Raw genomic sequence first — 230,686 nt, forward strand, 5'->3', positions numbered from 1 at the left:
GTGCCGGGCGCAATGCCAGTTGACCACACAGCGGGTTCTTGGAAACAAGGGAAAAATGTTATCCCGGAACCGCTTGAATTGAAATCGACGATTCCCTCTCGGAACGCTGTTGCGCCAGGCAGGCACCTGTCTCGTCAGGCGATCACGGTCCGGTCGATCTGCCGTCTGCGCCGTACCGCCTCAGAGGCTGTCGTGACGCAGGCGGCCACGCTTGAATACGCCCTTGGCGCTGACCAGCAGTCAATCCTCGGTATCCAGCAGGTCGTCACTGGCGATACAGAACTTCGTGCCACCGCCCCGGGTGCAGGCCACGGCGCGGACCTCGGTCCCCGGTGGCGTGCTCGCCATGTCGTTAGTGTTCAACGATAGAGTCAGGGCTCGTCGCCATCGCTCGGGGGGCGGGGTGTTTGGCCTGGGCCTGTGGTTGTCTGCCCGAGAGACTCATGGGGTCGGTGCTTGGCCGAGGGCGATGTAGCGCTGCAGGTGATGATCCTCGTCCCCCAACTGGTGGTCGATCATCACCAACCGCTTGGCGTAATGGGCCAGTGGCAGCTCCCAGGTCATGCCGATACCGCCATGCAGCTGGATGCATTCCTCGGCCACCAGGGCGCCGATGCGGCCGATGCTGACCTTGGCCGCCGACAGGCTGCGTTCGCGGGTCAGGCGGTCGGCGTCCAGGGCGGCAGCGGCGTTGATCACCGCCGAACGCGCCTGCTCGATCTCCAGCAACAACACCGCCATGCGATGTTGCAGCGCCTGGAAGCTACCGATAGGACGGCCAAATTGTTGCCGGGTGCGCAGGTAGTCCAGGGTCGCCAGCTTGGCCACTTCCATGGCGCCAAGGGCTTCCGCGCAGAGCGCCAACAGGCCCCGGCCGATGGCCCGTTCGAGGATCGCGTGGCCCTGATGCAAGGGCCCCAGCAAGGCCTGTGCCGGCACTTTTGCATGGTGCAGGCGCACTTGCGCGACGGGGCCGCTATCGAGGGTCGGGCAGGCCAGGATCTCCAGGCCCGGGGTGTCCGCCGGCACCAGGAACAGCGAGATGCCCTGGCTATCGTCCAGGGCTCCGGCCGTGCGTGCCGCGACCACCAGCAACCCGGCCTGGCGGCCGTTGAGGACCATATTCTTGATACCGTCCAGACGCCAGCCGGCAGGGTCCGCCTCGGCGCGGCAGGCGACCCGGTAGGTTGCATAGTGGTTGCCGGGTTCTTCATGGGCCAGGGCGGCGATCAGGCTGCCGTCGATGATGGGCCCCAGGTGCATTTTCTGTTCTTCGGTGCCGGCGCTGGCGATGGCCCCGCCGGCCAGTACCGCACTGCCTAGCAGAGGTTCCACCAGCAGTCCGCGGCCTATTGCCTCGAAGACCAGGGCCAGGTCGAAGCCACCGCCACCAAAGCCGCCGTCGGCCTCACTGAACAGGGCACCGATGACTCCCAGGTCCGCCAGCTGGCGCCAGATATCGGGGTTGAAACCCAGCTCGGACTGCAGGCTCTGTTGGCGCTTTTCCAGGTTGTATTGCTGGGTGATGAAGCGATTCAAGCTGTCGGCGAGCATGCGCCGTTCTGCGCTGTGTTCGAAGTTCATGTGCGCGCCCTCAGAGCCCGAGAATCATTTTCGAGATGATGTTTTTCTGGATTTCATTGGAGCCGCCAAAAATCGACAGCTTGCGATTGTTGAAGTACTGCGCCGCGGCACTGGCCGCGAACCCGGGACCCGCGTCCAGCGCTTGGGCGTTGGCGTCATCCAGCATGAGCCGGGCTTCGGGGCCCATGGCCCGGCGCAGCAGCGCGGTCAGTTCCTGACGGATTTGCGTGCCGCAGATCTTCAGCATCGAACTTTCCGCACCCGGAGCCCCACCCCCGGCCACGGCGGCGATCACCCGCAGGTTGGTGGTCTGCATATTGGCCAGGTCGATCTCGACCCGGGCCAGGCGGGCGGCGAACTGCGGGTCCTGCAGCAGCGGTTGGCCGTTGCGGGTGCGCTGCGCGGCCAACTGCTTGACCCGTTGCAGCGCAGCCATGGACAAACCCACTCCGGCGATATTGGTGCGTTCGTAGGTCAAGAGGTACTTGGCGCAGGTCCAGCCCTTGTGTTCCTCACCCACCCGATTGGCCACCGGCACCCGCACGTCGGTGAAGAAGACTTCGTTGATTTCGTGATCGCCTTCCAGGGTGATGATCGGGCGTACCTCGACCCCGGGGCTGGCCATGTCGATCAGCAGGAAGCTGATGCCTTCCTGGGGCTTGGCTTCACGGTCGGTGCGTACCAGGCAGAAAATCATGTTGGCGTGCTGGCCGAGGGTGGTCCAGGTCTTCTGGCCGTTGACCACATAGTGATCGCCGTCGCGCACGGCGCTGGTTTTCACCGCGGCCAGGTCCGAGCCGGCACCGGGTTCCGAATAGCCCTGGCACCACCAGTGGCGGCCGTCGAGAATCCGTGGCAGCCAATAGTCCTGCTGCTGTGGGGTGCCGTACTTGATCAGCACTGGCCCCAGCATATTGACGCCAAAGGGCACGACGCGCGGCGCATTGGCCAGTCCGCACTCCAGTTCGAAGATGAACTTTTCCACGGGGCTCCAGCCCGGTCCGCCAAAGGCTTGGGGCCAGTGGTTGGCCAGCCAGCCCCGGGCATTGAGCAGCGCATGCCATTGCTCCATGTCGGCCTTGGACAGACGCTCGCCTGCGGCCACCTTGTCACTCAGGCCAGTGGGCAGGTGTTCGGCAAGAAAGCGTCGCACCTGGTCGCGGAAGGCTTCTTCCTCTGGAGTGAAACTCAGGTCCATGGCGACGTCCTCAATAGATTTCGAACAGCGCGGCGGCGCCCATGCCGCCGGCGATGCACATGCTGACCACGGCGTACTTCACGCCCCGACGGCGCCCCTCAAGCAGCACATGGCCGGCCAGGCGCGCGCCGGTCATGCCGAACGGGTGACCCAGGGCGATGGCTCCGCCGTTGACGTTCAGGCATTCGTCGGCAATGCCCAGCCGCTGCTGACAGTAGAGCGCCTGGGAGGCGAAGGCTTCGTTGAGTTCCCAGAGGCCGATGTCCTCGACCTTGAGGCCATGCCGGGCCAACAGCTTGGGCACCGCGAACACCGGGCCGATGCCCATCTCGTCGGGCTCGCAGCCAGCCACCGCCATGCCGCGAAACACCCCCAACGGGGTCAGGTTGGCGCGGGACGCTTCCCGCGCCTCCATCAATACGCAGGCCGAGGCGCCGTCGGACAGTTGCGAGGCGTTGCCGGCGCTGATGAAACGCTCAGGGCCTTGCACCGGCTGCAGTTTGGCCAGGGCTTCGTAAGTGGTGCCGCGGCGGTTGCAGGTGTCGGCCTCCACCGTGACCTGCAGCTGGCTGACCACGCCGCTCTGTTTATCGGTCAGCGCCATGGTGGTGGTGCAAGGGATGATTTCCTCGCGGTAGCGGCCGGCCAGTTGTGCCGCTTCGGTCTTGCGCTGGCTCTCCACCGAGAAGCGGTCCTGGGCCTCGCGACTGATGCCATAGCGCGCGGCGACGATGTCGGCGGTTTCGATCATCGGCAGGAACAGTTCCGGCTTGTGCTGCAGGAGCCAGGGGTCGAGGTCCGGGTCGTCGCTGGCGCCGCGGCCACGGATCTGGGAAATGCTCTCCACACCGCCGGCGATGATCGCTGGGGCACCGTCCACCACGATGCGTCCCGCCGCCATGGCAATGGCCTGCAGCCCGGAGGCGCAGAAGCGGTTGACCGTGGTGCCGGCGATGCTGATGGGCAAGCCGGCGCGGACCACTGCCAGGCGCGCGACGTTGCGCCCGGTGGTGCCTTCGCCGTAGCCGCAGCCGAGGATGGCATCTTCGATCAGCCCCGGATCGATGGCGGCCCGCTCGACCGCGGCGCGTACCGCGAAGGCGGCGAGGGTGGGGCCGGGGGTGATGTTGAATTCACCTCGATGGGCCTTGGTCAGGGGCGTGCGGGCAGTGGAGACAATGACGGCTTCGCGCATGGGACGTGCTCCTTGGTCAGTGGCTGTGATTGAGGCTGTCAAAGTTCTCGCCGCGCTCTACCAACTGCACCAGCAAGGGCGAGGCTGTCCAGAACAGCGGATCTTCTTCGGCAAACTCGCGGATATCCGCCAGGACCTGGGGCAGGCCGTACTGGTCGGCGTACTTGAGCGGGCCCCCGCGATAGCGCGGAAAGCCGTAGCCGTGGATAAGGGTGATGTCCACGTCCAGGGGCCGCAGGGCGATGCCTTCATGCACCACGTTGGCGCCCTCGTTGATCATGGCCGCCATGTAGCGCCGCAGGATTTCCGGGTTGCTGAAGGCCCGGGGCGTGATGCCGGCCCGGGTCCGCTCGGCGTCGATGATCGCCAGGACCTCCGGGTCCTGGCTGGCGCTGCGCGGGCCCTGGGCATAGAGGTAGTAGCCGCGACCGGTTTTCTGCCCGAACCAGCCGCGCTCGCAGAGGCGGTCGGCGATCTGTACATAGCGGGCCCGGGGATCACGGGTGGCAGCCTTGCGCTGGCGGGTCGCCCAGCCGATGTCGCCACCGGCCAGGTCCGCCACCTGGAAGGGGCCCATGGGGAAGCCGAAATCGCGCAGGGCCTGGTCGATCTGATAGGGCGAGGCGCCGTCTTCCATCATGTAGTCAGCGGCCTGGCGATAGACCGCGAGGATGCGATTGCCGATAAATCCATCACAGACGCCGGCGCGTACCGGCACCTTGCGCAACTGTTTCGCCAGCTCGAAGGCCGTGGCGACGACCTCCGTGGCGACCTTGGCCGGCACCACGATCTCCAGCAACTTCATGATGTTGGCCGGGGAGAAGAAGTGCAGGCCGATCACGTCGGCAGGTCGCGAGACGCTTTGGGCGATGGCGTTGATGTCCAGGTAGGAGGTGTTGCTGGCGAGTACGGCGCCGGCCTTGCACACGCGATCCAGTTCGGCGAACACCGCGAGCTTGGCCGCCATGTCCTCGAACACGGCTTCGATCACCAGATCGGCCTGGGCCAGGTCCTGGTAGTCGGTGCTGGCGCGGAAACGGGCCAGGGTCGCGGCTTTGTCGGCCTGGGTCAGGCGACCTTTGTCGATCAGGGTGTCGTAGACCTTCTCGACATTGCCGCGGCCGCGATTCAGGGCGTCCTGGTCGCGTTCGATCATGGTCACTTCCAGCCCCGCGTCGAGGACCGTTACGGCGATGCCGGCGCCCATGGTGCCACCGCCCACCACCCCCACCCGGGCAATGGCCCGGGGTGCTGCCGCGCGGGTCTCGGGGGCCTTGAGCACTTCCCGTTCAGCAAAAAAAGCATGCACCAGCCCGGCACGCTGCGGGCTGTCGAGGCACTCCAGAAACAGTCGGCGTTCTTCGCGCAGGCCGTCTTCGAAGGATTGATCGAGGGCCGCTTCCACGGCCTGGATGATGTGCAACGGCGACAGCAGGCCTTGTGATTTCTGCGTGGCCTGCTGGCGGGCGGCATCTATCGCTTGGCGCTGGGCGGCTGGCTCGCTCAGGGCCTGAGCATCCCGGGTGCGTCGGGCAGTGGCGCCCTGTGCCAGCAACTGGCGCATGTAGGCCAGGCCTTCGGCCAGTGCGTCATCGCTGTCCCCCAGACGGTCCACCAAACCCAGATCCAGGGCCTCCTTGGCGCTCAGATGGCGCCCGCTGAGCATCAGTTCCAGAGCCGCTTTGGCACCGATCAGGCGTGGCAGACGCTGGGTGCCGCCGGCCCCGGGAAGCAAGCCCAGCAACACCTCTGGCAGGCCGAGCCGGGCGCTGCCGGTGGCCAGGCGGTAATGGGCGGCGAGGGCGACTTCCAGGCCTCCTCCGAGGGCCACTCCCTGGATCGCTGCCAGCACCGGTTTGCTGCTGTCCTCGATCCGCTTGACCACCTCCGGCAGCGCCGGAGCCTGGGGCGTCTGGCCAAATTCGCGAATGTCGGCGCCGCCACAGAAGTGTCGTTCTGCACCGACCAGCAGTATGGCTTTGACCGCCGGGTTGTCGTTGGCGCTGTCGATGGCCGCCAGCAGTCCGCGGCGGATCTCCACCCCCAGGGCGTTGACCGGCGGGTTGTTGAGGGTCAGCACCAGGATGTTTCCGTGTAATGCGCTTTCGACGATTGGCAGGGCTGTTTCGCAACTCATTGCAGCAGTCTCCGGGGTGAAGGGCAGCGAGAGGTCGGTGGGCGCGGCATGGCGTTGAGGGTGACCAGCAGAACATCCCAGTCACGGATAGCTTTATTCCGCTATTTGAATCACTTGGCGAAAATAATCCTGTCATCAATGAATATTGTGGTCAATACGGAATATTGTTCCGCAGTGCGGAATTTATTAAGTGTTTTAACGGTTAATTTGCCCTTCATGACGGGTTGTGGATCAAATCCTGATGTTTGACATATTTGATTTGTGATCACATATTGTCGGGCACAAGAACCACAACACAGGTAGATGCCATGTCTGAAGGTCCTATATCCCAAGGCCCAATCCCCCTTCCCACGCTGCGTCAGGTTTCTCGCGATACCTTGCAGGAGCAGGTGTACCGGCAGATTCGCGAAGCCTTGATGAGTGGGCGTTTTCAGCCCGGCCAGAAGTTGACCATTCGTGGCCTGGCCGAAGCCCTGGGTTCCAGCCCCATGCCGGTGCGCGAAGCCCTGCAGCGCCTGAGTGCGGAAAATGCCTTTGAGGTCACGGAAACTTCTCGCCTGCGAGTGCGAATGATGACGCTGGAGCGTCTGCGGGAGATCCGTGATGCACGGGTGGCCCTGGAAGGGCTGCTGGCGGAAAAGGCCCTGCAGCATCTGCAAAAGAGCGATCTGCAGGAGATCACCGATCTGTGCCGGCAGATGCAAAAGGCTGCCGATGAGGTGGATGTGTCCCGTTACCTGTGGACCAACTTCGCCTTTCACCGACGTATCTATGCCGTGGCTCGAGCCGAGCTGACCATGGCCGCGGTGGAGAATTTCTGGCTGCACATGGGGCCGTGTTTTGCCCTGGTGGCGCCGGACCAGGCCCACCTGCAACGTTCCATGGAAGCCCACAATCGCATCGTCGAAGCCCTGGCCACCGGCGATGGTCCGGGAGTGCGAGCGGCCGTCACCGACGACATCATGCAAGCGGCGGATTCCCTGGGCCGGCTGTTGGCCAAGAAGCCTGGTGCGGCGGCGCTCAAAGGAGGTCGGGCATGAGCATCTTGCAGCGTTTACAGCCTTACCCGGGCTTGCGGGTGATGATTTCCGGCGGCGCGGCGGGCATCGGTGAAGTGCTGGCCAGGGCCTATCTCGAAGCCGGCGCCCAGGTGCACGTCTGCGATGTCAGTGAGGCGGCCCTGGCGGCGTTCCGGGATCGCTACCCCGAGGCGCTGGCGACCCGCACCGATGTCGCTGATCCGGCACAGATCCACGCGCTGTTCGAGCTTCAGGTGGCGCGCTTCGGCGGGCTTGATGTGCTGGTCAACAACGCTGGTATTGCCGGGCCCACGGCCGGCATCGATGCCGTCAGCGACGCCGACTGGCAGCGCACCATCGATATCAACCTGACCGCGCAGTACCGTTTTGCCCACCACGCAGTGCCGTTGCTCAAGGCTTCGGACAACGCCCATCTGCTGCACATCGCCTCGGTGGCCGGGCGCCTGGGATATGCCTGGCGTACGCCGTATGCGGCCACCAAGTGGGCCATTGTCGGGTTGATGAAGTCTCTGGCGGCCGAGCTTGGGGCCAGCGATATCCGGGTCAATGCGTTGTTGCCGGGGATAGTCCAGGGGCCGCGCATGGACGCGGTGATTCAGGCCCGGGCCGAACAGACCGGAGTGCCGGTGGCCGAAATGCGCCAGGAGTACCTGAACAAGATCTCCCTCAAGCGCATGGTCAGCGCCGAGGACGTGGCCGCCATGGCGCTGTTTCTCTGCTCGCCGGCGGCTCGCAACATCACCGGCCAGGCGATCAGCGTCGACGGCAACGTCGAGTACCTCTAGCCGCGCCCGCGATCCGCACCGCTGAAGGTCGTCAGCGGTGAATTCCATCAGCGACACCCAGGGATTTTTTTCATCAAGAATAAAAGTCGGAGTACCGTCATGTCTGAAAAAACGCCTGTCATCATCACTTGTGCTGTCACCGGGGCGATTCATACCCCGTCCATGTCGCCGCACCTGCCGATCACCGCCGCAGAAATCGCCGCCGAGGCCATCGCTGCGGCCCAAGCCGGTGCGGCCATCGTGCACCTGCATGCCCGAGACCCGGAGGACGGGCGGCCGAGCCAGGACCCCGAGCTGTTCCGGCGCTTCCTGCCGCAGATCAAGGCGGCCTGCGACGTGGTGATCAACCTCACCACCGGTGGTGCCCCCACGATGGGCGTCGAGGAGCGCCTGCAGCCGGTGCTGGAATTCAAGCCGGAGCTGGCCTCGTTGAACATGGGCTCGATGAACTTCGGCCTGTACGAAATGCTCAACCGCTTCACCGAGTTCAAGCACGACTGGGAGCGGCCGTACCTGGAGGAGAGCGACGACCGGATCTTCCGCAATACCTTCCGCGATATCGCCCATATCCTCAGCGCCTGTGCCGAGAATCGCACCCGCTTCGAGATCGAGTGCTACGACATCGGCCACCTGTATACCGCGGCGCATTTCCTTGAGCGCGGCCTGCTCAAGGCGCCGCTGTTCATCCAGTCGGTGTTCGGCCTGCGGGGCGGCATCGGTGGTCATCCCGAGGACCTGGCGCACATGCGTCGCACCGCCGACCGGCTGTTTGGCGATGCCTATCACTGGTCGATCCTCGGCGCCGGGCGCAACCAGATTCCCCTGGCCACCATGGGCCTGGCCATGGGCAGCCATGCCCGGGTCGGCCTGGAGGACTCGCTGTGGGATGGCCCCGGCAAACTGGCGGCCAGCAACGCCGATCAGGTGCGGCGCATTCGCACGGTCATCGAAGCCCTGGGCGGTCGTGTGGCGACCCCGGATGAAGCCCGGGCCCTGCTCGGGCTCAAGGGGCGTGAGCACGTCGCGTTCTGACCCTTGAAGGTCCGTGTCAGCGGCCCTGGCTCCAGGCCCGCTGACGATCCCGCATAACAACTACAAAGGGATATGCCCCATGAACACTGCAACCACTGCAGCGCCCCGGGACTCGCAACAGCTGACCCGCCTGATGTTTCTCAAACTCATGCCGCTGTTGATCGCGGCCTATGTCCTGAGCTTTCTCGACCGCACCAACATCGCCCTGGCCAAGCATCAACTGGATGTGGACCTGGGGATTTCCGCCGCCGCCTATGGCCTGGGTGCCGGGTTGTTCTTCCTCACCTATGCGCTGTCCGAGGTGCCCAGCAACCTGATCATGCACAAGGTCGGCGCGCGCTTCTGGATTGCCCGGATCATGGTCACGTGGGGGCTGATCTCCGCCGCCATGGCCTTCGTCCAGGGCGAGACCTCCTTCTATGTACTGCGCCTGCTGCTGGGGATCGCCGAAGCCGGCCTGTTTCCCGGGGTCATGCTGTACCTGACCTACTGGTTCGACCGCCGGCAACGGGCCCGGGCTACCGGCTATTTCCTGCTGGGGGTGTGCCTGGCCAATATCATCGGCGGTCCGCTGGGCGCCGCGCTGATGAAGATGGACGGCTTGCTGGGCTGGCATGGCTGGCAGTGGATGTTCCTGCTCGAAGGGCTGCCGGCGGTGTTCTTCGCCTGGGTGGTCTGGCGGCGCCTGCCGGACCGTCCAAGCCGCGCGCCCTGGTTGAGCGCCGAGGAGGCCCGGGGTATCGAGCAGCGCCTGGCCGACGAAGCCGATGAGGGGGCAGGGCAGGGCGGGCATTCGTTCCGGCAGTGCTTTACGCCGCAGATCCTGCTGGCGATCTTTGTCTACTTCTGCCACCAGATCACCATCTACACCGTGATCTTTTTCCTCCCCAGCATCATCGGCAAGTACGGCAGCCTGAGCCTGATGAGCGTCGGCCTGCTGACCTCCTTGCCGTGGATCGTCGCGGCGCTGGGGGCGATCAGCCTGCCACGGCTGGCCACCAGCGCGCAGCGGGCCCGGCGCTTGCTGGTCTGCGGCTTGCTGACGATGGCGGCCGGGCTGCTGATTGCGGCCTTTTCCGGGCCGGTGTTCAGCCTGCTGGGGTTCTGCGTGGCGGCGCTGATGTTCTTTGTGGTGCAGTCGATCATCTTCCTGTACCCGGCGTCACGGCTCAAAGGTGCGGCCCTGGCGGGAGGCCTGGGCTTTGTGAACTCCTGCGGACTGTTGGGCGGTTTTGTCGGCCCCTCGGTGATGGGGGCGATCGAGATGAGCACCGGCGATGCCATGAACGGCCTCAAGGCCATTGCCCTGGTGCTACTGGTGGCGGCACTGGCGGCCTTGCGCTTGCGTCAGGGCCAGGAAGACCCGCGTCCGGTGCGCCCCATGGCCGCAGTTGCGCACCCAGTTTCGGGGCGCTCAAACGCGTTGTGAGCGCTTGCAGCACAGGCTGCGTTGTCGAGAGCTCTGGCCAAACGCCCGGTGCAATGCACCGGGCGTTTTTCGTTGGGCGGATGTTCGGGGCTTGTCCAGCACTTAGGTCCGTAACCGGCCGACCGTCACTTGATCAGTTGGTTACAGCGCCGAATCTCTGTCGTATATCGCGTGTTTGCAGTCTATGGGGCTCTATATAAGAAGTGTCTTATTTATTGGCTGTTTTTAGTGTGTTTAGTGGTTTTTAAGTAGTACAAGTTTCCGAGAAAAATCTTGTTCATTTAGAGAGTGCTCCTCGTTACGTGAGGATTGGTCGTTATTCTAAAAGAAGAGGGCAGTCGGTATCGTAATGTCCGCTCTGGATGGAATGCAGATGCCTTTTGTCAATATGCATTTTATTGTGGGCGAGAGCGGTTGGTCGAGGTTGTTGTGGTGTTCAACTCATGTCTCGTTGGCTCGAAGTTCAGCAAGGCTGTACGTCTCGGGAGGGCGAAGTTGTTTTGAATACTGTGCTCTTAGACGGTTTTTAATAATAGGGAATCAGATGAAACTTAAATCTTTTGCATCCATGGCGACCTCCGGGTTGCTGCTTGCGGCACTGACTCCGGCATTGAGCTACGCAGAAACCGGTCTCAACTCCGGCAACGTGAAGTTCGAAGGCCTGATCTCCAGTGTCAGTTGCAAGGTTCAGGTCGATGCCAACGAATCCGGAGCGAACACCGGCACGGTCAAGTTCGGCAACGTCCTGCCTTCGGTTTTCACCGGTGGCGTCGGCACGGCTTCCGAGTTCAAGGAATTCAACATCAACCTCAGTGGCGGCGGCTGCACCGACGGCTCCAAAGCCGCCGTCAGCTTCCACAAGGATGGTTTCATTGATAACGCCACCGGCAACCTGCGTCTGATCGACAGCGGTTCCGGTTCGGCCTCGGGCGTGCAGATCCAGATTCACAACAACGGCGCCACGCCGGGGAAAATCGACCTGTCGGAAAACAACAATCAGCAGGTTGCCGAAGTTATCGGTAACAAGGCCGTGCTGAAGTTCAAGGCCTCTTATGTGGCGGTCAGCGACACAATCGTTGAAGGTCGTGCCGACTCCAATATCAACTTCGATGTGACGTACAACTGACATCTGTCAGTTACATAAGGAGTTGCTCATGGCGCCGAGAGCGCATGTATTTAAAACGTTCGTTATCGGCGCCCTCTTCCTGAGTTTGTTCTCTTCGGTAGTCAATGCGGAAATAGTCATTCATGGCACTCGTGTGGTTTATCCGGCGAGTGCGCGTGATGTGACACTGAGAATGAATAATCCAGGCGGTATGCCGATATTGGTTCAGGCCTGGATTGATGATGGTGATGCCAGTAAGGCGCCGGAAGAAATGAAAGTGCCCTTTCAACTTACACCGGCACTCAGTCGCCTGGAGCCCAATGCCGCGGCGGTGCTGCGTATTGGTTATTCGAAAGAACCGTTACCCGCTGATCGTGAGTCACTGTACTGGCTGAACATTCTGGAAGTTCCGCCCCAACAGAAACAGGATGAAAACCGATTGGCCTTTACCTTCCGTCATCGGATCAAGTTGTTCTTTCGCCCTGCGGACTTGAAGGTCGATGTCAACTCGGCGGTGGGAAAACTCAGTTGGAAGTTTGAGCCCGCGGGAGTGGCCAAAGACCAGGCCGCAGGTCCGGTCGTCCAGGTATCCAATCCAACGCCTTACTACCTGTCTTTCAGCAAGGTCGAGGTGCAAGTGCAAGGACGCACCGTCGACCTGGGGGCCGGGATGGTCGCGCCTTTTGGTCGGGAGTCCTTCGCCTGGCCGGCAGGCGCTGAAAGAGCGCCACGCAATGCGGCTGTGCGCTTTGAAGTAGTCAATGACTTCGGTGGCCGGGTGCCGCTTGAAAAGAACCTTCTCTAGTTGCCCTGTTAATTCAACTCCGCTCTTGGCCCTGGTTATTAAACGCTGAGTGCATTGGTATCGATTATGTTCAGTGTGCGGCCCTTTTGGCTGGGTTTTCCTGTGCTTGCGCGAGTCTGTCCTGGCGATGGTCCGGCCCGGCTCTTGCGAGCACTGTCGGTGCTGGCCGGGCTGCTGGGGCTGGCGGCTCCTGTGGCTGCCCAGCCGACGACCGCTGATCAAGCCGTGCTGTCGGAGGTGTCCGGCGACACGCCGCAGAACAGCCCGGTGTTCTTCGATACCCAGATGTTGTTCAAGGGGCCGGGAACCCTCATCGACACGCAGCGCTTCGAGCGTGCGGGTTACGTGGCGCCGGGCAAGTACCTGCTGGATGTGCGGGTCAGTGGCGCCTGGCGCGGGCTGATCGAGATCGAATTGCGCGAAAGCGCTGACCCCCAGGGCAGCCAGCCCTGCTACGACCGCGAGTTGCTCACGCAACTGGGCATCGACCTGCACAAAGCCGACGCTGCGCTGGCGCCTGCCAGCCATCCGCTGCAAGGCGATGGCCTGTTCTGCGGGGACCTTGCCAGTTACATCCCCCACGTCACCACCAGGGTCAACATGGCCGAACAGCAGCTTGAGCTCTCGGTTCCACAGCTGTTCGTGCTGCCTGAAGTCGCCTCCAGCTATGTCGATCCGGCCAGTTGGGACTCGGGCATCAACGCTGCCCGGCTGAACTACAGCACCAACCTGTTCAGCTCCCAGAGCCGTGGCCAGCGCAGTACCAACGGTTATGCCGGATTGAGCATGGGCCTGAACCTGGGAAACCTGCGCCTGCGTCACAGCGGCACCTTGTCCTGGTCGCCCGACAGCGGCAGCGATTATCAGCGGGGCTACATCTACGGCCAGACCGACCTGACCGACTGGCGTTCGCAATTACTGGTGGGGGAGAGCGTGACCGATTCCGAGCTGTTCGATTCGGTGTCGTTTCGCGGGGTCAAGTTGTTCAGCGATGAACGCATGCTGCCCACCACCCAGCGCTATTTCGCCCCGGTGGTGCGCGGCACGGCCAATACCAACGCCAAGGTCACGGTGCAGCAGCGTGGTTACCTGGTGTATGAAACCACCGTTGCCCCAGGCCCCTTCGAGATTGCCGACCTGCAGGCCGCCAGCTTTGGTGGTGACCTGGAGGTGACGGTCACCGAGGCCGATGGCCGTACCCAGCGTTTTACCGTGCCCTTTGCCACCATGGCCCGCCACCTGCGTCCCGGCGTCACCCGCTACAGCCTGACCGGCGGTCAGGTGATCAGGGCCGGAGGGCGTGGCCTGCACCAGTATGTGGCCCAGGGCACCCTGCAACGCGGGCTGGACAACCGGGTCACCGGTTATGCCGGTGCCTCGCTCACCGGCAGCTACATGGCCGGCCTGATCGGCGCGGCGCTGAACACCGAGCTCGGTGGTTTCGGTCTCGACCTGACCCAGTCCCGCACCCAGGTGCCGCGCAATGGCAACCTGCAGGGCACCAGCCTGCGTCTTTCCTACAGCAAGAACCTGCATGACAGCGGCACCCAGTTCTCGTTGCTGGCTTATCGCTATTCCACCCGGGGCTACCTGAGCCTGCGGGACGCCATCGACCTTGAGGACTTCGTCAACCGAGGCGCGCGCTTCGAAGACTTCGCCCGGGTCCGCGATCGGCTGGATGTGACGATCAACCAGCGGGTGGATGGCATCGGCGGTAACTTTTACCTCAACGGCTCCTCCCTCAACTACTGGAACAGCCGCGGTCAGGCCCGCAACTACGCCATGGGCTACAACCACCAGTGGCGCGGCCTCAGCTATGCCCTAAGCGTCCAGCGTACCCAGGGTTCGAGCCAGTTCTCGGGGCGTCGCACCCGCAGTGAGAACACCTTGTGGAGCCTCAGTCTGTCGCTGCCCCTGGGGGGCGTCGCCGGGCGTTCCACCCTGGCCAATGCCTTTGCCAGTCACGACCAGAATTCCGGTGCCCGTTTCTCCAGTGGCATTTCCGGTTCACTGGGCGAGCACGACACGGCGTCCTATGGCGTCTCGGTGTCCCATGATGCCCAGCCGCGGGAAACTTCGACCAACGCCAACCTGAGCTACTACCTGCCGCAGGTGACCCTGAGTTCGAGCCTGTCCCAGGGCCGTGACTATCGGGCCCAGTCGCTGGGTGCCTCCGGCGGCATGCTCCTGCATTCCGGGGGCCTGACCCTGTCCCAGACCCTGAGTGAAACCGCAGCCCTGGTGCATGCCCCCCATGCCAGGGGCGCCAGTGTCGGTTACGCCGGTACGCAGGTGGACGGACAAGGTTATGCGGTGCTGCCGAGCCTGGCGCCCTATCAGCTCAATACCGTGGACCTGGACCCCAGCGGCATGGATGAGGATGTCGAACTGCAGGTCAGTTCGCGCAATGTCGCGCCCCGGGCGGGGGCCGTGGTCAGGCTGTCCTACCCGACCCGCAAGGCCCGGGCGTTTCTGATCGACAGCCGGCAGGCCGATGGCGCGCCGCTGCCCTTTGCCGCCAGTGCCCTGGACGCCGACAGCGGCGAGGAGCTGGGGGCGGTGGGGCAGGGCAGTCGCCTGGTGCTGCGCAGCGAGAAGGACCGGGGCCGCATCCGTGTGCAGTGGGGCGAAGGACCTGGCGAGCAGTGCCTGATCGACTATGTATTGCCGGCGCCCGCGGCGCAGCCGGGCAACGATTCGCTTCTGCTCGACTTGCCGTGTCACCGCTGGGCGCAGCAGAGCGCCATCACCACGGAGCCTGCATCTTGAGTAGCCGTCTTGCTGGTGTGGTGCGTTGCGTGTGCCTGTTGGCGGCGGTGCTGCTGTTCAGTCAGGGCGTGCGCGCCGATCTGTCGATTGTCGGCACGCGCTTTATCTATCCCCAGGGGCTGGCGGCCTTGAGCATCCGGGTCGGCAATCTCGGGACGGCGCCGCTGCTGCTGCAGACCTGGCTGGACAAGGGCGATGCCTCGGTCGATCCGAGCCGGCTGGCGGTGCCATTCGTGCTTTCGCCCCCGCTGTCGCGGCTTGATCCGCAGCAGAGCTCCGTCCTGTCGCTGCGTTACAGCGGTGAGCCGCTGCCTGCCGATCGCGAGTCGGTGTTCTGGCTCAACTTTCTGGAAGTGCCGTCCCTGCGGCCTTTGAGCAGCAACCAGCTGAGCCTGAGCTACCGCCTGCGCATGAAGCTGCTGTATCGCCCCAAGGGCCTGCCGGGTCGCGCCGACGAGGCGGCGCGCCAGCTGCGCTGGAGCCTGCAGATGGCGGCGCAGGCGGCTGGGGCTGCGCTGCTCAGCGTGAGCAATCCGACGCCGTACTACGTGTCCCTGGCTCGGGTGGATGTGGGCGACCCAGGCCAACCCATGACTGTGCAGGGCATCACCGTCGAGCCGTTCGGCTCGGCGCGCCTGCCTTTGTCCGCCGCGCCGGTGTTGAGCGGCGGCGCGGCAGAAATTCGATACCAAGTGGTTTTAGACAGCGGGGAGACGCTGAGTGGAAGTGTGCAAGTACAGCTGTAGTGGTGCGCCAGCCGGACTGTCGGTTGGTGTGGGCAAGGGGCGAGGTCCGGAGCGGGCGCGAGTGCCGTTGGCGCGGCGGCCGGTGATGTTGCTGGCGCTGTTGTTGCCTGTGCTGGCGCAGGCCCAGATGCGGGTTCAGGTGCCCAGCGCCGGACAGGCCATACGGGATATCGAAGCCACCCAGCCGGCGCTGCCGCCGCCCACCGATGACGTGCAACTGGATGTGCCCAAGGCCGAGCGGTCGACATCGGCTGCGGATACTTCTGGGGTGCGCTTGCAGGTCAAGGCTTTCGTCATCGAGGGCAATCAAGTGTTCAGCGATCAGGACCTGCAGCCGCTGCTGGACGATCTGCGCGGGCGGGAACTCGACCTTGACGGTTTGCGTGACGCGGCGCAGCGCATCACCGCCCATTACCAGCAACAGGGCTACCTGCTGGCCCGGGCCTTCTTGCCGGCTCAGGAAATCGATGGCGGCGTGGTGCGCATCGAGGTCATGGAAGGTCGCTATGGCCGGGTCGAGCTGAGCAACCAGTCCCGTGCCCGGGATGGCGTGCTCCGTGGGCCGCTGGCCGCACTGGACGATGGCGCGGCGGTCAACAGCGCGGACCTTGAGCGCAGCCTGCTGCTGCTTAACGATCTGCCCGGGGTCCGGGTCAAGGGCACGTTGCGTGCGGGACAGGCCCCCGGCACCAGCGATCTGCTGGTGGAGGCACAGCCCGGTCCCTGGGCCAGTGGCAGCCTGGAGGCGGACAACTTCGGCGGCTACCACACCGGCGAGTTCCGCCTGGGGGGCAGCTTCAACCTCAACAACCCCCTGGGCCTGGGGGACCAGCTCAATGTGCGCCTGTTGGGCAGTGACCGCGACCAGCGCTACTGGCGCAGCGCCTATCAGCTGCCCCTCGGGCCCTGGTCGACCCGGGTCGGCGCGGCCTATTCGCACATGAGCTACGAGCTCAACAGAAAGCGTTTGAAGAAGCTGCAGATCAATGGCCAGGCCAGTGTCCAGAGCCTGTTCCTCGCTCAGCCGATCCTGCGCGGGCGGACCTTCGACCTGAGTGCGCAACTGCAGTACGAGAACAAGCAACTGCGCGACGACATCGACCTGCTTGAGCTGAGCAAGCGCAAGCACATCGAGTTGTGGACCCTGAGCCTGGGCGGCAACCGTCAGGACCGGTTCCTCGGCGGTGGCTACAACCAGTTCAGCCTGTCCTACGGCTCCGGCCGCCTGACCTTCGATGACGCCTTTGAGCAGCGCCTGGATCGCTATAGCGCTGCCACCGGCGGCGGCTTCGCCAAGACCAACCTGCAGGTTGCGCGGCTGCAGCGCCTGGGCAACCGCTTCCAGCTCTATGCCCAAGTCAATGCCCAGTGGACCTCGGCCAACCTCGACAGCTCGGAAAAGATGGGGCTGGGCGGCCCCTACGGCGTGCGCGCCTATCCCCTGAGCGCCGGTATTGGCGACCAGGGCTGGCAGGCCGGCCTGGAGCTGAGCTACGCCCTGGCACCCGGCTGGCAGCTCAGCCTGTTTGCCGACAAGGGCTATGTGCAGGTCAACCGCCTGCCCTGGACGAGCGAAATCAATACCCAGCGCCTGCAAGCGGCGGGGCTGGGGGCACGCTGGAGCGGCGATCAGCGGCAACTCAACCTGACCAGTGCCTGGCCCCTGGATAACCAGAAGGCCGGGGACGGTCCCGAGCGCACCCCACGGATCTGGGTCAGCGCGACACAGTTTTTCTGAAGGCCTGCGCGTGCTTTGGAAGTAGTGCCGTTCTGCGAAAAACAGCAGAGCGTTTAAACGTCAATAAGGAGTCATTGTGAATAAGATTTATGCGTTGGTATGGAACCAGGCCCAAGGTCGCTGGAGCGTGACGTGCGAGGGCGCGCGGCGCCGGCGTCGCAGTGGTGGGCGCAAGGGGTTGCTGGTGATGGCAGCCGGCTTGCTTGCCCTGGGAGGACTGACGCCGGCGATGGCGTTGCCCCAAGGAGGCACGCCGGTTTCCGGCAGTGCCAATTATGACGTCTATGGCAACGACCTGGTGATCAATCAAAAGACCGACAAGCTGGTCACCAACTGGACCGAGTTCAACATCGCCGCCGATCAGTCGGTGACCTTCAACCAGCCGGGACGCGACTCCATCGCCCTGAACCGGGTGACCGGCTTCAAGGCCAGCAACATTCAGGGCGCGCTGAACGCCAACGGCCAGGTGTTTCTGATCAACCCCAACGGTGTGCTGATCGGCCAGGGTGCGCAGGTCAACGTGGGCGGCCTGGTGGCCTCTACCCGTGGCATCAGTGATGAGGATTTCGCCAACGCTCGCTACCAGTTCTCCGGAAAATCGGCGGTGGAAGTGATCAACGACGGCAAGATCACTGCCGCCGAGGGCGGCTACGTGGCGCTGCTGGGCGCGCGGGTGCGCAACAATGGCGAAATCGTTGCCAATGGAGGAGCCGTGGCACTGGCGGCTGGTAACGACTTCACCCTGAGCCTGGGTAACGACAATCTGATCAGCTTGCAGATTAACGCTGCCGCCGCGGATGCGTTGGCGCAGAACACGTCGTTGCTCAAGGCCGATGGCGGTCAGGTGCTGATGCTGGCCAAGAGCGCCAATGCGCTGACTCAGGCGGTGGTCAACAACCAGGGCGTGATCGAGGCCAATACCCTGTCCAACAAGGATGGGCGCATTGTTCTGGACGGTGGCGAGCGTGGCGTGGTCAATGTGGGAGGGAAATTGACGGCCAAGGCCGAATCCAGCTACGGCGACGGCGGTACGGTGCAGACATCGGGCGCGGTCACCCGAGTCGAGCTCAATGCCGAGGTCGATACCAGCTCCAGGAACAATCGCGCCGGCACCTGGGTCATCGAGTCCAACGAGGTCAAGGTGGGTTCGACGGGCGTGGCTGGCAGCCCGACCCTGGTCAACAGCACGCTCTCCCAGAACCTGAACAACACCAACGTTCATCTGCGTAGCCGCAATGGCGATGTGGCGGTGGACGCTGCGGTGGAGTGGAAAAGCGGCAACCAACTGACCCTGACCTCCGCCAAGGACGTCAAGGTCAATCAACGGATCAACGCCACGGGTGACAAGTCGCGTCTGGAATTGAACGCCGACAAGTCGGTCCGGCTCGACAATCACGTGAGCCTCACCGGCGTCAACAACAGCCTGGGGGTCAATCATGGCGAGCAACTGGTCGTGGGCAACCAGGGCCTGGTGACCTTGTCTGGAGATAACGCCGGGTTTGACGCCAATGGCAAGCAGCACAAAGTGATCCAGAACAGCCAGCAGTTGCAGGCCATCGGCAACAAGCTCGATGACCACTATGTCCTGGGCAATCAGATCAAGGGATCAGGGACCATCAACTCCATTGGCGGCGATGAGCTGTTCACCGGCTCGCTCAATGGTCTGGGCAATACCATCAGTGGCTTCACCATCGACAGTTCGGGCCTGTACGCCGGATTGTTCGGCCAGTCCTCGGGCACCATCAGCGATCTGAAGCTGGCCTCGATCACCGTCAACGGGCAAAACAGCGCGAAGGGTTTCAGTGAAATCGGCGGCCTGGTGGGGCGTAATAGCGGCAGCATCGCTCGGGTCAGTGCCCGTGATATGCAGGTCAACGCCAAGAGCGGCCAGCGCAACAAGCTGGGCGGCCTGGTGGGGGTCAACTACGGCGGTTCGATCAAGGACTCTTCGGTAGCGGGTTCGCTGTACGGCGGCGCCCATACCGCGGCCATCGGCGGCGTGGCCGGGGAAAACCGCTTCGGTCTTGTCAACACCGGCATCATCAGCGGCAGTTCCAGTCATGTCGATATCACTACCCATATGCATAGGCAGATCATGGGCGCCGCCGGTGGGCTGGTGGGAGTCAATAATGGCGCGGTGATTATCAATTCGTCGAGCAAGGGCTCCGTCGGTACTTACAACCCGTTCTACAAGGGGCTGTATCTGGGCGGGTTGGTGGGTAATAACCAGAACGGCACCATTACCGGCTCCAGTTCTTCGGCGACCGTGCATGGCTCGCTGGGTAGCCATATTGGCGGCCTGGTCGGGGTCAACCGGTCTGGCACCATCAGCGGTTCCAGTGCCAGCGGCAATGTCTATGGGGTGGGCACTGAGGCGGCCGGCGGGTTGGTCGGCTCGCAGCAGAACCAAAGTGTGCTGAGCAACGTCCAGGCCTCCGGGAATGTCATTGACCGCGCTGGCGTGAATCTGGGGGGACTGGTAGGAAAGAGCGATGACAGCACGATCCGCGGTTACATCGAGGCCAAGGGACAGGTCAAAGGCGGATTGAAGGCCAACGTCGGCGGCCTGGTCGGCAGCAACATCGGTGGGCTCATCTACGATGCCAAAGCGCTTGGCGCGGTGGAGGGCTATGCCAGCAGTAATATTGGCGGCCTGGTGGGCTACAACGATGGCGACCTGATCTCGGTTGAGGCCCATGGCAAGGTATTTGGCGATACCTACAGCTCGGTGGGGGGACTGGTGGGTACTAACACCAACTACTCCAACCACGTCATCGAGCGTGCAGTGGCGACGGGCGACGTCCATGGAACCTGGCACAGCAAGGTGGGTGGCCTGGTCGGCGACAACCAGTCGCGGATCGTCAACTCCGAATCCCATAGCAAGGTCAGTGGCGGCTGGCGTGCCACCCTGGGTGGCCTGGTGGGCGTGAACGAGGGGCAGATCCAAGGCTCGAAATCCACCGTCAAGGTCGATACCGTCTTGCACTACTTCCAGACCTCCGATGATCAGGTCGGCATCAACCAAGGTACCTACTCTAAGGCCCGCGTTCCCGACAGTCTGACGCGGTTTGCCAGCCTGACGGAGTAAGTATCGTCCGTAAAACCTCGGCCCGGCTGCCAGGGACTGTCCCTGGCACGCCGGGCACTGCAACCTATCCACTATCGATTGGCGGGCTCCCGGGGCGCTCTAGCGCGCCAGGGGCCGGCATGGAAAAAGAGGCAATGACCGATGAGTGACTCATGGCTCAGGCTCCTCACCGATGGGCGACGGCCCGGTCTGTTGATTCGCGCGATCATCCTGATGCTGTCCTGCCTGCAAGGCAGCTTACCGGCGTATGCCGCTAAGAGTGGCATGGCCCAAGGCTGCGCATTCAGTAGCTATGACGGCTCTGCCCAAGACTGGGTCGAGATCACGCCATTGACCCGCAGCACGCCAGTGGGGTCCGTATTGCAGCAGCGTCACGTGAACCCGATCATCGAATACACCACCGAAGAGTCTGAATCCCAGGAGTGGCATGAATTGGTGGCCGCTGCGCATTTGCCGGGGGTGAGATTTCCCGACGGCATCATTCCGACCAATATCGATGGCATCAGCCTCAAGGTGACGGCCTATCCGTCCGGCTCGGACCCTCATGTCCTCACGGGCAATTTCTATCCCCGGGTACTGGAAAAGTACATCGTGGAGCATTCAAGTGCCGCGTTGAAAAAGGTAGTCACGGCCTACGTGTATTCGCTGATCCTGACCCGGCCCGCCGATGAGTTGCCCAAGGGCGCGCTGGTGGTCAACAGCTTGAGCGGCGCCCAGGTGGCGCTGTACGCGCTGGATCTGGACAAGGGGGCGGTGACGGTAGGGCAACACTTGCTGGACCTGCCGCAGCAGGACAACCGGGATCGGTGTTCGAAACAACTGTTGCTCAGCGAACAGGATCTGCTGGGCGCCGAAGGCGTCAAGTTCGCCGCCAAGTGCCAGGTGGTCACCCGCAACGTTACGCTGCGTCTGGGCAGTCCCTCGGCCCATGACTTTCCCACGCTGGGCTCGACTTCGCCGCCCTCGGCCGTGGCCAGGCTTGAGGTCAACGACTGCTCGTTCAACAGCCTGCCGAAGGTCTCGTTCAGCGCCGAACCCGCCTCGCGCTGCGACCCGACAGGGATCCTGGGGCTGACTCAATCGGCTCAGGATCAGGGGCGGTCCGTCGCCAAGGGCGTCGGCATCGTCATGTTCAATGAGCAGATTCCGCGCATTCATTGCAATGGCACTCAATACGCCATGGAGCGCCTGTTGGGCAGCGATAGCGCCAGCTTCAGCTTTCGCGCCCAGTACATTCGCACGGGGCCGATCACTGAGGGGGCAGCCAACAGCAGCGCCCAGTTCAACTTCACCTTCGACTGAAGCACCGGCCGCAGGCCTCGGGTGTTTACCTGGACGCCGGCCCACAGGCCTTTCTACACTGACCTCCGTCTGGGGACCGGGGGAGCACCGATGAATCGCAATGAACTGCGCAAGGCCGACATCAACCTGATGGTGGTGTTCGAGGCGTTGATGCTGGAACGCAATGTCACCCGGGTAGCGGAGAAGCTGTTTCTCGGCCAGCCCACCATCAGCTCCGCCCTCAACCGTTTGCGGGCGATGTTCAACGATCCGCTGTTCATCCGCGTCGGCCATCGCATGGAGCCCACGGCGCGTGCCGAGCAGCTTATCCAGCACCTGTCGCCGGCCCTTGACGCGCTGTCCTCGGCCCTGAGCCTGACCCACGATTTCGATCCCGCCAGCAGCACCATGACCTTCCGTATCGGCCTGTCCGACGACGTCGAGTTCGGCCTGCTGCCGCCCTTGCTGCGAGCCCTGCGCCAGGAAGCACCGCAGGTGGTGGTCGTGGTGCAGCACGTGGACTACTGGCGGATTCCCGACTTGCTGGCCTCCGGCGACATCACCGTCGGCATCAGCCAGACCCGGGGCCTGCCGGCCAATGCCAAGCGCAAGCTGTTGCGGCACATTCAGCCCTGCTTGCTGCGGGCCGACGCCAGCGACACGCCGCTGACCCTCGATGAGTACTGTGCGCGGCCCCATGTGCTGGTATCCCACACCGCCAATGTCGCAGGCTTCGCCGATGAGTGGCTGGCGGAGATCGGCCGCACCCGTCAGGTCGTGCTGTCGGTGCCGCAGTACAGTTCTTTGCCGGCCCTGCTGGCCGGGACCAAGCTGATCGCCAGCCTGCCCGACTACGCCGCTGCGGCCATGGCCGCCTCGGGGCAGCTGTACTGCGAGCCGTTTCCGTTCAAGACCCCAACCCTGGACCTGTCCATGGTCTGGCTCAGCCATGTCGACACCGACCCCGCCGAGCGCTGGCTGCGCTCGCGCCTGGAAGCCTTCATGAGCGAGCGGGCGCCCCTCGCGAGCTAATCGTGCTTTGTAGCCGCTGCCGCAGGCTGCGATGGACCGCGCAGTGGGCCCGAAACCGGCCCATGCGGTCTGCCTGGCGGATCGCGTGGGCGGCCTTGCCCGTCCTGCGGACTGGGTCGCAGCCTGCGGCAGCGGCTACAGCGGCGCAGTGAACGGAGGCCGCCAGCTTGGCATAGGCACAGGCGGCTGCTTTGCTGTGTGGATCGTCTGTTGAAACATTGATCGGTGGAGTGTGCCCATGAGTCGTTCCCGTTCCCTGTTGCGTGGGCGTGGCAGCCACGACAGCGGCAAGGTTGGCATGGTCGAGCTGTTCTTCGACCTGGTGTTCGTGTTCGCTGTGACCCAGTTGTCCCATTCCCTGCTGGCCCATCTGTCCCTGGGCGGGGCGCTGCAGGTCGCGTTGCTGATGGTGGCGGTGTGGTGGGTGTGGATCTTCACGTCGTGGATCACCAACTGGCTGGACCCGGAAACCCTGCCGATCCGCCTTGGGCTGTTTGTGCTGATGGTGGCGGGGTTGCTGCTGTCGTCGTCGATTCCCCAGGCCTTCGGTGAGCGCGGCCTGCTGTTTGCCGGCGCCTATGTGTTCATGCAGGTGGGCCGCACCGCCTATGCCCTGTGGGCGGTGCGCGGCGAGCCGTTGAACATGACCCGCAACTTCCAGCGCATCCTGTTGTGGCTGATGTTCTCGGGGGTTTTCTGGATCACCGGCGGCCTGCTGGAGGGCCCGCAGCGGCTGGCCTTGTGGGGGCTGGCCCTGGCCATCGAAGTGCTGTCGCCGTCGCTGTATTTCTGGGTGCCGGGGCTGGGGCGTTCGACCCTGGCCGACTGGAATGTGGAAGGCAATCACATGGCCGAGCGCTGCGGCCTGTTCGTGATCATCGCCCTGGGAGAATCGCTGCTGGTGACCGGTGCCACCTTCGCCGAGCTGACCACCAGCGCCCAGGGGCTGCTGGGGTTCGTGGTGGCGGTGCTGGGCAGCATCGCCATGTGGTGGGTGTATTTCGACAGTGGCGCCGAGCGTGCCCACCACCGTATCGCTCATTCCGACGACCCGGGGCGTCAGGCGCGCATCGCCTACACCTATCTGCACCTGCTGATCGTGGCGGGGATCATTGTCAGTGCCGTGGCCGATGAGCTGGTGCTGATGCACCCGGAGCACGCCAGCCCGGCCGGGGTGCTGGTGATAGTCGGTGGTCCCTGGCTGTTCCTCCTGGGCTGCGCCCTGTTCAAGTGGGTGATGAACGATCGGCCGTTGCCGCCGCTGTCGCACCTGGCCGGGCTCGCGGTGCTGTTGCTGTTGTTGCCGGCCGCCTGGAATCAGCTGTTTTCCGCTCTGGCCCTGGGCAGCCTGACCACCTTGGTGATGGTGCTCGTGGCCGCCTGGGAAACCCTGGCCCTGCGCGAGCGGGCAGCGACGGCGGGGCAATGAGGCCAGCGGATAATGCAAGCGCGAGGTCGGGCCTTGTGTAGTATGGAGCGCCTTTTCCCCTGACAGACCAGGAGTTCTGCCATGCCGCACCTGCATATGGAATACACCGCCAACCTGCCCCAGCTGGACGTCGACAAGGCGCTGCTGCGGCTCAATCACGGGCTGGTGGCCTCCGGGCAGTTTGCCGATGAGTTCGATATCAAGAGCCGGGCAGTGAAGGTCGAGTCGTTCCGGGTGGGTACCGGCCTGGGTGAGCGGGCCTTTGTCCACGTCAAGTTGGCCCTGCTCAGCGGCCGCTCGCCAGAGATCAAGAAGCAATTGTCCGACAGCCTGCTGGCCCTGCTGCAGGACCTGGCGCCCTGGCCGGCTGAGCTGGCGGTGCAGTTGTGCGTGGAGATTATCGACATCGACCGCGCGTCCTACAGCAAGGCGGCTGTCGGTCTCTGATGGGGGCAGGGCCTAAAGCAGGCCCGGTTCGGCGCAGACCTTGACCACCTGTTCGCGGAACCAGGTCTGCGCGCTGTCCTGATCGGTGTTCTGGTTCCATTGCATGTCCAGGGTGAACCCCGGCAGGCCGCTGGGGGCCTCGCAATGGTTGAACACCGCTTCGTTGGCCAGCAAGGCCTGGATGCGTCGGGGCAGGGTCAGGATGAAGTCGGTGCCGGTGATCATTTTCAGCGCTGCGCTGTAGCTGTTGGAGCGGGCGACGATCTGCCGCTTGTGCGCCTGGCGGGCCAGCCAGCCATCCACCATGTTGCTGTCCGACGTCCAGGGCGTAGGAAAAACGTGGCGCCGTTCGATGAACGATTGCAGGCTGAAACGCGGCTCCTTGGGCGGTGTGGCGCGCTTGTCGAAGACGCACACCAGATCGTCCTCCAGCAGCATCTGCGACTTGAAGTCGGCATGGCTGCGATGGAAGTTCGGACCAAAGCAGATCACCAGGTCAATGCTGCCGTCACGCAGCTCCTCGGCAGGAATGTCGCTCTCAAGCTTCTGCACATTGACCGTCACCGGCAGGTCGGCGTAGTCGAACCCCTTGAGCAGGCGCGGCAGGATCAGCAGCTCGAAGTATTCCGGGGCGCAGAGGTTGAAGGTCACGGCCTGGCGGGTCGGATCGAAGGCCGGTACGCCGCTGTGGCACAGATTGATGCTTTCCAGGATCTTCAGCACGTGGCTATACATGCTGGTGGCTTTGTAGGTCGGGCGCATGCCGGTGCGGGTATTGATGAACAGCTCGTCCTCGAAGCCATTGCGCAGTTTCTTCAGGCAGTAGCTGACAGTCGACTGACTGACGCACAGGGTTTCCGATACCCCGGTGACACTGCTTTGCTCGTACACCGCGATAAAGACCATCAGGTCCTGCATGTCGAGTTTTCTGAGCACGTTGCTGATGAGCATCTGTTCCATCCCGCTGAGCACCTGGCGCCGGTGGCGCACAAACCGGGTCGATGCTAGCGGAACGATCGTCCTAATCAAATGCCCGGGGTGGGGATTCGCGGACAGCATCCGGACATTAAATTCCGATAACACGACCTGCGCAGTTTCTCGCAGAATAATGTCCCCTGTCTCAGGGTCATTTCAGGCCATGGCTGCCCCGGGACGGCTGCCGCGCACCAGACCGAACATGCCCAGGGCCACCAGCAGAGCACCGAGCCCTTCTCCCAGGAGCGGACGCTGGCCCAGCCACAACCAGTGGAACAGGGTGAGGAACAGGGTGCTCAGGTAGATGTAGGAAATCACCGTGGAAGGGGCGATGACGCCTATGGCCCGGTGCAACAGCCAGAAGGTCGCCAGGGTTGCGAACAGGGCCAGGTACAGCAGCCACAGCAGGTCGTTGCTGCCGAGCAGGGCGGCGCTGCGCCAGCCGCCGCTGACCAGGCTGGCGGCAAACAGGAACAGCGCACCGAAGAGCATGTTCCAGAACGTCATGGCGGCCGGGCTGCGGCCTTGCAGGCTGCGAGCCTTGAAGCGCTGGCTGAGGGGCGAGTAGGCCGCCATGGCCAGGCAGCCCAGGGCATAGACCGCCATGGCATACAGGGAGGGCAACTGCCCCGGCGCGCCCCCCTTGAGCACCAACAGCAAGGCCCCGGCGCCGGCCACCAGCATCGGCAGCAGGCGGCGTTGCTGGCTGCCGCCGGGCAACAGCCAGCCTTCGAACGCCAGGGTCAGCAGCGGCACCAGGGTGAACAGGGTGCCGGTGTTGACCGCCGAGGTGTAGCGCAGGGCTTCGAACAGCGAGCCAAAGTACAGCGCCAGCAGCAGGCCCAGTACCGCGTGGGCGCCCAATCCGGCCCGGGTCGGCGCCGCAGCGCCCTGGAACCACAGCAAGGGCACGAACATCAGTGCCGAGAACAACAGGCGCAGGGCGGTCAGCAGCACCGGATCGATGGCCTGGCTGACCTGGGCAGCGGCGAAGAACGAGGCGGCGATCAGCGCTGCCCAGAGCAGCATGCCGAGGTTGGCTTGGGTGAAACTCACAGGGTTCATGCAGGCCTCCCGGGCCGATGCTCAGCGGATGTGCCGGGCGTAATGCCGAGGGTCGAAGCGCAGCACCATGAGGATCATCACCCCCATCACTGCCGTCAGTGACCACCAGGCCCATTCGAAACTGCCCAACTGGTCGCGGATCATCCCCGCCAGTAGCGGTGACAGGCCGGCGATCAGGTAGCCGATGCCCTGCACGAACGCGGTCAGGCCGCCGGCCCGGCGCGGGTCGGGCAAGTGGTCCAGGGACACGATCAGGCTCATGGGAAACAGTCCGCCAATGCCCAGGCCCAGCAGGCACGGCCAGAGCAGGCTCAGGTATTGCGGGCTGAGGATCAGGCCGCAAAAGCCGGCGATGATCAGCACCAGCAGGGCCACCAGCACTCGGCGCCGATCCTGGCTGCGGTTGGCGATGGCCGGGGTGACCAGCCCGGAAATCACTTCCATGGCGGTGAGAAAGCCCAGCAGCAGGCCGGCGTTCTGTTCGCTCCAGCCGTTCTCCACGTAGTAGGGCGCCAGCCACGCCAGCACGCAGGTGTAGGACGCGGTGCCAAGACCGAAGAACACCGCCAGCAGCCAGGCCCGGCGATTGCCGCTGAAGGACTCACGCCCGCCGCCGGCGGCCGGCAGGCTAGGCAGTGAACGGCGCTGGGCGGACCAGAACACCAGGGCCAGCAGGGCCAGGCCGGCCCAGATCGCCAGGGCCAGGCGCCAACTGCCGCTGTGGTTCATCACCAGTGGGGCGAAGGACGCCGCGATGGCCGCGCCGCCCATGATCGAGGTGACATACAGGCCCATGAACAGCGAGACGTTATCGGCAAAACGCGACTTGATCAGGGCCGGCATCAGCGCCTGGATCAGGGCGATGCCGACACCGGCCAGCACGGCGCTGAGAATCAGCTCCGCCGCCGAGCCCATGAACAACCGCGAGACCGTGGCCAGCCCGATGATCAGCAAGGACAGGACCACCGTGCGGTGTTCGCCCAGGCGCTGACTGATGGCCATGCCGAAGAACATCGCCAGGCCCATGGCCATGACCGGCAACATGGTCAGCAGCGACGCCAGGCTGAAACTCAGCGGGACATCGCCACGGATGCCCGACAGCAGAGGGCCGACGGCGGCCATCGACGGCCGCAGGTTGAGGGCCACCAGGACCACGCTGACCATCAGCCAGAGCGCGGGACGGGAACTTGCACGAACGTTTTCCATAACCAGACCTTCAAGGAACAGGGGCTGATTAGGCGGCGAGGGGGACAGTCGGGGCAAATCAGAAAGTCCGCAGTGTTATTTAAAAACTAAATATCACTGCGGACCTGTAACCGCTGCCATAGGCTGCGATTCGGTGCGCAGGACGGGGCAAACCGGGCGCCGCGGTTTATCGGTAAGGCCCGGTGCCTCGTTGCGACCCGGCGCCGCCTGCAGCGGCGGCGACTAGGCATGGTGGATCAGAACGGTTTGGTTGGCAGGTACTTGCCATCCAGGGTGATTACCGCGCGGGAACCACCTTCCGGGTCTTCGACCTTCTTGATGTCCAGCTTGAAGTTGATGGCGCTGATGATGCCGTCGCCGAACTGCTCGTGCACCAGGGCCTTGAGGGTCGAGCCGTAGACCTGGAGCATTTCATAGAAGCGGTAGACGGTCGGGTCGGTGGGGATGCCGCCGGCGATGCTGCCCCGCAGGGGAATGCTCTGCAGCAGGCGGCTGGCGTCCTGGTCCAGGCCGAGTTTTTCGCATACCCGATCGGCAGCAGCAGCGGGCAGGGCATGCTGGCCCAGCAGGGCGGCGGTGACGAAGGCCAGGCTCAGCCCGGTACCGTCGGCAAGGTCCTGCCACGACAGGTTCTGGCGCGCCTTGGCGTCGATGATGGTGTCGGCCAGGGCCAGGCGTGGAGCTTGGGCGAATTGAGATTGCAGCATGGGTCTGTTCCTCTTGGGGGATGAAAGGGGGTGTTCAGGCAGCGGTTGAAGCGTGGCTGGCCAGGGCGCAGGTCTGCGGGTGTTCGGTCAGGGAGACAAAGCGCTGGCTGTTGCCGTCGAGGGCGGCGATGGCGCCGCGCTCGATGTCATACACCCAGCCATGCAGGTTCAGCCGGCCCTGTTGCAGGGCCAGGGCCACCGAAGGATGAGTCTTGAGGTTCGCCAACTGGGCGATCACGTTGTCACGCACCAGGGCGTCCAGGTGCTCGGCGGGGGAGGCATGCTGGCGGGCGGCGTTGATCACCTTGGCCGACTCGGCGTGGCGCAGCCAGTTGGCCACGGCGGGCAGGTGATCGAGGCATTTGCAGGTGGAGATGGCGGTCATTGCGCCGCAGTCGGAATGGCCGCAGATGACGATGTCGCTCACCCCCAGCACCGCTACCGCGTATTCCACGGTGGCCGACACACCGCCGGGTTCCGGGCCGTAGCTGGGGACGATGTTGCCGGCGTTGCGAATCACGAACAGGTCGCCGGGCTCCTGCTGGGTCAGCAGCTCGGGAACGACCCGACTGTCGGAGCAGGTGACGAACAGGGTGCCGGGGCTCTGCTTGTTGGCCAACTGCCTGAACAGCTCGCTGCGTTGCACAAAGGCCTCGCGCTGGAACTTGAGGAAGCCGTCGATGATGTTCTGCATGGGAGTCTCCTTGCGTCGCTGATGGGGCAAGGATGGAAGTGTTCGGCTATAGCGTCCAAGACCGGTTTATTATGCTTTCCATAAGTCCCGCCTATAGTTGGAGCCGTCATGCTCTTGCGTCATATCCGTTACCTGCTGGCCGTGGCCGAGCATTGCAATTTCACCCGTGCCGCCGAGGCGCTGCATGTTTCCCAGCCGACCTTGTCGCAACAGATCAAACAGTTGGAGGAGTCCCTGGGGGCGCCGTTGTTCGACCGCTCCGGACGCAGCGTGCGTCTCACCGATGCCGGTCAGGCCTATGTCGTCTATGCGCGCCGCGCCCTGCAGGACCTGCAGGCGGCCAAGCGGGCGATCCATGATGTGCAGGACCTGAGTCGCGGTTCACTGCGCCTGGCGCTGACCCCGACCTTCACTGCCTACCTCACCGGCCCCTTGCTCAGCCGCTTCAACCAGCAGTACCCGGGGATCGACCTGAGCCTTGAGGAAATGACCCAGGATCGCCTGGAAGCAGCCCTGGCCGAGGACCGCCTGGACCTGGGGATCGCCTTTGCCGGCGAACACCTGGCGGACATCCACAGCCAGCCGCTGTTCACCGAAACCCTGAGCCTGATGGTCGGCCTGCACTATCCGCAGCAGGGCCAGCAACCCTTGAGTGCCTCGGCCCTGGCTCGTCATTCCCTGGTGCTGCTCAGCGCCGACTTTGCCACGCGCCAGCATATCGACCTGTATTGCCGGCAACAGGGCATTGCGCCGCGTATCGCCATCGAGGCCAATTCGGTGAGTGGGATTGTCGAGATCGTGCGCCGCGGGCCGTTGGCGACCCTGCTTCCGAGTGCCATCGCCCGCGAGCAGCCGGGCTTGCGGGCATTGGCCTTGCAATCACCCCCGGCGCCCCGCAGCGTGGTGCTGCTGGAACGCCGGGGTGTCTATCGCAGCGCCGCCTGCCAGGCCTTTCGGCAGATGCTGCTGGACCAGGACTACGGCGCCGCCAGCCACTGATTCACCACCTGGTCATAGGCGCCGGTAGCCTTGCTCAGGTGCAGCCACTGGTCGACATAGCTTTTCCAGGCCATGTCATCCCGAGGCAGGAGAAAGGCCTTCTCGCTGTATTGCAGGTAGCGCTCGGGGTTGACCGCGCACAGCCCCGGCTTGTGCTTCTGCTGGAAGCGCGCCTCCGAGGCGTCGGTGATCATCACGTCGGCCTGCTTGGTCAGCAACTGATCGAAGATTTTCACGTTGTCGGCGAACAGGATCAGCTCGGCCTTGGGCACATGGGCCCGGGCGAAGACTTCGTTGGTGCCACCCGGTGGTTCGATCAGGCGCACCGAGGGCTGGTTGATCTGCTCCAGGGTTGCATAGCGCTTGAGGTCCTGGCAGCGCACCAGGGGAATCTTGCCGTCAATCCCCAGGGGCTGGCTGAAGAAGGCTTTTTTCTGCCGCTCCAGGGAGACGGAAATACCCCCGACGGCGATATCGCATTGCTGGCTCTGGAAGTCCGCCATCAGGGTCTTCCAGGTGGTATTGATCCACTTCACCCGGACCCCGAGGCTTTTCGCCAGGGATTCGGCCATGTCGATGTCGATGCCTTCGTAGTGGCCATCGTCGCGCAGGTAGCTGTAGGGCTTGTAGTCGCCGGTGGTGCAGACCGTGAGGTGGCCACGTTCGAGTACCTGGTCCAGACGGGAGGTCGGGTCCTGGGCGAAGCTGAGGGCGGGGGCACTGAGGCCGAGCAGAGTGCAGAGCAAGAGGCGGGGCAGCATGGGTCGTTCCTTGAAGTGAAGGGCGGGACGCGGTGCCGAAGCATTATTGGCATCGGCCCTGGGTCGGGCAAGGGTGGCCTGGTGCCCCGCCTGGACAAAACCGCTCGAGGGCTTTCGACCTTTTTTTCACGAACGACTGGTTAACCTGTGGCTTCTGGATACCTACAAGAGTTCGCCAGTCATGTCGTCCCATCCCCCACCATCCATCGAGCTGGAGTTCGCCCGGCGCTATGATCAGGAGCACGCCCGGGTCTGCGGCGAGCCCCGGCCTGCCGGGCTTGCCGCGCGCCTGGCGCTGTGGCGCACGGTGCGCCTGGTACGCCATGCCCTGAAAGCGGCCGGCGAGCCGGGACTGATCCTGGATGTGGCCTGTGGTGCCGGGCGTTACTGGCCGGTACTGGCCGAACATGGCAACCGGGTGATCCTGGCGTCGGACCCTTCCCAGGACATGCTCAATCATGCCCAGACCCATCACCCGGCCAGCCTGCTGCAACGGGTCAAGACCTTGCACAGCTCGGCGTTCGACATCGGTCTGTCGGCCAATGCGGTGGACAGCATCATCTGCATGCAACTGTTTGCCCATGTGACCCGCAGCGAGGATCGCCTGGCGCTGCTGCGGGAGTTTCATCGGGTCAGCCGTGATTCGGTGATCCTCGCGACCCGGGTCGAGCCGTTGTTCAAGCACCTGGCCACTGCGCGGGGAGAGTCCGCGGCGTCACTGGCGATCGGCAGGGTGCAGTTGGAAGGCGAGTTCAAGCAGGCCGGTTTCGAGGTCGTGAGCCAGCAGGATTTTCTGCCCGGCTGTGGGGCGGCGCGGGTCTATGTCCTTAGAAAACCCAGCTGATTGCGACTCTCGGACTATTCTTGCCGTCCGACATAAGGTTTCGCACTTGCTCTTGTCGGGTGAATGCTCAGAAATCGCCGGAGGCGATATATACTGCGCGCCATTCTTCAAGGGAGAGCCGTGTGGCCATCGATATACACTGGATTCGCGACAACGATAGCCTCGGTCAGTTTTGCGCCGAGTGGCAGCAGCTGCCATTCGTCGCCCTCGACACCGAATTCATGCGGGTCGACACTTTCTATCCCATCGCCGCCCTGTTGCAGATCGGCGATGGGCAGCGCGCTTACCTGATTGATCCTTTGACCATCGACAACTGGAAGCCCCTGGCGGCCCTGCTGGAGAACCCGGCGGTGGTCAAGGTGGTGCATGCCTGCAGTGAGGACCTCGAAGTCCTGCTGCGCCTGACCGGCAGTCTGCCGGCGCCTTTGTTCGACACGCAACTGGCGGCTGCCTACCTGAACCTGGGCTTTTCCATGGGCTATTCGCGCCTGGTGCAGGAAGTCCTGGGCATCGAACTGCCCAAGGGCGAGACCCGCTCCGACTGGCTGCAGCGTCCACTCTCGGAAACCCAGGTCAGTTACGCCGCCGAAGATGCCGTGCATCTGGCCCAGGTGTTTACCGAGCTGCGGCCGAAGTTGTCCGAGGACAAGTACCGCTGGGTGCTGGAGGACGGCGCCGAGCTGGTGGCCAACCTGCGCCGCGAAGTGGACCCCAACGAAGTTTATCGCGAGGCCAAGCTGGCCTGGAAACTCTCCCGTGCCCAGTTGGCGGTGCTGCGTGAGCTCTGTGCCTGGCGCGAGCGTGAAGCCCGCGCCCGGGACTTGCCGCGCAACCGCATCGTGCGTGAACACGCCCTCTGGCCCCTGGCCAAGACCCAGCCCGATACGCTGGCGGCGCTGGCCAAGATCGAAGACATGCACCCGCGTACCGTGCGTCAGGATGGCGAGTTTCTCCTCGACCTGATCAAGCGCACCGCGGCCCTTGGCCCGGATCAATGGCCGCCGGCCGTACCCGAGCCGTTGCCGATCGAAGCCGCGGCCCTGCTCAAGCGCCTCAAGGCAGTGGGGCAGGCCGAGGCCGAGCGTCTGGGCATCGCCCCGGAAGTCATGCTGCGCAAGAAAACCCTGGAGAGCCTGCTCAAGAGCGGCTACCCCAACGGGCCTTACCAATTGCCTGATTCGCTGCGTGGCTGGCGCCGCGAATTGATGGGCCAGGCGCTGCTGGACAGCCTGGCCACCGCCGGAGAACAGCCTTGAAACGTATCTGCTCCATCTATAAAAGCCCGCGCAAGAACGAGATGTACCTCTACGTCCTGAAAAGCGAGGCCCTGGAACGCGTGCCGGAAAACCTGCTGCTGGCTTTCGGCAAGCCGCAACATGCCTTCGATCTGGTGCTGACCCCGGAGCGCAAGCTGTCCCGGGAGGACATCCACCAGGTGCTGGAGAACCTCGAAAAGCAGGGCTATCACTTGCAGATGCCGCCGGCGGAAGACGAGTACATCGAGCACTTGCCCGAAGAGTTGCTGCGCCGCAATGATCCGGTCTGACCTCTAGAGGCTCGGTTCCGAGCCGCTGTGAAATGCAATTGACTGACCTGGCCACCGCCTTGATCGATGGAGCAATGCTCCGTCGGCGGCGGCCTGCACCGTTTTTTAAGGTTTGAACCATGCGCGTTCTGATTGCCGAACACGATCACGCTGTTTATGCCCGCCTGTTGCGTCAGGCGGCTCCGGAGCTGGAAGTGCTGACCAGCGGCGATTCCGCCGAACTGTCGCGGCTGGCGGCCGATTGCCCGGTCTGGCTGGGCCAGCCGGACCTGCTGGCGACCCTGCTGCGTCAGGGCCATCAGCCCCAATGGCTGCAATCCACCTGGGCCGGTATCACCCCGTTGCTGGCCGACGGTCTGCCCCGGCATTACCGCCTGACCCGGGCGGTGGGCATCTTCGGCCAGGTAATGGCCGAGTACGTGCTTACCTACATCCTCGGCCATGAGCGCGAAGTGCTGGCGCGGCTGGTCAGCCAGGTGGAGCGCAAGTGGGACAACCGCATGGGCCAGAGCCTGGTGGGGCGCAAGGTGCTGATCGTCGGCACCGGCGACATCGGCCAGAGCGTGGCGCAATTTCTGCTGCCCTTTGGCGTGAAGCTGTACGGCATCGCCAGCCAGGCGCGGGAGCAGGCCCCCTTTATCGAAGTGGCCGGCCTGGAAGACCTGGGACGCTTGGTGGGGGAGGTGGATTATGTGGTCAATCTGCTGCCCAACACCCCAAGTACCCACGACCTGTATGACGCGGCGCTGTTCAAGCAATTCAAGTCCACGGGGCTGTTCATCAATGTGGGCCGGGGTGTTTCCGTGGTCGATGGCGACTTGGTGCAGGCCCTCAAGGATGGGCATCTGGCGGGGGCGGTGATCGATGTCTGCCGCCAGGAACCCTTGCCGCAACGGCACCCGTTCTGGACGGCCTGGGGCTTGCTGCTGACGGGCCACAGCTCGGCGCCGACCTCGCCGGAACTGATGGTGCAGTTGTTCGTCGACAACCTGCGGGCCTACCAGGCCAAGCAGGCCTTGCGCGGCGAAGTGGATTTCGCTCGCGGCTACTGAAACGTGCCTGATCGTAGGAGCGAGCTTGCTCGCGAAAGCCGCGCTTGCCAGGCACGCGCGGCGGCCTTCAGGGCTTCGCGAGCCAGCTCGCTCCTACAGAGGCAATCGCGGCTTTAGAGGCTGAAATCGCCTTCGGCCACGGTCTCGCTCAATGGACGGCGCGGGCTCGGTTCTTCCCGGGCCTGCAGGTAGTCGGCCAGGGTCGACTTGTCTCCCAGCTTGCCCACCGCTATCGCTGCGTGCAGTGCATAGCCTTCTGGAATCTTCAGCTCCTTGCGGGTCAGCTCCTGGTCGAAGCCGGCCATGCCGTGGGTGTGCCAGCCGCTGAGGCTGGCCTGCAGTGCCAGGTGGCCCCAGGCCGAGCCGGTGTCGAAGGTGTGCCACAGGGCCGGGCTTTCTTCCGTGGCGCCGGGGGCGGTGAAGGTGGTCTTGGAAATCACGATCACCAGGGCCGAGGCATGTTGCGCCCAGCCACGGTTGAATTCGTTGAGCAGGCCGAGGAAGCGCTCCCAGTTCGGCGTATCGCGTCGGGCATAGAGAAAGCGCCAGGGTTGCGAGTTGTAGGCCGAAGGCGCCCAGCGCGCGGCTTCAAAGAAGCTCAGCAGGGTTTCTTCAGGGATGGTTTCGCCGGTGAAGGCCCGTGGCGACCAGCGCTGAGTGAACTGCGGGTGGATGGCGTAATCGGCAACGCGAGGATTGGCGCTCATGGAAAAACTCCTGGCAGCGAGTGAGAAGGGTGGAATAAACCGGCAAGCGCAGATCAGCTGAGCGAAGGGGTATTCCTGACCCCGTGCGGTTTGCCGGGTGCAACGCGGTCGAGCGTTAATGGCACTCGGACGCGGGGTGGTCCGAGGCGCAAAGCTACTGTGCGGGCCTGCTGCTGACAAGCCCCGGCCTACCGACAGTCGTAAGCGCTTGGCCCGCCGGGCCTTCGGCACTAGACTGGCGGCCTTTTCACCCTCGGATACTGATGCTTGAGCCATGGCCGCCAAAGTCGAACCTTTCTGGATACGCAAAACCCTCGAACAGCTCGACCAGGACGAATGGGAGTCGCTGTGCGATGGCTGCGGTCTGTGCTGCCTGCAAAAGCTTGAGGACGAGGACGACAACAGCGTCTATTACACGCGCATCGCCTGCAAACTGCTGGACCTGAAAACCTGCCAGTGCAGCGACTACCCCAATCGCCGGGCGTCGGTGCCCGACTGCATCCAACTGACCCCGGGCAAGGCCGACGAATTCAAGTGGCTGCCACCCACCTGCGGCTACCGCCTGGTGAGCGAAGGCAAGGACCTGCCGCTCTGGCACCACCTGGTGTGCGGCGATCGCGATGCGGTGCACCACGAACGTATTTCCCAGTCCGGGCGCATGCTGGCCGAAGGCAGCGTGGCGGAAGAGGACTGGGAGGATCATCTGATTTTCCGCGCCGGCTGAGGATTCGCCGCGTTGGCTGCAGAACCAGGTTACCCAGGAAAGGAGTGTGTATGAGGGTGGGGGCGAAACTGGCGCTGGCCGCTGCAATGCTGGCATTGAGCGCATCGGCCTTTGCGGCGAAGAAAGTCGATCTGGATTATCACGTGCGTTTCCTGCCCCAGAGCGATCAGGCCGAGGTGCGCCTGACCCTGGCCGAGGGCTCGGCCTTGCGCAGCCTGGACTTCGACCTGGGGCGTGACGGCGACTACAGCGACTTCAAGGCCGACGGCCAATGGCAGGCCGGGGCGGCGGATGCCGGTGGCCAGCGCGGTGTCTGGCGTCCGGCCAGCGGCAAGGCCAGCCTCAGCTACAGGGTGCGCCTGAGTCACAGCATCAAGAAGGGCAGCTACGACAGCCGCAGCAGCGCCAACTGGGCGCTGTTGCGCGGTGAGACCCTGGTGCCCCCGGCCCGGCTCGATCAACAGGATGGTGTCGAGCTGGTGGCGCGTCTGGAGTTCGACTTGCCGGCCGGTTGGAAAAGCATCGAGACCGCCTGGCCGCGTATCGGCAAGAATCGCTTCCGCATCGACAATCCCTCGCGGCTGTTCGACCGTCCCGCCGGCTGGATGCTGGCCGGCAACCTGGGCAGCCGCCGCACGCGTCTGGGAGCAACCGAAGTCAGCGTGGTGTCGCCCCTGGGCCAGGGCATGCGGCGCATGGACGTGCTGACCCTGCTGACCTTTGTCTGGCCGCAAGTACAGGCGGTGTTCCCGCGTCAGCCCGGCAAGCTGTTGATCGTTGGCGCGGCCGATCCGATGTGGCGCGGTAGTCTGGCGGGGCGTGACTCGCTGTTCCTCCATAGCCGCCTGCCCCTGGTCAGCGAGAGCGGCAGCAGCCCGTTATTGCGGGAACTGGTGCAGTCACTGTCGCGGATCAACGACAGCCAGGGCAGCGACTGGATCAGCGAGGGGCTGGCGGAGTACTACGGCATCGAACTGTTGCGCCGGGCCGGTGGCATCAGTGACGAGCGCTATCAGGTGCTGCACAAGCGCCTGGTCCGGGACAGTCACAAGGTCGACAGCCTGCGGGGCGAGCAGGTGGACAGCGCCACCGTGGCCAAGGCCGTGCTGCTGTTGCAGGAGCTGGATCGGGAAATCCGCCTCAAGACCCGCAACAAGCGTTCCCTGGACGATGTGCTGCAAGCGGCGATGCGCCTGGAAAGCGTCAGCACCGCCGAGTTCATCCAGCTCAGTGAAAACGTGCTGGGCGAATCGTCCAAGGTCCTGGACACCAGCCTGCTGCACTGACCTCTGTCCGCGCAGGGGACCCGCAGGAACGCCTTCGCCTCAAGCCTTGGGCGTCTTCACTTCATCATTGCTGGCCGCCTTGGCATGGCGGCTGGCCGCTTCGGCATTGGCCTTCAGAGTGCGCAGTTCTTCCCCGGCGCGTTCGATCTTGCTGCGCACGTTGTGCATGTCCTGGCGGCTCTTCTCCAGCAGGCTTTTCGCCGAGCTATGGCCGGTAATCCCCCGGGCCAGGGCCACGCCACCGATGGCCACTTGAATCAGGCCGAACACGCCGCCGCGGCGCAGGCCCTTGCCCATCATCACCACGCCACCGGCCAGGGAGCCGATGCGCTCCCAGCCCTGGACGTTCTGGGTCGGTTGGCTCGGCAAGGGTGTGGCTTCGATCGTTTGCAGCTGTTTGCGCTCGCTCATGCTCTGTCTCCAAGGGAGGTATGGGATACAAAGCTGACTGCACCAGGGCGTCGCTGGTTCCCGGGGATTGATCGGCGGGGTTTCAGTACTTCGGACCGGAGCGGGTGTTGTTGCCCTTGGCCAGGCGATCGTAGAGCACCACGTTGACCGTCGCCGCCAGGTTCATGCAGCCGGTGGTGGGGATGTAGACCACGTCCTCGCACCAGTCGCGGATCTCCTTGTCGAGGGAGCCGTCTTCCGGACCGAAGATGTACAGCGCGCGGTCCGGGTGAGTGTATTCCGGCAGCGCACGGGCGCCTTCCACCAGTTCCACGGCCACCGGGATGCAGCCCAGGGGGAGGATTTTCTTCAGGTCGTCGATGCCGATCAGGGGAATGTCCTGGTGGACCTTCTTGGTGTCGGTGACGAAGTCGCGGGCACGTTCATAGCGCTTGCCGGTGTAGAACACCGAGGCGACGCCATAGCAGCCGGCGGCGCGCATCACCGAACCGACATTCTCCGGTGACTTGGGGTTATACAAACCGATGCAGCTGTACCTTTTGTTTGCCACGAGCGAGGAGCCTTGGGGGAAAAGAGCGCGATTATACGGGGATTGTGCGGGGTGTGGCGGGGTGCTCGGCGGTTCGCGGGCAAGCCGGGCGGCTGGCCCGCGAAAAGCTTACTCGTCGTCTTTCTTCATCAACCCGGCCAGGGCGGCAAACGGGTTGTGGGTCGCCTTGGCAATTTTCGGGGTGCTCAGGGAGCCTTCGCCGAAGTACTGCTGGTCGGTGTAGCGCGAGTGCTCGTTGTCATGGCAGTACAGGCACAAGAGTTCCCAGTTGGAACCGTCCTGGGGGTTGTTGTCGTGGTTGTGATCGCGGTGGTGCACGGTCAGCTCGCTCAGGCGCTTGCCGGAAAACTCCCGGGCGCAGCGGCCGCAGACGTGGGGGTACATCTTCAGCGCCTTGTCGCGGTAGCCCATTTCCCGGTCGCGCTGGGCGTCGGCAAGGATACGGTCCAGCTTGGCGGTGTTGGACGGGGGAGTGGACGAACTCATGGGTTCACCTTTGTAGAAGGACTAAAGACGGTAATGGACAAAGTTTAGCTCAGGCCTTGAGCTTCTCGGCAATCCAGATGGTATGCCGGGTGCCGCGATTGCCGTGAGCGTACACCTGCACTTCCTCGGCCTTGAAGCCGGCCTTGCGCAGGCGCTCGGAGAACTTCTGGTCGGCGCTGGCGGACCACACCGCAAGAATGCCCTTGGGCCGCAGAGCGCGGGCACAGGCGGCCAGGCCGGCGCTGGAGTAGAGCCAACTGTTGGCTTTCTGGGTCAGGCCTTCGGGGCCGTTGTCGACGTCGAGCATGATCGCGTCGAAGCCCTGGGGCTCGGCCTGCAGGACCTTGGCCACGTCTTCCAGGCGGATCACCGTGCGCGGGTCCAGCAGCGGCCGGCCGGACTTTTCCCCGAGCGGGCCGCGGTTCCACTCCACCACTCCGGGCACCAGTTCGGCGACCACCACCTCGGCGCTCTGGCCCAGGTGCTTGAGGGCCGCGGCCAGGGTGAAGCCCATGCCGAGGCCGCCGATCAGCACCCGCGAGTTCGGGCGCCCGGCGACCTTGCTGCAGGGAATCTGCGCCAGGGCGTCCTCGGAGCCGTGCATACGGGTGTTCATCAATTGGCCGCCGTCGCCGCCCTGGATCTTGATGACGAAATCCTCACCGTATTCGAACAGGCACAAGGCACCGCCGTTGTCGGGAATCGCAGTGGTGTCCAGCAGTACGAAACGTTTCATGGAGATCTCATTGAGGAAGGCAAAAGCTCCCGGTTGGGAGTAGCCTGACGCCAGACAATAGCAATGGAGCCATTGATGAAGCGCACTATTCTAACGGTGATTGCCCAAGCGGCGCTCGCCCTGACCGCCGCCCTGGCGCTGAGTGCTGGCCCGGCCCTGGCCGACGAGCCGCAAAGCGCCCCGGTGGTGACCCCGACGCCGACCCTAGGCACCCCGGGCACGGCCACCCCCACGCCTTATCCGCAAGTGACCCCACCCAGCACGCCGAAAACCGGCAGCAGTGGCAGTGCGCCCTTGCTGCCGCCCATCGACATGCCCAAGCCGCCCAAGGATCAGACCCTGCCGGGGCTGGAGCAGAATGACAACAAGGCCAAGGTGCAAGGAGCCTAGATCTGCTGTGCGAGCAACTGGCCGTCGGCCATGCGCAGGCGCTTGGACAGGGAAATAGCCAGGGCGCGGATGATCTTGGCGGCGATCTTCGGCGCATCGTTGAGCATCTTCTCCAGGGAGTCCTTGCCCAGGTTGAGCAACTGGCAATCACTGGCCGCCACGCAGGTGGCCGAGCGTCGCTCGCCATCGAGCACCGCCATTTCGCCAAAGGCCCGGCCGCTGCGCAGGGTGGCGATGGTCAGCGGCTGGCCGTCCAGGGTGCTCTTTTGCACGGCCACCTGGCCGCTGTGGATGATGCACATGAAACTGCCGGCATCGCCTTCACGAAAGATCGCTTCGCCTTCGGCGATGCTGCTGATGCTGAAATAGCCGGCCGCCGCGTTGAAGTCGGCGGGCTGCAGTTGGTCGAACAGGCCGCAGTCCATCAGCCAGTCGCGGATTTCGTTGTTCAGTAAGGTGGGTTCAGACATGGGATCAGGGTCTTTTTCTTGTGTCTGTTGCACGGGCGCAGGCCCGGTCCGGCGGTTGCCGGCGGCGGTCCAGGGTTAAGACAGGAGCGCCGCAGGTAGTTCCTCAGTCCAGGCCCAGAATGTTCAGGATAAAGGCATATTCGAGGGCTACGTCACGTAATCCCTGGTAACGGCCGCTCATGCCGCCATGGCCGGCACCCAGTTCGGTCTTGAGCAGCAGCAGGTTTTCGTCGGTCTTGGTGGCGCGCAGTTTGGCCACCCATTTGGCGGCTTCCCAGTACTGCACGCGACTGTCGTTGTAGCCGGCGATCACCAGGGTCGCCGGGTAGGCCTGGGCCCGGACGTTCTCGTAGGGGGCGTAGGCCTTGATCCGTTCATAGACCTCAGGCTCCTCGGGATTGCCCCATTCGTCGTACTCGGTGACGGTCAGTGGCAGGTCCGGGTCGAGCATGGTGTTGAGCACGTCGACGAAGGGCACTTCGGCGATGGCCGCCCGGAACAGTTCGGGACGCTGGTTGAGCACGGCGCCGATCAACAGGCCGCCGGCACTGCCACCGCTGATGGCCAGTTGCTGGGCGCTGGTCAGGCCCTGGGCGATCAGGTGCTCGGCGCAGGCGATGAAGTCGCTGAAGGTGTTCTGTTTGTGTTCCTGCTTGCCGGCGCGATACCAGGCTTCACCCAGTTCGCCACCGCCGCGCACATGGGCGATGGCAAAGGCCACGCCGCGATCCAGCAGGCTCAGGCGGGCATGGGAGAACCAGGGATCGAGGCTCTCGCCATAGGCGCCGTAGCCATACAGGTACAGCGGTGTCGGTTGGCCCAGGCACTCGCGCTTGACCACCAGGCTGATGGGCACCTGGGTACCGTCGGCCGCGGTGGCCCAGAGGCGCTGGCTGACGTAGGCATCGGCGTCGAAGGGGCCCAGCACCGGGGTTTCCTTGAGCACCTGCTGTTGACCGTCGGCCAGTTGCAGCTGGCGTACCTGGGCCGGGCGATTCAGCGCCTCGTAGCGCAGGCGGATGCGATCGCTGGAAAACTCCAGGCTGTTCTGCACGTGCAGGCTGTAGGCCGCATCCGGCAGTTGTACGCGATACACGGGCAGGTCCTGGGGATGCACTTCGATGATCGGCAGCCCGCCTTCGCGCAGGCTCAGGGTCATGGCGCCGGCATTGAGGGTCACGCCATCGAGCATCACCTCGGGGTTGTGCGGGACCAGCAGTTGCCAGTCGCTTTCCTCGGGGATAACGCCTTCGTCCGCAGCCTGGTAGAGGGCGAAGTTGATGCCCTCGCGGTTACTGCGGATGAACCAGGTCCACTGGCCGTCGAGTTGACCGTGATCGACGTCGTATTCATGGCCTTCGACCCGTGGCGCCAGGCAGGTGAACGGCAACTGCGGCTGTGCGGCATCCAGGGCCCAGGTTTCGCCGGTGGTCTTGCTGCCCAGGGACAGCAGCAATTGGCGCTCGGAGCTTGAGCGGTAGCAGTGCAGGAAGAAGCGTCCGTCCGGCTCGTGGAACACTTCCTCGGCGGCGGTGCCGTCCAGACGGTAGCGGAACAGTTTGTGTGGGCGGTGGGTGTCGTCCAGTTCGCCGAAGAACAGGGTCAGGCTGTCGTTGGCCCAGGTCATGCTGCCGTCGCAGTTGTCGAAGGACAGCTCGCTGACCTTGCCGTTGGACAGCTCCTTGATGAACAGGGTGTAGATTTCCTCGCCGGTGGTGTCGAGGCTGTAGGCCAGGCGCTGGTGGTCGGGGCTGATGCTGAAGGCGCCGAGGGAGAAGAAGCCACCGTTGGCCAGGGCGTTGGGGTCCAGCAGCAGCTGTTCGCGGCTTTCGTCCACCGTCAGGCTGTCGTCCGCCGGGCGCGGGCAGCGGTAGTGCCGGGCGTATTCGTCACCGGCGGTGGTGCGGGTGTAATACAGGTACGGGCCCCAGGGGGAGGGCAGGGACAGGTCGGTCTCGAGGATTCGCCCCTTGATCTCCTGGAACAGTGTCTCGCGCAGCGGCGCCTGATGGGCCAGCCGGGCTTCCTGGTAGCTGTTTTCAGCGTTCAGGTAGTCGAGCACCGCGTCGGTGTCGCGTTCCTGCAGCCAGGCATACGGGTCAGCGCCTTCGGCCTTGTGGGCAATCGGGGCGCTGCTGTCGTTGGCGGGTAGGGGCATGGGTGGCTCTCGAACGAAGACAAATGAGGGCTTGGCAGACGGCGGTGCAGCCTGACACGGGAAAAGTCGTTATCATAAGCGCCTCTTTGCCTGCCTTGCCATGGACACCATGACCGAGAACGACTATCTGATCGCCTGGGGCCTTTACGCCTTTGCCGCCTTGGGCTGCCTGCTGGTGTGGATGCGCCTGACCCGCTGGATGTGGCGCTGGCTGCGCGAGCCGCTGCGTGTACTGGTGGCGGTGCTGCTGTTCAGTCCCACCATCATCGACCCGGTCAAGGAAAAATTTGCCCCGGCGGTGGCCATCACTGCCCTGGATATGGCCTTCAAGGTCGGCAACAACGCCTGGCGTGCGGTGTCCGATCTGTTCATGTACGGCATGATCGCCTTTGGCGTGTACCTGCTGTTTGTGCTGATCCGCTGGCCTATCGAGCGTGCCGCCAATGAACGCCGCCAGCGCAACGAAGCGGCGCAAGCCGCGGCCAAGGCTGCCGAAGTCGAGGATGACCAGCCCTTTGGCGGTGCCGGCAATGACCGTTATGGTCGTCCGCCAGCTGCGGGCGCCCCCCTGAACACGCGGGTCGAGCCGCGTCTGTAACCTGGCCCCGGCATTGCAGCGAGAGTCCGAGCATGTGTGAGTTATTGGGCATGAGCGCCAATGTACCGACCGATATCGTCTTCAGCTTTACCGGGCTGATGCAGCGCGGCGGCCGTACCGGCCCCCATCGCGACGGTTGGGGCATCGCCTTCTACGAAGGCCGCGGCCTGCGGCTGTTCCAGGACCCGGCGGCCAGCAGCGAGTCGGAAGTGGCCAACCTGGTGCAGCGCTACCCGATCAAGAGCGAAGTGGTCATCGGCCACATCCGCCAGGCCAACGTCGGCAAGGTCTGCCTGGCCAACACCCATCCCTTTGTCCGTGAACTCTGGGGCCGCAACTGGTGCTTCGCCCATAACGGCCAGTTGGCGGACTTCCAGCCCCAGACCAGCTTCTATCGTCCGGTGGGCGATACTGACAGCGAGGCGGCCTTCTGTGACTTGCTCAACCGGGTTCGCGAAGCCTTTCCCGAACCGGTGGAGGTCGAGGAACTGCTGCCAACCCTGATCCAGGCCTGTAGCGAATACCGCAGCAAGGGTGTGTTCAACGGCTTGCTCAGCGACGGCGACTGGCTGTTCTGCTTCTGCTCCACCAAGCTGGCGCAGATCACCCGGCGCGCGCCGTTCGGCCCGGCCCGGCTCAAGGATGTCGATGTGATTGTCGACTTCCAGGCGGAAACCACCCCCAACGACGTCGTGACGGTGATCGCCACCGAACCTCTGACCGAAAACGAAACCTGGACCCGCTATCAGCCGGGCCAATGGAGCCTGTGGCGGCGCGGTGAATGCGTCAGCCACGGCCAGACCGAATAAGGACATCTCTATGTTGCTCAGTTATCTGCGGCTGGTGTTGTTCGCCGCCGGCCTGTTGATCGGTGTGCAAGTGCCGGGTTTCATCAGCGACTACGCCAAGCGCGTGGAAGCCCACTTGATTGAGTCGCAGAACAGCCTGCGGGGCTTCCAGGGCACCGCGCAGCAATTCTTCAAGGGCGATCTGAATGCGCTGGTGGCCCATTACCGGGCCAGCGAAGACCCGGTGTTTCGCAGCGATGCCGAAAGCTTGAGCGGTTTGCTCCATCGTCAGTTGGCCCTGGACAAGCAATACCAGGCGATGCAGGGCCCGTGGTACATCCGCCTGCTGCAAGTGGCCCTGGCAGCCGACCCGGATATCCGCAAGGAAACCTGGGACGGCTACAGCTACCAGATCCTGCTGACCCCGGAAGCGATGATCTGGGGCATGAGCGGCGCCATGCTGCTGTCCTTTGGACTGGAGTGCCTGTATCGCCTGATCGACTGGGTGGTGCTGGGAGGCCGGCGTCTGCGCCAGAGCCGTCCGATCGAAGAGCGCGACCTAAAGGGCCTCTGACCTCTGTAGGAGCCGGCTTGCCGGCGAAAGGGCCGCGTGGCTTGCGCCTGGCTGTAGATCGCCTTCGCTGGCAAGCCAGCTCCTACGAGGGGGGGATGGCGATGTTTACTGGGGGGCGATCAGTACCAGCTGATCCTCGCCGACCTTCTGCCCATAGCGCTGCACCACGCGCTGGCACAGCTCCACGATATCCTCCACCAGATCCACGCCCACGCGCCACGACACCACCACCTGCAGGTTGGGCGGACGCTGCTCGATGGCCAGCAAGGTCAGTTCGCCACGGGCCAGTTCTTCACGGACCAGCACCGGGGGCAGGGCGCCAATCCCGAAGCCATCTCTGAGCAGGCGGGTGATGGCCGACACCGAGTTGACGCAATTGAGCCGTGGCGCCAGCACCCCGTTGGCCTGCATCAGGCTCAGTACCTGCTGGTGGGGCAGGGAGTTCTTCGAATAGGTGATGATCCGCTCCCGGGCCAGCTCGGCGAGATTGGCGTAGTCGCGGTTGTAGATCGAGTTGCTGGCGGCAATCCAGCCCACCGGGTGGCTGGCCAGCTCCCGGCTGCGGATACTTTCCTGGCGCAGCAAGTCGGTCTGCAGCACCAGGTCGAGAAAGCCTTTTTGCAGCTGGTCGCAGAGATTCAGCGAGGTGTCGGCCACCAGTTCGATTTCCACTTGCGGGTAGTGATCCATCATTTCCGCCACCAGGGGGCTGAGCCAGGTGTGGATCACCGTATCCATGACCCCGATGCGAACCCGCCCGACCTTGCTCGACGGCGCCTCGATGGACTGTTTCAGCACCTGCAGGGTGTCGAGCATCTGCTCGGCGTGCTCCAGCACCTTGAGCCCTTGCGGGGTCAGGCTGACGCCCCGCGAGTCCCGCAGGAACAGCTTCACCCCCAGTTCGCCTTCCAGTACCGCGATACGGCTGGAGATTGCCGCCTGGGTGGTGAAGAGTTTTTCCGCGGTCAGGCTGAAGCTTTTGAGCCGCGCCACCCAGACGAAGGTTTCGAGAAACTTGAGATTCATGGGATCAACTTTTCTTATGCCTTAGGGCGGTTTTTATTAGTTGGACGCAGGTTGTGCCTGAACCGAAGAATGGCCCGACCCACGATATGCGTCGTCGGGGCCCAGAACAATACCAACAACACTACCCTGGAGATCGCCATGAGTGCGCCCGAAACATTGGCCGCCAAGGCTCCGCGCCGCGCCGGCCCGTTTGACTGGTACCGAGACATCAACCAGCAGGAGCGCCGGACATTCTGGAGCTGCAAGATAGGTTACGGCCTGGATGGCATGGACACCCAGATGCTCAGCTTCGTGATCCCGACCTTGATCGCGCTGTGGGGCATCACTTCCGCCGAAGCCGGCCTGATCCATACCAGTACCTTGCTGGCCTCCGCCCTGGGAGGCTGGATCGCCGGGATTCTTTCCGACCGCATCGGCCGGGTACGCACCCTGCAACTCACGGTACTGTGGTTTGCCGTCTTCACCTTTCTCTGCGGTCTTGCGCAGAACTACGAACAGTTGCTGATCGCCCGCACCTTGATGGGGTTTGGATTCGGCGGCGAGTGGACCGCCGGGGCGGTGTTGATCGGTGAAGTGATCCGCGCCAAGAACCGTGGCAAGGCGGTGGGCATGGTGCAGTCCGGCTGGGCCTTGGGCTGGGGGCTGACGGCGCTGCTGTATGCGCTGCTGTTCTCCTTGCTGCCGCCGGAGGACGCCTGGCGCGGGCTGTTTCTGCTGGGCATCCTGCCGGCGATTTTCGTGATCTTCGTTCGCCGCCTGGTCAAGGACCCCGAGGTCTACCGGGAAACCCGCGCGCGTGAAGCGCCAAGCAACCCGGCGCGGTTCTACGAGATCTTCGCCCCGGGGATTCTCAGCACCACCCTGCGCGCCTCCTTGCTGGCGGCAGGGGCCCAGGGTGGTTACTACGCCATCACCTTCTGGCTGCCGACCTATCTGAAGACCGAGCGCGGCTTGAGCGTGCTCAGTACCGGCGGCTACCTGGCCATGGTGATCGCCGGCTCCTACGTGGGCTATGTGATCAGCGCCTACCTGACGGATATTCTCGGCCGCAAGAAGAACTTCGTGCTGTTCGCCGCCGGCTCTTTCACCATTGTCCTGCTCTATACGCAAATGCCGGTGAGCAATGCCGTGATGCTCTGGCTGGGCTTTCCCCTGGGCTTCTTCGCTTCAGGCATTTTCAGCGGCATGGGGGCGTTCCTCACTGAGCTGTTCCCCACCCGTATCCGCGGTTCCGGCCAGGGTTTCTGCTACAACAGCGGCCGGGCGCTGGCGGCGCTGTTCCCGCTGCTGATCGGCCTGCTGAGCCAGCATGTACCCCTGAGCGTGGCCATCGGCAGCTTTGCCGCGGTGTCCTACGGCGTGGTGGTGCTGGCGGCCCTGAGCCTGCCGGAAACCCGCGGCAAGGAACTTGAGGCGCGCTAACTGATAATCTGCGCGGACATTGCGCGACAGCCCTGCAGCTGACCCACAACAAGAACCACAGGAGCACTGACCATGAGCCGCCTGTTATTGAATTGCGACATCGGCGAGAGCTTTGGCAACTGGACCCTGGGCCTGGATGCCGAGGTGATGCCCTTTATCGACTGCGCCAACATTGCCTGCGGCTTCCATGCCGGCGACCCGGGCATCATGCGCAAGACCGTGGCCCTGGCCCTGGCCAACGGCGTGCGCATCGGTGCGCACCCGGCCTATCAGGATCTGGCCGGTTTCGGCCGCCGCTCCATGAGCTATTCGCCCGAGGAGATTCGTGACCTGCTGCACTACCAGATCGGCGCGCTGGACGGCATCTGCCGGGCCCAGGGCGCGCGGGTCAGCTACGTCAAACCCCACGGCGCGATGTACAACGACATGATGGCCAAGCCGACCCAGTTGCGGGCGGTGATCCAGGCGGTGGCGGCCTACGACCCGCAACTGCCGCTGATGCTCATGGCCACGCGGGATAACAGCACGGCCCAGGCCCTGGGCAATGAATACGGCGTGACCCTGTGGTTCGAGGCCTTTGCCGACCGTGCCTACGACAACGCCGGGCATCTAGTGTCGCGGCAGTTGCCGGGCGCGGTGCATCATGATCCGCAGACCATTCTCCAGCAGGCCTTGACCATCGCTCGGGGCGACACCCTGACCGCCAGCGACGGCAGCGCCTTGCTGCTGCAGGCCGACACCCTGTGCGTGCATGGCGACAACGCCAGTTCGGTGGCCGCCGTGCAGCGCATTCGCGAGGCCTTGAACCAGCAGTCCGGCCTATGAAGCCACAGGTTGAAGTCGTCGCCATCGACTGCCTGATGGTGCGCTTGTTCGAGGTGATCGCCGAGGACAACATGCCCTGGATGCTGGCCGCCGCCCAAGGGCTGCGGCGGGCCTTTGGCGAGTCTCTGATCGACCTGGTGCCGTCCTATACCACGTTGATGGTGCATTACGACCTGCTGGCCCTGAGTCCGTCCGAGGCTCGGCAGCGGATCGCGGTCGCCTTGACCGATCTGGCGCCCAGTACCACTCAGGCCGGGCGCGAGCATGTGCTGCCGGTGTGGTACGACCTCAGTGTCGGGCCGGAACTGGCGCTGTTGTCCCGGCGCAGCGGGCTGTCGGTGCCTGAGGTGATCGAGCGTCACAGCCAGCGTGAATATCAAGTGTTCGCCCTGGGTTTCGCGCCCGGATTTGCCTTCATGGGGCTGGTGGAAGAGGCGCTGGCGGCGCCGCGGCTGAACACCCCGCGCAAGCGGGTGGCGGCGGGCAGTGTGGGGATCGCCGAACGCCAGACCGCCGCTTACCCGGTGGTATCGCCGGGGGGCTGGAACCTGATCGGCCGTACCCCGAGCCGCCTGTTCGATCGCGAGCGCGAAGGCTACAGCCTGATGCAGCCGGGGGACCGCGTGCGCTTTGCTGCCGTGGAGCGGGCCGAGTTCCTGCGCCTGGGGGGCGATGACACGCCGCTGGAGGTGTCGGCATGAGCCGCTTGATGATCGAGGCCAGCACCCCGCTGTGCCTGCTGCAGGATGCCGGGCGTTTTGGTGTGCGCCATTTGGGCGTGACCCAGGGCGGGGCGCTGGATTGGGTGTCGATGTCCTGGGCCAACTGGCTGCTGGGCAATGCCCTGGATGCGCCGGTGGTGGAAATCACCCTGGGCGGTTTCACCCTGTTGGCCGAGGACTATTGCCTGCTGGCCCTGGTCGGGGCCGATCTGGGGGCATATGTCGATGAGCGGCCTTTGAGCCCGGGACGCAGTTTCATCCTGCAAAAGGGCCAGCGCCTGCGTTTTACTCAACCTTTCTTCGGCGCCCGGGCCTACCTGGCAGCCCCTGGCGGATTTGACGCGCCCAAGGTGCTGGGCAGTTGCGCCAGTGTGTTGCGCGAAGCCTTGGGCGGCCCGGATGGTCATGGCCGGGCCCTGAGCGAGGGCGGGGCCTTGAGTTATTCGGGGACTGGCGGTGCGCTCAGGAGCTTGTCGGCTGCGCAGTTGCCGGATTGGCAATGCGCAGCACCCCTGGAGGTGATTCTGGGCGCGCAGATCGGCCAGTTCAGCGGTTTGAGCCTGTTCGACGCCTTCAACAGCACCTGGACCCTGGACAGCCGCGCTGATCGCATGGGCGCGCGCTTGCTGGGACCGACCTTGCAGTATCAGGGCCAGCCGATGATTTCCGAGGGCATTCCCCTGGGGGCGATCCAGGTGCCGCCGGACGGCCAGCCGATCATCCTGCTCAATGATCGGCAGACCATTGGCGGCTACCCGCGATTGGGGGCGTTGACCCCCTTGTCACTGGCGCGGTTGGCGCAGTGTTTGCCGGGCAGCGAGGTGCGATTGACGCCGGTGGTGCAGGAAACGGCGCATCGGCAGCAGGTGGCATTCTTGCGCAGGTTTGGGTAGTGGCTGAAGGCGGCCGCTTCGCGACCGTTCGCAGCCTGCGGCAGCGGCTACAGGGGATTTCCTGTAGCCGCTGTCGAGCCTTGGCGAGGCTGCGAAAAGGCCGCAAGGCCTTGCTTGACGGTCCCGCGCCGCTTACTTGGACAGGAAGCGCATGCCTTCTTCCAGGCCACGCAAGGTCAGCGGGTACATCTGGTCTTCGATCAACTCGCGAACGATGTTGGTCGAAGCGGTGTAGCCCCAGGTGTCTTTCGGGTAGGGATTGATCCAGATGAGCTTCTTGTACTTCTCCATGAAGCGCTGCATCCACACATAGCCGGCTTCTTCGTTCCAGTGCTCGACGCTGCCGCCGGCCTGGGTGATTTCGTAGGGCGCCATGGCGGCGTCACCGACGAAGATCACTTTGTAGTCGGCGCCGTACTTGTGCAGCAGGTCCTGGGTCGAGGTGCGCTCGGAACCGCGACGCAGGTTGTTCTTCCACACCGATTCATAGATGAAGTTGTGGAAGTAGTAGTACTCCAGGTGCTTGAACTCGGTCTTGCAGGCCGAGAACAGTTCCTCGCAGATCTTCACGTGGGCATCCATGGAACCGCCGATGTCGAACAGCAACAGCAGCTTGATGCTGTTGCGTCGCTCCGGGCGCATCTGGATGTTCAGCAACCCGGCATCCCGGGCGGTGTGGTCGATGGTGCCGTCGATGTCCAGCTCCTCCGCCGCACCCTGGCGCGCGAACTTGCGCAGCCGGCGCAGGGCCACCTTGATGTTGCGGGTGCCCAGTTCCACCGAGTCGTCGAGGTTCTTGTATTCGCGCTGGTCCCAGACTTTCACCGCCTTGCCCTGGCGCTTGCCGGCATCGCCGACGCGGATGCCTTCCGGGTTGAAACCGCCGGAGCCGAAGGGGCTGGTGCCGCCGGTGCCGATCCACTTGTTGCCGCCGGCGTGGCGTTCCTTCTGTTCTTCCAGGCGCTTCTTGAATTCTTCGATGAGCTTGTCCAGGCCGCCCAGGGACTGGATCTGCGCCCGCTCTTCATCGGTCAGCGAACGCTCGAACTCCTTGCGCAGCCAATCCTCGGGGATCAGCGCCTGCAGGTGGTCATCGAGCTTTTCCAGGCCATTGAAGTAGGCACCGAAGGCTCGGTCGAACTTGTCGAAATGCCGTTCGTCCTTCACCAGGATCGCCCGGGCGAGGTAGTAGAACTCGTCCATGTCGGCGAAGGTCACGCGCTGCTTGAGTGCGTTGATCAGGTCCAGCAGCTCGCGTACCGACACCGGCACCTTGGCCGCGCGCATTTCATTGAACAGGTTGAGCAGCATGGAATCAGCCTCTTAACGACTACCGCGACGGCTCATGAACGCCAGGCGCTCCAGCAGTTGTACGTCCTGTTCGTTCTTCACCAGGGCGCCGGCCAGGGGCGGGATGGCCTTGGTCGGATCGCGTTCGCGCAGCACCGCTTCGCCGATGTTGTCGGCCATCAAGAGCTTGAGCCAGTCCACCAGTTCCGAGGTCGAGGGCTTCTTCTTCAGGCCCGGCACCTTGCGCACATCGAAGAACACGTCCAGGGCTTCGCTGACCAGGTCTTTCTTGATGTCGGGGTAGTGCACGTCGACGATTTTCTGCAGGGTGGTGCGGTCGGGGAAGGCGATGTAGTGGAAGAAGCAGCGACGCAGGAAGGCGTCCGGCAGCTCTTTCTCGTTGTTGGAGGTAATGATGATGATCGGCCGCTGCTTGGCCTTGATGGTCTCGTCGATTTCGTAGACGTAGAACTCCATCTTGTCGAGCTCTTGCAGCAGGTCGTTGGGGAACTCGATGTCGGCCTTGTCGATCTCGTCGATCAAGAGGATCACCCGTTCCTCGGATTCGAAGGCTTCCCACAGCTTGCCTTTCTTCAGGTAGTTGCGGATGTCGTGGAGCTTGTCCACACCCAGCTGGGAGTCGCGCAGGCGGCTGACCGCGTCGTACTCATACAGACCCTGGTGGGCCTTGGTGGTGGACTTGATGTGCCAGGTGATCAGCTTGGCGCCAAAGGATTCGGCCAGTTGCTCGGCGAGCATGGTCTTGCCGGTGCCGGGTTCGCCCTTGACCAGCAGCGGACGCTCCAGGGTGATGGCGGCGTTGACTGCCAGCTTCAGGTCATCGGTGGCGACGTATGCGCTGGTGCCTTCGAACTTCATCTGCAATTCCTCGAACGGTGACGGCGAGCTGCCCGGGGCAGATCGATTGAATGGAGAGTGATGGCGCGACTATAACGCGGTGCCCGGTCGACTGTGAACGTGGACGCCCCATTCAGTCTCTGAATGGAGCGTCACGGGGTGACTCAGTCAGTCGAGGGCTTGGGTTGTTCGTAACGGGCATTGAAGGCCTGGATGAATCCATTGCGCAAAATCTGCAAAAACGCCTGGAATGCGCTGATATCTTGCTGGTGCACACTGCCGCTGAGTTCGACCCGGGTGGCGAACTGGTTCTTGTGCTGGTTTTTCAGCAGGTTTTCCCCGGCCCCCACCAAGGCTTCCCATACCGAGCGGAATATTCCTTTGTTGCGGTTCTCCACGTCCTGCTGCCAGTTGAAGACTTCCACGTCCCGCAGCAGCGGCTTGATATAGCCATGCAGTTGGCCCTTCTCGGCCTGGGCTTCGATCACCACGTCGCCGTGTCCGGCATTGAAGTCGAACTTGCCGTAGGCCGAGGCGAAGTCGTTGAAACGCTTGAGTTCGATACCCCGGGCCCGCAGACGGAATTCGAAGTCCTCGAAATTGCTCAGGGGGTCGAAGGTGGCGGTGCTTTCCATGGGGGCCTGGCCTTGCAGCAAGGCCTTGCCGTCGAAGCGCGCATCGCGTTTGCCCTGGGTATCCACCACGTTGGTCAGGTTGTAGAAACTGGCATTGACCTGGGTGGCGCCGATGTTCACCGGGGGAGTGGAGCTGAAGTTGCGAAAGTGGATCTTGCCGTCGCTGATCCGCAGCTCGTCGAGAGTGATGGGCAACAGCTTGCCCAGTTGCGCCCGCCAGTCGGTGCCTTCACCGGTCTGCGACGCTTGCTTGTCGGCGCCGCCATCGACGAAGTTCAGCTCCGGCTGGACGAACTGCACCTTGGCCACCACGGCGTGGTCGTACCACAGTGAATGCCAGCTCACCGCCAGGTCGATCTGCGGCGCCTTGACGAAGGGCACCGGTACCTTGCCGCTGACCTTGACGATCTCCAGCCCGTTGATGCGGTAGGCGCCGCGCCACAGGGCCAGGTCGATATCGCTGATCTGGCCACGGTAGTCGCCCATGTCCGCCAGTTTGTCATTCAGGTAGTCGCGCACCAGATAGGGCAGGGTGAAGTGCAGGGCCAGCAGCAGGACCAGCAGGCCGGCCAGTGTCCATAGGGGCCAACGGTAACGACGTTTCATGATCAGCAGTCTCCAGCCGTATAGAGGCATTGACTGCCTGGGGTCGCAGTCGTTCGGCGCGACTGGACGCTCAAAGGCACCAGGCATACCCTTGAGGACTTCTTCACTGCTGCATAAGGACCCAGCCATGAGCCGAATTTTTGCTGACAATGCCCATTCCATCGGCAATACGCCCTTGGTGCAGATCAACCGTATCGCCCCTCGCGGCGTAACCATCCTGGCCAAGATCGAAGGGCGTAACCCGGGCTACTCGGTGAAATGCCGGATCGGCGCCAACATGATCTGGGACGCGGAAAGTCGCGGCAAGCTCAAGCCGGGCATGACCATCGTCGAGCCCACTTCGGGCAATACCGGGATTGGTCTGGCCTTCGTCGCCGCTGCCCGTGGTTACAAGCTGATGCTGACCATGCCGGCGTCCATGAGCATCGAGCGGCGCAAGGTGCTCAAGGCCCTGGGGGCGGAGCTGGTCCTGACCGAGCCGGCCAAGGGCATGAAGGGCGCGATTGAAAAGGCGGCGGAAATTCTCGCCAGCGATCCGTCCAAGTACTTCATGCCGCAGCAGTTCGATAACCCGGCCAACCCGGCGATCCACGAGAAAACCACCGGTCCGGAAATCTGGAACGACACCGACGGCGCCGTGGATGTGCTGGTGGCTGGGGTCGGCACGGGTGGTACCATCAGCGGCGTGTCGCGCTATATCAAGAAGACCCAGGGCAAGCCGATCCTCTCGGTGGCGGTAGAACCTGCCACTTCGCCGGTCATCAGCCAGAAACTGGCCGGCGAAGAGATCAAGCCCAGCCCCCACAAGATCCAGGGCATCGGTGCCGGTTTCGTGCCCAAGAACCTGGATCTGGAAATGGTCGACCGGGTCGAGCTGGTGACCGACGAGGAATCCAAGGCCATGGCCCTGCGGTTGATGCAGGAAGAGGGGATTCTCTGCGGGATTTCCTGCGGCGCGGCAATGGCGGTGGCGGTGCGCCTGGCCCAGACCCCGGAAATGCAGGGCAAGACCATCGTGGTGATCCTGCCGGACTCCGGCGAGCGCTATCTGTCGAGCATGCTGTTCAGCGACCTGTTCACCGAGCAGGAAAACCAGCAGTAACGCACCTCGGGCATTCGCCGACAGGCGCCGGCTCGCCGGTGAATGCTGACCTACATCAGGCAAGGGCCTGGCCGCATATGCTACTTAAGCGCCTTTGTTGCACGCCCGTTAACACTGAATGTTGAGTCGTGCGGGTTTTTCCAGGGTCCAGGAGTGTTTATCATTGCCGGCTGCCAGGTTGGGTGAACACTCCCCCACACAGCCTGCACAGGTGCCTATTTCCAAGGAGTCGTTGCATGAGCTTTTCCTTTGCCGCCAAGTTCGCGGTGTTGTCGCTGTTCGTCGGCAGCATCCTTTACGTGCATCTGCGCGGCAAAGCGCGTCTGCCGGTACTGCGCCAGTTCGTCAACCATTCGGCGTTGTTTGCCCCCTACAACGCGCTGATGTATCTGTTTTCCGGAGTGCCTTCCAAGCCTTACCTGGACCGCAGCAAGTTCCCCGAGCTGGATATCCTGCGGGATAACTGGGAAGTGATCCGCGAGGAGGCCATGCATCTGTTCGATGAGGGGTATATCCGCGCGGCGGAGAAGAACAACGATGCCGGCTTCGGTTCCTTCTTCAAGAAGGGCTGGAAGCGTTTCTACCTCAAGTGGTACGACAAGCCCCTGCCGTCAGCGGCCGCGCTGTGCCCCAAGACCGTCGAGCTGGTGAGCGCCATTCCCAACGTCAAGGGCGCGATGTTCGCCCTGCTGCCCGGTGGCAGCCACCTGAACCCGCACCGCGATCCCTTTGCCGGCTCGCTGCGTTATCACCTGGGGTTGTCGACCCCCAACTCCGACGCTTGCCGGATCTTCGTCGATGGCCAGGAGTACGCCTGGCGCGACGGTGAAGACGTGATGTTCGACGAGACCTATGTGCACTGGGTGAAGAACGAAACCGAAACCACCCGGGTGATCCTGTTCTGCGACATCGAGCGTCCGCTGAGCAGCCCGCTGATGACGCGCATCAACCGCTGGGTCAGCGCCCAGTTGGGTCGTGCGACCGCGCCGCAGAACCTTGATGACGAGCGCGTCGGCGGGATTAACCAGGCCTATGCCTGGAGCAAGCGTTTCAGCGACAGCTTCAGCGGTGTGGTCAAGCAGTGGAAGCGCCGCAATCCCAAGCTCTACCGCATCCTGCGCCCGGTTCTGGCGGTGGTGGTGCTGGTGGTCTTGTGGAAGTGGCTGTTCGGATAAATCTTGCAATGAATATCGGGCGCCGGTTACATTCGGCGCTCGATGAGTCAGCCGACTCATGGTTTTTTCCCTTCAAGAAAGATCAGCTCATGGCCTTTTCCCCTCTCAACGCGGTAGTGGTTTCAGCGGTCAACGCTGGCGTCGTGCCGTGCGGGAATCAGCAGCCTGTGCAGATCGGTCAGTACCCCCCACCTGTCAGTAGCACGCCGGTGTACGCAGTCGTATCACCGCCGGGCGTTGGCTTTTCGGGCTGATCAGCAATCGCTGCTGTTCCCTGTGCCCGCCTGAACCAAACACTACTGAACTTCAGCCTTGGCTGAATTGGCTTCTTGCCTGATTACAGGTGGTTTTCATGTTGCTCATTTCCAAAAAGTCCGCACTTGCGGCGGCTTCCACGAGCCTGTTCGTCCTGCTCTGGAGCAGTGGCGCGATCTTCTCCAAATGGGGCCTGACCCAGGCTTCGCCCTTTGCCTTCCTGCTGCTGCGTTTCATCATCGCGCTGATGGGCCTGGTGCTGCTGATGCCCCTGCTCAAGCTCAGGTTGCCCCAGGGGCGCCGGGCCGTGGGCTTTGCCATGGCCACCGGCCTGGTGCTGCTGGGGGCCTACCAGATCTTCTACATCCTGGCCCTGGACCTGAAGGTCACCCCTGGCGTCATGGCCACCATCATGGGGGTGCAGCCGATCCTCACCGTGGTGCTGATGGAGCGCCAGCGTTCCTGGAGCCGCCTGTTCGGCCTCAGTCTGGGGCTCACCGGGCTGATCATGGTGGTCTACCAGGGCATCGGTCTGGCGGGGATATCCGTCTCCGGCATGCTCTGTGGCCTGCTGGCCCTGGTCAGCATGACGGCCGGTTCGATCATGCAGAAACGCATCACCGACAACCCCTTGGGCACCCTGCCGGTGCAGTACCTGGCGGGCCTGTTGTTGTGTGCGCTGTTCGTGCCGTTCCAGCCGTTTCACTTCGAGTACAGCGCCGGCTTCGTGATTGCGCTGCTGTGGATGGGGTTGGTGGTGTCGGTACTGGCCACACTGCTGCTGTACCGCTTGATCGCTCAGGGCAACCTGGTGAATGTCACCAGCCTGTTCTATCTGGTGCCGGCGGTGACCGCATTGATGGACTTTATCTTTTTCGGCAATCGTCTGGCCTGGCTGAGCCTGATGGGCATGGGCCTGATCATTGTCGGCCTGGTCTTCGTGTTCCGTAAGAGCGCCTGATAGTTACGGGCGACGATCTTCGCGGTGGTTGTCCAGACCTGCGGCCGAGCGCAATGCTCGGTCGCTTTTGCCCATTATTGATTCAATTAATGATCGACTATAAGCATGAATAGTGGCTAGATGCCACTATCGTCGTGTAGTTCTTTGCCGGTCAATAAAGGTCTGATTTCAAACCTTGTATGTGCACGTAATGAGCGACTGAAGCGAACCCTCAAGGTTCTTTTGATAACCAGATGCTTAGACTTTTTTGTTGGTATTCCAAATTAGTCCATCAGACAAACCTTAAAAGCTAAAGCCGGTACCTAGACTGACGACATAGTCCTTAAACAAAGGAGAGTCAGTATGAACGCAACGTTCGCTTCAACCGCTTTCGGTTTGCTTTTGGGACTGTCGAGCAGTTGTTTCGCCGCTGCTCCCGTGGCACAGGGGGTCATCCGCTTTACCGGCAGTATCGTTGAGAGCCATTGCACCACCAGCGCCGCCAGCACAGGGCTTAGCCTACGCCAGTGTCCTCAAGGCTCGCGCGGCACCGCAATCGACGTAGCCCGTGTGGGAGCCGTGGCCAGCGTCAGCGCTTCGGATCATTCCGCCGTCAAGGTCAAGCTCTTGGCCGACAGCGGTTCCCAGGGCCGCTACTACAACCAGCACTATGCCTTTGTTGATCAGGCCGGCAAGGCCGTAACCTCCGGCACCTACCTGATTACCCTGAACGTTCCTTGAGCCCCTTGCTGGCACTCAGTCTCGGTTCAACCCATGTTCCTTGCGAACCGAGTTCATGAAGGCCTGCATCGCCGACGACTGGATGCGGTGCCGCCGGGTGATCAACCCGAAGGGCGGCAACCGCGCCTCGAACTGGATCGGCAGCACCGCCAACAGGTGACGCCCGGGATAGTCCTCGACTACCGAAACCGGTGTAACACCGATCATGTCGGTCTGCTGCACCAGGGACAGCAAGGTCATGATCGAGGTGGTCTCGACGATGCTGCTGGGGATGTCGACCCGGGCGTTGTGGAACACTTGGTTGATGATCGAGCGCATGGGGCTGGGATGCTGTTGCAGCACCCAGGTTTCGTTCTGCAATTGTGCCCAGCTCAAGTGCGTGGCTTGTGCCAGTGGATTCTGCGCCCCAGCGATCACGCACAGGGCCTCTTCACCCAGGCTGTCGAAGAGCAGTTCCTCGGCCCGTGCGCCAGCGGGGATCCTGCCCAGGACGATGTCCAGTTGATCCTGCAATAACGCCTGTACCAGCACATCGCTGGTGTCTACCTGAATGCTCATGGACAGCCGGGGGTGACTCTGCTTGAGGGTCGCGATGGTCCGCGTCAGCAGTCCTGAGGCCAGGGCTGGAATGGCCCCCACCGCAACCCGCCCGAGGTTGCCGGATTCCAGGGCTACCAGTTCCTCGCGCATGCCACTGAGTTCGGCGAAGACCATCTGGGCGTAGTAGATCACCGTCTCGCCGAAGGGCGTGGAGCGCATGCCCCGAGGCAGGCGTTCGAACAGCTCGACCCCCAGCAGGTCCTCGGCCTCATGGAGCATCTTGGTCGCGGCTGGCTGGGTCATGCCGATGTTGTCCGCAGCGCGGCGCAGAGAGCCGAACTCCTGCAGGGCCAGCATCAGTCGTAATTGGCGCAGGCGTAGGCGACTGTGAATCATGTTGGCATCAGGAATCTTGGTCATAGGGCCGGGCTCGCAGTAAGAGGCAGCGGCAAGCCTGACAATAAATGCCAGGCGTTGCCAGGAGTAGCATTCAAGGGGAGGAATGACTGTCGGCCGGACTCTGCGAGCGGCCCTTGACCACGTGTTGCAAGGCCGTAGACAGCAGGGGCCAGAACAGTATGATCAGCGCCGCCGTGGTCAGGCTGCCCACCAGCGGGTTGGACCAGAAGATCCCCAATTGCCCGTCGGAGAACAGCATCGATTGGCGGAAGGCATCCTCGGCCTTGTCTCCCAGTACTGCCGCCAGCACCAACGGCGCGATGGGGTAGCCGAGCTTTTTGAACAGGTAGCCCAGGGCGCCGAAGCCCAGCATCAGCACCACGTCGAAGAAGGCGTTGTGCACCGAGTAGGCACCAATGGCGCAGACCATGATGATGATCGGCGCAATGATCGAGAAAGGAATCCGCAGGATCGAGGCGAACAGCGGCACGGTGGCCAGCACCACGATCAGGCTGACCACGTTGCCCAGGTACATGCTGGCGATCAGGCCCCAGACGAAATCGTGCTGCTCGACAAACAGCGTCGGCCCCGGGTGCAGGCCCCAGATCATTAGCCCGCCGAGCATCACCGCGGCGGTGGCAGAACCGGGAATGCCCAGGGTCAGCATCGGCAGCAGGGCGCTGGTACCAGCAGCGTGGTCGGCGGTTTCCGGGGCGATCACGCCTTCGATCTCACCCTTGCCGAAGTGCTCGCGGTGCCTGGAGAAGCGCCGTGCCAGGCTGTAGCCCATGAACGAGGCTGCGGTGGGGCCGCCGGGTGTGATGCCCATCCAGCAGCCCACCAGGGTGCTGCGCACCAGCGTCAGCCAATAGCGCGGCAAGCGCGCCCAGGTACGCAGGATGATCATCGGCGTGATCCGCGCGTGCTCGCCACGGAACACCTGGCCTTCCTCCACGGTGCAGAGGATCTCGCCAATGCCGAACAGACCGATCACCGCCACTTCAAAGCTGATGCCGGTCATCAGCATCGGCTGGTCGAAGGTCAGTCGCAGGTTGCCCGACACCGTGTCCATGCCCACCGCGGCCATGGCGAAGCCGAGCATCATCGCCACCAGGGTTTTTAGCGGCGGGTTCTTGCTCATGCCAATGAACGTGCAGAACGCCAGCAGGTACACGGCGAAGAATTCCGGTGAGCTGAAGGACAGGGCGAACTCGGCAATCCGCGTCGACAGGAAGGTCAGCAGCAGCACGCCGCAGAGGGCACCGATCAGTGCCGAACTGAAGGCTGCGGTCAGGGCCTCGGCCGCCCGACCCTGGCGGGCCATGGGGTAGCCGTCGAAGGTAGTGGCCACCGATGAGGGCTCACCGGGAATGTTGAACAGGATCGAGGTGATCGAACCGCCGAACAACGCCCCCCAGTACATGCACGAAAGCAGGATAATCGCCGCCACCGGCGTCATGCTGAAGGTCAGCGGCAGTAACAGAGCGACACCGTTGGGCGCGCCGAGCCCGGGCAGCACTCCCACCAGGATACCCAGCAGTACGCCCACCACCATCAGTCCGATATGGCCGGGGGTGAGGATCAGGTTCATGCCTTGCAGCAGGGAGTCGAATTCGCTCATTTCAGGCGACTCCCGGCCAGGGCCAACCAGTCGCCCAGCGGCCCGGCATCCAGCGGCACCTTGAACCACAGGGCGAAGATCAGGTAGCTGGCCAGCACTGCTCCGAAGGACACGCCACCGATCATCCATCTGCCATAAGGCCGGGCCCGCAACCGGTCGCGCCACATGAACCAGGCGATGAACAGCGCTGAGGCCAGGTAGATGCCGGTGAACGGCATGGCCGCAACGAACAGGGCAATGGGAATGAACACCGAGAGCACCTGGACGAACGCCTTGCGGCTGACGAAGGCCAGGCCCAGGGCGTGCCAGCGCAGCCCGGTGAGCAGGGCGTTGGCGGCGCTGGCGCCACTGAGCAGCAGGCCGATGTAGAACGGGAAATACCCAGGCTGGGGGCCGGCGTCGCCCCAGCCGATGCCTTGTTCGAGGCTACCGAGCATCACCGCGGCGCCGATCAGGGCGGTGAACAGGGCCAGCCCGAGTTCGACCCAGCGGGTGCCCAGGAGTGATGATGAATTTGCGCAATGGGACATGCTTGCACCTCCGAAAAAAGGGCGAGCGGCAGCGGCCCTGCCTGAGTCTCAGGCGGGGCGGGGCCGCCCGCGGGATCAGTCGCGCAGCCAGCCGGCTTCCTTGAAGACCGGGGTCACCCGTGCAGTGTCCTGCTCGATGTAGGCGTTCAGTGGCTCGCCTTCGAGAAAGGTCGGCACCAGGGCGTTCTGGCTCACATAGGCCTTGAATTCCGGAGCCTGGGTGACCTTGCGCAGCAGCTCGACGTAGAACGCCCGCTGCTCGGCACTGACCCCGCCGGGCATGAACACGGTGCGCGGGAAGCGGTACTGGTCGATCCCCAGGCCTTGGGAGTGGCAGGTGGGAATGTCTGACCAGGAGCGTTCGCCGGCGACCTTGTCGGTGTACTGCATGGGCTCGCGGCTGAACACACACAGTGGCCGGACCTGATTGCCGCGCCATTGGCTGATGCTTTCTGCGGGATTGTTGACGTTGCTGGCGATGTGTTTGCCCGCCAACTGGGTGGCCGCCTCACTGCCGCTCTTGAAGGGGATGTAGGTCAGCTTGCTGCCGATGGTGCGGTTCAGCAGCAGGGTCAGGGTCTGGTCGACGTCCTTGGACTGGCTGCCGCCCATGCGCAGCTTCGGCTCGGTTTTGACTGCCTCATAGAAAGCCTTGGCGTCTTTCCAGGGCGCGTCCTGGTAGGTCCAGAGGATGAAGTCGTCCTCGGCCAGGGCGGCCACCGGCGTCAGCTCCTGCCACTGGTAGCCGAGTTTGGCCACTAGCGGCAGCAAGTAGATGTTGTTGGTGCCGATCACCAGCTTGCCTGGATCGCCCTGGGCCATCTTCAGGTCAAGGAAGGCCTCCGCGCCGTTGCCTCCCCCCTTGTTCAGGACCACGGTGTTGACGTCCAGCAGCTTGTGGGTGGTGATGATTGACTGGATCAGTCGGCCGAGTTGGTCGGTACCGCCTCCGGGGCCACCGGCGATTACGATCTCGACGTTCTTTTCCGGCTGCCAGGCCAGGGCGGGCAGGGCGCAGAGCAGGCTGGCGCCGAGCAATAGGCGTGACGTGCGACGAACGAAGGTTGAGCGCATGGTAGAGCCTCTGGTTCTTGTCGTTGTTATGAGTGGCTTGTCCGTGGCCTGAGGCCGCAAGCCTGGAACCGAGTGTGGGAAGCCGGTGGCACGACGTCTACTCAAAACATGAGATACACCGATAGCCTGGGGTTATAGATCGACGGGTCGGCGCAGCGGGGAAGACGCTGAAACAGGCGGTTCAGAGCCTTTTGTGAGCGGTGGTTGGAAAATACCGTAGAGCTTCGGAGTTCTCTGAATCCCTTGTAGGCATATCTTCCAGCTATCGGTGTATCTCAAGTTTTGATTAGACGGTTATCTCCAGGGCCTCGATAGTGCCCCCACGTGGCGCTGTCCCAGTCGAGCGCTGCATGCATTACAACAATTTCAAACACAGGGTCGCCGATCTGCCACGGGCCGATCAGCAGCGCCTGTTCTACAGCAATGCGCAACAGCTCTTCCGTTGCGAGCCGGGCGTGGATGCGCGCCCCGAGCCTGAACCTGCAAGGAGTGAAGCATGAGCAAGAGCACCATCGCCATGGTCCTGGGGGACCCGGCTGGCATCGGCCCGGAACTCATTGCCCGGTTGTTGAGCCAGCCCCAGGTGCGGGCCCAGGCCAAGGTGATCCTGATTGCCGATGAAGCAGAAATGCGTCGCGGCATGGACATCGCCGGGTGCGAGTTTGCCTATCGCAAGGTCAGTACCCTGGAGTCGTTGGCGTTCACTGACGACACGCCGCTGTTCTATGATTTTCGCGGCAATGCAGTAGGCGAGTTTGCGCGCCGCCAAGCCAGCGCCGTGGGTGGGCGTTATTGCCTTGACACCCTCGAAGTGGCCCTGGGCCTGACCCGTGACGGGACCACCGACGCGGTGCTGTTCGGCCCCTTGAACAAGACCTCGCTGCACATGGCCGGTATGGCCCACAGCGATGAGCTGCACTGGTTCGCTGAGCGGTTGGACTTCCACGGGCCGTTCTGTGAGTTCAACGTCCTCGACAACCTCTGGACCTCACGGGTGACCTCCCATGTGGCCCTGGCCGAGGTGCCGGGCCTGCTCAGCCAGGCGCGAGTGCTGGAGGCCATCCAACTGATCGACCAGGCCCTCAAACGCAATGGTCTGGCACGGCCGCGCATCGGCGTCTGCGGTCTCAATCCGCACAATGGCGACCATGGCTCTTTTGGTCGCGAGGAGCTGGATATCATCGGCCCGGCAGTGAAGACCGCCCAGGCCCTGGGTATCGGCGCTGACGGGCCTTATCCGGCTGACACCATCTTCCTCAAGGTCCAGGGCGACGCCAGTGCCTTCGACGCGGTGGTGACCATGTACCACGACCAGGGGCAGATCGCGATCAAGCTCATGGGCTTTTCCCGTGGCGTCACCGTGCAGGGCGGCTTGCCTATTCCCATCACCACGCCGGCCCACGGTACGGCGTTCGATATTGCCGGGCAGGGCAAGGCCAATGCCGGCGCCATTGGCCAGGCCTTCGAGATCGCCTGCCGCATGGGCGCCCACCGCCACTGATCGCAGCGTTTGCTTGCTCGCGCATTCCCATGCCTAGGCATGGGAATGCTTTCTGGCATCCGCCGTTTGCCGGAACGCCTGGGCCGGCATGGCTGTAGGAGCCGGCTGGCCGGCGAAAGGCAGGCGCTCTCTCTGATAACCCTGAAAGGCAATAAAAGGTCTCTTGCGATCACCGGTGGTTATCGCTGGATACCCATAAGTGATTAGCCGGTGCTGTCGGCGCTGGCTAAAGTCGCCCCATCGATTGAGCGGCTGCCAGCGACTCCCTCAAGCGATCGAACAACTACAAGAAGCCCGCCTTGTCCCTTGCGCAAGGCATGATCGGCACTCAAGGAACATCCACATGACTCGTCCAGATTCCGCGCTGGCGCTCGCCAGCGCCATCTCCAAAAGCCGGCTGCGTCTGCTGCCGTTCCTGATCCTGATGTACATCCTGGCCTTTATCGACCGCTCCAACGTCGGCTTCGCCAAGGCCGCATTACAAGCCGATACCGGCCTCGGCGATGCGGCCTTCGCCTTTGGCGCGAGTATTTTCTTCATCGGCTACGCCTTCTTCGAAGTGCCCAGCAACTACATGCTGCATCGCCTTGGTGCGCGGGTCTGGCTGTGCCGGATCATGGTCACCTGGGGCCTGGTGTCGGCGGCGATGATGTTCGCCCACAACGCCCAGACCTTCTATGTGCTGCGCTTTCTCCTGGGCGTGGCCGAGGCCGGCTTCTTCCCGGGGATCATTCTGTACCTCACTTACTGGTTCCCGGCCCAGAGCCGGGGCCAGGCCCTGGGGCTGTTCTATTTCGGTCTGCCCTTGGCGCTGGTCCTGGGCAGCCCGCTGTCGGGTTGGTTGCTGGAGTTCCACGGCGTGTTCGGCCTGACCAACTGGCAATGGCTGTTCGTGGTCGAGGGCCTGATGGCCTCGGTCGTCGGCGTCGCCGCCTACTTTTACCTGGTGGATCGTCCCGGCGATGCACGCTGGTTGAGCCACGAGCAGAAGCAGGCGCTGCATGAGGCCCTGGCCGAAGAGGACGCGAGGAAAAAGGACAGCAGCCCCCACGGCTTCTTCAGTGCCTTGCGCAACCGCCGGGTCCTGCAATTCTGCCTGGCCTATTTCACCATCCAGATGAGCGTCTACGGCGTGGTGTTCTACCTGCCGACACGCATCGCCGGGCTGCTGGATGGCCACGTCGGCCTTAGCGTCGGGCTGATCACCGCGATTCCGTGGATCTGCGCCTTGCTGGTGACCCGTCTGGTGACCCGCTATGCCGACCGCAGTGGTCAGCACCGGCACCTGGCGGTGGTCATGCTGAGCATGGCCGCCCTGGGCATCGCTGCTTCGGCGCTGGGCAGCAGCATGGTGCCGGTGGTCCTGGCCTTCTGTTTCGCCGCCGCCGGCTTTGTCGCCGTGCAGCCGCTGTTCTGGACCATTCCCACCGGCTACCTCAGCGGCGCCGCGGCGGCCGGCGGCATCGCCCTGATCAACTCCATCGGCAACCTCGGCGGCTTTGTCGCGCCGAACCTCAAGACCCTGATGGAAACCCAGTTTGCCGACCCGCGTGCGGGGATGTTCGCCCTGGCCCTGGTCGGCATCCTCGGCGCCATTCTGTTGTCACGCCTGAATACCCGGCACACCCCGACCACTCCCAAACAGCTCACACCGGCCCAGGTCGGCTGATCACTACCCACGCCTTGCAAGGAAAACCTCCTGATGAAAATCACCGCGATCCGTACCCGTGTATTCGAGTGGAAAGGCAAAGTCGTGCCACCCCAGGCGCACTTTTGCACCAACGCCACGGACATCCTCTTCGAGCGTGGCGATGCCATGGGCTCGTTCCGTTTCCACGGCTGGCTGGTGGTGGAAGTGGAAACCGACAACGGCTTGGTGGGCATAGGCAATTGCGCCCTGGCGCCGCGGGTGGCCAAGGAAATCATCGACACCTACCTGGCCCCGATCGCCATCGGTGAGGACCCTTTCGACAACGAATACATCTGGCAGAAAATGTACCGTCAGAGCCACGCCTGGGGGCGCAAGGGCATCGGCATGGCGGCCATCTCGGCGATCGACATTGCCCTCTGGGACATCATGGGCAAAGCAGTGAACAAGCCGGTATTCAAGCTCCTCGGCGGGCGCACCAAGGACCAGATCTGGACCTACGCCTCCAAGCTCTACGCCAATGACAATCTCGATCTGTTCCTCGAAGAGGCCCAGGGCTACCTCAACCAGGGTTTCACCGCGCTGAAGATGCGCTTCGGCTACGGCCCCAAGGACGGCCCGGCCGGCATGCGCCGCAACATCGAGCAGGTACGCGCCCTGCGCGAACTGGTCGGCCCGGACGTGGACATCATGCTTGAGTGCTATATGGGCTGGACCCTGGAATACGCCCGGCGCATGTTGCCCAAGCTGGCGGAGTTCGAGCCGCGCTGGCTGGAGGAGCCGGTGATCGCCGATGACCTCGAAGGCTACGTCGAGCTGAAGAAAATGGGCATCATGCCGATCTCCGGCGGCGAGCACGAGTTCACTTCCTATGGCTTCAAGGACCTGCTGGAACGTCGCGCCGTCGACGTGATCCAGTACGACACCAACCGTGTCGGTGGCATCACCGCCGCGCGCAAGATCAACGCCATGGCCGAAGCCTGGTCGGTGCCGGTGATTCCCCATGCCGGGCAGATGCACAACTACCACTTGACCCTGTCCACCACGGCCTCGCCGATGGCCGAGTTCTTCCCGGTGTTCGACGTCGAGGTCGGCAACGAACTCTTCTATTACGTGTTCAAGGGCGAGCCGCAGCCGGTCAAGGGCTACATCCAGCTCGACGACCACAAACCGGGCCTGGGCCTGGAAATCTCCGAAGATTACCTGAGCGAATTCAACATCATCGAATAAGCCTCGGGCGCCGCTTGCGGGCGGCGCTGTGCAGACCTGTGGGAGAGCGAACATGCGCTTGATTCAATTTTTCAGCAGCACCGGTCAGCGTCAGGTCGGGGTGATCGAAGAGCAGCAACTGCGAGTATTGCGCAACACCGCCAGCACCCGAGAGTTGGCCCTGGCGGCGATCCGCAACCAGCGCACCCTGCAGCAGGAAGCGCAACGGCGTGGCAGTGATCCGGGGCCGGACTATGCACAGCTGCTGCAGCAGCGCCGGGTCCTGCCGCCCCTGGATCATGAGGACCCGGCCCACTGCCTGATCAGCGGCACCGGCCTGACTCACCTGGGCAGCGCCTCGGCCCGGGACAAGATGCACCAGCATGACGCTGGGGTGGAAGCCGGCATGACCGACACCATGCGCATCTTCAAATGGGGCCTGGAAGGCGGCAAGCCTGCAGCCGGGCAAGTGGGAGCCCAGCCGGAATGGTTCTACAAGGGCGACGGCAGCATTGTCGTACCTCCCGGCGGCGATTTTCCTGTACCGCCCTTTGCCGAGGATGCCGGCGAGGAGCCGGAGCTCACCGGCCTTTATGTGATCGGCGAGGATGGCCTGCCGTACCGCGTCGGTTATGCCCTGGGCAACGAGTTCTCCGACCATGTGATGGAGCGGCGCAACTACCTGTACCTGGCCCACTCGAAGCTGCGCTACTGCGCCTATGGCCCGGAATTGCGGGTCGGCGAACTGCCCCGGCACCTGGTGGGCCGCAGCCGCATCATCCGCGACGCTGAAGTGCTCTGGGAAAAGGAGTTTCTCAGCGGCGAGGACAACATGTGCCACAGCCTGGCCAACCTCGAATACCACCACTTCAAGTACGCGCAGTTCCTGCGTCCCGGTGACGTCCATGTGCACTACTTCGGCACCGCCACCCTGTCCTTTGCCGATGGGGTGCGCACGCGGCCCGGCGACCGCTTCCAGATCAGCCTCGAAGCCTTCGGCGCGCCCCTGGAAAACACCATCGGCGAAAGCGCCCAGCCCTTGGCCATCGGCCAGGTGCGTGCCCTGTAAACCTTCAATCACCGGCCCCTGGCGCCGGTCAAGGAATGCCTCATGACTCGCTTGTCTGGACACAACTACATTGGCGGCGGCCGCAGCGCACAGGGCGAGGTGCAACTGCACAGCCTGGATGCCGACAGTGGCCAAGCCCTGCCGGGAAGCTTCTTCCAGGCGACTGCGGCAGAAGTGGATGCTGCGGCCCGGGCCGCCGCGCAGGCCTTCCCGCTGTACCGCAACCTCAGCGCCGAGAGGCGCGCCCAGTTTCTCGATGCCATTGCCGATGAACTGGATCGTCTCGGGGATGACTTCATCGCCACCGTCTGCCGGGAAACCGCCTTGCCCGCTGCGCGTATCCAGGGCGAGCGTGGGCGTACCAGCGGCCAGTTGCGCTTGTTCGCCAGGGTCCTGCGTCGGGGGGACTTCTATGCCGCACGCATCGATCGCGCCTTGCCCGAGCGCCAGCCGCTGCCGCGCCCGGACTTGCGCCAGTACCATATCGGCCTGGGCCCGGTGGCGGTATTCGGTGCGAGCAACTTTCCCCTGGCGTTTTCCACGGCCGGTGGCGACACCGCTGCGGCCCTGGCCGCCGGTTGCCCGGTGGTGTTCAAGGCCCACAGCGGACACATGGCGACCGCCGAGTGGGTGGCCGACGCGATCATCCGTGCGGCGCAGCGCAGCGAGATGCCCGCCGGGGTGTTCAACATGATCTACGGCGCCGGGGTCGGGGAGTGGCTGGTCAAGCACCCGGCGATCCAGGCAGTGGGCTTTACCGGCTCCCTCAAGGGCGGCAACGCTTTGTGTCAGATGGCTGCGAACCGGCCGCAGCCGATCCCGGTGTTCGCCGAGATGTCGAGCATCAACCCGGTGATCCTGCTGCCCGAGGCACTCAGGGTCCGGGGCGCGCGGATCGCCGCCGAACTGGCGGGCTCGGTGACCTTGGGCGCGGGTCAGTTCTGTACCAATCCGGGCCTGATCATCGGCCTGCGCTCGCCGCAGTTCAGCGCCTTTCTCCAAGCGTTCAGCGCGCAGATGGACCAGCAGGCGCCGCAGACCATGCTCAACAGCGGCACGCTGGCCAGCTACTGCCAGGGTGTTGAAGCCTTGCACCAGCATCCCCGCCTGCGGCACCTGGCGGGTCGGCCACAACAGGGCGCCCAGGCACAGGCTCAGCTATTCCAGGCTGATGTCAGCCTGTTGCTGGAGGGGGATGAACGGCTTCAGGAGGAAGTCTTCGGCCCAGCCAGCATCGTCATCGAAGTGGCTGATTGGAGCGAGCTGGCGGCGGCCTTGCAGGGGCTGCGCGGGCAACTGACCGCGACCCTGATCGGCGAGGAGCCGGAGTTGCTGGAGCATCGCTGGTTGACCGAGACCCTGCAGGACAAGGTCGGTAGGCTGTTGCTCAACGGTTATCCGACTGGGGTCGAAGTCTGCGATGCCATGGTTCATGGCGGGCCTTACCCGGCCACTTCCGATGCCCGGGGCACCTCGGTGGGCAGTCTGGCGATCGAGCGCTTCCTGCGGCCGGTGTGTTTCCAGAACTACCCGGACGCGCTGTTGCCCGAAGCCCTGCGCAATGCCAACCCGTTGGGTATTCGGCGTCTGGTGGATGGCGAAATGAGCAACGCCGCGCTTTAGGCTCCGTAGCCGCTGCCGAGCTCCGGCGAGGCTGCGAAAAGGCCCGCAGGGCCTTGCTTGACGGTCTGCTGCCGAACCTTGTGCGGGCGCCAGATGGCCGCGTCTGCTGCGTCGCAATGCCGCCCAAGCCGTTCGCAGCCTGCGGCAGCGGCTACACGACCCGCGCTAGCCGTGGCCACAAGAGCCACGGGTCAGCGAGCGCTGCTCGTGACCGTGGGCCGCAGCACCAGCCACAGGGCGGCGCCAATCAGCGCGCCGCCATACAGATGCGCCATGGACAGCGGCTCATCCAGCAGCAAGGCCCCCCACAACACGCCGAACGGCGGAATCATGAAGGTCACGGTCATTGATCGCACCGGACCGATGGCGCTGAGCAGACGGAAATACAGCACATAGGCAAACGCCGTGCAGCCTAGCCCCAAGCCCAGCAGCGACAGCCACACGCTCCAGCCACCCCAACTGGCTGGCGGCTGGCTGATGGCGTTGTAGGCGAACAGGGGCAACAGCAGCAGGGTGGCACCGAGCATGCTGCCCAGCGCCGAGAGGCGACTGTCCAGGCCGCCGGCCTGATCCAGCCAGCGCCGCGCGAGGAAGCCGGCAAAGCCGTAGCAGGTGGTGGCCATCAGGCAGGACAGGGCGCCCAGCAGCAGTTCATGGTCGAAGGCCACGGGGCCGGCACGGGTCAGGATGCCGACGCCGAACAGGCCCAGGCAGACGCCGGCGATCTTGCTCAGGCTCAGCCGCTCATGAAAGAACAGCCCGCCGATCAACACCCCCATCAAGGGCGTGGTGGCATTGAAGATCGCCGAGTAGCCGGCAGGCAGCACCTGGGCTGCCACCGAATACATCGTTGCCGGTATACCTGAGTTGATCACACCGAGCAGCAACACGGTCTTGAGCTTGCCGCGAAAATTCCAGTCGACCCGCATCAGCGCCAGCATGACCAGCAGCCCGAGCGCGGCAATCGACACCCGGAAAAACGCCGTGGGTACGCTGCCCAGCACCGGGGCGATGATGCGCATGAATAAAAAGCTCGCGCCCCAGATGGCGGCCAGCGACAACAGACGCAGGAGATCGACAAGTCTCACGGAAGGATCCTTCGGTTTGAGGGCGGGGATCTTGCCCAGCGCTGGCGGGCATGGCAAACCTTATTGGCGCACAGGGCGAAGAAACCTGGCACTGGGTTTGTTGTGTCCCACGATCCGCCACACAAGCCTGGGGAGCAGGGCGACTGCCGGGTCATTTTCCGGCGTACGCTTGATCACAAAAATACGCTTCTCCTCAAGCCGTTTCACTGGCTAAGCTCTGGCATCGTAAATTCCCGCAGAGGTCTACTTATGCCGCAGCCATGGCCCGCCGCCGATATCGCTCGAATGATCCTCGATGGCTTCGACGACTACCGCGAGCATTTTCGCCAGATCACCGACGGTGCCCGGCAACGCTTCGAGCAGGCGCAATGGCAGGAAGCGCAGAGGGCCTCGGCGGCGCGGATCAACCTGTATGAGGAAAAGGTCGGGGAAACCGTGGCCCGGTTGCACCAGTCCTTCAGCGACGATGCGTTGATGGATGTCGGCCAGTGGCCCCTGGTGAAAAGCGCCTACATCAGCCTGATCGACCTGCGTTTTGACGATGAGCTGTCCGAGACCTGGTACAACTCGATCTTCTGCGGGCTGTTCAGCCATGACCTGATCAGCGACGGCTGCATGTTCATCCACACCACCCGGCCCAGCCTGCGCCGGGCCCGGGCCGCGCAGACCCGCAGCTACCACCCCAAGGGCAACCTGCCGGCGATGCTCGAACAGGTGTTCGCCGACTACCGCTTCAGCGAGGACTATGCCGACCTGCCGGGGGACCTGCGGCGCCTGGAGGCGCAACTGCGGGAGAACCTGCCGGACTGGGTGTGCAAGGACCCGGAGTTGACCCTGGAACTGTTCTCCTCGGTGCTCTATCGCAACAAGGGCGCTTACCTGGTGGGGCGTATCTTCACCCACGAAGAGCAATGGCCCCTGGTGATCCCGCTGCTGCATCGTGAAGGCCGGGGCATCCAGATCGATGCGCTGATCACCGACGAAGCCGATGTCTCGATCATCTTCTCCTTCACCCGCTCGTATTTCATGGTGGATGTTCCGGTGCCGGCGGAATTCATCGGCTTTCTCAAGCGCATCCTGCCGGGCAAGCACATCGCCGAGCTGTACACCTCCATCGGCTTCTACAAGCACGGCAAGTCGGAGTTCTACCGCGCCCTGATCAACCACCTGGCCAGCACCGATGACCGTTTCATCATGGCTCCCGGTGTGCGCGGCATGGTCATGAGCGTGTTCACCCTGCCGGGCTTCAACACCGTGTTCAAGATCATCAAGGACCGCTTCTCGCCGTCGAAGAACGTCGACCGGGCCACGGTGATCGAGAAGTACCGATTGGTGAAAAGCGTCGACCGGGTCGGGCGCATGGCCGATACCCAGGAGTTCGCCGATTTCCGCTTCCCCCTGAGCAAGTTCGACCCGGCCTGCCTTGAGGAACTGTTGGAAGTGGCGCCGTCCACCGTGGCCGTGGAAGACCAGACCGTGCTGATCCGCCACTGCTGGACCGAGCGCCGCATGACCCCGCTCAACCTCTACCTGGAGCACGCCAACCCGGATCAGGTCCGCGAGGCCCTGGAGGACTACGGCCTGGCGATCAAGCAACTGGCGGCAGCCAACATCTTCCCCGGCGACATGCTGCTGAAAAACTTCGGCGTGACCCGTCACGGTCGGGTGGTGTTCTACGACTACGACGAGATCTGCTACCTCACCGAAGCCAACTTCCGTCACATTCCGGCGCCCCGTACGCCGGAGGACGAGATGGCTTCCGAGCCCTGGTATTCCATCGGCCCCCACGACGTGTTCCCCGAGGAGTTCCCGCCGTTCCTGTTCGCCGATGCCGGCCAGCGCAAGCTGTTCGACCAGTTGCACGGCGAGCTGTACAACGCCGACTACTGGAAGGGCCTGCAGGACGCCATCCGCGCCGGCAAGATCATCGATGTCTTCCCTTACCGGCGCAAAGGCCTGGAAGACGAATAGAAGTGCAGGAGCCGGCGTGCCAGCGAAGGTGCCCGTGAGCACGCCTTCGCCGGCACGCCGGCTCCTACGTATTGCCTGCGCTTTTCTGCGACAATCGCGCCCTGCCTACATAGACGACATTTTGCGTACCTGATGACTTCCGAATCGCCTGCAATCGACCAACTGTTGAAAAACCTCGATCAAGCCATGCTCGCCGACCGCCACCGGTTGCGCCGGCAGTTGCTTGAACTGCGCAAGAAGCCCGACGAGGCCAAGCTCGCCCAGTGGCTGGAGCGGATGCAGGCGTCGTGCAACCTGGTGACGGCGCGGCGCGACAGCGTGCCGCTGATCCGCTATGACGACAGCCTGCCGATCGCCGCCAAGCGCGACGAGATCAAGGAGGCGCTGCTCAAGCATCAGGTGCTGATCATTGCCGGTGAGACCGGCTCGGGCAAAACCACCCAGTTGCCGAAGATCTGTCTGGAGATCGGTCGCGGCCAGCAGGGGCTGATCGGCCATACCCAGCCCCGGCGGATCGCTGCCCGCAGCGTCGCCAGCCGAGTGGCCGAAGAACTGGCCACGCCCCTCGGGTCGCTGGTGGGTTACCAGGTGCGTTTCGAGGATCAGAGCGACTCCAGCACCCTGATCAAGTTGATGACCGACGGCATCCTGCTGGCGGAAACCCAGAACGACCGTTACCTGGAGCGCTACGACACGATCATCGTCGACGAGGCCCACGAGCGCAGTCTGAACATCGACTTCCTCCTCGGTTACCTCAAGACCCTGTTGCCTCGGCGTCCGGACCTGAAGGTCATCATCACCTCGGCCACCATCGACCTGGAGCGTTTCTCCAAGCACTTCGATAACGCGCCGATCGTCGAAGTCTCTGGCCGCACCTTTCCGGTGGAAACCTGGTATCGCCCCCTGACCCTGGAGCAGGACGAGGAGGGCAACCGGGTCGAGGACGACCTGACGGTGGACCAGGCGATCCTCGCCACCCTGGATGAAATCGCCGCCTACGAGCGCAGCGAACGCCGCAGCCCCGGAGACGTGCTGGTGTTCCTGCCGGGGGAGCGGGAAATTCGCGACGCCGCGGACATGCTGCGCAAGGCTCAGCTCAAGCACACCGAGATCCTGCCGCTGTACGCGCGCCTGTCGCCGGCGGAACAGCAGCGGATCTTCCAGTCCCACCCGGGGCGGCGGGTGGTGCTGGCGACCAACGTTGCGGAAACCTCGCTGACCGTGCCGGGCATTCGCTACGTGATCGACAGCGGCACTGCACGCATCAGCCGCTACAGCTACCGGGCCAAGGTCCAGCGCCTGCCCATCGAGGCGGTGTCCCAGGCCAGCGCCAACCAGCGTAAAGGCCGTTGTGGCCGGGTCGAGCCGGGGATCTGCGTGCGCCTGTACAGCGAGGAAGATTTCCTCGGCCGGCCGGAGTTCACCGATCCGGAGATCCTGCGTACCAACCTGGCGGCGGTGATCCTGCAGATGCTCCATCTGCGCCTGGGGGAAATCACCGCCTTCCCGTTTATCGAGCCGCCGGATGGCAAGGCCATCAGCGACGGTTTCAACCTGCTGCAAGAACTCTCGGCAGTGGACCGCAACAGCCAGTTGACGCCCCTGGGCCGGCAACTGGCGCGGCTGCCGGTGGACCCGCGCATGGGCCGCATGCTGCTGGAAGCGGCCAAGCTCGGCAGCCTGCAGGAAGTGCTGATCGTTGCCAGTGCCATGTCGATCCAGGACCCTCGCGAACGTCCGCCGGAGCGTCAGCAAGCCGCCGACCAGGCTCACGCACAGTGGAAGGACGTGGATTCGGACTTCGCCGGGCTGGTCAATCTGTGGCGCGGCTTTGAAGAGCAGCGCCAGGCCCTGACCGCCAGCCCGCTGCGCAACTGGTGCCGCAAGAACTTCCTGAATTACCTGCGCCTGCGGGAATGGCGCGATTCGCACCGGCAACTGAGCCTGATCTGCCGCGACCTGCAACTGAGCCTGAACAAGGAACCGGCGGACTACCCGAAACTGCACAAGGCGGTGCTGGTGGGCCTGCTGAGCCAGATCGGCCAGAAGACCGAAGACGGCGACTACCTCGGTGCCCGGCAGCGACGTTTCTGGATTCACCCGTCCTCGGGCCTGGGCAAGAAGCGCCCGCAATGGCTGATGACCGCCGAGCTGGTGGAAACCACCAAGCTCTACGCGCGCATGGTGGCCAAGATCGAGCCCGACTGGATCGAGCCCCTGGCCGGCCACCTGGTGAAGAAGAACCACTTCGAACCCCATTGGGAGAAGAAGCGTGGCCAGGTGGTGGCTTACGAGCAGATCACCCTATTCGGGCTGATCGTGGTCGGCCGTCGGCCGGTGCATTACGGGCCGGTGGACCCGGTGGTGTCCCGCGAGCTGTTTATCCGCGAGGCCCTGGTGCGCGGTGAGATTCAGTCCAAGGCCAAGTGCCTGACTGCCAATACCCAATTGCTGGAACAGCTCGACGCCCTGGAAGCCAAGGCCCGGCGCCGGGACATCCTGGCGGACGAGGAAACCCTGTTCGCCTTCTACGACGAGCGCCTGCCGGCGGAGATCCACCAGACCGCGACCTTCGACAGTTGGTACCGGGTCCACAGCCAGAAGAACCCGCAGCTGTTGATCATGCGCGAAGAAGACGTGCTGGCCCGCGAGGCCAGTGAAGTCACCGCCAAGCAGTACCCGGACACCCTGCATATTGGCGATCTGGAACTGGCCCTGAGTTATCACTTCGAGCCCAACCACCCCCGGGACGGCGTGACCCTACGGGTGCCGGCGCCCCTGCTGCCGGCGCTGCCCGCCGAACGCCTGGAATGGCTGGTGCCGGGACTGATCGAGGCCAAGTGCATCGCCCTGGTGCGCAACCTGCCCAAGGCCCTGCGCAAAAACTTCGTGCCAGTGCCGGACTTCGTCAAGGCGGCCTTGCAGCGCATGGTCTTCGCCGAAGGCTCGTTGCCCCAGGCCCTGGGCCGCGAGCTGTTGCGCATGACCGGTGCACGGGTCAGCGACGAGGCCTGGAACGAAGCCGCGCAGCAGGTGGAAAGCCACCTACGGATGAACCTGGAAATCGTCGACGCCCAGGGCAAGTTCCTTGGCGAAGGCCGGGACCTGGCCGAACTGACGGCGCGTTTTGCCGAAGCCAGCCAGGCCGCCCTGGCCGTGCCGCAAACCGCCAAGAGCCAGCAGCCGGTGGAGGCCCGTGTGTTTGCCGCGGTCGCGGAAAAGACCCAGCAGAAGATCGCCGGACTGTCGATGACGGTGTACCCGGCCCTGGTGGAAGAGGCGGGGACGGTCAAGGAAGGGCGTTTCTCCACCGCCGCCGAGGCCGAATTCCAGCATCGCCGGGCCCTGCAGCGCCTGCTGTTGCAGCAATTGGCCGAACCGGCCAAGTTCCTGCGCGGCAAGCTGCCGGGGCTGACTGAGCTGGGCCTGCTGTACCGTGAACTGGGCCGGGTCGATGCCCTGGTGGAGGACATCCTCCTGGCCAGCCTCGACAGCTGCATCCTCGACGGCGAAGCCTCGCTGCCTCGCGATGGCGCGGGCCTGGCGTCCCTGGCCGAGCGCAAGCGCGGCGCCTGGACCGAGCACGCCGAGCGTCTGGCGCGCCTGACCCTGGAGATTCTCAAGCTTTGGCACGGCCTGCAAAAACGCTTCAAGGGCAAGATCGACCTGGCCCAGGCGGTGGCCCTCAACGACATCAAGTCGCAGTTGGCGAATCTGGTGTACCCGGGCTTTGTCCGGGAAACCCCGGCCCTGTGGCTCAAGGAACTGCCGCGCTACCTCAAGGCGGTGGAACTGCGTTTCGAGAAACTCGGCAGCCAGCTGCAGAAGGATCGGGTCTGGAGCACTGAGCTGGCGGGCCTGTGGAGCCAGTACCAGACCCGGGCGCAGAAGCATGCCCAGGAAGGCAAGCGCGACCCGCAACTGGAGCTGTATCGCTGGTGGCTGGAGGAATACCGGGTGTCCTTGTTTGCCCAGCAACTGGGGACCAAGGTGCCGATTTCCGACAAGCGCCTGAACAAGCAGTGGAGCCAGGTCGAAGCCTGAGCCCATGCAGGCGCCGGCTCCCCAGCGAAGGTGTCTGCGTGGGCAACTCAAGGCTCCAAGGCCCCTTCGCCGTCAAGCCGGCGCCCACCGAGCACACTGCAATTGCGGCGAAATGCCGGTGTTTATGGCAAACTCCGCCGTCATAAATACCGGCCCTGTTGTTCTGTATCCCAGGCAAACGGGCGGATCGGAATAAAGCGATGCCAGGAAGGCTCCCACCAGCGGGGCAGTCCGTTTATGGTTTGGCACGGCGGTGCCAAGACCTTCTGCCTCATCACACTAGAGGAACGACCGTGCATAACGTCGTCATCAGCGGCACCGGCCTGTTTACCCCGGCCAACAGCATTTCCAACGAAGAGCTGGTGGAATCTTTCAATGCCTACGTCCACCAGTTCAACAGCGACAACGCCGCGGCCATCGAGCGGGGCGAGGTGCAGGCCCTGACCGAATCCAACGCCGCTTTCATTGAAAAGGCCTCGGGGATCAAAAGTCGCTTCGTCATGGACAAGGACGGCATCCTCGACCCGCAACGCATGGCTCCGCGCCTGCCGGAGCGTTCCAACGACGAATGGTCGGTGCTTTGCCAGATGGCGGTCGCCGCCGCCGAACAGGCCCTGCAACGGGCCGGCAAGACCGCCGCCGACATCGACGGGGTGATCGTTGCCTGTTCCAACCTGCAGCGTGCCTATCCGGCCATCGCCATCGAAGTCCAGGCCGCCCTGGGCATCCAGGGCTTCGGCTTTGACATGAACGTGGCCTGTTCTTCGGCGACCTTCGGCATCCAGGCTGCCTGCAACAGCGTGCAACTGGGCCAGGCCCGGGCCATCCTGATGGTCAACCCGGAAGTCTGCACCGGACACTTGAACTTCCGTGACCGCGACAGCCACTTCATCTTCGGCGACGCCGCCACCGCGGTGATCATCGAGCGTGCCGACCTCGCCACCTCGGCCCAGCAGTTCGAGATCGTCAGCACCAAGTTGCTGACCCAGTTCTCCAACAACATCCGCAACAACTTCGGTTTCCTCAACCGCGCGGCGGAAGAGGGCATAGGTGCCCGGGACAAGCTGTTCGTCCAGGAAGGCCGCAAGGTGTTCCGTGACGTATGCCCGATGGTGGCCGAACTGATCGCGGCCCACCTGGAAGAAAACCAGCTCAATGTCGGCGACGTGAAGCGCTTCTGGCTGCACCAGGCCAACCTGAGCATGAACCACCTGATCGTCAAGAAACTCCTGGGCCGTGAAGCCACGGTGGAAGAGGCCCCGGTGATTCTCGACACTTACGCCAACACCAGTTCGGCCGGCTCGGTGATTGCCTTCCACAAGTACCAGGACGACCTGGCCAGCGGCTCCCTGGCCGTGCTCAGTTCCTTCGGCGCTGGCTACTCCATCGGCAGCGTACTGCTGCGCAAGCGTTGATCTAGGCTGATGCGGGTGTGGCGCAGGGCCGGGTTGGCGCGTCACACCCTCTCAAACCTGCATGATTGAACGAGGCACGAATGGCTGCTGCTGATGACACGCAACTGCTAGAGCGCCTTTTGGCGGGTGAGCAAAAGGCTTACAAGGAACTGGTCAGTACCTACCAGAGCGCTATGCGCGCGGTGGCTTACGCCATTGTCGGCAACCGCCATGCCGATGAAGTGGTACAGGACGCCTGGTTGTCGGTGGTGCGCAATCTGTCAGGGTTTCAGGGGCGTTCCAGCCTCAAGACCTGGCTGCTGACCATCACGTCCAACGCGGCCAAGGGCCGTTACAAACAGAATCGCCGGGAAGTCCTGCTGGATGACTTGCCCGCCCCCCACGGCACCGTGGGCGATGAGCGTTTCTCTTCCAGCGATGGCCACTGGCTGGTGGCGCCCTTCGCCTGGCACGAAGACACCCCGGAGGCCCTGCTGACCGAGTCCGAGCTGCGTGACTGCCTGGAGCACACCCTGCTCAGCCTCTCGGAACTGCAAAGCAGCGTCCTGCTGTTGCGCGAACGTCAGGGGTTGGAACTGGAAGAAATCTGTAATCTTTTGGGGCTCACGCTCTCCAATGTACGGGTGCTGTTGCACCGGGCGCGTTTGAAAGTCTTCGCCACCGTGGAGCATTTTGAGGAAACCGGCCAATGCTGACCTGTAAGGAACAAGTGGCACGTTCCAGCGACTACCTGGACGGCCAGCTGAGTTTTCGCGAGCGCCTGATGGTTCGCCATCATCTGCTGTTCTGCCCCAATTGCCGGCGTTTCATTCGTCAGATGCGCCTGCTCCAGGCCACGTTGCGGGTGCTTCCCGAGCCGCCTCTGGAAGGCCTGGACGAACTGGCCGAACGCCTGGCTGCCGAGCACAAGCGCGACCTCTGACCTTTCCCCCATGCGGATGCCGCCGTGCATCCGCATCTGTCATCAATCGGTCATCCGATCGAAGGTGACAGCCCTGTAATGTCCCCCCATTCCCCCGCAAACCCTGGCGAAAGCGCTCTAGCACGGGCTTTTTGCCTTATTGCATTTCGAAGTAAAAAAGTTCCCCTGTAATTAAATCTTTATCTATCAGCAACCCGGCTGAAATAACCCATCGCCAAGATTCCCACCCAACACCAGCGGGCCAACCCCGCTTGTTTTCCAACGCTACAGACCACCAATTAGGGGAACTCTTCGATGATCCGTAAGCACTTCGCCGGTTTTGCCGCCAGCGCCCTGGCCCTGGCAGTAACCGCCCAGGCTTTCGCTGGCACCGTCACCACCGACGGCGCCGATATCGTAGTCAAAACCAAGGGCGGCCTTGAGGTTGCTACCACCGACTCCGCATTCAGCTTCAAGCTGGGCGGTCGTCTGCAAGCCGACTATGGCCGTTTCGACGGGTTCTACACCAAGAATGGTGATACCGGCGACGGCGCCTACTTCCGCCGCGCCTATCTGGAATTGGGCGGCACCGCCTACAAGGATTGGAAATACCAGATCAGCTACGACTTCTCCCACAACTCAGGCACCTCCGATGACGGTTACTTCGACGAGGCGTCCATCTCTTATGTGGGCTTCAAGCCGGTGACCATTCGCGCCGGTCGTTTCGACGCCGACTTCGGTCTGGAGAAGGCCACCAGCTCCAAGTGGGTCACCTCCATGGAGCGTAACGCCGCCTACGAGCTGGCCGACTGGATCAACTCCCACGAGAACGGCATGGGGCTGCAGGTCAGCTCGGTGGTGGCCGACATGGCTTACCTGTCCGGCAGCGTCTCGGCCAAGGACATCAACGACAGCGATGGCGACAGCGTCAAGCAGCTCAACGCCCGTGCCGTGTTTGCACCGCTGCATGAAACCGGCAACGTCCTGCACTTCGGCCTGGACTTCGCCAGCCGCGATCTGGGCGATACCGCTTTCGACTCGCGGATTCGTCCTCGCCTGGGCGTGCGTGGCATCGCCACCAACGGCGGCAACGATGCCGGCGCCAACGGCAACCGCGCTACCTTCGGCGGTGGCGTCGGCCTGAACGCCTCGAACCTGACGACAGCAGGCGCTTATGACAATGACCGAGTGTTCGGCGGCGAGTTCGCCTTCGCCAGTGGCCCGTTCTCGGCCCAGGCGGAATACCTGACTCGCAAGCTCAAAGCCGACAGCAACGCTTACAAGGACGTCAAGGCCAACGGTTTCTACGGCCAACTGGCCTACACCCTGACCGGCGAATCCCGGGTCTACAAGCTCGATGGCGCCAAGTTCGACACCATCAAGCCGGAAAACAAGCAGTACGGTGCCTGGGAAGTGTTCTACCGCTACGACAACATCAAGGTTGATGACAAGAACATCGTCGCCGCCACCGCTACCCGTGAAGTCGGCGATGCCAAGGCCAACATGAACACCATCGGGGTCAACTGGTACGCCAACGAGGCGATCAAGGTGTCCGCCAACTACATCAAGGTCAGCACCGACAAGATCAGCAACAGCGTTGGCGATGACAGTGGCGACGCCCTGGTGGCTCGCGTGCAGTACGTGTTCTAAGGCTGTTGCAACATCCAGGTAGAGCTCTTTCTCATCCGTTATAGCTCCTCTCGTTTTGACCCCGCTGCGGCGGGGTTTTTTTTTGCCCGAATACGGCAATACGCTGTTTCTGGAGTGAAGGTTATAGCGATCGAAGGACGCTAGTTAGCCCCTTGGCAGGCGTCAAATTTAAAAAATAAATAGCCTCTGGATAGTTCCCGTCGAGTTTATTTTCGCTGTTGAAATCCGCCATCAATCGTTCTCGCTACAGCCGTTGGCGAAAGTGCTCATGGGCCAGTCGATACGGGGCAATGGTGGATGAGGCGAGGGCGTCGATATGGTTTTTTTTCTGGAGTGATTTTCTTTCTTAAAAAATATTACGGCTTTTTAGAATGAAATTAGTGCGGTTGACAGTCTCGGAATGGCTATGGAAGTATCAAAAAAGATTTCAGATCAAGTATTGGGAAAGTTGTCTGAAAGATAGTGTTCTACACGGAGTTTTGTAGAGCTGGTCAGGCTGATTGTTGTCAGGGAAGTTAGAGCTTTAACCGGATTGTTAATACGCTGGTGGCCGGCGCTGGTTGGTTTGGTCATGCCCCGGCCCGATAAGCCCTTCAAGGAAGTGAAGGGTGGGGCAGAGTAATTAAGTACCCCTGTACCGGGGGTCGCAAGGGATTGCTGACATGACGAAAGTTGAACTTTACGACCCGACACTTCGGGACGGTAATCATGCGCTCGGGCACCGCCTTGGCCTGGAGGACATCAGTGCCTATTGCCGCGCCGTGGATGCCTGTGGGCTCTATTGCGTGGAGGTCGGTCATGGCAACGGCCTGGGGGCTTCGTCCCTGCAACTGGGGCTGGCTCCCCACAGTGATGAAGCGATGCTGAGCACCGCCCGGGAAGCTTTGCAGCAGACCCGCCTGGGGATTCATGCGATTCCCGGGTTCGCCAGGATCGATCATCTGCACATGGCCATCGAGCAGGGGGTGGATGTGCTGCGCATCGCCTGCCATTGCACCGAGGCCGATATCACCGCGCGCTACATCGACTTCGTCAAGTCACGGGGCGCCGAGGCCCAGGGCGTGCTGATGATGACCCACATGGCCAGTGCCCGGACCCTGCTGGAGCAGGCCCGACTGCAGGTCAGCTACGGCGCCGACGCCATTGTGCTGATGGATTCCGCCGGGGCCTACATGGAGCAGGACGCCTTTGAAAAGGTCTCGCTGCTGGCCCAGGAGTTGCCGGTGCCCATAGGTTTTCACGGGCATAACAACCTGGGGTTGGCGGTGGCCAACAGCCTGAGCGCGGTCAGGGCCGGAGCCCGGTTGCTCGACGGCACCATCAATGGCCTCGGCGCCGGCGCCGGTAATACCCCCCTGGAAGTGTTGTGCGCGGCGCTGATGAAGCTCGGTCTGGTGGACGAGGCTCGGGCCTTTGCCATGATCGTCGCCTCGGAGCAGAGCACGGACCGGATCAAGAACGCGCAGCCCCATATCAGTGCCATGAACATTGTCAGCGGTTTGTACGGAGTGTTCTCGGGGTTTGAAAAGCCGGTGTTGAAGGCCGCACAACAACATGGTGTCGCGGCGCTGGATATATATCGCGTGCTGGGCAAAAGAAAAGTAGTGGCAGGTCAGGAAGACCTGATTATTGAAGTTGCGATGAATCTGGCCAAGGCGCTGTGAATTCAACTGACTTCCCATAAGCAAGGAGAGCGCTTTATGGTACTTAGAGTCGCGATATTAGGCAGCGGTAATATTGGCTGTGATCTTCTGTTGAAGGTCATGCGCAGTTCTTATTTGCGCTGTGATTATTTTATTGGGCGCAATCAACAGTCGGCGGGGCTGGACTATGCCGCAAAACTGGGAGTGCGTTGTGATCATCGCGGTATTGATAAGTTAGTTGAACATCTGGATGAAGTTGATGTGGTGTTCGATGCCAGCAGTGCCCAGGCCCATGTGCAACATGCCCAGGTGTTGGAGGGGCAGGGCAAGTTGCTGATCAACCTGACTCCGGCCGATACCGGCGTCTGGTGTGTGCCCACGATCAATTCGAGCACGTTGCGGGATGTAGAGAACCTCAACATGGTCACCTGCGGTGGCCAGGCCTCCCTGCCGATCGTGCATGCGCTGCGGCGCACCGGGCAGCACCTGAACTACGTGGAGGCGGTGTCGTCGATTTCCGCCCGCAGTGCCGGCGCCGCAACCCGGCTGAATGTGAACGAGTACCTGTGCACCACGGAGAAGGCCCTCAAGCATTTCTCCGGCGCTCCGAGCGTCAAGTCGATCCTCAACATCAATCCGGCCGATCCGCCGGTGGACATGCAGACCACGGTCTTCGCCTTGATAGACAAACCGGACATGGCCGAGCTGCGGCACAGTGTCCGCGTGATGCTCGATCAGGTGCGCCAGTACATGCCCGGCTACTCGCTGATCATGGAACCCAGCCTGATCGACGGCAAAGTGGTGACCATGGTTCGGGCCAGGGGGGCAGGGGACTACTTGCCGGCCTATGCGGGCAATCTGGACATCATCACCAGTGCGGCAGTCCGGGCCGCCGAAGATCGTTGCCGGAACTGAACCCAGGACGGGTTCGATGTTTATCTCAGGAGAGTGTCGACATGACCACGGTATATGGAACCTACGGGCCGAAGCTCAAGCGCCTGCCCGAGTGGGTCAAGCGCGTGACCGACTATGTCTACGAGAAGTTGGGCCGGCGGCAGCATTTCTACAGCGGTGAAAGCGCCTTCGCCCAGGAGCGCGGAGCGGAGTTCGGCCGGCGTCTGGCCCAGGGCGAGAGCCTGTACCTGCTGGGGGTCGGTCCCTTCGGGCACAACACCGGCGTGGCCCTGATCAAGGTCAGCGCCAAGGATGGCATCCACATCATTGCCAACAACGAGGAGGAGCGCTTCAGCGCAGAAAAACACTCCAACAAGTTTCCCCAGCACAGCCTGGCAGAGATCCGCCTGATCATGGCCAGCCGCAACATCAGCGCGCAGGACATCTTCTGCATTCTTGGCAGTTGGGACTACATCCGCGCCCTGGGCTTTGACCTGAAGATCATCTTCGAACATGCCCCCAGCAGCCTGACCCTGCTCAACCCGCGGCACGACCCGAACTTCAACCTCAGCCACCTGGTCAAGGGCCTGGGGGCGCCCAAGCGGATCTCCCAGAGCCTGGGCCTGGAAACCACCCAGCCGCTGATCGGCATGCATCACCACAACAACCATGCCTACCTGGCCTATGCCCTGTCGCCGTTCGCCCGGGAGCCTGAGCCGGTGATCCTCACCGTGCTCGACGGCACTGGCGACAACGGTGCCATCTCGCTGTACGAAGTCCGCGACGGCCAGGTCATCTGTCACCGGCAAAACCAGAGCACCATCGACTCCCTGGGCTACCTGTACGGCTACATCAGCTCGACCCAGGGCGGCTGGAGTTTCCTCAGCTCCGAAGGGCGCTACATGGGCGCCGCGGCCTGGGGCAATGCCAGCCGCCTGACCAACCCCTATTACAAGCGCCTGCGGCAGATCCTGTATTTCGCCGAGGAAGGCAACATCCACGTCAACCGGACCATGGTCAACTGGCACATCAAGAGCCACACCGAACCCTATGGCCAGCCGTTGATCGACATCCTCGGCGCGCCCATCGCTCCGGGGGACATGTGGAACCCGGACAGCGTGCTCAGCGTCGACGACATCGAGCATTCGGACATCACCCAGGATCGGGTCGACAAGGCCCAGGCTCTGCAACTGGTGTTCGAGGACGCGCTGTTCCATATCGTCGACCACCTGATCCGCAAGACCTGTGCCCACAAGCTGGTACTCACCGGCGGCACGGCGCTCAATTGCATTGCCAACATGCATCTGGTCCAGCACTTCAATCGCGACTACTTCCAGCGCTACCTGGGCCAGGACCAGTGCCTGAAGATCTGGGTGCCGCCGATCCCCAGCGACTGCGGTGTGGCCCTGGGCGCGGCGATACAGTTCGCCATGCGCAATGGCGCCGACGCGCGCAACGATTTCGCCAGCCCGTACCTGTGTGGCCTGGCACCGTCTACGGCGCAGATCCAGCGCGCAGTGATCGAGGAACAGGGGGTCGAAGCCCGCAAGATCGGCTCTCTGAACCAGGCCGATTCCCTGGCCGAGGTGGCGCGTTTCATGGCCAGCCTGGTGTGCAACAACGCCGTGATCGGGGTGTTCCAGGGCCCGGCGGAAACCGGTCCGCGGGCCTTGGGCAATCGCAGCATCCTGGCCAACCCGCGCAATCCCAACACCCTGGAACTGCTCAACTCGAAAGTGAAGTTCCGGGAGAAGATCCGGCCGCTGGCGCCCATGGTCACCCTGGAAGAAGCCCATCGGCTGTTCGAGCTCGATGAAGGGGCCAAGACCGACGACTACTCGGCCTACAACTACATGGTGCTCACCGCCCGGGCGCGCCCCGAGGCCCGCAGCCGGGTTCCGGCGGTGGTCCATGTGGACGGCACCAGTCGCCTGCAGATCGTGCGCCAGTCCCTCAACCCGCTGATCCACGCCTACCTCAAGCAGATGGGGAAACAGTGCGGGGTCGAGGCCTCGGTGAACACTTCGCTGAACGTCGGCAGCCCGATCGCCCAGACCCCGGCCCATGCCCTGCAGACCCTCAAGCGGGCCAAGGGCATGGACGCGCTGATCATGGTCGGCGCCAGTGGCGACATCTTCGCGGTGTGGAAAACCGACAGCGACTTCAAGCGGCGGCTGGCGGTGTTCGAAGCCCAGGCCCTCGACGTCATGCCTACCTGACAGGCACCTACTCACTCGAATTCCGGAGAGCATCATGACCGACAACACTCAGCCTCAGGCCACCAACAAGTACCGCAACAACCTCAAGGCCTTCGATTACGGCAACCAGTTCTGGGACGAATCCGAACGCAACGGCCTGGCGGGCATCGTCGCCAACCTGGTGGGGGACGGCAGCCTGGAAACCGCCGATGGCCATCGTTTCATCAACGTCAGTTGCTGTTCCTACCTGGACCTGGATTCCCATCCGAGCATTGTCCAGGGCGCCATCGACGCCTTGCATCGCTATGGCGTGCTGGATCACTGCATTTCCCGGATCCGCATCCAGATTCCGGCGCTGCTGGAGCTGGAGGCGTCGCTCTCGCAGCTGTTCGAGGCCAAGGTCATCACCGCCATTTCCGCCGGTGCGGCCACGGCAGGCATCCTCCCGCTGCTGGCGTCCGGGCACCTGACCCAGGGCGTGCGCCCGGTGATGGCCTTCGACAAGTTCGCGCACTTTTCCATGAGCCTGTACAAGCCGGTGTGCGGCGATGAGACCGAGGTGTTCACCATCGGCCACAACGACATGAACGCCCTGGAAGACCTGTGCCGCAAGTACCGCAAGGTCGCCTATGTCGCCGACGGCACCTACAGCATGGGCGGCCACGCGGCCCTTGGGGACTTGCTGACCCTGCAGGAAAAGTACGGCCTGTTCCTCTACCTGGACGATTCACACTCGCTGTCCATCGTCGGTCGCCACGGCGAGGGCTATGTGCGCTCGCACATCGATCAGGTCAATGAAAACACCATCATCGTCGCCACCCTGAACAAGGCGTTCGGCACCAGTGGCGCAGCCATCATGTTCGGCCCCAAGGGCAAGCAGGTGGAGGACATCCTGACCCGTTTCGGTGGGCCGATGGCCTGGTCGCAGCCGATGAACACCGCGGCCATCGGCGCCTCCCTGGCGTCTGCCGAGCTGCATCGCGGCCCGGAGCTGGCGCTGCGGCAGAACGCCCTGTCGCGCAACATCCAGCTGTTCGACGAGTTCATCCGCACCGAGCAGGCCGGCAATGCCTTTCCGATCCGCCTGGTGCAGTTGCCCAACGACAAGGTGATCCGCAGCGGTCGGCTGCTGTTCGAAAACGGCTTCTATGTGTCGCCGGTGTTCTTCCCCATCGTGGCCAAGGACAACGCCGGGTTGCGGGTCATGTTGCGCTCCACCATCAGCGAGGAGCAGGTGCTGTCCATGTGCGAACTGCTGCGTGGCTGCATCGAGTCCTGAACCCATCCATTGCTGCGAGTGTCCGGTTATGCAAACCCGTGGTTATTCAGTTGCCCCCATTCCCCGGTTGCCCCGTTCGATCCTCTACACCCCGGCCTTCAACCTGGAGCGGCTGCAAGGCGCTCGGGAGGCGGGGGCCGATGTCTGCCTGATCGACCTGGAAGACTCGGTGCCCCCAGCCAGGAAAGCCCTGGCCCGGGAGCATTGCCTGCAATTGCTCAAGGCTCCGGCGTCGGCGTCCCGGGTGGCGGTGCGGATCAACGAACTGCGCTCGCCCCAAGGCTTGCTGGACCTTGAGGCCTTCATCCGCCATGGCGTGGCGCCGGACATCGTGATGCTGACCATGGTCCGCGATGCCTGCGAACTGGAGATCGTGCGTGCCCAGCTCAGCGAGCTGAAGCACCCGGTGGAGCTGTACGTCACCGTGGAGACCCTGGAGGCCATCGACGCCATCGACCCGATTGCCAGCCAGTGCTCGGGGCTGGTGTTCGGCTCGGCGGACTTTGCGGCCGAGCTGGGGGTGGAAATCGGTTGGGAAAACATGCTCTACGCCCGCCAGCGCATCGCCAACGCAGCGGCGCGCTACGACATCGCCGCCATCGACACCGCCTGCTATCACCTGGACGACCCGCAGCTATTGCTGCAGGAAAGCCGGGCGGTCAAGGCCCTGGGATTCCATGGCAAGGCCATCGTCCACCCGCGCCAGCTGGCCACGGTCATGGAGGTGTTCAGCCCCAGCCCCGGCGAGCTGGAACGGGCCCGGGAGATCCTGCGTCGGGCGGAGCACAGCCAGGGCGAAATCTTCACCCTGGATGGCGACATGATCGGTCCTCCATTCATCAAGAAGGCCCGCAAGCTGCTGAACAATTTTACCCAGGAGCCACATCCATGATCTCGACCCTGCAACGGCTGGACAACGGTGAGTACCTGGAGTCGCCGGGGATGTTCTTCGAGGACTTCAAGCCCGGCGACGTGATTCGTCACTGGCCCGGGCGCACCGTGCTGGAAACCGACAACACCTGGCTGACCCTGCTGTCGATGAACCATCACCCGCTGCACTTCGACCAGGAGTACGCCAAGGACACGGAGTTCGGCAAGGTGCTGGTCAACAGCGTGGTGACCTTCGCCATCATCAATGGCATGTCGGTGCAGACCATGAGCTTTCGCACCCTGGCCAACCTGGGCTGGGATCAGGTGCGGCTGTCGGCCCCGGTGTTCATCGGCGACACCCTCTACGCCAAGTCGAAGGTCCTGGCCATCCGCCCCAGCCGTTCACGGCCGGGGCAGGGGATCGCCACCATCGAGACCGAAGGCTTCAAGGCCGATGGCAGTGTGGTGCTCAGTTACCAGCGTTCATTCCTGGTGCCCCGGCGCGAGCCCCTGGCCTTGCCCGCGGCCGAACAGGAGGTGCCATGAATTTTCTCAGCCTCGATCGCCAGGCCATGGCTCGGGCACTGTCCATGGGCGAGGCCATCGAGGCCCTGCGCCAGGCCCTGGCACCGGCCATGGCGGACGGCGTGCAAGTGCCGCCGCGAACCATCATGACCCTGGGCGACAGTGCCGAGAGCAACCAAGTGCTGGTGATGCCGGCGGCCCTGCCCTTGGCCCAGGCGGTGGCGGTCAAGGTTTCGACCATCACCCCGGACAACCCCCGCCACGGTCGGCCACTGATCCATGCCCTGGTGATCCTGCTCAGCAGCCAGACCGGGGAAATCCTGGCGCTGATGGAAGGCGCCCATCTGACGGCCCTGCGCACCGGGGCCATGGCCGGGCTGGCCACCGACCTGCTGGCGCGGCCCGCATCCCGGGTGCTGGCGGTGATCGGTGCCGGGGTCCAGGCCCGCAGCCAGATCGAGGCGGTCTGTGCGGTGCGCCCCATCGAACAGCTGTTGCTGCATTCCAGGAGCCTGGACAAGGCCCGGGCCCTGGCGGCCTGGGTCAGTGATCGTGGGTTGTGCCCCCAGGTCATGGTGACCGACAGCGTGGCCCGGGCGGTGCGCATGGCGGACGTGATCTGCACGGCCACTTCCACCGCCAGTGCCGAGCCGCTGGTGCGGGCGGCGGATGTGCGCCCCGGGACCCACATCAATGCCATCGGCGGGGTCGATGAAATGGCCTGCGAGATCGATCCGCTGCTGCTGGGACAGGCGGCGGTGTACGTCGAGGAGCGCGATGCCGCTCTGCGTGAGGCCGGCGAGCTGATTCAAAGCCTGCGCCTGGGGGTTCTGATGCCCGGGGATGTGCAGGAAATCGCCAGCCTGCTGGGCGGCTCCGTCGTCCCGCGAGGCACCGCCAGCAGCCTGTTCAAGTCAGTGGGCACGGCGATTCAGGATGTGGCGGTGGCGGCAGCCTTGCTGCGCTCGGCACGGACCAAGGGGCTGGGCACACGCGTCAGCCTCTGAAACCACAGCCTCTGAAACCACAGTGCCTGGGGCCCAGGCATGACAAGGATGAATACATGGCAGAACAACGATTGTCCGGCAAGAACGCGCTGATCACCGGCGCCAGTCATGGCATTGGCCAGGCCATCGCCCTGGCCATGGCGCGAGAAGGGGCCAATGTGGCGTTTACCTATCAGCGCGATGAGGCCGCCGCGGCCCAGATGCTGGGTCAACTGCAAGAGTTGGGGGTGAAATGCCAGGCCTTCCAGGTGGATGCGGGGGAGGCCAGTGCCGCGCCGCAACTGGCCGGTCGAGTCCTTGCCGGGTTCGATGAGCTGCATGTGCTGGTCAACAATGTCGGCATCACCACACGCACGGGGTTTCTCGAAACCAGCGTCGAGGACTACCACAAGGTGATGAATGCCAACCTGCGGTTTCCGTTCTTTCTGACCCAGGCGGTGATCGCCCACATGCTCGAACGGCGGATCGCCGGCAGTGTGATCAACGTGTCTTCCATCAGTGCCTTCAAGGCCATCAGCCAGATGGCCCACTACCAGTCATCCAAGGCCGGGCTGTCGATGCTGTCCAAGAGCCTGGCCTACGAGTTCGCTGCCCAGGGCATCCGGGTCAATACCCTGTCACCCGGACTGACCGCCACCCAGGGCAACCGCAACCAGTGGCACAACGATCCGCAGTTGTGGCGCGAACGGGGCAAGGACATTCCCCTGGGCCGCGCCGGCACGCCCCAGGATCACGCCGGCGCGGCGGTGTTTCTGGCCAGTGATGAAGCCGCCTGGGTGACCGGTGCCGACATCGTGATCGATGGCGGCGAAGCGACCCTCTGATCCATTCCCACCGAGGGCTTGCCCCCTCATGTCCATCAGGAAGCGCGATCCATGAATTTTGAAGAGCTCAATCGCCCGTTGTTCGATGTGTTTGGCCAGCGCAATCCGCAGTTGATCAAGCCCCAGGGATACAAGGCGACCCCCTTTCCCCTGGCCCTGTTTCCCGCCACTGCCTTTCAGGCGGTGGCCGCCGACCTGCGTCTGATCCTGGCGGCGCAGTCGCGGATGCTTGCCCATTTGCTGACCCTGCACAGCCGCGAGCACATCCTCGAATTGTTCAATGTGCCGGTTCAGGTCCGCGACCTGGTGGATTGGTCGCTGCTGGAAAAGGGCGGGCGGCTGATTGGCCGTGCGGACGTTCTGCTGAGCGAGGATGGCCAGTACCAGCTGTGCGAACTGAACATTGGGCCGGCCATCGAAGGCCCGCAGTTGCACGAATTCTGTGCCCGTTTCCTGGAGTCGCGAGGGGTGCAGCTCAGTGGCTTCGAACACGGGCAATCGCCCTATGTCGATCTGGCGCGGTTGATCCAGCGCCTGTGCAAGGAGCAGCGGCGCAGTCGTGTGGTGCTCCTGGATCTTGAAGCCTATGACCACTGGGCAGGCGCTTCGGCCTACCAGCCGTTGTTGCGCCATGTGCGTCAGGCCTGTGCGGGTCTGGAAGTGGTACTGATCAAGGAGCACCAGTACCAGGCGCAGTGGCTGAGCGCCGAAGAGGGCGCGCGAACCCTGGTCTATCGCCTGTTCCTGGAGGAGGAAATCGTTGATGGCGGCGATCTGGTGCGGCGTATCTGCGGTTCGGGCGCCTTGCTGCTCAACACCTTTGAAAACTACGTGAGCAGCTGCAAGTCATGGTTCTCGCTGTTTCATGAGCCGGCGCTGCGGGCGGTGCTGGACGCTGAACAGCGCGCCGCCATCGATCGCCGGATACCCATGACGGTGCGGGTCAGTGCGCAAAACCTTGAGGGTTTGCTGCAGCGGCGCCAAGAGCTGGTGTTCAAGCCCTGCAACTCCACCGGTGGCAAGGGGGTGATCCTCGGGGAGGAAGCCACTGACGAACTGATCCGCGCCTGCATCGGTCCAAGTCACGGTGAATGGATTGCCCAGGCCACCATCCGCCAGCGCTCCTATGCTTTGCCCCAGGCCTTCTGGAACCAGCCGGTTGAGCAGTTCGTGGTGTTTGGCCTGTACTACATCAATCAGCAGATGTCGGGCCTGTATTTGCGTTGCAACGGTCGCTCCAGGGCGGTCAATGTGTTGTCCGGCGGCATGCCGGGCTGGGCGCTGCCGATCACCGACCAGGAGCACCAGCGGCTGCTGGCGCAACTCAAGACCCAGGAGCCTGAACCGTGCCCTCTAGCGCAATGAACCAGGGCCGGGGAGGACAGGCTCCCCCTGGCGGGAGAAGTGGGCCGGCCCATGATTGAAAGAACCTTCAGCTGGGCGCGCTACGCCACCCTGCCCAGAGAGATCCATGTGGTGCTGTTCGGCACCCTGCTGACCCGCAGCGCGTTCTTCATGATCTGGCCGTTCCTGGCGATCTTCCTGTACCAGGACTATCACCTGGGGGCGACCTTGATCGGCACCCTGCTGGCGGTGGCCATGGTCGGCGGCGCACTGAGCAGTATCTACACCGGCTGGCTCTCGGACCGCTTCGGGCGCCGGCGCCTGATCCTGGCGGGCGCCTTGTTGAGCGCGCTGTCGTTCTTGCTGTTCATCGAGGCCGGCTCGGTGTTCTGGTTCGGCGTGGCAGTGGCGGGGGTGAGCATCGGCTGCTCGCTGCTGGAGTCGACCTGCAAAGTGCTGATCGGCGATTACGTGGAGGACCTGCAGTCCCGGGAGCTGGCACTGTATGCCAACTATTTTCTGGTGAACGTCGGCGGCTCCATCGGGCCGTTGATCGGCATGTTGCTGCTGTCCAGCGTGCGCTCCCTGGTGTTCGCCGTCTGCGCCCTGGTGTACACGGTGTTCGGCCTGCTGCTGTGGCGTCTGCTGCGGGACAAGGAGGCCCGGGTGCAGCGGCATGCCAGCGCCCCGACCCCCAACTTCCTGGTGGCCTTCGGTGCGGTGCTCAAGCATCGGCGATTTACCCTGCTGATGCTGTGCAACACCGTGGCGGCCTTCGTCTATGCCTCGTTCGACTCGACCCTGCCGCAGTACCTGGCGCGTAGCGAAGTGCAGGACCCGGTGACCCTGCTGGTGATCCTGATCACCCTCAACTCGCTGATTGTGGTCTTTACTCAGTTTCCTCTGTTGCGCTTGCTGGAGGTTTATTCCACTCGCTGCCGGCTGTTCTGGGGCATGGCCCTGATGTTAGCGTCGCAACTGGTGTTCGCCGGCTCGCCGGTGACGCTGTTCTGGGGGCTGGCGCTGGCCACGCTGCTGTTGAGCGTGGGCGAGTTGATTGTGTTCCCGATCTTCAGCATCGAGGTCGACCGGCTGGCTCAGGAGAGTCTGCGCGGCACCTATTTCGGGGTCTCCAGCCTTTATCGGGTGGGCATTGCGCTGTCGCCGATCTACGGTGGCGGCATGCTCGACCTGGTGGGGGGGCAATGGATGTTCATAGGATTGGCCGCACTGTGCGGGCTGGTCATGGTGGTACAAAACTACGCCGTCAGGTAAAGGGCAGGGTTGCCGCCTGAGGTTCGAAATCTTCAAGGATGAGGTGTATCCGACATGTCTGTAATGCGCATTCTGGACCAACGTTTCGCGGCCGCCCTCAACGGCCTGGGCGCCACTGACAGTCCGCCGGTGATTCAACTGGCCAGCCGTCCCGAGTTTGGCGACTTCCAGATGAGTGGAGTCATGGCCGCGGCCAAGAAGCTGGGCCTGGCGCCGCGTGAGCTGGCCCTGCAACTGGTGGAGCGGGTGGACCTGCGGGGCATCGCCGAGCACCTGCAGATCGCCGGGCCGGGCTTTATCAATATTTCCCTCAGCAAGGACTTCCTGCGCGAACGCCTGGAGCATGCGCTGCTGACCCGCAACCTGGGAGTCGAACCGCAGCCGGCCAAGCGGGTGATGGTGGAGTACGCCTCGGTCAACCTGGCCAAGGAAATGCACGTCGGGCACCTGCGCGGCAGCATCATTGGCGACGCCCTGGCGCGGATCAATCTGTTCATGGGCCAGGACGTGATCCTGCAGAGTCACGTCGGCGACTGGGGCACTCAGTTCGGCATGCTCCTGGCCTATATGAAAGAGGCCACCGATACCTGCCGGCAGGACTACGAACTGCGGGACCTGAACCGCTTCTACCAACAGGCCAAGCTGCGCTTCGATGAATCGGAGGATTTTGCCCGCCGTGCCCGGGATTATGTGGTCCGGCTGCAACAGGGAGACGCCGAGGTGCTGCGCATGTGGCACACCTTCGTCGAGGTGTCGCTGTCCCACTCCCTGGATATCTTCCAGCGCCTGGGCCTGTTGCTCAAACAGTCGGACATCCGTGGCGAGAGTTTCTACAACGATGACCTGCAGCCCCTGGTCCAGGCCCTGCAGGACAAGGGCCTGCTGACCGAAAGCCAGGGCGCCAGGGTGGTGATGCTGGCGGAGTACGCCAACAAGGAGGGCCAGGAGGCGGCCTTTATCGTGCAGAAGCAGGGCGGTGGCTTTCTCTATGCCACCACGGACCTGGCGGCGATCCGTTTTCGCATTCGCCAGCTCAAGCTCGACCGCTGCCTGTATGTGGTGGATGTGCGTCAGTCCCTGCATTTCCAGCAGTTGTTCCTGGTGGCGCGCAAGGCCGGCTTCCTGCCGCCCCAGGCGGATTTCGAGCATGTCAGCCATGGCACGATCAAGGGCGCCGATGGCAAGCCGTTGAAGACCAAGTCCGGCGAGTCGGTCAAGCTCGATGCGTTGCTGACCGAGGCGGTGGAGCGGGCCGAGGTGCTGATCGCCGCGAAGAACACCGGGCTGGACCCCGAGGCCCGTCGACACGTGGCCCGGGTGGTGGGCATCGGCGCGCTGAAGTACGCCGACCTGTCCCGTCATCGCAACACCGATTACGTGTTCGACTGGGACGCGATGCTGTCCTTCGAGGGCAATACCGCGCCTTACCTGCAATACGCCTACACCAGGGCCAACCGCGTGCTGACCCGGGCCGGGAGCGTCAAGGAGCAGGGCCTGCAGATCATCGAGCCCCATGAACACAGCCTGGCCATCGAGCTGCTGCGTTTCGAGGATGTGATGTTGCAAGTGCTGCGCGAAAGCCTGCCCCACGTGCTGTGTGCCTATCTGTACGGGCTGGCCACGGCGTTTTCGCGTTTCTACGAGTCCTGCCCGGTGATTGCTGACGAGCGTGTCGATGGTTCGCGGCTGAAACTCTGTGAACTGACCGCCCGAACCCTGAAGGAGGGCCTGGGGCTGCTGGGGATCGAGGTGGTCGACACCATGTGATGCTGTGCTTGGCCGAGGCGGGGCGCGTGCCGCGCCTCGGGCAAAGGGCTCAGGGGCAGGCGGTTTCGTGCAGGTACAGCCACTGCACTGCATCGTCCTGGACCCGGATGATCGCCAGTGACAGGCGCGAGGTCTGGCTCTGGTTCAGGCAATGGGTTTCCTTGTAGCGGATCGCCGCGCTGTGGCCTTCCTGCCACAGGCAGTGCAGATCGCTGACGATGATCTCCAGCCCCGCGCGGGTGCCCAGGGCACTGCGAAACAGCTGCTCCACCTGTGCCCGGCCAACCAGGGCGCCGCTGGTGGTCACCATCTGGAAATCCTCGGCGAACAGCGGCAGCAGTTGCTCGATGCAGGCCGCGCCATCCCCCCGTTGATCGGTGAAGACACGGTGAATCAGTTGATGAATCCAGTGCACGCTGTGCTGTGCCTGTTTAACGATCGAGTTGGGCATGGGAGGCCTTTTGTGGAGTGAGTCTGCCGAGGGCCGGCAAGGGAAGCAGGCCGGCCAGGGCGGCCAGTAGCAGGCTCAGGTGATAGGCCGCGAGAGCGTCCAGGTACCTGAGCAGGAGGTTGTAGAGCATCAGCAGCAAGGCTGCGCCAAGGCTGAAGGCCATCTGCCGGTTGATGTTCCAGATCACGCTGGCTTTGTGCGTGTCGCTGCCGCTGAAGTCCAGCAGGGCGGTGGTCTGGGCGGTGTTGGCACCGGCGCCGCCGCCAAGGCCCATCAGCAGGTAGGCCAGCATGATCAGCGGCAGGTCGGATGTCGCGTTGACCCAACACAAGGTGGCGATGCCGGCGCTGTGCAGCACCAGGGCGATGGAGAACAGTCGCGGGGCGCCGATGCGGTGGTAGTAACGCCCGCAGGCCAGCATCGCCAGCAGGGCACCGGCGGCATACAGCAGCATGAACATGCCGCTGTGTTGCGCGCTCAGGTGCAGGCTGTCCTGCAGGAAGAACAGGCTCAGCAGGTTGACGCCGGTGAAGATCCCGGGAATCGCGTGGTAGATGCCCACTGACAGGCCGAGGCGGGGATTGCTCAGCAGGTGCAGATCGACGATGGGCTGTGGGCAAGCCTGGCAGTGCCTGCGGTACAGCGCGGCCAACAGCAGGCCGGCCGCGAGGCAGAGCAGGGCCTGATGGGCCGGGTAGCCGCTGCCGTACAGCGACATGCCCAGCAGCAGGCTGCCCAGGCTGGCGCTCACCAGCAGCAGGCCGCGCAGGTCCGGTCGGGCCGGATGCGGAGTGCGTTCGCTGCGGACCCAGCGCCAGGACAGCAGCGCCGCCAGCAAGGACAACGGCAGGCTGGCGAAGAACACCCAGCGCCAGGAACTGTGGTCGACGATCGCGCCGCCCAGGGTCGGCGAGAGTGCCGGCGCCAGCAATGCCACGGCCATGATCAGGGTCGAGATGCGCGCCCGTTGCGGGCCCTGGAACAGGTTGAAGGTCAGGGCTTGCCCCAGGGGAATCAGCAGGCCGCCGGCCATGCCCTGCACCAGTCGCCAGAACACCAGCCACCTGAAGTCGTCGGCCAGCCCACAGAGCAGGGCCGCGCCACTGAACAGCAGCATCGAGGCGCTGAGGATCTCCCGGCTGCCGAAGCGTCCTGCCAGCCAGGTGCTGATGGGAATCACCAGGGTCAGGCCGAGAATGTAGGCGTTGGCCACCCAGGCCACGCTGGCGCTGGAGACCTGCCAGTGCGCGGCGATGCTCGGCAGGGCCACCGCCGACATGAAGATATTCACGCAGTCGATAAAGAATCCGAGAAGAAATACCACCGCCACTTTGTATCTGTAGGTCATGCCGCCTCCGTTTTGCCCGCAGCTTAGGGAGCTTGGGCGGAGACTGTCGAGGGGCCTATACTTGACGCATTGTTTAATGAGATTTGACAGTGAGCGAGACCTTTCACGGCCAACTGCACCGGGTGCAGACCTTTCTCGCGGTGGTGGACTTTGGCTCCTACACCCGCGCCGCGCAGTACCTGGGCATCAGCAAGGCCATGGCCAGCCTGCATATCAAGGCGCTGGAGCAGGCCCTGGCCAGTACCTTGCTGATCCGCACCACGCGGCATATCGCCCTGACGGAAAGCGGCCAGGACCTGTATGACGAATTCAAGGGGATTGTCGCCAATATCGATACCGCCTTTGACAACGTGCTGCACGGACGCAACCGGGTCAGCGGCAAGTTGCGCATCAGCTCCACGGCGGAGTACGCCGAGACTTTCGTGCTGCCGATCCTGCCGTTGTTCACCGCGCGCTACCCCGAGGTACGCCTGAGTTATCACTTCAATTCGTCGTTGAATGACCTGGTGGCGGAAAAGCTCGATCTGGTGATTCGCCTCGGCCACCTGGCGGACTCGGGGTTCAAGGGTCGCAAGCTGGCGGACTACGGCATCGCCCTGGTGGCCAGCCCGGATCTGCTCAAGGGCGTGGAACTGGCGCAGGCCGAGGATCTCTGTCGCTTGCCGTGGATCGGCAACAGCAATCTGGCGGGGCCGCCCAGCTGGACCTTCAATCATCCGCGTCGGGGCGAGGTGGAGGTGCGGGTCAACCCCGGGCATGAGTCCAATTCGGCGACGGCGATTCGCGCCCTGGCCCTGGCCGGCCTGGGGCTGGCGGTGCTGCCCGAATGGCTGGTGCTCGACGACCTGGCCAACGGGCGCCTGGTGCGGGTGCTGCCGCCGTACAGCCTGGCGCCGCAGCCGGTGCATGTGCTGTTTCCCAACAGCGCCCACTTGCCGCGCAAATCCCGGGTGTTCATCGATTTTCTCGCCGAACACCTGGGGCATTGAGAGGGGGGCAGGGTGCTGGCGGTTTCGGTGAGTCCGGGGATGGAGGATACTCGCCGGGTCGTTCGATCTGAATTCCGGGGACCCCCATGCCGCTGCAATCCTTGAACAGTCTGTCTGCCGTCGATCCTGTGCAATGGGATGGCCTGCTCAAGGACGGGCAACCCTTTGTCCGTCACGCCTTTCTCAGTGCCCTGGAAGACAGTGGCAGCCTGGGCCCGGGCTCTGGTTGGCAGGCCGAGCACCTGCTGCATGTAGAAGACGGCCGGCTGCTGGCGGCCCTGCCCAGCTATCGCAAATGGCACTCCTACGGTGAATACGTGTTCGATCATGGCTGGGCCGATGCCTGCGCGCGGGCCGGGATCGACTACTACCCCAAGCTGCTGACGGCGGTGCCGTTCAGCCCGGTGAGCGGCGCCCGGGTGTTGGCGGCGACCCAGGCGGACGCCTTCGAGCTGCTGAAAAGCCTGCCCGGTTACCTGGAGATCGAAGGGCTTTCCAGCGCCCATATCAATTTCACCGACGACTTCAGCGATCAGGCCCTGGAACAGCAACCAGGCTGGTTGCAGCGCCTGGGCTGTCAGTTCCACTGGCAGAATCGCGGCTACCGGGATTTTCAGGATTTTCTCGACGCCTTGAGCTCGCGCAAGCGCAAGCAGATGCGCAAGGAGCGCGAACAGGTGGCGGGGCAGGGCTTTGATTTCCAGTGGTTCGAAGGCCATGAACTGGACGAGGCACTGTGGGATTTCGTCTATGCCTGCTACGCCAATACCTATGCGGTGCGGCGCCAGTCGCCGTACCTGACCCGGGCCTTCTTCAGCCTGCTGGCCGAGCGCATGCCCGAGGCGATTCGCGTGGTCCTGGCCAAGCAGGGCGGGCGCCCGGTGGCCATGGCCTTCAGCCTGGTGGGGGGCGACAGTTTCTACGGCCGCTACTGGGGCTGCCTGGCGGAGTTTGACCGCCTGCATTTCGAGACCTGTTTCTATCAGGGCATGGACTACGCCATCGCCCAGGGGCTGCAGCGCTTCGACGCCGGGGCCCAGGGCGAGCACAAACTGATTCGGGGCTTCGAACCGGTGATCACCCGCTCCTGGCACTACCTGCGTCACCCCGGGCTGAATGCCGCGGTGCAGGATTTCCTGCATCGGGAGCGGGTCGGGATTCGCGCTTATGCCGAGGAGGCGAGGGACGCCTTGCCCTATCGGCAGGCGTGATCCTCGCCGCCGTTGCTCAGCCGTCTTCCTTGCCCAGCCAGCGGTAGAGCACGGCGCCGATCACTGCGCCGAGGATCGGTGCCAGCCAGAACAGCCACAGTTGCTGCAGGGCCCAACCGCCGACGATCAGCGCCGGGCCAGTGCTGCGGGCCGGGTTGACCGAGGTGTTGGTGACCGGGATCGAGATCAGGTGGATCAGGGTCAGGGCCAGGCCAATGGCAATGGGCGCCAGCCCCGCCGGGGCGCGTTTGTCAGTGGCGCCCAGAATGATCACCACGAACATCCCGGTCATCACCAGTTCACAGACAAACCCCGCTGCCATTGAATAGCCGCCGGGGGAGTGCTCGCCATAGCCATTGGAGGCCAGCCCCGAGGCCAGCTCGAAGCCGGGCTTGCCGCTGGCAATGAAATACAGCAGCGCTGCGGCGATGGCCCCGCCGATGACCTGCGCCACGATATAGGCTGGCAGCTCCCTGGCCGGAAAGCGTCCGCCCACCACCAGGCCCACGGACACGGCGGGATTGAGGTGGCAGCCGGAAATATGGCCGATGGCGAAGGCCATGGTCAGCACCGTCAGGCCGAAGGCCAGGGCGACGCCCAGCAGACCGATGCCGACATTGGGAAACGCCGCCGCCAGCACGGCGCTGCCGCAGCCGCCGAGAACCAGCCAGAAGGTCCCGAGCAATTCAGTCATGGAACGTTTGAACAAAGACATGAGTGATTCCTTGATAGGCCAACCTATCAACGCGATACAACTGTTATGCATCCCGCGGGTTAACTGCAGGTTCTGTCCCGGAACCTAGGCTCAGTACAGCAGGCTTTTGGCGCAATTCCAGCCCACAAAAAAACGCCAGGGCCCCTGGAAACGGGGCCCTGGCGTTGCGAGGCACAACCTTCTGCACCTGATTGCTGTAGCCGCTGCCGCAGGCTGCGACCGAGTCCGCAGGACTCGCAAGGCGGCCACCACGATTGACCAGGCAAACCGCTGATGCAGGTTCTGCGGCCCCGGCGGTGCCGATCGCAGCCTGCGGCAGCGGCTACAGATCAGTCGCTGCCGGTCAGTCGATGCCGACGAATCCTCCAGTCTGGTGCTGCCACAGGCGCGCGTACAAACCACCATGGGCCAGCAGTTCGGCGTGGGTGCCTGCTTCGGCAATGCGCCCCTGTTCCAGGACGATCAGGCGGTCCATGCGGGCGATGGTGGAGAGACGGTGGGCGATGGCGATTACGGTCTTGCCCTGCATCAGGGTCTCCAGGCTTTCCTGGATCGCCGCTTCCACTTCCGAGTCCAGGGCCGAGGTGGCTTCGTCCATGATCAGGATCGGCGCGTCCTTGAGCAGCACCCGGGCAATGGCGATGCGCTGGCGCTGGCCGCCGGACAGCTTGACCCCGCGTTCGCCAACGTGGGCATCGAAGCCGGTGCGGCCCTGGGCATCGGACAGCTGCGGGATGAACTCGTCGGCCCGGGCCTTGCGCACCGCTTCCCAGAGCTCCTCGTCGGTGGCATCGGGGCGGCCGTAAAGCAGGTTGTCACGGATCGAGCGGTGCAGCAGCGAGGTGTCCTGGGTGATCATGCCGATGCGCTCGCGCAGGCTTTCCTGGGTCACCTCGGCGATGTTCTGGCCGTCGATGAGGATCTGCCCGCCCTGCAGGTCGTAGAGGCGCAGCAGCAGGTTGACCAGGGTCGATTTGCCGGCCCCGGACGGGCCGATCAGGCCGATCTTCTCCCCGGGACGGATGTCCAGGTTGAGGTCGCTGATGACCTTGTTAGCCTTGCCGTAATGGAACTCCACATGCTCGAAGCGCACGCCGCCCTTGGCCACCGCCAGCTTCGGCGCCTGCTCACGGTCGGTGAGTTGCAGCGGCTGGGCGATGGTCTTGAGGCCGTCCTCGACCATGCCGATGTTCTCGAAGATGCCGTTGATCACCCACATGATCCAGCCGGACATGTTGACGATGCGGATCACCAGGCCGGTGGCCAGGGCGATGGCCCCGGCGCTGATCAGCGACTGGCTCCACAGCCACAGGGCCAGGCCCGTGGTGCTGACGATCAGCAGGCCGTTGAGGCTGGTGATGGTCACGTCCATGGCGGTAACCACGCGCCCGGCCAATTGGCTTTTCTCGGTCTGCTCGGCGATGGCTTCGCGGGCGTAGCTCTGCTCGAAGTGGGTGTGGGCGAAGAGCTTGAGGGTGGTGATGTTGGTGTAGCCGTCGACGATCCGCCCCATGAGTTTGGAGCGGGCGTCGGAGGCGTCCACCGAGCGCTTCTGGATGCGTGGCACGAAGTAGCGCATGGCACCGATGAAACCGGCGATCCACAGCAGCAGGGGGATCATCAGGCGCCAGTCGGCGTCGGCGAACAGCACCAGGGAGCCGATGGCGTAGATGGTCACGTGCCACAGGGCGTCGATCACCTGCACCGAGGAGTCCTGCAGCGAATAGCCGGTCTGCATGATGCGCTGGGCGATGCGCCCGGCGAAGTCGTTCTGGAAGAAGTTCAGGCTCTGGCGCAGCACGTAGCTGTGGTTCTGCCAGCGGATCAGGCTGGTCATGCCGGGGTTGATGGTCTGGTGCATCAACAGGTCGTGCAGGCCCACCATCAGCGGCCGGAACAGCAGGGCCACCACCGCCATCCAGGCCAGCTCCAGGCCGTGGTCGGTGAATACCTGGACGCTGGGCGTGCCCTGGGCCAGGTCGATGATGGTGCTCAGGTAGCTGAACAGCGACACCTCGATCAGGGCCACGAACAGGCCCACCACCAGCAGGGCGACGAAGCTGGGCCAGACTTGCTTGATGTAGTGGAAGTAGAAGGGCAGGACCCGATTGGGCGGGGTGGCGCTGGGGGCGTCGCGGAAGATATCGATCAGTTGTTCAAAACGACGAAAGAGCATGGGGGTCTTGAAGCCCGGGGTACGGGCTCTCCTGTTCTGAAAGCGGACGGGGCGCCGGGTAGGGCGCCGCCGTCGGGACAGGCTGCGGAATTCAGTCGATGCGCTTGGCCGACTTGATCAGCACCGGGTCCACAGGCACGTTTTGCATGCCTTGCTTGGTGGTGGTCTGGGAATTGACGATCTGGTCCACCACGTCCATGCCGCTCACCACCTTGGCGAACACCGCGTAGCCGGCATCGCGGCCCGGGTCGAGGAAGGCGTTGTCGGCGACGTTGATGAAGAACTGGCTGGTGGCCGAGTTGGGGTTGGAGGTGCGGGCCATGGACAGGGTGCCGCGAACGTTATGCAGACCGTTGGAGGCTTCGTTCTTGATCGGGTCGCGGGTGTCTTTCTGCACCATCTGCGCGGTGAAACCACCGCCTTGGGCCATGAACCCCGGGATTACCCGGTGGAAGATGGTGTTGTTGTAGAAGCCGCTGTCGACGTAGTCGAGGAAGTTCTTGCTGGAGATCGGTGCCTTGACCGGGTCCAGTTCGACTTCGATCTTGCCGAAGCTGGTGTCCAGCAGGACGTGAGGCGCCTTGGCCGGTTGGGCGGCCATCAGGTTGGCAGCGAACAGCACGGAGCCGGCGACGAGGGCGATTTTTTTCAGCATGGTTCAGTGATCCTGAGTGGTGGTGTCGACTGTGGTTATGAAGTCCAGCAGGGTGTGGTTGAAGCGCTGCGGCTGGTCCAGCGGCGTGGCGTGTCGGGAGTCCTCGATCACCACCAGCCGTGCATCCGGCAGCAGTTTGACATAAGCCTCTTTGACCGCCACCGGGGTGTAGTCGCGGTCGGCGCTGACGACCAGGGTTGGACAGGTGATCCGCCCCAGACGTTCCTGCACTCCCCAGCCGACGATGGCGTCGAAGCTGGCGAGATAAGCACGTTTGTCGTTTTTTGCCCAGCGCTCGGCCATCTTTTGCCGCAGCTCACCCTGCTCCGGCTTGGGAAACAGGCGCGGCCCCAGGGCCTTGCCGATGGCGGCCGGGCTCAACACCCGGGCCAGGCTCCAGCGCTTGAACCACTGCCAGTAGTCATTGGCGCTGCGTAGCTTGACCTCGGGGGCGCTGTTGACGATGCACAGGCTCTTGAGCAATTGCGGCTGATCCACCGCCAGCTGGAAGCCGATCATGCCGCCCATGGACAGCCCGACGTAGTGCGCGTGACCCAGGTTCAGGTGCTCGATCAGCGCCACGATGTCGGCGCTGAAGCCCGGGATGCTGTAGCGCTCCCGAGGTTTGTCGGAACGCCCGTGACCGCGAATGTCCGGGATGATCAGCCGGTAGCGGGCCGCGAGCTCGGGGATCTGCTTTTCCCAGTCCAGGGCGCTGGAGCCCAGGCCGTGAACCAGCAGCAGGGGGTCGCCCCGGCCGTATTCCTCGTAGTGCAGGGTGCAACCTTCATGCTCGAAATACGCCATGGCAGAACTCCTGTTCTGGTGGGTGGGACGTCAGGCTTGCTCGGGGGCGGCAAAGGGCGCATCCAGGGGCGCGGTGTCGAAGGTGCGCAGCAGTTCCACGAGGATCTGCGTGGCCGGGCCCAGGGGTTTGTCCTTGTTGGAATAGAGGAAGAAGGTCGGATGGCGGCTGCCGCCCTGGTCCAGGGGCAGGACCTTGAGCAGGCCTTCGCGCAGCTCCCGTTCGATCAGGTGCCGGGGCAGCCAGGCAAACCCCAGGCCGCTGCTGACGAAGGTCGCGGCGGTGGCCAGGCTGCCCACGGTCCAGCGTTGTTCGGCGCCGAGCCAGCCCACATCCCGCGGCTGCTGGCGGCCGGAGTCGCGGATCACCACTTGCAGCTGGCTTTCCAGGTCCTGGAAGTGCAGTTCCCGTTGCAGGCGGTGCAGGGCGTGTTCCGGGTGGGCCACGGCGACAAATTCCACCGAACTCATCTCGGTGCCCAGGTAACCGGGAATGTTGAAGCCACTGATGGCCAGGTCGGCCACGCCTTCGAGCAGCACTTCCTCGACCCCGGACAGCACTTCTTCGCGCAGGCGTACGCGGCAGCCACGGCTTTGCGGCATGAAGGCGGTCAGGGCGCGCACCAGGCGCGCGTTGGGGTAGGCGGCGTCCACCACCAGTCGCACCTCGGCTTCCCAGCCCTGTTCCATATGGTGGGCCAGGTCTTCCAGCTGGCTGGCCTGCTTGACCAGTTGCCGGGAGCGGCGCAGCAACACGCCGCCGGCTTCGGTGAGCACCGCCTTGCGGCCATCGATGCGCAGCAGCGGCACGCCGAGCTGGTCCTGCATGCGCGCCACGGTGTAGCTGACCGAGGACTGCGAGCGGTGCAGGGCTTCGGCGGCCTGGGCGAAGCCGCCGTGATCGACCACCGCCTGCAGGGTGCGCCATTGATCCAGGGTCACGCGGGGCGCTTTCATGAGGGACTCCTCTTGTCCTAAGCTGGCGCTCCTTATTGGAGACTGCCGAATGAGAAAATTCTGTTGTGTGTTGCTGGCGCTGTTGCCCCTCTGCGCCTGGGCCTACCCCATCGATGTCGAGAAGCAGTTGAACGGCCAGAGCATCGACTACACCACCTTTGCTACCGATGAAGACATCGGCTCCATCCAGTTGAACAACTACGGCAAGAACGACGCCGTGTGTTCGGTGGTGTTTCGCAATGGCCCCGAGGCGCCCCGCACCCGCAAGGTGGAAGTGGCGGCCGGCAAGAGCAAGAACGTGACCGCCAAGTTCAATCGCAAGATCATCAAGCTGCGCCTGGACCTGAACTGCCAGGCCAAATGATGGACTCTGGGCCGGCCCGGCGTGCTGCGTTGGGGCTGGCTCCGCTTATAAACGAATTTGTTGATTGGTTATAGCAGTTATTTGCGCTTTTTCATCGATATCACTCTGTTTAATCTGCGCTCCATCGACTTATGCATACCCCGATGGAGGCTTCAGCCATGTCCCGCGTCCTGATCATTGAAAGCAGTGCCCGCCAGCAGGATTCCGTATCCCGGCAATTGACCCAGACCTTTATCCAGCAATGGCAGGCCGCTCACCCCGGCGACTCGATCACGGTGCGTGACCTGGCCCGCAACCCGGTGCCGCATTTGGACGCCAACCTGTTGGGAGGCTGGATGAAACCTGCCGAGCAGCGCAGCGCCGCCGAGCAGGAGTCCCTGCAGCGCTCCAATGAGCTGACCGAGGAGCTGCTGGCCGCCGACGTGTTGGTGATGGCCGCGCCGATGTACAACTTTGCCATTCCCAGCACCCTGAAAGCCTGGCTCGACCATGTGCTGCGTGCCGGGGTGACCTTTAAGTACACCGACACCGGGCCCCAGGGCCTGCTCACCGGCAAGCGTGCCTACGTGCTCACTGCTCGGGGTGGCATCTACGCCGGCAGCAGCGCCGATCACCAGGAACCCTACCTGCGTCAGGTCATGGGCTTTATCGGTATCCACGACGTCGAATTCATCCACGCCGAAGGTTTGAACCTGGGCGGCGACTTCCACGAAAAGGGCTTGAACCAGGCCAACGCCAAGCTGGCCCAGGTGGCCTGAGCCCCGTTGGACGAAGCGGCGCTGCAAGATGGGCGCCGTTAATCCGCAGATAATCCGCCGGTGTTCAAGTAGCGCCTGCGGATCCCCTTCAAGCCGGTTCGCGCATCGAACCTCCCTTTGCACTGGTTGCTTCTTCAGTGCCGACGCCCGATTGCACGCCTAGCGAGATCGGGCTTTTTTTTGCCCGGGATTTCATCTGTACCGGCAAAACCGCTATCGTCGCCGCCATTCAAGATGAGGCGAACATGGGCTATCTACTTTTTGTCACTCTGATCCAGGCATTTTCCTTCAGCCTGATCGGCGAATACCTGGCCGGGCATGTCGACAGTTACTTCGCGGTGCTGGTGCGGGTGCTGCTGGCGGGGCTGGTGTTTCTCCCGCTGACCCGCTGGCGCCGGGTGGAACCGGCCTTCATGCGCGGCATGCTGCTGATCGGGGCCCTGCAGTTCGGCATCACCTACGTGTGCCTGTACCTGAGCTTTCGGGTGCTGACGGTGCCGGAGGTGCTGCTGTTCACCATCCTCACGCCTTTGCACGTAACCCTGATCGAAGACGCCCTGAACCGGCGCTTCAACCCCTGGGGGCTGCTGGCGGCGCTGGTGGCGGTGGCGGGCGCGGTGGTGATTCGCTACGACAGCGTCAATCCGGACTTCTTCATCGGCTTCTTGCTGCTGCAACTGGCCAACTTCACCTACGCCGCCGGGCAAGTGCTGTACAAGCACCTGGTGGCACGCTACCCCAGCGACCTGCCGCATTACCGGCGCTTCGGCTACTTCTACCTGGGGGCGTTGCTGGTGGTACTGCCGGCGTTCCTGCTGTTCGGCAAGGCCCATTACCTGCCTGATGCGCCGCTGCAATGGGCGGTGCTGCTGTTTCTCGGCCTGGTGTCCACGGCATTGGGGATGTACTGGTGGAACAAGGGCGCGTGCCTGGTGACCGGCGCCACCCTGGCGGTGATGAACAACTTGCATGTGCCGGTGGGGCTGCTGGTCAACCTGCTGATCTGGAACCAGCATGAAGACCTGGGGCGCTTGTTGTTGGGCGGGTTGGTGATCCTTGGGGCGGTGTGGATCAGCCGCCGCGGCTCTGCGGTGCTGGCGACTCGCTGAGGCAGCGATCCAGGGGCTGGATGCTGGCGGCGCTGCCGGGCTGGTTGTAGCCGCTGCCGCAGGCTGCGACCGAGTCCGCAGGACTCGCAAGGCGGCCGCCGCGTATGACCAGGCGAACCGCCAACACAGGTTTCACGGCCCCTGCGGGGCCGATCGTCCGAACGCGGCCCGAACCTTCGGCAGCGGCTACAGGTTAAAGCGCGTGCTTTTCTGGTTGTGGAACATGGCTGGCGCCCGCTATCGCCGGCAGCAAACCGGCCCGCAGATCGGTGCCGCTGGGCTGCTGGTAGAGGTTCAGGCCAAATTCCGGCATCACCGCCAGCAGGTAATCGAAGATATCCCCCTGGATGCGCTCGTAATCCACCCAGGCCGTGGTGCGGGTGAAGCAGTAGATCTCCAGCGGAATGCCCTGGGCCGTGGTCTGCATCTGGCGCACCATGCAGGTCATGTTCGGCTGGATCTCCGGGTGGCTCTTGAGGTACGCCAGGGCATAGGCGCGGAAGGTGCCGATATTGGTCATGCGCCGGCGGTTGGCCGACAGCGCGGCGACGTTGCCCTGGGCTTCGTTCCAACTCTTGAGCTCGGCCTGCTTGCGCCCGATGTAGTCGGTGAGCAGGCGCACCTTGCTCAGACGCTGTTCCTCTTCGTCATGCAAAAAGCGCACGCCGCTGGCATCGATGTACAGGCTGCGCTTGATCCGCCGACCGCCGGATTGCTGCATGCCGCGCCAGTTCTTGAACGACTCGCTCATCAAGCGCCAGGTCGGGATGGAGACGATGGTCTTGTCGAAGTTCTGCACCTTGACCGTGTGCAGGGTGATGTCCACCACATCGCCGTCGGCGCCCACCTGGGGCATCTCGATCCAGTCGCCGACCCGCAGCATGTCGTTGCTGGTCAACTGCACGCTGGCGACGAAGGACAGCAGGGTGTCCTTGTAGACCAACAGGATCACCGCCGACATGGCGCCCAGACCGGACAGCAGCAACAGCGGCGAGCGGTCGATCAGGGTGGCGACGATGATGATTGCGCCAAACACGTACAGCACCATCTTCGCCAGTTGCACGTAGCCCTTGATCGAGCGTGTGCGGGCGTGTTCGGTGCGCGCGTAGATGTCCAGCAGGGCGTTGAGCAGGGCGCTCAGGGCCAGGAGCTGGAACAGGATGGTGAAGGCCATGGCCAAGTTGCCGAGGAACAGCAGGCTGGTCTTGCTCAGCTCCGGCACCAGGTGCAGGCCGAACTGGATCACCAGGGACGGGGTCATTTGCGCCAGGCGGTGGAACACCTTGTTGTGGCGCAGATCATTGAGCCAGTGCAGGGACGGCTGGCGGCCCAGCAGCCTGACGGCGTGCAGGACCAGGTAGCGGGCCACTCGTCCGAGCACCAGGGCGATCACCAGTAACAGGGCCAGGCCGATGCCGGCGTGCAGGAGAGGGTGTTGATCGAGGGCTCCCCAGAGGTCCTGGGTATTGAGCCAGAGCTGTTTGAAATCCATGGGCTAAAACGATTCTTCTATGAGGCACAAGGGCAGGATTAGAGCATTTAACCCTGGGAAAGTTACGGTTAAGGACAAATCGGCTAACAAAAAACCAACTCTTTGCCACCGTTTGCACAAAGAAACTCGGCCTGCGCGCTCGAAACCGTTACCCTATGCAGCTGTTTTTTTGCATATCTTCGAGGTAGCACCCGTGTTTTCCCAATTCGCCCTGCACGAACGCCTGCTCAAAGCCGTGGCCGAGCTTAAATTTGTCGAGCCGACGCCGGTGCAAGCAGCGGCTATTCCGCTCGCGCTGCAAGGGCGTGACCTGCGGGTGACGGCACAGACCGGCAGCGGCAAGACCGCGGCCTTTGTCCTGCCAATCCTTAATCGCCTGATCGGCCCGGCGAAGATCCGCGTCAGCATCAAGACCCTGATCCTGTTGCCGACCCGGGAACTGGCCCAGCAGACCCTCAAGGAAGTCGAGCGTTTCTCCCAGTTCACCTTCATCAAGTCCGGCCTGATCACCGGCGGTGAAGACTTCAAGGTCCAGGCCGCCATGCTGCGCAAAGTGCCGGACATCCTCATTGGCACCCCGGGGCGCATGCTGGAGCAACTCAACGCCGGCAACCTGGACCTCAAAGAAGTCGAAGTGCTGGTGCTCGACGAAGCCGACCGCATGCTCGACATGGGCTTTGCCGAAGACGTGCAGCGCCTGGTGGACGAATGCCCGAACCGCCAGCAGACCATGCTGTTCTCCGCTACCACCGGTGGTTCCGGCCTGCGCGAGATGGTCGCCAAGGTCCTCAACAACCCTGAGCACCTGCAACTCAACAGTGTCAGCCAGCTGAACGAAACCACCCGTCAGCAGATCATCACCGCCGACCACAACCAGCACAAAGAACAGATCGTCAACTGGCTGCTGGCCAACGAGACCTACCAGAAGGCCATCGTCTTCACCAACACCCGGGCCATGGCCGACCGCATCTATGGCCGCCTGGTGGCCCAGGACTACAAGGCTTTCGTCCTGCACGGCGAGAAGGACCAGAAGGACCGCAAGCTGGCCATCGATCGCCTGAAGCAGGGCGGGGTCAAGATCCTCGTGGCCACCGACGTCGCCGCCCGTGGCCTGGACGTGGACGGCCTGGACCTGGTGATCAACTTCGATATGCCGCGCAGCGGCGACGAATACGTGCACCGCATCGGTCGTACTGGCCGTGCTGGCAACGATGGCCTGGCCATCTCGCTGATCTGCCACGGCGACTGGAACCTGATGTCGAGTATCGAGCGCTACCTCAAGCAGAGCTTCGAGCGCCGCACCATCAAGGAAGTCAAAGGCACCTACAGCGGCCCGAAAAAGGTCAAGGCGTCCGGCAAGGCCGTTGGCGTGAAGAAGAAAAAGACCGACGCCAAGGGCGACAAGAAAAAGTCCGTGGCCAAGGCCCCGACCAAGCGCAAGACCGCCAACCGGCCGAAAAGCGACAGCCTGGTCAGCCAGGACGGTCTGGCGCCGCTCAAGCGCCGCAAGCCACAGGCGCCGGTAGCTGAATAAGCCAGCGGCCAGCGGTAAACGAAAAACCCGGACCTGATCCGGGTTTTTTTTGGCTGGCTTTCAGAGCTACTCCGGGCCTCGATGGCTCAACTGGCCTTGGGTTTCCCGGCCCATTCCGGCATCCCGGGCAATCTGGGCCATGCCCCCGAGTTTTGGCTAAGTGGCCAAAGCTCGAAGAGACGCTTCTGGCGGATCAACAGCCCGCTGCCAAGAAAACTTTCCTGAAGATTCAGAAGCGTCTGATGTGTCGCTTGCCGGGGTCTATCTAGTATCGGCACCCGCTCCAGTGCCCGGATGATGCGGGGATACGCAGTTTGTCGGGGCGTTCAGCGCTTATTTGACGCCAAGATGGTGGCACATTAACATCGCGCGCCCTGTCTTGACCCTTGCTGCCCTTTCGAAGGACCGAATATGTCTATCCCCACCCTCGGGATGAGGTTGTGCTGTGCCCTGTCTTGCCTGCTGCTGGCCGGCACCGTACACATGGCTGTTGCCGCTCCCTTGCCCGCACCGACCTTCAACCCCGGTGACCAGGACCTGATCCGCGACCGGCAGAACCGCCTGCTGGAAGAACAGCAGCGGCGTCTCGAAGAACTCAAGGACCTGCCCGGCAAGAGCGCCGCGCCTGTAGCGCCCAGCGCGCCCAGCGATAGCCGCTGCTTCCCGATTCAGGATATCCAGCTCAAAGGCGCCGATTCGCTGTCCGCCAGCGAACGCGAGAGCCTGCTCAAGCCCTATATCGGCCAGTGCCTGGGGGTGGCCCAGCTCAACGAGCTGCTCAAGGTCATCACCAACCGCTACATCGAAAAGGGCCTGGTCACCAGCCGTGCCTACCTGCCGCAACAGGACCTGTCCAGCGGCCACCTGCAAGTGCTGGTGGTAGAGGGCAAGCTCGAAGGGCTCAAGGCCGCCGAGGGCAGCAAGCTCACAGCCCGCGAACTGAACATGGCCTTTCCCGGCAGCAGCGGTGAGCTGCTCAACTTGCGGCAGATCGAACAGATGGTGGACCAGCTCAACCGCCTGCCGTCGAACCAGGCGCAGATGGAACTGGCCCCGGGGCAGGCCGTGGGCGGCAGTGAAGTCCTGGTCAAGAACAACCCGCAAAAGCCCTGGCGCGTCGGTCTGTCGCGCAGCAACGAGGGCCAGAAGAGCACCGGCGAGCAGCAGTGGGGCAGCTCTTTCGAATGGGACAGCCCTCTGGGATTGGCCGACCAACTGGTGTTGCGCGGCGGCCACGACGCCGTCAGCGACCACCAGAAAACCTCGCGCAACGCCATGCTCTACTACAACCTGCCGTTTGGCTGGTGGAACCTCAGCTACAGCTACAGCCAGAGCGAATACCGCTCCCTGGCTCAGGCCGTGGGCTTCAACTTCAAGCAGACCGGCGACAGCCAGAACCATCAACTGCGCCTGGAGCGAGTGATCCACCGTGATGCCGTGAGCAAGACCTCGCTGAACAGCGGCCTGAGCTACCTGCGCACCAACAACTACATCGAAGACAGCAAGCTGAGTAACAGCAGCAACCGCCTCAGCGAAGCCCAGTTCGGCATCAACCACGGTCGGCGTATCGGCAGCGCCTTCCTCAACCTCGACCTGGGGCTGCAGGACGGTATTGGCGCCTTCGATGCCCAGCGCGAAAACCAGCGCGACAAATACGGCAATCGCCAGGCCAACGCCCGCTACCGCAAGTACACCGCCACCGCCAGCTACCAGCAGCCGTTCAAGCTGTGGGACGAGTCCCTGGTGTTCAGCAGCCTGGTCACCGGCCAGCGCAGCGAGGATGTGTTGTTCAGCTCGCAACGCATGAGCCTGGGCAGCCAGTCCTCGATCCGTGGCTACAAGGACCAGAGCCTCAATGGCGACAGCGGCTACTACTGGCGCAACGACCTGCGCTGGAGTCGCCCGGTGACCTGGGACTGGCTGCGCCCGGTGTTCGCCGAGTACGGCACGGGGCTGGGCTATGACCTCGGCGCGATCCGCAACGACCGCTACAACGCCGAGCAGCATGGCCGGGTCTCCAGCGACTCCATCGAGTTCTTTGCCCGCGGCAAGAACCTCGCCGCCAGCGTGACCTTTGCCCACTCCCTCGAACGGCCCGAAGCCCTGAGTGAACGCGAAGCGCCGATCTATTTCCGTTTGGACCTGTTCCTTTAATTCCGCTCTTTACCCGAGATACATGACATGGACGCTCGTCAGTTTGCCTTTCTGGCCCGCCAGCCTTCCGCCACCCTGCAAGCGCGGGATACGTTCTGGGGGCTGTCCAAGCGCGGACTGGCGTTCATCCTGGCCAACATGATGTTCTGGCAGCCCGTGGTGGCGATGGCCGACGGCATCGTGGTCAACGGCAGCGGCACCACACTGGGTCAGGCCGGCAATGGCGTGCCCATCGTCAACATCGCCGCCCCCAACGGCGGTGGTTTGTCCCATAACCAGTTCAGCGACTACAACGTCGGCCAGCAGGGCGTGATCCTCAACAACGCCGTCAACCGCACCCAGGAAACCCAACTTGGCGGGATCATCCTCGGCAACCCCAACCTGGGTGGCCGCGCGGCGAATGTCATCCTCAACGAAGTCAACGGCGGCAGCCCCAGCCAGCTCAAGGGCTACACCGAAGTGGCCGGGCAATCGGCCCATGTCATCGTTGCCAACCCCTACGGCGTCAGTTGCAACGGCTGCGGCTTTATCAACACCCCGAAAGCCACCCTGACCACCGGCAAACCGGTGATCGAGAACGGCCAGCTCCAGCGTTACCAGGTGGATCAAGGCAGCGTCGCCATTGAAGGCGCGGGGCTCAACGCGAGCAATATCGACCAGTTCGAAATCATCACCCGCAGCGCGAAATTCAACGCCGAGATCCAGGCCAAGCACCTGGCGGTGATCGCCGGGGCCAACGATGTCGACGCCAAGACCTTGAACGCCACGGCGCGGACCGCCAACCCGGCGGATGCGCCGCAACTGGCGATCGACTCATCCGCCCTGGGCGGCATGTACGCCGGGGCCATCAAGTTGGTGGGTACTGAGGCCGGGGTCGGGGTCAAGCTCGACGGCAAACTGATCGCCAGTGGCGGTGATATCCAACTGGATGCCAATGGCCAGTTGCGCATGGCCGAAGCCACTGCCGAGAAGGGCGCGGTGGCGATCAAGGCGCAAAGCCTCGATGCCCAGGGCGCGGTCTACGCCGGCACCGATCTCAAGGTGCAAACCCAAGACGACCTGAACAACCACAGCACCCTGGCGGCGGCCAACAGCATCAATCTGGGCAGCGGCGGGCAACTGAACAACCACGGCATCATCGAAGCCGGGGTCAACCTCGACAACAGCCGCAACCCGAACGGCGATGTCACCCTGACGGCGCAAAACCTGAACAACAGTGGCAAGAGCGTGGTGGCCAGCCGTGATCTGACGGTCACGACCAAGCAGACCCTGAACAACCAGGGCGGCACCCTGAGTGGGCAGCGCCAGGTAACGGTCAGCGCTGGGACTCTGGATAACAGCCATCAGGGCAAGCTGCTGAGCGCCGAGCGCCTGCAACTCAATGCCGAGCAAGTGCGCAACGGCCAGGGCGGCCTGATCAAGAGTCAGCAGTCCCTCAACGCCACCCTGGGCCACTTGGGCAACAGCGGTGGCGAGCTGTCGAGCCAGGGCAGCAGCACCCTGGTGCTGGCCGGCATGGACAACCTCACCGGCGTGGTGCTGGCGCAACAGACACTGGAGATTACCGGTACTGCGGAACTGGACAACCAGGGCGGGCTGCTGTCGGGCTGGCAGGGCCTGACCCTCAAGGGCACCGGCCTGAACAACAGCAACAAAGGCACCGTCTCCAGCCTCAAGGGCGGTGTCGACATCACCCTCAGCGACGCCTTGAACAACAGCCAGGGCGGCGCCCTGGTCAGCCAGCAGGCCCTGGACGTTAAGGCCGCGAGCCTCGACAACAGCTTCAAGGGCGTGATCTCCAGCGCGGGTGCACAGAGCCTCAAACTCAGCGACCGGCTGGACAACAGCCAGGGCGGCTCCATCGACAGCGCCGCCACCCTGACCCTGCAGGCCATGGCCCTGGGCAACCAGGGCGGCACAGTCAACGCCACCGGCGACCTGGAATTCATCGGCAGTGACCTGGACAACAGCCACGGCACCTTCACCGGCAAGCAGGGCGTCACCCTCGATCTGCTGGGACACTTGATCAATAACCAGGGCACGCTGTCTGCCGCCGGCCCTTTGCTGCTCAAGCGCAGCACGAAGGTTGAGAACCAGGGCGGCGAACTCTCCAGCCAGCAGTGGCTGCGGCTGTTCACCGAACACTTGGACAACCGTCAGAAAGGCCGGGTAGCGGCCAATGACTCGGTGTTGATCAGCGCCAGTGGCGAAGTGCAGAACAGCGATGGCGGCGAGATCCTCAGCCGCGAAGCCGACCTGCAACTCAATGCCGAGCGCCTGGATAACGCCAAGGGCCTGCTGCAGGCCAAGACCACCCTGGGCCTTGAGGTTGCCGCCGCTGCCGGCAACCAGGGCGGGCAGATCATTGCCCAGCAGGGCGACCTGACGCTCAAGGCGGGCCACCTCGACAACAGGGCCGGCAAGGTGTCCGCCCTCAACGGCGGCGCCACCCTGGAAACCGCTGCCGGTGGCCGCCTCGACAACCGCGACGGCGCGCTCTTCGCCCAGCAGGGCCTGCATATCAGCGCCAAGGACCTGGACAACAGCGCCGGCCAGATCAGCGCCCGGCAGATCGAGCTGGAACTCGCTGGCGCGCTGGACAACCGCCAGGGCCTGATCGAAAGCCGCAGCACCCTGGCCACCGCCGCCGCCAGCCTGGACAACCAGCGCGGGCAACTGCGGGCCCTGGGCCTGGTGAGCAAAACCCGCTTCGATATCGGCGGCACCTTCGACAACCGCGACGGCCTCCTGGAAACCGCCAACCACGACCTGGCCTTCGACGCCGGCGGCTTCAACAACCGCGGCGGCAGCCTGCTGCACAGCGGCAGCGGGGTGTTCGGCATCTCCATGGCCAACCTCGAAGACGTCGGCGGCCGCCTGAAGACCGCCGGCCAACTGACCCTGGAGGCCGAGCGCTGGACCAACAGCAGTGCAATCCAGGCCGACCAGTTGCTGGTCAAGGTCGACCACCTGACCCAGACCGCCGATGGCCAGCTCCTGGCGGGCAACGGCCTGACCGGCAGCGGCAGCCACTGGAGCAACGACGGCCTGATCGGCAGCGACGCCGCGCTCAACCTCGACCTGAGCGGCAACTACAGCGGCAAGGGGCGCCTGAGCAGCCTCGGGCAACTGGACCTGCATGCCGCCCAACTGGACCTGGCGGACAGCGCCAGCATCGCCGGCGGCGCCAACAGCACCCTGAAGGTCGACGGCGCGCTGAATAGCGCCGGGCGCATCACCGCCAAGCAGAACCTGCACCTCACGGCCGCCAGCATCAACAACCACGGCACCCTGGGCAGCGGCGAAGACCTGAACCTCACCGCCGCCACCCTGGTCAATGACCACGGCCTGATCTCCAGCGGCGGCAATATGCAGCTGCTGACCACGAGCTTCACCAACCGCTACGCCCAGGTGTACAGCCTGGGCACCGCGCTGATCGCCAAGGACGACCAGCAAACCCGCGCCGACCTGCTGGACAACCGTTCCGGGGATATCGAAAGCCTCGGCAAGCTGAGCATCGCCGCCAGCACCGTCAACAACGTCATGGACGTGCTGGAGTACACCGAGCACGAAAAGAGCGCGGCCAGTATCACTCGCTTGCCGTGTGAGTGGATTGGTTGCGACGACCGTGGCGGTGGTCGCATCAACGGCCTATGGGAAGTGGCCGAGACCGACCGCTTGCGGGTGACCAACAGCAGCGCCGCCGCCAGCCTCAACAGCGGCGCGGACCTACAGATCGACACCCAGATCCTGACCAACACCAGCAGCCTGATCACCGCGGCCGGCGACATCAACGTCAAAGCCGAGACCGTCCACAACCAGGGCCTGCAACCCCAGGAAATCACCACCCTGCGGCGGTATCAGAGCTACGTCAACGAAACCGGCAACGCCGCCGCCCGTGCCGCCGCGTTCAACGCCCGCAACAACCCGACTCCGTCTGCCAGCTTTGCTTCCGACCTCAGCGCCTTTATCGCCTGGACCGGGGTATTGCTGTCCTCCAGCAGCAAAGTGGTGGATGGCGACCAATCCTTCGCCGCCACCATCCAGGCTGGCGGCAAGGTCAACCTCAAGGCTGACAAAACCCTCGACAACAGCGTGATCCGCTCCTTCTACGAGTACGTCGGCGCCGGCAAGACCCTGACCGACACCGGCGTTGGCAACGGCTACTCGACGCCGATCCGGATCAACCCGCAACTGCCCCCGGAACTGGCCCAGCAACAGGTCAACCCCCTGGTACTGCCGGGCTTCACCCTGCCCACCAGCGGCAACGGCCTGTTCCGCCTCAGCGGCCAGGGCAGCACCTTGGCTCAGGCCCCGACGCCTGCGCAGATCGCCGGCCTGCCGGACGCCGCGAGCCTGTCCCGGCCGCACAAGTACCTGATCGAAACCAACCCGGCGCTGACCAACCTCAAGCAGTTCATGAGCTCGGACTACCTGCTGTCCCACCTCGGCTACAACCCGGACGAAAGCGCCAAACGCCTGGGGGACGGTTTCTACGAACAGAAACTCATCCAGCAAGCCATGGTGGCCCGCACCGGCCAACGCTTTATCGACGGCCAGGACAGCAACGAAAAACTCTTCAAGCACCTGATGGACAACGCCATCCAGAGCAAGCAACAGCTTGACCTGTCGGTGGGCGTGACCCTGACCTCCGAACAAATCGCCGCCCTGACCCACGACATCGTCTGGCTGGAAAGCCATGAAGTGAACGGCGAACAAGTGCTGGTGCCGGTGCTGTACCTGGCCCAGGCCAACAACCGCCTGGCGCCCAACGGCTCCCTGATCGCCGGCAAGGACGTGAGCCTGATTGCCGGCAAGGACTTGAACAACGTCGGCACCCTGCGCGCGGCTAATGACCTGTCGGCGGTGGCGGGGGAGAACCTGGTTAATAGTGGGTTGGCGGAGGCGGGCAAGGGCCTGAATCTGACGGCGGGCAAGGATCTGCTGAACAAGGCCGGTGGTGTTGTCGCTGGGCGTGATGTGGCCTTGACGGCAACTGATGGGGACGTGGTTAACGAGCGTACTTTGACCTCGCACCAAAGCAATAAGGATTCGTTCGCGCAGCAACGGGATTTTGTCGACAGTGCTGCACGGATTGAGGCCGCGAATAACCTCACCATCAATGCGGGACGCGATTTCAATAACAGTGCGGGAGTCTTAAAGAGCGCCGCAGATACTAGCATCACCGCTGGCCGCGATGTCAGCCTGACGGCTGTGGAGCAGGTGGTCGGCAATCAGCTGAACGCCAACTACCGTGACAAAAGTGTCACCCAGCATGGTTCGACACTTGAGGCAGGTCGCGACCTGTCCATCAGTGCTGGTCGCGATATCACGGCGATTGCCAGCCAGATTGAGGCCAAGCGTGATGTGTCGATGTCGGCTAAAGAAAACCTGACATTGGCTTCTGCTGCGAATGAGCAGCACTGGTTCAGCCAGACCAAGAGCTTCAAGGGGCAGGAGGATCATGGTCAGCAGGTTTCTACTGCGGTCACTGCAGGTGGCAGCGTGGCACTCAGTGCCGGTAAGGATCTGGAACTGATTGCCAGTCGGGTGAGTGCGGGGGATGAGGCTTATCTGGTAGCCGGTGGCAAGTTGGCTCTGGAGTCGGCGGAGGACACTGATTACAGCTTCTACAGCAAGACCAAGAAGAGTTCGTCTGGCAAGAAAAGCCGACTTGATGAGGTGGCGAGCACGACCAATATCGGTAGCTCCGTTTCCTCAGGAACCAATAGTGTACTGGTCGCTGGTAACGACCTGCTGGTAAAGGGCAGTGACGTCTTTGCGGAAAAAGGTGCTGCGAAGTTGGTGGCGGGTAATGACGTACAGATCCTGGCCGTTAGTGACTCCAATAGCGCCCGTCACGAAAATAGTCAAAGTAAAAGCAGTTGGGGTGGCCTGAAGTCGAGCAAGGTCAAGGATCAGGTAGCCGAGACCCAAACCACGGTAGTCGGTAGCGTCATTTCCGGCAACATCGTGGACGTGGCGGCCAAGCGCGACGTGATCGTAACAGGATCGTCATTGGTCAGTACTCGGGATCTGGCAGTTCATGCTGGGCGTGACCTGACTATCGATGCGGCCGAAAACATCTTCACTCGTAGTGAGTTGCATAAGCAGAAGAGTCGTGACCTGACGGGAGTCCTCACGGCTAACAATTTGGGCATAGACGACATAACAGGCAACCAGCATCTGTCGATCAGGAGCGGTAATCAAACCGGTAAGGCGGCGCAAACCACGTTAACGGGCAGTACTGTGGGATCGAGTGAAGGCGGTGTGAGACTGGAGGCCGTGCGCGAATTGAAGGTGGTGGCCAGTGATTTGGTCAGCACCAAGGAGATGAGTCTTACTGGTTCCAACGTGACCATCGCCGCAGGAGTGGAAACTGCCACCCAAAGCAGCACCGACAACTCGAAGAGCCTGGCGGTCGGTCGGGTCGTGGGTGGCATGATAGTCGATACAGTCAAGAGTATTCGTAATGACATCCGTGCTGCCAAAAATGCCGATGATAGCCGCCTGAAGGCGGTCAAGAGTGCTCAGGCATTGCTCTCTGCCTACAACGCGGTCGATAGCTTCAGCGCCGATGCGGCGAATCAATCCCAAGGTAAGCCAGCCAACAGCAGTGGCTCGCTTATCAAGATTGGGACTGAGTTGGGTTCGACCCAAAGCAAAAGTACTAGTGAATACAGCAGTGAAACGGCTAAGCAATCGAGCTTGACCAGTGGTGCGGGTCTGGTCATTTCAGCGGTGGGGGATGCGCCGGGTACCCGTGGCGATCTTCATGTTGTGGGTAGCAGCCTTAAGGCAAATGACACGCTGTTGATGGCGAAAAACGACATCACTCTGGAAAGCGCGCAGGACCGTGCGCAATGGGATAACCAAAATCGCAACAGCAAGACCAGTATTGGCGCCAGTTTCAATATTGGTGATCAGAACGGCTTCACCCTCGATCTCGGGGCGCAGATGGCCAAGGGTATGGGCAAGGGCCACTCGGTCTCCCAGGTCAACAGTACTGTGGATACTGGCCGGCTCATGCTGAAAAGCGGCCAGGACACCACCTTGGCTGGTGCGCAGGTACGAGCCGATACCATCAAGGCGGACGTGGGCGGCAATCTCAAAATTGCCTCTCGGCAGGACGAAGCCGAGCAGAAAAACCGCCAGATTAGCGGCGGTGTCGGCGCCAGCATCTGTGTACCGCCGTTCTGCTACGGCTCCATGGTGACCGCCAGCGGCAATATCGCCGGTAGCAAGATGAACAGTAACTACCAAGCGGTGACTGATCAGACCGGATTGTATGCAGGTAAAGGGGGATACGACATTTACGTCGGCGCCAACACCCAGCTGCAAGGCGCGGTGATTGCCAGTGAGGGCAGTGCCGACAAGAACCATCTCGACACCGGTCGTCTGATCGTCAGCGATATCAAGAATACCAGCGAAATCAAAAGCCAGTCGGCCAGCCTGAGTGCTTCCTACGCCAGCACCAAATGGGACAAACCGGGGCAACCGGTGACGCCAGACAGCGAAAGGAAATGGGCGCATTCAGAAACTGGCGGAACTTTGCCCTTGGCTCTCAAGGAGTCCGATCACAGCAGTACCCGTAGTGCCGTCAGCGAGGGGACGATCACCATTCGTGATCCGGCCGGCGCGCAGGATCTGGTAGGGCTGAATCGCGATACCCGCAATGCGAATCAGCATCTTGATCGGCCAGACGAAAAGAAGATGCAGGAGCGTATGGACCTGATCCAGAGTTCCGCGCAGCTAGCGAGTACCACCATAAATCTGATAGCTAAAGCCAAGGCAGATTCCGCTAAAGAGCAGCTAAGCAAAGCTAAAACCCCTGAGCAGCAGGCGAAGGCCAACGCAGCCCTTGCGGATGCTGCTAGTTGGAGCGTGGGTGGTGACAAACGCATCATGGCCGACATTGCCTCGGGCCTTATTGCGGCAGGCCTAGGAGGTGTTGGTGGCGCGACGACAGTTGGCATCGTTGCCAATACCACGGCCAATGACACCTTCACAAAGATTGGTGATTACGCCGATGCCCAGAAGCGCAATGCTACCGATAGCACTAGCCAAGCGGCATGGAGTGAGGGTGGCGCCGCCCGGGTATTGCTTCACGCCTTGGCCGGTGCAGCGATGGGGCTATCGAGCGGCACTGCGCAGGGCGGGGCGTTGGGAGCGGGTACGTCGGCAGCATTGATGCCTGCGATTGCAGAGGCTTTGGGCAAAAGTGGTATTGAAGAGCGCAATCAGATCGCTATTGCAACACTCATCGCTGCGGGGCTTGGAGTATCGGCCGGATCGCTTGAAGGCACTGCTGGAGCAATCGCAGGTGGCGGTAGCGGGGCAGGGGTCGAGGTTAATAATCGGCAGCATCATCGTGATCAAGAACTTCCGCTACTGAAGAAAAAAGCCGAGGAGCTGGAGCAGGCACTGGGCAAACCGAAGTCTGACGCCTTGTGGGAGGATTTGCTCCTTCTTGCCAGTGGCGCAGAAGTGGATGCTGTTGAAAAAGCTCGCTTAGAAGCCTTGGTTGAGAGGTGGGGGAATGACCCAACCACGGATTGGTTCAAGCGCGATCTGGAGGTTGCAAAAAACGCCGTAAAACAGTTGGCGGATCAAAAAATCCCGCTGACCTGGGCAGATGGCAAGCCGATCATTGCCTATGGCAACCCTGTCTATGCGTTCGCCTCGACGCCAGAGCAGTTTAATGACTCAGGTTTGTTCAACGGCCTTGGAAAAGGCCTTTATGGCGAGCTGACAGCGGCCGAAAAATGGAAGCAATATGGGAAGGATCAGGCTCAGGCATACAGCAAGGAAATCCTGGATTTTTCGAGTAACAACCTAAGCGCGAAAAATGCTGCTGATCGGATATTGACGCTGGCGGTAAAGAATACAGAGTCGGTGAGTATCATCGATGATGTCATCTTGTCTCTGGGCGGAGTGGTAGGAGGTAAGGCTACTCTCAAGGCGATATGGGAAGCTGTAGTAGCAAGGGGCGCGGCGAAGAAGGCTGTGGCGACGGAAGCTGAGAGTCTCGCTGCTCAAGGCGCCGCTAATGCAACTGGGACAAAATTCATCTCTCAGTCTGAGGCCAAGCTGGCAGGCTATAAACCCTGCTGTTTTGCAGCTGGCACTATGGTCGCGACTCCCAATGGGGAGCGTGCTATTGAAACGCTTAAAGTCGGCGATGTTGTTTGGAGCAAGCCTGAACAGGGCGGAGAGCCATTCGCGGCAGTTATCACTGCAACTCATGTCCGAACTGATCAGCCTATCTATCGCTTGGGTTTGAGGAAGGACGGTTTAGGCGGCGTCACAGCGTCGGAGACGCTGGAGGTGACTCCAGGGCATCCATTCTATGTTCCGGCACGCAAGGGTTTTGTCCCTCTTATTGAGCTCAAATCCGGTGATCGCCTGCAGTCGTTGGGAGATGGGGCTGGTGAAGGCAGTTCGATTACGGTGGCGTCTGTTGAGCTGCTGCAACCTCAGGGGCGAACCTACAACCTGACGGTGGACATTGGCCATACGTTCTATGTTGGTAAACTTGGTACGTGGGTGCATAACGTTGGGCCTTGCTATAGCTGTAATAATGGTAGTTGCTCGCTCCATGGAGTGGGTACAAACCCGCCGCACTCAGAGTTGTCTCAACCAGGAGGGCTGGCATCTACTGAGGGGAGTCAAGTGGTTAAGCCAAACGGAAAGTTGTCTAACCCCACTCACCCATTAGAAAAGCACGGGCCTGATGCTAGCGATGCATACCTTAAAGATAGAGTTAAAAATGAGTTGATTAATAGCAATCGCATAGGTTCGCGAACAGCATTCAATGATCGGGCGCAAATGGAGGATGCCATAGCCAAAACATTATTAATCAAGGGTCAGGAAGTGAGGTTGTGGTTGGCTTCCTCACCTCCTGCGGGTGTAACTAGGCCTTTCCTTGCTAATCCAGGGTTAGGGAACTTGGGGCGCGGATTTGAAGTCCTTAATAAGGGTGGTCCGGTTTCTAAAATAGTTAAACCTATGCCTAATGTTAATTTGGTACTTAAGTCTGATGGTAAAGGTGGTTATGTGATTCATACGGCGCATCCTGAGTTTTGATGGAGGTCAATATGGCTGAGTTTGAGTGGAAAGAGCGATTTCTTGATATGTTTGCGGCTACCGTGAATCAGCAGACGCTTGAAGAGGCTGCGGAAGATATGGCGTCGTTGAGTTTTTGTTATCCTGGGTTTCATGATGATTATTTGAGGACTTTTGATTTTGCTATAAGTGCCTTGCGTTCTGGTGATGCTTATCCATTTGAATGTATAAATAGAAGTGGATATAAGGCTTATGATGTTGAAAGTGCTCTTGAGTTGGTTGAGGGGTTGAGGGATATCTATATGAAAAATTATGCGGGGGGGGAGGGGAAGTAATTGGATATTGATTATTTTAATTAGCGATAAATATATGGATTTAATGGTGCCGTCTATGGAGGTTGAGTTTCTTCGACGTCTCAGAGGCAAACAGGTCGTCAAGCTTGTTAGATATAGCTGGTGGCCAGCTTCGGAAGTTGCCGCTCAATGTGGTATTGAGGATAGGTTGGCATTTTCATTGACGGCAGGACCTTTAGCTATCTATTTTGAGGGAGGCATAATCCTTGGTCTTTCGAGTGACCCCTCTCTGAATAGCGTCATTGTTTGGGATGAGGGTGCGAGGGCCGCTAGTCAAGATCCGAATTCATTGGGTCGAGACGAGGAACTGTTCGCTATTTCTGAGTCTGGATCGTTTTCCACTGTTTTTTGGAAGCAGCTTATTGGTTGTTGTGTAATTGATGTGACAATACTTAAGCGCGGGCAGATGAATGCGAAGGAGCTCCAGCGCCCCAGTGAAGTTGGCTTGCGTTTTAATTTGTCAGGAGGCAGGAGTTTTATCGTATCTCACGGATTGCATGCCAATTCTGATGATTTTTCAGTGCTAGAGGAGTCTCAGTTTAATTCGGTGGAGCTGGGGGAAGTTTCGATAATTTAACGCGAATTTTGATATCTAGGGGGCTTCGGGAAAGTCCGTAGATGTGCGAAGGAGGTGGAAAGGTGCGACGCTTAATAATCAAAGAGATGGCAGTTGGATGGCTATATGAAAATGGCGGATCAAACTATATCTGCAGGATTAAAGTGGCTTCATGATTTGGATGTTTACGATATGCGAAATTATAAGCCGGAATCGGCAGCGAGCTTTTGTTCTCTCCTTTAAGCGATTATTGGTCCATTGGGTGACGATGGGGAGGAGTCATTTGATATAGAGGTTTGTACTCTGGCGCGGATTGAGGGAGGTTGCGCGAAAAATGTGGTTGTTGTTGGAGGTGATTTTATATGATGAGACGGATTTCTCAGATGTGACTCTTGAAGATTTTGCAGGCGCCTTGCTGGAGTGGAAGGAAGTAATTATCTCGAAATATATGTTGGTAGGTGCATGCATCGATTTCTAAATTTCAATAGGTGAAGGAAATATGTCTGTTCTAGATCTCAATTGGCAACCTGGATTTGGTTCAGTGCTCACTTGGTTTGCAATGGATAAATGTGGGCGGATTGCCGTGATGGTGAACAACTGCTTCGGTGATTTGCCCAAGGCGTTGCTCAAGGTTGCTGCGGTTGAGTCACTGCTCGATCGGATGAATGAATATATGTGGGAGGAGTCAAAAGAGTTTTGTGATTATCCAATACCGAAAAATGGCGGTTTTGACTTGGACCTGTATTCCGCTTGTCGTCACCGAAGTTGTTTGTGCAAAAAGTCTATCGTAGGTGGTCTTGAAAGTAGTCTGGCGAAAATGGGTCATTACAGTGAAACGAATTTTCCTGTCAATAAGGGGCTTTTTGTCTATCACGCTATTGAAGGTAGCTACGAGGGTGAGGATTATCCAGTAGGGTACGATGGCAACACGGTGATGGGTGACTACTTTAGATATCTGCTCCCGACAGTTTTCGCGTCGATCGAGGATTTTCCTCAACCATTGCGCAGAGGCATCGCTGTTTCGGATCAGTTGGACTTTACAGTTGATCGGCTGCTGCACAACGAACGTATCAATGAATATCTCCCCACTCTGTACTCAGGCTAAAGGGGCGGCGTTGTACCGCCCCCTGTCTGCCTATGCCGATAGTTGCCCCTGCATCCGGCGCCCCGCCACATCCATCAAATCACAGCCATCGCGCAGCAAAATGCTACACACCAGCGCCAGTTCCTGTAGCACCACTGCGCCTTTGGGCGCTTCATCAGAAACCGCGAAGTTTTCCAGTAGTTGAGTCACAGCGCGAATGCGATACGCCGCTGCATCGTGCAGGACGTCTATGGGAGCTCGGGTATCGATCAGCAGTGAGGGAATGTTGCAGTCGTGGCCGGTTATAGCTTGATAACGCGTCATTTATTGAGCCTCTTTAGTTTGACTGAGGACTCTGTAGATCAGGTCGCCAAACCCGGTCGTCCTTTCAACGACCCCTCGACTATATCCAGCGTTCCCCCTGTCCTTAAAGCCCCATTCCTACTGGATCGTCTGCTTCTGCCGTAAGGCAATTCCTAATTTGCCGAGCGTATCTTTTCGAGCCGGTCCGGGGCGATTTTCCTGGCTTACAATGCCGCCGCTTATCGCCATGCCACAGTTGGTTTTCAGGTGGCGGTGCGTTGTTGAAAACCTTCTCAAGGAAGATCCGTCATGCGTCTGTTGTCTCTGCTGTTCACCCTCGTTCTGCTCGCCGGTTGTGCCTCCACCCCGGACTATTACATCTCGCCCAAACCAGTACAGATTCCCGCTACCGCCACTTACTGGATCGATACCTTCAACCTGCAGTTGGTCGGCGAGAGCGAGCGCTTTCTGCCCGAGGACAAGTTGCGCCAGCAACTGGGCATGGAGTTGATCCGGCAATTGGGCAATGCCAATCGCTACGCCGCCACCAAGGACAGCGCCGACTACCTGCTGGATGTGAATGCGGTGTACAAGCGCCGCCTCAGTGATTCCAAGGGTGGGCTGGTGTCGATGGTTGTCGATGACAATACGATCCTGGCCAGTGTCGATTTCGGCTACAAGGTTCAGGTCAGGCGCGACGGCGCCGAGGTGCTGCATTTCGCTCAGGAGCGCAATGGTTTGCAGCCTGCCGGGGCCATGGGTCAGTTGCGCAATATGAAGACCATGTTGGGGGCGATCACCAACAGCGGTAATTCTGATGTGGAGAACTTTTACATTCGCGCTCTGCCGAAGTTCATCGTTCGTGATATCACGGCCATTCCTTCTCGTTGAGTGGGTGTGTAGCGGGATTGTAGGAGCGAGCTCGCTCCTACATGGGGATCAACGTGCTTTTTGGGTTACAGCTTCTTCACCGGAATGCAGATCTCACACTCCAGCTCTCCCGTCTTGAGGTCGTAGTACGCATCCGCCGGGTAGCGCTCGAAGGCCGGGCGTGGGTCGAACTGCAGGCCGCTCTTGGGTAGCCAGTCGCGGCACAGTTCGATCCAGGCGTCGGCGATAGCTGGGCCCAAGCCGCGGAAGTGGGCCACGGCGTACAGGCCGCCGGGCAGGGTGGTGACGACGGCGGGGGCGCTGGCCTTGAAGTCCTTGGGCACTTCGACGCAGGCGTCGTAGCGGCATTTGTCGGCGGGGGTGAGGTCCGGGTCGTCGTGGCCGATGCCATAGCGCACGTGGTTGAACAGCTGGTGTTCGAGCATCCAGGGCATGGCGGTTTCGCGCCAGAACAGGCCGATGCCGGGCCCGTAGGCGCCGATGTAGCGCAGGTAGGCCACGCGGGTGGCGGGCAGTTGCTGCAGGGTGACGTTCATGCTGGTTTCCTTCAGATGAATGAAGGCGTCAGGATCGTCGAAGGCCGGGATGTGGGTCTGATCAGGATTGCTCAATTCACGCAGGCGGCGTTCGCGGATGTCGTCGAGGCGGCGGTGCCAGCGTTTGGGTTCGGTGTCGCGCCAGGTGCTGGGTGAGACCGAGAAGTGTTGCTTGAAGGCCCGGGAGAAGGCTTCGCCGGAGCCGAAGCCGACATCCATGGCGATTTCCAGGATTGAGGCTTCGGGGCGGCTGGCCATCAGATAAGCCCCACAGGCCAGGCGCCGACGCCGCAGGTAGGCCCCGAGGGGCTCTCCGACCCAGGCGCTGAACAGGCGGTGGAAGTGGTAGGGCGAGAAATGCGCCACCCGCGCCAGATCAGCCAGCTCCAGGGGCTGGTCCAGGTGTTGGTCGATATGCTCCAGCACCCGGCTCATGCGCAGGGTGTATTCGTGGAGGCTGTGGTAGGCGGCGCTCATGTTTGCAGATTAGTTGGCTGTGGGGCGGACGTTGCAGTCTGCCGCAGATTTGTGCCGTTTGTGAGAGCGAATCGCCTGTCGGTACGATTCGCCGGCAGCCGGCTCCTACAAACGCCCCGTAGCCGGCTTGCCGGTGAACACGATCTTAAGCATCACCACAGCACTGGTGGCTTCCCTTGCCTTCGGGTGTCTGTTCGTAGCGGTCATGGAGGCGGACCCAGTCCATGATCTGCTCTTCATTGCGCCCTTTGGGCGTCAGATCGAGGAAGTTATAGGCTCCCACCAGCAGGTCCAGTCCGCGGGCATAGGTGGAGTAGGTGTGAAAAATCTCACCCTGATCGTTGCGATAGAACAGGCTCAGGCCGGGCAACTCGGCTTCATCGCCACTGGCCTGTTCATAGTTGTAGGTCGCGGTGCCCGCGGCTAGCTGCTGGGCGCTGAGGCTGACACCGAAGTCCTGATTGAAGTCGTCACCGGCACTGGAATACCAGTCGAAGCGCCAGCCCATGCGTCGACGGAAGCTCTGGAATTGGGCATAGGGCGCGTGGGAGACAGCCACCAGCGTTACGTCGTGATGGGCCAGGTGCAGGTTGGCGCCGTCGAAGTGGTCCGCAAGAAAGGAGCAGCCCTTGCAGCCTTCTTCCCAGCCGGCGCCGAACATGAAGTGGTAGACCAGCAACTGGCTACGCTCGCCGAACAGTTGCGCCAGGCTCAGTGCTCCGTCGGGGCCTTGAAAGCGGTAGGGCTTGTCGATCTTGACCCAGGGCAACGCCCGTCGCTCGGCACTGAGCTGGTCGCGCTGGCGGGTAAAGGCCTTTTCATGGATCAGGTGCTGCTTGCGTGCGAGCAGCCATTGTTCCCGGGAGACCACGGGGTGATCGGTAGTGCTCATGGCGTTTCTCCTCAAGGCAGGGGGCATGGGTCTTACACACGCTAGTCGTTTGGCGCAGGGCTGGATCGACAAGCTGCCCAGCGGTTTTCCGATCAGGGGTCAGGCTGGCGCGGCGTATTTCCTGAACGGCTGAAAACCCGGTCGGTCACAACCTATGAACGGCATTTCATTCTCATGTCTGGAGGTTGAACCGCAATGACCACATATAACTGGGATCTGATTGAGCGACTGCTGCACGAAGTGCAGAACGGCGCCGGCCACAGTTTCACGCCTCGCCCCTACGCCGAGCAGCATGCGGCGGCCAAGGAGGCGGAGGGTGAGCCCACCGGCAATCTGGATGAACTGAAAGTCACCGCCACCCAGTACGAAAAGTTGCTGCTGGACCGGGGTTTTATTGAAACCAGGCCCGAGGAAGAAGGCGGCAACGGCGAGAACTTTGTACTGACGCCTCGCGGCTCAAGCCTGCTGTGTCTGATCGACAGCAGTATTCCGGGCAACGATCACCCGCGTCAGGTGCTGGATGAACAGGCTGATGCCCTGGCTGCGGATACCTTTGACGAGGTGGCCTCCAAGGCGCAGATCGCCTAGTTTCGCGATGCTAGCCCTGACTCGCGTTCTGCAGGCATTTCAGGGCGGCGAAGTCCTTGCGTACACCGTCGATTTTCTTCAGCAGGTGCTGGCGTTGGTCCACGCTGCTGGCGGCCATCAAGTCAACCAACAGGCTGCGTGCGGCCTGTTCGGTGTGGGCGTAGGCCTGGCGGTAGTCGTCTGTCCATAAACTCTCGCGGTTGATCAGCAACTGCTCGATGCGCTGTGGGAAATCGCTGTCTCGGCGTTGCGCCACCGCGGCGCTGAATTGCGTCTGCCAATGGACGCGATTGGCGATCCACTGCTGGTTCTGCTCTCCCAGGGAGGCAGACCATTGCTCGATTCGTTGTTGCTGGCTGGGGGTCAGGGGGCCGAGCCAGGCATTCAGACGCTTGCTCATGCGCTGACTGCGCTGCTGGATCTGTTGCGCCAATGATGGCGTGAGGTACTGCTCGCGGTGTTCTTGCTGGTCCTTGGCGAAGGCGTTGTTCATCTCTTTGACTTGCCCGTCGTCCAGGCCCTGGAGCAGTTCTACAGCGGAAGGGGTGATCTGCCTTACAGTCTCGGCGATGGCCTGCTTGGCTTCCCGGGTTCGTGCTTGCAGGTCCTGATCACTGACCTGATTGCTCTGCACCATCAGTTGCAGGCGATCGAGCCAGTCCAGATAGCCGGGCAACTGGGTGCTGCAATGCCAGCTCAGGTGCTGCTGCAGACGCTGGTTGAACCAGCTTTTCTGCTCGCTGTTCATGTCCAGGTAGTCGTTGAGGGTCCAGGGGATGATTACATCCAGGTTGCGATAGGCCAGGCCGACTCGGCTGCAGGCGCCGAGCAGCAGGCTGAGGATCAGCAACGAGATAAGCAGGGGCCACTGGCGCACCATGTTCGAGTCCTTGCGAGTTCGGGTTCCTGCATCTGAACCCGGAAGGCTGCCAGCCGTTCAGTCGCAGGGCGGAAGGCCGGCAGTGATGAACTGGGAGTTGGCTGAAACTATTGATCCAGAGAGCTGAAAGGATAGCGGCCAGGAACAGCGGATAAGGGCCGTTGGTCGACTTTTAGTGCTAGGGGGAGGAGAGAAGGGGTGCCAGTCCTAGCGCTTTGAGGGCAAAGCGCTAAGGGACCAGGATAATGCGGGGGAATTACTTTTTGCCGAGGCTGATCTGCTTGGATGGGCCGAAAGTCTGGCCGCTGACGCCTTTGGCAATTTGCTGGATTTCGCCGCCCGATTTCAGGAAGGCCGCGATTTGTTCGTTGATCGATTCGCTGGTTTCAACGGCGGGAGCTGGTTTTGCTTTGCTGTTGGAGGCTTTTACTCGCATGGCGGCCATTTAACCTTTTGGAAAATTAATTTGGCCAGGCATCTTATCAGAAATACTTGACAATTGCTTGGTAAATATCCTCTGAAACAAAGGGTCGTTTTTTGGGCTTTTTCCTTAAGTTGATCTTGCTGACATCTTCCTAAGTGGCTGTTTTAAATAAAGACCCGTTACTGAAAATGCGGCCTGGTGGCTGTTTGCCCTTACCCGGCAGGTCGCTGTTGGCCTGACGAATGGCCGCTTGAGCGCCAGTGATGCTAGAAAAACCAAGGCTCTTCACGGAATTTTCCGGTCCGGGACTCAGGAGCGCCAACCTGGGCGTGGAAAACAGGTAGAATGCCGCCCACGCAATGAGGGTATTGGAAATGGCTTTAGTCGGGCGCTACAACAGTTTGCAAGTGGTTAAACACACTAACTTTGGTTTGTATCTGGACGGAGGGGCGGACGGCGAAATATTGCTGCCCAATCGTTATATTCCCAAGGACATTCCCAGTGAAGATGAAGACTGGTTGAATGTTTTTGTTTATCTGGACAGTGCCGACAAGTTAATCGCAACTACCGAAAAGCCGAAAGTTCAAGTTGGCGAGTTTGCCAGTCTTAAAGTCGTCGAAGTTAACAGTATCGGGGTATTCCTGGATTGGGGATTGCCCAAGGACCTGCTGCTGCCCTACTCGGAAGAGAAGCGCCAGATGAATGCCGGCGAGTACTGCGTGGTGCATGTCTATCTGGACAAGCACACCCGTCGTATCACGGCCACGGCTCGCCTGGACCGCTACCTGGACAAGACTCCGGCCAACTACAAGGTTGGTCAGGAAGTCGACCTGTTGGTGGCTGAATCCACCGACATGGGTTTCAAGGCGATCATCAACAACAAGCACTGGGGCCTGATTCACAAGAACGAAGTGTTCAAGTTCCTGCGCTCCGGCATGCAAGAGAAGGGGTTCATCAAGGAAGTGCGGGCCGATGGCAAGATCAGCCTGAGCCTGCAACCGGTGGGTGAAGAAGCGGCCACCAGCCTGAACTCGAAGATCCTCGCCAAGTTGCGCGAAAACAATGGCTCTCTGGCGGTCAGCGACAAGAGCGATCCGGCCTTGATCAGCAGTTTGTTCGGGGTCAGCAAAGGCAACTTCAAGAAGGCCATCGGCGCGCTCTATAAACAGGGCCAGATTGTCATTCACGCAGATCGTATCGAGCTAAGCTGATTCTTGTTTCGCTCTGGGGTGGATGTGCTTAAAGCCCCACCTCTTCTATGTCTCGTGTTGCTTGTCTTTCCTTGTGCGGCCGGCCTTGCAGCACGACGGCTGGGCGCGCGCCTGGAGGCGTTGTCTTTTCCACAGCGGGTAGCTGTCATGTCGATGAATCAATCTGAGGGACTGCGGTGAGCATCGAGCGGCGCAACGCCGATGGTTTTGCCCTGCAGGTGATGCTGGGGTTGTGCCTGATCTGGGGCGTGCAGCAGGTGATGATCAAATGGGCGGCGGCGGATATTGCCCCGGTGATGCAGGCGGCTGCTCGTTCCGGGATTTCGGCGCTGCTGGTGGCCCTGCTGATGTGCTGGAAAGGGGGCTGGTCCCAGGTCTCCAGTACCTGGCGCGGCGGTTTACTGGCCGGCGCCCTGTTCGGCCTGGAGTTCCTGTTCATTGCCGAGGGGCTGAAGCTGACGAGCGCCGCGCATATGTCGGTGTTCCTCTACACCGCCCCGATCTTCACTGCCCTTGGGGTCAATTGGTTGCTGCCCAGTGAGCGGCTGCGGCCGTTGCAATGGTTGGGGATCATCCTTGCTTTCATTGGCATCAGCATCGCCTTTGCCGGTGGAATCTCCCTGGACAATCTGGATCGGCGCATGCTCCTGGGCGATGTATTGGGATTACTGGCGGGGCTGGCCTGGGGCGCGACCACGGTGGTGGTACGCGCCTCGCGATTGTCGGAAGCGCCAGCCACACTGACCCTGTTCTATCAGTTGATCGTCGGGTTCGTCGGCCTGCTGCTGATTGCGGTGCTCAGCGGCCAGGTGACCCAGGTCAGCCTGACCCCGGTTGCCGTGGCCAGTGTGTTGTTCCAGGGGCTGGTGGTGTCGTTCTTCAGCTACCTGACCTGGTTCTGGCTGTTGCGTCGCTATCTGGCGGCGAACCTGGCGGTGTTTTCGTTCATGACACCGATGTTTGGCGTGACCTTCGGCGTGCTGTTGCTGGGTGAACCCTTGAGCCTCAACTTTGTGCTGGGGGCGCTGCTGGTGTTGTTGGGCATCACCTTTGTCAGCGCCGAGCAATGGCTGCGTCGGCGGATCAAGCGCTTTCTATAAGCCGCTGCCCATGCGCCTGCCGGGCAGGCGCCACAGGCGCTGCGGGCCAATGGCTGAATAGCCTTGGCCGATTCGCTTCAATCCAGTAACAGTTCATTGCTATTGCGAGGCAGCGCGCGGGAAAAGTTAGGACTATTATCTGCTTGAGGCGGCGCAGTATCGCCGCTCGGCACGACCCTGAGGGGGCACTATGAAAGACAAACTGCAAAGCTGGCTGCACGACCTTGGCGTCGCACTGGGCCTGATCGAGCCACCGCTGCAACCGGTGCCGATTCCTACCGACGAAGAACTGCGGCGCCGTCAGCAACGTCGTCGTTGAGCTCAGGGCGAGAGCGGAGTGCAGACTCCGGCTCTCGCCAGGGTTTTCTGGCCGGCAGTCGCTCGGCCATCCACCCGAGGCAATCGGGTCAATCCTGATTTTGCCAGGACTTTTCCAGCAACCATTGCACCAGGTCGTCGACCTTTTCCAGGCGCCAGAGCGCTCGCTGTTCTTCCCGGGGGGAGATGCAGAGATCGAACCTGTCCTCCAGGCGCCAGAGCAGCGCTTCGATATCCTCCCGGTCGAGCCCGAGTGCTTGCAGAGCGCTTTGGTCATCGAAGTCGGTGAGTTCATCCAGCCCCCGACGGATGAGCAGGTGTACGGCCACGCGTGCTTCGGCCCGTTTCATCGCGTTACTCCCGAGGAGCGAGCAGGTCAGGCGGGACGGGCAGCGTCGGCGCGGGTCTTTTCCAGGATGACCTGGCTGAGTTCGCTGATGGAGTTGATCCGGTACAGATCAAGGTCCGGATCAAGGCGGATGCTTGGCTGGATGTCGAAACGGTCCATAAACACCTCGGGGCAGGGGAGAGGTTCTGATTGTTTTTTGACCCCGTCCAAGGGTGAAGCGATAGCGTGCCCTGAGGCTGCCAGCGATCCTTGTACTGTTCAGTAACAGTCGTCGCTGAATCAGATTACAGCAGAGGTTTTTTCCGGCAGTGGTGACCGCTCGTCCAGTGGGCGGCTTCCTGGGTCGGGCTGAAGCGAGCGTCACCCGGCGTTGTGGCACTTTTTCGTGGACGAAAAAAACGGGTGCGGCCACCGACGCCGCACCCGTCGAAGAAAGCTTCAGGCGTCTGACTTCAGGTCAGATCGCGTTGGCCAGAGGCACCGAGCGCCGGGAGAACAGGCTCACCACCACGAAACTCACCAGGCCCACGGCCAGGCTGTAGTAAATCGGTGTGTTGGCGTCCAGGCCGTCCTTGAACATGAAGAACAGCGCGGTCATGAAGCCCAGAGACATACTGGTGATGGCCCCGGCCGTGGTGGCGCGTTTCCAGTAGATGGCGCCGATCAGCGGAATCAGCATGCCGCCCACCAAAAGGTTGTAGGCCAGGGTCAGGGCACTGATCACGTCGCTCACTACCAGGGCGATACCCAGCACCACAACCCCCAGCAGCAACGTCGCGATGCGGTTTTCATGCACGTCGCCATTGCCGCTTTCACGGCCACCGCGCAGCCGCGGCAACAGGTCCTGGGTCACGGTGGTGGAGGCCGCCAGCAGGCCGGCGCTGGCGGTGGACATCAGGGCTGCCAGAGCCGCGGCAATCACCAGGCCGCGAACGCCGTTGGGCAGGCTGGTCTGGACGATGCTGGCGAAGGCATTGTTGACGTTATCCAGATCCGGCAGGACCACCTTGGCGGCCATGCCGATCAGCGCGCCGGCCAGGCCGTAGAGCACGCAATAGATGCCGGCCGCGGTCCCGGCAACCTTGGCTACCCCTTCGCTGCGGGCGGTGAACACTCGTTGCCAGATGTCCTGGCCGATGAAGATGCCGAAGAAGTAGATCAGGAAGTAGGTGAGGATGGTGTCCCAGCCGATGGCGGTGAAGTCGAAATAGCTGGCGGGCAGTTTGGCCACCAGGGTATCCCAGCCGCCGGCATCGACGATGGACAGCGGCATCAGCAGGAACACCAGGCCGATGGTCATGATCAGGAATTGCACGATGTCGGTCAGGGTCAGCGACCACATGCCGCCGATGGTCGAGTAGAGCACCACCACACCGCCGCCCACCAGGATCGATACCCAGAACGGCAAGCCGAACAGCACTTGCATCACTGTCCCAATGGCAATGGTGGAGGTGGCGCCGATCATCAGTGCGTAGACCAGCATGATCAGTCCGCTGGCGTGGCGTGCCGCGGGGTTGTAGCGGCGCTCCAGCACTTGGGTGACGGTGTAGATCTTCAGTTTCAGCAAGGGTTTGGCCAGAAACAGGCTGAGTCCGACGATGCCCAGGCCGATGGCGCCGCAAAGCCAGAAGCCGGAAATGCCGTGGACGTAGCCCAGGCGTACGGTGCCGATGGTCGAGGCGCCGCCCAGTACGGTGGCCGCCATGGTACCCAGGTAGAAGCCCGGCCCGAGGTTGCGGCCGGCTACCAGATAGTCATCACGGGTCTTGGCCCGGCGCATGCCGTACCAGCCCAGGGTGATCATGCCGGCGGCATAAATCAGTACTACGAGAATATCCAAGCCCATGTTCGGGTCCTCACAAGCAAGTTGTTATTGTTGTTGCCACCCGCCGATGCGGACGGTCACCCCGTTGACCAGTGGAGGCCGGTCTTCCGGAAGAGCTGCGGTTGCTGGGGCAGTTCAGGCCAAGGGGGGCCTGTTTCGAGAGAGGTCGTACAGGGTGCTGCGTCGAGGGGCGGGAATCTGGGCGTCCCCGTTGTTCATGTTGTTAAGGCTGTTTTCTTTATTGTTATTCATGATCTGCTCCGACCACGTTGGCTAAGGTGTTGCGCTCCTTTGCATGACGGTTCCATGGCCGCGCTCGTGCTTGAGCGCGGCACCAGCCCTCCCAGGGCCGAGACTCAGCGGTGGGCCACGCCGGGCAGTACGCAGAGCATTTCGTACAGCAGGTTGGCACCCAGCAGCGAGGTGTTGCCGGTGGTGTCGTAAGGCGGCGAAACCTCCACCAGGTCGCAGCCCACCAAGTCCAGGCCCTGGCAGCCACGGACGATCTCGATGGCCTGTATGGTGGTCAAACCGCCGATTTCCGGGGTGCCGGTGCCTGGAGCCCAGGCCGGGTCGATGCCGTCGATGTCGAAACTCAGGTACACCGGACCGTTGCCGACCTTTTCACGGACTTCGGCCATCAGCGGTTCCAGGGATTTGTGCCAGCACTCTTCGGCCTGGACCACACGGAAGCCCTGCTTGCGGCTCCAGTTGAAGTCTTCGGCGGTATAGCCCTGTGCGCGCAGGCCGATCTGCACCACGCGGTCGCAGTCCAGCAGGCCTTCTTCCACTGCGCGGCGGAAGGTGGTGCCGTGGGCGATCTTCTCGCCGAACATGTGGTCGTTGACGTCCGCGTGGGCATCGATGTGCACCAGCCCGACCTTGCCGTGTTTCTTGTGGATGGCCCGCAGGATCGGCAGGGTGATGGTGTGGTCGCCGCCCAGGGTCAGGGGAATCACGTTGTGTTCGAGGATGCCGTCATAGGCTTCTTTGATGATGCGCACCGCGTCCAGCAGGTTGAAGGTGTTGATCGCCACGTCGCCGATGTCGGCCACCGACAGCGAGTCGAACGGAGCGGCACCGGTAGCCATGTTGTAAGGGCGGATCATCACCGACTCGGCGCGGATTTCCCGCGGGCCGAAACGGGTGCCGGCGCGCAGCGAGGTGCCGATGTCCAGAGGCACGCCGACGAACGCAGCGTCCAGGCCGGCGGCGGATTGCAGATGGGGAAGACGCATCATGGTGGCGATGCCGCCGAAGCGCGGCATTTCGTTGCCGCCCAGTGGTTGGTGGAGAATCTTGTCCACGGGATAGGCCTCATCGTTGTTTTATATTTATGGGGCTGAGGGCGCAGCAGGTATCGCCCGTTCAACCGATTGGGCCGATTCTGCGAAATGTAGTGAGGGGAAAGAATCGCTACGAACAAATACTTAGTTCAGATTTTTCTAAACTAATGGCCGGGGTCGCGCTAGACTCCCGCACGGCTTCCAGGGCCCTGCGTGGTGAGTGAGCGAGCATCCGCTCGGTGGCGTAGCCACCGTTATCCGGGTTGCAGGGTCTGGTTGAAAGTGCGCATGGAGGTCATCGGGGCTGCTTGGTCGCCCGGCGTCAGTACGCTCTCTTGGCACAGGGAAGTGGTTGTTTTGCCTGTTATCGGAGCCTGTCATGGCCAACGCTTTACCTGATCTGAAACTATTGCGCATCTTCGTCAGCGTGGTGCGACATCAGGGGTTCGCCAATGCCCAGCACGAACTCAATCTCTCGACGTCGGCCATCAGCACCTACATGAGCCAGCTCGAAGGCGCCCTCGGTCTGGTGCTCTGCCACCGTGGCCGTGGCGGGTTCAGCCTGACCAGCAAGGGGGAGCTGTTCCACCAGGAGACCTTGCGTCTGCTGGGGGAGCTGGAGGGCTTCGAACAGTACGCCGCGGCCCTCAAGGGCGAGTTGCGCGGCACCCTGAACCTGGGGGTGATCGACTCCACCGTCAGCGACAAGGCCCTGCCGTTCGCCGAGGCCATCGGCGCCTATAGCCAGGAGCATCCGGCGGTGCATTTGCACCTGTCGGTGATGAGCCCCCACGAACTGCAACTGGGGGTCCAGGACAACCGCCTGGACCTGGCCATCGGCGCCTTTTCCACGCGCATGAGCGGCCTGGTGTACATGCCGCTGTACCGCGAGCAGCACTGGTTGTATTGCAGCAACCGGCATCCGCTGTACAGCGAGCGGCGCATTCCGGAGCAGGTCATCACCCAGCAGCGCATGGTCGGCCGTGGCTACTGGAGCCAGGCGGAACTGGCCCGGCACGGCTTCAAGCACAGCGCGGCGACTGTCGAAAGCATGGAGGCGCAGTTGATCCTGGTGCTGTCCGGCGCCTACATCGGCTACCTGCCGGAACACTACGCCCAGGCCTGGGCCGACAAGGGCGACCTGCGGGTGCTGCTGCCGGCAACCTTCGGCTACCAGGCGCCGTTCTCCATGATCATGCGTCGTGGCCGGGGCCGTGAACCCCTGATCCAGACCTTTCGCGATCTGCTCAAGGCCCAGCTCAACCAGTCATAAGGAATTCCCATGTCCAGAGCACGCTGCGAGCGTTGCCTGCGTCCCACAGGCCATTGTCTGTGCCCGCTGATCCCGGATTTGCCCAGCCGCACCCGGGTGTTGCTGCTGCAGCATCCCAGTGAGGTCAACCACGCCTTGAACACGGCGCGGCTGGCGGCCCTGGGGCTGAACAATGCGCAGTTGCGGGTGGGTGAGGTGTTCGAGGATTTGCCGGCGCTGCTCGCTCAACCCGGATACCGGGCCTGCCTGTTGTTCCCGGCGGACGATGCCCAGCCGCTGCAGGCCTATGCCGAGACCGATGAACCGCTGCTGCTGGTGGTGCCCGACGGCACCTGGCGCAAGGCCCGCAAGCTGTTGCACCTCAATCCGCTGCTGGCGGCCTTGCCGCGAGTGACCTTGGCCGCCGCGACGCCCTCGCGCTATCGCCTGCGCAAAGCCCCGGGACCGGGTGCGCTGTCGACCCTGGAAGCCATTGTCCAGGCGTTGCAGGTACTGGAGGCGCCGGCCTCCTTCGAGTCCTTGCTGCGCCCCTTCGAGGCCCTGATCGAAGGGCAGATCGCGGCGATGGGCGAAGACACCTACCAACGCAACCACGGCGCCAAACCCTGAGTTTTTCTGTAGGAGCGGGCTTGCCCGCGAAAGCACTCTCAAGTCTGCGGCAAAGTCAGAGGGCCTCTTCGCCGGCCAGCCGGCTCCTACGTAGCCGGCAGTCAGCGTTCGCGCATGGCTTCGGTGCGGGCCTTGAGCACGGGCTTGAGCAGGTAGTCCAGCACGCTTTTCTCGCCGGTGATGATGTCCACCGTGGCCACCATGCCGGGGATGATCAGCAGTGGATTGGCGTCGCCCCCCAGGTGGTTCTTGTCGGTGCGTACCTGGATCAGATAGAAGCTGTTGCCCTTGTCGTCGGTGATGGTGTCGGCGCCGATCAACTCCAGCTTGGCGCTCAGGCCGCCGTAGATGGTGTAGTCATAGGCGCTGAACTTGACCATGGCTTTCTGTCCGGGGTGCAGGAAAGCCACGTCCTGAGGCCGGACCTTGGCCTCAATCAGCAGGTTGTCTTCCATGGGCACGATTTCCACCAGATCGCTGCCGGGCTGGACTACGCCACCGATGGTGTTGACCTTGAGCAGCTTGATCACGCCGTGCACGGGCGATACCACCGTGGTGCGGTTGACCCGGTCATCGATGGCGATCCCCGACGCGGTGATCTTCGACAGGTCGGTGCGTTTCTCGTTGAGTTCCTTGGCGGCATCGGAGCGGAAGGTCTGCACCGATTCATCGATCTTGCTCTTGATCTCGTTGATGGCCGATTCGGCCCGTGGAATGGCCAGGGTAGTGGCGTCCAGGGAGCCGCGAATCTCTACCGCGCTGCGCTTGAGCCGCAGGATTTCCACCGGTGACACGGCGCCAGTGCCCACCAGGGGGGCCGACATGTTCATCTCTTGATTGAGCAGGGCCAGGCTGGAGCTGTATTGCCCCTGCTTGGAGCGAAATTCCGCCAGTTCCTGGGTCTTCTGCCGCAACTGTTCGCTGAGGGTGCGCTGCTCGCTGGCCAGGCGTCGCTGGCGTTGGTCGTACAGCGAGCGTTCGTCTTCTGCCACTTGCGGCGCCTTGCTCAGCACTTCGGCGGATGGGGTGAAGGGCTTGCCTTCGGCTTCGGCGGACAGACGCTCGACCTGGGCCATCAAGGCGAAGCGATCCGCCTCGCTCTCGCCCTTGTTCGAGCGAAAGCGCGTGTCATCCAGGCGCAGCAGGGTCTGGCCCTTGTCCACCATCTGCCCCTCGCGGACGAAAATCTCGGTGACAATGCCACCTTCCAGGTTCTGGATCACCTGGATCTTGCTTGAAGGAATGGCCTTGCCTTCGCCCGTGGTGACTTCCTGGAGCACCGCGAACCTGGCCCATACCAGCGCGCAGAGGATCAGCGCGGCGGCGATCCAGACCGTCAACCGTGATCTGCGGGGCGAGTCTTGCAACGAGGCCTCTGCGGTTTCCGGCATGAATTCGCTTTCCGCGCTTCGGCGAAAACTGCCCAGGTAACTGCGGGGTGACGATGGTGTCGACATGCTCGGCACTCCTAGACGGCTGCAGAGCCAACACGGCCCTTGCGCAGTGCATCGATAACCGCGTCTTTCGGTCCGTCGGCGACAATCCGTCCTTCGTCCAGAACCACCAGGCGGTCCACCAGGCTGAGCATCGAAGTGCGGTGGGTCACCAGCAGCAGAGTCTTGCCCTGGACCTTGGCGTGCAGGCGCTGACGCAGAGCGTCTTCGCTGCTGTTGTCCATGGCGCTGGTGGGTTCGTCCAGCAGCAGGATCGGCGGGTCCAGCAGCAGGGCCCGGGCCAGCAGCACCGCTTGGCGCTGGCCGCCGGACAGCAGTTGCCCACGTTCACCCACCGGCCGGTCGAAGCCTTGGGGGTGGGCGCGGGCCAGTTCGGTGACCCCGGTGAGCTCGGCGACTTCGAGCATTCGGGCATCGCTGATGTAGCGCGCGCCCAGGGTCAGGTTGTCCCGCAGGCTGCCGGCCAGCAGCGGCAGGTCATGGGCGACGTAGCCGATCTGTTGACGCAGGTCGGCCACGTCCAGTTGTCGCAGATCCAGGCCGTCCAGCAGCAGTTGGCCTTCCTCCGGGGCGAGAAAGCCCATTAACAGCCGGGCCAGGGTACTTTTCCCCGAGCCGCTGCGGCCGATGATGCCGACCCGCTCTCCGGGCTTGAGGCTGAAACTGATGTTGTTCAGCGCCGGGGTGCTTTGCCCGGGGTAGCGAAAGCTCACTCGGCTGACTTCCAGGGCGCCGTGCAACTGAGTGCGCTCCAGAGGCCGCTGACGGGCATCGCGTTCCTGGGGCAGGGCCATCAAGGCGTCGGTGCTGCGCATGGTCAACTGCGCCTGTTGGTAGCGGGTGATCAGCCCGGCGATCTGTCCCAATGGCGCCAGGACTCGACTTCCGAGCATATAGGTGGCCACCAGGGCGCCGACGCTGAGGTTGCCGGCGATGATGCTGTAGACCCCGGCGACGATGGTGGCCATGCCGGACAACTGCTGAATGAACAGGGTGCCGTTGGTGGCCAGGGCCGAGAGGTTGCGGGCGTGGCTGTCGAGGCGGGTCAGGGCGCCGTGGGTGCTTTCCCACTTGTGCTGGCGTTCGCTTTCGGCGCTGCAGGCCTTGAGGGTTTCCAGGCCGCCGAGGGTCTCGATCAACAGCGCCTGACGTTCGGCGCCCAGGGCCAGGCTTTTTTGCACGGTGTCCCGCAGGCGCACCTGGATCAGCATGGCGAAGACGATAGTGATGGGGAACGCGAGTATCGGGATCACCACCAGCCAGCCCCCGAGCAGGCCGATCACCACCAGCATCAGCAGGGCGAAGGGCAGGTCGATCAGGCTGGTCAGGGTCACGGCCGTCAGAAACTCCCGCAGGCCCTGGAAGTCGTGGATGCTTTGGGCAAAGCCGCCGATGGTGGCTGGTCGGGCCTTCATGTTCATGCCGGTGATGCGTTCGAACAGGGTGGCGGAGAGGATCACGTCGGTCTTTTTCCCGGCCTGGTCCAGCAGGTGGGCCCGTACCACCCGTAACACCAGCTCGAACCCGGTGCCCAGCAGCAGGCCCAGGGTCAGCACCCAGAGGGTCGAGGTGGCCTGGTTGGGCACCACCCGATCGTAGGTCTGCATCACGAACAGCGGCACCATCAGGCCCAGCAGGTTGATCAGGAGGCTGGCGAGAATGGCGTCGCTGTAGAGCCAGCGCGAGAGCTTCAGGGTGTCGCGAAACCAGGCGTCGACCCTGGGCACCAGGGGGCTGCGCAGGTCTTCGAGTTCATGGCGGGGGCGTGCGAACAGGGCCTGGCCGCTGTATTCCCGGGCCAGTTCCTCGCGGCTCACCCACTGCTCGCCACCTTCGGCCTCGCTGGGCAGGATCAGGGCCTGGCCATCCTCGCCCCAGCGCCTGAGCACTGCGCAACGACCGCCTTGGAGGATCAGCAGCACCGGCAGGTTGAGAGCGGATATCGCCCCCAGTTCCCGGCGCAGCAGGCGAGCCTGAAGGCTGGCCCGGGCCGCGGCCCGGGGCAGCAGGTCGAGGCTCAGGCGTTGCTTGTCCAGGGGCAGGCCTGCGCTGAGGCTGCCCCGGCTGACGTTGCAGCCGTGGAGTCGGCACAGGATCAGTAATCCGTCCAACAGCGGGTCATCGAAGCTGGCACGCGGATCGGCGTGCGGGCTCCCGGGTTCGAGGCTGGTCAAATCGAGTCCTCCACGGGACTACTTCATTTCCGGCAGGCGCGCCTCGCTTTTCACTTCGCTTTGGGCGATGGCTTCGGCCGGTACCACGACTTTTTCCTTGCTCAGCAGTTCGCCCATGTTGGCCAGTACCCGGTACATGGAGAACTCTTCGGTGTAGCGCACTTCGGTGTAGCGGCGGTTGGCGTTGTACAGCTCGTTTTCACTGTCCAGAACGTCGAGCAGGGTGCGTTGTCCGAGGCCGAACTGGTCCTGATAAGCGGCCCGCACCCGGGTGGTGGTTTCCGCATATTCCCGGGCGGTGGGGGTCTGTTTCTTGGCGTTGAGCATGGCGTTCCAGGCCAGGGTGATGTTTTCGTTGAGCATGCGCAGGGCGTTGTTGCGGATGTCCATGGCCTGGTTGATCTTATGCGCGTTGGACTGCAGGCGGGCCTTGTCACTGCCGCCGCGGAACAGGTTGTAGTTCATGATCACCCCGACCCGCCATTCGTTGTCGTGGCCCAGGTCGCCCTGCACATTGTCGTTGGCGTTGACTGCGGCCTCGGCGTCGAAGCGTGGATAGAAGGGCGACTTGGCCACTTCGTACTGACTCTCCGCCGCCTGGATGTCAGCCTGGGCGGACTTCAGGTAGGGGTTGTTCAGCAGCATGCTCTGCTTGGCGTCGTTGAGGTTCTGCGGGATTTCGCCGCGGATCGACGGCAGGCTTTCCAGCTCGTCGGGCAAGCGTCCGACTGCGCTGTAGAAGTTGGCCTCGGCATCGGCCAGGTCGACCTGAGCGGTGTCGTAGTTGTTCTCCGCCAGGGCACGCCGGGCCTTGGACTGGTCGAGGTCGGCGGTACTGCCCACGCCTTGCTGGCTGCGCAGGCCGATCTGGTCGTTGACCCGCAGGTGGGCCTGCAGGTTGTTCTTGGCCAGGGTCAAGAGTTCACGGCGCTTGAGCACCTCCAGGTACACCTCGATGGTGCGCAGGGCGAGGCTTTCGGCGGTGCCGCGGGTGAAGTAGGCCCGGGAGTTGACCACCGACTGGGTGCGGCCCACTTCATTGGCCGTGTTGAAGCCGTCGAAGAGCATCTGCCGCAGGCGCAGTTCCGACTGGGTGTAATTCAGGGTCTCGGTGTTGTGGTTGCCGGTGCCGCGTGCCACCCCGTAGCCGCGGGTGGTGCTGTTGTCGCTGTAGCCGCGGCCATAGCCGGCATTGAGGTCCAGGCTGGGATAGAAGCCACCCTTGGCCACCTTCACATCCTCGTCGGCAGACAGCCGGTTGTTCTGGCTGGCGCGAAGTTCAGGGTGGTTGTCCAGAGTGCTCTGGATCGCTTCAGTCAAAGACATGGCCTGAGCCGGGCTGACGCAGATTGAGGCCAAAAGAATTGCACCGCTGAGGGGGGTGAAAACGCGCATGGGTGTCTCTCCCTGATCCAGTGAAACAGTGTTTTCGTCAAAAATATGACTAAAAAATTGAGACTTAACCGTCTCATCTTGTTTACAACAGAGCTAAGAACATCCAGAAGGATAGCTAAGAAAAAAAATTCATAAGTTTTATGCCAAAAAAAACTTATGCATGTTTGTCAAAGCAAGACATTGTTCCAATCGCAGGCCCGGAATTTTCAGGCGTTGAGGCATTTTCTGAAATTTCTGGGGACGTTCAAATTTCAGGTAGTTCAGGGCGGGGAAGTGGTTACAAGGAAGAAGGTACGGAACAGGATATGGCGGCATTTTTTTGGCGATTTCGCCTTTTGACCTGTTTCGCACAATGTAGTTGGTGAGCGATCCGAAGGCACGGATGAGGCTGTTTTGTCCGGCGCCCTGCGGTATCAGCCGTCCGACTGGTAGCAAGGGAGGGCGGGACATCAAGACTGGCGCGCTTCGCCATGGGGGCGGAGCGGCCAGACACAGGGTCTGTTCAACCACGGGTTAACGCTGTCTGTGCTGCCGCTAGCAAGCGGATGCCGATTGTTCTCGGCATCGGAGGAGTGCACATGGCAACGTTAATCGGCATTGTGACCAAGGTGATCGGGCAGGTTTACGCGGTAGGCGCGGATGGCGCCCGTCGTCTCCTGGTGGAAGGGGACCGGCTGTTTGTCGGTGAGCAGTTGGTCACTGGAGCCGAAGGTGCGGTGGCAGTGCATCTGCAAAATGGCCAGGATCTGACCCTGGGCCGTGACAGCAGCCAGCAACTGACGGCGCAGTTGCTTGACCAGCAGGCCACTCAGGTCGATACCCCGCAAGTGCTGGCACCCAGCGATGCGCAACTGAGCGATGTCGAACAACTGCAACAAGCCATTGCCGCCGGTGATGACCCAACCCAAACCGCTGAAGCCACTGCGGCGGGCCCCACCGGTACCGGTGGCGCGCCGGGTGCCGAGGGCGGCGGTCACAGCTTTGTTCTGCTGGAGGAAGTCGGGGGCCGGGTCGAGCCGGTGATCGGCTTTCCGACAGCGGGCTTCAATGGCATCCCCGAATTTGTCCCTGAGCGCATCGATGGCCTGCTTCCGATCAATGGTGCAACCCCCAACAACCCGGTGAGCCTGAGTGGGCTTGCGGTGGAGGGCGGTGAACTCACGGTCAATGAAGCCAACCTGGAGCAGGGCTCGGCAAGCAATCCGGCGGCCCTGACCCAGAGTGGCACTTTCACAGTCTCGGCCCCGGATGGGCTGTTCAGTCTGAATGTCGGTGGCATCAATGTGGTCAGCGGCGGCGTGGCGGCGGCTTTTCCACAATCCATCGCCACCGGCCTGGGCAATACCCTGACCATCACCGGCTTCAACGCGGCCACCGGGGTGGTCAGCTACAGCTACACCCTCAATGGCAATGATCTGCACTCCGCGGCGGATGGCACCAACAGTCTGAGCGAGCAGTTCAGCGTGGTTGCCATCGACAGCAATGGTGACTCGGCCAGCAACACCCTTGACGTCAATATCACCGACGATGTGCCGACGGCAGTCAATGACAACAACGCAGGCACTGCCTCGGAAAGCCAACTGACCCTGAGCGGCAATGTGCTGACCAATGATGTGCAGGGCGCTGATCGGGTGGCGGCCGGACCTGTTACCGCCGGCACCTTCAATGGCACCTTCGGCACCCTGGTGCTGGCGGCGGACGGTAGTTACACCTATAGCGTGAACACCAGCGATCCGGCTTTCCTGGCGCTCAAGGGCGGCGGCAGCGGCACTGAAACTTTCGCCTATACCCTGACTGATTCCGATGGCGACGCCAGCACCGCCAACCTGGTGCTGCAGGTGAACAACAATGACGATCCGGTGCTGCTGCGAGGCTTGGAGGTCGAGGGAGGCGAGCTCACTGTCTATGAGAAGAACCTGACCACCGGCAGCGGCCCGGATACCCCGGCCCTGACCCAGAGCGGCACCTTCACGGTGACCGCACTGGACGGCCTGCAAACCTTGACTGTCGGCGGTATCACCGTGGTCAGCGGCGGCGTACCGGCGGGCTTTCCGCAAAGCGTCACCACTGGCCTGGGCAATACCCTGACCATCACCGGTTTCAACCTGGCCAGCGGCGAGGTCAGCTACAGCTACACCCTCAATGGCAACGATGCCCATCCGAACGCCAATGGCGCCAATAGCCTTGGCGAGCAGTTCAATGTAGTGGCCACTGACGTGGATGGCAGCAGTGCCAGCGCCTCACTGGATGTGAACGTGGTGGACGACCTGCCCACGGCGGTCAACGACAGCAATCCCGGGACCGCTTCGGAAAGCCTGTTGAGCCTGACTGGCAATGTGCTGGGCAACGACGTACAGGGCGCCGACCGGGTCGCTTCCGGGCCGATCACGGCCGGCACCTTCACCGGAACCTACGGCACCCTGGTGCTGGCAGCGGATGGTTCGTACACCTATACCCTGCATCCCACCGACCCTGCGTTCCTCGCGCTGGGCGGGGGCGGCAATGCTACCGACACCTTCACCTACACCCTGACTGACGCCGATGGCGACCCCAGTACGGCCAATCTGGTGCTGCAGGTGCACAACAATGACGACCCGGTGACCTTGAACGGCCTGGAGGTCAATGGTGGCGAACTCACCGTTTACGAGAAGAACCTGACCACTGGCAGCGGCCCGGATACTCCGGCGTTGACCCAGAGCGGCACTTTTACTGTAACGGCCCTTGATGGTCTGCAGAGCCTGAACGTGGGCGGCATCAGCGTGATCAGCGGCGGGGTGGTGGCGGGTTTTCCGCAATCCATCGCCACCGGCCTGGGCAACACCTTGACCGTTACCGGTTATGACGCAGGCACCGGGGTAGTCAGCTACAGCTATACCCTCAATGGCAACGATGCCCATCCGACGGCCAATGGCGTCAATAGCCTCAGCGAGCATTTCAGTGTGCTGGCCACTGATGTGGACGGCAGCACCGCCAGCGGCTCTCTGGACGTCAACGTGGTGGATGACCTGCCTAGTGCGGTCAACGACAGCAATCCGACTACTGCCTCGGAGAGCCAACTGACCCTGACCGGCAACGTGTTGACCAACGATGTACAAGGCGCGGATCGGGTGGTTTCCGGACCCGTTACTGCCGGTACGTTCACCGGCACCTACGGCACCCTGGTGCTCAATGCCAACGGTTCCTACACCTACACGCTGAACACTGCGGATGCCGACTTCAAAGCCCTGCGCGGCAATGGCAACGGTACAGAAACCTTCGCCTACACCGTCACCGACTCCGATGGCGACCCCAGCACAGCGAACCTGGTGCTGCAGATCCATAACAACGACGACCCGGTGACCTTGAATGGCCTTAACGTCAACGGTGGCGAGTTGACGGTCTATGAGAAAAACCTCAGCGACGGCAGCAGCCCGGATACCCCTGCGTTGACCCAGAGCGGCACGTTTACCGTGACCGCGCTGGATGGCCTGCAAACCCTGACTGTGGGCGGCATCAATGTGGTCAGCGGCGGCGTCGCGGCGGGTTTCCCGCAAAGCGTCACCACCGCCTTGGGCAACACCCTGACGATCACCGGCTACAACGCCGGCACCGGAGTCATCAGCTACAGCTACACCCTGCTGGACAACGAGGCCCACCCGAGCGCCAACGGTGCCAACGGCCTCAGCGAACAGTTCAATGTGGTGGCTACGGATGTGGATGGCAGCAGTGCCACCGGGACCCTGGATGTGAACGTGGTGGACGACCTGCCGACTGCGGTCAACGACAGCAATCCGACCACTGCCTCGGAGAGCCAGCTGACCCTGACGGGCAACGTGCTAACCAACGACACTCAAGGGGCAGACCGAGTGCCCAGCGGGCCGGTGACAGCCGGAACCTTTACTGGCACCTACGGCACCCTGGTGCTCAATGCCAACGGTTCCTACACCTACACGCTGAACACTGCGGATGCTGACTTCAAAGCCTTGCGCGGCAATGGCAACGGCACAGAAACCTTCGCCTACACCGTCACCGACTCCGATGGCGACCCCAGCACAGCGAACCTGGTGCTGCAGATCCATAACAACGACGACCCGGTGACCTTGAATGGCCTTAACGTCAACGGTGGCGAGTTGACGGTCTATGAGAAAAACCTCAGCGACGGCAGCAGCCCGGATACCCCTGCGTTGACCCAGAGCGGCACGTTTACCGTGACCGCGCTGGATGGCCTGCAAACCCTGACTGTGGGCGGCATCAATGTGGTCAGCGGCGGCGTCGCGGCGGGTTTCCCGCAAAGCGTCACCACCGCCTTGGGCAACACCCTGACGATCACCGGCTACAACGCCGGCACCGGAGTCATCAGCTACAGCTACACCCTGCTGGACAACGAGGCCCACCCGAGCGCCAACGGTGCCAACGGCCTCAGCGAACAGTTCAATGTGGTGGCTACGGATGTGGATGGCAGCAGTGCCACCGGGACCCTGGATGTGAACGTGGTGGACGACCTGCCGACTGCGGTCAACGACAGCAATCCGACCACTGCCTCGGAGAGCCAGCTGACCCTGACGGGCAACGTGCTAACCAACGACACTCAAGGGGCAGACCGAGTGCCCAGCGGGCCGGTGACAGCCGGAACCTTTACTGGCACCTACGGCACCCTGGTGCTCAATGCCAACGGTTCCTACACCTACACGCTGAACACTGCGGATGCTGACTTCAAAGCCTTGCGCGGCAATGGCAACGGCACAGAAACCTTCGCCTACACCGTCACCGACTCCGATGGCGACCCCAGCACAGCGAACCTGGTGCTGCAGATCCATAACAACGACGACCCGGTGACCTTGAATGGCCTTAACGTCAACGGTGGCGAGTTGACGGTCTATGAGAAAAACCTCAGCGACGGCAGCAGCCCGGATACCCCTGCGTTGACCCAGAGCGGCACGTTTACCGTGACCGCGCTGGATGGCCTGCAAACCCTGACTGTGGGCGGCATCAATGTGGTCAGCGGCGGCGTCGCGGCGGGTTTCCCGCAAAGCGTCACCACCGCCTTGGGCAACACCCTGACGATCACCGGCTACAACGCCGGCACCGGAGTCATCAGCTACAGCTACACCCTGCTGGACAACGAGGCCCACCCGAGCGCCAACGGTGCCAACGGCCTCAGCGAACAGTTCAATGTGGTGGCTACGGATGTGGATGGCAGCAGTGCCACCGGGACCCTGGATGTGAACGTGGTGGACGACCTGCCGACTGCGGTCAACGACAGCAATCCGACCACTGCCTCGGAGAGCCAGCTGACCCTGACGGGCAACGTGCTAACCAACGACACTCAAGGGGCAGACCGAGTGCCCAGCGGGCCGGTGACAGCCGGAACCTTTACTGGCACCTACGGCACCCTGGTGCTCAATGCCAACGGTTCCTACACCTACACGCTGAACACTGCGGATGCTGACTTCAAAGCCTTGCGCGGCAATGGCAACGGCACAGAAACCTTCGCCTATACCGTCACCGACTCCGATGGCGACCCGAGCACGGCGAACCTGGTGCTGCAGATCCATAACAACGACGACCCGGTGACCTTGAACGGCCTTAACGTCAACGGTGGCGAGTTGACGGTCTATGAGAAAAACCTCAGCGATGGCAGCAGCCCGGATACCCCAGCATTGACCCAGAGCGGCACGTTTACCGTGACCGCGCTGGACGGCCTGCAAACCCTGACCGTGGGCGGCATCAATGTGGTCAGTGGCGGCGTCGCGGCGGGTTTCCCGCAAAGCGTCACCACTGCTTTGGGCAACACCCTGACCATCACTGGCTACAACGCCGGCACCGGAGTCATCAGCTACAGCTACACCTTGCTGGACAACGAGGCCCACCCGAGCGCCAATGGTGCCAACGGCCTCAGCGAACAGTTCAATGTGGTGGCTACGGATGTGGATGGCAGCAGTGCCACCGGAACTCTGGATGTGAACGTGGTGGACGACCTGCCGACTGCGGTCAATGACAGCAATCCGACTACTGCCTCGGAGAGCCAACTGACCCTGACGGGCAACGTGTTGGCCAACGATGTACAAGGCGCGGATCGGGTGGTTTCCGGACCCGTCACTGCCGGTACGTTCACCGGCACCTACGGCACCCTGGTGCTCAATGCCAACGGTTCCTACACCTACACGCTGAACACTGCGGATGCTGACTTCAAAGCCTTGCGCGGCAATGGCAACGGCACAGAAACCTTCGCTTACACCGTCACTGACTCCGATGGCGACCCCAGCACAGCGAATCTGGTGCTGCAGATCCATAACAACGACGATCCGGTGACCTTGAACGGCCTTAACGTCAACGGTGGCGAGTTAACGGTCTATGAGAAAAACCTCAGCGATGGCAGCAGCCCGGATACCCCAGCGTTGACCCAGAGCGGCACGTTTACCGTGACCGCGCTGGACGGCCTGCAAACCCTTAGCGTGGGCGGCATCAATGTGGTCAGCGGCGGTGTGGCTGCGGGCTTCCCGCAAAGCGTCACCACTGCTTTGGGCAACACCCTGACCATCACCGGCTATAACGCCGGCACCGGAGTCATTAGCTACAGCTACACCCTGCTGGACAATGAGGCCCACCCGAGCGCCAACGGTGCCAACGGCCTCAGCGAACAGTTCAATGTAGTGGCTACGGATGTGGATGGCAGCAGTGCCACCGGAACTCTGGATGTGAACGTGGTGGACGACCTGCCGACTGCGGTCAATGACAGCAATCCGACTACTGCCTCGGAGAGCCAACTGACCCTGACGGGCAACGTGTTGGCCAACGATGTACAAGGCGCGGATCGGGTGGTTTCCGGACCCGTCACTGCCGGTACGTTCACCGGCACCTACGGCACCCTGGTGCTCAATGCCAACGGTTCCTACACCTACACGCTGAACACTGCGGATGCTGACTTCAAAGCCTTGCGCGGCAATGGCAACGGCACAGAAACCTTCGCTTACACCGTCACTGACTCCGATGGCGACCCCAGCACAGCGAATCTGGTGCTGCAGATCCATAACAACGACGATCCGGTGACCTTGAACGGCCTTAACGTCAACGGTGGCGAGTTAACGGTCTATGAGAAAAACCTCAGCGATGGCAGCAGCCCGAATACCCCAGCGTTGACCCAGAGCGGCACGTTTACCGTGACGGCCCTGGACGGCCTGCAAACCCTGACTGTGGGCGGCATCAATGTGGTCAGCGGCGGTGTGGCTGCGGGCTTCCCGCAAAGCGTCACCACCGCCTTGGGCAACACCCTGACCATCACTGGCTACAACGCCGGCACCGGAGTCATCAGCTACAGCTACACCTTGCTGGACAACGAAGCCCATCCAACGGCGCTGGGCGCCAATAGCATTGCTGAACAATTCAATGTGGTGGCCACCGATGGCGACGGCAGTACCGCGTCCGGGGTGATAGACGTCAACATCGTCGATGACCTGCCCGGCGCCGTGGCGGATACGGCCAGCGGCACGGAAGGCGCCACCATCAATGTCAGTGTGCTGGGCAATGATGTGCTGGGCGCCGATGGTGCAGCCGTTGGTGGCGCGGTGGTCGGCGTGCGCGCCGGCAGCAATACCGCCACCTCGGCCATCGGCGGGCTGGGCAGCAGCATCGCCGGCACCTACGGCACCCTGACTCTGGATGCCGCCGGCAACGCGGTGTACCACAGCAATCCGAACTCGGTGAGCCCGCCCGGGGCCAGTGATGTCTTCACCTACACCATCCGCGACAGAGATGGTGATGAGAGCACCACCACCCTGACCATCAATGTCACTGACAGCGGCCTCAAGGCAGTGACCGATCAGGACGTCACTGTCTATGAAAAAGCCCTGGACCTGAATAAGGATGGTCAGGACCTGGCTGCTGGCACCGTGGCTGGTAGCGATCCGGGCTCCACCGCGGAAACCGCCAGCGGCACCCTGGTGGGCTCGGTCACCGGCGGCTCTGGAGGTATCACCTTCAGTCTGGTGGGCAGTGCCACGGGCAGCTACGGGCAGATTCTGCTCAACCCCAATGGCACCTACACCTACACCCTGACCTCGGCGCCGAAAACCACCCCCAATGCCAACGATGGCGCCAATACCTTGAGTGAGAGCTTCACCTACAAGGCCACCGATGCCCTGGGCAACAGCACCACCGGCAGCATCCTGGTGAGCATTGTCGATGATGTGCCCAAGGCAGTGGCCAGCGAGCGTTCGGTCACGGCGGTGGAGGTGGACTCCAACCTGCTGCTGGTGATCGACGTGTCGGGCAGCATGGCTGATCCTTCAGGTGTTTCCGGCCTGACGCGGCTGGGCCTGGCCAAGCAGGCCATCAGCGCTTTGCTCGACAAGTACGACAACATGGGCGATGTCAAAGTCCAGCTCGTCACTTTCAGCAGCTCCGCTACCGCCCAGACTCCGGTGTGGGTAGACGTGGCCACGGCCAAGGCAATTGTCGCCACGCTGGTGGCAGGAGGCGGGACCAACTACGACGCGGCGGTGGCGGCGGCGAAGCTGGCCTTTGTCACCAGTGGCCAGCTCAGTGGCGCGCAGAATGTCGGCTACTTCTTCTCCGACGGCGCACCGACCTCGGGTCAGGAAATCGGCACCGCGGACGAGACGGCCTGGAAAGCCTTCCTCGATGCCAATGGCATCAAGAACTATGCGATCGGCCTGGGCAGCGGGGTCAGCAATGGCAACCTCGATCCGCTGGCCTATGACGGCAGTACTCACGTCAACACCAATGCGGTGGTGGTCACCGACCTGAACCAGCTCAATTCGGTGCTGGCCGGTACGGTGCAAGGCTCTCCGGTCACCGGCAGCTTGCTGGGGGATGGCGGCAGCTTTGGTGCCGACGGCGGGTTCATCAAGTCGATCGTGGTGGATGGCGGAACCTACACCTACGACCCCAAAGGCAACAGCAACCAGGGCTCGCTGACCTTCAGCGGCACCACCAACAACGGTACCTTCAATACCGTCAACAACAGCATCAGCATTGCCACCAGCAATGGCGGTACCCTGGTGGTGAACCTCGATACCGGGGACTTCAGCTACAGCTCGCAAAAAGTCACAAACTCAGTAATCACCGAAACCTTTGGCTATACGGTGAGCGACAACGACGGTGACCTGGCGAGCTCGACTCTGGTGGTCAAGGTCAATCCCAATGCGTCTCCGGTCGCCGGGGATGACCACATCATCACCAACGTATTGTCCAGCAGTGTGGCGATTCCCGAGGATGCACTGCTGGCCAACGACAGTGACGTCAATGGTGATCCTCTGAATGCGGCGCCCACCACTTTCAACACCGGCTGGGCGGCCAAGGGCGCGGCGTTCACGGCGGCGAGTCAGCAGACCATCGGCTTTGCCGGGAATGGCAACAATGGCGCCAACCAGGCCATCACCATCGATCGCGCCTCGTTCAATGCCAACGCCGCGACCATGACCGCGGTGGTGCTGGTCAGCGGTTACCTGGGAGCCGTCACTAACGCCAATGCCAACGATGAGGACGTGATCACCGTCAATCTCAAACAGGGGGAAACCCTGAATCTGAATCACAATCTGGCCGCCGGCCGCGTCTCCATGGAATACGCCTTTAACGGTGGAGCCTATACGGCGATCGCCGATGGCGGCACCTTCACGGCGGCGGCGGATGGGCCTTACCAGATCCATATCGTCAACATCACCAACACCAGCGGCGGCAACACCACGGCAGCGGAAAACTATCAGCTGACCATGACCGTGAATTACTCCGGGGCGCAGGACGTCACCCCGGATTACCACGGCACCTACACCGCCAGCGATGGTCACGGTGGTAGCGATGTGGCGGCGGTGAGCATCTCCTACCAGGATGGCAACACCCTGACCGGCACTTCCGGTGACGATGTGCTGGTGGCGGGCAGTGGCAACAACATCCTCAATGGCGGCGATGGCAACGATGTGCTCACCGCAGGCTCGGGCAACAACACCCTGAATGGTGGTAGCGGCAATGACCTGCTGTTCAGCGGGCCGGGCAATGATCTGCTGGATGGCGGTGCGGGTATCGATACCGCCAGTTACGCCCATGCCACGGCGGCGGTGACGGTCAACCTCGGCCTGGCGGGGGCGCAGAACACCCTGGGCGCGGGCACTGACACCCTGACCGGCATCGAGAACCTGGTGGGCTCCAACTACAACGACACCTTGACCGGCGATGGCAACGCCAACGTCATTACCGGCGGGCTGGGGAACGATGTGCTCAATGGCGGTGGTGGCGATGACCTGCTGATCGGCGGGATGGGCAACAACACCCTGACCGGAGGCGGCGGCAGCGATACCTTCCAGTGGCTGCAGGGCAACAATGGGCACGATGTGGTGACCGACTTTACGCCGGGCACCGACAAGCTGGACCTATCGCAGTTGTTACAGGGAGAGAATGCGACTTCCGCTTCCCTGGATGACTACCTGCACTTCAAGGTCACTGGCAGTGGCGCGACCTTGGTCACCAGCATTGATGTCAGCGCGGTGGCAGGGGCGACGCCGACCCAGACCATTGACCTGGCGGGGGTCGACCTGGCCAGCCATTACGGAGTCACGCCAGGGGCGGGCGGGGTGATTGCCGGAGGGGCGGACACGGCCACCATCATCAACGGCATGCTCAACGATCACTCGTTGAAGGTGGATACCGTCTGATGGTTGTCACGGTCCTTGAGGCCGCTGCCCAGGCAGCGGCTGCTGGGGCTGCTCAAGGGCGCCGCAAGGTTTTCTGGCGCAGGATGTAAATGCTGACCAGCACCGCGCTGGTCAGCATGAAACCTCGTGCCCAGGGCAGTGGCACCAGGTAGCACGAGAGCCCAATGCTCAGCCACATCAGGCTGATCGCATACACCTTGCCCTTGAGCGGAATGCCATTGCCATCCAGGTAGTCGCGGATCCACGGACCCAGGCGCGGGTGTTGCACCAGCCATTGGTAGAAGCGTGGAGAGCTACGGGCGAAACAGGCGGCCGCCAGCAGTAGGAAAGGGGTGGTGGGCAATACCGGAAGGAAGATGCCGAGTACCCCCAGCGCTACGCTCAGCCAGCCGATGGCCAGCAGAACGTAACGCAACACCAGGGGGCGTTGGCCTATGGGCTTGGCCATAGGCGCCGACTCAGTGGTGGCGAGGCTTGAGCAGCGCCGGTTTTTCGTCGGGTGCGTTGCACAGCAGGTACAGCGCGGTAAGTGCTTCGGGGATCTGCACGATCATGTCGTCCATCAGGTTGGCATCGCTGGCGATGTCGGAGAATTCCGGCTGCTCGTCGAACAGGCCGGAACCCACCATGATCGGCAGCAGCATCTCGCTGACTTCTTCCTCTGCGGTTTCGAACCAGGCTGCTTCACGCAGGAACACGCCTTCCATGAAACCGATGCACCAGCCGCGCAGGTCGGAGTCGTCCGGGTCGTCGCCCAGATCGAGTTCGCAAGGCAGCTCGAACTCTTCATCGGAGGCCAGTTGGCGCGCGATGTGCGCCTTGAGGGCCAGTAGCGTGGATTCGATGGCTTCGCGTTCGGCGTCGTCGCTGTAATGCGGCTCTTCGGCGAACAGGGCGTCGATCCATTCACGGTCGGGAACGCTTTCCGAGCAGATCGACAGCGCGGTCAAGTAGCCGTGAGCGGCCACGTAGTCCAGCGCCTCGTCGTGCAGATCATCTGCGTCGAGGAAGACTTGCAGGCGGGTTAGTTGCTCAGCGAAGGACATTGACGGCTACCTTGGGGAATAAACGATGCTGAATTCTAGGCTTTCTTGAGCGCTCAAGCCAGCCACGGGGCAGATTTGAGCGGTTCTAAAGGTTACCAGCGGTCCATTGTCGGCGCCCTCTGCCGGGAAGGGCTCGGGTATACTCGCGCGTTTTGTGATGCCCTGCAGGCCCGACGGCAAGTGCGGACAAGTCCGCTAACGCATTTGTCGGTGAACCACGCCGACTTTTCGGCCAGTCTGCATCCAGGGAAATCGGCGATTTTTGGAGTTTTTCATGCTCGAACAGGCTCAACGCGTCCTCAAGGACATCTTCGGCTACGACAGTTTCCGTGGTCGCCAAGGTGCGATCATTGAGCGCGTTGCCAGCGGCGGTGATGCCTTGGTACTGATGCCCACCGGCGGTGGCAAGTCGCTGTGCTTCCAGGTTCCGGCCCTGCTTCGCGAAGGCCTGGCGGTGGTGGTCTCGCCTTTGATCGCGTTGATGGACGATCAGGTGGCCACCCTTGAGGAACTCGGTGTTGCGGCCGCCGCCTTGAACTCGACCTTGAGCGCCGAGCAGCAGCGTGACCTGGCGGCGCGTATTCGTCGCGGCGAGGTGAAAATGCTCTACCTGGCACCGGAGCGCCTGGTTCAGCCACGTATGCTGGCGTTCCTGCAGAACCTCGATATTGCTCTGTTCGCCATTGACGAAGCTCACTGCGTGTCCCAGTGGGGGCATGACTTCCGTCCTGAATACCTGCAGTTGGGGCAGTTGGCGGAAATGTTCCCGAACGTGCCGCGCATTGCCCTGACCGCCACCGCCGACAAGCGTACCCGGGAAGAGATCGTCAATCGCCTGCACTTGCAGGACGCCGAGCGTTTTCTTTCCAGCTTCGACCGACCGAACATCTTCTATCGCATCGTGCCCAAGGAACAGCCGCGCAAGCAGTTGCAGGCCTTCCTCAACGAGCGGCGCAGCGATGCCGGGATCGTCTATTGCCTGTCGCGCAAGAAGGTTGACGAAGTGGCGGCCTTCCTCTGTGAACAGGGCTTTACCGCGCTGCCGTATCACGCTGGCCTGCCCAACGAGTTGCGCGCCTATCACCAGAAACGTTTCCTCAACGAGGAAGGCCTGATCATGGTGGCGACCATTGCCTTCGGCATGGGCATCGACAAACCCAACGTGCGGTTTGTGGCCCACATGGACCTGCCCAAGTCCCTGGAGGCGTACTACCAGGAGACCGGTCGTGCCGGCCGTGACGGCCTGCCAGCGGACGCCTGGATGGCCTACGGACTGCAAGATGTGCTGATGCTCAAGCAGATGCTGCAGAACTCCGAAGGCGACGAACGCCACAAGCGTCTTGAACAGCACAAGCTCGATGCGATGCTGGCCCTGTGCGAGGAAACCCGTTGCCGGCGCCAGACATTGCTCGCCTATTTCGATGAGGACATGCCCCAGCCTTGTGGCCATTGCGACAACTGCGTCGATGGCGTGCAAACCTGGGACGCCACCGAGCCGGCGCGCCAGGCACTGTCGGCCATCTATCGTACTGGTCAGCGTTATGGTGTCGGTCACTTGGTGGACGTGTTGCTGGGTAAGGACACCGAAAAGGTCCGCAGCTTCGGTCATCAGCACTTGTCGGTGTTCGGGGTCGGCAAGGCCCGTAGCGAAGGCGAATGGCGCTCTCTGTTTCGCCAACTGGTGGCTCGCGGGCTGGCGGACATCGACCTTGAAGGTTATGGCGGTCTGCGTCTGAGCGACACGTGCCGGCCCTTGCTCAAGGGCGAGGTAACCCTGGAGCTGCGACGCGATCTCAAGCCGCAAAGCACTCCCAAGAGCAGCACCAGCCAGGCCAGCCAACTGGTACGGGGCGAGGAGCGCGAGCAATGGGAGGCGCTGCGAGCCCTGCGGCGCAAGCTGGCGGAAGAACATGGGGTGCCGCCCTATGTCATTTTCCCCGACTCAACCTTGTTGGAGATGCTTCGCAGCCAGCCCGGCTCCATGGCGGAAATGGCCGAGGTCAGTGGTGTCGGTGCGCGCAAGCTGGAGCGTTATGGCGCGGCGTTCCTCGAAGTGCTGGGGGGCGGTGTCGAGGCGCCGAAGGTGGTCGCCGATATCCGCCACGAGCTGATTACCTTGGCCCGTGCCGGGATGACCCCGGTGCAGATCGCCGGGCAACTGCAGTGCACGGAAAAGAACGTCTACACCTTGCTGGCTGAAGCCATTGGCAAGCAGCAACTGTCCCTGGAGCAGGCGCTGGATCTTCCAGAAGACTTGCTGGGGGAAATCCAGGACGCTTTCCTCGACGGTGAGGGCGAACTACCGCCCGTGGTCGAGATCAGCCAAGTGTTTGCCGGACGAGTCCCCGAAGGTGTTTTGTACTGCGTGCGTGCCGCGCTGCAGTCGGAGTTTGAAATGTGAAGGGGTGCGTCAATGTTGTAACGATTCAGTCCCTTAGAGGCCTTGCCTCCTGGCAAGGGTCATGCTTAGCTGACTAATAATTAGTTTTTCTTTATTTTCAGTCTGATCATGAGTGTTTTATGCCGTTAACCGATGAACACCGTTTTGGTATGCAGCTGGCGCATATGTCTCGCGGCTGGCGTGCCGAACTGGACCGCCGCCTGGCCGGGCTTGGCCTGTCCCAGGCCCGCTGGCTGGTGCTGCTGCACCTGGCCCGTTTTGAAGACGCGCCAACCCAGCGTGAGCTGGCGCAAAGCGTTGGCGTAGAAGGGCCAACCCTGGCTCGGCTGCTGGATAGCCTGGAAACCCAGGGCCTGGTCCAGCGCCAATCGGTGGTGGAAGATCGCCGGGCGAAGAAGATCGTCCTCTGTCCTTCCGCGCGGCCCTTGATCGAGCAGATCGAGACCATCGCCACTGCCTTGCGCCATGAATTGTTCATTGGCGTCGACGACGAAGACCTGCGGGTCTGCATGCGCGTTCATGGGCGCATCCTGGCTAATCTGGAAAAATCCTGATGCCTTCAGCCGGGGTTGCCTGACCCCGGTTCGTCCTATTTTCGCTTCCCTTGAATCCTGCTGATTGCGCCGTCCGGTGCGGCATTTGTGCGCCTGTCAGAAGGTTTGGCCAAGGTTCAGCGACAGGGCCTTCTGGTTGTCGTCGTTGAAGCCGTAGCTGAAGTTCAATGGGCCCAGCGGGGTGTCGAAGCCCAGGAAGATGCTCGCGGCATTGATGTAGCCGCTGTCGAAGGCGTTGTCGTTGTTCCACACCCGCCCGCGTTCCAGTGAGCCGCCCAGGTAGAGCGGGAAATCCAGTGGCAGGTAGGAGCGTGGTGTGAGTCGGCGAAAGTACACGGCGCGGGCCAGGGTGATGTTCTGCCCGGACAGGGCGTCCTGACGGAAGCCGGACAACTGTCGTGCGCCCCCCAGGAGGAAACTGGAGGTCACGACATCGGCATTGTCCAGGGTTCGGCCATAGCGCCCTCCCAGTACGAAGGTATTGGGGCCGCTGCTCAAGGCCTTGTCGAGCTTGAACTCCCACTGGCGGTAGCGATTGTCCGAACCCAGGCTCGGTTCGAACTGGCGCAGGGTCAGGCCGATGTCTTCACCGGAGTGGGGGAAGTAGACGTTGTCCAGGGAGTCGAAGGAGTACTGCAGCTGGTAATAACCCTCATTGAAGTTCTCGCTGGGCAGGTCGTGATCGCCGATCCGCACATCGGCCTTGCCCCAGGCCTCGCCCACACCGAAACGCACTTCGCCGCTGTTGCCGATCTGCCGCCCCAGATTCAGGCCCAGGCCGTAGCGTTCCAGGCGGTATTCGGCGATCGGATCGTTATCCAGCACCGCCTCGACATTCTGCGCTTGGGCAGCGATAAACGGCGCAATGAAATAGCGTGAACCGGCATCCAAGGGTTGATAGAACTCGCTATAGATTTCCTGCCGGTCGCCGATCTGTACCCGGGTCAGCCATTCTGCACCGAGGCTGTTGATACCGTTCATGCGATAGCTGGCGCCGATGTTGAAGGCGCTGTCGCCGCGCATGTCATCGGACAGGTTCAGGCCCAGGCGCAAGTAGTCAGTGCCGCTGCGCTTGCCCCGCGCGCTGATCACCAGGGTGTTGTCCTGGCCTTTGTGCACCACGCGGTATTGCACCTGTTCGAAGAAGTCCAGGCCGTACAGGGTGCCCATGTCGGTTTCCAGGCGGCCCAGGTCCAGGGGTTCGCCGATGTGTTGGCGGATGTAGTAGCGAATGACCTCATCGCTGACCTTGGAGTCGTTCTCCACCTTGATTGCGCTGATGATCGGCGTGCGCTGGCTGGGCAGGCGCGCGGCGGCCAGTTGCGCATCCTGTGGTTGGGTCGCACGCAAGCGCGCCAGGCGGGCGTCGAGGATACGGGTGGCGCGATAACCGGCGTCGATCACCTCCTGGGCTCGACCGAAGTCGGTGACGCCGAAGCTCGACAACGACGGCTGGATCAGCACGTCGTCCTTGTGCAGCGTCGCCAATTGTTCCTCGGAATTGCGCCGGGTCATCAGGGTAATGGACTGGTTGAGCACGTCGACCACGGTGTTGAGTTGCTTGCGCGAGCGCAGCGGCGTGCCGATGTCCACCACAATGGCGATGTCGACCCCCATGTCCCGGGCGACGTCCAGGGGAATGTTGTCGGTCATGCCGCCGTCCACCAGTAGCCGGCCATCGAGCTCCACCGGCGCAAACACTGCCGGAATCGACATGCTGGCGCGGATCACCTGGGGCAGGTGGCCCTTGCGGAACACCACCTTTTCGCCGCTGGCGATGTCGGTGGCCACGGCCCGGAAGGGTATGGGCAGCTTGTCGAAATCCCGGGTATCGCTGGCGTGCGCCAGCTTGCTCTCCAGCAGTAACGCCAGGTTCTGGCCCTGGATCACCCCCAGTGGCAGGCCCAGGCTACCGTCGTCACGGAAGCTGAGTTTCTGTTTGACCAGGAAATCCCGATCGTCCTGCTTGCGCCGGAAGGGCACGTCTTCCCGGGGCGGAGCGTCGGACAGCGCTTGCCTCCAGTCGATGTTCAGGGCCAGTTTTTCCAGTTCGTCGATCTTGTAGCCCGAGGCATAGAGCCCGCCGATCACCGCGCCCATGCTGGTGCCGGCAATCGCGTCGATGCGGATGCCTTGCTCTTCCAGGGCCTTGAGTACGCCGATATGCGCCATGCCACGGGCAGCGCCTCCGGACAGCACCAGACCGATTTTCGGTCGCGGCGCTTCACTGGATTGAGCGAGCAGGGGCAGCAGGCAGAGGAACAGGCAGGACAGCAGGCGGCGCATCGTGGTTCTCGGGGACGGACGATAAAGCCGGCTATTATAGCGACGCCCTTGAACTCAGGAGTCGGCCGTACCATGACTGAACGTAAACCCGAAGTGGTCATCACCTATTGCACCCAATGCCAGTGGCTGTTGCGAGCCGCCTGGCTGGCCCAGGAGTTGCTGAGCACGTTCAGCGATGACTTGGGCAAAGTGTCTCTGGAGCCTGCTACTGGTGGCACGTTCCGCATTTCCTGCGATGGCGTGCAGATCTGGGAGCGCAAGGCCGATGGCGGTTTTCCCGAGGCCAAGGTACTCAAGCAACGGGTGCGCGACCAGATCGATCCGGAGCGCAACCTGGGCCACAACGATCGTACTCAGTGAGAGCCGGCTTCAGCCGTGGCTGCCTTGCTGGCTGAGCCCATCGACAGGCGACTTGAAACCACGATGGCAACGATGATCAAGGCTCCGCCCATCAGCATGCGCAGCGTCGGATTCTCGCCGAACAGCAGCCAGGCCACGGTAATCCCGTAGACCGGCTCCAGGGCGAAGACCACTGCCGCGGTGCGTGCCTTGATCACTGCCAGGCTGGCGACAAACAGGCTGTGGGCCAGGCCGGTGCAGAAGATTCCCAGCAGACTGATCCACAGCCAGTCCATGGCCCGGACCTGGCCAAGCTCCGGTGCCGCCACCGGTAACAGGCATAGGGCTACCACCACGTTCTGGCAGAGGGCCGCCTGCACCGCAGGAATACGTCCGGAGCTGGCGCGGTTGTTCAAGGACAGCAGGGCAAACAGCAGGCCCGACCCCACGGCCCAGAGCAAACCGGTGGTGGCCTGGCTGGCCAGATCGAAGTCCGGGGTCACCAGCACCAGGCCGATGCTCACGAGGATCACCAGCAGAGTCTCGTTAAAGCGGATTCGCTCGCGGAAGATCAGGCCTTCGAGAATCACCGTAAAGGCCGGGAAGCTGGCGAAGCCCAGGGTGGCAATGGCCACCCCGGCAACTTTTACCGCGACGAAGAAACTCACCCAGTGGCCGGCCAGCAGCAGGCCGCTGAGCAGCAGGCGCCGCCCATCGGTGGCGGCCAGTTTCTGCCAGGGGGTATTGCTGGCCAGCCGGGCAAAGACGCCCAGGGCGAGTACGGCAAAGGCTGCGCGGCCGAAGACGATGACCGCGGGCGAAGCGGCGGCGAGCTTACCGAATACACCGGTCAGGCCGAACATCAGGGCGCCGATATGCAGGGCGCCAAGGGCGGTACGCGGAGTCATCTCTATCCTTAGCCACAAGACGGGCAGTAATGGCCTTAGGCTTTGTACAAAAAGCCTTGATACTCGGTGATGCTGCGTCGAAAACGGTCTCGTGCGCGAGTCCGATCGGAATGCTCATTTACAACCCGTAAAGTCGAACGCGACCCCGGCCGTTCCTCGACTGTTTTCGCCTTGCCTGACCTTCGTCTCAACACTTTTCGTACAGAGCCTAGGCGGCAATGAGCTCAGTCTAGGGGCGGGCGACCTGTTGGTCTGTCGCGATCCTGGCGTTTTTTGTCGAGGGACTAGCGTCTGCCCCTTGGCGCAGTTGGCGCGGCGAGTGGCCGTACTGCCGCAGTATCGCTGCGGCAAAGGCACTCTGGGAGCTGTAACCCACGCGGCTGGCGATTTCGCCCATGGGCAAGGCTGATCCGCGCAACAGTTCCAGGGCCATGTGCAGGCGCCGGCGTCGTACGTATTCCATGGGGCTGGCCCCGCACTCGGCGATGAACCGTGCGTGCAGACGGGCAGCGGACAGCCCGGCGATGCGGGCCAGGTCGGCCACCTGTAAGGGGTGGGCGGCGTGACGATCGATATGGGCATTCAGGGCGGCATAGGGCAGGCGGCGCTCGCCAGGCTGGTTGTCGGCGCAATGGTTGAGGCTGGCCAGCAGCAGGACAGCGCCTTGTTGGGCAATCAAGGGGTCGTCCACCGGGCTGTCCGCCAGCCAGTTGACCAGGCGGCTCTGGCTCGGCCCCAAGACCTGATGTCGGGGCGCATCGAGCAAACGTCGGCTGGCCTCGGCATGTTCGCCCAAAGACTGTTGCACCCAGCGTTCACCAGGTATGTCCAACACCAGGCAATGGCTTCCGCTGGGGCTGCCGCAGACATGCCGGGCGCCGGCCGGTACCACCACGAAGCTCTGCTGCTGCACTTGGCTGCCCTGGCCTTCGACTTCGAACTGGAGCTGGCCACGCAGGCCGAACACCAGTTGCGCATGCTCGTGGCTGTGGGCGATCAGGTCGTGGGTGTAGTGGCGCAGGGTGAGGATAGATCCCATCACGGTCTCCTTGGCAGGCGGCCAGTGTACACCGGCGGTCGGAGGGCTCGCGTTGTCATCGCACTGCCGCATTTTTGTCATGGGCTATTAATCGCTGCGGCGCAAGCTCGCAAAAAATCCCGGAGAGCGTCCATGACCCATGCCGAACTCGCCAAGCCCAGCCGCAAGCAACGGGTACGGACCTTATGGATTTCCGATGTGCATCTGGGCACCCGGGATTGTCAGGCGGAACACCTGGCGCAGTTTCTCAAGGGGTATCAGGCCGACCGTATCTATCTGGTTGGCGACATCATCGATGGCTGGAAACTGCGGGGCGGCATGTACTGGCCCCAGGCCCATACCAACGTGATCCGCCGCTTGCTGACCATGAGCAAGCGCGGCACCGAGGTGATCTACGTCACCGGCAATCACGATGAGTTCCTGCGCCGTTACTCCAAGCTGATCCTGGGCAACATCCAACTGGTGGACGAAGCCGTGCACGTCACGGCTGACGGCCGCCATCTGCTGGTGATCCACGGTGACCAGTTCGACGTCATTACGCGATATCACCGCTGGCTGGCCTTTCTCGGCGACTCGGCCTACGAGTTCACCCTGACCCTCAATCGTTGGCTCAATCATTGGCGGGCGCGCTATGGCTACGGTTACTGGTCGCTGTCGGCCTACCTCAAGCACAAGGTCAAGACTGCGGTGAGCTTCATCAGCGACTTCGAGGAGGCCATTGCCCACGAGTGCGTCAAGCGTGAGTTGCACGGGGTGGTCTGTGGCCACATTCACCATGCCGAGATCCGTAAGGTGGGCGAGGTGGATTACCTCAATTGCGGCGATTGGGTGGAGTCCTGCACAGCCCTGATCGAGCACTGGGACGGCAGCATCGAACTCTATCGCCTGGCCGAGGCCCAGGCCCGGGAAGCCCAGCTCAAGGCCGAGCGCATGAAGATGGCGGAGCCGGCCTGAGCGATGGCTTGTCGATCAGGCTTCAGGTGGGGCTGGCCTGTTTCCATCGCCGCCTTGTACAGCGACGCTCGGGGCTGGAGTCTATGCCTGCGTCCCGTCACCACAGTGGCTGTAGGGGACGGTTTGCTGTCCGGCCGGGCCTAGAAGGGGACCTTGCCGAGAATCATGTCGCGGTACATGACGAAGTCCCCCAGCAGGCTGTACAGCGGATGCTGGAAGGTGGCCGGGCGATTTTTCTCGAAGAAGAAATGCCCGATCCAGGCAAAGCCATAGCCGGCAACCGGCAAGGCCAGCAGTAGCAGCCAGGCGCCTTTGCCGATGGCAAAGGCCAGGAGGAAGATCACCAGGCTGGTGCCGATGAAGTGCAGGCGACGGCAGGTGCTGTTGCTGTGCTCACTCAGGTAATAGGGGTAGAACTCGGCGAAGCTGTTGAACTGTCGGATGTTTTCCATGGCCGCGATCTCTGTGCTTGTTGTTCGTGAGCGGATGTTCTGCGGGGAGCTTATTTGAGTCTAGAGTCCTTGGCAGCGCTGGCCAGTGACAATAGGCGCCACTTTAGTATCCTTGTGAAATTGGCCGTAGCATGCGGCTCATCATGTAAGAAACCCTCATGAGCGAACGAACGACTTCTGCAAGCTGGGCCTTGGGAATAGTCAAGGCCCTGGAGATGGACGGCCTGGATTGCCGCGCTTTGTTCCTGCAGTTAGGGCTCGACTATGGCGCCCTCGACGACCCCGACGCACGTTTCACCCAGGACTCGATGACACGGCTCTGGCAGCGTGCGGTCGAGTTGTCCGGCAACCCGGCGATTGGCTTGAACATGGGCAAGTTGGTTCGCCCGGCGTCCTTTCATGTGGCCGGTTATGCGCTGATGTCGAGTCGCACCCTGGCAGAGGGTTTTCAGCGCCTGGTGCGTTATCAACGGATCATTGCCGAAAGTGCTGACCTGAGTTTCCGTCTTTTACCTGAGGGTTATGCGCTGATTCTGACGGTGCATGGCGATCATCTGCCCCCTACCCGGCAAAGCTCCGAAGCCTCGCTGGCTTGCGCCCTGGCCTTGTGTGGCTGGTTGACGGGGCGCGCCCTGCAGCCGCGCAAAGTGCTGTTGCAAGGGCCGCAACCGCAGGATGTGCAGCCTTACAAGGACATGTTTCATGCGCCGCTGGTGTTCGCTGCGCCTTTTGATGCGCTGATTTTCGAGCGGGCCGACATGGAAGCACCACTGCCGACTGCCAACGAGGCCATGGCCTTGTTGCACGATCGTTTCGCCGGCGAATACCTGGCACGTTTCTCCGAGAGCCGGGTGACCCACAAGGCGCGACAAGTGCTGTGCCGTCTGCTGCCGCAGGGCGAGCCCAAGCGCGAGATGGTGGCGCAGACCCTGCACTTGTCCCAGCGTACGTTGCAACGCCGCTTGCAGGAGGAGGGCACCAGCTTCCAGACCCTGCTCGATGACACCCGCCGCGAGCTGGCCGAACAGTACCTGGCGCAGCCGCGCATGACCTTGCTGGAAATTGCCTACCTGTTGGGGTTTGCCGATCCGAGCAATTTTTTCCGGGCGTTTCGTCGCTGGTTCGATGTCACGCCCGGAGAGTACCGGGCGCGGTTGCTGGCGCTGCCGGGCTCGATCAATGACGCCAGAACGCCGGAATGCACAGCACGAACACCGTGATGATTTCCAGCCGGCCCAGGAGCATGCCCAGGGACAGGATCCACTTGGCAGCGTCGGGCAGGGTGGAGAAGTTGCCCGCCGGGCCGATGGTTTCTCCCAGGCCCGGGCCCACCCCGGATACGGTGCTGGCGGCGCCGGTCAGGGCGGTCATCCAGTCCAGGCCCAGCAGCGACAGGGCGAGGGCGATCATGCAGATGGTGATCGCGAAGAAGAACGAGAAGGTCAGGATCGAGCGGACGATTTCCTCGTCCAGGCGATGGCCGTTGTACTTCTGCTTGATCACCGCCCGGGGGTGGATCAGCTGATTGAGGTTGGCCTTGAGCAGGATGTAGGCGACCTGGAAGCGGAAGATCTTGATCCCGCCCGCCGTGGACCCCGAACACCCGCCGACGAACCCCAGGTAAAAGAACAGCATCAGTGAGAAGTTGCCCCACAGGCTGTAGTCACCCAAGGCAAACCCGGTGGTGGTGACCACCGAGGTCACGTTCAGTGCTACGTGACGCAAGGCCTCCAGCCAGTGCAGGTTGGTGGTCCACCAGTACCAGGTGCCGAGCACCAGCCAGGTGACCAGGAGCATGCCCAGCAAGCCCTGGACCTGCTGATCCTTGATCAACGCTTTGCGGTTGCCCCGCAGGGTTGCCACATAGAGGGCGAAGGGCAGGCTGCCGAGGATCATCACCACCACCGCCACCCAGTGCACCGCCGGTTGCTGCCAGTTGGCCAGGGATTGGTCAGAGGTAGAGAAGCCCCCAGTGGAGATCGCCGACATGGCGTGGTTGATGGCATCGAAGATGTTCATCCCGGCCCACCAGAAGGCCAGGCTGCCGAAGATGGTGATGCCCACGTAGGTGGCGACAATCAGGCGCGCCACCATGTGCGAGCGCGGCATGACCTTTTCCGAGCGGTCCGAAGATTCGGTCTGGAACAGGCGCATGCCACCGATGCGCAGCAACGGCAGGATCGCCACCGCCATGCCGATAAAGCCGATGCCTCCCAGCCAGTGCAGCATCGAGCGCCAGATCAGGATGCCCGGGGACATGCTGTCCAGGCCGCTGAGCACGGTGGCGCCGGTGGCGGTGATGCCGGACATGCTTTCAAAGAACGAGTCGGTGTAACTGATGTGCTGGGTCAGCAGGAACGGCAGGGCGGCGAAGATACACACCACCACCCAGCTGGAGACCGTCAGCAGGTACATGTCCCGGGGGCGCAGGTGAATGTGTTCGGGACGGCCAGGAATCACCAGAGCCAGGCCGGCGATGAAGGTGATCATGCTGGCCCAGAGGAAGGACGGCAGGTCGCCGGTGCGTTCGAAGATCACCAGTGTCGCCATCGGCACCACCATGGCGATGGCCAGGGTGATGAGGAAGATGCCGATAATGAAACCAATGATCCTTAAGGTCGGCAACGCCATGTGTTCCGCTCGGGCTGGTATGAGAAGGGCGCCCATTCTACCTGCGGTGCAGGGCATGTAAACCGGCACCCGGCCGGCAGATACCGCTAGAATAGCCGGACATTTTTTTCAGGAGGTGGCCGATGGAGGCTCTCGACGCTTTGCTCAACCGTGTTTCCGTGCCGCGCTTGGTGGAGCCAGCCCCCACGGCGCAGCAACGCGAAGCACTGTTCGCTGCCGCCTTGCGGGCGCCGGATCACGGGCAACTGCGCCCTTGGCGCTTTCTCACCGTTGAAGGCGAAGCCCGTGACCAGTTGGGCGAACTGCTGGTCGAAGCGGTACAACTGCAAGGCGGCGAAGTGACTCAGGCCGCGTTGGACAAGGCTCGGGCCATGCCGCTGCGTGCACCGCTGGTGGTCGTGGTCGTGGCACGGCTGCAGGAGCATTTCAAGGTGCCCAAGTCCGAGCAATTGCTGGCGGCGGGCTGTGCAGCCCACGGTATTTTGCTGGCAGCCTATGCCCAGGGTATCGGCGCGGTATGGCGCACGGGCGAGTTGTCCTATTCGCCCCATGTGGCCAAGGGACTGGGCCTGGCGGACGGCGAAGAGATCATCGCCTTCCTTTACCTGGGCACGCCGCTGAACGAACCGCGGGTCGCACCGAAAGTCGACACCGCCGAGTTCGTCAGCGCCTGGACCGCCAGGGCCTGATTATCCCCTTCGAAAGCTGAGTACCTTGCGGGCAAGCCCGCTGCTGTCGAACCTCGCAGCAGCGGCTTGCCCGCGTTGCATTCAGGCCTGCACCACGGCTCCCGGGACCAGGGGCAGCTCCAGCGTGGCGATGAATCCGCCCAGGGGATGGTTGCCCAGTATCAGGCTGCCGCCGTGGCGTTCCGCTGCGCGGCGGGCGATGGCCAGCCCCAGGCCATGGCCTGGAGCACTCTGCCCTGGGGCGCGGAAGAACGGCTCTCCCAGTTGTCGCAAGTGCTCGGCATCCACGCCAGGACCATGGTCGCGCACGCTGATCTGGATCTTCTCGCCCTGGCGCAGGGCCGTGACTTCGATCGGTTGCCCGGCAGGATTGAAGCGCTGGGCGTTGCGCAGCAGGTTGTCCACCGCCCGTTCAAGCATGGTCGGCCAGCCCCGCAGGCTCAGCTGCGTTTGGGCAGTGATCTGGACCTGCTGCTCGGGACAGGCCAGTTGCGCGTCTTTTTGCAGGGCCTGCAACAAGGCGTTGAGGTCGACCTCTTCGGCGCTGGCGTTGTCCGCATCGACCCGAGCCAGCACCAGGATCTCGCTGATCAGCGCCTCCAGACGATCACATTCCCGTGTCAGGCGTGGCCAGAGTCTCTCCCGTTCTTCGGGGGCGGCGCGCTCCGCCAGTGCCAGGGCAATACGCAGGCGCGCCAGGGGCGAACGCAGTTCGTGGGAGACATCCCTGAGCAGTTGGCGCTGGCTGCCGATCAGGCTCTGCAGGCGTGAACCCATGCGGTTGAAGTCTCGGGCCAGCACGCCGAACTCGTCACGGCGATTGGCCAGGCGCGCCAGGCTGTTCTGCTGATAGGTGGCCTGGCCCAGGTCGTGTACCGCGCCGCGCAGGCGGCTCAAGGGGCGGGTGATGGACAGGGTCACCAGCAGGCTGAACAGGGTCAGCACCACCAGGGCAATGGCCAGGGCGCTGAGGGGCCAGGTCAGGCTGTCGCGATGCCAGGCATCCAGTTCCGGATGGGGGATGCGGTAGATGAACAGGTAGGTGTCGCCGGTGGTCGGGCTGGTGTATTCCGCTGTCAGGCGGCGCCAGGGCAGGTGGCGGTCATCGTTGTTCTGCCGGGCTTCGAAGGCAGCCGCGCGGCGCGGGAAAGTCCCGCGTACCACCGGGTCGCCGCTCTCGTTGAGTACCTGAACATCGATGTGGTACTGGCGCTTGCGCTGCTGGAGGATGTCCTGGGCGGCGTCTTCGCCCTGGGTCTCGTAGGTTTGCGTCCACTGCGCGGTGAGGCTGTTGAGCCCCGGATGGCGGCTGAGAATCCAGGCGTCCTGGTTGAGCATGTGCCCAAGCAGGATCGACAGTCCTGCAACCAGGGTGATGGCCAGCCAGAAACTGGCCAGGATGCGCCAGAACAATGAACGCACAGGAACTCCTCGAACGCGAAAGCCCAGTGGGGGAGGCCACTGGGCTATTAGGGTGAACGCTAACGCATTATTGCGCTTTTTGCGGTTGTTGCGCTTTCCAGGCCTTGAACTGGGCCCATTCGGCGCGACGTTCCTCTTGTTTCTTGACGATGGCGTCGAACTCTTTCTGTTGTTCGGGCTTGAGCAGGGCGCGGATGTCGGCCTGGGTTTTCTGCTGTTTGGCGGCCAGTTCATCCTTCATGGCTTTCTGGTCGGCCGGCGAGAGTTTCTCCAGGTACTTTTCCACCACGGCCTTGCGGTCGTGCATTTGCTCGCCCATCAGTTTGCCGATCTGCTGACGCTGTTCACGGCTCAGGTCCAGTTCGCTGAAGGGGCCTTTGCCGCGCATGTGTTCGCTGTGCCGAGGGCCGTCCATCGGACCCATCGGGCCGTTGCCTTCAGGCATGGCCATGGCCACGGTTGGCAGGGCGGCGGCGAACATCAGGGCGATCAGGGTCTTGCGCATGGTGTGTCTCCTTGTCTCATTCCCGGTAAGTTCCGGATGAGTTCAGGTTACCCAGATCAAGGTCAGCGGCAGTCAGCGGAGGGTAAAGCTTGGGTAAAGAAGGTATTTCCGGGCCCTGACAAATGCGTCAGGGCACATTGCAATCACAGGCTGTAGTAATAACCGCGGCTGCGCAGGGCGACGATTCGTGGGCGGCCGTCGGGGTGGGGGCCGATCTTCTTGCGCAGGTTGCTGACGTGCATGTCCAGGCTGCGGTCATAGAGGGTCAGTTTTCGGCCCAGGGCGATCTGCGCCAGCTCCTGCTTGTCCAGGGGCTCGCCAGGCTGCTTGAGCAGGGCTTCCAGCAGGCGACTTTCGGAAACGGTCAGGGCGATGTCCTGATCGTCGATGTTGACCACGCCGCGCACTGGGCTGAAGCACAGATCGCCCAGCTCCATCTGGCTGGAGGCTGCCACCGGGTGGCTGCGGCGCAGCACGGCGCGCAAGCGGGCGGTGAGTTCGCGAGGGTCGCAAGGCTTGGCCAGATAGTCGTCGGCGCCCAGTTCCAGGCCAAGGATACGGTCCAGGGGCTCGCCACGGGCCGAGAGCATCAGTACCGGCAGGTCGGGGTGGTCGTTGCGCAGTTGCTTGAGCAGCTCCAGGCCGCTGCCGTCGGGCAGCATCACGTCCAGGACTACGGCAGCCGGGGCCATTTCCGACAAGGCCCGGCGTGCACTCAGGCCATCGTGGCAGGCCCGCACTTGAAAGCCTTCCTGGCCGAGCCAGCTGCTCAGGAGCTCGCACAGCTCCTGGTCGTCATCAATCAGTAACAGGTCGCTCATGAATCACTCAATTTAGCCATTGTCGACGCTTGCGATGTCCGCCACTGGCAAAGATACCGCAGAGCAGGGCGATGAGGGCCACGCCGCCGCCGGTGACGAACCATTGCTGCTGGTCGGTCAGCAGGCGTGGCGCCGGGTTGGCCTGGGCCTCTTTGAGTTGCAGCTTGAGGCGCTGGTTCTCCTGGCGCAAGCGGGTCAGCTGCGGGCTTTCCCGTTCGGCATCGGCACTCTGCAGTTGTTTGCTCAGCTCTTCACGCAGGCGTTCGCTTTCTTTCAAGCGTTGCTGCAACTCGGTGATCTGACTGCCGGCGCTCAGGGACAGCGGCGTGGAATGGCCGGTTTCCTGGGTTTCCTCGGCAAGGGCCGGAGCCCCGATCGACAACATGACCAACAGCAGGCACAGCGGACCTTGGCGCATCGAAACTCCTGATTCCAATCGAGTGTTGGGCAGGTTGTCGGCCGTCAAACGAGAATAATGAGCGATTGAGAACGCGATGAACCGTGAAGGTTCATCGCGTCAGGGAGGATTTACGGCATCGATTGCCTGAACGGCTTGACCTGCACATGGGCATAGACGCCGGAGGTCACGAAGGGGTCGGCGTCGGCCCAGGCTTGGGCGGCGCTCAGGGAGTCGAACTCGGCGACGATCAGGCTGCCGGTGAAGCCGGCGGCGCCAGGGTCATTGCTGTCGATCGCCGGGTGTGGGCCGGCCAGCACCACACGCCCTTGGTCCTTGAGCACTTGCAGCCGTTCCAGGTGCGCCGGCCGGTTGGCCAGACGTTTTTCCAGGGAGTTGGCGACGTCTGTGGCAATGATTGCGTAAAGCATGTCAGTCCTCGGTTTTCGGGGTAGTGGGATCAGCGTCATGCAGGTGGCGCGACAGGTAGACGCCCTGGCCCACCAGGAACAATACAGTCATGCCCAGGCTGCCGAAGACCTTGAAGTCGACCCAGATGCTCTGGAAGGTGAAGGCGACGAACAGGTTGGCGGCGCCGCAGAACAGGAAGAAGGCGATCCAGGCGATGTTCAGGCGGGTCCACACCGGGTCCGGCAAGGTCAGGGCATGGCCCATGATGCGCTTGATCAACAGGCGATCGCCGATGAAGTGGCTGCCGGCAAAGGCCAGGGCGAATAGCCAGTTGACCACCGGCGCCTTCCATTTAAGGAAGGTTTCGCTATGGAAGGCCAGGGTCAGGCTGCCAAAGACCAGGCAGGCAATCAGGGTCAGCCATTGGCTTTTTTCCAGTTTGCGCTGGGAAATGAACAGTGCGCCGTAAACCACCAGGGAGCTGATGATCAGTACTGCGGTGGCGCTGTAGATACCGCCCACGCTGACTTCGTGACCGGCAAGGTCGACGATCCGGGGATCGATTTTGTAGACGATGAAAAACAGGAACAGCGGGATGAAGTCGATGAATTGTTTCACAGTGGCAGCCAGAAGCAGGATGTGGCGGCATAATAACAAACATCCTTGGTAGCGAAAGCGCCAGCTGACTTGAGGTTTTATCGTCCTGTGAATGTTGATTTGCACTGCCATAGCACGGCCTCCGACGGCGCCCTGGCGCCTGCGGTCCTGGTTGCGCGTGCGTACGAGAGAGGCGTGCGAATCCTGTCCTTGACCGACCACGACACCCTCGAAGGCCTGGCGGAGGCCCGTCAGGCAGCGGCGCAACTGGGCATGCAGTTGGTCAACGGCGTCGAGCTGTCCTGCACCTGGGGCGGCGCCACTATTCATGTGCTGGGCTACGGATTCGACACCCAGGCCCCGGCTCTGGTGGCGGCCATCGACAAACTGCACGAGGGGCGCTGGCTGCGCTCCGAGGAGATCAGCCGCAAGCTGGCCCTCAAGGGCATGCCCGGGGCGCTGGAAGGCGCCAGGGCGATCCAGCAGGAGTTGGGGGACAGTGGCAATGCCCCGGCGCGGCCGCACTTTGCCGACTATCTGGTACGTGCCGGTTTTGTGAAGGATCGTGCCGAAGCTTTTCGCAAATGGCTGGGGGCGGGAAAGCTGGGGGACGTCAAACAGCATTGGCCGACACTGGAAGACACCGTCGGCACCCTTCGCGAGGCGGGGGCCTGGGTCAGTCTGGCCCATCCCTGGCATTACGATTTCACCCGCAGCAAGCGCCGCCGCTTGATTGCCGACTATATTCAAGCCGGCGGCCATGCAATCGAAGTAGTCAATGGCCACCAACCTGCAGAGCAAGTGGGCAGTTTGGCTATCCTTGCTCGTGAATTCGGACTGCTGGTCAGCGCTGGCAGTGACTTTCATGGCCCAGGAGGCTGGTCCGAGATCGGCGAGTATCGTCCGGTTCCGGAGGACCTGCCGCCACTTTGGTGTCGGTTCAAACATGAGCCAATTATTGCCGCCTGAACAGGTAGAGACAGTGAGTCAATTTTTCCAGATCCACCCGGAAAACCCACAGCCACGTCTGATCAAACAGGCCGTCGAGATCATTCGCGGCGGTGGCGTGGTGATTTATCCCACGGATTCGTCCTACGCCGTTGCCTGCCAGATGGGTGACAAGGGCGCGATCGAACGAGTGCGGCGCTTGCGTCAACTGGACGACAAGCACAACTTTGCGCTGATCTGCAGTGACCTGTCGCAGTTGGGGCTGTTCGCCAAGATCGATACCGGCACTTTCCGCCTGCTCAAGGCCCATGTGCCGGGGCCTTACACCTTCATTCTCAATGCCACCCGGGAAGTCCCGCGCCTGCTGCTGCACCCCAAGCGCCGCACCATCGGCCTGCGGGTGCCGAGCAATCCTATTGCCCTGGCGCTGCTGGCCGAGCTGGGTGAGCCACTGATGAGCGTCAGCCTGATCATGCCCGGCGATACCGAGGCTCTGAGCGACCCCTATGAAATGCGCCAGCTACTGGAGCATCAGGTGGACCTGATCATCGACGGCGGCTTTGGCAGCACCGAGTCCTCCACGGTGATCAGCCTGGCCGATGGTGAACCGGAAGTGATTCGCGTCGGTTGCGGCGACCCTGCGCCGTTCATGGCCGAGGCCTAGATGTCCGTACTGGAAACCGTCGACGAGCAGGCCGGCGCCCAACAGGAGCTGCCATTCGCCATGGTCTACGGCCAGGCGGTCATGGAAATGCCCCTGGACCTGTACATCCCCCCGGATGCCTTGGAGGTCTTCCTCGAAGCCTTTGAAGGCCCGTTGGACCTGCTGCTGTACCTGATCCGCAAACAGAACATCAACATCCTCGACATCCCGGTGGCGGAAATCACCCGCCAGTACATGGGCTATGTGGAGTTGATGCAGTCGGTGCGCCTGGAGCTGGCCGCCGAGTACCTGGTGATGGCGGCGATGCTGGCCGAGATCAAATCGCGGATGCTGCTGCCGCGCTCTGCTGAGATCGAGGAAGAAGAGGATGATCCCCGGGCCGAGTTGATTCGCCGCCTGCAGGAGTACGAACGCTTCAAGGCGGCTGCCGAAGGCATCGACGGCCTGAGCCGGGTCGGCCGCGACGTGGTGGTGCCCAAGCTCGATGCTCCTGAGGCCCGGGCGCGCAAGCTGCTGCCGGATGTGGCCCTGGAAGAGTTGCTGATGTCCATGGCCGAGGTGCTGCGCCGTGGTGACATGTTCGAAAGCCATCAGGTCAGCCGCGAGGCCTTGTCCACTCGCGAACGCATGAGTGATGTGCTGGAGCGGCTCAAAGGCGGTGGCTTCGTGCCCTTTGTCGAGCTGTTCACCGCAGAAGAGGGACGCCTGGGGGTGGTGGTGACCTTTATGGCGATCCTCGAACTGGTCAAGGAATCCCTGGTCGAGCTGGTGCAGAATGAGCCCTTTGCGGCCATCCACGTACGGGCGCGAGCCGAATAACGAGCTTAAATCATGAATTTGAATGAACCCCGCGAGCTGGCGCCCCTGCTCGAAGCCTTTCTGTTGGCCTCGGGAAAACCCCAGTCCCTGGAGCGCCTGTTCGAGCTCTTCGAAGAAGCCGAGCGACCGGACCCGGCCGTCTTCAAGAAGGCCCTGACCCTGCTGGGAAAATCCTGCGAAGGGCGGGCTTTCGAGCTAAAGGAAGTGGCTTCCGGCTATCGCCTGCAGATCCGTGAAAAGTTCGCGCCCTGGGTCGGCCGCCTGTGGGAAGAGCGGCCCCAGCGTTACTCCCGTGCCCTGCTGGAGACCATGGCCCTGATTGCCTACCGCCAGCCGATTACCCGGGGCGAGATCGAGGATGTGCGCGGCGTGGCGGTCAACAGCAACATCGTCAAGACCCTGCTCGAACGCGAGTGGATTCGGGTGGTGGGTTACCGCGATGTGCCGGGCAAACCGGCGATGTTCGCCACCACCAAGGCGTTTCTCGACCATTTCAACCTGAAGAACCTCGATGACCTGCCGCCCCTGGCCGAGTTGCGGGAGATCGAGGCCGAGCCGGTGCTGGAGTTCGACGATGCGCCGGTGCCCGAGCACCTGCAGCAGTTGGCCGATGCCAGCGCCGAGCCTGAGGAACCCAAGGAAGAAACCAGCTTCCATAGCCTGCTGCTGGAGCTGGACTCCATGGAGGAGGGAATCAAGACCGACTTCGACGACCTGCATCGTGATGGCGCGGTTGAGCCAGAGAACCCGGAGCCGGTGTTCGATCAGCCTGAGGGGCAAACCGAGGCAGCCGTCGCTGATGACAACTCTGATGACACCGATGAACTTGCGGTCGAGCCCGAAGAGGAGCCGCTGCTTGACGCCGAGGACGATGTACTGGGCGTTGCCGAGGCCCGAGCCAAGTTGCTGGCTGCCGTTGCGGCCCTGGAGCCTTCGGCACCCGACTTGAGTGAAGAAGAGGCCGAAGCCCTGGCCCTGGCCGAAGCGATCGAAAACGAACGCCGTCTGCTGGACGACTGACCGTAGCTGGCTGGCCAGTGAAGGTGTCGGCCGGTTGGGTGCAAGGCGTGTGGGCCTGTTCGCCGGCAAGCCGGCTTGTGCAGAAGGGGCGCCGGTGGGCGGAAAAAAGCCTGGGCGGCGACTTATCAACTAGTCTGTGATGCGCAACTGCCGCCATGAGCGTATGATTTGCCCCCCTTTGGCGATCCCTTCGCCAGAGAACCTGTTTTCACGTCTTCAGGCCGCTCTAGCCTGAAGCGATACACCGGGAGGTGCCCAGATGAGCGATAACGATCAGAACGACCAGGAAATCCGTCCAGCCGGCGAGAAGCTGCAGAAAGTCCTCGCCCGCATTGGCGTCGGCTCGCGCCGCGACGTCGAGTCCTGGATCAGCCAGGGCCGGATCAAGGTCAACGGCAAAGAGGCCACCCTGGGCCTGCGCGTCGACCTGCATGACGCCATTTCCATCGATGGCAAGGTGATCAAGCGCGAAGAGGCCGCCGAATCGGTGCGCCGCGTGATCATGTACAACAAGCCCGACGGCGAGATCTGCACCCGTGACGACCCGGAAGGCCGTCCGACCGTGTTCGACAAGCTGCCGCGTCCGCGGGAGGGCCGCTGGATCAACATCGGCCGCCTGGACATCAACACCACCGGCTTGCTGATGTTCACCACCGACGGTGAGCTGGCCAACCGCCTGATGCACCCGTCCTACGAAATGGACCGCGAGTACGCAGTGCGTGTGCGTGGTGAAGTCGACGACGAGATGATCGAGCGCCTGAAGGCGGGCGTCATGCTCGAAGACGGCCCGGCCAAGTTCACCGATATCCAGCAGGCGCCCGGTGGCGAAGGTTTCAACCACTGGTACCACTGTGTGGTGATGGAAGGCCGCAACCGTGAAGTGCGTCGCTTGTGGGAGTCCCAGGGCCTGGTGGTGAGCCGACTGAAGCGCGTGCGTTTCGGCCCGGTGTTCCTCAACTCCGACCTGCCCATGGGGCGCTGGCGCGAAATGAGCCAGTACGAAGTCGACGTGCTCAGCGCCGAAGTCGGCCTGACGCCGGTGGCGCTGCCACAGCTCAACGCCAAGTCCAAGGACAAGCTGGAGCGCATGCAGCGTAAATCCTCGCGTCCGGTAGGCAAAAGCGAGCGTGTACGCACCCTGCGTCCGGCCAATGGCGCACCGGCCAATCCGCGGGTGTCCCGCGAGCCGCAGATCGAAGGCGAGCGTCCAGGGCGCAAGCCGGCGGCCCGTCAGGATGGCGAGCGCGCGCCACGTGCACCGCGTCCGACAAGCGGCCGTGGTACTCCAGTAGCCGAGCGTCCGGCGGACACCAAGCGTCCAGCCAAGCCGGCACCGAAGTCCAAGCGCCCAAGCCTGGTGCTGGACAAGGACGCACCGTCCGGCAAGCGCCGTGGCGCCCCGGCCGGTAGCGGCCAGCGTCCTGGCTTCGGTCGTCGCAAGCCGGAATAAGCCTCGGCCCGCAGACAAAAAACGCCAACCTTCGGGTTGGCGTTTTTTTTGCCCGGTGTTTTGTAGGAGCCGGCTTGCCAGCGAATAGGCTCTCAAGCCTTGGGCAAGGCTCATGATCGCCTTAGCCGGCAAGTCGGTTCCTGCATCAAGGAGGGTTAAAAGGCGAACTGGCCGTCGAACACTGGTTTGTTGTCCACCGTCAGCACGCCGGCGCTGAAGATCAGGTCCAGGTGGTGGCTGCCCTTGGCTCCACCTCCCAGCCCCAGATGCAGGCCGCAATGACGCTCTTCAAAGCCGGAGTTGCGTCCGTACAAGGACTTGATGCCTTCGTTGGTGCCGATCCCCAGCTCTTCGATGCGTCGGTTCGACGGGTTGGCGTCCAGGTACTTGTTGAAGTCATTGGCCAGTCCGGGCACCTGGGTGGCGACCTGGCGGATGCTGGAGTTCTCGATCCACAGCTCCAGCGGAGTCTGCAGCACCCCGTATTTGCGAGCAAAGGGGATGGTGCTGAGGAAGGTGCCGAGGAATTTCACATGGCCATTGATTGCATCGCTGTGGGTGGCGATCTCACCCGGTGCCAGGTCGTAATTGCCCACGCCGTTGATGTCGGTCCACTTCTTCACGCTGTTCAGGGGCGCCTCGAAATACGAGCCCTGGGGATCGCTGAAGCTCAGGGTGCTGGCGTGGGACAGGCGCCGGATCAAAGTGGCGTTGAGGTCGGCGATACGTTGTGGCTCGACGCTGAAGGTGTCGTAGAAATAGTCGCCGTAATCCTTGAACAGCAGGGACTTCTTCCAGTGTTCGGCCATCAGGCCATGCAGGGGGCGGAGGAATTCCGGGCCATCGGGGCGTGGCTGGGGCAGGGTCGAGGAGTCGTAGAAGAAGATGTACAGGTCACAGTCGATGATCGCCTGGGCGAGGCGTTCGGCCGGCTCCAGGTCCAGGCGCAGGGCGCTGACAGTCAGGGGTGTGGCCTGGCGCGATTGTTCGATGATGGCGTTGGCCATGGCCTGGTAGTCGGCGGTATGGCCGATCACCACATTCAATGCTTGGGCACCGCTCAAGGCCGGATGGCGTTCGAGGTAGTACAGGAAATGGCGGATGGCGCGGGTCTGGTCCATAAAACCTCCCTGGAGGACAAAGGTGACCGGGGCAGGCGCGAGGCCTGCTCCGGTCCGGGCGCCTTACATCGGCCACATCGCCGTGCCGAACGGCACCACCGCCTCGGCCTGCATCATTTCCACGGCCGCATCGTGGGTTGCCGCTTCGAACCAATCGTCCAGTTGCAGTTCGGTTTCCAGGTCTTGTTCCAGTGTTTGCATGGTGACTCTCCTAGATGACATAGGGCACAGCAGTCCATTGGCGGAACGGATCAACAGCGGCGAACGGGATGGTTGCGAGGGCTGCTTATCCACTCCTCGTACTTGTCGGATGAGGCATCCGGCAAGTGGCTGGAAACCTAGTTCAGGGGATTTTGAAGTGCAAAAAAATAATTAGATTATTTTCTACTGAACTTTATTTTCTATTTTAAGGGCGGAAATTTATCACCTGAAAACAAAAAGCTAAGGCTTTTTCCGATGTGGGATGGCGTGCGCGTCAATTTGCAGTCGCCGCGCTGGTTGATCTGGTTTGGCAAATTCACGTTACGCACTGTAAAGAAAGTATTACGAAATCCTCCGTGTTTCGCCCTGAATCGGCCAAGGTCCGGACGCTGTAAGGAAAAGCTGCCGCCGGGCATCGGTTAATCCGCTCGCCAGAGCTCTGGCCCGCTTGTTCCAGGGCGCCAAGGCAGGTGAGATGCACACCTGCCTGCGTACAGGTGCATAACAAGAAGGAGGCGCAATGAACGCCGTAACCGACTTTCACCGACACCCTTCGAAGGGCGATGGTCATCGCACCTTCATCGACGACCCCACTCGGTCCGTCCAACTTTGCGCCGCCGATGCCGAGCATCGAGCAGGCCCCTCAGGATCCCGGTTACCGGCACGCTGATACAGCGGTGTCTGGCGGCAGGGGGTCAGGGGTGTACAATGCGCGGCGTTTTAACTGTGACCCAACTGCGTACCCGCGCACTTTGCGTCTGCGCCGCGTGTTTCAGCCTGCTCCCAGGGCGCTGAAGACACTGCTGCCGGGCCAATAAACTCAAGGTTATCCACCTTGTTCACTCCGCCGCGTCACGAGCGTGGTGGGTTCGATTTCGTCACAGATAAAAACAAACAGGTGACGCATGACCGTTAGAAAAACGCTGAACTTCGGGTGCCTGCGCTGGGGTTTGCTCCGCGCCGCTTAAGCCTTCACCGGGCGGCAACGTCTTGCAAACATCATCAAACCTTGCGTGAGAACCTTTTCATGAGTGGACAAAACTCGCATTCGGGCGAGCTGAAACGCGGCCTGAAAAATCGCCATATTCAACTGATCGCCCTGGGTGGCGCGATCGGTACCGGTTTGTTCCTGGGGTCGGCCGGGGTGCTCAAATCCGCCGGTCCGTCGATGATCCTCGGTTACGCCATCTGCGGTTTCATCGCCTTCATGATCATGCGCCAGCTGGGCGAGATGATCGTTGAAGAGCCGGTGGCCGGTTCTTTCAGTCACTTCGCCCATAAGTACTGGGGCGGCTTTGCCGGTTTCCTTTCCGGCTGGAACTGCTGGATTCTCTACATCCTGGTGGGCATGTCGGAACTGACCGCGGTCGGCAAGTATGTGCATTACTGGTGGCCGGAGGTGCCGACCTGGGCCTCGGCGGCGGTGTTCTTCGTGATGATCAACGTCATCAACCTGGCCAACGTCAAGGTGTTCGGCGAGGCCGAGTTCTGGTTCGCCATCATCAAGGTGGTGGCCATCGTCGGCATGATCGCCCTGGGCAGCTACCTGCTGGTCAGCGGTAACGGCGGCCCGCAGGCATCGGTGAGCAACCTCTGGTCCCATGGCGGCTTCTTCCCCAACGGCGTCAGCGGACTGGTGATGGCCATGGCGATCATCATGTTCTCCTTCGGCGGCCTGGAAATGCTCGGCTTCACTGCAGCCGAGGCCGACAAGCCGAAAACCGTGATCCCCAAGGCCATCAACCAGGTGATCTACCGCATCCTGATTTTCTACATCGGCGCCCTGGTGGTGCTGCTGTCGCTGACCCCGTGGGACACCCTGCTGGTGACCCTGAATGCCTCTGGCGATGCCTATAGCGGCAGTCCGTTCGTCCAGGTGTTCTCGATGCTGGGCAGCAACACGGCAGCGCACATCCTCAACTTCGTGGTCCTGACTGCGGCGTTGTCGGTGTACAACAGCGGCACCTACTGCAACAGCCGCATGCTGTTGGGCATGGCCGAGCAGGGCGATGCGCCGAAAGTCCTGGCCAAGATCGACAAGCGCGGCGTGCCGGTGCTGTCGATCCTCGCCTCGGCGGTGGTGACCTTCGTTGCCGTGGTGCTCAACTACCTGATTCCCCAGCACGCCCTTGAGCTGCTGATGTCCCTGGTGGTGGCAACCCTGGTGATCAACTGGGCCATGATCAGCTACTCGCACTTCAAGTTCCGCCAGCACATGAACCGTACCGGTCAGACCTCGCTGTTCAAGGCGCTGTGGTACCCCTACGGCAACTATGTCTGCCTGGCGTTCGTGGTGTTCATCCTCGGCATCATGCTGATGATTCCAGGCATTCAGATCTCGGTGTACGCGATTCCGGTGTGGGTGGTGTTCATGTGGGGCTGCTACCTGATCAAGAACAAGCGCAGCGCTCAGCACTCGCTGCAAGCAGCCAGCACTGCGCTGAAGTAAGCGCGGCCTTGGCCATGACAGACCCGGCTCCGGCCGGGTTTTTCATGCCTGTGATCTTTGTGGGAGCGAGATCGCTTTCGTCGGCCAGTCGGCTCCTGCATGGGAGCTGCCTGTTGCAGGCGCTGGCTTGCCAGCGAACAGGTCCGCAAGAGCGTGGGGAATGGGGGTATCCTGTGCGCCCTGAAGACGGATTCCTGTTCCATGCTGGTGATTTCCAACAATGTGCATCTGCCGGATGCCGAGATCGAGCTGACCGCCATCCGCGCCCAGGGCGCCGGTGGTCAGAACGTCAACAAGGTGTCCAGCGCAGTGCATCTGCGCTTCGATATTCCGGCCTCGTCCCTGCCACCTTTCTACAAGGAGCGCCTGCTGGCGCTGCGCGACAGTCGCATCACCAGTGACGGCGTGATCATTCTCAAGGCCCAGCAGTACCGCACCCAGGAGCAGAATCGCGCCGATGCCCTGGAGCGTCTCACCGAGCTGATCCTCAGCGCCGTCAAGGTGGAAAAGAAGCGCCGCCCCACCAAGCCGACCCTGGGCTCGAAGAAGCGCCGCCTGGAGAGCAAGGCCAAGCGCGGCAGCATCAAGGCTGGCCGCGGCAAAGTGGACTTCTAGCGGTTCGAACGTTCCTTACGCTGCTTGGGGGCCTGGTGATACAGGTACAGGCTTAGCAGCAGGCCGCAGCACGCGGCGATGGCGGCAAACAGGAAGATCGAGGCAAAGCCGAAACCGCCGGCAATCGCCCCGGCCAGTGGTCCGGTGATGCCCAAAGACAGGTCGATGAACAGCGAGTAGGCGCCCACCGCCGCGCCACGGCTGGAGGCCGGCACCAGATTGACCGCTTCCACGCCCAGTGCCGGGAACACCAGGGAGAAGCCAAAGCCGCTCAAGGCCGCGCCGGCCAGGGCCCAGTTGGCATCGGGGGCCAGCCACAGCAGGAGCAGGCCGAGGGTTTCCACCGACAGGCAGGCAATGGCCACGCGAAAGCCGCCGAGGCGGTTGATCAGGTTGCCGAACAGCAGGCGTGCACCAATGAAACTGGCGCCGAACAGGCTCAGGCACAGCACCGCGTTGGACCAGTGCTGGGTCGTGTAATACAGGGTGATGAAGGTGGCGATGGTGCCAAAGCCGATGGAGCCCAGGGCCAGGCCGCAACCGTGAGGGAAGACTTTGCCCAGCACATGGATGAACGGCAGGCGTTCCCCGGCGACTATCGGCGCGGCGAGTTTTGGCCAGGCCAGCAGCAGGCCGAGCACCGCCAGCAGAATGATGCTTACCCCCATGCTCCACAGGCCCAGGCGGTTGACCAGCCAAACCCCCAGGGGCGCGCCGATGGCCAGGGCGCCATAACTGGCGATGCCGTTCCAGGAAATCACCTTGGCGGTGTTCTGTGCGCCGACCCGGCCGATGCCCCAACCAATCGACCCCGAGCCCACCAGGCTTTCCGCGCTGCCCAGTACCAGGCGGCCGATCAGCAGGCTGATCAAACTCAGGGTCGGCTGACCCTGCAGCCAGGCGGAAAGCAGCATGAACACGCCGCTCAGGCCGCAGCCGGCCAGGCCGTACATGACAGCGCGCTTGCAGCCCAGGTTGTCGATGATGCGTCCGGCGTAGGGACGGCTGAGGAGGGTGGCCAGGTATTGCACGCTGATCACCAGGCCGGCGATCACTGCGCCAAACCCCAGGTCGCTATGGACGTAGCCTGGCAGTACCGCCAGGGGAATGCCGATATTCAGGTAGCCAATAAAGGTGAACAGGACGATGGAGACGACTTGCAGCGTGACCGTCAAGGGGCGCTGGGTATCTGGCATGGGGATGGGTCCACTGCGACAGCTAAATAGATAGGCTGCTTATGATACCGATGTGGACGGGGATGCAGGGGCAGAAATCGACGCGTTGTTCAGAACGTCCCTGGTTGAGGGATTGAGTCAGGCGTCTTTGGCGCTCAGCAACTGAGTGGTGACCAGAGCGGCCAGGGCATTTTCCTGGGTGCCGAAACGGGCCAGCAGGGCGGCCTGTTTTTCCGGGCTGAGGCGATTCCAGATCTCGATCATTTTTTCCGCAGTACCCAGCAGTACGCTGGCTTGGGTTTCGCTGAAGGAGTCGGTCATGGTTCGGCAGGGGCTCGGGGGGAAAGATTCAGGCGGTGTGGAAAGCGCTTGAGTAGCGCTTTCCACACGGTCTGGTTACAGCTCTTTTCAGTCTTCGCTGTCGGCCTTGCGGCTGTCGGCGGCTTCTTGCACTACAGGCTTTTCGGCACTGGCTTGTGGCGTGGTTGTCTGCTCAGTTTCGTGCAGGCTTGGGAAGGGGAGATTCGGGATCTCATGCATGTCGTTGCTCCTCGCAAAGTCTGTTTTTTAAATCGCTGGGTAGGTCCGCGCTTTTAAAAAGCCTGGGCAGGATACAGCACTGGAAATGACAAAAAGATTTTTATCGCGATTTCGGGATGAAAGGACAAAGCGGCGGCAGGAACCGGCTTGCCAGCGAAGGCACCCTCAGGGCCTCCCGCGCCGGCAAGCACGCGCTCTGCTTTTAGACGACCCGAGCGATCGCCTCAGCCAGCAGGCTCAGGCGCGAAGCGTCGATTCCGGCCACGTTGGCCCGGCCGGAACTGACCATGTACACGCTGTGGTGTTCACGCAGTTCCTTGACCTGAGACGGGCTCAGGCCGGTGTAGGAGAACATGCCGCGTTGCACGCCGATGTGGGCGAAGCGCTCGGCCAGTCCATAGGGCTGCAAGGCTTCCAGCAGGCCGGCGCGCAGTTGGGCGATGCGCTGGCGCATGGCTTCCACTTCGTCGGCCCAGAGGCTTTTCAGCTCCGGGTCGCCGAGGATGGTGGCGACTACTGCGGCCCCATGATCCGGTGGTGTGGACCACAGGTTACGGGCGATATGGGCCAGTTGACTGCGCACGTCGAGGAGCTTTTCGGCGTCCCGGGTGCAGACGATCAGGGCCCCGGTACGATCGCGGTACAGGCCGAAGTTCTTCGAGCAGGAGCTGGTGATCAGCACTTCCGGCACTTCGGCGGCGAACAACCGCACCGACCAGGCATCCTGTTCCAGGCCGTCGCCAAAGCCCTGGTAGGCGAAGTCGATCAGCGGCAGCAGGTTGCGCTTGCGCACCACCTCCAGCACCCGTTGCCAGTCGGCCTGGCTCAGATCGAAACCGGTGGGGTTGTGGCAGCAGGCGTGCAGCAGCACCACGTCGCCCTCGGGCACCCGGTTCAGGGTGTCCAGCATGGCCTCGACGTCCAGGCGGTTGTCGCTGCCCACGTAGGGGTAGTGACTGACCTTGACCCCCGCTGCGGCGAAGATGGTTTCGTGGATCGGCCAGGTCGGGTTGCTCAACCAAACGCCGCGGCCCGGCAGGCACTGGGCGATGAAGTCGGCGCTCAGGCGCAGGGCGCCGGTGCCGCCCGGCGTCTGGGTAGCGCCGGCGCGCTGTTCGGCGATGAGTGTCGAGTCGTTGCCCAGTACCAGTTCATTGATCACCTTGCCGAAGGCCGCGTCGCCGTGGCCGCCGATGTAGGTCTTGGTGGTCTGGCGGTCTACCAGGCGCTGCTCTGCCAGCTTCACCGATTGCGGGATCGGCGTCAGGCCCTGGGCGTCCTTGTAGACCCCCACGCCGAGGTCGAACTTGCGCGGGTTGGGGTCGTTGGCGTAGGCCTCCATCAGGCCGAGAATCGGATCGCCGGGTACGCGGCCGATGGCATCGAAATGCATTACTTGCGTCCTTCTGCGGTCTTGGCCACTTCGTCGGTGCGGGCGGCCATGATGAAGTCGTTGCGGTGCAGGCCCTTGATCGAGTGGCTCCACCAGGTCACGGTGACTTTGCCCCATTCGGTGAGCAGACCCGGGTGGTGGCCTTCGGCCTCGGAGATCTCGCCCATGGCATTGGTGAAGGCCAGGGCGAATTTGAAATTCTTGAACAGGAAGACTTTTTCCAGCTGCATCACGCCGTCACGAACTTCGATGTTCCAGTCGGGGATCTGCTTGATCAGTACCGGCAGTTCTTCGTCGCTGACCTGAGGGGCATCGGCGCGGCAGGCTTCGCAATGGGCTTGGTTCAGAGCGGTCATGGTGTATTCCTGAGTTCGATTCTTGTTGGAAGTTACTATCTTTCGCAGCCGCCCGCGAGGGCGGGCTGCTCAGGCCGCCTTGGGTTTTGGCGGGAATTTGGGGGCGTGCAGGCCCAGCTGCATGCCTTGGTGGACCAGGGCCATGATGTCTTCATGGGCCAGGTCGAACAGGCGCTTGAGGTTGGGCAGGGCAAAGTAGATGGGTTGCAGGATGTCGATGCGATAAGGCGTGCGCATGGCTTCCAGCGGATCGAAGGCCTGGTGCTCCGGCTCTTCGGACAGGCTGTAGACGGTTTCCTTGGGCGAGGAGAGGATGCCGCCGCCGTAGATGCGTCGCCCGTCCGGGGTGTCCACCAGGCCGAACTCGATAGTCATCCAGTACAGACGCGCCAGGTAAACGCGCTCTTCCTTGGTGGCTTGCAGGCCGAGCTTGCCGTAGGTGTGGGTGAATTCGGCGAACCAGGGGTTGGTCAGCAGCGGGCAGTGGCCGAAAATCTCGTGGAAGATGTCCGGTTCCTGCAGGTAGTCCAACTCTTCAGGAGTACGAATGAAGGTCGCCACCGGAAAGCGCTTGCTGGCCAGCAGTTCGAAAAAGGTCTGGAAAGGAATCAGTGCCGGCACCCGGGCCACTTGCCAGCCCGTGGTTTCGCCGAGGACCTTGTTGATTTCACTCAGCTGCGGGATGCGGTCGTGGGGCAGTCCGAGCTTGTCGATGCCGTCCAGGTACTCCTGGCACGCGCGCCCCTCGATCACTTTCAACTGGCGCGTGATCAGGGTGTTCCACACCGCGTGTTCTTCGGGTGGATAGTCGATAAAACCTTGCGCGTCGGGCTCGCGGGCCACGTACTGCGTCTGCTTCATGCTGCTCTCCTGCCAGGGGATGCGTTCTTGTTATGTGTGACCCCAGTGATACCCCAGGGTGCGACGCTTTGCAGCAGCTGACTGGCGCTGACGGAGGGGGTTAGGACGTCAATTTGTAAACTAATCGTTACGGTTTTGCCCAGGGCTCCCAAGTATTGTGGGTTTTCAGGTTTGAAAAAGCCCTTTGCTGTCACATAATCTTGACGATTATCTGCGCCATCCAGCAGAAAGTTTGCAAATGCCGACGTCAAAAGCGTCGGTTTTCGGCGTTTATGCCCTCCATTATCCGCTTAGGGCCTTTCTTCATGCGTATCAAAGTTCACTGCCAGAACCGCATCGGCATCCTGCGGGACATCCTCAATCTGCTGGTGGAATACGGGATCAACGTGGCCCGGGGCGAGGTGGGGGGCGAGCATGGCAACGCCATCTATCTGCACTGTCCGAACCTGATCAACCTGCAGTTCCAGGCATTGCGCCCCAAGTTCGAATCCATCGCCGGAGTGTTTGGCGTCAAAAGGGTCGGGCTGATGCCCAGCGAGCGTCGGCATATGGAGCTCAATGCGCTGCTGGGTGCCCTGGAGTTCCCGGTGCTGTCCATCGACATGGGCGGCTCCATCGTGGCCGCCAACCGAGCGGCAGCGCAGTTGCTGGGCGTGCGGGTGGATGAAGTGCCGGGGATTCCGCTGTCACGCTACGCTGAGGACTTCGATTTGCCGGAGTTGGTGCGGGCCAACCAGTCGCGGATCAACGGGCTGCGGGTCAAGGTCAAGGGCGACGTGTTTCTGGCGGACATCGCCCCGCTGCAATCCGAGCACGATGACAGCGAGGCCATGGCCGGTGCGGTATTGACCCTGCATCGGGCGGATCGGGTTGGTGAGCGTATCTACAATGTGCGCAAGCAGGAGCTGCGGGGCTTTGACAGTATTTTCCAGAGCTCGAAAGTCATGGCAGCGGTGGTGCGGGAAGCCCGGCGCATGGCGCCCCTGGATGCGCCTCTGTTGATTGAAGGCGAGACCGGCACCGGCAAGGAGTTGCTGGCCCGCGCCTGCCACCTGGCCAGCCCTCGGGGCCAGTCGCCGCTGATGGCTCTGAACTGCGCCGGGCTGCCGGAATCCATGGCCGAGACCGAGCTGTTCGGCTATGGCCCCGGGGCCTTCGAAGGGGCTCGGGCCGAGGGCAAGCTCGGGCTGCTGGAGCTGACGGCCGGCGGCACGCTGTTTCTCGATGGTGTGGGGGAAATGAGCCCGCGCCTGCAGGTCAAGTTGCTGCGTTTCCTCCAGGATGGCTGCTTCCGTCGTGTCGGCAGTGACGAGGAGGTGTACCTGGATGTGCGGGTGATCTGTGCGACTCAGGTGGATCTGTCCGAACTCTGTGCCCGGGGCGAGTTTCGCCAGGACCTGTACCACCGACTCAACGTGCTGTCCCTGCATATTCCGCCGCTGCGCGAATGCCTCGATGGTTTGACGCCCCTGGTGGAGCACTTCCTCGATCAGGCCAGTCGCCAGATCGGCTGTCCGCTGCCACGGTTGGCTCCGGCGGCCATGGAGCGCCTCAGTCACTATCACTGGCCGGGCAATGTCCGGCAGTTGGAGAACGTGCTGTTCCAGGCGGTCTCGCTGTGTGATGGCGGCATGGTCAAGGCCGAGCATATCCGTCTGCCGGACTATGGCGCGCGCCAGCCCCTGGGGGACTTTTCCCTGGAAGGCGGCCTTGAGCAGATTGTCGGTCGCTTTGAAAAGGCGGTGCTGGAAAGTCTCTATGCCGAGCATCCCAGCAGTCGGCAACTGGGCAAGCGCCTGGGGGTTTCCCATACCACCATCGCCAACAAGTTGCGCCAGTACGAGGTCGGCAAGGAGTCGCCGGAATGAAAAAAGCCCCGCTTATGAAGCGGGGCTTTTCGTTTGGCTCGGGGCTGGCTGTCTTCAGATATGGAAGTAGCCGACACAGGAGTCAAAAGGCAGGCGCTTGAGTTCGATCTTGTTCATGTCGAACACTTCGCGCAGGGCCTTGGTTTCGCCCGGGAAGTTGCGGTAGGCGACTTCGTCGAGAACCACGATAGCGCCCTTGGGCATGTACGGCAGGAAGGTTTCCAGGGCGACCTTGGTGGGCTCGTACAGGTCGGTGTCGAGGATCAGCATGGCCACTACCAGGTCCGGACGCGACTTGACGAATTCCGGCACGGTCTTGCAGATGTCGCCCTTGACCAGCTCGCAGCGCGGGATGCGGTTCACCGGACGCAGCAGGTCGTTGGCATCGATCATGTCCTGGATCAGCGACTGGTCGGTGTCGGAGAACATGCTTTCGTTGATGTCGGCCGGGTCCTCGTCCTTGTTGATGCTGGTGAAGCCTTCGAAGGTGTCGAAGCCGACGATGGAGCGGTTGATGGCATAAGGCTCGAGGATCATCGACAGGTGCATGTAGAGCATCAGCGAGTTGCCCTTGTACACGCCGCACTCGATGATCGCCCCGGGCACATCCATGACCTTCTTGAACAGCTCCATGCGCGACAGCGCGGCGGTGACGTTGATGCGGTTGGCGAAGACGAAGGGCGCGTCGGCTACGTACTCGGCGTCGACCCGCTTGAGTACGCCGGCGCGGGTTTCGTTGTATTGGGCTTCGGCGGGGGTAAGGCGACGTTTGGTCATGGCTTGAATCCTTGGAAATTCGAGAAGTCGTGGGCGTGGAAGTAGTCTTTGAAGCCGGAGCCGACGTCGGGGCAGGCGCTGTCTACGTTGGGGGCTCCGCGGTTGTGTTTCAGGTCTTCGAGGTGCATCAGGCGGAAGTCCACGCTGAAGCGGGTGCGGTCGGTACGGTTGGGGACAGTGCCGTGCAGGTGCGAGCCGGAGAACACCAGCATCTCGCCTGAGTTGCCGGCGATGCGCAGTTCAGAGCTGTCGTCGATCTCCCCCAGGGGCACCGGGTGGACCCGTACTTCTTCGGTCAGGTTGTCCTTGGCCTTGTGTCGCTGGTTGCTGATCCAGTCCTTCAGGCTCCAGTCCTTCGAGGTGTTGGCCACCGGCTTCTCGAAGTAGCTGGGGTTGATCATCATGGTCTGGTCCGGGGTGATGGTGTAGACCGGCATCCAGGTGTTGATCTGGCAATCCACGCTGCCGTACCAGCTGTCGCGATGAGGCTTGTAGGCGTAGCTGACGCCAGCGTGCAGGTAGTCGTAGTTGGGCACGACCCGCAGGCGCGGTACGTCGAAAATGTAGTCCCGAGGATCGATGCCGATCTCGTGAATGAAGCCAAGGATCAGATCCTTGACGCGCTGGCTGTTGGTGAACTGGCCCTTGAGTCGGGTAACCCGGCTGACGAACTCTTCTACCGGCATCATCGTGTGCAGAGCCTGGTGGTTGGTTTCGCCATCGAATGCCGCGGTGATGCTTTCCTTGGCGTACCCGCAGAGTTCTTTTGCGGTGGCCAGGTCAGTGTCCAGGAAGATATCCCCGGAATAGATGGCTTCCTTGAAGTCAGCTGTCTTGCGCAGCTGATTGAGGTACAGGTTCAAAGTGGTTCTCCTTGGCAGTCACTGGCTTAGGTGTCGGCCACCCCTGCGCAAACTGAAGTTGCGATAGCCAGTCACTGTGCCTAGCAAGATCCGTTCACAAAGTGTCCAGCTCGAGTGCGGAACGAACCCGGGGCGTGCGACCGAGACTTGCCGTTAGCGGCATAAGTCCGCCGTTTTTTCGTCTCTCATTCCGCCCTGAAAAACCCGTTGCTCGCGGCAAAGCCCCGGCCTGCATGGGGAGCGCTGTTGGAAGTTAAAGTTGGTGTAGAAATTGCTTACGCCATGCTCAGTACAGTGTGGGGCGGCAAACGTCCGGCAGATGAGGAACGATTGTGGACAAGTACCTTTATGTGGCAATGACCGGCGCCAGCCAGAATGCTCTGGCGCAAAAGGCTCATGCCAACAATCTGGCGAACATCTCCACCAACGGTTTTCAGCGCGACCTGGAGCAGGCGCGCGCGATGCCGGTGTTTGGTGACAGTTTTCCGGCGCGGGCCTTTGCCATGGGTGAACGGCCGGCAACGGATTTTACTCCCGGCTCCATGGTGGAAACCGGTCGTGACCTGGACGTGGCCGTCAGCGGCAAGGGCTGGATTGCCGTGCAGAGCCCCGATGGCAGCGAAAGCTATGTGCGTACCGGCAGTTTGAATGTCGACGCTCTGGGCGTGCTGCGTGCAGGCAATGGCATGCCGGTCATGGGCAATGGCGGTCCTATCGCCGTGCCGCCAGAGCAGAAGATCGAAGTCGGCCAGGACGGCACCATCAGCATTCGTGCCATGGGTGAAGGTCCGCGGGTCATGGCCGAGGTCGATCGCATCAAGCTGGTCAATCCGGATATCAGGAACCTGACCAAGGGCCTGGATGGGTCGATCAAGACCAAGGACGGCCAGCCGGCGCCTGCCGATGCCAATGTGCAGTTGGTCTCGGGTTTCCTGGAGTCGAGCAACGTCAATGCCGTGGAAGAAATGACCGCGGTGCTGGCCTTGTCCCGCCAGTTCGAATTGCACGTCAAGATGATGAACAGCGCCAAAGAAGACGACCAGGCCATGGCTCGGGTCTTGCAGATCAGCTAATTACCAGTATCTAGCGCCGTAAAACAGGCGCGAGAGGAGAATCGAATGCTTCCGGCTCTATGGGTTGCCAAAACCGGTCTGTCCGCCCAGGACACCAACCTGAGTGTTATTTCCAACAACCTGGCGAACGTCTCGACCACGGGTTTCAAGCGTGATCGCGCCGAGTTCCAGGACCTGCTGTATCAGATCAAGCGCCAGCCCGGTGCCCAGTCGACCCAGGACAGCGAACTGCCAACCGGCCTGCAGGTCGGTACCGGTGTGCGCATTGTCGGGACTCAGAAGAACTTCACTGCCGGCAGCCTGCAGACCACCGAGCAGCCTCTGGACCTGGCCATCAATGGCCGTGGTTTCTTCCAGATCCTGCAGCCCGACGGCACCACGGCCTATACCCGTGACGGTACGTTCCACCTCAACTCCGATGGCCAGATCGTCACTGCCAGCGGTTTTGCCCTGGAGCCTGCGGTGGTTGTGCCCAACGACGCACAGACCTTCACCGTGGGTCAGGACGGCACCGTATCCATCACTATCGCCGGCAACCCGGCTTCCCAGGTGATCGGCAACCTGCAGACCGCCGACTTCATCAACCCGGCTGGCCTGCAGTCCCAGGGCAACAACCTGTTCCTGGAAACCGCCGCCAGTGGCGCGCCGCAAATTGGTACCCCGGGCCTTAACGGCTTCGGCACCACGCTGCAGAACACCCTGGAAGCGTCCAACGTCAGCACCGTTGAGGAAATGGTCAACATGATCACCACCCAGCGGGCCTACGAGATGAACTCCAAGGTGATCTCCACTGCGGACCAGATGCTCTCGTTCATTACGCAGAAGCTGTAATCAAGTCTTGAGGTCGCCACGGGTCTGAAGTGGCGCACCGGCAACATCGTGAGGAAGGGTCATGAATCGGTTTATGTGTGTTCTAGCGCTGAGTGGGAGTGCCGTGCTCGCGGGCTGTGTTGCTCCGCCGCCCAAGCCCAATGACCCTTATTACGCCCCGGTGTTGCCGCGCACGCCGCTGCCTTCCGCGTCCAACAACGGCTCGATCTACCAGGCCGGTTTTGAGCAGAACCTGTACAGCGACCGCAAGGCGTTCCGGGTGGGTGACATCATTACCATCACCCTGAACGAGCGGACCAGCGCCAGCAAGGGCGCCAACTCGGCCCTGAACAAGACCAGCTCCAACAGCATCGGCCTGACCTCGTTGTTTGGCGCTGTGCCCAATGTCAACAACCCGTTGAGCGATGGCGACCTGACGTTGAATGCCGGCTACAGCGGTAATCGCGCCACCAAGGGCGACAGTAAGGCCGCGCAGAGCAACAGCCTGACCGGTTCGATCACCGTCACCGTGGCCGATGTATTGCCCAACGGCATCATCGCGGTGCGCGGCGAGAAGTGGATGACGCTCAACACCGGCGACGAACTGGTGCGGATCGCCGGTCTGGTACGGGCAGACGATATCGCTACCGACAACACCGTCTCCTCGACCCGGGTGGCAGATGCCCGCATTACCTATTCGGGTACCGGCTCGTTTGCCGATGCTAACCAGCCTGGCTGGTTCGATCGTTTCTTCCTCAGTCCGCTGTTCCCTTTCTAGGTGATGAGAAGCCTCATGTTCAACTTCAAGCACCTGATGGCGGCGGCGTTGTTGCTGTCCACTTCCCTTGGTGTCCAGGCCGAGCGGTTGAAGGACATTGCCAGTATTTCCGGCGTGCGTTCCAACCAATTGATCGGTTACGGCCTGGTGGTCGGGCTTAACGGCACCGGCGACCAGACGACCCAGACCCCGTTCACTCTGCAGACGTTCAACAACATGCTGTCGCAGTTTGGCATCAAGGTGCCGGCCGGCTCCGGCAACGTGCAGTTGAAGAACGTCGCGGCGGTGTCGGTCAGCGCCGATCTGCCGGCATTCGCCAAGCCGGGTCAGCAGGTGGATATCACCGTTTCGTCCATCGGTAACTCCAAGAGCCTGCGTGGCGGCACCTTGCTGCTGACCCCGCTCAAGGGGATCGACGGCAACGTCTACGCCATTGCCCAGGGCAACCTGGTGGTGGGCGGTTTCGATGCCGAGGGGCGTGACGGTTCGAAGATCACCGTCAACGTGCCATCTGCCGGACGGATTCCTGGTGGTGCCTCGGTGGAGCGCGCCGTGCCCAGCGGTTTCAATCAGGGCAACAGCCTGACCCTGAACCTCAATCGTTCGGACTTCACCACCGCCAAGCGCATTGTCGACAAGATCAACGACATGCTCGGCCCGGGCGTGGCCCAGGCCATTGATGGCGGTTCGATCCGGGTCACCGCGCCTCTGGACCCAAGCCAGCGCGTGGACTACCTGTCGATCCTGGAGAATCTGGAAGTCGATCCGGGGCAGGCGGTGGCGAAGGTCATCATCAACTCCCGTACCGGCACCATCGTCATTGGCCAGAACGTCAAGGTGTCGCCGGCGGCGGTGACCCACGGCAGCCTGACCGTGACCATTACCGAAGACCCGATCGTCAGCCAGCCTGGCCCTCTGTCCAATGGCCAGACCGCTGTGGTGCCGCGTTCGCGGGTCAACGCCCAGCAGGAAGCCAAGCCGATGTTCAAGTTCGGCCCGGGCACCACCCTGGATGAGATCGTCCGTGCGGTGAACCAGGTCGGGGCTGCGCCAGGTGACTTGATGGCGATCCTCGAAGCCTTGAAACAGGCCGGCGCCTTGCAGGCCGACCTGATCGTGATTTGAGGTGAGCGCCATGGATATTCGTAAGAGCGGACTGATTGGCAGCGGCGATTCCGGGTCTTACTCCGACCTCAATCGCCTGCAGCAACTCAAGGTCGGCGACAAGAACGGCGAAGCCAACGTGCGCAAAGTTGCGCAGGAGTTCGAGTCGCTGTTCCTCAATGAAATGCTCAAGTCCATGCGCAAGGCCACCGATGTCATTGCCCAGGACAACCCGCTAAACACCCCGGCCGCCAAGCAGTACCAGGACATGTACGACCAGCAGCTGGCGGTGTCCCTGTCTCGTGAGGGTGGCGGTATCGGCCTGGCCAATGTGCTGATGCGCCAGATGATGAAGAACAAGCCGGCCAACCCGGGCGCGACCCATACGGCCTTGACAGCCGCGGCGCCGGTGGCGACTCCGACCCCGATTGCCGCCGGTACCACCGCCCAGGATGGTCCGTTGAGCCGGGTCAATGGTCAGCGTCCAATGTGGGCCTCGCGTGCCCAGGACCCGTTGCGCAGCACGGTGTCGCATAACGATATGGCGTTGCTCAATCAACGGCGCCTGTCGTTGCCGAGCAAGCTTACCGATCGCCTGTTGACCGGTATCGTGCCTTCGGCCGGTGCGACTGCTGACGCCTCTACCCAGAACGTTGCGCCTACCCGCAATAGCGCAGCCGCCGATGCAGTGCTGCGTGGCGAGTGGCGGGTCAACCAGGGCTACGCCGCGTCACAGGGCAAGATGCGCGTGTATGGCCGGGCCATGGCTCAGCCGCCGCTGGCGCCGGCCAAGCGCGCCTTCAGTTCCGCAGATGATTTTGTCGCCACCATGTTGCCGATGGCGCAGCAGGCGGCCCAGCGCATCGGTATCGATCCGCGTTATCTGGTAGCCCAGGCCGCGCTGGAAACCGGCTGGGGTAAATCGGTCATGCGTCAGCAGGATGGCAGCAGCAGTCACAACCTGTTCGGCATCAAGGCCAACAAAAGTTGGCAGGGCGCTCAGGCCCGAGCGATCACCAGCGAGTTCCGCGATGGGCAGATGGTCAAGGAGACGGCGGCGTTCCGTTCCTATGATTCCTACCAGGACAGCTTCCACGATCTGGTGACCTTGTTGCAGAGCAATAATCGCTATCAAGAAGTGCTGAAGGTTGCCGATAAACCAGAACAGTTTGTTCGCGAGTTGCAAAAAGCCGGGTATGCAACGGACCCGGATTACGCTAGCAAGATTTCGCAGATAGCCAAGCAGATGAAGAACTACGAGAGCTACGCTGCGGCGGGCGTTTCCACGAATTTATAAGGTCTGAATCATGAGTTTGCTCAATATTGGGATGTCGGGGCTGGCCGCCAGCCAAACGTCGTTGGTGACTACAGGTAACAACATTGCCAACGCCGACACCGCCGGGTACTCGCGCCAGCAGACCGTGCAGGGCACCAAGGCCTCCGCTCAATTCGGCAATGTCTTCATCGGCACCGGTACCACCCTGGCGGACGTACGCCGGGTGTACAACAGCTTCCTCGATGCCCAGTTGCGCACCGCCACGTCCTTGAACAGTGACGTCGCGGCCTACCAGGGCCAGATCAGCCCGGTCGACCAGTTGCTGTCGGACAACGGCACTGGCATGAATGGCGCGCTGACCAAATTCTTCGCCTCGCTGCAGAACCTCAACGCCAAGCCTACCGATGAGGCTTCCCGGCAGTTGCTGCTCAGCGACACCCAGGCCTTGAGCAACCGTTTCAACTCGGTGTCCAGCCAGCTCAACGAACAGAACAGCAACATCAACGGCAACATGGCGAGCATGGCCGACCAGGTCAACAAGCTGGCCAATACCGTCGCCCAGCTCAACCAGAAGATTTCCGAACTGTCGACCAACGGCAACGGCATGCCCAACGACCTGTTGGATGCCCGTAACGAAACCGTGCGCCAGCTTTCGACCTTTATCGGCGTCCAGGTGTCGGAGCGTGGTTCCAGCCTCGACTTGTACCTGGGCAGTGGCCAGCCGCTGGTGATGGGCAACTCCGCCAACACCCTGGAAGTGGTGCAGGGCAAGAACGACCCGACGCGCTCCATGCTGCAGCTCAATCGCGGCACCAGCACCGTGGACATCACCAACGTCACCACCGGTGGCGAGATTGGTGGCCTGTTGCGCTATCGCAGTGAAGTGCTGGACCCGGCAATGAATGAACTGGGGCGCGTGGCCCTGGTGGTTGCCGACCAGATGAACAGCCAGATGGCCCAGGGTATCGACAAGAACGGTGAGTTCGGCGGCAACCTGTTCAACGACATCAACAGCCTGCGGATGATCAGTCAGCGCAGTATGGCCAGCGCCGCCAACAGCGCGGGCTCGGGCAACTTCGATGTGACCATCAAGGACACCGGCAAGCTGAGCACCGGCGACTACACCGTGACCTTCAGCAGCGCCACGAATTACAGCGTCAAGCGTTCCGACGGCAAGGACATGGGCACCTTCAGCACCACGACCAGCCCGGCACCCGTGATCGACGGCTTTTCGCTGAACCTCAATGGTACGGTGGCCGCCGGTGACAGCTTCAAGATCACCCCGACCCGCAATGCCGCAGCCACCATCCAGACGGAAATGACCGACGCCAAGCGCCTGGCTCTGGCTGCGCCGCTGAAGGCCGAGATCGGTGCCGGGGTCAAGAGCTCCCTGAGCATCTCTGCGCAGCCGTCCCTGGCGGTGCCGATCAACAACTACGATGCAGCCAGCAAGCTGGAAATGCAGACCGCCCTGAAGAACTCCGGCCCGGTCAAGGTGGTGTTCAATGCGGCGTCCGGCGGCAGCCAGACCTACGATTACTTTGACGCCAAGGGCGTCAAGATGGGCAGCGGCTCCATCGTGCCAGGGCAGAGCAATGTCCTGAACCTGCAGATCAAGATGCTCGATGCCAGCGGCAACCCGATCACTGACGGCGGCGCGCCACCTGTGACCAAGACCTTCACGGTGCAGATGACCGTTGCCGGTTCGCCCAATGCTGGCGACAACATGAACATTTCGGTGAATGGCGCCGGTTCTTCGGATAACCGCAACGGCCTGGCGCTGTCGGGTCTGCAGACCAAGCAGACCGTGGACACCGGTTCGGCGAGCAAGGGCATCACCCTGGTGGATGCCTACGGCAAGCTGATCGAGAACGTCGGCGCCAAGGCCAGCCAGGCCAAGCTCGACAGTGCTGCCAACGGTTCCATCCTGGCCAACGCCAAGGGTGCCCGTGACTCGCTGTCCGGGGTCAACCTGGACGATGAGACCGGCAACCTGGTCAAGTTCCAGCAGTACTACACCGCGTCTTCGCAGATCATCAAGGCTGCGCAGGAAACCTTCAGCACGCTGATCAACAGCCTTTAAGGAGTCGTAGCCCATGCGCATTTCCACCGCCCAGTATTACGAGACTTCGGCTGCCAACTATCAGAAGAACTTCTCCAACGCGATCAAGAGCGGCGAAGAGGCCAGCAGCCTGGTCCGGGTCAAGACCGCCGCCGACGATCCGGTGGGCGCTGCCCGTTTGCTGCAGCTGGGTCAGCAGGCTTCCCTGCTTGATCAGTACAAGGCCAACAGCAACTCGATCAAGGCTTCCCTGGGCCAGGCCGAGTCGGTGATGACCAGCATCAACAACGTTCTGGACCGGGCCAAGCAACTGGCCGTCGGCGCCGGCAGCGCCGGTTACACCAATGCCGACCGGCAGGCCAATGCTGCCGAGCTGGGGCAGATCGAAGAGCAGCTGCTGAGCCTGATGAACTCTCAGGACGAAAACGGCAAGTATCTCTTTGGCGGCTCCAAGGACGACGTTCCGCCGTTCAGCCGCAACTCCGATGGCACCTACAGCTACAACGGTGACCAGAGCAGCCTGAAGCTGCCGGTGGGCGACACCATGATGATGGCTGCCAACAGCACCGGTTGGGATGTGTTCCAGCAGGCGCTCAACACCAGTCGTAGCCAGGTCACCATGACCTCGCCGGTGGTGGATGATGGGCGGGTTTCCCTGTCCAATGGCCAGATGACCAACAGCGGTACCTACAACAGCCAGTTCCGCGGTGGCGAGCCTTATACCGTGTCGTTCGTCAGCGGTACCCAGTTGCAGATCCTCGATGGCAGCGGCAACGATGTGACGGCCGAGGCCAGCAAGGGCGGCGTGATCGGTACTTCACCGAATCAGACGGTGAGTTTCCGTGGTGTCGATCTGAACCTGAACATCAATCTCAAGTCCGGCGATGTCGCTGGCACGGTGCTGCCGGGGCACAGTTTCACCTTGGCGTCGAAGCCGGACACCTTCAACGTTGCGCGTTCTCCGGGCAACCCGAGCATGACTCAGGTCTCGGCCGCCAGCGTGACTGATCCGGTGGCCTACAACTCGACGTTCCCGAGTGGCTCTGCCGTGCTCAAGTTCACCAGCGCCACCAACTTCGATCTATATGCCGCGCCGCTGACGGCAGACAGCAAACCGGTGTCTTCGGGTGTGGTAGGGCCGGGCAATATCGCCACTGCGGCAGGCGTGAGCTTCACCCTGACGGGCGCTCCTTCGCCGGCCGCCAACGATCAGTTCAGCGTGGCGGTTAACACCCACGAAACCCAGAACATCCTGGACACCGTGAGTCAGTTGAAAAACGCGTTGAGCACACCCACTGACGGTGACGTCCTGGCAACCCAGAAGCAGTTGGCCGACCTCGCGTCGGGCATGGCCAACCTGGCCAGTGGTGTCGATCAGCTGTCCATCGGCATCAGCTCCATCGGTGGTCGTGGTTCGGCTTTGGCCACCCAGAACGAAATCAACGAAAGTCTGGCGGCAGCCAACGTCACCACCCGTTCTGCCATCAGTGATTCCGATCCGGCCGAAGTCATGACCCGCCTGACCCTGCAGCAGACCATGTTGCAGGCCTCGCAGTTGGCCTTCAGCAAGATCACTCAGCTCGGCCTGTTCAACAAGGTCTGAGAACATGGCGTTCGAGCTGCGGCTCGAACGCCATGACCGTCGAGCCGTCAGCCGTCTTTTTTAAGCGGTTCTGCAGCCTTGGTCTTTCTGGCCAGGGCTCGCCGCTCGAGAGTTTGCAACCGTGAACCAAGCCCCTCTAGTCAGCATCGTTATCCCCGCCTTCAACCCGCGCTTCTTCAGCCAGGCCCTCGACAGTGCCTTGGCCCAAACCTACCAGCCCCTGGAAATCGTCATTTGCGACGACAGTGCCGACGATCAGATCCAGCGTATCGTTGAAGCCGTGGCCGAGCCTGCGCACCCTGTGCGGTACCTGCGCAACCCGCAACGCCTTGGGCTGCAGAAGAATGTTCTGCGCTGTGTTGAAGAGGCGCGTGGCGAGCTGATCAAGGTGTTGTGTGACGACGATCGGCTGTTTGCACCCAGCATCGCACTGCAGGCGCCGGTGCTGATCGACAATCCGGATGTCAATCTGGTGTGTGCGCTACGGGTATTCAGTGACGCTGGGAATTTCATCCTGCCGCCGCGGGTCGACAACTGCCGCTTTACCTACAACGATGCCGTGCTCAAGGGCGAGGATATGCTGGCGATCTTCGAGAGCACGCCGCGCAATTTCCTCGGCAACTTCAGCTCGGCACTGATGCGTCGTGCCGATGTGCTGGAGCTGCTGCCGGCATTGATCCAGGAGGGCGCGGGTTTTGTCGCGCTGCTGGATTTCGCCCTGTTCATCTGCCTGATGCGCCGTGGCAATCTCGCGGCGCTGGTGACGGTGCTCAGTTGCGAACGCCTGTACCCGGGGCGCCTGAGCGCTACCCCGGAAATGCTCAAGCAGGCACGCAGTGAGTGGGAGTGGCTGGTGCAGATGCTGGCCGCCCGCAGTGGCGAGTTGGCGCCGGCGGCAGGCTGGGTGCGGTATGTCGATATGGCTCAGGAGGCCGAGCAGCCGCGCAACTGGCAGGAGCTGTGCGTGACCCGGGTGCTGGGCAACCGCAGTACCGTGGTCGATGGCCGGGTGGGTGGCGAGAGCATCAGTTACGAGGATTTCTATCGAGAGTGGCTGTCGGTACGCAAGTTCTCGGCGGTGGAGCAGCGGCTGATGCCTCAGCGCATCGACAGCTGGCCGCGGCGGGTGCAGTTGGTGCCGGTGGTCCTTGACTTCGAGGGCGATGGCGAAGCGCTTGCCCGGACTCTGGACAGCATTGATGGCCAGCTGTTCGCGCCTGCCGCGGTGCTGGTGTTGTCGGTGGGCGAGGAGCAGGTGCGTGACCGGGTTCTGCACCAGCCTCTGCGAGGCGACTGGGTGCAGCAGCTCAATGAGCTGCTGCCGCAGTTGGAAGGTTGCGACTGGTTCTATCTGCTGCAGGCCGGTGATCGCCTGCAGGAGTCGGCACTGTTGATTCTTGCCGAGCGCATCGCCAATACCCCGGCCATGCTCTGCGCCTACAGTGATGAAGGCGCGCTGGTAGAGGGTGAGTCGTCGGAGCCGGTGTTCAAGCCTGACTTCAACCTCGACCTGATGCGCTCCTATCCCTATGTCGGTCGTGCCCTGGCTTTTTCCCGCGAGCGCTTCATGGCCGAAGGCGGGTTCGATCCGCGCCATGGCGAACTGGCGCCCCATGATCTTCTATGGCGGATGGTGGAGGCGGCGGGGCCCCGGACCATCGAGCACATTGCCGATATCCAGCTGGAGTCCGAGTTCAGCTTCGCCCAGTGGTTGTCCCGCCCCCAGGTGATCGAGGCCAGTGAAGGGCTGGTGGCCGCGCATCTGCAGCGGATCGGTGTGGAACACCGGATTGTTCACGATGACCTGCCCCTGCTCAATCGCATCGATTACCTGCATGGCAGCCGGCCGCTGGTGTCGATCATCCTGCCGTGCGGTGACTCCCTGGCGACCCTGCAGCGCTGCGTTGAAAGCCTGATCGAGCAGACGGCCTACAACCACTACGAAATTGTGCTGGTGGATGCCGGCAGTCGCGACCCGGCCATGGCCGACTGGCTGGCGGCCATGGCCCAGCTGGGTGGTGCGATGCTGCGGGTTCTGCCTTATGTCGGTCCGCACAGCCAGGCTGCGCTGATCAACAGTGCGGCGAGCCAGGCGCGTGGCGACTACCTGTTGCTGCTCAATCCGGGGGCGCTGATCTGCAGCGGCGACTGGCTGGATGAGTTGCTCAATCAGGCCCAGCGTCCGGAGGTGGGCGTGGTGGGGGCGCGGATTCTGGCCACCGATGGCTCCATTCTCCATGCCGGCCAGGTGCTGGGCATGGCCGGGCCTGCGAGTTCGCCCTTTGTCGGCGAAGCCATGGACGCCCGGGGCTACATGCAACGGCTGCAAGTGGTACAGAACTGGAGTGCGGTCAGTGGCGATTGCCTGATGGTACGCAAGGAGGTCTTCGACAGCCTGGGCGGCTTGGATGCGCAGGCGTTCGCCGACGAATTGGGTGCGACCGACCTGTGCCTGCGGGTCGACCGCAACGGCTATCTGGTGGTCTGGACGCCTCACGCCACCCTGATGCTGCGGCCAGCGTCGCCTGCCGGTGATGACAGCGAGCGGCAGCTGGCCCGCGAGGCCGAGCAGGAGCGCTTCTACCAGCAGTGGATGGCGAAGATCGCTCGCGATCCGGCCTATAACCCGGCCCTGAGCCTGGGCTACTCCAGCTTCAGTCTGGAGCCTTCCTTGCGCAACAACTGGAATCCGTTCTGCAGTCGCGCCTTGCCCTTGATCCTCGGCTTGCCGGTCAACAGTTCCGCGGTCGGGCATTACCGGGTGACCGGTCCCCTGACGGCGTTGGAAGAAGCGGGGCGGGTGATTGCCCGGGTGGCCTACGAGTCGCCGTCCACGGCGGACATCGAGCGCCTGTCGCCGGATACCATCATCCTGCAGTGCCGCTATAGCGAAGGGGCGGCCAGTGACATTCTGCGGATGAAAAAATACTCCAGCGCCCTGCGGGTCTTCGAGCTCGACGACTACATCGTCAGTGCGCCGAAGAAGAACACCCACGCTCGGAACAAGCCGGTGAACACCGAGCAGATGCTGCGCGAAGGCATCGGCTTGTGTGATCGCGTGGTGGTGACCACCCAGCCCCTGGCCGATGCCCTGTCGAGCATGCACAGCGACATTCGCGTGGTGCCCAACATGCTGGCGCTGGACCCCTGGGCCAGTTTGACCAGTCGTCGTGGTACCTCCAGCAAGCCGCGGGTGGGTTGGGGCGGTGGCACCAGCCATACCGGCGACCTGGAGATCATCGCCGAGGTGGTGCGCGAGCTGGCGAACGAGGTCGAGTGGGTATTCTTTGGCATGTGCCCTGACGACCTGCGTCCTTACGTACACGAATTTCACTCGCTCACCAGCCTGCAGAGCTATCCGTTCAAGCTGGCCAGCCTGAACCTGGATCTGGCGCTGGCGCCGCTGGAGTTTCATATCTTCAACGACTGCAAGAGCAACCTGCGGCTCCTGGAATACGGTGCCTGCGGTTACCCGGTGATCTGCACCGACACCGAGGCCTATCGCGGTTTCCTGCCTTGCACCAAGGTCCGCAGCAACAGTACCGAGGAATGGTTGCAGGCGATCCGCATGCACCTGTCCGACCCGGCAGCCAGTTACCGCATGGGGGATGAGCTGCGAGAAGCGGTGCATCGCGACTTCATGCTGCGCGACGACAACCTGCGGCACTGGCTGTGGGGATGGTTGGCGGACTGATCGTCCTCCCCGGGCCGGCGATTGCCATCGTCGTTGGCCGGGATGTGGGGCAATCCTCCGTTCGGGTGGTTGCTCTCGCTGTCTTCTGCGGCGCCTGCGGGCGCCGCGCACGCAATTGGCGCACTTCCTGCAAGTCCTCGGCAAATCGCCATAAATCCTTCACTGCGGCGCAGTGCAAGGGCCCCTTTGGTTGCGATGAATGATCTGCATCTGGCGCCGTGCCAGTCCTGAAAGGGCTGGGCTGGCCCACGAAGAGCAAGAGGACAGCGATGAAGGCAGTAATTCTGGCAGGTGGACTGGGTACGCGAATCAGCGAAGAGTCCCACCTCAAGCCCAAGCCCATGATCGAGATCGGTGGCAAGCCAATTCTTTGGCACATCATGAAGCAGTATTCCGCCCACGGGATTCATGACTTCGTGATTTGCCTGGGCTACAAGGGCTACGCGATCAAGGACTTCTTCGCCAACTACTTCCTGCACACTTCGGATGTGACCTTCGACATGCGCAACAACCGCATGGACGTGCATCAGAATTACAGCGAGCCGTGGAGCGTGACGCTGATCGACACTGGAGAGGAAACCATGACCGGCGGACGCTTGCGCCGGGCCGGACGTTATCTGCAGGAAGACGAGGCTTTCTGCTTCACCTATGGCGATGGCGTATCCGATCTGGATATCGGTGCATTGGTGGATTTCCACAGGTCCCACGGCAAGCTGGCCACGGTCACAGCCGTGCAGCCTCCGGGCCGCTATGGCGCCCTGGATCGCGATGGCGACCAGGTCCTGGGCTTCACCGAGAAACCTCGTGGCGACGGTGGCTGGATCAACGGCGGGTTCTTCGTGTTGTCACCCAAGGTGCTGTCCTACATCGATGGCGACAGCACCACCTGGGAGGCCGAGCCGCTGATCCAGTTGGCCAAGGATCAGCAACTGAGCGCCTACGAGCATTCGGGGTTCTGGCAGTCCATGGATACCCTGCGGGACAAGAATCATCTGGAGCAGCTCTGGCAAAGCGGGGAGGCCCCGTGGAAGCAATGGGACTGAGCCAGGAATTCTGGCGTGGCAAGCGGGTCCTGCTGACCGGCCATACCGGTTTCAAGGGCAGTTGGCTGAGCCTGTGGCTGCAAAGCCTGGGGGCCCAGGTCAGCGGATTCGCCCTGGACCCGGGGACCGAGCCGAGCCTGTTCGAACTGGCCCGGGTGGCCGAAGGTGTCGACGATCATCGTGGCGACCTGCGAGACCTGGGCAGCCTGCTGGAGCTGATCGCCCAGGTGCAGCCGGAAATCGTCCTGCACCTGGCGGCCCAGCCCCTGGTGCGCGAGGCTTACCGTGATCCGCTGGGGACCTACTCAAGCAACGTCATGGGCACCCTCAACCTGTTGGAAGCGATCCGTCAGGTCGGTGGGGTCCGTGCCTGCGTCCTGGTGACCACTGACAAGGTCTACGCCAATCAGGAATGGCTGTGGCCCTATCGGGAAAACGAAGCCCTGGGCGGCCATGACCCCTACAGCAGCAGCAAGGCTTGTTGCGAGTTGCTGGCCCAGTCCTATGCCTCATCCTTCTTTGCTGCCGAGCGTTATGCCGAGCACGGCCTGGCCCTGGCCACGGCCCGGGCCGGCAACGTGCTGGGCGGTGGCGATTTCGCCCCCGAGCGGTTGATTCCCGACGTGCTCAAGGCCTGGTCGGCCGACGAGCCGGTGACCTTGCGTTATCCCCAGGCGGTACGCCCCTGGCAACACGCCCTGGAGCCCCTGGCCGGTTACCTGCAACTGGCAGCCGGCCTGTACGTGAACGGCCCGCAATACGCCGGTGCCTGGAACTTCGGGCCCGGTGAACAGGACATGTGCAGCGTCGGTGAAGTGGTGGAGTTGCTGGCCCGGCAATGGCCCGAGGCCCCGGGCCTGCGAATCGAACCCAGTGAGCTGCACGAAGCCGGCCTGCTGCGTCTGGACAGCAGTCGTGCGCGCCAGCTGTTGGGCTGGAAACCTCGCTGGACGCTGCAACAGTGCCTGGCGCAGACCCTGGACTGGCACCTGGCCTGGAAGAGCGGCGCGGACATGCGTGCCGTGACCCTTGGGCAGTTGAACCTGTACCGGGGGGCGCTGTGAGCGAGTTCCAGGTCCTGGCTCTGCCGATGGCCGGGTTGTTCGAGGTGCGCCACAAACGCTTCGAAGATCAGCGCGGGCATTTCTCCCGGCTGTTCTGCGAAGGCAGTCTGAGCGCCTTTGGCCAGCCCTTCCATATTCGCCAGATCAACCACTCCTGCACCCGCGAACAGGGCAGCGTGCGTGGCTTGCACTATCAGACCGCCGCCCGGCCCGAAGCCAAGCTCATCAGTTGCTTGCGCGGCGAAGTCTGGGATGTGGCGGTGGACCTGCGCCCCGAGTCGCCGACCTTTTTGCATTGGCATGCCGAGCACCTGCGTGGCGGCGATGGGCGCAGCCTGTTGCTGCCGGCGGGGTTCGCCCATGGCTTCCAGGCCCTGAGCGACGATGCCGAGTTGCTCTACCTGCACAGCGCCGACTACGCCCCCGAGCACGAGGCCGGGTTGTCGGTGCTGGACCCGCGACTGGCGATCAACTGGCCGTTGCCTGTCAATAATCTGTCGACCCGGGATGCCAGCCACCCCTTGCTCGATGCTGCCTTCGCTGGAGTGAGACTATGAATTGCCGCGGTTGTGGCGCATGCCTGAGCCTGCCTCTGATCGACCTGAGCACCTCGCCGCCATCCAACGCCTACCTGCGGGCCGAGCAATTGGATCAGGCCGAGCAGTGGGTGCCGCTCAAGGTCCAGGTGTGCCAGCAATGCTGGCTGGTGCAGACCGAGGACTACACCCGCGCCGACCACCTGTTCGACGCCGACTATGCCTACTTCAGTTCGTTCTCCAGCACCTGGTTGCAGCATGCCCGAGACTACGTGGCGCAGATGGTCGAGCGTTTCGGCCTGGACGCCCGGAGCCGGGTGGTGGAAGTGGCGGCCAACGACGGCTACCTGCTGCAGTACGTGGCCCAGCGTGACATTCCCTGCCTGGGGGTCGAGCCGACCCGCAGCACCGCCCAGGCGGCGCGGGCCAAGGGGTTGCAGATCCGCGAGCTGTTCTTCGGCCGTGGCACTGCCGCGCAGTTGCTGGAGGAGGGCTGGGCCGCCGACCTGATGGCGGCCAACAATGTGCTGGCCCATGTGCCGGACATCAACGATTTCCTCTGTGGTTTCGCTACGTTGCTCAAGCCGACGGGCGTGGCGACTTTCGAGTTTCCTCAGCTGCTGACCCTGATGGCCGGGCAGCAGTTCGACACCCTGTACCACGAACACTATTCCTACCTGTCGCTGACCGCGGTCCTGAGCCTGTGCCAGCGCAACGGCCTGGAAGTTTTCGACGTCCAGACCCTGGCCACCCATGGCGGTTCGCTACGGGTCTTCGTGCAGCGCATCGATGGCTCGCGCCGGCCGGTGCAAGACAGCGTGGCGCAGCAGTTGCTGTTGGAACAGCGTGCAGGGGTGAACACGCCCGAGTACTACCAGACCCTGGCGCCAGCCGCTGAGCGGATCAAGCACGAGCTGCTGCGCTTCCTGCTCCAGGCCAAGGCCGAAGGCAAGCGCGTGGTGGGCTACGGCGCGGCAGCCAAGGGCAATACCTTGCTCAACTACGCTGGGGTCAAGGCTGACTTGCTGGCCTGGGTCGCCGACGCCAGCCCGCACAAGCAGGGCAAGTTCCTGCCGGGCAGTCGCATCCCGGTGGTGGCCCCCGAGCGCATCGACCAGGAGCAGCCGGACTATGTGCTGGTGTTGCCCTGGAACCTGTTGGGCGAAGTCAGCGAGCAACTGGCCCAGGTGCGGCAATGGGGCGGGCGTTTCGTGATTGCCGTGCCTGAGTTGAAGCTGCTGTGAAGGGCATGACGGTGCTGGTCACCGGCGCCACCGGCTTTGTCGGCCGGCATCTGGTCGCGGCCTTGCTGGCCCGGGGTTGCCGGGTCCGGGCGCTGGCCCGGGATCTGGACAAGGCGCGGCAGATGCCCTGGTTCGACGCGGTAGAGTTTCGCGCGCTGGATGTGCATGACCCGCAGCTGGATGTCGCGGCCCTGGTGGACGGGGTCGATGCCTTGGCCCATCTGGCCTGGCCCGGATTGCCGAACTACCAGGCGCTGTTTCACCTGGAGCACAACCTGATGGCCGACTATCGCTTTATCAAGGCGGTGGTCGAGGCGGGGGTGAGCCAGGTGCTGGTCACCGGCACCTGCTTCGAGTACGGCATGCAGAGTGGACCTTTGACAGAGCAGACCGAGGCTCGTCCAGGCAATCCCTACGGCTTGGCCAAGCACAGCCTGCACCTGTTCCTCCAGGCCCTGCAGCAGCAGTTGCCCTTCAGCTTGCAGTGGGCGCGGCTGTTCTACCTGCATGGCCCCGGACAGAATCCCAAGAGCCTGCTGGCGGCACTGGATCGAGCGATCGATGCCGGTGACGAGGTTTTCAATATGTCCGGCGGCGAACAACTGCGGGACTACCTGGACATCGAGGCGGCTGCCGGCTACCTGACGGCGCTGCTCGAGCAGCGAGAATTTTCCGGGGTGGTCAATTGCTCCAGCGGCCGGCCAATAGCCGTGCGTTCCCTGGTGGAGCAGCGCATCGCCCAGCGCGGTTCGGCGATTCGCCTGAACCTGGGGCATTACCCGTACCCGGACTACGAACCCATGGCGTTCTGGGGCTTGAACCAGCGCTTGCTGCAAATAACAGGAGCCGAACATGGCGCATGAGTTGTATCGGGTCGCCGACTTGCCGGTGTTGCAGAACCGTACCTTCGCCGATGCCCAGAGTGCCCGGGCCTCGGCGTCTGCGGACATCGTGCTGGTGCAGGATCTCAAGAGCGGGCTGATCTTCAATCAGGCCTTCGATGCCGACAAGCTCAGCTACGACAGCGACTACCAGAACGAACAGGCCCATTCGGCGCAGTTCCAGCAGCACCTGATGGATGTGGAGGGCATCATCGCCCGGCACTTCAAGGGGCGCGAGCTGATCGAGGTCGGTTGCGGCAAGGGCTACTTCCTCGAACTGCTGCGCAGTGAGGGCTATGCCATCACCGGCATCGACCCGGCCTACGAGGGGACCAACCCCGAGGTGATCAAGGCGCCTTTCACCCGTGGCCTGGGGCTGGCTGCCGAGGCCATCGTGTTGCGTCATGTGCTGGAGCATATTGCTGATCCGCTGGCCTTTCTGGCAGAGATTGCCGATGCCAACCAGGGCGGGCAGATCTATATCGAAGTGCCGTGTTTCGACTGGATTCTCGAGCATCGCGCCTGGTTCGACGTGTTCTATGAGCACGTCAACTACTTCCGCCTCGAGGACCTGCAGCGCATGTTCGGCACCGTGCACGAGGCCGGGCACCTGTTCGGCGGCCAGTACCTATATGTGGTGGCGGACCTGGGCAGCTTGACGTCGTCGTTGCCGGCGCCGATCCAGCCCTTGCAGATGCCTGCGGATTTCACCGCCAGCATCGAGTGCGCCAAACGCATCATCGGCTCGGCGCCGCACACCGCTGCCGGGATCTGGGGCGCGTCGTCCAAGGGCGTGATCTATTCGCTGTTCCTGCAACGCGCGGGTGTGGCGGTGGATCAGGTCGTCGATATCAACCCGGCCAAACAGGGCCGGTACCTGCCGCTCAGTGGCATGCGTGTGTCATCGCCACAAGAAGCCATGGAGGCACTGCCGGCAGGCGCCAACCTGTTCGTGATGAATTCCAACTACCTCGAAGAAATCAAGCGCATGACCGACGGCCGTTATGTCTATCACGCCGTCGACAGCGCTTCGTTCAGCTAATTTGCCATTGAGAACCGAACATGACCGAGCACAACGTCATTCAAGCCTTTGAACAAGAATGCCAGGCGCAGATCAGCGCCCAGGGCCAGGATGAGAAACTCAAGGGCCTGGCCCGTGACTTTTTCAACGAGTCCGCGACCCACAAGTACAGCTATCACTTTTCCTGGATGGGCCGGCCGATCATCCAGCTGCCCCAGGACATGATGGCGATGCAGGAAATCATCTGGCAGGTCAAGCCGGACCTGGTGATCGAATGCGGTATCGCCCACGGCGGCTCGATCATCTACTACGCCTCGCTGCTGGAGTTGCAGGGCCATGGCGAAGTGCTGGGCATCGACCTGGATATCCGCCCGCACAACCGCGAAGCCATCGAGCAGCATCCGATGAGCAAGCGGATCCGCATGATCGAAGGTTCGAGCATCGACCCGGCCATCGCCGAGCAGGTACGGGCTGCAGCCGCCGGCAAGAAGGTGATTCTGGTCCTGGACTCCAACCATACTCACGAGCACGTGCTCGAAGAGCTGCGTCTGTATGCGCCGCTGGTGTCGGTGGACAGCTACTGCGTGGTCATGGACACCGTGGTCGAGGACATGCCGGAAAGCTTCTTCCCGGATCGTCCGTGGGGCCCGGGTGACAACCCGAAAACCGCGGTCTGGGCCTATCTGGAGGAGAACCGCGATTTCGAGATCGACTACCAGATGCAGAACAAGCTGCTGATCACCGTGGCGCCGGACGGTTACCTGCGTCGGGTTCGTTAACTATCAATGGTTGCAGGTTCAAGGCGTTTGGCCGGTTGTGGGGAAGTACCTATGTGGGTTGGAGACAAAGCAATGAATGACAAAGCACCCCTGAGTGAGCGTTTCACCCTTGTGCTGTTGTCCCACAACCGCAAAGCGTTCATGCGGCGCACCTTGCAGTATTACAGCACCTATCCGTGCTCGATCCTGGTACTGGATTCGTCGTTGGAGGCGGATGAGTCCCTGGCGCAGCTCTATCCCCAGGTCGACTACCGGCATCTGCCGCAGTTCGGCTACAAGGGCCTGCAGGACAAGCTGACCTACGGCATGAGCCTGGTGACCACGCCTTATATGGCGTTCGCTGCCGATGACGATTTTCTCCTCCATGATGCGCTGACCAGCTCCCTGGAGTTTCTTGAGGCCCATCCCGACTACGGGCTGTGCCATGGCTACGGGATGATGTATCTGGCCCGGGCTTCGGAAACCAATTACTACCGCCGTGATCGCCGGGTCATGGAGGACTATGACGCCGATGATGCCCAGGATCGGGTGATGAACTTCATGGGGCATTTCCTGCCGCCGTTCTATGCGGTAACCCGCACCGACCTGCTGCGCCAGTGGTATGAGCTGCTGCCGCCGGGAGTGAGTTTCGAATGGCAGGAAATCGGTCACTCCTTCTTCCTGCTGGCCTGTGCCAAGGCGCGGATCCTGCCGATTCCGTTTGCCGTGCGTGAGGCCAACTACGGGGCCTCGGAGCACAACACCAATGTGCTGACGGTGCTGACCTACAAGGACGCGCAATCGGTGGCCCAGCGTGAGGCGTTCGCCGAGTTCCTCGCCTCGCTGCCCACCGGTTTCAGTGGTCGGGACCCCGAGCAGGTGAAGCAGATCGCCCTGGACAGTTTCACCGCCATGGCCGACTGCCTGCTCAGCGGTCGTTCCCTCAAGGGCACGGCGATCTTTCGTTCGGCCTGGGTCGAGGTCGGGGCCGAGCCGGTACGCTCTTTCGGTCCCGAGCAGTTTGTCGAGATGCCGTTCTACAACCAGCCGATGTTCGATCTGCTGACCGAGTTGGAATTCCTCATGCATGCCATGCCCACCGGGCGTCTGCAGCTCAAAGAGCTGGAGGGTGTGTTGCTGCGTCAGGAAGAGTTGATGCGGGTTCATCCCAACGACACACCAGAGAGCCTGCGCGCCCGGTTGTGGGAAGCGCTGACCCTGAACCTGTTCAACCGCGAGGTGGTCAAGCGCCTGGCCGAGTCGATGCAAGACAGCGACGAGCCCGAGGAGGCGCGCAAGCTGCAGGCCTGGGCCGAGCGCCTGGCGTCGGTACCGGGGTCGGACAGCCGTGCGTTGTTCAACGCGACCGAGTCGGGACGCTTGCTCAAATGGCTCGAGGCCCGTGCTCCGGAGCCGGCACAGTTGAGTGCCATCGCTGCGCACCTGGCCCGCCATGCCGGTGGCCCGCAAGTGCAGATCCTGCTGCTGGACCTGGACGCTGACCTGGTCAAGTTGCAGGCCACGCTCGACAGCCTGCTGGCCGGTCATTACAAGGCGTTCAAACTGGTGGTGTTCACCACGGGCGAGCTGCCGGCCACCACCACGGCCCAGGACACCTTGCATTTCGTCAAGGTCACGGAAAACAACTACGTCGAGCGCATCAATCAGGCCATGGCCCAGTCCCGTGCCGACTGGGTGCTGTTGGCCGAGGCCGGTGATCAGTTCACCGCCAGCGGCCTGCTGCGGGCGAGCCTGGAATTGCTCGGCGCCGAAGGCATTCGTGCCGTGGCCATGGACGAGATCCAGCGCCGTGCCGATGCCACTTTGACTTCGGTGTTCCGCCCCGGGGTCAACCTCGATCAATTGCAAGGCACACCGGCGCTGATGGCCCGGCATTGGTTGCTGGACCGCGAGACGGTGCTGCAGGCTGGTGGTTTCTCCCGTGAGCTCAAGCAGGCGCTGGAGTTGGACCTGCTGCTGCGCCTGATCCAGGACGGCGGCCTGGCCGGTCTGGCCCACCTGGCCGAGCCCTTGCTGATTTGTCAGGCTCCGGGGGACGAGGCTGACGCCGAAGAGCGGCAGGTGCTGACCCGGCACCTGGCCGCACGAGGCTATCGCGCTCAGGTCGGTTCGGCGCAGCCGGGTACCTACCAGATCGAGTATCAGCACGCCGAGCGGCCGTTGGTATCGATCATCCTGCCCAGCCAGGACAATTTCGCCGAGTTGCAACGTTGCCTGGTCAGCGTGCTGCAGCGCACCCGCTACCAGCGCTATGAAGTGCTGATCGCCGAAAACCACAACCAGAGTGTCGAGCTCGACAGCTGGCTGACCAGCCTGGAAGGCCGCGGCGAGCGCATTCGTGTGTTGCGCAGTGGCCAACGCCTGAGCGCTTCGGCTTTGTTCAACATGGCTTGCCGGGAAGCTCGGGGCGAGTACCTGGTGCTGCTTGCGGCCGATGCTGAGGTGGTCAACGCCAACTGGATCGAGAGCTTGCTCAACCAGGCTCAACGCCCGGAAGTCGGGATTGTTGGCGCCAAGCTGGTGAACGAAAACGGCGTGACCACCCAGGCCGGGCTGATCCTGGGGTTCGACGGCCACCTGGGTGCGGCCTTCGCCGGTGAGACCAAGGAGGCTGCGGGCTACATGAATAGCCTGTGGGTGGAGAAGAATTATTCAGCGGTGTCCGGTGCCTGTCTGATGATCGGCAAAGCGCTGTTCGAGGCGGTGGGCGGGCTGGATGAAGAGCATTTCGACCAGGCTTTCGCCGATGTCGACCTGTGCCTGAAAGTGGCCGATGCCGGTTACCTCACGGTACTGACGCCCCAGGCCCAGGTGCAGCATCCGGGGACGTTGCCGCAACACCCACAGGCGGCCGCGGCCCTGCAAGACAAATGGGCGGCACGCTTTGCCCAGGATAATGCCTATAACCAGAACCTGGCGTTGAGCGGCAAGGGTTTTGCCCTGGGTGCTGCCAGTGCGGTCAACTGGGCCCAGTTGCTCGGATAAGGATTCAGTCATGTTCAACGGCAAGTCGATTTTCATTTCCGGTGGCACCGGTTCGTTCGGGCGCAATTTCATTCGTCGTCTGCTGGAGCAGTATCAGCCCAAGCGGGTGGTGGTGTTTTCCCGTGACGAACTCAAACAGTATGAAATGCAGCAAACCTTCAATGCCCCTTGCATGCGTTATTTTCTCGGCGATGTGCGTGATGCCGAGCGTTTGCGCCAAGCCATGCGTGGCATCGACTATGTGATCCATGCTGCCGCCCTGAAGCAGGTGCCGGCTGCCGAGTACAACCCCACGGAATGCATTCGTACCAACGTCAATGGTGCGGAGAACATCATTGCCGCGGCCATCGACAACGGGGTGAAGAAGGTCGTGGCCTTGTCCACCGACAAGGCAGCGAGCCCGATCAACCTGTACGGCGCCACCAAACTGCTGTCGGACAAGCTGTTTGTGGCGGCGAACAATATTGCCGGTGAGCAGCCAACCCGGTTTGCCGTGGTGCGCTACGGCAATGTCGCCGGCTCCCGTGGTTCGGTCGTGCCGTTCTTCAGCAAGCTGATTGCCGAGGGCGCCAGGGAACTGCCGATCACCGATGAGCGCATGACGCGGTTCTGGATCACGCTGGATCACGGCGTGCAGTTTGTTCTGGACAGCTTTGCCCGTATGCATGGCGGTGAGATCTTCGTGCCCAAGATTCCCTCGATTCGCATTGTCGACCTGGCGTCGGGCATGGCCTCTCATCTGCCGCAGAAACAGGTGGGCATCCGTCCTGGGGAGAAGCTCCATGAGTTGATGGTGCCTCTGGATGATGCGCGCATGACCCTGGAGTTTGCCGATCACTACACGATTCAACCGTCCATTCGCTTCACCAGTGTCAATGTCGATTTTGCCGTTGATGGGGTCGGGGAGAGGGGCGTTTCGGTCGCCGAGGATTTCGAGTACCGCTCCGATACCAATCCGCACTTTCTCTCGGTGGGGCAGATTGCCGAGTTGCATGACGGGATTTCGGCATGATTCCGTACGGCCGCCAGAGCGTGGATCAGGCGGATATTGATGCGGTTCTGGCCGTCTTGCAGTCCGACTGGCTGACTCAGGGACCCACCATAGATGCCTTTGAGCAGGCCGTGGCGGCCCGTTGCGAAGCAGCCTTTGGGGTGGCCGTCTGCAATGCCACGGCGGCCTTGCACATTGCTTGCCTGGCGGCCGGCCTGGGGCCAGGCGATTGGCTGTGGACCAGCCCCAACACTTTTCTGGCTTCGGCCAACTGCGGGCGTTATTGCGGCGCGGATGTGGATTTTGTCGATATCGATCCGCAGACCTGGAATCTTGATGTCGAGGCCTTGGCTGGCAAGCTGCAGGTGGCCCAGGCCATGGGGCGCCTGCCCAAGGTGGTGGTGGCGGTGGCTTTTTCCGGACAGAGCTGTGACATGCGCCAGTTGGCGGAACTGGCCGAGCGTTATGCCTTCACCGTGATCGAGGACGCCTCTCACGCGGTGGGTGCGCGCTATGCCGGCCGGCCCGTCGGGTGCGGCGAGTTTGCCGCCATGACCGTGTTCAGCTTTCATCCGGTGAAGATCATTACCAGTGCCGAGGGAGGTATGGTTCTGACCAATCGTCCTGAGTTGGTGGATCGTTTACGGCGCTTGCGTAGCCACGGCATGACCCGTGATCCGCAACAGATGAGTGAGGCCAGCCATGGTCCCTGGTATTACCAGCAAGTGGAGCTGGGCTTCAACTATCGAATGACCGATCTTCAGGCGGCGCTGGGCTTGTCACAGTTGAAAAAACTGGATGGCTTTGTACAGCGACGCCAGTACCTGGCAGCCCGATACCAGCAGCTGTTGCAGGACTTGCCGTTGACGCTGCCCAAGGCTCAGGCTGATGCGCAGTCGGCCTGGCACCTGTATGTGGTGCGCTTGCAGCTCGACGGATTGCAGCGCTCCCATCGGCAGGTCTTCGAGGGGCTGCGTGAGGCGGGAATCGGGGTCAACCTGCATTACATTCCGGTGCACCTGCAGCCCTATTACCAGGCATTGGGCTTCGCCCAGGGGGACTTTCCCGAGGCTGAGCACTATTACGCAGAAGCCATCAGCCTGCCAATTTATCCCGGGTTGAGTGACAGCGAGCAGGACTATGTTGTCCAGCAGGTGCGACGCTGGATTCAGGAGCCGTCAATATCGTGAGCGCAATCGCCATCATTCCTGCCCGAGGCGGCAGCAAGCGTATCGCGCGCAAGAACCTCAGGGCCTTTGATGGGGTGCCGATGCTCGCTCGCTCCATCGACAAGGCCTTGAGTTGCGGATTGTTCCAGCGAGTGGTGGTCAGCACCGACGATCCAGAGATCGCCGAACTGGCGCTCGCCTGTGGCGCCGAGGTGCCGTTTATTCGGCCACAGTCCCTGGCAGATGACTTCACCGGCACGGCAGCGGTGATTGTCCATGCCCTGCAGGCATTGCAGGAGCAGGGGCAAGTGTTTGAGTACGCGTGTTGCATCTACGCCACCGCGCCCTTGCTGCAGGTGCGTTATCTGCGCCAGGGGCTGGAGACGCTGGTGCAGCACCCGGACAAGGCGTTCGCCTTCTCGGTGTGCAGCTTCGGCTTTCCCGTGCAGCGGGCGCTGACCCTCGATGAGCAGGGGGCGCTCAATGCCCTGTACCCGGAATTTCGCCAGAGCCGTTCCCAGGATCTGCCACCGGCCTATCAGGATGCCGGGCAGTTCTACTGGGGCAGGAGCCAGGCCTGGCTGGAGGGGGAGGTGCTGTTCTCGCCCCGCAGCCTGCCGGTGATCCTGCCCCGTCATCTGGTGCAGGACATCGATACCGAAGAGGACTGGCAGCGAGCTGAATACCTGTATGCCGCGCTGAAGGCCGCAGGAGAGCTGGAGTGAGGGTGCTGATCCGCGCCGATGCGTCGCCGGCCATCGGCAGTGGCCACGTGGCCCGCTGCCTGACCCTGGCCCAGGAACTGCGCCGTCAGGGTGCTGATGTGGCGTTCGCCTGTCGGCGTCTGCCCGGCCATCGCCTGGAGGCGCTGCGGGCCGAGGGCTTCCAGGCCTTTGAATTGCCGGAGTGCTACGTCGGCGAGCATCCAGAGCTGGGGATCGAGGCGCCTTTGCCCTGGCAGGCGGACATTGCCGCGCTGCAGCTGGCATTGGCCTCTCAGCCGGCCTTCGACTGGGTGCTGGTGGATCATTACGGCCTTGATCATCAATGGCAGAGCGCCGCTCGCCAATGGGCGCCGAGGATTGCAGCGATCGATGATCTGGCCAACCGCAAGCATGCCGTGGACCTGTTGCTGGACCAGAATTTCAGCGGCAGTGCCCAGGCTTATTCCGGATTGCACGATGCGTCGTGCCGGACCCTGTTCGGCCCGCACTACGCCTTGCTGCGCGAAGAGTTCCGCCGTCCACCGATATCGATCCGGCCACAGGCGCGGCGCTTGCTGGTGAACTTCGGCGGCTTCGATGCCGCCGGTCAGACCCACAAGGCCATGTTGGCACTGCTGGATTTTCACGATCTGCAGGTGGACTTCGTCGCCGGCAGCGGCAACCCTGACTGGCAGGCCATGCAGGCCCTGGCTGCCGAACGGCCGCACTGGCGACTGCACAGCTATGTGAAGGATTTCGCCGGGCTGTTGGTCGAGGCCGACCTGTGCCTGGGCGCGGGAGGCGGTACCAGCTGGGAGCGGGCGGTATTGGGCGTGCCTACGCTGTGCATCACCGTGGCCGCTAACCAGGAGGCCAATGCCCGGTTGCTGGCCGAGGCGGGTGCCCACTTGTACCTGGGGGCCTGTGAGCAGGTCAGCGTGGAGCAGGTGCGCCAGGCCCTGAGTCTGTTGCTGGGCAATCCGGGGCTGCGGCATAGCCTGTCTCGCCGGGCCCGCGAGCTGGTGGATGGTCGGGGCGTGCAGCGAGTGGCGGCGGCGTTATTCACTGCGGTACTGCGCTTGCGTCCGGCGACTGTGGAGGATGCCCGGCTGCTGTTCGAGGGGCGCAATGCTGAGCCTGTCAGGCGTTGGTCCCAGCAGCCTGAGGCGCTTGAGTGGCCGGACCATGTGCGCTGGCTGGAGGCCGCTGTGAATGATCCGCAGCGGCTGTTGCTGATAGCGGAAATAGCCGCGGGGGCCGTGGGGGTGCTGCGCTATGACCGCCAAGGCGTTCAGGTGGATGTGTCCATCTACCTGTTTGCCGAGCACCTGGGCTTGGGCTGGGGGCGGACGCTGCTGGAGCAGGGCGAGGCTTGGCTGGTGCGCCATTGGCCCGATGTGCAGCGTCTGGGGGCTAGGGTGCTGGCAGAGAATCAGGTTTCGCTGACATTGTTTCGCCGGGCCGGCTATTGCCAGGCGCCCTGCGAATTCACCCGTGTGTTGAAGGAACATCTGGATGACTAGTTTCAAGATCGGCTCGCGCTGCGTGGGCGCGGGTGCGGCGCCGTTGATCATCGCCGAGATGAGCGGCAACCATAATCAGTCGCTGGATGTGGCCCTGCAGATTGTCGAGGCCGCAGCCAGGGCCGGTGCCCATGCCCTGAAGTTGCAGACCTACACCGCCGACACCATGACCCTGGACCTGGATCAGGGAGAGTTCTTCATCAAGGACCCGGACAGCCTGTGGGCCGGTTCATCGCTTTACGACCTGTACCAGCGTGCCCATACGCCATGGGAGTGGCACGAGCCGATCTTCGCTCGGGCACGTGAGTTGGGCATGCTGGCGTTTTCCACGCCGTTCGACGAGAGCGCGGTGGACTTTCTCGAGAGCCTCGACGTTCCGGCCTACAAGATCGCCAGTTTTGAAAACACCGATCTGCCGCTGATTCGCCGGGTCGCCGCCACCGGCAAGCCGCTGATCATTTCCACCGGCATGGCCAGCATCGCCGAGCTGGACGAAAGCGTGCAGGCCGCCAGGCAGGCCGGCTGCCGGGATCTGGTATTGCTCAAGTGCACCAGCACCTATCCGGCTTCACCGGCCAACAGCAACCTGCTGACTATTCCTCATCTGCGGGAACTGTTCGGCTGTGAGGTGGGCTTGTCCGATCACAGCATGGGGGTTGGGGTCTCGGTGGCTGCTGTGGCCCTGGGCGCCACGGTGATCGAAAAGCACTTCACCCTGGACCGTTCGGCCGGTGGGGTCGACGCCAGTTTTTCCCTGGAGCCAGGGGAGTTGGCCAGCCTGGTGGTGGAAACCGAGCGGGCCTGGCAGGCCATGGGGCAAGTGCGCTATGGCGCTACTCAGGCCGAGAGCAAGTCGCTGATGTACCGTCGGTCGTTGTATGTCACTCGGGACATGCAGGCCGGGGAGCTGTTCAGTGCCGACAACGTGCGGGCAATCCGTCCCGGGCTGGGGCTGGCTCCCAAGCACTACGATGCGCTGCTCGGCCGTCGTGCGCGTCAGGCCCTCAAGCGCGGCACGGCACTGGACTGGGCGCTCATCGAATAGGCCTTTGTGTGGCTGATTCGGCAAAATAGCGTGACCTGTGAGTCATAACGTGCATCTTCACTGTATTGTATTGCCCGGGAAGATGGCGCCAGCCCTGCGTGACAGGACCCGTGATAGCCCTTGGTTCTTCCCGATGCCGTTGTGTTCGGCGCAAGTATCTGTGTTTCTTTCGGCAGCCCCTGCTCAGTGACTGAGCGGGGGTATTGAGCTGTTTATTATTGGGAAGCCGTAATGATTGGCATAAAAAGCATTGCGAGCTACGTGCCTGTAGCCGGCGTGGACAATTACGCACAAGGTGCAAAATTCGCCAAGGATGAAGATTTCATCCTGGGCAAGATTGGTTCTGCTTTTTTGCCGCGCAAAGACGATGGGCAAGAGACTTCCGATCTGTGTGTCGAAGCGGTCAATGCCCTGTTCGCCAGCAACCCGGAACTCAAGCGTGAAGCTATCGACGTATTGATCGTGGTCACCCAGAACGGTGACGAGGAGGGGCTGCCTCACACTGCCGCGATCGTTCAGGACAAACTGGGTCTGCCGACCACAGTGGCGGCTTTCGATATTTCGCTGGGCTGTTCCGGGTATGTCTACGGTATCTACGCCATCAAGGGCTTCATGGAAGCTGCGGGCCTGAAGAACGGCCTGTTGGTGACCGCCGATCCTTATTCGAAGATCGTCGATCCTGAAGACCGCAACACCACCATGCTGTTCGGCGATGCCGCCACCGCCACCTGGCTGGGTGAGGGCGCTACCTGGCAGTTGGGCAAGGCCAAGTTCGGCACCGATGGCTCCGGTGCTCCGCACCTGAAAGTCAGCGACGGCGTGTTCTTCATGAATGGCCGCCAGGTGTTCAACTTCGCGCTGCTCAAGGTACCTGCCCACTTGCACGAGTTGCTGGCCGAGTCGGGCTTGCAGCCTGACGATATCGATGCCTTCTGCATTCACCAGGGCAGTGCCGCGATTGTCGACGCCGTGGCCCGGCGTTTCGAGGGCGATCCGGACAAGTTCATCAAGGACATGGTGGAAACCGGTAACACGGTTTCCTCGAGCATTCCGCTGCTGCTGGAAAAGCACATGTTCGACTCCAGCTGGAAGCGCGTGGCTTTGAGTGGTTTCGGCGTTGGCTTGTCCTGGGGGTCGGCGATTATCTATCGCTCCTGACGCTCAGCTTCCGGCGGCACACGTAGCGCTCAAGGTGTAATCTTGAGCGCTATTTTTTTGCGCGAGTGATAAGCGAGGCAGCATGAGCGACAGCTTGGAACACAATGCCCGGATCTTGGGCGAGCGCTGGCCGGTGCTGCTGGAGCGGCTGCAGGCTGAAGACAGTGGTGCGTTGCAGGCCGATCTGGTTGAGGGGCTGGGCTCGACCCTGAGCATTGCAGGTATTCAGCTCACCAGTCGTCATGATCGTACCCGTGAGGCGCATACCCAGGCCTCCAGCCTGCCTGAGGCGCCGGTCCTGCATCTGTACGGCTGTGGCTTGGGGGATCTGCAACTGGCGTTGCTCCAGCGGCCGGAGCTGAAGCGCCTGTACGTGCACATCCTCAATGGCGCGGTGTTCAGGCTGGTGCTGCAACTGCTTGATCAGCAGGACTGGCTGGCCGATCCGCGGGTCGAGTTGCTGTATGCCGGCGATCTGCCGGAGATTCAACTGCCGTTCTTTGCCCTGCCGGCCGAGCTGGTGCTGGCCGATGACTACAACGCGAAGATTCGTGATCGGCTGATCAGCGAGACCCATCTGTCCTTCAACAATCGTTTGTTTTCGGCCGATACGCCGGATATCGCCGCGCGCCTGGCTGCCATCGAGCCCTGGGTTGGGGCGGATCGAGATGTTGCCGAACTGTTCGATCTTCACCCTGGGCGCGAGGTGTTCGTGATCGCTACGGGGCCAAGTCTGGAACAGCATTACCCGGCATTGCGGGCCGTGGCCGGACAACCTGAGCGACCGTTGTTGATCTGTGTGGATACGGCCTATCTGCCTCTGCTCAAGCAAGGCATCCGGGTGGACCTGGTGGTCAGTATCGATCAGCGAATCTCCACGCGGCACCTGCCGGGCCAGGGCAGTGAAGGCGTCGTCCTGGTCTATATGCCCCTGGCGGACCCGCTGGTTCTTGAAGGTTGGCAAGGGCCGCGGTATGTGGGCTATTCCTCCAGTCCAGTATTCCAGGCGTTGCGCCAGCGGTTGCCGCGGGCGCAGTTGCATGCCGGAGGCAGCGTGATTCATCCGGCCGTGGACCTCGCGGTGAAGATGGGAGGGAGGCGGATCACTCTGTTTGGTGCTGATTTCGCTTTTCCTCAGAATCGTACTCACGCCGGTTGGCAGGACGGTGATCTCGGGCCTCAGGCCGGCGTGGCCCGGCATTGGGTGATGGACGGTTACGGACAGCGGGTCAAGACTCAGCTCAACTTTCGCAGCTATCTGTGCGAGCTGGAGCGTTACATCGCGAGTCGGCCTGAAGTGGCGTTCTTCAATACCAGTCGCAGTGGCGCGATGATCCTGGGCACCACCTTCCATGGGGACTTTGTTCAATGACGCGACTTGAGCCTGTGTTTGATCGTGCGCGGGAAGTTGCCGATCTGTTCCGGCTGGGCCGGGATGTAGAAGCTGTAGGGGGCATGGTGGAGTTGTTCGAGCCCATACAGCTGTGGGTGGACAGTGCGCCGGTTTCGGTTCAGCAGGACTGGGCTCGGCTGCTGGGCCTGATGCTGGCCTGCCAGGAAATGCAGAACTGGTTGGGTCTGGCTGATTATCTTGAATATGAAATGTTGGATTGGCTGCAGGTTGGGCTCGACGGTTGACGAGGTATCCCATCTGAGGGCTCAAAGTTGGTTTTTGCGTGGGTTTTCTGGCGTCATTTTTTCGCTTGTTGATGGGCTTAACCCCTTGTTTTCCAAGGGGTGGCAGGGTGATGGCAAATATTTTTGAAAAAGCCCTAAAGCAACTTGCATTGGCGACGATAACTATTACGAAGGTTCTCTAGGCCATTACCCGGCGGTTGCCAGGGCCGGAAGCCGCAGTACCCAACCAACGAGGAATTCGTCATGGCTTTAACAGTAAACACTAACGTAACGTCGTTGAACGTTCAGAAGAACCTGAACCGCGCTTCCGACGCTCTGTCGACTTCGATGACTCGCCTGTCTTCCGGCCTGAAAATCAACAGTGCAAAAGACGACGCCGCCGGCCTGCAGATCGCTACCCGTATGACTTCGCAGATCCGTGGTCAGACCATGGCGATCAAGAACGCCAACGACGGTATCTCCATCGCCCAGACCGCTGAAGGCGCGATGCAAGAATCCACCAACATCCTGCAGCGTATGCGTGAACTGGCTGTTCAGTCGCGAAACGACTCCAACGGTACTCAAGACCGTGTTGCTCTGAACAAAGAATTTGCTCAGATGTCGGACGAACTGACCCGTATCGCCAAGTCGACCAACCTGAACGGCAAGAACCTGATCGACGGTACTGCTGGCACCATGACCTTCCAGGTTGGTTCCAACACTGGCGCTACCAACCAGATCACCATCACTCTGGCCAGCGGCTTCGACGCTGCAACCCTGAGCGTGGGTTCCGCGACCATCGCCATTACCGGTACTGACAGCACCACTGCTGAAGCCAGCACCAAAGCTGCTATGGACGCTATCGACAAGGCGCTGCAGACCATCAACTCCAGCCGTGCCGACCTCGGTGCTGCCCAGAACCGTCTGACCAGCACCATCTCCAACCTGCAGAACATCAACGAAAACGCCAGTGCTGCACTGGGTCGCGTACAAGATACCGACTTCGCTGCTGAAACTGCCCAGCTGACCAAGCAGCAGACTCTGCAACAAGCTTCGACCGCAGTTCTGGCCCAGGCCAACCAACTGCCATCCGCTGTACTGAAACTGCTTCAGTAATAGCTGGCTAAGCTTTGGCGGGGGAGTGCGCTGGTCGTGCTCTCTCGCTTTTTTACTTTAAGAGGTGATGGACATGGATATGAGCGTGAAGCTGAACTTGTCTTATCCAGCGGCCAAGCCGGTGACGCCCGTTGCTGACAAGCCCGTGGAGAAGCCTCGAGAGGTGGTGCCTGCTGTGGTTGAGGCTGCCAGCCAGGACAGCAAGAAAGATGCTCAGACCGAGCAGGACAAGTTGAAGATGGCCGTTCAGGAAATCGAGAAATTCGTCCAGTCGGTCAAGCGCAATCTGGAGTTCTCGATCGACGAGCCCTCCGGCCAGGTTGTGGTCAAGGTGATTGCCAGTGATTCGGGTGAGGTGGTTCGTCAGATCCCCAACGAAGAAGTGCTGAGATTGGCCAATAGCTTGAATGACGCCAGCAGTCTGCTGTTCAGCGCGAAAGTCTGATAGCTGGCATGAAACTTGTTGCTGTGTTCTTTTGGACGTTGTAGTGGTCAAAAGACCGGCGGCACACTGAAGGGAGAAACACATGGCAAGTCCAATTCTACCGGGTACCGGTCTGGGTTCCGGCCTCGACACCGGTGCTATCGTCAAGGCGTTGGTTGCGGCTGATAAAGCGGCCAAGCAGGGTCAGATTGACCGTGCAACTGCCAGCAACAGTGCGAGCATTTCCGGTATCGGCACCTTGCAATCGCTGTTGTCGACTTTTCAGAGCACCCTCTCGGTCACAGGGCTTGGAAGTTCGGTCAATCCCTCCTTTGCCGGCTTTGCGGCGACCTCCAGCGACAACAAAACTGTGGATGCCACAGCCGACAACTATGCGGTAGCTGGCAAGTACACTGTTGAGGTGTCCAATCTTGCAACTTCGTCAAAAGTGGCCAGTAAGGCTTTTGCCGGAGGAAATACCAGTGCCATTCCGAGTGGTACGTTGAACATCACTCAAAATGGCATTAACTATCCGCTGACGATCGGCGCGAATGCGACATTGCAGTCGGTGCGTGACTCGATCAACGCCGACTCCAAGATGGCCATGTCCGGAATCAGTGCCAACATTGTGACTGACTCGTTCGGCTCGCGTCTGGTGATTGGCTCTGACAAGACCGGTGCGGGCTCTGATATTTCTGTCAGTGGTATCGCCGGGTTGGAAATTGACGGCACCCAATCTATGGGGGCAGGCGCCGCTGCATCGGGCAACATTGGTGGGCTGGCCAAGGATGCGGTTTTCAAAATCGATGGCATGCAACTGACCAGCAAGACCAATACCGTCACTCAGGCTGTTTCCGGTCTCAAGCTCAACTTGTTGGCCCCGACCCAGACCGATAAGCCGATCACTATCACTGTTGCGACCAATACAGAGGGTCTGAAAACTTCGATTCAGAAGTTTGTCGATGCCTATAACGCCGTGGCCAATGGTATTTCGACCTTGACCAAGCCCTCGCTGGACGACGACGGCAAGCTGACGGTCCCTGCTCAGTTGACCGGTGACGCTCTGCCTCGTTCGATTCTGGCGGCGATTCGTGCGCCGTTGTCGGAAGTGGGGGCGGGTGACAAGTTGACGGTACTGGCGCAGTTGGGGATTACCACCAACCAGAAGACTGGCGCCCTGGACTTCGACGATAAGAAGTTCACTGCCGCCATGACCGATAAAAAGCTCGGTGGCGAGGTGCAGAAGCTGTTTTCCGGCGATGGCACCAATCCGGGCCTGCTTGATCGCATGACTTCCGCTATCAAGCCGTTCACTCAGGGCGTAGGCAGTATGACCGAGGGGATTCTCACCACTCGGACCAAGACCCTGGATATCACCAAGAAAAAGCTCAGCGATCAGCAGGATGCTCTTGACCGTCGAGTGGCGACGCTGACCGCAGTACTGACCAAGAAGTACAACGACATGGATACTTTGGTGGGCAAGTTGAAGGCCACCGCCAGTAACATCACGTCGATGTTCGAAGCGTTGAACGCACAGAAAAAAGGCTAATATCCAGCCTGCGCCAAAAGCCCGGCAGCGTTTTTTCAGCGCTCCGGGCTTTTGCATTTGATCTAAAGTTTTTTGACGTTGCGTCGATACATTGCTTATACGAACCCTTGATTTTTGAAGAGGTATCACATGAATCCGATGTTAGCCCTTCGGCAGTACCAGAAGGTGGGTGCACAGGCACAGACCTCAGAAGCCAGTCCGCATCGTCTGGTACAGATGCTGATGGAAGGCGGCCTGGATCGTATTGCGCAGGCCAAGGGCGCGATGGAGCGCAAGGATGTCGCCAACAAGGGCGTGTTCATCGGCAAGGCCATTGGCATCATCGGTGGCTTGCGTGAGGGGCTGGACCTGGAAAACTCCATGGATACCCTGGGGGATCTGGACAGTCTTTATACCTACATGATGAAGCGTCTGGCTGAAGCCAATATCAAGACCGATCCGAAGATTCTCGATGAGGTCGCTGATCTGCTGCGTACGGTCAAGGAAGGCTGGGATGCCATCGCTGCACCGGGTCCGCAGTTCTAAGGAGGAACACCATGAGTGCTGTCCTGCAACGCATCGAAGAAACCCGCGAAGCCCTGGTTGGTGCCTTGGCTGAGCGCAACTGGCAAGCCATTGGCGAGTTGGATCTTGCCTGCCGCTCGTGCATGGAAGATGTGCTTGGTGAGGCTCAGGTTGACGAGGTCGCCTTGCGGGACAATCTGGAGGAGTTGCTGGGTGTTTACCGGCAGCTGCTTGAGGTGGCAACCGGTGAGCGTCAGGCAATAGTCGACGAGATGTCGCAGATCACCCAAGCACAGAACGCAGCAAAGGTTTACCATTTGTTCGGTTAATGTTGAGTTAATCCGAACGTTGCGCGCCATAAATTTGACTGTGCACGCATTTTTGACTTAACTAGTGGCTGTTTTCAGATTTCAGGCGTCTATAAGGCAGAAAATGCCTAAAGCGCGTCTAGCTTGCCCCTCATTCTGGGCATTGAGTTGACTAGGGAAGTTGCTATTGCATGTGGCGTGAAACCAAAATTCTGCTGATCGATGACGATAGCGTGCGCCGCCGCGACTTGGCGGTGATTTTAAATTTTCTCGGTGAAGAAAATTTACCCTGCGGTAGCCATGACTGGCAGCAGGCTGTCGGCTCTTTGTCGTCAAGTCGTGAAGTAATTTGCGTCCTCATCGGGACTGTAAATGCTCCTGGTGCGCTTTTGGGCCTGTTAAAGACACTCTCAACCTGGGATGAGTTCCTTCCGGTTTTGTTAATGGGCGAAAATTCTTCCATCGACTTGCCAGAAGACCAGCGTCGTCGAGTGCTTTCCACTCTGGAAATGCCTCCTAGCTACAGCAAGTTGCTTGACTCCCTGCACCGTGCCCAGGTCTATCGTGAAATGTACGATCAGGCCCGCGAGCGCGGTCGTCACCGCGAACCCAACCTGTTTCGCAGCCTGGTAGGCACCAGTCGTGCGATCCAGCACGTGCGGCAGATGATGCAGCAAGTGGCTGATACCGATGCCAGCGTGCTGATCCTTGGTGAGTCCGGGACCGGCAAGGAAGTGGTAGCTCGTAACCTGCACTACCACTCCAAGCGTCGTGACGCGCCATTCGTTCCGGTCAATTGCGGAGCCATTCCTGCAGAGTTGCTGGAAAGCGAGCTGTTCGGCCATGAGAAGGGCGCATTTACCGGGGCCATTACCAGTCGTGCCGGGCGCTTTGAGCTGGCCAACGGTGGCACCCTGTTCCTTGACGAAATCGGTGATATGCCGCTGCCAATGCAGGTCAAGCTGTTGCGGGTGCTGCAGGAGCGTACCTTCGAGCGCGTAGGTAGCAACAAGACCCAGGGTGTCGATGTGCGAATCATCGCAGCCACCCATAAAAACCTTGAAAGCATGATTGAAGTGGGCAGTTTCCGTGAGGATCTGTACTACCGCCTCAACGTGTTCCCCATCGAGATGGCGCCGTTGCGTGAGCGAGTGGAAGACATTCCGCTGCTGATGAACGAGTTGATCTCGCGCATGGAGCATGAGAAGCGCGGTTCGATCCGCTTCAACTCCGCGGCCATCATGTCCCTGTGCCGGCATGGCTGGCCGGGTAACGTCCGCGAACTGGCGAACCTGGTGGAGCGCATGGCGATCATGCATCCGTACGGTGTGATCGGTGTGGTCGAGCTGCCCAAGAAATTCCGCTATGTCGATGATGAAGACGAGCAGTTGGTGGACAGCCTGCGCAGCGACCTTGAAGAGCGCGTGGCGATCAATGGCCATGCGCCGGACTTTGCTGCCACCGCCATGCTGCCGCCGGAAGGCCTGGATCTGAAGGATTACCTCGGTAGCCTGGAGCAGGGTCTGATCCAGCAAGCGCTGGACGATGCCAATGGCATTGTGGCTCGGGCCGCAGAACGCCTGCGCATTCGTCGCACCACCCTGGTGGAGAAGATGCGCAAGTACGGCATGAGTCGTCGTGAAGGTGATGAACAGGCGGATGATTGACGCCTGTTTTTCAAGTTGTTGAAAAAAGGGCGGTTTTTTTTAGGCACGGGTATTGCTAAGTCTCTTGCAACGTTCCGTTTAACTGACGGTCAGCCACGCGAGAAAGCACGATGCCCCAAGCCGCCCAGATGTCTCCTGCCCCTGATACTTCGGGGCAATCGTCGTCCGTAGAGCAGGCAAGCCGGCTGGGTCTTGAGCAGGCCTTCGCCTTGTTCAACCAGATGTCGAGCCAACTTACTGACTCCTACAGCATGCTTGAGGCTCGGGTGACTGAGCTCAAGGGCGAGTTGGCTGTGGTCAGTGCCCAGCGGATGCAGGAGCTGGCGGAAAAAGAGCGTCTGGCCAACCGTCTGCAAAACCTTCTCGACCTGTTGCCCGGTGGCGTCATCGTCATCGATGGCCAGGGTATCGTCAGCGAGGCCAACCCGGCGGCGTGTGATTTGCTGGGGCTGCCGCTGGAAGGGCAGTTGTGGCGCAACATCATCGCCCGCAGCTTTGCGCCCCGCGAGGATGACGGTCATGAAATATCCCTGCGCGATGGCCGGCGCCTATCGATCGCTACCCGGTCACTGGATGCCGAACCCGGGCAACTGGTGCTGCTTAACGATTTGACTGAAACCCGTCATCTGCAGGATCAACTGGCCCGTCACGAGCGCCTGTCCTCCCTGGGCAAGATGGTCGCTTCTCTGGCGCATCAGATTCGCACGCCGCTCTCGGCGGCCCTGTTGTATGCCAGTCACCTCACCGAGCATGAACTGCCAGTGGCCACTCATCAGCGTTTCGCTGGGCGCCTCAAGGAGCGACTGCACGAGCTGGAGCACCAGGTGCGCGACATGCTGGTGTTCGCTCGTGGTGAGCTGCCCCTCACTGATCGCCTGACTCCCAAGTCGCTGCTGCAATCACTGCAGGCCGCGGCCCTGACCCATGTCCAGGATGTTGCCGTGCGCTGGCAGTGCGACAGTCATCAGGGAGAGTTGCTGTGCAATCGCGACACCCTGGTGGGTGCCTTGCTCAACCTGATCGAAAATGCCGTGCAAGCCAGTGCCGGCGCGGCGCGGCTCAAGGTACACCTGTACAGTCGTGGTGACACCTTGCGGCTGTGCATCAGTGACAGTGGTAGTGGTATCGATGCGGCGGTGCTGGAGCGTCTGGGAGAGCCGTTTTTCACCACCAAGGCCAATGGGACCGGGCTTGGCCTGACGGTGGTCAAGGCGGTGGCTCGTGCGCATCAGGGAGAATTGTCGCTGCGTTCCCGTCCTGGGCGCGGTACTTGTGCGCTGGTGACATTGCCTCTGTTCTCCAGTGCTCATGGAGTGGAGTGAAGGTAATGGCAATCAAGGTTCTACTGGTTGAAGACGATCGCGCGTTGCGCGAGGCCCTGGCGGACACTCTGCTGCTGGCCGGTCATGACTACAAGGCGGTCGGCAGTGCGGAAGAGGCGCTGGAAGCGGTCGCCGTGGAGTCCTTCAGCCTGGTGGTCAGCGATGTCAACATGCCTGGCATGGATGGTCATCAGTTGTTGGGTCTGTTGCGTGCCCGCCAACCGCAGTTGCCGGTATTGCTGATGACTGCCCATGGCGCCGTCGAGCGAGCCGTGGAGGCCATGCGTCAAGGCGCTGCCGATTATCTGGTCAAGCCCTTTGAGCCTCGTGCCCTGCTGGAATTGGTGGCGCGCCATGCCCTGGGTTGCCTGGGGGCGGGCGAGGATGAGGGGCCTGTAGCCTTTGAGCCTGCCAGTGCGCAATTGCTGGAACTGGCCGCGCGCGTGGCCCGTAGTGATTCCACTGTGCTGATTTCCGGCGAGTCCGGCACGGGCAAGGAAGTGTTGGCGCGTTACATCCATCAGCATTCCCATCGAAGTAACCAGCCCTTTATCGCCATCAACTGTGCGGCGATTCCCGACAACATGCTCGAAGCCACCTTGTTCGGGCATGAGAAGGGTTCTTTCACGGGGGCTATCGCCGCGCAGCCTGGCAAGTTCGAGCAGGCCGACGGCGGCACTATTCTCCTGGACGAAATTTCCGAAATGCCCCTGGGGCTGCAGGCGAAGTTGCTACGGGTGTTGCAGGAACGTGAAGTGGAGCGGGTGGGGGCGCGTAAGCCTATCGCTCTGGATATTCGGGTCGTGGCCACCACGAACCGCGACTTGGCAGGAGAGGTGGCGGCCGGGCGCTTCCGCGAGGATCTGTATTACCGTCTTTCGGTGTTTCCTCTGGCCTGGAGACCATTGCGCGAGCGTACCGCCGATATCTTGCCGCTGGCCGAGCGTCTGCTGGCCAAACACGTCAATAAAATGAAACATGCCGCCGCCAGGCTCTCGGCTGAGGCGCAAGCGTGTCTGCTGGCCTATCCATGGCCGGGCAACGTCCGGGAGTTGGATAACGCTTTGCAGCGGGCATTGATCCTGCAGCAGGGCGGCCTGATCCAGCCGGAAGATTTCTGCCTGGCCGGGCCGGTGGCCTGTGCACCCCTGCCGGCTCTGGCTCCTGCCGGTCAGTCGGCGTTGCGCGGCGTGGTCGGCGAGGATGAGGGCGTGCCTCAGGAGTCGGGTGGCCTGGGGGATGATCTGCGGCGCCGGGAATTTCAGATGATCATCGATACCCTGCGTTCCGAGCGTGGGCGGCGCAAGGAGGCGGCGGAGCGTCTGGGGATCAGTCCGCGCACCCTGCGTTACAAATTGGCGCAGATGCGTGACGCCGGAATGGACGTCGAGGCCTATCTGTTTGCGACCTGATTACTGATATGCAAAGTCCTGGATGGGCTTTTGTCGAGTTGGGCCATGGAGCTGGCACCCTTGTTGCTAACACCTCACTAACCGCACGGTGAGCGTCAAAAAATTGCGGGTCGTCAGAGAGAGTAGACCATGAGCCAAGGTGTTGAATTTAATCGGTTGATGCTGGATATGCGGGCCATGCAAATGGACGCGATGTCGCAGCCTAAATCCGCCGCAGTGGCAGAGGTCAGCGGCAGCAGTTTCGCTGACATGCTTGGCCAGGCCGTGAACAAGGTCAACGACACCCAGAAGGCGTCCAATCAGTTGGCCAGTGCCTTCGAGATCGGCAAAAGCGGTGTGGACCTGACGGATGTGATGATTTCCTCGCAAAAGGCCAGCGTGTCTTTTCAAGCCTTGACCCAGGTTCGTAACAAGCTGGTTCAAGCGTATCAAGACATCATGCAGATGCCGGTTTAAGGACGAGATTGAGTCATGGCAGAAGCAGTCGCCGATAACGTACCGGCCAAGGCCACCCCGATAGACGGTAAACCGCCGCTGTTCGGTTTGTCCTTCCTGGAAAACCTGTCCCAGATGACCATGCTGCGTCAGGTTGGCCTGTTGGTAGGCCTGGCCGCCAGCGTGGCGATCGGCTTTGCCGTGGTGCTGTGGTCCCAGCAGCCCGATTACCGGCCGCTGTACGGCAGCCTGGCCGGGATGGACGCCAAGCAAGTCATGGACACCCTGGCCTCTGCCGACATTCCTTACACCGTCGAGCCCAATTCCGGTGCCTTGCTGGTCAAGGCCGATGACCTGTCTCGTGCCCGCCTTAAACTGGCTGCCGCCGGTGTGGCGCCGGGTGACGGCAACGTCGGCTTCGAGATCCTTGATAAAGAGCAAGGCCTGGGCACCAGCCAGTTCATGGAAGCGACCCGTTATCGTCGCGGCCTGGAAGGCGAGCTGGCCCGTACCATCTCCAGCCTGAACAATGTCAAGGGCGCCAGGGTGCACCTGGCGATTCCCAAAAGCTCGGTGTTCGTGCGCGACGAGCGCAAGCCCAGTGCTTCGGTACTGGTAGAGCTGTACTCCGGCCGCTCCCTGGAGCCAGGCCAGGTCATGGCCATCGTTAACCTGGTGGCTACCAGCGTCCCCGAATTGAGCAAGTCCCAAGTCACAGTGGTCGACCAGAAGGGCAACCTGCTCTCCGATCAAGCGGAAAACTCCGCGCTGACCATGGCTGGCAAGCAGTTCGACTACAGTCGTCGCCTGGAGGGCATGCTGACCCAGCGGGTGCACAACATCCTGCAGCCAGTGCTGGGCAACGATCGTTACAAGGCTGAGGTCTCGGCGGATGTCGACTTCAGCGCCGTTGAATCCACTTCGGAACAGTTCAACCCGGACCAGCCGGCCTTGCGCAGCGAGCAGTCGGTCAACGAGCAGCGCTCCAGCAGCAATGGTCCGCAAGGCGTTCCGGGTGCTCTGAGCAACCAGCCGCCTTCGCCGGCTTCGGCGCCGCAAACCACCGGTGGCGCTACCGCCGCCGCGGGCATGGTGCAGCCAGGTCAGCCGCTGTTGGACGCCAACGGTCAGCAGATCATGGATCCGGCTACCGGCCAGCCGATGCTGGCACCGTACCCGTCGGACAAGCGTCAACAATCCACCAAGAACTTCGAACTCGATCGTTCCATCAGCCACACCAAGCAACAGCAGGGGCGTCTCAATCGCCTGTCGGTAGCGGTGGTGGTGGATGATCAGGTCAAGGTCAACCCGGCCAACGGCGAAACCAGTCGCGCTCCCTGGAGCGCCGATGAATTGGCGCGCTTCACTCGCCTGGTGCAGGACGCAGTGGGCTTCGATGCCAGCCGTGGCGACAGTGTCAGCGTAATCAACGTGCCGTTCTCCGCCGAGCGTGGGGAAGTGATCGCCGACATTCCGTTCTACTCGCAGCCGTGGTTCTGGGACATCGTCAAGCAAGTGCTGGGCGTGTTGTTCATCCTGGTGCTGGTGTTCGGCGTGCTGCGCCCGGTGCTCAACAACATCACTGGCGGCGGCAAGAACAAGGAACTGGCAGGGCTGGGCAGCGACGTCGAGCTGGGCGGCATGGGCGGCCTGGACGGCGAGCTGGCCAACGACCGCGTCAGCCTGGGCGGTCCGCAAAGCATTCTGCTGCCGAGCCCGAGCGAGGGTTATGACGCTCAGTTGAACGCAATCAAGAGTCTGGTGGCTGAAGACCCGGGTCGTGTGGCTCAGGTCGTGAAAGAGTGGATTAACGCAGATGAGTGATAACCGAGCCGCTACCGCCAAACTGACCCGGGTCGACAAAGCCGCGATTCTGCTGCTGTCCCTGGGTTCCACCGATGCCGCGCAAGTGCTGCGCCACATGGGGCCCAAAGAGGTTCAGCGTGTGGGTGTGGCCATGGCGCAAATGGGCAACGTGCACCGTGAGCAGGTCGAGCAGGTGATGAGCGAGTTCGTCGACATTGTCGGCGATCAAACCAGTCTCGGCGTCGGTTCCGATGACTACGTGCGCAAAATGCTTACCCAGGCCCTGGGCGAAGACAAGGCCAATGGCCTGATCGACCGTATCCTCCTGGGTGGCAACACCAGTGGCCTCGACAGCCTGAAGTGGATGGAGCCACGGGCCGTGGCCGACGTGATCCGTTACGAGCACCCGCAGATCCAGGCCATCGTGGTGGCTTACCTCGATCCGGATCAGGCCGGTGAGGTGCTGGGCAACTTCGACCACAAGGCGCGCCTGGACATCATTCTGCGGGTTTCCTCGCTCAATACTGTGCAGCCAGCGGCCCTGAAAGAGCTGAACCAGATTCTCGAGAAGCAATTCTCCGGCAACTCCAACGCGTCCCGTACCACCTTGGGCGGTATCAAGCGCGCAGCCGACATCATGAACTTCCTCGACAGCTCGATTGAAGGCCAGCTCATGGACTCGATCCGCGAAGTCGACGAAGACCTGTCTGGTCAGATCGAAGACCTGATGTTCGTGTTCAACAACCTGGCCGATGTCGATGACCGCGGTATCCAGGCCCTGTTGCGCGAAGTGTCTTCCGATGTCCTGGTTCTGGCCCTCAAGGGGTCGGACGAAGGGGTCAAGGAAAAGATCTTCAAGAACATGTCCAAGCGTGCGGCGGAGCTGCTGCGCGACGACCTGGAAGCCAAGGGCCCGGTTCGCGTCAGCGACGTGGAAACTGCGCAGAAGGAAATCCTCACTATTGCCCGCCGTATGGCCGAAGCCGGAGAGATTGTTCTCGGTGGGAAGGGCGGCGAAGAAATGATCTAAGGTCGCTTTATGTCGTCCAGCAGTGATGAGTCCCAAAGCGAACTGATTCGTGCCCGGGACGTCGAGGGTTTTGACGTCTGGGCACTGCCCAGTTTCGATCCCGAGCCGCCCGAGCCTGAGCCGGAGCCTGAAGAGGTGCCGGAAGAAATCGAGGAAGTGCCGCTGGAAGAAGTCCAGCCACTGACCCTGGAAGAGCTCGAGAGCATTCGCCAGGAAGCCTATAACGAAGGTTTCGCCACCGGCGAGAAGGAAGGCTTCCACAGCACCACGCTCAAGGTTCGCCAGGAGGCTGAAGTCGCCCTGGTCGCCAAGTTGCAGGCGCTCGAACAGTTGATGGTCAATTTGTTCGAGCCCATCGCCGAGCAAGATACGCAGATCGAACAAACCCTGGTGGATCTGGTCAAGCACGTCACCCGGCAGGTGATCCAGCGTGAGCTGGTGATGGATTCCAGTCAGATCGAACACGTCATGCGCGAGGCCCTCAAGCTATTGCCGCTGGGGGTTGGCAATGTACGTCTTTATGTCAATCCGCAGGACTTCGAGCAGGTCAAGAGCCTGCGCGAGCGGCACGAGGAAAGCTGGCGCATCGTCGAGGACGAGGCGCTGCTGCCCGGTGGTTGCCGGGTCGAGACCGAGCACAGCCGCATCGATGCCAGTATCGAAACCCGGATCACCCAGGCCTTGGATCAACTGTCCGATCAGTTGCATGAGCAGTCGCTGCACCCGGCGGCTGCTGACCTGAGCCTGGACCTCGGCCCAAGGACTCCGTCGGCGCCGGATGTCGACGCCGCAGAGTCCAGCGTTCCAGAGCAGGCCGAGCCTGCGGAACACCCCGATGCGCCTTGAACGCACCAGTTTCGGCAAGCGCCTGGAAGGTTACGCCGAGGCCGTCAAGCTGCCAGGTCAGCCGATTCTTGAAGGCCGCCTGCTGCGCATGGTCGGCCTTACTCTTGAAGCCGAGGGCCTGCGCGCCGCCATGGGCACCCGCTGCCTGGTGATCAACGATGACAGCTATCACCCGGTTCAGGTCGAGGCGGAAGTCATGGGTTTTTCCGGGAGCAAGGTGTTCCTGATGCCAGTCGGTAGCGTGGCCGGGATCGCTCCTGGTGCTCGGGTTGTCCCTCTGGCTGATACCGGGCGCTTGCCCATGGGTATGGGCATGCTCGGGCGTGTGCTGGATGGCGCCGGACGCGCTCTGGATGGCAAGGGCGGCATGCGTGCCGAGGACTGGGTGCCGATGGACGGTCCTACCATCAACCCCCTCAAGCGCGACCCCATCAGCCAGCCGCTGGATGTGGGCATTCGCAGTATCAACGGTTTATTGACGGTAGGTCGCGGCCAGCGCCTCGGTCTGTTCGCTGGTACCGGCGTGGGCAAGAGTGTGCTGCTGGGCATGATGACTCGCTTCACCGAGGCCGACATCATCGTGGTCGGGCTGATCGGCGAGCGGGGCCGTGAGGTCAAGGAGTTCATCGAGCACATTCTCGGTGAAGAAGGTCTCAAGCGTTCAGTGGTGGTGGCTTCGCCAGCGGACGATGCGCCGTTGATGCGTTTGCGGGCGGCGATGTACTGCACGCGGATCGCCGAGTATTTTCGCGACAAGGGCAAGAACGTCCTGTTGCTGATGGATTCCCTGACCCGTTTCGCCCAGGCCCAGCGGGAAATCGCTCTGGCCATTGGCGAGCCGCCGGCCACCAAGGGTTACCCGCCTTCGGTGTTCGCCAAGCTGCCCAAGCTGGTGGAGCGGGCCGGTAATGCCGAGGCCGGTGGTGGTTCGATTACCGCGTTCTATACCGTGCTGTCCGAGGGTGACGATCAGCAGGACCCGATCGCCGACTCGGCTCGGGGCGTGCTCGACGGGCATATCGTGCTGTCCCGGCGCCTGGCCGAAGAAGGGCATTATCCCGCCATCGATATCGAGGCCTCCATCAGCCGGGTCATGCCGGCGGTGATCAGCCCCGACAACATGGCCCGGGCGCAATACTTCAAACAGTTGTGGTCGCGTTATCAACAGGCTCGGGACTTGATCAGCGTTGGCGCTTACGTCGCCGGTGGCGATCGCGATACCGACACCGCAATCTCCCTGCAGCCGGCGATGGTTGCCTACCTGCGCCAGGGCCTTAACGACAACGTCAGCCTGGGTCATAGCCAGACCCACCTGGAAATGCTTTTCGCTCCAGCGACGGGGGGCTAACCGGCCATGGCCGACAGCCGTGCGGCGCGTCTGGCGCCGGTGGTGGACATGGCGGAAAACGCCGAGCGTACCGCTGCCCAGCGTCTGGAGTACTTTCACGGCCAGGTGCGTGTGGCCCAGAGCAAGCTCGGGGACCTGGAGCGTTTTCGTGGCGACTACCAGGAACAGTGGGTCGAGCGCGGCAAGCTCGGCGTCAGTGGTCACTGGTTGATGAACTACCAGTATTTTCTCAGTCAGCTGGATACCGCCGTGGCCCAGCAGCGGCAAAGCCTTGCCTGGCATCAGAACAACCTCGATCGCGCGCGCGAGGCCTGGCAGCAGGCTTATGCCCGGGTGGAAGGGCTGCGCAAGCTGGTGCAGCGTTACATTGATGAGGCTCGAGCGCTTGAGGACAAGCGCGAACAGAAGCTGCTGGATGAACTTTCCCAGCGTCTGCCCCGTCAGAACCCTTATTGAGAGCGCTCATTTTTCGTCTGCAGGTTGTTCGCCGGGTCAGTGGGTGCTAAACCTTTTAAACGTCGTCAATGACAAGGAAGCAGTCACATGTCGGTCGTTACAGAAATATCCCCGGACGGACAAAAACTCACGATTTCCATCAGGGGGCGCTTCGATTTTGGACGCCACCAGGAGTTTCGTGAATCCTATGAGCGCCTGAACCGGACGCCAGAGTCCATCGTGGTGGACCTCAAGGAAGCCACCTACCTCGACAGCTCGGCCCTGGGCATGCTGTTGCTGTTGCGTGATCACGCCGGTGGCGACAATGCCGATGTCCGGGTGATCAACAGCAACTCGGATGTGCGCAAGATCCTTGCCATCTCCAATTTCGACAAGCTTTTCGACATCAGTTGAGCGGTATGCGCTCGATGACCGAGCCCCTGTGTGTGCTGATCGCCGAAGATGGCGCGGCGGACCGCTTGCTGCTGTCTGGCATTATCCGGCGCCAGGGGCATCAGGTGCTGGCGGCCAGTAATGGGGCCGAGGCCCTGGCGTTGTTCGAGCAGCGGCGTCCGCACATAGTGCTGATGGACGCGATGATGCCGGTGATGGACGGCTTTGAGGCCGCGCGACGGATCAAGACCCTGGCGGGCGAGACCCTGGTGCCGATCATCTTCCTCACCTCCCTGAGCGAAGGGGAGGCGCTGGCTCGCTGTCTGGAGGCAGGTGGCGACGACTTTCTGGCCAAGCCCTATAACCCGGTGATTCTGGGGGCCAAGATCAACGCCATGGACCGTTTGCGGCGCCTGCAGGAAACCGTGCTGGCGCAGCGGGACCAGATCACTCGTCACCACGATTACTTGCTCAACGAGCAGCGGGTGGCCAAGGCGGTGTTCGACAAGGTCGCCCATTCCGGTTGCCTGGATGCGCCGAACATCCGCTACCTGCAGTCGCCTTACGCGCTGTTCAATGGCGATTTGCTGCTGGCGGCCTACACCCCGGCGGGTGACATGCATGTGCTGTTGGGGGACTTCACCGGTCATGGCTTGCCAGCGGCGGTTGGGGCCATGCCCCTGGCCGAGGTGTTTTATGGCATGACCGCCAAGGGTTACGGACTGCCGGAAACCCTGCGGGAGATGAATGCCAAGCTCAAGCGCATCCTGCCGGTGGATATGTTCTGTTGTGCGACCCTGCTGTGCCTGAGTAACCAGCGACGGTCAGTGGAGGTGTGGAATGGCGGCATGCCCGAGGGGTATCTGTATCGTCATGCCGGCAGTGCGCGTACGCCCCTGGTGGCGCGACATCTGCCCCTCGGGGTGCTGAGTGCCGAGGCTTTCGAAGATCGCACTGAAGTGTTCCCCATGGCGCCGGGGGATCGGG

198 protein-coding genes and 1 pseudogene (1 of these 199 cut by a window edge) are annotated in these 230,686 nt (G+C 62.2%); 129 read left to right on the top strand and 70 right to left on the bottom strand.

Annotation, left to right across the window (positions count from 1 at the left end; translation table 11 throughout):
* Positions 1 to 240: 240 nt before the first annotated feature.
* The 5 genes from LOY69_RS07315 to LOY69_RS07335 all read right to left on the bottom strand — a co-directional run bounded on the left by LOY69_RS07315 (position 241) and on the right by LOY69_RS07335 (position 6,114).
* Positions 241 to 363, bottom strand: coding sequence for a hypothetical protein (locus tag LOY69_RS07315; RefSeq protein WP_265074320.1), 123 nt, complete (start codon positions 361 to 363; stop codon positions 241 to 243).
* A gap of 78 nt (positions 364 to 441) precedes the next feature.
* Positions 442 to 1,584: an acyl-CoA dehydrogenase family protein gene (locus tag LOY69_RS07320; protein WP_265074321.1), complete on the bottom strand. Its 1,143-nt coding sequence runs from the start codon at positions 1,582 to 1,584 to the stop codon at positions 442 to 444.
* Positions 1,585 to 1,594: 10 nt separating this feature from the next.
* Positions 1,595 to 2,782, bottom strand: coding sequence for an acyl-CoA dehydrogenase family protein (locus LOY69_RS07325; protein WP_265074322.1), 1,188 nt, complete (start codon positions 2,780 to 2,782; stop codon positions 1,595 to 1,597).
* Positions 2,783 to 2,792: 10 nt separating this feature from the next.
* The gene (locus LOY69_RS07330; protein WP_110651906.1) at positions 2,793 to 3,977 is read right to left on the bottom strand and encodes an acetyl-CoA C-acyltransferase; all 1,185 of its coding nucleotides are present in this window, start codon (positions 3,975 to 3,977) and stop codon (positions 2,793 to 2,795) included.
* A 16-nt stretch (positions 3,978 to 3,993) separates the two neighbouring features.
* Complete coding sequence (locus LOY69_RS07335; RefSeq protein WP_265074323.1) at positions 3,994 to 6,114, bottom strand: 3-hydroxyacyl-CoA dehydrogenase NAD-binding domain-containing protein; 2,121 nt, start codon at positions 6,112 to 6,114, stop codon at positions 3,994 to 3,996.
* Between the two features lie 323 nt (positions 6,115 to 6,437).
* Between LOY69_RS07335 and LOY69_RS07340 the strand changes: the two genes are divergently transcribed.
* The 14 genes from LOY69_RS07340 to LOY69_RS07405 all read left to right on the top strand — a co-directional run bounded on the left by LOY69_RS07340 (position 6,438) and on the right by LOY69_RS07405 (position 24,840).
* Positions 6,438 to 7,154: a GntR family transcriptional regulator gene (locus LOY69_RS07340; RefSeq protein WP_102879083.1), complete on the top strand. Its 717-nt coding sequence runs from the start codon at positions 6,438 to 6,440 to the stop codon at positions 7,152 to 7,154.
* Complete coding sequence (locus tag LOY69_RS07345; RefSeq protein WP_265074324.1) at positions 7,151 to 7,939, top strand: SDR family oxidoreductase; 789 nt, start codon at positions 7,151 to 7,153, stop codon at positions 7,937 to 7,939. Before LOY69_RS07340 ends, LOY69_RS07345 begins: the two co-directional genes overlap by 4 nt.
* A 99-nt stretch (positions 7,940 to 8,038) precedes the next feature.
* Positions 8,039 to 8,971: a 3-keto-5-aminohexanoate cleavage protein gene (locus LOY69_RS07350; RefSeq protein ID WP_170001335.1), complete on the top strand. Its 933-nt coding sequence runs from the start codon at positions 8,039 to 8,041 to the stop codon at positions 8,969 to 8,971.
* Between the two features lie 79 nt (positions 8,972 to 9,050).
* Complete coding sequence (locus LOY69_RS07355) at positions 9,051 to 10,400, top strand: MFS transporter (RefSeq protein WP_253083907.1); 1,350 nt, start codon at positions 9,051 to 9,053, stop codon at positions 10,398 to 10,400.
* Between the two features lie 544 nt (positions 10,401 to 10,944).
* Positions 10,945 to 11,526 carry a fimbrial protein gene (locus LOY69_RS07360; RefSeq protein WP_170001334.1) on the top strand — a complete coding sequence of 194 codons (582 nt, stop codon included), beginning with the start codon at positions 10,945 to 10,947 and terminating at the stop codon, positions 11,524 to 11,526.
* 28 nt (positions 11,527 to 11,554) lie between these two features.
* A complete protein-coding gene (locus LOY69_RS07365; RefSeq protein WP_265074325.1) occupies positions 11,555 to 12,310 on the top strand; it encodes a molecular chaperone in 756 nt (251 codons plus the stop codon).
* Positions 12,311 to 12,454: 144 nt separating this feature from the next.
* A complete protein-coding gene (locus LOY69_RS07370; protein WP_320110045.1) occupies positions 12,455 to 15,079 on the top strand; it encodes a fimbria/pilus outer membrane usher protein in 2,625 nt (874 codons plus the stop codon).
* On the top strand, positions 15,076 to 15,825 hold the full coding sequence (locus LOY69_RS07375; RefSeq protein WP_258381419.1) for a fimbria/pilus periplasmic chaperone: 750 nt from the start codon (positions 15,076 to 15,078) through the stop codon (positions 15,823 to 15,825). The genes LOY69_RS07370 and LOY69_RS07375 overlap by 4 nt, the downstream gene beginning before the upstream one ends.
* Before the next feature lie 85 nt (positions 15,826 to 15,910).
* Positions 15,911 to 17,563: a ShlB/FhaC/HecB family hemolysin secretion/activation protein gene (locus tag LOY69_RS07380; RefSeq protein ID WP_265074880.1), complete on the top strand. Its 1,653-nt coding sequence runs from the start codon at positions 15,911 to 15,913 to the stop codon at positions 17,561 to 17,563.
* A gap of 76 nt (positions 17,564 to 17,639) precedes the next feature.
* On the top strand, positions 17,640 to 20,651 hold the full coding sequence (locus LOY69_RS07385; protein ID WP_110595084.1) for a GLUG motif-containing protein: 3,012 nt from the start codon (positions 17,640 to 17,642) through the stop codon (positions 20,649 to 20,651).
* A gap of 141 nt (positions 20,652 to 20,792) precedes the next feature.
* Entirely contained in the window at positions 20,793 to 21,953 is a 1,161-nt protein-coding gene (locus LOY69_RS07390; protein ID WP_265074326.1) for a fimbrial protein, read from the top strand.
* Between the two features lie 90 nt (positions 21,954 to 22,043).
* Positions 22,044 to 22,964: a LysR substrate-binding domain-containing protein gene (locus LOY69_RS07395; protein WP_102861622.1), complete on the top strand. Its 921-nt coding sequence runs from the start codon at positions 22,044 to 22,046 to the stop codon at positions 22,962 to 22,964.
* 238 nt (positions 22,965 to 23,202) lie between these two features.
* Complete coding sequence (locus tag LOY69_RS07400) at positions 23,203 to 24,393, top strand: low temperature requirement protein A (RefSeq protein ID WP_265074327.1); 1,191 nt, start codon at positions 23,203 to 23,205, stop codon at positions 24,391 to 24,393.
* Between the two features lie 81 nt (positions 24,394 to 24,474).
* The gene (locus LOY69_RS07405) at positions 24,475 to 24,840 is read left to right on the top strand and encodes a 5-carboxymethyl-2-hydroxymuconate Delta-isomerase (RefSeq protein WP_102878737.1); all 366 of its coding nucleotides are present in this window, start codon (positions 24,475 to 24,477) and stop codon (positions 24,838 to 24,840) included.
* 12 nt (positions 24,841 to 24,852) lie between these two features.
* Here LOY69_RS07405 and LOY69_RS07410 read toward each other — a convergent pair whose 3' ends face one another.
* The 5 genes from LOY69_RS07410 to LOY69_RS07430 all read right to left on the bottom strand — a co-directional run bounded on the left by LOY69_RS07410 (position 24,853) and on the right by LOY69_RS07430 (position 29,487).
* Positions 24,853 to 25,791, bottom strand: coding sequence for a LysR family transcriptional regulator (locus LOY69_RS07410; RefSeq protein ID WP_102879086.1), 939 nt, complete (start codon positions 25,789 to 25,791; stop codon positions 24,853 to 24,855).
* 180 nt (positions 25,792 to 25,971) lie between these two features.
* A complete protein-coding gene (locus tag LOY69_RS07415) occupies positions 25,972 to 26,880 on the bottom strand; it encodes a DMT family transporter (protein WP_110651915.1) in 909 nt (302 codons plus the stop codon).
* Positions 26,881 to 26,901: 21 nt separating this feature from the next.
* Positions 26,902 to 28,086: a cyanate transporter gene (locus LOY69_RS07420; RefSeq protein ID WP_110651916.1), complete on the bottom strand. Its 1,185-nt coding sequence runs from the start codon at positions 28,084 to 28,086 to the stop codon at positions 26,902 to 26,904.
* Positions 28,087 to 28,322: 236 nt separating this feature from the next.
* Positions 28,323 to 28,793 carry a cyanase gene (gene cynS, locus LOY69_RS07425; RefSeq protein ID WP_110595090.1) on the bottom strand — a complete coding sequence of 157 codons (471 nt, stop codon included), beginning with the start codon at positions 28,791 to 28,793 and terminating at the stop codon, positions 28,323 to 28,325.
* 34 nt (positions 28,794 to 28,827) lie between these two features.
* On the bottom strand, positions 28,828 to 29,487 hold the full coding sequence (locus LOY69_RS07430) for a carbonic anhydrase (protein ID WP_265074328.1): 660 nt from the start codon (positions 29,485 to 29,487) through the stop codon (positions 28,828 to 28,830).
* 108 nt (positions 29,488 to 29,595) lie between these two features.
* Between LOY69_RS07430 and cynR the strand changes: the two genes are divergently transcribed.
* Positions 29,596 to 30,486, top strand: coding sequence for a transcriptional regulator CynR (gene cynR, locus LOY69_RS07435; protein WP_265074329.1), 891 nt, complete (start codon positions 29,596 to 29,598; stop codon positions 30,484 to 30,486).
* On the opposite strand, the gene LOY69_RS07440 is transcribed toward cynR, so the two are convergent.
* Positions 30,465 to 31,247, bottom strand: coding sequence for a transporter substrate-binding domain-containing protein (locus tag LOY69_RS07440; protein WP_110595093.1), 783 nt, complete (start codon positions 31,245 to 31,247; stop codon positions 30,465 to 30,467). The two genes, cynR and LOY69_RS07440, sit on opposite strands and share 22 nt — an antisense overlap.
* 181 nt (positions 31,248 to 31,428) lie before the next feature.
* Between LOY69_RS07440 and LOY69_RS07445 the strand changes: the two genes are divergently transcribed.
* The 4 genes from LOY69_RS07445 (at position 31,429) to LOY69_RS07460 (ending at position 34,689) form a co-directional block, all read left to right on the top strand.
* The gene (locus tag LOY69_RS07445) at positions 31,429 to 32,091 is read left to right on the top strand and encodes a class I SAM-dependent methyltransferase (RefSeq protein WP_110595094.1); all 663 of its coding nucleotides are present in this window, start codon (positions 31,429 to 31,431) and stop codon (positions 32,089 to 32,091) included.
* A 122-nt stretch (positions 32,092 to 32,213) separates the two neighbouring features.
* Positions 32,214 to 33,347 carry a ribonuclease D gene (rnd, locus tag LOY69_RS07450; RefSeq protein WP_102861632.1) on the top strand — a complete coding sequence of 378 codons (1,134 nt, stop codon included), beginning with the start codon at positions 32,214 to 32,216 and terminating at the stop codon, positions 33,345 to 33,347.
* Positions 33,344 to 33,637 (top strand): YcgL domain-containing protein, encoded by a 294-nt coding sequence (locus tag LOY69_RS07455; RefSeq protein ID WP_016964446.1) that lies wholly within the window; start codon positions 33,344 to 33,346, stop codon positions 33,635 to 33,637. The genes rnd and LOY69_RS07455 overlap by 4 nt, the downstream gene beginning before the upstream one ends.
* Before the next feature lie 119 nt (positions 33,638 to 33,756).
* Complete coding sequence (locus LOY69_RS07460) at positions 33,757 to 34,689, top strand: D-2-hydroxyacid dehydrogenase (RefSeq protein WP_102878746.1); 933 nt, start codon at positions 33,757 to 33,759, stop codon at positions 34,687 to 34,689.
* A gap of 113 nt (positions 34,690 to 34,802) precedes the next feature.
* Here the strand turns inward: LOY69_RS07460 and LOY69_RS07465 are convergent, their stop codons facing one another.
* On the bottom strand, positions 34,803 to 35,396 hold the full coding sequence (locus tag LOY69_RS07465; protein ID WP_102861634.1) for a nitroreductase family protein: 594 nt from the start codon (positions 35,394 to 35,396) through the stop codon (positions 34,803 to 34,805).
* Between the two features lie 274 nt (positions 35,397 to 35,670).
* Between LOY69_RS07465 and LOY69_RS07470 the strand changes: the two genes are divergently transcribed.
* Positions 35,671 to 36,120, top strand: a complete 450-nt coding sequence (locus tag LOY69_RS07470) for a YcgN family cysteine cluster protein (RefSeq protein WP_102861635.1) — start codon at positions 35,671 to 35,673, stop codon at positions 36,118 to 36,120.
* Between the two features lie 50 nt (positions 36,121 to 36,170).
* Positions 36,171 to 37,406, top strand: coding sequence for a hypothetical protein (locus LOY69_RS07475; RefSeq protein WP_265074330.1), 1,236 nt, complete (start codon positions 36,171 to 36,173; stop codon positions 37,404 to 37,406).
* Between the two features lie 39 nt (positions 37,407 to 37,445).
* Here the strand turns inward: LOY69_RS07475 and LOY69_RS07480 are convergent, their stop codons facing one another.
* The 4 genes from LOY69_RS07480 to LOY69_RS07495 all read right to left on the bottom strand — a co-directional run bounded on the left by LOY69_RS07480 (position 37,446) and on the right by LOY69_RS07495 (position 39,589).
* The gene (locus LOY69_RS07480; RefSeq protein ID WP_102878748.1) at positions 37,446 to 37,817 is read right to left on the bottom strand and encodes a DUF2892 domain-containing protein; all 372 of its coding nucleotides are present in this window, start codon (positions 37,815 to 37,817) and stop codon (positions 37,446 to 37,448) included.
* Between the two features lie 82 nt (positions 37,818 to 37,899).
* Positions 37,900 to 38,367: an RNA methyltransferase gene (locus LOY69_RS07485; protein WP_102861638.1), complete on the bottom strand. Its 468-nt coding sequence runs from the start codon at positions 38,365 to 38,367 to the stop codon at positions 37,900 to 37,902.
* A 108-nt stretch (positions 38,368 to 38,475) separates the two neighbouring features.
* The gene (locus LOY69_RS07490; RefSeq protein WP_102861639.1) at positions 38,476 to 38,853 is read right to left on the bottom strand and encodes a YajD family HNH nuclease; all 378 of its coding nucleotides are present in this window, start codon (positions 38,851 to 38,853) and stop codon (positions 38,476 to 38,478) included.
* A gap of 49 nt (positions 38,854 to 38,902) precedes the next feature.
* Positions 38,903 to 39,589, bottom strand: coding sequence for a spermidine synthase (locus LOY69_RS07495; protein WP_102878749.1), 687 nt, complete (start codon positions 39,587 to 39,589; stop codon positions 38,903 to 38,905).
* A gap of 75 nt (positions 39,590 to 39,664) precedes the next feature.
* Here LOY69_RS07495 and LOY69_RS07500 point away from each other — a divergent pair, with 75 nt between their 5' ends.
* Entirely contained in the window at positions 39,665 to 39,979 is a 315-nt protein-coding gene (locus LOY69_RS07500; RefSeq protein WP_102861641.1) for a hypothetical protein, read from the top strand.
* Here the strand turns inward: LOY69_RS07500 and LOY69_RS07505 are convergent.
* Both LOY69_RS07505 and LOY69_RS07510 read right to left on the bottom strand, forming a co-directional pair.
* A complete protein-coding gene (locus LOY69_RS07505; RefSeq protein ID WP_102861642.1) occupies positions 39,976 to 40,449 on the bottom strand; it encodes a cyclic nucleotide-binding domain-containing protein in 474 nt (157 codons plus the stop codon). The two genes, LOY69_RS07500 and LOY69_RS07505, sit on opposite strands and share 4 nt — an antisense overlap.
* A gap of 103 nt (positions 40,450 to 40,552) precedes the next feature.
* Entirely contained in the window at positions 40,553 to 42,607 is a 2,055-nt protein-coding gene (locus LOY69_RS07510) for a S9 family peptidase (RefSeq protein WP_265074331.1), read from the bottom strand.
* Between the two features lie 100 nt (positions 42,608 to 42,707).
* Here LOY69_RS07510 and LOY69_RS07515 point away from each other — a divergent pair, with 100 nt between their 5' ends.
* Genes LOY69_RS07515 through LOY69_RS07525 form a run of 3 tightly spaced genes read left to right on the top strand, consistent with a single transcriptional unit; the run spans position 42,708 to position 44,567 of the window.
* Entirely contained in the window at positions 42,708 to 43,205 is a 498-nt protein-coding gene (locus tag LOY69_RS07515) for an MFS transporter (protein ID WP_265074332.1), read from the top strand.
* A 32-nt stretch (positions 43,206 to 43,237) separates the two neighbouring features.
* Positions 43,238 to 44,014 (top strand): class II glutamine amidotransferase, encoded by a 777-nt coding sequence (locus tag LOY69_RS07520; RefSeq protein WP_102878751.1) that lies wholly within the window; start codon positions 43,238 to 43,240, stop codon positions 44,012 to 44,014.
* 10 nt (positions 44,015 to 44,024) lie between these two features.
* Positions 44,025 to 44,567, top strand: coding sequence for a DUF2937 family protein (locus LOY69_RS07525; RefSeq protein ID WP_102861646.1), 543 nt, complete (start codon positions 44,025 to 44,027; stop codon positions 44,565 to 44,567).
* 105 nt (positions 44,568 to 44,672) lie between these two features.
* Here LOY69_RS07525 and LOY69_RS07530 read toward each other — a convergent pair whose 3' ends face one another.
* Positions 44,673 to 45,593, bottom strand: a complete 921-nt coding sequence (locus LOY69_RS07530; protein ID WP_265074333.1) for a LysR family transcriptional regulator — start codon at positions 45,591 to 45,593, stop codon at positions 44,673 to 44,675.
* A 138-nt stretch (positions 45,594 to 45,731) separates the two neighbouring features.
* Here LOY69_RS07530 and LOY69_RS07535 point away from each other — a divergent pair, with 138 nt between their 5' ends.
* The 4 genes from LOY69_RS07535 (at position 45,732) to LOY69_RS07550 (ending at position 49,455) form a co-directional block, all read left to right on the top strand.
* Positions 45,732 to 47,015, top strand: coding sequence for an MFS transporter (locus LOY69_RS07535; protein ID WP_253083923.1), 1,284 nt, complete (start codon positions 45,732 to 45,734; stop codon positions 47,013 to 47,015).
* A gap of 72 nt (positions 47,016 to 47,087) precedes the next feature.
* Positions 47,088 to 47,840, top strand: a complete 753-nt coding sequence (locus tag LOY69_RS07540; RefSeq protein WP_265074334.1) for a 5-oxoprolinase subunit PxpA — start codon at positions 47,088 to 47,090, stop codon at positions 47,838 to 47,840.
* The gene (gene pxpB / locus LOY69_RS07545) at positions 47,837 to 48,541 is read left to right on the top strand and encodes a 5-oxoprolinase subunit PxpB (RefSeq protein ID WP_265074335.1); all 705 of its coding nucleotides are present in this window, start codon (positions 47,837 to 47,839) and stop codon (positions 48,539 to 48,541) included. The genes LOY69_RS07540 and pxpB overlap by 4 nt, the downstream gene beginning before the upstream one ends.
* Complete coding sequence (locus LOY69_RS07550) at positions 48,538 to 49,455, top strand: biotin-dependent carboxyltransferase family protein (RefSeq protein WP_265074336.1); 918 nt, start codon at positions 48,538 to 48,540, stop codon at positions 49,453 to 49,455. Before pxpB ends, LOY69_RS07550 begins: the two co-directional genes overlap by 4 nt.
* 132 nt (positions 49,456 to 49,587) lie before the next feature.
* Here the strand turns inward: LOY69_RS07550 and LOY69_RS07555 are convergent, their stop codons facing one another.
* The 3 genes from LOY69_RS07555 to LOY69_RS07565 all read right to left on the bottom strand — a co-directional run bounded on the left by LOY69_RS07555 (position 49,588) and on the right by LOY69_RS07565 (position 52,844).
* Positions 49,588 to 50,766 (bottom strand): vWA domain-containing protein, encoded by a 1,179-nt coding sequence (locus LOY69_RS07555; RefSeq protein WP_110651922.1) that lies wholly within the window; start codon positions 50,764 to 50,766, stop codon positions 49,588 to 49,590.
* A 12-nt stretch (positions 50,767 to 50,778) separates the two neighbouring features.
* Positions 50,779 to 51,624: an AAA family ATPase gene (locus tag LOY69_RS07560; RefSeq protein WP_265074337.1), complete on the bottom strand. Its 846-nt coding sequence runs from the start codon at positions 51,622 to 51,624 to the stop codon at positions 50,779 to 50,781.
* Between the two features lie 143 nt (positions 51,625 to 51,767).
* Positions 51,768 to 52,844, bottom strand: a complete 1,077-nt coding sequence (locus LOY69_RS07565; RefSeq protein WP_265074338.1) for a DUF748 domain-containing protein — start codon at positions 52,842 to 52,844, stop codon at positions 51,768 to 51,770.
* 127 nt (positions 52,845 to 52,971) lie between these two features.
* Here LOY69_RS07565 and cysK point away from each other — a divergent pair, with 127 nt between their 5' ends.
* From cysK to LOY69_RS07585, 4 genes are all read left to right on the top strand, one after another.
* Complete coding sequence (gene cysK, locus LOY69_RS07570; RefSeq protein WP_102861654.1) at positions 52,972 to 53,946, top strand: cysteine synthase A; 975 nt, start codon at positions 52,972 to 52,974, stop codon at positions 53,944 to 53,946.
* Between the two features lie 236 nt (positions 53,947 to 54,182).
* Entirely contained in the window at positions 54,183 to 55,121 is a 939-nt protein-coding gene (locus tag LOY69_RS07575; RefSeq protein ID WP_102878768.1) for an aspartyl/asparaginyl beta-hydroxylase domain-containing protein, read from the top strand.
* A gap of 352 nt (positions 55,122 to 55,473) precedes the next feature.
* On the top strand, positions 55,474 to 56,337 hold the full coding sequence (locus LOY69_RS07580) for a DMT family transporter (RefSeq protein WP_110651924.1): 864 nt from the start codon (positions 55,474 to 55,476) through the stop codon (positions 56,335 to 56,337).
* 342 nt (positions 56,338 to 56,679) lie between these two features.
* The gene (locus LOY69_RS07585; protein ID WP_102861657.1) at positions 56,680 to 57,057 is read left to right on the top strand and encodes a hypothetical protein; all 378 of its coding nucleotides are present in this window, start codon (positions 56,680 to 56,682) and stop codon (positions 57,055 to 57,057) included.
* Positions 57,058 to 57,072: 15 nt separating this feature from the next.
* Here LOY69_RS07585 and LOY69_RS07590 read toward each other — a convergent pair whose 3' ends face one another.
* The 4 genes from LOY69_RS07590 to LOY69_RS07605 form a co-directional block, all read right to left on the bottom strand.
* The gene (locus LOY69_RS07590; protein ID WP_102878770.1) at positions 57,073 to 58,017 is read right to left on the bottom strand and encodes a LysR family transcriptional regulator; all 945 of its coding nucleotides are present in this window, start codon (positions 58,015 to 58,017) and stop codon (positions 57,073 to 57,075) included.
* Positions 58,018 to 58,087: 70 nt separating this feature from the next.
* Positions 58,088 to 59,617, bottom strand: coding sequence for a tripartite tricarboxylate transporter permease (locus tag LOY69_RS07595; protein ID WP_265074339.1), 1,530 nt, complete (start codon positions 59,615 to 59,617; stop codon positions 58,088 to 58,090).
* On the bottom strand, positions 59,614 to 60,147 hold the full coding sequence (locus LOY69_RS07600) for a tripartite tricarboxylate transporter TctB family protein (protein WP_102878772.1): 534 nt from the start codon (positions 60,145 to 60,147) through the stop codon (positions 59,614 to 59,616). Before LOY69_RS07600 ends, LOY69_RS07595 begins: the two co-directional genes overlap by 4 nt.
* 75 nt (positions 60,148 to 60,222) lie before the next feature.
* Positions 60,223 to 61,221 carry a Bug family tripartite tricarboxylate transporter substrate binding protein gene (locus LOY69_RS07605; RefSeq protein ID WP_110595107.1) on the bottom strand — a complete coding sequence of 333 codons (999 nt, stop codon included), beginning with the start codon at positions 61,219 to 61,221 and terminating at the stop codon, positions 60,223 to 60,225.
* 356 nt (positions 61,222 to 61,577) lie between these two features.
* Here LOY69_RS07605 and LOY69_RS07610 point away from each other — a divergent pair.
* The 6 genes and pseudogenes from LOY69_RS07610 to LOY69_RS07635 all read left to right on the top strand — a co-directional run.
* Positions 61,578 to 61,721, top strand: a pseudogene (locus tag LOY69_RS07610) (thioesterase); the annotation flags it as partial.
* A complete protein-coding gene (locus LOY69_RS07615; protein WP_102878774.1) occupies positions 61,718 to 62,722 on the top strand; it encodes a 4-hydroxythreonine-4-phosphate dehydrogenase PdxA in 1,005 nt (334 codons plus the stop codon). The pseudogene LOY69_RS07610 and the gene LOY69_RS07615, both read left to right, overlap by 4 nt.
* Positions 62,723 to 63,065: 343 nt before the next feature.
* Entirely contained in the window at positions 63,066 to 64,391 is a 1,326-nt protein-coding gene (locus LOY69_RS07620) for an MFS transporter (protein ID WP_102878775.1), read from the top strand.
* Between the two features lie 33 nt (positions 64,392 to 64,424).
* Positions 64,425 to 65,600, top strand: a complete 1,176-nt coding sequence (locus LOY69_RS07625; RefSeq protein ID WP_110651927.1) for an L-rhamnonate dehydratase — start codon at positions 64,425 to 64,427, stop codon at positions 65,598 to 65,600.
* A gap of 52 nt (positions 65,601 to 65,652) precedes the next feature.
* Positions 65,653 to 66,648 carry an AraD1 family protein gene (gene araD1 / locus LOY69_RS07630; RefSeq protein WP_110651928.1) on the top strand — a complete coding sequence of 332 codons (996 nt, stop codon included), beginning with the start codon at positions 65,653 to 65,655 and terminating at the stop codon, positions 66,646 to 66,648.
* Positions 66,649 to 66,690: 42 nt separating this feature from the next.
* Positions 66,691 to 68,271 carry an aldehyde dehydrogenase (NADP(+)) gene (locus LOY69_RS07635; protein ID WP_265074340.1) on the top strand — a complete coding sequence of 527 codons (1,581 nt, stop codon included), beginning with the start codon at positions 66,691 to 66,693 and terminating at the stop codon, positions 68,269 to 68,271.
* A 191-nt stretch (positions 68,272 to 68,462) separates the two neighbouring features.
* Here LOY69_RS07635 and LOY69_RS07640 read toward each other — a convergent pair whose 3' ends face one another.
* On the bottom strand, positions 68,463 to 69,359 hold the full coding sequence (locus LOY69_RS07640) for a DMT family transporter (protein WP_170001317.1): 897 nt from the start codon (positions 69,357 to 69,359) through the stop codon (positions 68,463 to 68,465).
* Positions 69,360 to 69,608: 249 nt separating this feature from the next.
* Between LOY69_RS07640 and aceK the strand changes: the two genes are divergently transcribed.
* The 17 genes from aceK (at position 69,609) to argS (ending at position 92,966) form a co-directional block, all read left to right on the top strand.
* Entirely contained in the window at positions 69,609 to 71,330 is a 1,722-nt protein-coding gene (gene aceK / locus LOY69_RS07645) for a bifunctional isocitrate dehydrogenase kinase/phosphatase (RefSeq protein WP_207167239.1), read from the top strand.
* A 132-nt stretch (positions 71,331 to 71,462) separates the two neighbouring features.
* Positions 71,463 to 75,374 carry an ATP-dependent RNA helicase HrpA gene (gene hrpA, locus LOY69_RS07650; protein WP_265074341.1) on the top strand — a complete coding sequence of 1,304 codons (3,912 nt, stop codon included), beginning with the start codon at positions 71,463 to 71,465 and terminating at the stop codon, positions 75,372 to 75,374.
* A 293-nt stretch (positions 75,375 to 75,667) separates the two neighbouring features.
* Positions 75,668 to 76,789 (top strand): beta-ketoacyl-ACP synthase III, encoded by a 1,122-nt coding sequence (locus tag LOY69_RS07655; protein ID WP_102861661.1) that lies wholly within the window; start codon positions 75,668 to 75,670, stop codon positions 76,787 to 76,789.
* 80 nt (positions 76,790 to 76,869) lie between these two features.
* Positions 76,870 to 77,484: an RNA polymerase sigma factor gene (locus LOY69_RS07660; protein WP_102861662.1), complete on the top strand. Its 615-nt coding sequence runs from the start codon at positions 76,870 to 76,872 to the stop codon at positions 77,482 to 77,484.
* On the top strand, positions 77,478 to 77,711 hold the full coding sequence (locus LOY69_RS07665; protein ID WP_102861663.1) for an anti-sigma factor family protein: 234 nt from the start codon (positions 77,478 to 77,480) through the stop codon (positions 77,709 to 77,711). The genes LOY69_RS07660 and LOY69_RS07665 overlap by 7 nt, the downstream gene beginning before the upstream one ends.
* Positions 77,712 to 78,005: 294 nt before the next feature.
* Positions 78,006 to 79,340, top strand: coding sequence for an OprO/OprP family phosphate-selective porin (locus LOY69_RS07670; RefSeq protein ID WP_102878782.1), 1,335 nt, complete (start codon positions 78,006 to 78,008; stop codon positions 79,338 to 79,340).
* 662 nt (positions 79,341 to 80,002) lie between these two features.
* Positions 80,003 to 81,004 (top strand): 4-hydroxy-2-oxovalerate aldolase, encoded by a 1,002-nt coding sequence (gene dmpG / locus LOY69_RS07675; protein WP_102878783.1) that lies wholly within the window; start codon positions 80,003 to 80,005, stop codon positions 81,002 to 81,004.
* Between the two features lie 36 nt (positions 81,005 to 81,040).
* Entirely contained in the window at positions 81,041 to 81,898 is an 858-nt protein-coding gene (locus LOY69_RS07680; RefSeq protein ID WP_102878784.1) for an acetaldehyde dehydrogenase (acetylating), read from the top strand.
* A gap of 41 nt (positions 81,899 to 81,939) precedes the next feature.
* On the top strand, positions 81,940 to 84,096 hold the full coding sequence (locus LOY69_RS07685; RefSeq protein WP_265074342.1) for a carbamoyltransferase C-terminal domain-containing protein: 2,157 nt from the start codon (positions 81,940 to 81,942) through the stop codon (positions 84,094 to 84,096).
* 34 nt (positions 84,097 to 84,130) lie between these two features.
* Positions 84,131 to 85,354 carry an aminotransferase class I/II-fold pyridoxal phosphate-dependent enzyme gene (locus LOY69_RS07690; protein WP_102878786.1) on the top strand — a complete coding sequence of 408 codons (1,224 nt, stop codon included), beginning with the start codon at positions 84,131 to 84,133 and terminating at the stop codon, positions 85,352 to 85,354.
* A gap of 28 nt (positions 85,355 to 85,382) precedes the next feature.
* Positions 85,383 to 86,246, top strand: coding sequence for an HpcH/HpaI aldolase/citrate lyase family protein (locus LOY69_RS07695; protein WP_265074343.1), 864 nt, complete (start codon positions 85,383 to 85,385; stop codon positions 86,244 to 86,246).
* Positions 86,243 to 86,770 (top strand): MaoC family dehydratase, encoded by a 528-nt coding sequence (locus LOY69_RS07700; protein ID WP_102878788.1) that lies wholly within the window; start codon positions 86,243 to 86,245, stop codon positions 86,768 to 86,770. The genes LOY69_RS07695 and LOY69_RS07700 overlap by 4 nt, the downstream gene beginning before the upstream one ends.
* Entirely contained in the window at positions 86,767 to 87,756 is a 990-nt protein-coding gene (locus tag LOY69_RS07705; protein ID WP_102878789.1) for an ornithine cyclodeaminase family protein, read from the top strand. The genes LOY69_RS07700 and LOY69_RS07705 overlap by 4 nt, the downstream gene beginning before the upstream one ends.
* Positions 87,757 to 87,812: 56 nt before the next feature.
* Positions 87,813 to 88,580 carry an SDR family NAD(P)-dependent oxidoreductase gene (locus LOY69_RS07710; RefSeq protein ID WP_170001312.1) on the top strand — a complete coding sequence of 256 codons (768 nt, stop codon included), beginning with the start codon at positions 87,813 to 87,815 and terminating at the stop codon, positions 88,578 to 88,580.
* A 51-nt stretch (positions 88,581 to 88,631) separates the two neighbouring features.
* Complete coding sequence (locus tag LOY69_RS07715; protein WP_265074344.1) at positions 88,632 to 89,945, top strand: hypothetical protein; 1,314 nt, start codon at positions 88,632 to 88,634, stop codon at positions 89,943 to 89,945.
* 51 nt (positions 89,946 to 89,996) lie between these two features.
* Entirely contained in the window at positions 89,997 to 91,199 is a 1,203-nt protein-coding gene (locus LOY69_RS07720; RefSeq protein ID WP_110595120.1) for an MDR family MFS transporter, read from the top strand.
* A gap of 54 nt (positions 91,200 to 91,253) precedes the next feature.
* On the top strand, positions 91,254 to 92,966 hold the full coding sequence (gene argS / locus LOY69_RS07725) for an arginine--tRNA ligase (RefSeq protein WP_110595121.1): 1,713 nt from the start codon (positions 91,254 to 91,256) through the stop codon (positions 92,964 to 92,966).
* Between the two features lie 49 nt (positions 92,967 to 93,015).
* On the opposite strand, the gene LOY69_RS07730 is transcribed toward argS, so the two are convergent.
* Both LOY69_RS07730 and LOY69_RS07735 read right to left on the bottom strand, forming a co-directional pair.
* Complete coding sequence (locus LOY69_RS07730; RefSeq protein WP_170001309.1) at positions 93,016 to 93,417, bottom strand: DUF4440 domain-containing protein; 402 nt, start codon at positions 93,415 to 93,417, stop codon at positions 93,016 to 93,018.
* On the bottom strand, positions 93,398 to 94,765 hold the full coding sequence (locus LOY69_RS07735; protein ID WP_265074345.1) for an MFS transporter: 1,368 nt from the start codon (positions 94,763 to 94,765) through the stop codon (positions 93,398 to 93,400). The genes LOY69_RS07730 and LOY69_RS07735 overlap by 20 nt, the downstream gene beginning before the upstream one ends.
* An 83-nt stretch (positions 94,766 to 94,848) precedes the next feature.
* On the opposite strand from LOY69_RS07735, the gene LOY69_RS07740 reads away from it, so the two are divergent.
* Complete coding sequence (locus LOY69_RS07740; protein WP_102878796.1) at positions 94,849 to 95,754, top strand: LysR family transcriptional regulator; 906 nt, start codon at positions 94,849 to 94,851, stop codon at positions 95,752 to 95,754.
* 86 nt (positions 95,755 to 95,840) lie between these two features.
* Positions 95,841 to 96,965 (top strand): GNAT family N-acetyltransferase, encoded by a 1,125-nt coding sequence (locus LOY69_RS07745; protein WP_110595123.1) that lies wholly within the window; start codon positions 95,841 to 95,843, stop codon positions 96,963 to 96,965.
* Positions 96,966 to 96,981: 16 nt separating this feature from the next.
* On the opposite strand, the gene aqpZ is transcribed toward LOY69_RS07745, so the two are convergent.
* The 5 genes from aqpZ to LOY69_RS07770 all read right to left on the bottom strand — a co-directional run bounded on the left by aqpZ (position 96,982) and on the right by LOY69_RS07770 (position 102,272).
* Positions 96,982 to 97,680 (bottom strand): aquaporin Z, encoded by a 699-nt coding sequence (aqpZ, locus tag LOY69_RS07750; protein WP_102861680.1) that lies wholly within the window; start codon positions 97,678 to 97,680, stop codon positions 96,982 to 96,984.
* A gap of 343 nt (positions 97,681 to 98,023) precedes the next feature.
* Complete coding sequence (locus tag LOY69_RS07755) at positions 98,024 to 99,856, bottom strand: ABC transporter ATP-binding protein (RefSeq protein WP_102861681.1); 1,833 nt, start codon at positions 99,854 to 99,856, stop codon at positions 98,024 to 98,026.
* Positions 99,857 to 99,947: 91 nt separating this feature from the next.
* Positions 99,948 to 100,511 carry a peptidylprolyl isomerase gene (locus LOY69_RS07760; protein WP_102861682.1) on the bottom strand — a complete coding sequence of 188 codons (564 nt, stop codon included), beginning with the start codon at positions 100,509 to 100,511 and terminating at the stop codon, positions 99,948 to 99,950.
* 3 nt (positions 100,512 to 100,514) lie between these two features.
* Positions 100,515 to 101,318 carry an alpha/beta fold hydrolase gene (locus tag LOY69_RS07765; protein WP_265074346.1) on the bottom strand — a complete coding sequence of 268 codons (804 nt, stop codon included), beginning with the start codon at positions 101,316 to 101,318 and terminating at the stop codon, positions 100,515 to 100,517.
* A 30-nt stretch (positions 101,319 to 101,348) separates the two neighbouring features.
* Positions 101,349 to 102,272: a LysR family transcriptional regulator gene (locus tag LOY69_RS07770; RefSeq protein ID WP_102878799.1), complete on the bottom strand. Its 924-nt coding sequence runs from the start codon at positions 102,270 to 102,272 to the stop codon at positions 101,349 to 101,351.
* 49 nt (positions 102,273 to 102,321) lie between these two features.
* On the opposite strand from LOY69_RS07770, the gene LOY69_RS07775 reads away from it, so the two are divergent.
* The 3 genes from LOY69_RS07775 (at position 102,322) to LOY69_RS07785 (ending at position 104,503) form a co-directional block, all read left to right on the top strand.
* Positions 102,322 to 102,636 carry a 3-phosphoglycerate kinase gene (locus LOY69_RS07775; RefSeq protein WP_102878800.1) on the top strand — a complete coding sequence of 105 codons (315 nt, stop codon included), beginning with the start codon at positions 102,322 to 102,324 and terminating at the stop codon, positions 102,634 to 102,636.
* A gap of 158 nt (positions 102,637 to 102,794) precedes the next feature.
* Entirely contained in the window at positions 102,795 to 103,394 is a 600-nt protein-coding gene (locus LOY69_RS07780; protein WP_102861686.1) for an FMN-dependent NADH-azoreductase, read from the top strand.
* A 245-nt stretch (positions 103,395 to 103,639) separates the two neighbouring features.
* Positions 103,640 to 104,503 (top strand): carboxylate/amino acid/amine transporter, encoded by an 864-nt coding sequence (locus LOY69_RS07785; protein WP_102878801.1) that lies wholly within the window; start codon positions 103,640 to 103,642, stop codon positions 104,501 to 104,503.
* 193 nt (positions 104,504 to 104,696) lie between these two features.
* On the opposite strand, the gene LOY69_RS07790 is transcribed toward LOY69_RS07785, so the two are convergent.
* Complete coding sequence (locus LOY69_RS07790) at positions 104,697 to 105,995, bottom strand: mechanosensitive ion channel family protein (protein WP_170001305.1); 1,299 nt, start codon at positions 105,993 to 105,995, stop codon at positions 104,697 to 104,699.
* A gap of 193 nt (positions 105,996 to 106,188) precedes the next feature.
* On the opposite strand from LOY69_RS07790, the gene LOY69_RS07795 reads away from it, so the two are divergent.
* The 6 genes from LOY69_RS07795 (at position 106,189) to LOY69_RS07820 (ending at position 121,762) form a co-directional block, all read left to right on the top strand.
* A complete protein-coding gene (locus LOY69_RS07795) occupies positions 106,189 to 107,529 on the top strand; it encodes a DEAD/DEAH box helicase (protein WP_170001304.1) in 1,341 nt (446 codons plus the stop codon).
* A gap of 411 nt (positions 107,530 to 107,940) precedes the next feature.
* Positions 107,941 to 109,683, top strand: a complete 1,743-nt coding sequence (locus LOY69_RS07800) for a ShlB/FhaC/HecB family hemolysin secretion/activation protein (protein ID WP_265074347.1) — start codon at positions 107,941 to 107,943, stop codon at positions 109,681 to 109,683.
* A gap of 27 nt (positions 109,684 to 109,710) precedes the next feature.
* Complete coding sequence (locus tag LOY69_RS07805) at positions 109,711 to 119,769, top strand: hemagglutinin repeat-containing protein (RefSeq protein WP_265074348.1); 10,059 nt, start codon at positions 109,711 to 109,713, stop codon at positions 119,767 to 119,769.
* A gap of 11 nt (positions 119,770 to 119,780) precedes the next feature.
* Positions 119,781 to 120,083 (top strand): hypothetical protein, encoded by a 303-nt coding sequence (locus LOY69_RS07810; protein ID WP_265074349.1) that lies wholly within the window; start codon positions 119,781 to 119,783, stop codon positions 120,081 to 120,083.
* A gap of 7 nt (positions 120,084 to 120,090) precedes the next feature.
* Positions 120,091 to 120,678: a hypothetical protein gene (locus LOY69_RS07815; RefSeq protein ID WP_265074350.1), complete on the top strand. Its 588-nt coding sequence runs from the start codon at positions 120,091 to 120,093 to the stop codon at positions 120,676 to 120,678.
* Between the two features lie 478 nt (positions 120,679 to 121,156).
* Complete coding sequence (locus LOY69_RS07820) at positions 121,157 to 121,762, top strand: hypothetical protein (RefSeq protein ID WP_265074351.1); 606 nt, start codon at positions 121,157 to 121,159, stop codon at positions 121,760 to 121,762.
* A 30-nt stretch (positions 121,763 to 121,792) separates the two neighbouring features.
* Here the strand turns inward: LOY69_RS07820 and LOY69_RS07825 are convergent, their stop codons facing one another.
* The gene (locus tag LOY69_RS07825) at positions 121,793 to 122,065 is read right to left on the bottom strand and encodes a hypothetical protein (protein ID WP_265074352.1); all 273 of its coding nucleotides are present in this window, start codon (positions 122,063 to 122,065) and stop codon (positions 121,793 to 121,795) included.
* A gap of 288 nt (positions 122,066 to 122,353) precedes the next feature.
* On the opposite strand from LOY69_RS07825, the gene LOY69_RS07830 reads away from it, so the two are divergent.
* Positions 122,354 to 122,935, top strand: coding sequence for a hypothetical protein (locus LOY69_RS07830; protein ID WP_265074353.1), 582 nt, complete (start codon positions 122,354 to 122,356; stop codon positions 122,933 to 122,935).
* A 65-nt stretch (positions 122,936 to 123,000) separates the two neighbouring features.
* Here LOY69_RS07830 and LOY69_RS07835 read toward each other — a convergent pair whose 3' ends face one another.
* Positions 123,001 to 123,948, bottom strand: a complete 948-nt coding sequence (locus tag LOY69_RS07835) for an AraC family transcriptional regulator (RefSeq protein ID WP_115581841.1) — start codon at positions 123,946 to 123,948, stop codon at positions 123,001 to 123,003.
* Positions 123,949 to 124,093: 145 nt separating this feature from the next.
* Positions 124,094 to 124,840 (bottom strand): DUF899 domain-containing protein, encoded by a 747-nt coding sequence (locus LOY69_RS07840; protein ID WP_170001295.1) that lies wholly within the window; start codon positions 124,838 to 124,840, stop codon positions 124,094 to 124,096.
* A gap of 195 nt (positions 124,841 to 125,035) precedes the next feature.
* On the opposite strand from LOY69_RS07840, the gene LOY69_RS07845 reads away from it, so the two are divergent.
* On the top strand, positions 125,036 to 125,428 hold the full coding sequence (locus tag LOY69_RS07845) for a transcriptional regulator (RefSeq protein WP_102861695.1): 393 nt from the start codon (positions 125,036 to 125,038) through the stop codon (positions 125,426 to 125,428).
* 10 nt (positions 125,429 to 125,438) lie between these two features.
* Here the strand turns inward: LOY69_RS07845 and LOY69_RS07850 are convergent, their stop codons facing one another.
* Together LOY69_RS07850 and LOY69_RS07855 are read right to left on the bottom strand one after the other, a co-directional pair.
* The gene (locus LOY69_RS07850) at positions 125,439 to 126,308 is read right to left on the bottom strand and encodes a DUF6279 family lipoprotein (RefSeq protein ID WP_265074354.1); all 870 of its coding nucleotides are present in this window, start codon (positions 126,306 to 126,308) and stop codon (positions 125,439 to 125,441) included.
* 256 nt (positions 126,309 to 126,564) lie between these two features.
* A complete protein-coding gene (locus tag LOY69_RS07855; protein ID WP_016962619.1) occupies positions 126,565 to 126,753 on the bottom strand; it encodes a hypothetical protein in 189 nt (62 codons plus the stop codon).
* Positions 126,754 to 127,106: 353 nt separating this feature from the next.
* Between LOY69_RS07855 and LOY69_RS07860 the strand changes: the two genes are divergently transcribed.
* From LOY69_RS07860 to LOY69_RS07870, 3 genes are all read left to right on the top strand, one after another.
* Complete coding sequence (locus LOY69_RS07860) at positions 127,107 to 127,943, top strand: S1 RNA-binding domain-containing protein (RefSeq protein ID WP_060838083.1); 837 nt, start codon at positions 127,107 to 127,109, stop codon at positions 127,941 to 127,943.
* Between the two features lie 176 nt (positions 127,944 to 128,119).
* The gene (locus LOY69_RS07865; protein WP_102878814.1) at positions 128,120 to 129,043 is read left to right on the top strand and encodes a DMT family transporter; all 924 of its coding nucleotides are present in this window, start codon (positions 128,120 to 128,122) and stop codon (positions 129,041 to 129,043) included.
* Positions 129,044 to 129,233: 190 nt separating this feature from the next.
* Positions 129,234 to 129,362, top strand: coding sequence for a PA1414 family protein (locus LOY69_RS07870; RefSeq protein ID WP_011059908.1), 129 nt, complete (start codon positions 129,234 to 129,236; stop codon positions 129,360 to 129,362).
* A gap of 88 nt (positions 129,363 to 129,450) precedes the next feature.
* Here the strand turns inward: LOY69_RS07870 and LOY69_RS07875 are convergent, their stop codons facing one another.
* From LOY69_RS07875 to speB, 4 genes are all read right to left on the bottom strand, one after another.
* Entirely contained in the window at positions 129,451 to 129,711 is a 261-nt protein-coding gene (locus tag LOY69_RS07875; protein ID WP_265074355.1) for an acyl carrier protein, read from the bottom strand.
* A gap of 26 nt (positions 129,712 to 129,737) precedes the next feature.
* Positions 129,738 to 129,869 (bottom strand): hypothetical protein, encoded by a 132-nt coding sequence (locus LOY69_RS07880; protein ID WP_258381420.1) that lies wholly within the window; start codon positions 129,867 to 129,869, stop codon positions 129,738 to 129,740.
* 298 nt (positions 129,870 to 130,167) lie between these two features.
* Entirely contained in the window at positions 130,168 to 131,556 is a 1,389-nt protein-coding gene (locus LOY69_RS07885) for a sodium:solute symporter (RefSeq protein ID WP_265074356.1), read from the bottom strand.
* Positions 131,557 to 131,891: 335 nt separating this feature from the next.
* Entirely contained in the window at positions 131,892 to 132,842 is a 951-nt protein-coding gene (gene speB / locus LOY69_RS07890) for an agmatinase (protein ID WP_265074357.1), read from the bottom strand.
* Between the two features lie 358 nt (positions 132,843 to 133,200).
* On the opposite strand from speB, the gene LOY69_RS07895 reads away from it, so the two are divergent.
* A complete protein-coding gene (locus tag LOY69_RS07895) occupies positions 133,201 to 134,094 on the top strand; it encodes a LysR family transcriptional regulator (RefSeq protein WP_102878817.1) in 894 nt (297 codons plus the stop codon).
* A gap of 9 nt (positions 134,095 to 134,103) precedes the next feature.
* Positions 134,104 to 134,703: a tRNA-uridine aminocarboxypropyltransferase gene (locus LOY69_RS07900; protein ID WP_253085917.1), complete on the top strand. Its 600-nt coding sequence runs from the start codon at positions 134,104 to 134,106 to the stop codon at positions 134,701 to 134,703.
* Positions 134,704 to 134,804: 101 nt separating this feature from the next.
* Here the strand turns inward: LOY69_RS07900 and LOY69_RS07905 are convergent, their stop codons facing one another.
* The 3 genes from LOY69_RS07905 to LOY69_RS07915 are packed head-to-tail and all read right to left on the bottom strand — an operon-like array spanning position 134,805 to position 139,726.
* Positions 134,805 to 136,160, bottom strand: a complete 1,356-nt coding sequence (locus LOY69_RS07905) for an HlyD family type I secretion periplasmic adaptor subunit (RefSeq protein ID WP_102878819.1) — start codon at positions 136,158 to 136,160, stop codon at positions 134,805 to 134,807.
* A gap of 11 nt (positions 136,161 to 136,171) precedes the next feature.
* Entirely contained in the window at positions 136,172 to 138,331 is a 2,160-nt protein-coding gene (locus LOY69_RS07910) for a type I secretion system permease/ATPase (RefSeq protein WP_102878820.1), read from the bottom strand.
* An 18-nt stretch (positions 138,332 to 138,349) separates the two neighbouring features.
* Positions 138,350 to 139,726, bottom strand: a complete 1,377-nt coding sequence (locus tag LOY69_RS07915) for a TolC family outer membrane protein (protein ID WP_102861704.1) — start codon at positions 139,724 to 139,726, stop codon at positions 138,350 to 138,352.
* Positions 139,727 to 140,304: 578 nt separating this feature from the next.
* On the opposite strand from LOY69_RS07915, the gene LOY69_RS07920 reads away from it, so the two are divergent.
* The gene (locus LOY69_RS07920; protein WP_265074358.1) at positions 140,305 to 150,372 is read left to right on the top strand and encodes a retention module-containing protein; all 10,068 of its coding nucleotides are present in this window, start codon (positions 140,305 to 140,307) and stop codon (positions 150,370 to 150,372) included.
* Positions 150,373 to 150,424: 52 nt separating this feature from the next.
* Here LOY69_RS07920 and LOY69_RS07925 read toward each other — a convergent pair whose 3' ends face one another.
* Both LOY69_RS07925 and LOY69_RS07930 read right to left on the bottom strand, forming a co-directional pair.
* Complete coding sequence (locus LOY69_RS07925; protein WP_265074359.1) at positions 150,425 to 150,820, bottom strand: YbaN family protein; 396 nt, start codon at positions 150,818 to 150,820, stop codon at positions 150,425 to 150,427.
* A 10-nt stretch (positions 150,821 to 150,830) separates the two neighbouring features.
* On the bottom strand, positions 150,831 to 151,418 hold the full coding sequence (locus LOY69_RS07930) for a YecA family protein (RefSeq protein ID WP_102864084.1): 588 nt from the start codon (positions 151,416 to 151,418) through the stop codon (positions 150,831 to 150,833).
* Positions 151,419 to 151,692: 274 nt separating this feature from the next.
* On the opposite strand from LOY69_RS07930, the gene recQ reads away from it, so the two are divergent.
* Positions 151,693 to 153,819, top strand: coding sequence for a DNA helicase RecQ (recQ, locus tag LOY69_RS07935; RefSeq protein WP_102878823.1), 2,127 nt, complete (start codon positions 151,693 to 151,695; stop codon positions 153,817 to 153,819).
* 119 nt (positions 153,820 to 153,938) lie between these two features.
* Entirely contained in the window at positions 153,939 to 154,373 is a 435-nt protein-coding gene (locus tag LOY69_RS07940) for a MarR family transcriptional regulator (protein WP_102864082.1), read from the top strand.
* Between the two features lie 96 nt (positions 154,374 to 154,469).
* Here LOY69_RS07940 and LOY69_RS07945 read toward each other — a convergent pair whose 3' ends face one another.
* The gene (locus LOY69_RS07945) at positions 154,470 to 156,659 is read right to left on the bottom strand and encodes a patatin-like phospholipase family protein (protein ID WP_102864081.1); all 2,190 of its coding nucleotides are present in this window, start codon (positions 156,657 to 156,659) and stop codon (positions 154,470 to 154,472) included.
* A gap of 72 nt (positions 156,660 to 156,731) precedes the next feature.
* Between LOY69_RS07945 and LOY69_RS07950 the strand changes: the two genes are divergently transcribed.
* Entirely contained in the window at positions 156,732 to 157,019 is a 288-nt protein-coding gene (locus LOY69_RS07950) for a SelT/SelW/SelH family protein (RefSeq protein ID WP_102864080.1), read from the top strand.
* Here LOY69_RS07950 and LOY69_RS07955 read toward each other — a convergent pair.
* Both LOY69_RS07955 and LOY69_RS07960 read right to left on the bottom strand, forming a co-directional pair.
* Positions 157,013 to 157,906 (bottom strand): DMT family transporter, encoded by an 894-nt coding sequence (locus LOY69_RS07955; RefSeq protein ID WP_265074360.1) that lies wholly within the window; start codon positions 157,904 to 157,906, stop codon positions 157,013 to 157,015. The two genes, LOY69_RS07950 and LOY69_RS07955, sit on opposite strands and share 7 nt — an antisense overlap.
* A 229-nt stretch (positions 157,907 to 158,135) precedes the next feature.
* Entirely contained in the window at positions 158,136 to 158,945 is an 810-nt protein-coding gene (locus LOY69_RS07960) for a helix-turn-helix transcriptional regulator (protein WP_265074361.1), read from the bottom strand.
* Positions 158,946 to 159,077: 132 nt separating this feature from the next.
* Between LOY69_RS07960 and LOY69_RS07965 the strand changes: the two genes are divergently transcribed.
* Entirely contained in the window at positions 159,078 to 159,899 is an 822-nt protein-coding gene (locus LOY69_RS07965; RefSeq protein WP_110595139.1) for a UDP-2,3-diacylglucosamine diphosphatase, read from the top strand.
* A 140-nt stretch (positions 159,900 to 160,039) separates the two neighbouring features.
* On the opposite strand, the gene LOY69_RS07970 is transcribed toward LOY69_RS07965, so the two are convergent.
* Positions 160,040 to 160,351: a DUF962 domain-containing protein gene (locus LOY69_RS07970; RefSeq protein ID WP_102878828.1), complete on the bottom strand. Its 312-nt coding sequence runs from the start codon at positions 160,349 to 160,351 to the stop codon at positions 160,040 to 160,042.
* 158 nt (positions 160,352 to 160,509) lie between these two features.
* On the opposite strand from LOY69_RS07970, the gene LOY69_RS07975 reads away from it, so the two are divergent.
* Complete coding sequence (locus LOY69_RS07975; protein WP_265074362.1) at positions 160,510 to 161,571, top strand: AraC family transcriptional regulator; 1,062 nt, start codon at positions 160,510 to 160,512, stop codon at positions 161,569 to 161,571.
* On the opposite strand, the gene LOY69_RS07980 is transcribed toward LOY69_RS07975, so the two are convergent.
* Complete coding sequence (locus LOY69_RS07980; RefSeq protein ID WP_102864075.1) at positions 161,528 to 162,982, bottom strand: TrkH family potassium uptake protein; 1,455 nt, start codon at positions 162,980 to 162,982, stop codon at positions 161,528 to 161,530. The two genes, LOY69_RS07975 and LOY69_RS07980, sit on opposite strands and share 44 nt — an antisense overlap.
* Positions 162,983 to 163,104: 122 nt before the next feature.
* Here LOY69_RS07980 and LOY69_RS07985 point away from each other — a divergent pair, with 122 nt between their 5' ends.
* Positions 163,105 to 163,671: a nitroreductase family protein gene (locus tag LOY69_RS07985; RefSeq protein ID WP_102864074.1), complete on the top strand. Its 567-nt coding sequence runs from the start codon at positions 163,105 to 163,107 to the stop codon at positions 163,669 to 163,671.
* Between the two features lie 81 nt (positions 163,672 to 163,752).
* Here LOY69_RS07985 and LOY69_RS07990 read toward each other — a convergent pair whose 3' ends face one another.
* The 6 genes from LOY69_RS07990 to LOY69_RS08015 all read right to left on the bottom strand — a co-directional run bounded on the left by LOY69_RS07990 (position 163,753) and on the right by LOY69_RS08015 (position 167,845).
* On the bottom strand, positions 163,753 to 165,093 hold the full coding sequence (locus LOY69_RS07990) for a sensor histidine kinase (RefSeq protein ID WP_265074363.1): 1,341 nt from the start codon (positions 165,091 to 165,093) through the stop codon (positions 163,753 to 163,755).
* Between the two features lie 67 nt (positions 165,094 to 165,160).
* Positions 165,161 to 165,598 carry a Spy/CpxP family protein refolding chaperone gene (locus tag LOY69_RS07995; RefSeq protein WP_102864072.1) on the bottom strand — a complete coding sequence of 146 codons (438 nt, stop codon included), beginning with the start codon at positions 165,596 to 165,598 and terminating at the stop codon, positions 165,161 to 165,163.
* A gap of 143 nt (positions 165,599 to 165,741) precedes the next feature.
* Positions 165,742 to 166,419, bottom strand: a complete 678-nt coding sequence (locus tag LOY69_RS08000; RefSeq protein ID WP_102878830.1) for a response regulator transcription factor — start codon at positions 166,417 to 166,419, stop codon at positions 165,742 to 165,744.
* Between the two features lie 7 nt (positions 166,420 to 166,426).
* On the bottom strand, positions 166,427 to 166,837 hold the full coding sequence (locus LOY69_RS08005) for a translation initiation factor 2 (protein WP_102864070.1): 411 nt from the start codon (positions 166,835 to 166,837) through the stop codon (positions 166,427 to 166,429).
* A 110-nt stretch (positions 166,838 to 166,947) separates the two neighbouring features.
* Positions 166,948 to 167,247 carry a YciI family protein gene (locus tag LOY69_RS08010; RefSeq protein ID WP_102864069.1) on the bottom strand — a complete coding sequence of 100 codons (300 nt, stop codon included), beginning with the start codon at positions 167,245 to 167,247 and terminating at the stop codon, positions 166,948 to 166,950.
* 1 nt (position 167,248) lies between these two features.
* On the bottom strand, positions 167,249 to 167,845 hold the full coding sequence (locus LOY69_RS08015) for a septation protein A (protein WP_102864068.1): 597 nt from the start codon (positions 167,843 to 167,845) through the stop codon (positions 167,249 to 167,251).
* Positions 167,846 to 167,932: 87 nt separating this feature from the next.
* On the opposite strand from LOY69_RS08015, the gene LOY69_RS08020 reads away from it, so the two are divergent.
* The 5 genes from LOY69_RS08020 to rluB all read left to right on the top strand — a co-directional run bounded on the left by LOY69_RS08020 (position 167,933) and on the right by rluB (position 172,725).
* Complete coding sequence (locus tag LOY69_RS08020) at positions 167,933 to 168,793, top strand: PHP domain-containing protein (RefSeq protein ID WP_102864067.1); 861 nt, start codon at positions 167,933 to 167,935, stop codon at positions 168,791 to 168,793.
* A gap of 13 nt (positions 168,794 to 168,806) precedes the next feature.
* Positions 168,807 to 169,436 carry an L-threonylcarbamoyladenylate synthase gene (locus LOY69_RS08025; protein ID WP_102864113.1) on the top strand — a complete coding sequence of 210 codons (630 nt, stop codon included), beginning with the start codon at positions 168,807 to 168,809 and terminating at the stop codon, positions 169,434 to 169,436.
* 120 nt (positions 169,437 to 169,556) lie between these two features.
* On the top strand, positions 169,557 to 170,255 hold the full coding sequence (locus LOY69_RS08030) for a segregation and condensation protein A (RefSeq protein ID WP_170001339.1): 699 nt from the start codon (positions 169,557 to 169,559) through the stop codon (positions 170,253 to 170,255).
* Positions 170,256 to 170,267: 12 nt separating this feature from the next.
* Entirely contained in the window at positions 170,268 to 171,275 is a 1,008-nt protein-coding gene (gene scpB / locus LOY69_RS08035) for an SMC-Scp complex subunit ScpB (protein WP_265074364.1), read from the top strand.
* A 259-nt stretch (positions 171,276 to 171,534) separates the two neighbouring features.
* Positions 171,535 to 172,725 (top strand): 23S rRNA pseudouridine(2605) synthase RluB, encoded by a 1,191-nt coding sequence (gene rluB / locus LOY69_RS08040; protein WP_265074365.1) that lies wholly within the window; start codon positions 171,535 to 171,537, stop codon positions 172,723 to 172,725.
* A gap of 155 nt (positions 172,726 to 172,880) precedes the next feature.
* Here rluB and LOY69_RS08045 read toward each other — a convergent pair whose 3' ends face one another.
* Both LOY69_RS08045 and LOY69_RS08050 read right to left on the bottom strand, forming a co-directional pair.
* Positions 172,881 to 173,846: a leucyl aminopeptidase gene (locus LOY69_RS08045; protein ID WP_110595143.1), complete on the bottom strand. Its 966-nt coding sequence runs from the start codon at positions 173,844 to 173,846 to the stop codon at positions 172,881 to 172,883.
* A gap of 63 nt (positions 173,847 to 173,909) precedes the next feature.
* Complete coding sequence (locus LOY69_RS08050; RefSeq protein ID WP_162884115.1) at positions 173,910 to 174,047, bottom strand: hypothetical protein; 138 nt, start codon at positions 174,045 to 174,047, stop codon at positions 173,910 to 173,912.
* 1,027 nt (positions 174,048 to 175,074) lie between these two features.
* Here LOY69_RS08050 and LOY69_RS08055 point away from each other — a divergent pair.
* A complete protein-coding gene (locus LOY69_RS08055) occupies positions 175,075 to 176,496 on the top strand; it encodes an amino acid permease (protein ID WP_110595144.1) in 1,422 nt (473 codons plus the stop codon).
* 201 nt (positions 176,497 to 176,697) lie between these two features.
* The gene (arfB, locus tag LOY69_RS08060) at positions 176,698 to 177,111 is read left to right on the top strand and encodes an alternative ribosome rescue aminoacyl-tRNA hydrolase ArfB (RefSeq protein ID WP_170001285.1); all 414 of its coding nucleotides are present in this window, start codon (positions 176,698 to 176,700) and stop codon (positions 177,109 to 177,111) included.
* On the opposite strand, the gene LOY69_RS08065 is transcribed toward arfB, so the two are convergent.
* From LOY69_RS08065 to phhA, 6 genes are all read right to left on the bottom strand, one after another.
* Positions 177,108 to 178,307: an MFS transporter gene (locus LOY69_RS08065; RefSeq protein ID WP_102878835.1), complete on the bottom strand. Its 1,200-nt coding sequence runs from the start codon at positions 178,305 to 178,307 to the stop codon at positions 177,108 to 177,110. The genes arfB and LOY69_RS08065 overlap by 4 nt on opposite strands.
* Before the next feature lie 117 nt (positions 178,308 to 178,424).
* The gene (locus LOY69_RS08070) at positions 178,425 to 178,607 is read right to left on the bottom strand and encodes a hypothetical protein (RefSeq protein ID WP_102864060.1); all 183 of its coding nucleotides are present in this window, start codon (positions 178,605 to 178,607) and stop codon (positions 178,425 to 178,427) included.
* Positions 178,608 to 178,694: 87 nt separating this feature from the next.
* Positions 178,695 to 178,826 carry a hypothetical protein gene (locus tag LOY69_RS08075; RefSeq protein ID WP_258009278.1) on the bottom strand — a complete coding sequence of 44 codons (132 nt, stop codon included), beginning with the start codon at positions 178,824 to 178,826 and terminating at the stop codon, positions 178,695 to 178,697.
* A gap of 202 nt (positions 178,827 to 179,028) precedes the next feature.
* Complete coding sequence (locus LOY69_RS08080; RefSeq protein WP_265074366.1) at positions 179,029 to 180,219, bottom strand: amino acid aminotransferase; 1,191 nt, start codon at positions 180,217 to 180,219, stop codon at positions 179,029 to 179,031.
* The gene (locus tag LOY69_RS08085; RefSeq protein WP_007930096.1) at positions 180,219 to 180,575 is read right to left on the bottom strand and encodes a 4a-hydroxytetrahydrobiopterin dehydratase; all 357 of its coding nucleotides are present in this window, start codon (positions 180,573 to 180,575) and stop codon (positions 180,219 to 180,221) included. The genes LOY69_RS08080 and LOY69_RS08085 overlap by 1 nt, the downstream gene beginning before the upstream one ends.
* A gap of 69 nt (positions 180,576 to 180,644) precedes the next feature.
* A complete protein-coding gene (phhA, locus tag LOY69_RS08090; RefSeq protein WP_102864057.1) occupies positions 180,645 to 181,436 on the bottom strand; it encodes a phenylalanine 4-monooxygenase in 792 nt (263 codons plus the stop codon).
* 305 nt (positions 181,437 to 181,741) lie between these two features.
* Here phhA and LOY69_RS08095 point away from each other — a divergent pair, with 305 nt between their 5' ends.
* Positions 181,742 to 183,304, top strand: a complete 1,563-nt coding sequence (locus LOY69_RS08095; RefSeq protein ID WP_060838115.1) for a sigma-54-dependent transcriptional regulator — start codon at positions 181,742 to 181,744, stop codon at positions 183,302 to 183,304.
* A gap of 54 nt (positions 183,305 to 183,358) precedes the next feature.
* On the opposite strand, the gene LOY69_RS08100 is transcribed toward LOY69_RS08095, so the two are convergent.
* A complete protein-coding gene (locus LOY69_RS08100; RefSeq protein WP_047302638.1) occupies positions 183,359 to 184,081 on the bottom strand; it encodes a TylF/MycF/NovP-related O-methyltransferase in 723 nt (240 codons plus the stop codon).
* On the bottom strand, positions 184,078 to 184,944 hold the full coding sequence (locus LOY69_RS08105; protein WP_102878839.1) for a hypothetical protein: 867 nt from the start codon (positions 184,942 to 184,944) through the stop codon (positions 184,078 to 184,080). The genes LOY69_RS08100 and LOY69_RS08105 overlap by 4 nt, the downstream gene beginning before the upstream one ends.
* Before the next feature lie 332 nt (positions 184,945 to 185,276).
* Here LOY69_RS08105 and LOY69_RS08110 point away from each other — a divergent pair, with 332 nt between their 5' ends.
* The 40 genes from LOY69_RS08110 to LOY69_RS08305 all read left to right on the top strand — a co-directional run.
* A complete protein-coding gene (locus LOY69_RS08110) occupies positions 185,277 to 186,017 on the top strand; it encodes a flagellar basal body rod protein FlgF (RefSeq protein ID WP_265074367.1) in 741 nt (246 codons plus the stop codon).
* Between the two features lie 45 nt (positions 186,018 to 186,062).
* Positions 186,063 to 186,848 carry a flagellar basal-body rod protein FlgG gene (gene flgG / locus LOY69_RS08115; protein ID WP_102864053.1) on the top strand — a complete coding sequence of 262 codons (786 nt, stop codon included), beginning with the start codon at positions 186,063 to 186,065 and terminating at the stop codon, positions 186,846 to 186,848.
* 61 nt (positions 186,849 to 186,909) lie between these two features.
* Positions 186,910 to 187,605: a flagellar basal body L-ring protein FlgH gene (flgH, locus tag LOY69_RS08120; RefSeq protein ID WP_102864052.1), complete on the top strand. Its 696-nt coding sequence runs from the start codon at positions 186,910 to 186,912 to the stop codon at positions 187,603 to 187,605.
* A 15-nt stretch (positions 187,606 to 187,620) separates the two neighbouring features.
* A complete protein-coding gene (locus tag LOY69_RS08125; RefSeq protein WP_016963126.1) occupies positions 187,621 to 188,730 on the top strand; it encodes a flagellar basal body P-ring protein FlgI in 1,110 nt (369 codons plus the stop codon).
* Between the two features lie 10 nt (positions 188,731 to 188,740).
* Complete coding sequence (gene flgJ / locus LOY69_RS08130) at positions 188,741 to 190,006, top strand: flagellar assembly peptidoglycan hydrolase FlgJ (RefSeq protein WP_102864051.1); 1,266 nt, start codon at positions 188,741 to 188,743, stop codon at positions 190,004 to 190,006.
* Between the two features lie 10 nt (positions 190,007 to 190,016).
* Positions 190,017 to 192,068, top strand: coding sequence for a flagellar hook-associated protein FlgK (gene flgK, locus LOY69_RS08135; protein WP_110595145.1), 2,052 nt, complete (start codon positions 190,017 to 190,019; stop codon positions 192,066 to 192,068).
* Positions 192,069 to 192,081: 13 nt separating this feature from the next.
* A complete protein-coding gene (locus tag LOY69_RS08140; RefSeq protein ID WP_110595146.1) occupies positions 192,082 to 193,650 on the top strand; it encodes a flagellar hook-associated protein 3 in 1,569 nt (522 codons plus the stop codon).
* 121 nt (positions 193,651 to 193,771) lie between these two features.
* Positions 193,772 to 197,344, top strand: a complete 3,573-nt coding sequence (locus tag LOY69_RS08145) for a glycosyltransferase (protein WP_265074368.1) — start codon at positions 193,772 to 193,774, stop codon at positions 197,342 to 197,344.
* Positions 197,345 to 197,613: 269 nt separating this feature from the next.
* Positions 197,614 to 198,387, top strand: coding sequence for a glucose-1-phosphate cytidylyltransferase (gene rfbF / locus LOY69_RS08150; RefSeq protein WP_102864047.1), 774 nt, complete (start codon positions 197,614 to 197,616; stop codon positions 198,385 to 198,387).
* Entirely contained in the window at positions 198,369 to 199,451 is a 1,083-nt protein-coding gene (rfbG, locus tag LOY69_RS08155; protein ID WP_102864046.1) for a CDP-glucose 4,6-dehydratase, read from the top strand. Before rfbF ends, rfbG begins: the two co-directional genes overlap by 19 nt.
* Positions 199,448 to 200,008, top strand: a complete 561-nt coding sequence (locus LOY69_RS08160; RefSeq protein ID WP_102864045.1) for a dTDP-4-dehydrorhamnose 3,5-epimerase family protein — start codon at positions 199,448 to 199,450, stop codon at positions 200,006 to 200,008. The genes rfbG and LOY69_RS08160 overlap by 4 nt, the downstream gene beginning before the upstream one ends.
* Complete coding sequence (locus LOY69_RS08165; protein ID WP_265074369.1) at positions 200,005 to 201,231, top strand: class I SAM-dependent methyltransferase; 1,227 nt, start codon at positions 200,005 to 200,007, stop codon at positions 201,229 to 201,231. Before LOY69_RS08160 ends, LOY69_RS08165 begins: the two co-directional genes overlap by 4 nt.
* 5 nt (positions 201,232 to 201,236) lie before the next feature.
* Positions 201,237 to 202,094: an NAD-dependent epimerase/dehydratase family protein gene (locus LOY69_RS08170; RefSeq protein ID WP_265074370.1), complete on the top strand. Its 858-nt coding sequence runs from the start codon at positions 201,237 to 201,239 to the stop codon at positions 202,092 to 202,094.
* Entirely contained in the window at positions 202,084 to 203,154 is a 1,071-nt protein-coding gene (locus tag LOY69_RS08175) for a class I SAM-dependent methyltransferase (protein ID WP_110595148.1), read from the top strand. Before LOY69_RS08170 ends, LOY69_RS08175 begins: the two co-directional genes overlap by 11 nt.
* A gap of 20 nt (positions 203,155 to 203,174) precedes the next feature.
* Positions 203,175 to 203,912, top strand: a complete 738-nt coding sequence (locus LOY69_RS08180; RefSeq protein WP_102878847.1) for a cephalosporin hydroxylase family protein — start codon at positions 203,175 to 203,177, stop codon at positions 203,910 to 203,912.
* A gap of 51 nt (positions 203,913 to 203,963) precedes the next feature.
* Entirely contained in the window at positions 203,964 to 206,897 is a 2,934-nt protein-coding gene (locus LOY69_RS08185; protein ID WP_265074371.1) for a TIGR00180 family glycosyltransferase, read from the top strand.
* A gap of 10 nt (positions 206,898 to 206,907) precedes the next feature.
* On the top strand, positions 206,908 to 207,909 hold the full coding sequence (gene pseB, locus LOY69_RS08190; RefSeq protein ID WP_102878849.1) for a UDP-N-acetylglucosamine 4,6-dehydratase (inverting): 1,002 nt from the start codon (positions 206,908 to 206,910) through the stop codon (positions 207,907 to 207,909).
* Complete coding sequence (pseC, locus tag LOY69_RS08195) at positions 207,906 to 209,078, top strand: UDP-4-amino-4,6-dideoxy-N-acetyl-beta-L-altrosamine transaminase (protein ID WP_265074372.1); 1,173 nt, start codon at positions 207,906 to 207,908, stop codon at positions 209,076 to 209,078. Before pseB ends, pseC begins: the two co-directional genes overlap by 4 nt.
* Complete coding sequence (gene pseF / locus LOY69_RS08200) at positions 209,075 to 209,782, top strand: pseudaminic acid cytidylyltransferase (RefSeq protein WP_102864038.1); 708 nt, start codon at positions 209,075 to 209,077, stop codon at positions 209,780 to 209,782. Before pseC ends, pseF begins: the two co-directional genes overlap by 4 nt.
* Positions 209,779 to 211,284 (top strand): UDP-2,4-diacetamido-2,4,6-trideoxy-beta-L-altropyranose hydrolase, encoded by a 1,506-nt coding sequence (gene pseG / locus LOY69_RS08205; protein WP_265074373.1) that lies wholly within the window; start codon positions 209,779 to 209,781, stop codon positions 211,282 to 211,284. The genes pseF and pseG overlap by 4 nt, the downstream gene beginning before the upstream one ends.
* Positions 211,277 to 212,329 (top strand): pseudaminic acid synthase, encoded by a 1,053-nt coding sequence (gene pseI, locus LOY69_RS08210; protein WP_102864036.1) that lies wholly within the window; start codon positions 211,277 to 211,279, stop codon positions 212,327 to 212,329. The genes pseG and pseI overlap by 8 nt, the downstream gene beginning before the upstream one ends.
* Before the next feature lie 231 nt (positions 212,330 to 212,560).
* Positions 212,561 to 213,487, top strand: a complete 927-nt coding sequence (locus LOY69_RS08215; RefSeq protein ID WP_102864035.1) for a ketoacyl-ACP synthase III — start codon at positions 212,561 to 212,563, stop codon at positions 213,485 to 213,487.
* 82 nt (positions 213,488 to 213,569) lie between these two features.
* A complete protein-coding gene (locus LOY69_RS08220) occupies positions 213,570 to 214,859 on the top strand; it encodes a motility associated factor glycosyltransferase family protein (RefSeq protein ID WP_265074374.1) in 1,290 nt (429 codons plus the stop codon).
* Positions 214,856 to 215,125 (top strand): hypothetical protein, encoded by a 270-nt coding sequence (locus tag LOY69_RS08225; protein WP_102878854.1) that lies wholly within the window; start codon positions 214,856 to 214,858, stop codon positions 215,123 to 215,125. The genes LOY69_RS08220 and LOY69_RS08225 overlap by 4 nt, the downstream gene beginning before the upstream one ends.
* Before the next feature lie 243 nt (positions 215,126 to 215,368).
* The gene (locus tag LOY69_RS08230) at positions 215,369 to 216,220 is read left to right on the top strand and encodes a flagellin domain-containing protein (protein ID WP_060838138.1); all 852 of its coding nucleotides are present in this window, start codon (positions 215,369 to 215,371) and stop codon (positions 216,218 to 216,220) included.
* A gap of 73 nt (positions 216,221 to 216,293) precedes the next feature.
* Positions 216,294 to 216,665, top strand: a complete 372-nt coding sequence (locus tag LOY69_RS08235) for a flagellar protein FlaG (protein ID WP_110595156.1) — start codon at positions 216,294 to 216,296, stop codon at positions 216,663 to 216,665.
* A gap of 82 nt (positions 216,666 to 216,747) precedes the next feature.
* Positions 216,748 to 218,193 (top strand): flagellar filament capping protein FliD, encoded by a 1,446-nt coding sequence (fliD, locus tag LOY69_RS08240; protein WP_102878856.1) that lies wholly within the window; start codon positions 216,748 to 216,750, stop codon positions 218,191 to 218,193.
* A gap of 129 nt (positions 218,194 to 218,322) precedes the next feature.
* Positions 218,323 to 218,718 carry a flagellar export chaperone FliS gene (gene fliS / locus LOY69_RS08245; RefSeq protein ID WP_102878857.1) on the top strand — a complete coding sequence of 132 codons (396 nt, stop codon included), beginning with the start codon at positions 218,323 to 218,325 and terminating at the stop codon, positions 218,716 to 218,718.
* Between the two features lie 11 nt (positions 218,719 to 218,729).
* A complete protein-coding gene (locus LOY69_RS08250) occupies positions 218,730 to 219,026 on the top strand; it encodes a flagellar protein FliT (protein WP_102864028.1) in 297 nt (98 codons plus the stop codon).
* A 170-nt stretch (positions 219,027 to 219,196) separates the two neighbouring features.
* Positions 219,197 to 220,672 carry a sigma-54 dependent transcriptional regulator gene (locus LOY69_RS08255; protein ID WP_011059970.1) on the top strand — a complete coding sequence of 492 codons (1,476 nt, stop codon included), beginning with the start codon at positions 219,197 to 219,199 and terminating at the stop codon, positions 220,670 to 220,672.
* Between the two features lie 128 nt (positions 220,673 to 220,800).
* The gene (locus LOY69_RS08260) at positions 220,801 to 221,994 is read left to right on the top strand and encodes a sensor histidine kinase (RefSeq protein WP_170001274.1); all 1,194 of its coding nucleotides are present in this window, start codon (positions 220,801 to 220,803) and stop codon (positions 221,992 to 221,994) included.
* A gap of 5 nt (positions 221,995 to 221,999) precedes the next feature.
* A complete protein-coding gene (locus LOY69_RS08265; protein ID WP_102878859.1) occupies positions 222,000 to 223,406 on the top strand; it encodes a sigma-54-dependent transcriptional regulator in 1,407 nt (468 codons plus the stop codon).
* Between the two features lie 129 nt (positions 223,407 to 223,535).
* Entirely contained in the window at positions 223,536 to 223,862 is a 327-nt protein-coding gene (gene fliE / locus LOY69_RS08270) for a flagellar hook-basal body complex protein FliE (RefSeq protein ID WP_102864025.1), read from the top strand.
* Between the two features lie 15 nt (positions 223,863 to 223,877).
* Complete coding sequence (gene fliF / locus LOY69_RS08275) at positions 223,878 to 225,665, top strand: flagellar basal-body MS-ring/collar protein FliF (RefSeq protein WP_102864024.1); 1,788 nt, start codon at positions 223,878 to 223,880, stop codon at positions 225,663 to 225,665.
* Positions 225,658 to 226,677: a flagellar motor switch protein FliG gene (gene fliG, locus LOY69_RS08280; RefSeq protein WP_011059975.1), complete on the top strand. Its 1,020-nt coding sequence runs from the start codon at positions 225,658 to 225,660 to the stop codon at positions 226,675 to 226,677. Before fliF ends, fliG begins: the two co-directional genes overlap by 8 nt.
* Before the next feature lie 9 nt (positions 226,678 to 226,686).
* The gene (gene fliH, locus LOY69_RS08285) at positions 226,687 to 227,523 is read left to right on the top strand and encodes a flagellar assembly protein FliH (protein ID WP_102864023.1); all 837 of its coding nucleotides are present in this window, start codon (positions 226,687 to 226,689) and stop codon (positions 227,521 to 227,523) included.
* Positions 227,513 to 228,871, top strand: a complete 1,359-nt coding sequence (fliI, locus tag LOY69_RS08290) for a flagellar protein export ATPase FliI (RefSeq protein WP_102878860.1) — start codon at positions 227,513 to 227,515, stop codon at positions 228,869 to 228,871. Before fliH ends, fliI begins: the two co-directional genes overlap by 11 nt.
* A gap of 6 nt (positions 228,872 to 228,877) precedes the next feature.
* Positions 228,878 to 229,327 carry a flagellar export protein FliJ gene (gene fliJ, locus LOY69_RS08295; protein ID WP_102864021.1) on the top strand — a complete coding sequence of 150 codons (450 nt, stop codon included), beginning with the start codon at positions 228,878 to 228,880 and terminating at the stop codon, positions 229,325 to 229,327.
* Between the two features lie 87 nt (positions 229,328 to 229,414).
* On the top strand, positions 229,415 to 229,720 hold the full coding sequence (locus LOY69_RS08300; RefSeq protein WP_011059979.1) for an STAS domain-containing protein: 306 nt from the start codon (positions 229,415 to 229,417) through the stop codon (positions 229,718 to 229,720).
* Between the two features lie 5 nt (positions 229,721 to 229,725).
* Positions 229,726 to 230,686, top strand: partial view of a fused response regulator/phosphatase gene (locus tag LOY69_RS08305; RefSeq protein ID WP_110595159.1) — the 5' portion only. 746 nt of this gene lie beyond the right edge of the window; 961 of the gene's 1,707 nt are visible here — the first part of the coding sequence; it begins with the start codon at positions 229,726 to 229,728; the stop codon falls past the right edge of the window.

Source organism: Pseudomonas sp. B21-059, from assembly GCF_026016285.1.
In the GTDB taxonomy this organism is placed as follows: domain Bacteria; phylum Pseudomonadota; class Gammaproteobacteria; order Pseudomonadales; family Pseudomonadaceae; genus Aquipseudomonas; species Aquipseudomonas danubii.

Bases quoted from the DNA above. Each gene is read 5' to 3' on its own strand.
- LOY69_RS07320 (WP_265074321.1), bottom strand. From the start codon at position 1,584: ATGAACTTCGAACACAGCGCAGAACGGCGCATGCTCGCCGACAGCTTG.
- LOY69_RS07325 (WP_265074322.1), bottom strand. From the start codon at position 2,782: ATGGACCTGAGTTTCACTCCAGAGGAAGAAGCCTTCCGCGACCAGGTG.
- LOY69_RS07330 (WP_110651906.1), bottom strand. From the start codon at position 3,977: ATGCGCGAAGCCGTCATTGTCTCCACTGCCCGCACGCCCCTGACCAAG.
- LOY69_RS07335 (WP_265074323.1), bottom strand. From the start codon at position 6,114: ATGAGTTGCGAAACAGCCCTGCCAATCGTCGAAAGCGCATTACACGGA.
- LOY69_RS07345 (WP_265074324.1), top strand. From the start codon at position 7,151: ATGAGCATCTTGCAGCGTTTACAGCCTTACCCGGGCTTGCGGGTGATG.
- LOY69_RS07350 (WP_170001335.1), top strand. From the start codon at position 8,039: ATGTCTGAAAAAACGCCTGTCATCATCACTTGTGCTGTCACCGGGGCG.
- LOY69_RS07355 (WP_253083907.1), top strand. From the start codon at position 9,051: ATGAACACTGCAACCACTGCAGCGCCCCGGGACTCGCAACAGCTGACC.
- LOY69_RS07360 (WP_170001334.1), top strand. From the start codon at position 10,945: ATGAAACTTAAATCTTTTGCATCCATGGCGACCTCCGGGTTGCTGCTT.
- LOY69_RS07365 (WP_265074325.1), top strand. From the start codon at position 11,555: ATGGCGCCGAGAGCGCATGTATTTAAAACGTTCGTTATCGGCGCCCTC.
- LOY69_RS07380 (WP_265074880.1), top strand. From the start codon at position 15,911: ATGTTGCTGGCGCTGTTGTTGCCTGTGCTGGCGCAGGCCCAGATGCGG.
- LOY69_RS07390 (WP_265074326.1), top strand. From the start codon at position 20,793: ATGAGTGACTCATGGCTCAGGCTCCTCACCGATGGGCGACGGCCCGGT.
- LOY69_RS07395 (WP_102861622.1), top strand. From the start codon at position 22,044: ATGAATCGCAATGAACTGCGCAAGGCCGACATCAACCTGATGGTGGTG.
- LOY69_RS07400 (WP_265074327.1), top strand. From the start codon at position 23,203: ATGAGTCGTTCCCGTTCCCTGTTGCGTGGGCGTGGCAGCCACGACAGC.
- LOY69_RS07405 (WP_102878737.1), top strand. From the start codon at position 24,475: ATGCCGCACCTGCATATGGAATACACCGCCAACCTGCCCCAGCTGGAC.
- LOY69_RS07410 (WP_102879086.1), bottom strand. From the start codon at position 25,791: ATGCTCATCAGCAACGTGCTCAGAAAACTCGACATGCAGGACCTGATG.
- LOY69_RS07415 (WP_110651915.1), bottom strand. From the start codon at position 26,880: ATGAACCCTGTGAGTTTCACCCAAGCCAACCTCGGCATGCTGCTCTGG.
- LOY69_RS07420 (WP_110651916.1), bottom strand. From the start codon at position 28,086: ATGGAAAACGTTCGTGCAAGTTCCCGTCCCGCGCTCTGGCTGATGGTC.
- cynS (WP_110595090.1), bottom strand. From the start codon at position 28,793: ATGCTGCAATCTCAATTCGCCCAAGCTCCACGCCTGGCCCTGGCCGAC.
- LOY69_RS07430 (WP_265074328.1), bottom strand. From the start codon at position 29,487: ATGCAGAACATCATCGACGGCTTCCTCAAGTTCCAGCGCGAGGCCTTT.
- cynR (WP_265074329.1), top strand. From the start codon at position 29,596: ATGCTCTTGCGTCATATCCGTTACCTGCTGGCCGTGGCCGAGCATTGC.
- LOY69_RS07440 (WP_110595093.1), bottom strand. From the start codon at position 31,247: ATGCTGCCCCGCCTCTTGCTCTGCACTCTGCTCGGCCTCAGTGCCCCC.
- LOY69_RS07445 (WP_110595094.1), top strand. From the start codon at position 31,429: ATGTCGTCCCATCCCCCACCATCCATCGAGCTGGAGTTCGCCCGGCGC.
- LOY69_RS07460 (WP_102878746.1), top strand. From the start codon at position 33,757: ATGCGCGTTCTGATTGCCGAACACGATCACGCTGTTTATGCCCGCCTG.
- LOY69_RS07465 (WP_102861634.1), bottom strand. From the start codon at position 35,396: ATGAGCGCCAATCCTCGCGTTGCCGATTACGCCATCCACCCGCAGTTC.
- LOY69_RS07470 (WP_102861635.1), top strand. From the start codon at position 35,671: ATGGCCGCCAAAGTCGAACCTTTCTGGATACGCAAAACCCTCGAACAG.
- LOY69_RS07475 (WP_265074330.1), top strand. From the start codon at position 36,171: ATGAGGGTGGGGGCGAAACTGGCGCTGGCCGCTGCAATGCTGGCATTG.
- LOY69_RS07480 (WP_102878748.1), bottom strand. From the start codon at position 37,817: ATGAGCGAGCGCAAACAGCTGCAAACGATCGAAGCCACACCCTTGCCG.
- LOY69_RS07490 (WP_102861639.1), bottom strand. From the start codon at position 38,853: ATGAGTTCGTCCACTCCCCCGTCCAACACCGCCAAGCTGGACCGTATC.
- LOY69_RS07495 (WP_102878749.1), bottom strand. From the start codon at position 39,589: ATGAAACGTTTCGTACTGCTGGACACCACTGCGATTCCCGACAACGGC.
- LOY69_RS07500 (WP_102861641.1), top strand. From the start codon at position 39,665: ATGAAGCGCACTATTCTAACGGTGATTGCCCAAGCGGCGCTCGCCCTG.
- LOY69_RS07505 (WP_102861642.1), bottom strand. From the start codon at position 40,449: ATGTCTGAACCCACCTTACTGAACAACGAAATCCGCGACTGGCTGATG.
- LOY69_RS07510 (WP_265074331.1), bottom strand. From the start codon at position 42,607: ATGCCCCTACCCGCCAACGACAGCAGCGCCCCGATTGCCCACAAGGCC.
- LOY69_RS07515 (WP_265074332.1), top strand. From the start codon at position 42,708: ATGGACACCATGACCGAGAACGACTATCTGATCGCCTGGGGCCTTTAC.
- LOY69_RS07520 (WP_102878751.1), top strand. From the start codon at position 43,238: ATGTGTGAGTTATTGGGCATGAGCGCCAATGTACCGACCGATATCGTC.
- LOY69_RS07525 (WP_102861646.1), top strand. From the start codon at position 44,025: ATGTTGCTCAGTTATCTGCGGCTGGTGTTGTTCGCCGCCGGCCTGTTG.
- LOY69_RS07530 (WP_265074333.1), bottom strand. From the start codon at position 45,593: ATGAATCTCAAGTTTCTCGAAACCTTCGTCTGGGTGGCGCGGCTCAAA.
- LOY69_RS07535 (WP_253083923.1), top strand. From the start codon at position 45,732: ATGAGTGCGCCCGAAACATTGGCCGCCAAGGCTCCGCGCCGCGCCGGC.
- LOY69_RS07540 (WP_265074334.1), top strand. From the start codon at position 47,088: ATGAGCCGCCTGTTATTGAATTGCGACATCGGCGAGAGCTTTGGCAAC.
- pxpB (WP_265074335.1), top strand. From the start codon at position 47,837: ATGAAGCCACAGGTTGAAGTCGTCGCCATCGACTGCCTGATGGTGCGC.
- LOY69_RS07550 (WP_265074336.1), top strand. From the start codon at position 48,538: ATGAGCCGCTTGATGATCGAGGCCAGCACCCCGCTGTGCCTGCTGCAG.
- LOY69_RS07555 (WP_110651922.1), bottom strand. From the start codon at position 50,766: ATGCTGCTCAACCTGTTCAATGAAATGCGCGCGGCCAAGGTGCCGGTG.
- LOY69_RS07560 (WP_265074337.1), bottom strand. From the start codon at position 51,624: ATGAAGTTCGAAGGCACCAGCGCATACGTCGCCACCGATGACCTGAAG.
- LOY69_RS07565 (WP_265074338.1), bottom strand. From the start codon at position 52,844: ATGAAACGTCGTTACCGTTGGCCCCTATGGACACTGGCCGGCCTGCTG.
- cysK (WP_102861654.1), top strand. From the start codon at position 52,972: ATGAGCCGAATTTTTGCTGACAATGCCCATTCCATCGGCAATACGCCC.
- LOY69_RS07575 (WP_102878768.1), top strand. From the start codon at position 54,183: ATGAGCTTTTCCTTTGCCGCCAAGTTCGCGGTGTTGTCGCTGTTCGTC.
- LOY69_RS07580 (WP_110651924.1), top strand. From the start codon at position 55,474: ATGTTGCTCATTTCCAAAAAGTCCGCACTTGCGGCGGCTTCCACGAGC.
- LOY69_RS07585 (WP_102861657.1), top strand. From the start codon at position 56,680: ATGAACGCAACGTTCGCTTCAACCGCTTTCGGTTTGCTTTTGGGACTG.
- LOY69_RS07590 (WP_102878770.1), bottom strand. From the start codon at position 58,017: ATGACCAAGATTCCTGATGCCAACATGATTCACAGTCGCCTACGCCTG.
- LOY69_RS07595 (WP_265074339.1), bottom strand. From the start codon at position 59,617: ATGAGCGAATTCGACTCCCTGCTGCAAGGCATGAACCTGATCCTCACC.
- LOY69_RS07600 (WP_102878772.1), bottom strand. From the start codon at position 60,147: ATGTCCCATTGCGCAAATTCATCATCACTCCTGGGCACCCGCTGGGTC.
- LOY69_RS07605 (WP_110595107.1), bottom strand. From the start codon at position 61,221: ATGCGCTCAACCTTCGTTCGTCGCACGTCACGCCTATTGCTCGGCGCC.
- LOY69_RS07615 (WP_102878774.1), top strand. From the start codon at position 61,718: ATGAGCAAGAGCACCATCGCCATGGTCCTGGGGGACCCGGCTGGCATC.
- LOY69_RS07620 (WP_102878775.1), top strand. From the start codon at position 63,066: ATGACTCGTCCAGATTCCGCGCTGGCGCTCGCCAGCGCCATCTCCAAA.
- LOY69_RS07625 (WP_110651927.1), top strand. From the start codon at position 64,425: ATGAAAATCACCGCGATCCGTACCCGTGTATTCGAGTGGAAAGGCAAA.
- araD1 (WP_110651928.1), top strand. From the start codon at position 65,653: ATGCGCTTGATTCAATTTTTCAGCAGCACCGGTCAGCGTCAGGTCGGG.
- LOY69_RS07635 (WP_265074340.1), top strand. From the start codon at position 66,691: ATGACTCGCTTGTCTGGACACAACTACATTGGCGGCGGCCGCAGCGCA.
- aceK (WP_207167239.1), top strand. From the start codon at position 69,609: ATGCCGCAGCCATGGCCCGCCGCCGATATCGCTCGAATGATCCTCGAT.
- hrpA (WP_265074341.1), top strand. From the start codon at position 71,463: ATGACTTCCGAATCGCCTGCAATCGACCAACTGTTGAAAAACCTCGAT.
- LOY69_RS07660 (WP_102861662.1), top strand. From the start codon at position 76,870: ATGGCTGCTGCTGATGACACGCAACTGCTAGAGCGCCTTTTGGCGGGT.
- LOY69_RS07665 (WP_102861663.1), top strand. From the start codon at position 77,478: ATGCTGACCTGTAAGGAACAAGTGGCACGTTCCAGCGACTACCTGGAC.
- LOY69_RS07670 (WP_102878782.1), top strand. From the start codon at position 78,006: ATGATCCGTAAGCACTTCGCCGGTTTTGCCGCCAGCGCCCTGGCCCTG.
- dmpG (WP_102878783.1), top strand. From the start codon at position 80,003: ATGACGAAAGTTGAACTTTACGACCCGACACTTCGGGACGGTAATCAT.
- LOY69_RS07680 (WP_102878784.1), top strand. From the start codon at position 81,041: ATGGTACTTAGAGTCGCGATATTAGGCAGCGGTAATATTGGCTGTGAT.
- LOY69_RS07685 (WP_265074342.1), top strand. From the start codon at position 81,940: ATGACCACGGTATATGGAACCTACGGGCCGAAGCTCAAGCGCCTGCCC.
- LOY69_RS07690 (WP_102878786.1), top strand. From the start codon at position 84,131: ATGACCGACAACACTCAGCCTCAGGCCACCAACAAGTACCGCAACAAC.
- LOY69_RS07695 (WP_265074343.1), top strand. From the start codon at position 85,383: ATGCAAACCCGTGGTTATTCAGTTGCCCCCATTCCCCGGTTGCCCCGT.
- LOY69_RS07700 (WP_102878788.1), top strand. From the start codon at position 86,243: ATGATCTCGACCCTGCAACGGCTGGACAACGGTGAGTACCTGGAGTCG.
- LOY69_RS07705 (WP_102878789.1), top strand. From the start codon at position 86,767: ATGAATTTTCTCAGCCTCGATCGCCAGGCCATGGCTCGGGCACTGTCC.
- LOY69_RS07710 (WP_170001312.1), top strand. From the start codon at position 87,813: ATGGCAGAACAACGATTGTCCGGCAAGAACGCGCTGATCACCGGCGCC.
- LOY69_RS07715 (WP_265074344.1), top strand. From the start codon at position 88,632: ATGAATTTTGAAGAGCTCAATCGCCCGTTGTTCGATGTGTTTGGCCAG.
- LOY69_RS07720 (WP_110595120.1), top strand. From the start codon at position 89,997: ATGATTGAAAGAACCTTCAGCTGGGCGCGCTACGCCACCCTGCCCAGA.
- argS (WP_110595121.1), top strand. From the start codon at position 91,254: ATGTCTGTAATGCGCATTCTGGACCAACGTTTCGCGGCCGCCCTCAAC.
- LOY69_RS07730 (WP_170001309.1), bottom strand. From the start codon at position 93,417: ATGCCCAACTCGATCGTTAAACAGGCACAGCACAGCGTGCACTGGATT.
- LOY69_RS07735 (WP_265074345.1), bottom strand. From the start codon at position 94,765: ATGACCTACAGATACAAAGTGGCGGTGGTATTTCTTCTCGGATTCTTT.
- LOY69_RS07745 (WP_110595123.1), top strand. From the start codon at position 95,841: ATGCCGCTGCAATCCTTGAACAGTCTGTCTGCCGTCGATCCTGTGCAA.
- aqpZ (WP_102861680.1), bottom strand. From the start codon at position 97,680: ATGTCTTTGTTCAAACGTTCCATGACTGAATTGCTCGGGACCTTCTGG.
- LOY69_RS07755 (WP_102861681.1), bottom strand. From the start codon at position 99,856: ATGCTCTTTCGTCGTTTTGAACAACTGATCGATATCTTCCGCGACGCC.
- LOY69_RS07760 (WP_102861682.1), bottom strand. From the start codon at position 100,511: ATGCTGAAAAAAATCGCCCTCGTCGCCGGCTCCGTGCTGTTCGCTGCC.
- LOY69_RS07765 (WP_265074346.1), bottom strand. From the start codon at position 101,318: ATGGCGTATTTCGAGCATGAAGGTTGCACCCTGCACTACGAGGAATAC.
- LOY69_RS07770 (WP_102878799.1), bottom strand. From the start codon at position 102,272: ATGAAAGCGCCCCGCGTGACCCTGGATCAATGGCGCACCCTGCAGGCG.
- LOY69_RS07775 (WP_102878800.1), top strand. From the start codon at position 102,322: ATGAGAAAATTCTGTTGTGTGTTGCTGGCGCTGTTGCCCCTCTGCGCC.
- LOY69_RS07780 (WP_102861686.1), top strand. From the start codon at position 102,795: ATGTCCCGCGTCCTGATCATTGAAAGCAGTGCCCGCCAGCAGGATTCC.
- LOY69_RS07785 (WP_102878801.1), top strand. From the start codon at position 103,640: ATGGGCTATCTACTTTTTGTCACTCTGATCCAGGCATTTTCCTTCAGC.
- LOY69_RS07790 (WP_170001305.1), bottom strand. From the start codon at position 105,995: ATGGATTTCAAACAGCTCTGGCTCAATACCCAGGACCTCTGGGGAGCC.
- LOY69_RS07800 (WP_265074347.1), top strand. From the start codon at position 107,941: ATGTCTATCCCCACCCTCGGGATGAGGTTGTGCTGTGCCCTGTCTTGC.
- LOY69_RS07805 (WP_265074348.1), top strand. From the start codon at position 109,711: ATGGACGCTCGTCAGTTTGCCTTTCTGGCCCGCCAGCCTTCCGCCACC.
- LOY69_RS07810 (WP_265074349.1), top strand. From the start codon at position 119,781: ATGGCTGAGTTTGAGTGGAAAGAGCGATTTCTTGATATGTTTGCGGCT.
- LOY69_RS07820 (WP_265074351.1), top strand. From the start codon at position 121,157: ATGTCTGTTCTAGATCTCAATTGGCAACCTGGATTTGGTTCAGTGCTC.
- LOY69_RS07825 (WP_265074352.1), bottom strand. From the start codon at position 122,065: ATGACGCGTTATCAAGCTATAACCGGCCACGACTGCAACATTCCCTCA.
- LOY69_RS07830 (WP_265074353.1), top strand. From the start codon at position 122,354: ATGCGTCTGTTGTCTCTGCTGTTCACCCTCGTTCTGCTCGCCGGTTGT.
- LOY69_RS07835 (WP_115581841.1), bottom strand. From the start codon at position 123,948: ATGAGCGCCGCCTACCACAGCCTCCACGAATACACCCTGCGCATGAGC.
- LOY69_RS07840 (WP_170001295.1), bottom strand. From the start codon at position 124,840: ATGAGCACTACCGATCACCCCGTGGTCTCCCGGGAACAATGGCTGCTC.
- LOY69_RS07845 (WP_102861695.1), top strand. From the start codon at position 125,036: ATGACCACATATAACTGGGATCTGATTGAGCGACTGCTGCACGAAGTG.
- LOY69_RS07850 (WP_265074354.1), bottom strand. From the start codon at position 126,308: ATGGTGCGCCAGTGGCCCCTGCTTATCTCGTTGCTGATCCTCAGCCTG.
- LOY69_RS07855 (WP_016962619.1), bottom strand. From the start codon at position 126,753: ATGGCCGCCATGCGAGTAAAAGCCTCCAACAGCAAAGCAAAACCAGCT.
- LOY69_RS07860 (WP_060838083.1), top strand. From the start codon at position 127,107: ATGGCTTTAGTCGGGCGCTACAACAGTTTGCAAGTGGTTAAACACACT.
- LOY69_RS07870 (WP_011059908.1), top strand. From the start codon at position 129,234: ATGAAAGACAAACTGCAAAGCTGGCTGCACGACCTTGGCGTCGCACTG.
- LOY69_RS07875 (WP_265074355.1), bottom strand. From the start codon at position 129,711: ATGAAACGGGCCGAAGCACGCGTGGCCGTACACCTGCTCATCCGTCGG.
- LOY69_RS07880 (WP_258381420.1), bottom strand. From the start codon at position 129,869: ATGGACCGTTTCGACATCCAGCCAAGCATCCGCCTTGATCCGGACCTT.
- LOY69_RS07885 (WP_265074356.1), bottom strand. From the start codon at position 131,556: ATGGGCTTGGATATTCTCGTAGTACTGATTTATGCCGCCGGCATGATC.
- LOY69_RS07895 (WP_102878817.1), top strand. From the start codon at position 133,201: ATGGCCAACGCTTTACCTGATCTGAAACTATTGCGCATCTTCGTCAGC.
- LOY69_RS07900 (WP_253085917.1), top strand. From the start codon at position 134,104: ATGTCCAGAGCACGCTGCGAGCGTTGCCTGCGTCCCACAGGCCATTGT.
- LOY69_RS07905 (WP_102878819.1), bottom strand. From the start codon at position 136,160: ATGTCGACACCATCGTCACCCCGCAGTTACCTGGGCAGTTTTCGCCGA.
- LOY69_RS07915 (WP_102861704.1), bottom strand. From the start codon at position 139,726: ATGCGCGTTTTCACCCCCCTCAGCGGTGCAATTCTTTTGGCCTCAATC.
- LOY69_RS07920 (WP_265074358.1), top strand. From the start codon at position 140,305: ATGGCAACGTTAATCGGCATTGTGACCAAGGTGATCGGGCAGGTTTAC.
- LOY69_RS07925 (WP_265074359.1), bottom strand. From the start codon at position 150,820: ATGGCCAAGCCCATAGGCCAACGCCCCCTGGTGTTGCGTTACGTTCTG.
- LOY69_RS07930 (WP_102864084.1), bottom strand. From the start codon at position 151,418: ATGTCCTTCGCTGAGCAACTAACCCGCCTGCAAGTCTTCCTCGACGCA.
- recQ (WP_102878823.1), top strand. From the start codon at position 151,693: ATGCTCGAACAGGCTCAACGCGTCCTCAAGGACATCTTCGGCTACGAC.
- LOY69_RS07940 (WP_102864082.1), top strand. From the start codon at position 153,939: ATGCCGTTAACCGATGAACACCGTTTTGGTATGCAGCTGGCGCATATG.
- LOY69_RS07945 (WP_102864081.1), bottom strand. From the start codon at position 156,659: ATGCGCCGCCTGCTGTCCTGCCTGTTCCTCTGCCTGCTGCCCCTGCTC.
- LOY69_RS07950 (WP_102864080.1), top strand. From the start codon at position 156,732: ATGACTGAACGTAAACCCGAAGTGGTCATCACCTATTGCACCCAATGC.
- LOY69_RS07955 (WP_265074360.1), bottom strand. From the start codon at position 157,906: ATGACTCCGCGTACCGCCCTTGGCGCCCTGCATATCGGCGCCCTGATG.
- LOY69_RS07960 (WP_265074361.1), bottom strand. From the start codon at position 158,945: ATGGGATCTATCCTCACCCTGCGCCACTACACCCACGACCTGATCGCC.
- LOY69_RS07965 (WP_110595139.1), top strand. From the start codon at position 159,078: ATGACCCATGCCGAACTCGCCAAGCCCAGCCGCAAGCAACGGGTACGG.
- LOY69_RS07970 (WP_102878828.1), bottom strand. From the start codon at position 160,351: ATGGAAAACATCCGACAGTTCAACAGCTTCGCCGAGTTCTACCCCTAT.
- LOY69_RS07975 (WP_265074362.1), top strand. From the start codon at position 160,510: ATGAGCGAACGAACGACTTCTGCAAGCTGGGCCTTGGGAATAGTCAAG.
- LOY69_RS07980 (WP_102864075.1), bottom strand. From the start codon at position 162,982: ATGGCGTTGCCGACCTTAAGGATCATTGGTTTCATTATCGGCATCTTC.
- LOY69_RS07985 (WP_102864074.1), top strand. From the start codon at position 163,105: ATGGAGGCTCTCGACGCTTTGCTCAACCGTGTTTCCGTGCCGCGCTTG.
- LOY69_RS07995 (WP_102864072.1), bottom strand. From the start codon at position 165,598: ATGCGCAAGACCCTGATCGCCCTGATGTTCGCCGCCGCCCTGCCAACC.
- LOY69_RS08000 (WP_102878830.1), bottom strand. From the start codon at position 166,419: ATGAGCGACCTGTTACTGATTGATGACGACCAGGAGCTGTGCGAGCTC.
- LOY69_RS08005 (WP_102864070.1), bottom strand. From the start codon at position 166,837: ATGCGCCAAGGTCCGCTGTGCCTGCTGTTGGTCATGTTGTCGATCGGG.
- LOY69_RS08010 (WP_102864069.1), bottom strand. From the start codon at position 167,247: ATGCTTTACGCAATCATTGCCACAGACGTCGCCAACTCCCTGGAAAAA.
- scpB (WP_265074364.1), top strand. From the start codon at position 170,268: ATGAATTTGAATGAACCCCGCGAGCTGGCGCCCCTGCTCGAAGCCTTT.
- rluB (WP_265074365.1), top strand. From the start codon at position 171,535: ATGAGCGATAACGATCAGAACGACCAGGAAATCCGTCCAGCCGGCGAG.
- LOY69_RS08045 (WP_110595143.1), bottom strand. From the start codon at position 173,846: ATGGACCAGACCCGCGCCATCCGCCATTTCCTGTACTACCTCGAACGC.
- LOY69_RS08050 (WP_162884115.1), bottom strand. From the start codon at position 174,047: ATGCAAACACTGGAACAAGACCTGGAAACCGAACTGCAACTGGACGAT.
- LOY69_RS08055 (WP_110595144.1), top strand. From the start codon at position 175,075: ATGAGTGGACAAAACTCGCATTCGGGCGAGCTGAAACGCGGCCTGAAA.
- arfB (WP_170001285.1), top strand. From the start codon at position 176,698: ATGCTGGTGATTTCCAACAATGTGCATCTGCCGGATGCCGAGATCGAG.
- LOY69_RS08065 (WP_102878835.1), bottom strand. From the start codon at position 178,307: ATGCCAGATACCCAGCGCCCCTTGACGGTCACGCTGCAAGTCGTCTCC.
- LOY69_RS08070 (WP_102864060.1), bottom strand. From the start codon at position 178,607: ATGACCGACTCCTTCAGCGAAACCCAAGCCAGCGTACTGCTGGGTACT.
- LOY69_RS08075 (WP_258009278.1), bottom strand. From the start codon at position 178,826: ATGCATGAGATCCCGAATCTCCCCTTCCCAAGCCTGCACGAAACTGAG.
- LOY69_RS08080 (WP_265074366.1), bottom strand. From the start codon at position 180,219: ATGCATTTCGATGCCATCGGCCGCGTACCCGGCGATCCGATTCTCGGC.
- LOY69_RS08085 (WP_007930096.1), bottom strand. From the start codon at position 180,575: ATGACCGCTCTGAACCAAGCCCATTGCGAAGCCTGCCGCGCCGATGCC.
- phhA (WP_102864057.1), bottom strand. From the start codon at position 181,436: ATGAAGCAGACGCAGTACGTGGCCCGCGAGCCCGACGCGCAAGGTTTT.
- LOY69_RS08095 (WP_060838115.1), top strand. From the start codon at position 181,742: ATGCGTATCAAAGTTCACTGCCAGAACCGCATCGGCATCCTGCGGGAC.
- LOY69_RS08100 (WP_047302638.1), bottom strand. From the start codon at position 184,081: ATGACCAAACGTCGCCTTACCCCCGCCGAAGCCCAATACAACGAAACC.
- flgG (WP_102864053.1), top strand. From the start codon at position 186,063: ATGCTTCCGGCTCTATGGGTTGCCAAAACCGGTCTGTCCGCCCAGGAC.
- flgH (WP_102864052.1), top strand. From the start codon at position 186,910: ATGAATCGGTTTATGTGTGTTCTAGCGCTGAGTGGGAGTGCCGTGCTC.
- LOY69_RS08125 (WP_016963126.1), top strand. From the start codon at position 187,621: ATGTTCAACTTCAAGCACCTGATGGCGGCGGCGTTGTTGCTGTCCACT.
- flgJ (WP_102864051.1), top strand. From the start codon at position 188,741: ATGGATATTCGTAAGAGCGGACTGATTGGCAGCGGCGATTCCGGGTCT.
- flgK (WP_110595145.1), top strand. From the start codon at position 190,017: ATGAGTTTGCTCAATATTGGGATGTCGGGGCTGGCCGCCAGCCAAACG.
- LOY69_RS08140 (WP_110595146.1), top strand. From the start codon at position 192,082: ATGCGCATTTCCACCGCCCAGTATTACGAGACTTCGGCTGCCAACTAT.
- rfbF (WP_102864047.1), top strand. From the start codon at position 197,614: ATGAAGGCAGTAATTCTGGCAGGTGGACTGGGTACGCGAATCAGCGAA.
- LOY69_RS08165 (WP_265074369.1), top strand. From the start codon at position 200,005: ATGAATTGCCGCGGTTGTGGCGCATGCCTGAGCCTGCCTCTGATCGAC.
- LOY69_RS08170 (WP_265074370.1), top strand. From the start codon at position 201,237: ATGACGGTGCTGGTCACCGGCGCCACCGGCTTTGTCGGCCGGCATCTG.
- LOY69_RS08175 (WP_110595148.1), top strand. From the start codon at position 202,084: ATGGCGCATGAGTTGTATCGGGTCGCCGACTTGCCGGTGTTGCAGAAC.
- LOY69_RS08180 (WP_102878847.1), top strand. From the start codon at position 203,175: ATGACCGAGCACAACGTCATTCAAGCCTTTGAACAAGAATGCCAGGCG.
- LOY69_RS08185 (WP_265074371.1), top strand. From the start codon at position 203,964: ATGTGGGTTGGAGACAAAGCAATGAATGACAAAGCACCCCTGAGTGAG.
- pseB (WP_102878849.1), top strand. From the start codon at position 206,908: ATGTTCAACGGCAAGTCGATTTTCATTTCCGGTGGCACCGGTTCGTTC.
- pseC (WP_265074372.1), top strand. From the start codon at position 207,906: ATGATTCCGTACGGCCGCCAGAGCGTGGATCAGGCGGATATTGATGCG.
- pseI (WP_102864036.1), top strand. From the start codon at position 211,277: ATGACTAGTTTCAAGATCGGCTCGCGCTGCGTGGGCGCGGGTGCGGCG.
- LOY69_RS08215 (WP_102864035.1), top strand. From the start codon at position 212,561: ATGATTGGCATAAAAAGCATTGCGAGCTACGTGCCTGTAGCCGGCGTG.
- LOY69_RS08220 (WP_265074374.1), top strand. From the start codon at position 213,570: ATGAGCGACAGCTTGGAACACAATGCCCGGATCTTGGGCGAGCGCTGG.
- LOY69_RS08225 (WP_102878854.1), top strand. From the start codon at position 214,856: ATGACGCGACTTGAGCCTGTGTTTGATCGTGCGCGGGAAGTTGCCGAT.
- LOY69_RS08230 (WP_060838138.1), top strand. From the start codon at position 215,369: ATGGCTTTAACAGTAAACACTAACGTAACGTCGTTGAACGTTCAGAAG.
- LOY69_RS08235 (WP_110595156.1), top strand. From the start codon at position 216,294: ATGGATATGAGCGTGAAGCTGAACTTGTCTTATCCAGCGGCCAAGCCG.
- fliD (WP_102878856.1), top strand. From the start codon at position 216,748: ATGGCAAGTCCAATTCTACCGGGTACCGGTCTGGGTTCCGGCCTCGAC.
- fliS (WP_102878857.1), top strand. From the start codon at position 218,323: ATGAATCCGATGTTAGCCCTTCGGCAGTACCAGAAGGTGGGTGCACAG.
- LOY69_RS08250 (WP_102864028.1), top strand. From the start codon at position 218,730: ATGAGTGCTGTCCTGCAACGCATCGAAGAAACCCGCGAAGCCCTGGTT.
- LOY69_RS08255 (WP_011059970.1), top strand. From the start codon at position 219,197: ATGTGGCGTGAAACCAAAATTCTGCTGATCGATGACGATAGCGTGCGC.
- LOY69_RS08260 (WP_170001274.1), top strand. From the start codon at position 220,801: ATGTCTCCTGCCCCTGATACTTCGGGGCAATCGTCGTCCGTAGAGCAG.
- LOY69_RS08265 (WP_102878859.1), top strand. From the start codon at position 222,000: ATGGCAATCAAGGTTCTACTGGTTGAAGACGATCGCGCGTTGCGCGAG.
- fliE (WP_102864025.1), top strand. From the start codon at position 223,536: ATGAGCCAAGGTGTTGAATTTAATCGGTTGATGCTGGATATGCGGGCC.
- fliF (WP_102864024.1), top strand. From the start codon at position 223,878: ATGGCAGAAGCAGTCGCCGATAACGTACCGGCCAAGGCCACCCCGATA.
- fliG (WP_011059975.1), top strand. From the start codon at position 225,658: ATGAGTGATAACCGAGCCGCTACCGCCAAACTGACCCGGGTCGACAAA.
- fliH (WP_102864023.1), top strand. From the start codon at position 226,687: ATGTCGTCCAGCAGTGATGAGTCCCAAAGCGAACTGATTCGTGCCCGG.
- fliI (WP_102878860.1), top strand. From the start codon at position 227,513: ATGCGCCTTGAACGCACCAGTTTCGGCAAGCGCCTGGAAGGTTACGCC.
- fliJ (WP_102864021.1), top strand. From the start codon at position 228,878: ATGGCCGACAGCCGTGCGGCGCGTCTGGCGCCGGTGGTGGACATGGCG.
- LOY69_RS08300 (WP_011059979.1), top strand. From the start codon at position 229,415: ATGTCGGTCGTTACAGAAATATCCCCGGACGGACAAAAACTCACGATT.